Annotated in this window: 189 protein-coding genes and 1 pseudogene (1 of these 190 running past the window's edge); 65 read left to right on the top strand and 125 right to left on the bottom strand. The window is 45.9% G+C overall.

Annotated features, from left to right (window positions below):
* A protein-coding gene (locus ACJJI3_RS06330) for a hypothetical protein (protein ID WP_444941885.1) crosses the window boundary here: on the top strand, nucleotides 1-133 show its final stretch. It extends 734 nt beyond the left edge of the window; the window shows 133 of its 867 coding nt (coding positions 735-867); the start codon falls outside the window, past its left edge; it ends in the stop codon at nucleotides 131-133.
* Nucleotides 134-680: 547 nt separating this feature from the next.
* On the top strand, nucleotides 681-1,262 hold the full coding sequence (locus ACJJI3_RS06335) for a hypothetical protein (protein ID WP_444941886.1): 582 nt from the start codon (nucleotides 681-683) through the stop codon (nucleotides 1,260-1,262).
* Nucleotides 1,263-1,344: 82 nt separating this feature from the next.
* On the opposite strand, the gene ACJJI3_RS06340 is transcribed toward ACJJI3_RS06335, so the two are convergent.
* From ACJJI3_RS06340 to ACJJI3_RS06350, 3 genes are read right to left on the bottom strand one after another with little or no spacing between them, the layout of a single operon-like run.
* On the bottom strand, nucleotides 1,345-4,482 hold the full coding sequence (locus ACJJI3_RS06340; RefSeq protein WP_444941887.1) for an efflux RND transporter permease subunit: 3,138 nt from the start codon (nucleotides 4,480-4,482) through the stop codon (nucleotides 1,345-1,347).
* A complete protein-coding gene (locus tag ACJJI3_RS06345; RefSeq protein WP_444941888.1) occupies nucleotides 4,479-5,840 on the bottom strand; it encodes an efflux RND transporter periplasmic adaptor subunit in 1,362 nt (453 codons plus the stop codon). The genes ACJJI3_RS06340 and ACJJI3_RS06345 overlap by 4 nt, the downstream gene beginning before the upstream one ends.
* Entirely contained in the window at nucleotides 5,830-6,522 is a 693-nt protein-coding gene (locus ACJJI3_RS06350) for a TetR/AcrR family transcriptional regulator (RefSeq protein WP_444941889.1), read from the bottom strand. The genes ACJJI3_RS06345 and ACJJI3_RS06350 overlap by 11 nt, the downstream gene beginning before the upstream one ends.
* 559 nt (nucleotides 6,523-7,081) lie before the next feature.
* Between ACJJI3_RS06350 and ACJJI3_RS06355 the strand changes: the two genes are divergently transcribed.
* Nucleotides 7,082-7,903: an alpha/beta hydrolase gene (locus ACJJI3_RS06355; RefSeq protein WP_444941890.1), complete on the top strand. Its 822-nt coding sequence runs from the start codon at nucleotides 7,082-7,084 to the stop codon at nucleotides 7,901-7,903.
* Nucleotides 7,904-8,101: 198 nt separating this feature from the next.
* Here ACJJI3_RS06355 and ACJJI3_RS06360 read toward each other — a convergent pair whose 3' ends face one another.
* From ACJJI3_RS06360 to ACJJI3_RS06375, 4 genes are all read right to left on the bottom strand, one after another.
* On the bottom strand, nucleotides 8,102-8,485 hold the full coding sequence (locus ACJJI3_RS06360; protein WP_444941891.1) for a hypothetical protein: 384 nt from the start codon (nucleotides 8,483-8,485) through the stop codon (nucleotides 8,102-8,104).
* Nucleotides 8,486-8,990: 505 nt separating this feature from the next.
* Nucleotides 8,991-9,878 carry an AraC family transcriptional regulator gene (locus tag ACJJI3_RS06365; protein ID WP_444941892.1) on the bottom strand — a complete coding sequence of 296 codons (888 nt, stop codon included), beginning with the start codon at nucleotides 9,876-9,878 and terminating at the stop codon, nucleotides 8,991-8,993.
* 307 nt (nucleotides 9,879-10,185) lie between these two features.
* Nucleotides 10,186-10,551 (bottom strand): VOC family protein, encoded by a 366-nt coding sequence (locus ACJJI3_RS06370; RefSeq protein ID WP_444905410.1) that lies wholly within the window; start codon nucleotides 10,549-10,551, stop codon nucleotides 10,186-10,188.
* Nucleotides 10,552-10,616: 65 nt separating this feature from the next.
* Nucleotides 10,617-11,840, bottom strand: a complete 1,224-nt coding sequence (locus tag ACJJI3_RS06375; RefSeq protein WP_444941893.1) for a CaiB/BaiF CoA transferase family protein — start codon at nucleotides 11,838-11,840, stop codon at nucleotides 10,617-10,619.
* Between the two features lie 140 nt (nucleotides 11,841-11,980).
* Between ACJJI3_RS06375 and ACJJI3_RS06380 the strand changes: the two genes are divergently transcribed.
* The gene (locus tag ACJJI3_RS06380) at nucleotides 11,981-12,298 is read left to right on the top strand and encodes an Mpo1-like protein (RefSeq protein WP_444897123.1); all 318 of its coding nucleotides are present in this window, start codon (nucleotides 11,981-11,983) and stop codon (nucleotides 12,296-12,298) included.
* A gap of 5 nt (nucleotides 12,299-12,303) precedes the next feature.
* Here the strand turns inward: ACJJI3_RS06380 and ACJJI3_RS06385 are convergent, their stop codons facing one another.
* Complete coding sequence (locus tag ACJJI3_RS06385; RefSeq protein WP_444941894.1) at nucleotides 12,304-13,731, bottom strand: TyrR/PhhR family helix-turn-helix DNA-binding protein; 1,428 nt, start codon at nucleotides 13,729-13,731, stop codon at nucleotides 12,304-12,306.
* A gap of 196 nt (nucleotides 13,732-13,927) precedes the next feature.
* Here ACJJI3_RS06385 and phhA point away from each other — a divergent pair, with 196 nt between their 5' ends.
* From phhA to ACJJI3_RS06400, 3 genes are all read left to right on the top strand, one after another.
* The gene (gene phhA, locus ACJJI3_RS06390; RefSeq protein WP_108733440.1) at nucleotides 13,928-14,731 is read left to right on the top strand and encodes a phenylalanine 4-monooxygenase; all 804 of its coding nucleotides are present in this window, start codon (nucleotides 13,928-13,930) and stop codon (nucleotides 14,729-14,731) included.
* Nucleotides 14,732-14,999: 268 nt separating this feature from the next.
* Nucleotides 15,000-15,470, top strand: coding sequence for an Lrp/AsnC family transcriptional regulator (locus tag ACJJI3_RS06395; RefSeq protein WP_108733441.1), 471 nt, complete (start codon nucleotides 15,000-15,002; stop codon nucleotides 15,468-15,470).
* Nucleotides 15,471-15,566: 96 nt separating this feature from the next.
* The gene (locus ACJJI3_RS06400; RefSeq protein WP_444897120.1) at nucleotides 15,567-16,736 is read left to right on the top strand and encodes a cation:proton antiporter domain-containing protein; all 1,170 of its coding nucleotides are present in this window, start codon (nucleotides 15,567-15,569) and stop codon (nucleotides 16,734-16,736) included.
* Nucleotides 16,737-16,805: 69 nt separating this feature from the next.
* Here ACJJI3_RS06400 and ACJJI3_RS06405 read toward each other — a convergent pair whose 3' ends face one another.
* The 3 genes from ACJJI3_RS06405 to ACJJI3_RS06415 form a co-directional block, all read right to left on the bottom strand.
* A complete protein-coding gene (locus ACJJI3_RS06405; protein ID WP_444941895.1) occupies nucleotides 16,806-17,609 on the bottom strand; it encodes an amidohydrolase family protein in 804 nt (267 codons plus the stop codon).
* A gap of 127 nt (nucleotides 17,610-17,736) precedes the next feature.
* The gene (gene lepB, locus ACJJI3_RS06410; RefSeq protein WP_444897118.1) at nucleotides 17,737-18,384 is read right to left on the bottom strand and encodes a signal peptidase I; all 648 of its coding nucleotides are present in this window, start codon (nucleotides 18,382-18,384) and stop codon (nucleotides 17,737-17,739) included.
* A gap of 211 nt (nucleotides 18,385-18,595) precedes the next feature.
* On the bottom strand, nucleotides 18,596-19,507 hold the full coding sequence (locus ACJJI3_RS06415) for a LysR substrate-binding domain-containing protein (protein WP_444941896.1): 912 nt from the start codon (nucleotides 19,505-19,507) through the stop codon (nucleotides 18,596-18,598).
* 119 nt (nucleotides 19,508-19,626) lie between these two features.
* Here ACJJI3_RS06415 and ACJJI3_RS06420 point away from each other — a divergent pair, with 119 nt between their 5' ends.
* Both ACJJI3_RS06420 and ACJJI3_RS06425 read left to right on the top strand, forming a co-directional pair.
* Nucleotides 19,627-20,313: a sterol desaturase family protein gene (locus ACJJI3_RS06420; protein ID WP_444941897.1), complete on the top strand. Its 687-nt coding sequence runs from the start codon at nucleotides 19,627-19,629 to the stop codon at nucleotides 20,311-20,313.
* Between the two features lie 320 nt (nucleotides 20,314-20,633).
* On the top strand, nucleotides 20,634-20,744 hold the full coding sequence (locus tag ACJJI3_RS06425; protein ID WP_444913628.1) for a hypothetical protein: 111 nt from the start codon (nucleotides 20,634-20,636) through the stop codon (nucleotides 20,742-20,744).
* Nucleotides 20,745-21,160: 416 nt separating this feature from the next.
* On the opposite strand, the gene ACJJI3_RS06430 is transcribed toward ACJJI3_RS06425, so the two are convergent.
* The 8 genes from ACJJI3_RS06430 to ACJJI3_RS06465 all read right to left on the bottom strand — a co-directional run bounded on the left by ACJJI3_RS06430 (nucleotide 21,161) and on the right by ACJJI3_RS06465 (nucleotide 27,831).
* Complete coding sequence (locus ACJJI3_RS06430; RefSeq protein WP_444941898.1) at nucleotides 21,161-21,667, bottom strand: hypothetical protein; 507 nt, start codon at nucleotides 21,665-21,667, stop codon at nucleotides 21,161-21,163.
* A gap of 93 nt (nucleotides 21,668-21,760) precedes the next feature.
* Complete coding sequence (locus ACJJI3_RS06435; protein ID WP_444941899.1) at nucleotides 21,761-22,183, bottom strand: hypothetical protein; 423 nt, start codon at nucleotides 22,181-22,183, stop codon at nucleotides 21,761-21,763.
* A gap of 98 nt (nucleotides 22,184-22,281) precedes the next feature.
* Nucleotides 22,282-22,737, bottom strand: a complete 456-nt coding sequence (locus ACJJI3_RS06440) for a hypothetical protein (protein WP_444941900.1) — start codon at nucleotides 22,735-22,737, stop codon at nucleotides 22,282-22,284.
* A gap of 326 nt (nucleotides 22,738-23,063) precedes the next feature.
* Nucleotides 23,064-23,570 (bottom strand): DUF3592 domain-containing protein, encoded by a 507-nt coding sequence (locus ACJJI3_RS06445; RefSeq protein ID WP_444913626.1) that lies wholly within the window; start codon nucleotides 23,568-23,570, stop codon nucleotides 23,064-23,066.
* Nucleotides 23,571-23,840: 270 nt separating this feature from the next.
* Nucleotides 23,841-24,389 carry a hypothetical protein gene (locus ACJJI3_RS06450; protein WP_444941901.1) on the bottom strand — a complete coding sequence of 183 codons (549 nt, stop codon included), beginning with the start codon at nucleotides 24,387-24,389 and terminating at the stop codon, nucleotides 23,841-23,843.
* Nucleotides 24,390-24,952: 563 nt separating this feature from the next.
* The gene (locus tag ACJJI3_RS06455; protein WP_444941902.1) at nucleotides 24,953-25,417 is read right to left on the bottom strand and encodes a DUF2489 domain-containing protein; all 465 of its coding nucleotides are present in this window, start codon (nucleotides 25,415-25,417) and stop codon (nucleotides 24,953-24,955) included.
* Complete coding sequence (locus ACJJI3_RS06460; protein ID WP_444897109.1) at nucleotides 25,417-26,346, bottom strand: AEC family transporter; 930 nt, start codon at nucleotides 26,344-26,346, stop codon at nucleotides 25,417-25,419. Before ACJJI3_RS06460 ends, ACJJI3_RS06455 begins: the two co-directional genes overlap by 1 nt.
* Nucleotides 26,347-26,352: 6 nt before the next feature.
* Nucleotides 26,353-27,831, bottom strand: a complete 1,479-nt coding sequence (locus tag ACJJI3_RS06465; RefSeq protein WP_444941903.1) for a DNA recombination protein RmuC — start codon at nucleotides 27,829-27,831, stop codon at nucleotides 26,353-26,355.
* Between the two features lie 155 nt (nucleotides 27,832-27,986).
* On the opposite strand from ACJJI3_RS06465, the gene murI reads away from it, so the two are divergent.
* The 3 genes from murI to ACJJI3_RS06480 all read left to right on the top strand — a co-directional run bounded on the left by murI (nucleotide 27,987) and on the right by ACJJI3_RS06480 (nucleotide 35,073).
* Nucleotides 27,987-28,820, top strand: coding sequence for a glutamate racemase (gene murI, locus ACJJI3_RS06470; RefSeq protein WP_444941904.1), 834 nt, complete (start codon nucleotides 27,987-27,989; stop codon nucleotides 28,818-28,820).
* Between the two features lie 98 nt (nucleotides 28,821-28,918).
* Nucleotides 28,919-31,618: a PD-(D/E)XK nuclease family protein gene (locus ACJJI3_RS06475; RefSeq protein WP_444941905.1), complete on the top strand. Its 2,700-nt coding sequence runs from the start codon at nucleotides 28,919-28,921 to the stop codon at nucleotides 31,616-31,618.
* Complete coding sequence (locus ACJJI3_RS06480; protein WP_444941906.1) at nucleotides 31,615-35,073, top strand: UvrD-helicase domain-containing protein; 3,459 nt, start codon at nucleotides 31,615-31,617, stop codon at nucleotides 35,071-35,073. The genes ACJJI3_RS06475 and ACJJI3_RS06480 overlap by 4 nt, the downstream gene beginning before the upstream one ends.
* 268 nt (nucleotides 35,074-35,341) lie before the next feature.
* Here ACJJI3_RS06480 and ACJJI3_RS06485 read toward each other — a convergent pair whose 3' ends face one another.
* Both ACJJI3_RS06485 and ACJJI3_RS06490 read right to left on the bottom strand, forming a co-directional pair.
* Nucleotides 35,342-36,031 (bottom strand): endonuclease NucS domain-containing protein, encoded by a 690-nt coding sequence (locus ACJJI3_RS06485; RefSeq protein WP_444941907.1) that lies wholly within the window; start codon nucleotides 36,029-36,031, stop codon nucleotides 35,342-35,344.
* A gap of 181 nt (nucleotides 36,032-36,212) precedes the next feature.
* Entirely contained in the window at nucleotides 36,213-36,722 is a 510-nt protein-coding gene (locus tag ACJJI3_RS06490; protein ID WP_444941908.1) for a hypothetical protein, read from the bottom strand.
* A gap of 692 nt (nucleotides 36,723-37,414) precedes the next feature.
* On the opposite strand from ACJJI3_RS06490, the gene csrA reads away from it, so the two are divergent.
* Nucleotides 37,415-37,594, top strand: coding sequence for a carbon storage regulator CsrA (gene csrA, locus ACJJI3_RS06495; RefSeq protein WP_444941909.1), 180 nt, complete (start codon nucleotides 37,415-37,417; stop codon nucleotides 37,592-37,594).
* A 1,201-nt stretch (nucleotides 37,595-38,795) separates the two neighbouring features.
* Here csrA and ACJJI3_RS06500 read toward each other — a convergent pair.
* From ACJJI3_RS06500 to ACJJI3_RS06530, 7 genes are all read right to left on the bottom strand, one after another.
* Complete coding sequence (locus tag ACJJI3_RS06500) at nucleotides 38,796-40,904, bottom strand: DEAD/DEAH box helicase (protein WP_444941910.1); 2,109 nt, start codon at nucleotides 40,902-40,904, stop codon at nucleotides 38,796-38,798.
* Nucleotides 40,901-42,220 (bottom strand): BREX system ATP-binding protein BrxD, encoded by a 1,320-nt coding sequence (gene brxD / locus ACJJI3_RS06505; protein ID WP_444941911.1) that lies wholly within the window; start codon nucleotides 42,218-42,220, stop codon nucleotides 40,901-40,903. Before brxD ends, ACJJI3_RS06500 begins: the two co-directional genes overlap by 4 nt.
* Nucleotides 42,221-42,246: 26 nt before the next feature.
* On the bottom strand, nucleotides 42,247-45,009 hold the full coding sequence (gene pglZ, locus ACJJI3_RS06510) for a BREX-2 system phosphatase PglZ (protein WP_444941912.1): 2,763 nt from the start codon (nucleotides 45,007-45,009) through the stop codon (nucleotides 42,247-42,249).
* A gap of 5 nt (nucleotides 45,010-45,014) precedes the next feature.
* Complete coding sequence (locus tag ACJJI3_RS06515; protein ID WP_444941913.1) at nucleotides 45,015-48,689, bottom strand: DUF6079 family protein; 3,675 nt, start codon at nucleotides 48,687-48,689, stop codon at nucleotides 45,015-45,017.
* 18 nt (nucleotides 48,690-48,707) lie between these two features.
* On the bottom strand, nucleotides 48,708-52,433 hold the full coding sequence (gene pglX, locus ACJJI3_RS06520) for a BREX-2 system adenine-specific DNA-methyltransferase PglX (protein WP_444941914.1): 3,726 nt from the start codon (nucleotides 52,431-52,433) through the stop codon (nucleotides 48,708-48,710).
* A gap of 93 nt (nucleotides 52,434-52,526) precedes the next feature.
* A complete protein-coding gene (pglW, locus tag ACJJI3_RS06525; protein ID WP_444941915.1) occupies nucleotides 52,527-56,705 on the bottom strand; it encodes a BREX system serine/threonine kinase PglW in 4,179 nt (1,392 codons plus the stop codon).
* Nucleotides 56,706-56,918, bottom strand: a complete 213-nt coding sequence (locus ACJJI3_RS06530; RefSeq protein WP_444941916.1) for a helix-turn-helix domain-containing protein — start codon at nucleotides 56,916-56,918, stop codon at nucleotides 56,706-56,708.
* A 519-nt stretch (nucleotides 56,919-57,437) separates the two neighbouring features.
* Here ACJJI3_RS06530 and ACJJI3_RS06535 point away from each other — a divergent pair.
* A complete protein-coding gene (locus tag ACJJI3_RS06535) occupies nucleotides 57,438-57,980 on the top strand; it encodes a hypothetical protein (RefSeq protein ID WP_444941917.1) in 543 nt (180 codons plus the stop codon).
* Nucleotides 57,973-58,296, top strand: a complete 324-nt coding sequence (locus ACJJI3_RS06540; RefSeq protein WP_444941918.1) for a hypothetical protein — start codon at nucleotides 57,973-57,975, stop codon at nucleotides 58,294-58,296. The genes ACJJI3_RS06535 and ACJJI3_RS06540 overlap by 8 nt, the downstream gene beginning before the upstream one ends.
* Nucleotides 58,297-58,411: 115 nt before the next feature.
* On the opposite strand, the gene ACJJI3_RS06545 is transcribed toward ACJJI3_RS06540, so the two are convergent.
* The 6 genes from ACJJI3_RS06545 to ACJJI3_RS23055 all read right to left on the bottom strand — a co-directional run bounded on the left by ACJJI3_RS06545 (nucleotide 58,412) and on the right by ACJJI3_RS23055 (nucleotide 62,666).
* Nucleotides 58,412-59,446 (bottom strand): IS481 family transposase, encoded by a 1,035-nt coding sequence (locus ACJJI3_RS06545; protein WP_444905427.1) that lies wholly within the window; start codon nucleotides 59,444-59,446, stop codon nucleotides 58,412-58,414.
* Nucleotides 59,447-59,708: 262 nt separating this feature from the next.
* On the bottom strand, nucleotides 59,709-60,224 hold the full coding sequence (locus tag ACJJI3_RS06550; protein ID WP_444941919.1) for a YcxB family protein: 516 nt from the start codon (nucleotides 60,222-60,224) through the stop codon (nucleotides 59,709-59,711).
* Nucleotides 60,225-60,704: 480 nt separating this feature from the next.
* Nucleotides 60,705-60,914 (bottom strand): hypothetical protein, encoded by a 210-nt coding sequence (locus tag ACJJI3_RS06555; protein ID WP_444941920.1) that lies wholly within the window; start codon nucleotides 60,912-60,914, stop codon nucleotides 60,705-60,707.
* Nucleotides 60,914-61,348, bottom strand: coding sequence for a hypothetical protein (locus ACJJI3_RS06560; RefSeq protein ID WP_444941921.1), 435 nt, complete (start codon nucleotides 61,346-61,348; stop codon nucleotides 60,914-60,916). The genes ACJJI3_RS06555 and ACJJI3_RS06560 overlap by 1 nt, the downstream gene beginning before the upstream one ends.
* Before the next feature lie 614 nt (nucleotides 61,349-61,962).
* Nucleotides 61,963-62,205, bottom strand: coding sequence for a hypothetical protein (locus ACJJI3_RS06565; protein ID WP_282953295.1), 243 nt, complete (start codon nucleotides 62,203-62,205; stop codon nucleotides 61,963-61,965).
* Between the two features lie 107 nt (nucleotides 62,206-62,312).
* Nucleotides 62,313-62,666, bottom strand: a complete 354-nt coding sequence (locus ACJJI3_RS23055) for a DUF6559 family protein (RefSeq protein ID WP_507021835.1) — start codon at nucleotides 62,664-62,666, stop codon at nucleotides 62,313-62,315.
* Nucleotides 62,667-63,162: 496 nt separating this feature from the next.
* Between ACJJI3_RS23055 and ACJJI3_RS06570 the strand changes: the two genes are divergently transcribed.
* Nucleotides 63,163-64,044 carry an SDR family oxidoreductase gene (locus ACJJI3_RS06570; RefSeq protein WP_444941922.1) on the top strand — a complete coding sequence of 294 codons (882 nt, stop codon included), beginning with the start codon at nucleotides 63,163-63,165 and terminating at the stop codon, nucleotides 64,042-64,044.
* On the opposite strand, the gene ACJJI3_RS06575 is transcribed toward ACJJI3_RS06570, so the two are convergent.
* A complete protein-coding gene (locus tag ACJJI3_RS06575; RefSeq protein ID WP_444941923.1) occupies nucleotides 64,039-64,944 on the bottom strand; it encodes a LysR family transcriptional regulator in 906 nt (301 codons plus the stop codon). The genes ACJJI3_RS06570 and ACJJI3_RS06575 overlap by 6 nt on opposite strands.
* Nucleotides 64,945-65,057: 113 nt before the next feature.
* On the opposite strand from ACJJI3_RS06575, the gene ACJJI3_RS06580 reads away from it, so the two are divergent.
* Entirely contained in the window at nucleotides 65,058-65,480 is a 423-nt protein-coding gene (locus ACJJI3_RS06580; protein ID WP_444927630.1) for a PACE efflux transporter, read from the top strand.
* 95 nt (nucleotides 65,481-65,575) lie between these two features.
* Here ACJJI3_RS06580 and ACJJI3_RS06585 read toward each other — a convergent pair whose 3' ends face one another.
* From ACJJI3_RS06585 to ACJJI3_RS06600, 4 genes are all read right to left on the bottom strand, one after another.
* Nucleotides 65,576-66,010, bottom strand: coding sequence for a hypothetical protein (locus tag ACJJI3_RS06585; RefSeq protein ID WP_444917014.1), 435 nt, complete (start codon nucleotides 66,008-66,010; stop codon nucleotides 65,576-65,578).
* A 116-nt stretch (nucleotides 66,011-66,126) separates the two neighbouring features.
* Nucleotides 66,127-66,711, bottom strand: coding sequence for a hypothetical protein (locus ACJJI3_RS06590; RefSeq protein WP_444905451.1), 585 nt, complete (start codon nucleotides 66,709-66,711; stop codon nucleotides 66,127-66,129).
* Between the two features lie 16 nt (nucleotides 66,712-66,727).
* Nucleotides 66,728-67,864 carry a dipeptidase gene (locus tag ACJJI3_RS06595; protein WP_444941924.1) on the bottom strand — a complete coding sequence of 379 codons (1,137 nt, stop codon included), beginning with the start codon at nucleotides 67,862-67,864 and terminating at the stop codon, nucleotides 66,728-66,730.
* Between the two features lie 18 nt (nucleotides 67,865-67,882).
* A complete protein-coding gene (locus tag ACJJI3_RS06600) occupies nucleotides 67,883-69,550 on the bottom strand; it encodes an amidohydrolase family protein (RefSeq protein WP_444941925.1) in 1,668 nt (555 codons plus the stop codon).
* A gap of 183 nt (nucleotides 69,551-69,733) precedes the next feature.
* Between ACJJI3_RS06600 and ACJJI3_RS06605 the strand changes: the two genes are divergently transcribed.
* The 3 genes and pseudogenes from ACJJI3_RS06605 to ACJJI3_RS06615 all read left to right on the top strand — a co-directional run.
* Entirely contained in the window at nucleotides 69,734-70,639 is a 906-nt protein-coding gene (locus ACJJI3_RS06605; RefSeq protein WP_444913610.1) for a LysR family transcriptional regulator, read from the top strand.
* Entirely contained in the window at nucleotides 70,611-71,897 is a 1,287-nt protein-coding gene (locus ACJJI3_RS06610; RefSeq protein ID WP_444941926.1) for an NRAMP family divalent metal transporter, read from the top strand. The genes ACJJI3_RS06605 and ACJJI3_RS06610 overlap by 29 nt, the downstream gene beginning before the upstream one ends.
* A 53-nt stretch (nucleotides 71,898-71,950) precedes the next feature.
* Nucleotides 71,951-72,454, top strand: a pseudogene (locus tag ACJJI3_RS06615) (IS3 family transposase); the annotation flags it as partial.
* 425 nt (nucleotides 72,455-72,879) lie between these two features.
* On the opposite strand, the gene ACJJI3_RS06620 reads toward ACJJI3_RS06615, so the two are convergent.
* The 18 genes from ACJJI3_RS06620 to ACJJI3_RS06705 form a co-directional block, all read right to left on the bottom strand.
* A complete protein-coding gene (locus ACJJI3_RS06620) occupies nucleotides 72,880-73,959 on the bottom strand; it encodes a hypothetical protein (RefSeq protein ID WP_444941927.1) in 1,080 nt (359 codons plus the stop codon).
* Between the two features lie 140 nt (nucleotides 73,960-74,099).
* On the bottom strand, nucleotides 74,100-75,170 hold the full coding sequence (locus ACJJI3_RS06625) for a hypothetical protein (RefSeq protein ID WP_444913607.1): 1,071 nt from the start codon (nucleotides 75,168-75,170) through the stop codon (nucleotides 74,100-74,102).
* 140 nt (nucleotides 75,171-75,310) lie between these two features.
* Entirely contained in the window at nucleotides 75,311-76,381 is a 1,071-nt protein-coding gene (locus ACJJI3_RS06630; RefSeq protein ID WP_444941928.1) for a hypothetical protein, read from the bottom strand.
* 140 nt (nucleotides 76,382-76,521) lie between these two features.
* Nucleotides 76,522-77,592 carry a hypothetical protein gene (locus ACJJI3_RS06635; RefSeq protein WP_444941929.1) on the bottom strand — a complete coding sequence of 357 codons (1,071 nt, stop codon included), beginning with the start codon at nucleotides 77,590-77,592 and terminating at the stop codon, nucleotides 76,522-76,524.
* 7 nt (nucleotides 77,593-77,599) lie between these two features.
* Nucleotides 77,600-78,898 carry a hypothetical protein gene (locus ACJJI3_RS06640; RefSeq protein ID WP_444941930.1) on the bottom strand — a complete coding sequence of 433 codons (1,299 nt, stop codon included), beginning with the start codon at nucleotides 78,896-78,898 and terminating at the stop codon, nucleotides 77,600-77,602.
* A 1,345-nt stretch (nucleotides 78,899-80,243) separates the two neighbouring features.
* Nucleotides 80,244-80,657, bottom strand: a complete 414-nt coding sequence (locus ACJJI3_RS06645) for a DUF4279 domain-containing protein (RefSeq protein ID WP_444941931.1) — start codon at nucleotides 80,655-80,657, stop codon at nucleotides 80,244-80,246.
* Nucleotides 80,658-80,768: 111 nt separating this feature from the next.
* Nucleotides 80,769-81,017, bottom strand: a complete 249-nt coding sequence (locus ACJJI3_RS06650; RefSeq protein WP_444941932.1) for a hypothetical protein — start codon at nucleotides 81,015-81,017, stop codon at nucleotides 80,769-80,771.
* Between the two features lie 578 nt (nucleotides 81,018-81,595).
* Nucleotides 81,596-82,306, bottom strand: a complete 711-nt coding sequence (locus tag ACJJI3_RS06655; RefSeq protein WP_444941933.1) for a DUF4386 domain-containing protein — start codon at nucleotides 82,304-82,306, stop codon at nucleotides 81,596-81,598.
* A gap of 97 nt (nucleotides 82,307-82,403) precedes the next feature.
* The gene (locus ACJJI3_RS06660; RefSeq protein WP_444913601.1) at nucleotides 82,404-83,108 is read right to left on the bottom strand and encodes a hypothetical protein; all 705 of its coding nucleotides are present in this window, start codon (nucleotides 83,106-83,108) and stop codon (nucleotides 82,404-82,406) included.
* A 768-nt stretch (nucleotides 83,109-83,876) separates the two neighbouring features.
* Nucleotides 83,877-84,203, bottom strand: a complete 327-nt coding sequence (locus ACJJI3_RS06665) for a hypothetical protein (RefSeq protein WP_444897070.1) — start codon at nucleotides 84,201-84,203, stop codon at nucleotides 83,877-83,879.
* Between the two features lie 76 nt (nucleotides 84,204-84,279).
* Nucleotides 84,280-84,705, bottom strand: a complete 426-nt coding sequence (locus ACJJI3_RS06670) for an N-acetyltransferase (RefSeq protein WP_444941934.1) — start codon at nucleotides 84,703-84,705, stop codon at nucleotides 84,280-84,282.
* Between the two features lie 99 nt (nucleotides 84,706-84,804).
* Entirely contained in the window at nucleotides 84,805-85,404 is a 600-nt protein-coding gene (locus ACJJI3_RS06675; protein WP_444912895.1) for a dihydrofolate reductase family protein, read from the bottom strand.
* Nucleotides 85,405-85,644: 240 nt separating this feature from the next.
* A complete protein-coding gene (locus ACJJI3_RS06680; protein ID WP_413665561.1) occupies nucleotides 85,645-85,986 on the bottom strand; it encodes a hypothetical protein in 342 nt (113 codons plus the stop codon).
* A 593-nt stretch (nucleotides 85,987-86,579) separates the two neighbouring features.
* Nucleotides 86,580-87,146, bottom strand: a complete 567-nt coding sequence (locus ACJJI3_RS06685; RefSeq protein ID WP_444941935.1) for an undecaprenyl-diphosphatase — start codon at nucleotides 87,144-87,146, stop codon at nucleotides 86,580-86,582.
* A gap of 366 nt (nucleotides 87,147-87,512) precedes the next feature.
* Nucleotides 87,513-88,139 carry a hypothetical protein gene (locus tag ACJJI3_RS06690; protein WP_444941936.1) on the bottom strand — a complete coding sequence of 209 codons (627 nt, stop codon included), beginning with the start codon at nucleotides 88,137-88,139 and terminating at the stop codon, nucleotides 87,513-87,515.
* 637 nt (nucleotides 88,140-88,776) lie between these two features.
* On the bottom strand, nucleotides 88,777-89,226 hold the full coding sequence (locus ACJJI3_RS06695; RefSeq protein ID WP_444941937.1) for a hypothetical protein: 450 nt from the start codon (nucleotides 89,224-89,226) through the stop codon (nucleotides 88,777-88,779).
* The gene (locus tag ACJJI3_RS06700) at nucleotides 89,213-89,887 is read right to left on the bottom strand and encodes a response regulator (protein ID WP_444897063.1); all 675 of its coding nucleotides are present in this window, start codon (nucleotides 89,885-89,887) and stop codon (nucleotides 89,213-89,215) included. Before ACJJI3_RS06700 ends, ACJJI3_RS06695 begins: the two co-directional genes overlap by 14 nt.
* A complete protein-coding gene (locus tag ACJJI3_RS06705; protein WP_444941938.1) occupies nucleotides 89,887-91,158 on the bottom strand; it encodes a sensor histidine kinase in 1,272 nt (423 codons plus the stop codon). The genes ACJJI3_RS06700 and ACJJI3_RS06705 overlap by 1 nt, the downstream gene beginning before the upstream one ends.
* 188 nt (nucleotides 91,159-91,346) lie before the next feature.
* On the opposite strand from ACJJI3_RS06705, the gene ACJJI3_RS06710 reads away from it, so the two are divergent.
* Entirely contained in the window at nucleotides 91,347-92,174 is an 828-nt protein-coding gene (locus ACJJI3_RS06710) for a DUF2306 domain-containing protein (RefSeq protein ID WP_444941939.1), read from the top strand.
* 201 nt (nucleotides 92,175-92,375) lie between these two features.
* Here ACJJI3_RS06710 and ACJJI3_RS06715 read toward each other — a convergent pair whose 3' ends face one another.
* Together ACJJI3_RS06715 and ACJJI3_RS06720 are read right to left on the bottom strand one after the other, a co-directional pair.
* Nucleotides 92,376-92,576: an NADAR domain-containing protein gene (locus ACJJI3_RS06715; RefSeq protein WP_444942547.1), complete on the bottom strand. Its 201-nt coding sequence runs from the start codon at nucleotides 92,574-92,576 to the stop codon at nucleotides 92,376-92,378.
* 533 nt (nucleotides 92,577-93,109) lie between these two features.
* Nucleotides 93,110-93,385: a hypothetical protein gene (locus ACJJI3_RS06720; RefSeq protein WP_444941940.1), complete on the bottom strand. Its 276-nt coding sequence runs from the start codon at nucleotides 93,383-93,385 to the stop codon at nucleotides 93,110-93,112.
* 1,024 nt (nucleotides 93,386-94,409) lie between these two features.
* Here ACJJI3_RS06720 and ACJJI3_RS06725 point away from each other — a divergent pair.
* Complete coding sequence (locus ACJJI3_RS06725) at nucleotides 94,410-94,907, top strand: DoxX family protein (protein WP_444941941.1); 498 nt, start codon at nucleotides 94,410-94,412, stop codon at nucleotides 94,905-94,907.
* Nucleotides 94,908-95,613: 706 nt separating this feature from the next.
* Nucleotides 95,614-96,666: a DMT family transporter gene (locus tag ACJJI3_RS06730; protein WP_444941942.1), complete on the top strand. Its 1,053-nt coding sequence runs from the start codon at nucleotides 95,614-95,616 to the stop codon at nucleotides 96,664-96,666.
* 425 nt (nucleotides 96,667-97,091) lie between these two features.
* Here the strand turns inward: ACJJI3_RS06730 and ACJJI3_RS06735 are convergent, their stop codons facing one another.
* A complete protein-coding gene (locus ACJJI3_RS06735) occupies nucleotides 97,092-99,377 on the bottom strand; it encodes an N-acyl-D-amino-acid deacylase family protein (protein WP_444941943.1) in 2,286 nt (761 codons plus the stop codon).
* A gap of 869 nt (nucleotides 99,378-100,246) precedes the next feature.
* Here ACJJI3_RS06735 and ACJJI3_RS06740 point away from each other — a divergent pair.
* The 4 genes from ACJJI3_RS06740 to ACJJI3_RS06755 all read left to right on the top strand — a co-directional run bounded on the left by ACJJI3_RS06740 (nucleotide 100,247) and on the right by ACJJI3_RS06755 (nucleotide 104,824).
* The gene (locus ACJJI3_RS06740; protein ID WP_444941944.1) at nucleotides 100,247-101,278 is read left to right on the top strand and encodes an XdhC family protein; all 1,032 of its coding nucleotides are present in this window, start codon (nucleotides 100,247-100,249) and stop codon (nucleotides 101,276-101,278) included.
* Complete coding sequence (locus ACJJI3_RS06745; RefSeq protein WP_413665547.1) at nucleotides 101,275-101,961, top strand: nucleotidyltransferase family protein; 687 nt, start codon at nucleotides 101,275-101,277, stop codon at nucleotides 101,959-101,961. The genes ACJJI3_RS06740 and ACJJI3_RS06745 overlap by 4 nt, the downstream gene beginning before the upstream one ends.
* 158 nt (nucleotides 101,962-102,119) lie before the next feature.
* A complete protein-coding gene (locus ACJJI3_RS06750; protein ID WP_444912884.1) occupies nucleotides 102,120-102,578 on the top strand; it encodes a (2Fe-2S)-binding protein in 459 nt (152 codons plus the stop codon).
* A gap of 2 nt (nucleotides 102,579-102,580) precedes the next feature.
* Entirely contained in the window at nucleotides 102,581-104,824 is a 2,244-nt protein-coding gene (locus ACJJI3_RS06755) for a xanthine dehydrogenase family protein molybdopterin-binding subunit (RefSeq protein ID WP_444941945.1), read from the top strand.
* Nucleotides 104,825-105,207: 383 nt separating this feature from the next.
* On the opposite strand, the gene ACJJI3_RS06760 is transcribed toward ACJJI3_RS06755, so the two are convergent.
* The 4 genes from ACJJI3_RS06760 to ACJJI3_RS06775 all read right to left on the bottom strand — a co-directional run bounded on the left by ACJJI3_RS06760 (nucleotide 105,208) and on the right by ACJJI3_RS06775 (nucleotide 108,573).
* Nucleotides 105,208-106,242: an IS481 family transposase gene (locus ACJJI3_RS06760; protein WP_444913809.1), complete on the bottom strand. Its 1,035-nt coding sequence runs from the start codon at nucleotides 106,240-106,242 to the stop codon at nucleotides 105,208-105,210.
* A 190-nt stretch (nucleotides 106,243-106,432) separates the two neighbouring features.
* Complete coding sequence (locus ACJJI3_RS06765) at nucleotides 106,433-107,128, bottom strand: GlcG/HbpS family heme-binding protein (RefSeq protein WP_444941946.1); 696 nt, start codon at nucleotides 107,126-107,128, stop codon at nucleotides 106,433-106,435.
* A gap of 390 nt (nucleotides 107,129-107,518) precedes the next feature.
* A complete protein-coding gene (locus tag ACJJI3_RS06770) occupies nucleotides 107,519-108,064 on the bottom strand; it encodes a hypothetical protein (RefSeq protein ID WP_444913576.1) in 546 nt (181 codons plus the stop codon).
* A gap of 152 nt (nucleotides 108,065-108,216) precedes the next feature.
* Complete coding sequence (locus ACJJI3_RS06775; RefSeq protein WP_444941947.1) at nucleotides 108,217-108,573, bottom strand: VOC family protein; 357 nt, start codon at nucleotides 108,571-108,573, stop codon at nucleotides 108,217-108,219.
* Between the two features lie 702 nt (nucleotides 108,574-109,275).
* Here ACJJI3_RS06775 and ACJJI3_RS06780 point away from each other — a divergent pair.
* Together ACJJI3_RS06780 and ACJJI3_RS06785 are read left to right on the top strand one after the other, a co-directional pair.
* Complete coding sequence (locus ACJJI3_RS06780) at nucleotides 109,276-110,079, top strand: hypothetical protein (RefSeq protein WP_444913574.1); 804 nt, start codon at nucleotides 109,276-109,278, stop codon at nucleotides 110,077-110,079.
* A 23-nt stretch (nucleotides 110,080-110,102) separates the two neighbouring features.
* The gene (locus ACJJI3_RS06785) at nucleotides 110,103-110,999 is read left to right on the top strand and encodes a fatty acid desaturase family protein (protein WP_444912877.1); all 897 of its coding nucleotides are present in this window, start codon (nucleotides 110,103-110,105) and stop codon (nucleotides 110,997-110,999) included.
* A 196-nt stretch (nucleotides 111,000-111,195) separates the two neighbouring features.
* Here ACJJI3_RS06785 and ACJJI3_RS06790 read toward each other — a convergent pair whose 3' ends face one another.
* Together ACJJI3_RS06790 and ACJJI3_RS06795 are read right to left on the bottom strand one after the other, a co-directional pair.
* Nucleotides 111,196-111,912 (bottom strand): aspartate/glutamate racemase family protein, encoded by a 717-nt coding sequence (locus ACJJI3_RS06790; RefSeq protein WP_444941948.1) that lies wholly within the window; start codon nucleotides 111,910-111,912, stop codon nucleotides 111,196-111,198.
* Nucleotides 111,913-112,338: 426 nt separating this feature from the next.
* Complete coding sequence (locus tag ACJJI3_RS06795) at nucleotides 112,339-115,827, bottom strand: sialate O-acetylesterase (RefSeq protein ID WP_444941949.1); 3,489 nt, start codon at nucleotides 115,825-115,827, stop codon at nucleotides 112,339-112,341.
* An 892-nt stretch (nucleotides 115,828-116,719) separates the two neighbouring features.
* Between ACJJI3_RS06795 and ACJJI3_RS06800 the strand changes: the two genes are divergently transcribed.
* The 4 genes from ACJJI3_RS06800 (at nucleotide 116,720) to ACJJI3_RS06815 (ending at nucleotide 121,051) form a co-directional block, all read left to right on the top strand.
* Nucleotides 116,720-117,445, top strand: a complete 726-nt coding sequence (locus tag ACJJI3_RS06800; protein ID WP_444905493.1) for a YoaK family protein — start codon at nucleotides 116,720-116,722, stop codon at nucleotides 117,443-117,445.
* A gap of 1,069 nt (nucleotides 117,446-118,514) precedes the next feature.
* Nucleotides 118,515-119,588, top strand: a complete 1,074-nt coding sequence (locus ACJJI3_RS06805) for a 3-deoxy-7-phosphoheptulonate synthase (RefSeq protein WP_444905494.1) — start codon at nucleotides 118,515-118,517, stop codon at nucleotides 119,586-119,588.
* 248 nt (nucleotides 119,589-119,836) lie between these two features.
* Complete coding sequence (locus ACJJI3_RS06810) at nucleotides 119,837-120,292, top strand: hypothetical protein (protein WP_444905495.1); 456 nt, start codon at nucleotides 119,837-119,839, stop codon at nucleotides 120,290-120,292.
* 150 nt (nucleotides 120,293-120,442) lie between these two features.
* Entirely contained in the window at nucleotides 120,443-121,051 is a 609-nt protein-coding gene (locus ACJJI3_RS06815) for an OsmC-related (seleno)protein (protein ID WP_444905496.1), read from the top strand.
* A gap of 54 nt (nucleotides 121,052-121,105) precedes the next feature.
* Here ACJJI3_RS06815 and ACJJI3_RS06820 read toward each other — a convergent pair whose 3' ends face one another.
* A complete protein-coding gene (locus ACJJI3_RS06820; RefSeq protein WP_444897547.1) occupies nucleotides 121,106-121,819 on the bottom strand; it encodes an ion transporter in 714 nt (237 codons plus the stop codon).
* A gap of 242 nt (nucleotides 121,820-122,061) precedes the next feature.
* Nucleotides 122,062-123,381 carry a metallophosphoesterase gene (locus tag ACJJI3_RS06825; RefSeq protein ID WP_444941950.1) on the bottom strand — a complete coding sequence of 440 codons (1,320 nt, stop codon included), beginning with the start codon at nucleotides 123,379-123,381 and terminating at the stop codon, nucleotides 122,062-122,064.
* 164 nt (nucleotides 123,382-123,545) lie between these two features.
* Here ACJJI3_RS06825 and ACJJI3_RS06830 point away from each other — a divergent pair, with 164 nt between their 5' ends.
* A complete protein-coding gene (locus tag ACJJI3_RS06830; RefSeq protein ID WP_444905498.1) occupies nucleotides 123,546-124,244 on the top strand; it encodes a hypothetical protein in 699 nt (232 codons plus the stop codon).
* A gap of 244 nt (nucleotides 124,245-124,488) precedes the next feature.
* On the opposite strand, the gene ACJJI3_RS06835 is transcribed toward ACJJI3_RS06830, so the two are convergent.
* Nucleotides 124,489-125,409: a LysR family transcriptional regulator gene (locus ACJJI3_RS06835; protein ID WP_444905499.1), complete on the bottom strand. Its 921-nt coding sequence runs from the start codon at nucleotides 125,407-125,409 to the stop codon at nucleotides 124,489-124,491.
* Nucleotides 125,410-125,548: 139 nt separating this feature from the next.
* Here ACJJI3_RS06835 and ACJJI3_RS06840 point away from each other — a divergent pair, with 139 nt between their 5' ends.
* The gene (locus tag ACJJI3_RS06840) at nucleotides 125,549-126,313 is read left to right on the top strand and encodes an SDR family NAD(P)-dependent oxidoreductase (RefSeq protein ID WP_444905500.1); all 765 of its coding nucleotides are present in this window, start codon (nucleotides 125,549-125,551) and stop codon (nucleotides 126,311-126,313) included.
* 56 nt (nucleotides 126,314-126,369) lie between these two features.
* Here the strand turns inward: ACJJI3_RS06840 and ACJJI3_RS06845 are convergent, their stop codons facing one another.
* From ACJJI3_RS06845 to ACJJI3_RS06860, 4 genes are all read right to left on the bottom strand, one after another.
* Nucleotides 126,370-126,513 carry a DnaB-like helicase N-terminal domain-containing protein gene (locus ACJJI3_RS06845; protein WP_444905501.1) on the bottom strand — a complete coding sequence of 48 codons (144 nt, stop codon included), beginning with the start codon at nucleotides 126,511-126,513 and terminating at the stop codon, nucleotides 126,370-126,372.
* A 621-nt stretch (nucleotides 126,514-127,134) separates the two neighbouring features.
* Nucleotides 127,135-127,569 (bottom strand): IS200/IS605 family transposase, encoded by a 435-nt coding sequence (tnpA, locus tag ACJJI3_RS06850; protein ID WP_444933710.1) that lies wholly within the window; start codon nucleotides 127,567-127,569, stop codon nucleotides 127,135-127,137.
* 179 nt (nucleotides 127,570-127,748) lie between these two features.
* Nucleotides 127,749-130,865: an efflux RND transporter permease subunit gene (locus ACJJI3_RS06855; protein ID WP_444941951.1), complete on the bottom strand. Its 3,117-nt coding sequence runs from the start codon at nucleotides 130,863-130,865 to the stop codon at nucleotides 127,749-127,751.
* 9 nt (nucleotides 130,866-130,874) lie between these two features.
* Entirely contained in the window at nucleotides 130,875-131,996 is a 1,122-nt protein-coding gene (locus ACJJI3_RS06860) for an efflux RND transporter periplasmic adaptor subunit (RefSeq protein WP_444941952.1), read from the bottom strand.
* A 95-nt stretch (nucleotides 131,997-132,091) separates the two neighbouring features.
* On the opposite strand from ACJJI3_RS06860, the gene ACJJI3_RS06865 reads away from it, so the two are divergent.
* Together ACJJI3_RS06865 and ACJJI3_RS06870 are read left to right on the top strand one after the other, a co-directional pair.
* Nucleotides 132,092-132,658 (top strand): TetR/AcrR family transcriptional regulator, encoded by a 567-nt coding sequence (locus tag ACJJI3_RS06865; RefSeq protein ID WP_444941953.1) that lies wholly within the window; start codon nucleotides 132,092-132,094, stop codon nucleotides 132,656-132,658.
* A gap of 19 nt (nucleotides 132,659-132,677) precedes the next feature.
* Nucleotides 132,678-133,556 (top strand): ABC transporter six-transmembrane domain-containing protein, encoded by an 879-nt coding sequence (locus ACJJI3_RS06870; protein WP_444905505.1) that lies wholly within the window; start codon nucleotides 132,678-132,680, stop codon nucleotides 133,554-133,556.
* Between the two features lie 228 nt (nucleotides 133,557-133,784).
* Here ACJJI3_RS06870 and ACJJI3_RS06875 read toward each other — a convergent pair whose 3' ends face one another.
* Together ACJJI3_RS06875 and ACJJI3_RS06880 are read right to left on the bottom strand one after the other, a co-directional pair.
* A complete protein-coding gene (locus tag ACJJI3_RS06875) occupies nucleotides 133,785-134,168 on the bottom strand; it encodes a 5-carboxymethyl-2-hydroxymuconate Delta-isomerase (protein WP_444905506.1) in 384 nt (127 codons plus the stop codon).
* A 31-nt stretch (nucleotides 134,169-134,199) separates the two neighbouring features.
* A complete protein-coding gene (locus ACJJI3_RS06880) occupies nucleotides 134,200-135,141 on the bottom strand; it encodes a peptidyl-alpha-hydroxyglycine alpha-amidating lyase family protein (RefSeq protein WP_444941954.1) in 942 nt (313 codons plus the stop codon).
* 117 nt (nucleotides 135,142-135,258) lie between these two features.
* Here ACJJI3_RS06880 and ACJJI3_RS06885 point away from each other — a divergent pair, with 117 nt between their 5' ends.
* Nucleotides 135,259-136,155, top strand: coding sequence for a LysR family transcriptional regulator (locus tag ACJJI3_RS06885; RefSeq protein ID WP_444897553.1), 897 nt, complete (start codon nucleotides 135,259-135,261; stop codon nucleotides 136,153-136,155).
* 28 nt (nucleotides 136,156-136,183) lie between these two features.
* On the opposite strand, the gene ACJJI3_RS06890 is transcribed toward ACJJI3_RS06885, so the two are convergent.
* The 3 genes from ACJJI3_RS06890 to ACJJI3_RS06900 form a co-directional block, all read right to left on the bottom strand.
* Entirely contained in the window at nucleotides 136,184-136,630 is a 447-nt protein-coding gene (locus tag ACJJI3_RS06890) for a GNAT family N-acetyltransferase (protein ID WP_444897554.1), read from the bottom strand.
* Between the two features lie 304 nt (nucleotides 136,631-136,934).
* Complete coding sequence (locus ACJJI3_RS06895; protein WP_444941955.1) at nucleotides 136,935-140,060, bottom strand: efflux RND transporter permease subunit; 3,126 nt, start codon at nucleotides 140,058-140,060, stop codon at nucleotides 136,935-136,937.
* Nucleotides 140,057-141,424 (bottom strand): efflux RND transporter periplasmic adaptor subunit, encoded by a 1,368-nt coding sequence (locus tag ACJJI3_RS06900; RefSeq protein WP_444941956.1) that lies wholly within the window; start codon nucleotides 141,422-141,424, stop codon nucleotides 140,057-140,059. Before ACJJI3_RS06900 ends, ACJJI3_RS06895 begins: the two co-directional genes overlap by 4 nt.
* 277 nt (nucleotides 141,425-141,701) lie before the next feature.
* Between ACJJI3_RS06900 and ACJJI3_RS06905 the strand changes: the two genes are divergently transcribed.
* Together ACJJI3_RS06905 and pcp are read left to right on the top strand one after the other, a co-directional pair.
* Complete coding sequence (locus ACJJI3_RS06905) at nucleotides 141,702-142,121, top strand: ester cyclase (RefSeq protein ID WP_444941957.1); 420 nt, start codon at nucleotides 141,702-141,704, stop codon at nucleotides 142,119-142,121.
* Nucleotides 142,122-142,216: 95 nt separating this feature from the next.
* Nucleotides 142,217-142,885, top strand: a complete 669-nt coding sequence (pcp, locus tag ACJJI3_RS06910) for a pyroglutamyl-peptidase I (protein ID WP_444941958.1) — start codon at nucleotides 142,217-142,219, stop codon at nucleotides 142,883-142,885.
* Between the two features lie 175 nt (nucleotides 142,886-143,060).
* Here pcp and ACJJI3_RS06915 read toward each other — a convergent pair whose 3' ends face one another.
* The 4 genes from ACJJI3_RS06915 to ACJJI3_RS06930 form a co-directional block, all read right to left on the bottom strand.
* Nucleotides 143,061-143,807 carry a putative adhesin gene (locus ACJJI3_RS06915; protein ID WP_444941959.1) on the bottom strand — a complete coding sequence of 249 codons (747 nt, stop codon included), beginning with the start codon at nucleotides 143,805-143,807 and terminating at the stop codon, nucleotides 143,061-143,063.
* Nucleotides 143,808-143,982: 175 nt separating this feature from the next.
* The gene (locus ACJJI3_RS06920; protein ID WP_444913556.1) at nucleotides 143,983-144,420 is read right to left on the bottom strand and encodes a cupin domain-containing protein; all 438 of its coding nucleotides are present in this window, start codon (nucleotides 144,418-144,420) and stop codon (nucleotides 143,983-143,985) included.
* A gap of 94 nt (nucleotides 144,421-144,514) precedes the next feature.
* The gene (locus ACJJI3_RS06925; protein ID WP_444941960.1) at nucleotides 144,515-145,021 is read right to left on the bottom strand and encodes a DoxX family protein; all 507 of its coding nucleotides are present in this window, start codon (nucleotides 145,019-145,021) and stop codon (nucleotides 144,515-144,517) included.
* 315 nt (nucleotides 145,022-145,336) lie between these two features.
* Nucleotides 145,337-145,666: a DMT family transporter gene (locus ACJJI3_RS06930; protein ID WP_413665519.1), complete on the bottom strand. Its 330-nt coding sequence runs from the start codon at nucleotides 145,664-145,666 to the stop codon at nucleotides 145,337-145,339.
* A 1,009-nt stretch (nucleotides 145,667-146,675) separates the two neighbouring features.
* On the opposite strand from ACJJI3_RS06930, the gene ACJJI3_RS06935 reads away from it, so the two are divergent.
* On the top strand, nucleotides 146,676-147,794 hold the full coding sequence (locus tag ACJJI3_RS06935; RefSeq protein ID WP_444941961.1) for a KamA family radical SAM protein: 1,119 nt from the start codon (nucleotides 146,676-146,678) through the stop codon (nucleotides 147,792-147,794).
* Between the two features lie 152 nt (nucleotides 147,795-147,946).
* Here ACJJI3_RS06935 and ACJJI3_RS06940 read toward each other — a convergent pair whose 3' ends face one another.
* Nucleotides 147,947-148,897, bottom strand: coding sequence for a D-alanine--D-alanine ligase family protein (locus ACJJI3_RS06940; protein ID WP_444941962.1), 951 nt, complete (start codon nucleotides 148,895-148,897; stop codon nucleotides 147,947-147,949).
* A gap of 200 nt (nucleotides 148,898-149,097) precedes the next feature.
* Nucleotides 149,098-149,562 carry a cupin domain-containing protein gene (locus tag ACJJI3_RS06945; RefSeq protein WP_444897561.1) on the bottom strand — a complete coding sequence of 155 codons (465 nt, stop codon included), beginning with the start codon at nucleotides 149,560-149,562 and terminating at the stop codon, nucleotides 149,098-149,100.
* Between the two features lie 125 nt (nucleotides 149,563-149,687).
* On the opposite strand from ACJJI3_RS06945, the gene hrpB reads away from it, so the two are divergent.
* Together hrpB and ACJJI3_RS06955 are read left to right on the top strand one after the other, a co-directional pair.
* The gene (hrpB, locus tag ACJJI3_RS06950) at nucleotides 149,688-152,252 is read left to right on the top strand and encodes an ATP-dependent helicase HrpB (RefSeq protein WP_444941963.1); all 2,565 of its coding nucleotides are present in this window, start codon (nucleotides 149,688-149,690) and stop codon (nucleotides 152,250-152,252) included.
* Between the two features lie 202 nt (nucleotides 152,253-152,454).
* Complete coding sequence (locus tag ACJJI3_RS06955) at nucleotides 152,455-153,450, top strand: endo alpha-1,4 polygalactosaminidase (RefSeq protein ID WP_444941964.1); 996 nt, start codon at nucleotides 152,455-152,457, stop codon at nucleotides 153,448-153,450.
* 33 nt (nucleotides 153,451-153,483) lie between these two features.
* Here the strand turns inward: ACJJI3_RS06955 and ACJJI3_RS06960 are convergent, their stop codons facing one another.
* The 8 genes from ACJJI3_RS06960 to ACJJI3_RS06995 form a co-directional block, all read right to left on the bottom strand.
* On the bottom strand, nucleotides 153,484-153,918 hold the full coding sequence (locus ACJJI3_RS06960) for a nuclear transport factor 2 family protein (RefSeq protein WP_444932981.1): 435 nt from the start codon (nucleotides 153,916-153,918) through the stop codon (nucleotides 153,484-153,486).
* Entirely contained in the window at nucleotides 153,902-154,777 is an 876-nt protein-coding gene (locus tag ACJJI3_RS06965; protein ID WP_444941965.1) for a patatin-like phospholipase family protein, read from the bottom strand. The genes ACJJI3_RS06960 and ACJJI3_RS06965 overlap by 17 nt, the downstream gene beginning before the upstream one ends.
* A 239-nt stretch (nucleotides 154,778-155,016) precedes the next feature.
* Nucleotides 155,017-155,886 (bottom strand): patatin-like phospholipase family protein, encoded by an 870-nt coding sequence (locus ACJJI3_RS06970; protein ID WP_444941966.1) that lies wholly within the window; start codon nucleotides 155,884-155,886, stop codon nucleotides 155,017-155,019.
* Between the two features lie 316 nt (nucleotides 155,887-156,202).
* Nucleotides 156,203-157,075, bottom strand: coding sequence for a patatin-like phospholipase family protein (locus tag ACJJI3_RS06975; protein WP_444897566.1), 873 nt, complete (start codon nucleotides 157,073-157,075; stop codon nucleotides 156,203-156,205).
* A 256-nt stretch (nucleotides 157,076-157,331) separates the two neighbouring features.
* Nucleotides 157,332-157,922, bottom strand: coding sequence for a Fe-S biogenesis protein NfuA (gene nfuA, locus ACJJI3_RS06980; RefSeq protein WP_282933143.1), 591 nt, complete (start codon nucleotides 157,920-157,922; stop codon nucleotides 157,332-157,334).
* 108 nt (nucleotides 157,923-158,030) lie between these two features.
* Nucleotides 158,031-158,711, bottom strand: coding sequence for a type 1 glutamine amidotransferase domain-containing protein (locus ACJJI3_RS06985; protein WP_444941967.1), 681 nt, complete (start codon nucleotides 158,709-158,711; stop codon nucleotides 158,031-158,033).
* Between the two features lie 33 nt (nucleotides 158,712-158,744).
* Entirely contained in the window at nucleotides 158,745-159,776 is a 1,032-nt protein-coding gene (gene curA / locus ACJJI3_RS06990) for an NADPH-dependent curcumin/dihydrocurcumin reductase (protein ID WP_444932977.1), read from the bottom strand.
* Nucleotides 159,777-159,894: 118 nt separating this feature from the next.
* Nucleotides 159,895-160,485, bottom strand: coding sequence for a TetR/AcrR family transcriptional regulator (locus tag ACJJI3_RS06995; RefSeq protein ID WP_444941968.1), 591 nt, complete (start codon nucleotides 160,483-160,485; stop codon nucleotides 159,895-159,897).
* A 220-nt stretch (nucleotides 160,486-160,705) separates the two neighbouring features.
* On the opposite strand from ACJJI3_RS06995, the gene metH reads away from it, so the two are divergent.
* On the top strand, nucleotides 160,706-164,401 hold the full coding sequence (gene metH, locus ACJJI3_RS07000; protein WP_444941969.1) for a methionine synthase: 3,696 nt from the start codon (nucleotides 160,706-160,708) through the stop codon (nucleotides 164,399-164,401).
* Between the two features lie 4 nt (nucleotides 164,402-164,405).
* Entirely contained in the window at nucleotides 164,406-164,624 is a 219-nt protein-coding gene (locus ACJJI3_RS07005) for a DUF2970 domain-containing protein (RefSeq protein ID WP_413665506.1), read from the top strand.
* Nucleotides 164,625-164,968: 344 nt separating this feature from the next.
* Here ACJJI3_RS07005 and ACJJI3_RS07010 read toward each other — a convergent pair whose 3' ends face one another.
* Nucleotides 164,969-165,781: a carbon-nitrogen hydrolase family protein gene (locus ACJJI3_RS07010; protein ID WP_444941970.1), complete on the bottom strand. Its 813-nt coding sequence runs from the start codon at nucleotides 165,779-165,781 to the stop codon at nucleotides 164,969-164,971.
* Nucleotides 165,782-166,211: 430 nt separating this feature from the next.
* Here ACJJI3_RS07010 and ACJJI3_RS07015 point away from each other — a divergent pair, with 430 nt between their 5' ends.
* Together ACJJI3_RS07015 and ACJJI3_RS07020 are read left to right on the top strand one after the other, a co-directional pair.
* Complete coding sequence (locus tag ACJJI3_RS07015; RefSeq protein ID WP_444905527.1) at nucleotides 166,212-167,873, top strand: nitrite/sulfite reductase; 1,662 nt, start codon at nucleotides 166,212-166,214, stop codon at nucleotides 167,871-167,873.
* Nucleotides 167,857-168,405: a DUF934 domain-containing protein gene (locus tag ACJJI3_RS07020; protein WP_444897573.1), complete on the top strand. Its 549-nt coding sequence runs from the start codon at nucleotides 167,857-167,859 to the stop codon at nucleotides 168,403-168,405. Before ACJJI3_RS07015 ends, ACJJI3_RS07020 begins: the two co-directional genes overlap by 17 nt.
* Before the next feature lie 49 nt (nucleotides 168,406-168,454).
* Here ACJJI3_RS07020 and ACJJI3_RS07025 read toward each other — a convergent pair whose 3' ends face one another.
* Nucleotides 168,455-169,057, bottom strand: a complete 603-nt coding sequence (locus ACJJI3_RS07025; protein WP_413665502.1) for a TetR/AcrR family transcriptional regulator — start codon at nucleotides 169,055-169,057, stop codon at nucleotides 168,455-168,457.
* A 108-nt stretch (nucleotides 169,058-169,165) separates the two neighbouring features.
* Here ACJJI3_RS07025 and ACJJI3_RS07030 point away from each other — a divergent pair, with 108 nt between their 5' ends.
* A complete protein-coding gene (locus ACJJI3_RS07030; protein ID WP_444941971.1) occupies nucleotides 169,166-169,900 on the top strand; it encodes an SDR family oxidoreductase in 735 nt (244 codons plus the stop codon).
* Nucleotides 169,901-169,954: 54 nt separating this feature from the next.
* Here the strand turns inward: ACJJI3_RS07030 and ACJJI3_RS07035 are convergent, their stop codons facing one another.
* Nucleotides 169,955-170,248, bottom strand: coding sequence for a YciI family protein (locus tag ACJJI3_RS07035; RefSeq protein WP_413665500.1), 294 nt, complete (start codon nucleotides 170,246-170,248; stop codon nucleotides 169,955-169,957).
* Between the two features lie 381 nt (nucleotides 170,249-170,629).
* Complete coding sequence (locus ACJJI3_RS07040; RefSeq protein WP_444941972.1) at nucleotides 170,630-170,935, bottom strand: YciI family protein; 306 nt, start codon at nucleotides 170,933-170,935, stop codon at nucleotides 170,630-170,632.
* Between the two features lie 138 nt (nucleotides 170,936-171,073).
* Between ACJJI3_RS07040 and ACJJI3_RS07045 the strand changes: the two genes are divergently transcribed.
* A complete protein-coding gene (locus tag ACJJI3_RS07045) occupies nucleotides 171,074-171,346 on the top strand; it encodes a winged helix-turn-helix transcriptional regulator (protein WP_444942548.1) in 273 nt (90 codons plus the stop codon).
* A gap of 413 nt (nucleotides 171,347-171,759) precedes the next feature.
* On the opposite strand, the gene ACJJI3_RS07050 is transcribed toward ACJJI3_RS07045, so the two are convergent.
* Nucleotides 171,760-172,170, bottom strand: a complete 411-nt coding sequence (locus ACJJI3_RS07050) for a GFA family protein (RefSeq protein ID WP_444894122.1) — start codon at nucleotides 172,168-172,170, stop codon at nucleotides 171,760-171,762.
* A 110-nt stretch (nucleotides 172,171-172,280) separates the two neighbouring features.
* Here ACJJI3_RS07050 and ACJJI3_RS07055 point away from each other — a divergent pair, with 110 nt between their 5' ends.
* Nucleotides 172,281-172,640 (top strand): winged helix-turn-helix transcriptional regulator, encoded by a 360-nt coding sequence (locus ACJJI3_RS07055; RefSeq protein ID WP_444941973.1) that lies wholly within the window; start codon nucleotides 172,281-172,283, stop codon nucleotides 172,638-172,640.
* Nucleotides 172,641-172,936: 296 nt separating this feature from the next.
* On the opposite strand, the gene ACJJI3_RS07060 is transcribed toward ACJJI3_RS07055, so the two are convergent.
* Nucleotides 172,937-173,686, bottom strand: coding sequence for a sporulation protein (locus ACJJI3_RS07060; protein ID WP_444941974.1), 750 nt, complete (start codon nucleotides 173,684-173,686; stop codon nucleotides 172,937-172,939).
* Between the two features lie 647 nt (nucleotides 173,687-174,333).
* Between ACJJI3_RS07060 and ACJJI3_RS07065 the strand changes: the two genes are divergently transcribed.
* Nucleotides 174,334-175,347 (top strand): ELM1/GtrOC1 family putative glycosyltransferase, encoded by a 1,014-nt coding sequence (locus ACJJI3_RS07065; RefSeq protein WP_413665494.1) that lies wholly within the window; start codon nucleotides 174,334-174,336, stop codon nucleotides 175,345-175,347.
* 312 nt (nucleotides 175,348-175,659) lie between these two features.
* Here the strand turns inward: ACJJI3_RS07065 and ACJJI3_RS07070 are convergent, their stop codons facing one another.
* Entirely contained in the window at nucleotides 175,660-177,624 is a 1,965-nt protein-coding gene (locus ACJJI3_RS07070) for an aconitate hydratase (protein WP_444941975.1), read from the bottom strand.
* 369 nt (nucleotides 177,625-177,993) lie between these two features.
* On the opposite strand from ACJJI3_RS07070, the gene ACJJI3_RS07075 reads away from it, so the two are divergent.
* Nucleotides 177,994-178,680, top strand: a complete 687-nt coding sequence (locus tag ACJJI3_RS07075; RefSeq protein WP_444941976.1) for an alpha/beta fold hydrolase — start codon at nucleotides 177,994-177,996, stop codon at nucleotides 178,678-178,680.
* A 129-nt stretch (nucleotides 178,681-178,809) separates the two neighbouring features.
* Nucleotides 178,810-180,378, top strand: a complete 1,569-nt coding sequence (locus ACJJI3_RS07080; RefSeq protein WP_444927576.1) for a multicopper oxidase family protein — start codon at nucleotides 178,810-178,812, stop codon at nucleotides 180,376-180,378.
* Nucleotides 180,379-180,431: 53 nt separating this feature from the next.
* Here the strand turns inward: ACJJI3_RS07080 and gad are convergent, their stop codons facing one another.
* The 11 genes from gad to ACJJI3_RS07135 form a co-directional block, all read right to left on the bottom strand.
* The gene (gene gad / locus ACJJI3_RS07085; RefSeq protein WP_413665490.1) at nucleotides 180,432-181,805 is read right to left on the bottom strand and encodes a glutamate decarboxylase; all 1,374 of its coding nucleotides are present in this window, start codon (nucleotides 181,803-181,805) and stop codon (nucleotides 180,432-180,434) included.
* 14 nt (nucleotides 181,806-181,819) lie between these two features.
* Nucleotides 181,820-183,340, bottom strand: coding sequence for an amino acid permease (locus ACJJI3_RS07090; protein WP_413665489.1), 1,521 nt, complete (start codon nucleotides 183,338-183,340; stop codon nucleotides 181,820-181,822).
* A gap of 220 nt (nucleotides 183,341-183,560) precedes the next feature.
* The gene (locus ACJJI3_RS07095; RefSeq protein ID WP_444905541.1) at nucleotides 183,561-184,364 is read right to left on the bottom strand and encodes a class I SAM-dependent methyltransferase; all 804 of its coding nucleotides are present in this window, start codon (nucleotides 184,362-184,364) and stop codon (nucleotides 183,561-183,563) included.
* Nucleotides 184,365-184,400: 36 nt separating this feature from the next.
* Nucleotides 184,401-184,769, bottom strand: coding sequence for a SpoIIAA family protein (locus ACJJI3_RS07100; protein WP_413665487.1), 369 nt, complete (start codon nucleotides 184,767-184,769; stop codon nucleotides 184,401-184,403).
* An 81-nt stretch (nucleotides 184,770-184,850) separates the two neighbouring features.
* The gene (locus ACJJI3_RS07105; protein WP_444941977.1) at nucleotides 184,851-185,417 is read right to left on the bottom strand and encodes a hypothetical protein; all 567 of its coding nucleotides are present in this window, start codon (nucleotides 185,415-185,417) and stop codon (nucleotides 184,851-184,853) included.
* A gap of 309 nt (nucleotides 185,418-185,726) precedes the next feature.
* Nucleotides 185,727-186,191: a netrin-like domain-containing protein gene (locus ACJJI3_RS07110; protein WP_413665485.1), complete on the bottom strand. Its 465-nt coding sequence runs from the start codon at nucleotides 186,189-186,191 to the stop codon at nucleotides 185,727-185,729.
* 199 nt (nucleotides 186,192-186,390) lie between these two features.
* A complete protein-coding gene (locus tag ACJJI3_RS07115) occupies nucleotides 186,391-187,476 on the bottom strand; it encodes a PQQ-dependent sugar dehydrogenase (protein WP_444932963.1) in 1,086 nt (361 codons plus the stop codon).
* Nucleotides 187,477-187,626: 150 nt separating this feature from the next.
* Nucleotides 187,627-188,640: a GlxA family transcriptional regulator gene (locus ACJJI3_RS07120; RefSeq protein WP_413665483.1), complete on the bottom strand. Its 1,014-nt coding sequence runs from the start codon at nucleotides 188,638-188,640 to the stop codon at nucleotides 187,627-187,629.
* Nucleotides 188,641-190,825: 2,185 nt separating this feature from the next.
* On the bottom strand, nucleotides 190,826-191,473 hold the full coding sequence (locus tag ACJJI3_RS07125; protein ID WP_413665482.1) for a YiaD family glycine zipper/OmpA-like lipoprotein: 648 nt from the start codon (nucleotides 191,471-191,473) through the stop codon (nucleotides 190,826-190,828).
* 615 nt (nucleotides 191,474-192,088) lie between these two features.
* Nucleotides 192,089-192,316, bottom strand: coding sequence for a SlyX family protein (locus tag ACJJI3_RS07130; RefSeq protein ID WP_282933169.1), 228 nt, complete (start codon nucleotides 192,314-192,316; stop codon nucleotides 192,089-192,091).
* Nucleotides 192,316-193,458, bottom strand: a complete 1,143-nt coding sequence (locus ACJJI3_RS07135) for a serine hydrolase domain-containing protein (RefSeq protein ID WP_413665481.1) — start codon at nucleotides 193,456-193,458, stop codon at nucleotides 192,316-192,318. Before ACJJI3_RS07135 ends, ACJJI3_RS07130 begins: the two co-directional genes overlap by 1 nt.
* 110 nt (nucleotides 193,459-193,568) lie before the next feature.
* On the opposite strand from ACJJI3_RS07135, the gene ACJJI3_RS07140 reads away from it, so the two are divergent.
* On the top strand, nucleotides 193,569-194,033 hold the full coding sequence (locus ACJJI3_RS07140; RefSeq protein WP_282933171.1) for a PaaI family thioesterase: 465 nt from the start codon (nucleotides 193,569-193,571) through the stop codon (nucleotides 194,031-194,033).
* Between the two features lie 63 nt (nucleotides 194,034-194,096).
* Here ACJJI3_RS07140 and ACJJI3_RS07145 read toward each other — a convergent pair whose 3' ends face one another.
* Nucleotides 194,097-194,930 carry an ion transporter gene (locus tag ACJJI3_RS07145; RefSeq protein ID WP_413665480.1) on the bottom strand — a complete coding sequence of 278 codons (834 nt, stop codon included), beginning with the start codon at nucleotides 194,928-194,930 and terminating at the stop codon, nucleotides 194,097-194,099.
* A 166-nt stretch (nucleotides 194,931-195,096) separates the two neighbouring features.
* Between ACJJI3_RS07145 and yciH the strand changes: the two genes are divergently transcribed.
* A complete protein-coding gene (gene yciH / locus ACJJI3_RS07150) occupies nucleotides 195,097-195,420 on the top strand; it encodes a stress response translation initiation inhibitor YciH (RefSeq protein WP_444912837.1) in 324 nt (107 codons plus the stop codon).
* Here yciH and ACJJI3_RS07155 read toward each other — a convergent pair.
* Both ACJJI3_RS07155 and ACJJI3_RS07160 read right to left on the bottom strand, forming a co-directional pair.
* Nucleotides 195,417-197,960, bottom strand: coding sequence for a mevalonate kinase (locus ACJJI3_RS07155; protein ID WP_444941978.1), 2,544 nt, complete (start codon nucleotides 197,958-197,960; stop codon nucleotides 195,417-195,419). The genes yciH and ACJJI3_RS07155 overlap by 4 nt on opposite strands.
* A 183-nt stretch (nucleotides 197,961-198,143) precedes the next feature.
* Nucleotides 198,144-198,788 (bottom strand): TetR/AcrR family transcriptional regulator, encoded by a 645-nt coding sequence (locus ACJJI3_RS07160; RefSeq protein WP_444897600.1) that lies wholly within the window; start codon nucleotides 198,786-198,788, stop codon nucleotides 198,144-198,146.
* Between the two features lie 202 nt (nucleotides 198,789-198,990).
* Between ACJJI3_RS07160 and ACJJI3_RS07165 the strand changes: the two genes are divergently transcribed.
* The 6 genes from ACJJI3_RS07165 to ACJJI3_RS07190 all read left to right on the top strand — a co-directional run bounded on the left by ACJJI3_RS07165 (nucleotide 198,991) and on the right by ACJJI3_RS07190 (nucleotide 206,751).
* Nucleotides 198,991-199,884 carry an SDR family oxidoreductase gene (locus ACJJI3_RS07165; protein WP_444941979.1) on the top strand — a complete coding sequence of 298 codons (894 nt, stop codon included), beginning with the start codon at nucleotides 198,991-198,993 and terminating at the stop codon, nucleotides 199,882-199,884.
* Nucleotides 199,884-201,491: an acyl-CoA carboxylase subunit beta gene (locus ACJJI3_RS07170; RefSeq protein ID WP_444941980.1), complete on the top strand. Its 1,608-nt coding sequence runs from the start codon at nucleotides 199,884-199,886 to the stop codon at nucleotides 201,489-201,491. Before ACJJI3_RS07165 ends, ACJJI3_RS07170 begins: the two co-directional genes overlap by 1 nt.
* Before the next feature lie 81 nt (nucleotides 201,492-201,572).
* Complete coding sequence (locus ACJJI3_RS07175; RefSeq protein ID WP_444897603.1) at nucleotides 201,573-202,739, top strand: acyl-CoA dehydrogenase family protein; 1,167 nt, start codon at nucleotides 201,573-201,575, stop codon at nucleotides 202,737-202,739.
* A 9-nt stretch (nucleotides 202,740-202,748) separates the two neighbouring features.
* Nucleotides 202,749-203,552 (top strand): enoyl-CoA hydratase/isomerase family protein, encoded by an 804-nt coding sequence (locus ACJJI3_RS07180; RefSeq protein WP_282933179.1) that lies wholly within the window; start codon nucleotides 202,749-202,751, stop codon nucleotides 203,550-203,552.
* Entirely contained in the window at nucleotides 203,552-205,576 is a 2,025-nt protein-coding gene (locus ACJJI3_RS07185; RefSeq protein WP_444941981.1) for an acetyl/propionyl/methylcrotonyl-CoA carboxylase subunit alpha, read from the top strand. Before ACJJI3_RS07180 ends, ACJJI3_RS07185 begins: the two co-directional genes overlap by 1 nt.
* 11 nt (nucleotides 205,577-205,587) lie before the next feature.
* Complete coding sequence (locus ACJJI3_RS07190; protein WP_444941982.1) at nucleotides 205,588-206,751, top strand: acyl-CoA dehydrogenase family protein; 1,164 nt, start codon at nucleotides 205,588-205,590, stop codon at nucleotides 206,749-206,751.
* Nucleotides 206,752-207,335: 584 nt separating this feature from the next.
* Here the strand turns inward: ACJJI3_RS07190 and ACJJI3_RS07195 are convergent.
* On the bottom strand, nucleotides 207,336-209,105 hold the full coding sequence (locus ACJJI3_RS07195; protein WP_444941983.1) for a DUF885 domain-containing protein: 1,770 nt from the start codon (nucleotides 209,103-209,105) through the stop codon (nucleotides 207,336-207,338).
* A gap of 350 nt (nucleotides 209,106-209,455) precedes the next feature.
* Nucleotides 209,456-211,273, bottom strand: a complete 1,818-nt coding sequence (locus ACJJI3_RS07200) for a haloalkane dehalogenase (protein ID WP_444941984.1) — start codon at nucleotides 211,271-211,273, stop codon at nucleotides 209,456-209,458.
* 394 nt (nucleotides 211,274-211,667) lie between these two features.
* On the opposite strand from ACJJI3_RS07200, the gene ACJJI3_RS07205 reads away from it, so the two are divergent.
* Together ACJJI3_RS07205 and ACJJI3_RS07210 are read left to right on the top strand one after the other, a co-directional pair.
* Nucleotides 211,668-212,720: a sensor histidine kinase gene (locus ACJJI3_RS07205; protein WP_444941985.1), complete on the top strand. Its 1,053-nt coding sequence runs from the start codon at nucleotides 211,668-211,670 to the stop codon at nucleotides 212,718-212,720.
* Nucleotides 212,701-213,477: a LytR/AlgR family response regulator transcription factor gene (locus ACJJI3_RS07210; RefSeq protein WP_444941986.1), complete on the top strand. Its 777-nt coding sequence runs from the start codon at nucleotides 212,701-212,703 to the stop codon at nucleotides 213,475-213,477. The genes ACJJI3_RS07205 and ACJJI3_RS07210 overlap by 20 nt, the downstream gene beginning before the upstream one ends.
* A 68-nt stretch (nucleotides 213,478-213,545) precedes the next feature.
* Here the strand turns inward: ACJJI3_RS07210 and ACJJI3_RS07215 are convergent, their stop codons facing one another.
* Complete coding sequence (locus tag ACJJI3_RS07215) at nucleotides 213,546-215,516, bottom strand: alpha/beta hydrolase family protein (protein ID WP_444941987.1); 1,971 nt, start codon at nucleotides 215,514-215,516, stop codon at nucleotides 213,546-213,548.
* Entirely contained in the window at nucleotides 215,513-216,175 is a 663-nt protein-coding gene (locus ACJJI3_RS07220; protein WP_413665465.1) for a hypothetical protein, read from the bottom strand. The genes ACJJI3_RS07215 and ACJJI3_RS07220 overlap by 4 nt, the downstream gene beginning before the upstream one ends.
* A 65-nt stretch (nucleotides 216,176-216,240) precedes the next feature.
* On the opposite strand from ACJJI3_RS07220, the gene ACJJI3_RS07225 reads away from it, so the two are divergent.
* Nucleotides 216,241-218,025 carry a WD40/YVTN/BNR-like repeat-containing protein gene (locus ACJJI3_RS07225; protein WP_444941988.1) on the top strand — a complete coding sequence of 595 codons (1,785 nt, stop codon included), beginning with the start codon at nucleotides 216,241-216,243 and terminating at the stop codon, nucleotides 218,023-218,025.
* Between the two features lie 104 nt (nucleotides 218,026-218,129).
* On the opposite strand, the gene ACJJI3_RS07230 is transcribed toward ACJJI3_RS07225, so the two are convergent.
* The 5 genes from ACJJI3_RS07230 to ACJJI3_RS07250 all read right to left on the bottom strand — a co-directional run bounded on the left by ACJJI3_RS07230 (nucleotide 218,130) and on the right by ACJJI3_RS07250 (nucleotide 226,394).
* Complete coding sequence (locus tag ACJJI3_RS07230) at nucleotides 218,130-219,527, bottom strand: tryptophanase (RefSeq protein WP_444941989.1); 1,398 nt, start codon at nucleotides 219,525-219,527, stop codon at nucleotides 218,130-218,132.
* Nucleotides 219,528-220,026: 499 nt separating this feature from the next.
* Nucleotides 220,027-221,526 (bottom strand): vanadium-dependent haloperoxidase, encoded by a 1,500-nt coding sequence (locus ACJJI3_RS07235; protein WP_444905560.1) that lies wholly within the window; start codon nucleotides 221,524-221,526, stop codon nucleotides 220,027-220,029.
* Nucleotides 221,527-222,597: 1,071 nt separating this feature from the next.
* The gene (locus ACJJI3_RS07240) at nucleotides 222,598-222,843 is read right to left on the bottom strand and encodes a hypothetical protein (protein ID WP_444941990.1); all 246 of its coding nucleotides are present in this window, start codon (nucleotides 222,841-222,843) and stop codon (nucleotides 222,598-222,600) included.
* A gap of 390 nt (nucleotides 222,844-223,233) precedes the next feature.
* Nucleotides 223,234-225,705: an ABC transporter permease gene (locus tag ACJJI3_RS07245; protein WP_444941991.1), complete on the bottom strand. Its 2,472-nt coding sequence runs from the start codon at nucleotides 225,703-225,705 to the stop codon at nucleotides 223,234-223,236.
* On the bottom strand, nucleotides 225,699-226,394 hold the full coding sequence (locus ACJJI3_RS07250; protein ID WP_444941992.1) for an ABC transporter ATP-binding protein: 696 nt from the start codon (nucleotides 226,392-226,394) through the stop codon (nucleotides 225,699-225,701). The genes ACJJI3_RS07245 and ACJJI3_RS07250 overlap by 7 nt, the downstream gene beginning before the upstream one ends.
* Before the next feature lie 967 nt (nucleotides 226,395-227,361).
* Between ACJJI3_RS07250 and ACJJI3_RS07255 the strand changes: the two genes are divergently transcribed.
* Nucleotides 227,362-228,303, top strand: coding sequence for an IS110 family RNA-guided transposase (locus ACJJI3_RS07255; protein ID WP_444941037.1), 942 nt, complete (start codon nucleotides 227,362-227,364; stop codon nucleotides 228,301-228,303).
* 21 nt (nucleotides 228,304-228,324) lie between these two features.
* Here the strand turns inward: ACJJI3_RS07255 and ACJJI3_RS07260 are convergent, their stop codons facing one another.
* The 3 genes from ACJJI3_RS07260 to ACJJI3_RS07270 form a co-directional block, all read right to left on the bottom strand.
* A complete protein-coding gene (locus ACJJI3_RS07260) occupies nucleotides 228,325-229,026 on the bottom strand; it encodes a hypothetical protein (RefSeq protein WP_444941993.1) in 702 nt (233 codons plus the stop codon).
* A 136-nt stretch (nucleotides 229,027-229,162) separates the two neighbouring features.
* Nucleotides 229,163-229,963: a phospholipase D-like domain-containing protein gene (locus ACJJI3_RS07265; RefSeq protein ID WP_444941994.1), complete on the bottom strand. Its 801-nt coding sequence runs from the start codon at nucleotides 229,961-229,963 to the stop codon at nucleotides 229,163-229,165.
* 127 nt (nucleotides 229,964-230,090) lie between these two features.
* Nucleotides 230,091-230,360 carry a hypothetical protein gene (locus ACJJI3_RS07270; RefSeq protein WP_444941995.1) on the bottom strand — a complete coding sequence of 90 codons (270 nt, stop codon included), beginning with the start codon at nucleotides 230,358-230,360 and terminating at the stop codon, nucleotides 230,091-230,093.
* Between the last annotated feature and the right edge of the window lie 326 nt (nucleotides 230,361-230,686).

Below are 230,686 nucleotides of genomic sequence, written 5' to 3' on the forward strand. Positions count from 1 at the left end.
CAAAGAAAAGCCAATCTCCAGGTACGATGACACACCAAAAAATCCTTTTGGAGACTATGAACTTCTGGAGGATCCGTATTTTTACTTTACTGAGATTGGCAAAACTGTTGATCGCAGGCTCTGGGTCGACTAAGCCATCATTTACACGCCTAGTTGAGTCAGTCATCGGGGGACCAAGCTAGGCTTTATTCAGATTCACCCTTTTGATTAAACTGCAGCTTCCCCTAACATTAGCAGGATGGCAGCCTGTTTCAGCATCACCTTCTCATAACAGTTTTGAAATGAAGTATATCGTTAATATATTCGTAACAGCATTATTTGAACTGATTGGATTTCAACAGTTAAGAGTTCGCATTAGATTCACCACTTGATATCCGCTTGCTAGCGTAATTTGTAAATGTTATTTGGCACCACACAAAACCCCAAGAGACCAAACTTAAACAAGTCTGCACCTGTAATTTGTAAATTTTTCGGTACAGAACTTCGTTTTCTGCCCCGCTAGTAAGATTCCCATGCCCGGTAGAGTAGATACAGATTCTGATCTACCTCTGGATTTTGATATAAACATACACTCTTATGAGAACTTTTTTAAAGTTACAAATAATGCCTGGGGCACCTAACCAGCAGAAGAATACGATTAATATGAAGGTCTACCTTTATGGAATCCTGACATCGGAGGAATGGAATTTACTGCAGTTTTAAGGAGACCAAAAAATCGCACCAACTTGCTTGAAGCAGCTCATTACGAACACTGGCTAGACAGTGAAATTCGAGCTTACTACTCTCCAGGTGAAGGCGCTCCTTCAGAAAAGTGGCAATATTTATTTCCCTTATTTTGGCAGATATTCAAGCTCCCAAAAACTGGAGGAGTTCAGTGGATTAGCTATGCAGTACAATATTTTTCTAGCAGAAGAGGCGACCAAATTATATATTTTTTCAGGGCAGCTATCTCACCCGAGCACGAATTAGTACTTTCATTTAGAGCTACAACTAATCAATACGATTCTGGCGTCTTTGATTTATTTAAGAAAGTTGCTCAATTCATCTTGAAAAGTATAGAAATATGTCTTGTCAAGCCTGTCGAGAGCGAACTTCAGTCCCTTAAAAAATCAGGGCTACGCAATTTTTCAGAAGTTAAACCAATCTGTCGATATGATGATGCCTCCAAAAATTATTTTGGAGACTATGAATTGTTAGAAGACCCCTGCTTTTACTTTACTAAGATTGGCAAAACTATTGATCGAAGACTTTGGAAAGACTAGCCCAAAGTACATTGCCTAGCTTATTACTACCACTTTGGGTGCACTAAGCTAGGCATTATTCTTCATGATTAGAAGGAAAGTATTAACTACTTGGCGCAGTTAGCATAGGCGCCGGTACTAATACGTCTTCGCCATCACTCTCTTCTTGAGGTTCAGTAAACCCAAAGTCCTCCAGTATTCCATAGAGCGCCGGTAGTACCAGAAGGATCAGAATAGTAGAGCTGCTAATACCAAATACAATACTGGTGACCAGCGGCACCAACACCTGTGCCTGCAAGCTGGTTTCAAATAGCAGTGGCAACAGGCCGGCAACTGTAGTCAGTGAGGTAAGGAAGATTGCTCGGAAACGATCGCGACTGGCCTGGCTTGCCGCGCTATGTACATCCATTCCTTCACGCACTCGCCGCTTCACAAACTCCACTAGCAAAATTGAGTCATTGACCACAATTCCGGCGAGAGAGACAAAACCCATCATACTGGGCATAGACATATTCTGGCCCATGATCAGATGCCCCCAAATAACACCAATCAGTGCCAGGGGAATAGCTACCAATACAATCAGCGGCTCCACATAACTGCGGAATTGCAAGGATAAAAGGAGGTAGATACCAATAGCGCCAATTAACAGGGCCCGGCCAATAGACGTACCGGTAACCTCACTATTTTTCATTTCCCCTTGCATATCAACGCGCAATCCTGGGAACTCACGGGTAAGCTCAGACAGGAACTTCTCCTGGGTGTCGCCAAGTACCTGGCCAGCGTTCGCCTTCTCAGTGAAAACATCAGCAAACACACTCACAACCCGCTCACCGTTAATACGCTGAATTCGTGCATACTCCCGATTCATTTCTATATCGGCAACGGCAATCAACGGAACCCTTTGTTTGGTAGCTGGATGGATTATGACCAACTCATCGAAACGGCTGAGTGCGCCACGGGAATCTGCATCCATACGAACCTGAATCTCGTAGGTCTCCCCCCGATATTGAATTTCATCTATCTCCATCCCTTGGTAAGCAGCTCGCAGCTGATTGGCGACACTACTGGCATCCAGACCAGAAGCATAGGTACCTTCACGCATTTTAACGGTGAGCTGCGGTTTGCCGGGACGCAAGTCATCCACTACATTCACAACGCCGTCGTATCCACGCAGCCAATCCTGCAAGCGAATGGACGCTGCCTTTAATTGATCCAACTCCAAGCCAGCAAGGCGTAAGTGGATAGCACGGCCGGCAGGACCTAAGGCCGGCTCCTTATAAAGAATAGCGATTGCTCCAGCCATATCGCCGGCAGCCTTATGCCAGGCATGGCGCAATTCATCCATACTGGTAGTACGACCTTCAGCAGCGAGCAAATCGACATTAATGGTGGCCACATGGGGGCCCGATTCAAAGGCATCACCATTAATACCAAAAGTGACACTCGTATGATTCACCAGAGGTGCGTTTTCATTTTTTGACAACTCTGAGGCGACCTGATCCAGCGCCTTCAACTGCTTATCGACTAACTTCTCCATATCAACCAAAGAGGTTCCCTGGGGCATCAAGATCCGGGCTTGTAATAAATCGCCCTCTAAGGTCGGAAAACCCTGAAACTTAACAATCCCGGACGTCATCAGACTTACCGTGACCAGGAATAAACCAAACACTCCCCCGACAAAGGCGTAGCGATATTTAACCGCCCAGTCCGCTGCGCGCCCTATATTTTCTCGCCAACCATCAAAGCGTTTAGCAAAACCCTGCTTCCAGGCGGGGATAGAGCTTTTGTGCTCAAGAGCATGACGCAAGTGCGCCGGCAGAATCAGGAAAGCTTCCACCAAACTAATGAGCAATACAGAAATCAATACAATGGGCAACACCTTGAGGACTTGCCCAATATCTCCCTTAATAAAAACCAGTCCCCCAAAAACCATTACCGTAGTTGCAAATGAGGACAAAACGCCACGGGCCACCCGCTTGGTGCCATTGATAACCGCTTCCAGCGGAGATCTTCCCTCGCGGTGTTCACTGGCAATACTTTCCGATAACACAATGGCGTCATCCATTAGGATACCAATGGCAATCAGCAATCCCACCAGGCTGATCATATTAATGGACACGCCCATGGCCGTGATCAATGCAAACGACCCCAGGAATGAAACCGGCAATCCCATGACCACCCAAAAAACATAGCGGCCACTAAAGAATAGGTAGAGAGCCAATGCTACCAGGATCAGCCCCTGCCAAGCATTGGTTATAACCATCTGCAAACGATCCGCAACTATAGAGGCGCTGTCTTGGGTTAAGGTGAGTTTCATGCCATCAGGTAGAATTTCATTTTCACGGTCGACAAAGTCGCGCACGGCTTCAAGCACACGCAAGCTATCATCCACACTATTCTTCTCAATATTGAGAAGCGCAGCGCGATGACCATCAAAAGTAATTTTGTCTTCAGCCAACTCAAAGTCATCATAAATTTTTGCAATATCCCCAAGTCGAACTTCCGCCCCATCACCACCTTTAATCACTACAAGGTTCTCCAACTCTGTAACCGTGCGGCGCTCTTCAGTAAAGCGCACCTGATATTCTCGATCTGGAGTGGAAACCTTACCGGCGGGCATATCGATAGCTTGCTGGTCAATAATATTGGCCAGGTCCATCACGCTAAGCCCGTATTGGCGCAAGTTGTAATCTGAGACTTCGATCTGGAGCTGATGATCAGAGAAACCGGAAATACGCACTATCGGGATGGCGGGGTCGCGGAGCAATTCACGGCGATAGTGTTCGGCCAGTTGATTCAATTGAACCAACGGCAGATCGGCACTGATAGCAATACTAACCACAGCCTGAGTACGCCCCAGTTCCTCAACCACCGGGCGCTCACTTTCTGCAGGAAGCGAGTCGATACCGTCAACTGCAGACTCCACATCAGCAACAAACTGGTCCATATCACCCGCTTCTTGCATTTTAAGAGTCATCAGGCCCAGATTATCTTTCGCCTCACAAAGTCGCTCATCAATAAAGCTGATTCCATCGGTGGCCTCCTCCAAAGGAAGACAAATACTATCTTCCACCTCGGCCGCCGCAGCGCCGGCATAAGGGACCAAAACCTGAACCTCAAACTTATCGATTTCCGGCATAGTTTCACGCTTCATGCCAGGCAGAACAAAAAGCCCGCTTAGCATCAGCGCAACCATCAATAAATTGGCCGCCGTTGGGTGACCGGCAAAATAACGAATCACTGCTGGTTACCTCTAGCACTAGCTGTAACAGATTGTTCATCACTAACGACGGAAACAGCCATTCCATTAATTGCAGGGATTACATCAGTCACAATAACCTGCTCACCGGGATTCAATCCCTCACGGATCACAGTGATATCGCCTTGGTGGTAGTCAATCTGTACAGGGCGGACTCTTAGCTGGCCATTTTTTACCAGATAGACATTGCCTTCATGGAGAGCGCGGCGGGGGATAGCGAGTGCCGGTGCAGCGGGAGCCAACAACTCGACGCGGGCATACATGCCGCGAAATAGCGGAGGCTTTTCACCAGTCACCGCCTTGCCATAAGGATCATCCACAGCAACCACAACGGAGAGTGTTCGACTGGTGCTATCCAGGGTTCCCCCCAAACGCACAACCCTCCCCTGCCACTCATTATTCCCCGGCCCCCCAACCAGGGTGATTCGAGCTTCCAGCCCCAGCAACATCTTTGGTAGATCTTCAGGAGTCGGTTTGGAATCAATACCCGGCCTTAAATTACGCAATAGTGGAGCCACATGCACCATGGGAAGCTCTGCTGCAATTTCTACTTGGGCGAGTCCACTTGCATCAAATAAGCGAGCACTGCCAGTAACATATTGGTTTTCCTCTACATGGACTTCACCAATAAGAGCATTAAATGGCAGGGTCACCCTGGTGCGCTCCAGGTTGTATTTACTATCCCGTACCTGAGCTTCCGAGCGAGCTATCTGTGCTTCAATCACCTTCCGGCGGGTCGGGAAAAGGGAAAGTTGGCTGCTCTGGTTCTGCACTTCCTGGCGCAAGCGCAGCATATTTTGCTCTTCAGTATCTACGGTAGAGCGGGAGACGGTTCCCTTCGCAACTAACTTTTGCTTGCGAGCGAGTTCTTTCTCACCCAACTTGAGGGTGCGCTCGGCGATTTCCAGAGAACGTTGACTATTGGCCTCCTCCACTTCCAGCTCTTGCAAGTTAGCGCGATTTGCAGCCAGGTCACTTTCAGCCTGCGCCAGGGCAAGCTGATAGCTGGTATCATCGATTTTCAAAACCAGCGTACCGGCAGAGATAATATTTCCCCGTTCCAATTCCGGAGCTGTATACACCACCCTACCACTGACTTCTGCATTGGCTTCCAGGAAAGTACTGGGTTTCACCTCTCCATATGCAATAGCTTGAGCTCGCAACGGCAGCTCCTGCACTTTTATTGCGTCTACCGTTGTTATAGGAGACGTGATTGCATCGTGTTTAGGCTCACTTTTAGTGACGTCCAACACTAAGGATACAACCACCGCCGCCGCAATCAGTACCGGCAATGCGAGCCGGCTATTCATCAGAGCTTTTATATGACTCTTAATTTCCATTGCTGACTTCCTCGCCTTTGGATATAGATTTTTTAGAAACACCTTGGAGTAAGAGTTGAACGGTATGGTTAATCCATCTCTCCCCACTTTCCTCCCCCAGAGCAAAGCCAAATTCTTCCTTAAAACGGGCGCCAGCAATAAAGGGGAAGGCGATCAAACTGGAAAAAGAGATTGGCATCAGGTCAATATCCAAATCCTCTCGCAACTGGCCATTGGACTGAAGGGTTTGCAGTAGAGCACGTAACTTGGGTATCAGTTTTGAGGCCAACCTATCGGCAAAGAGTTCGCGCATTCGACCGGATTTGGAAGCTGCTTCATCAACAATTAGGCGAGGAATCCAAGGCTCCTTGATATATAGGCGTATCATTCTGCTCATTGCCTCTCTCAACAATTCTAAAGTGGGCTCCCTCCCATCCAGCCCGGCAGTGATGAAAGCAGGGCCATACTGCATTATTTGGTTCCGCACTACCTCGATAATCAGCCCTTCCTTGCCACCAAAGTGGTAACTGATCATTGCCGAATTCACCCCTGCTCCCTGGGCAATCTCGCGAATCGAAATATCACGAAAGGCCTTATCCCGAAGTAGCGCATACGCTGACTGCATGAGCGCTTCACGCACTTGGGATTCGCGCTCAGGATCTTTTGGGCGCCCGCGCCCTCGTGTGGATGGCTTATCAGTCACAGGTATACGACCTTAATTAATCAGCTGATTAATTAAATAGGAAATACACCCATGCAACAACCCCAAAAACCGACCAGCCAGTCAGACTGAGCCAGGTTAATTTCTGATCCACAAACTGAACATCTTGGGGCGCAATACGTGGCAATGATCAAGGATTTGACGGGGGACTAGCAAAGCAGGTCGTAACAATAACCACCTGCAAGTGGCCACCTTTCGTAAATTCAGCGGTACATACCAAAACAATCCCAACCAATTAAATTGGTACATTTTCAGGCCAAATATCCAAATTTCTACTTAAAGCGACCTGAATATGAAACCAGGAAAATCATTCAGCTGGAGCAGAAGAAAAAATCGCAATCTCATCCCCTTCCATGTCCAAACGCCAATCCCAACAAGACTTTATGTATAAATGATGAGTGATGAATAATTTGAACCTTTAGATAAAGCATTACTACAACCACCACCCTTCCCGGTGTTAGTATTAGGCCGTTTCAATATGAATATTCTACAGACCCTATCTATTTCAAGAATAATTTAACCTTCAAAGGGCATATAACTTATGGTCAAGTATTTGGCTCTCATCTCATTTTTTCTTATGGCTACTTTTGCAAAGGCTACAGACCTTAAGAGTTCTCCCCTGGTAATTGGCGACTCAATTAGTTTTCAGTCAAAGATATTAAAGGAAAAGCGCACCTTAAATGTCTACTTACCCGAGAGCTACCATCGTGAACCTGAAAGAAACTACCCCGTAATCTATCTTTTAGATGGCTCCTTATCCGAAGACTTTATCCATATAGCGGGAGTGCTCCAATTCGGCTCATTCTCATGGATTAATATGCTTCCAGAATCCATTCTTGTAGGCATAGAAAATATTGATAGAAAACGCGACTATACATTTCCATCCAAAATAGCTTTAGATCAAAAAGAATTTCCATCATCAGGCGGATCAAAGGAATTTATTGATTTTTTGGGCAAAGAGGTTCAACCCATTATTGCGAGCAATTTCCGTACAAAAGAAAAGTCCACACTGATAGGTCAGTCTCTGGGAGGACTTGTAGCTACAGAAATCCTGATAAAGCATACGGACCTTTTCGACAACTATATTATTATCAGCCCAAGCTTATGGTGGAGTGGAGAATCTCTTCTGACAAGCATCCCTGAAGACTGCTGTGAGGACAAACAGATCTATATTGGAGTTGGAAAAGAGGGGGAAGTGATGGAGCGCCTAGCGCGAACACTATACAACAAGCTAGATAATAAGAAGAGCAACACAAAAATACACTTCGGCTACTTTGAACAACTAGACCATGGTGACACTCTGCATCTTGCTGTTTACGATGCGTTTGGAAAGCTGTTTTCAGACAAAGCCCCCAAAAACTAGAAACATTTTTCAACTTAGAGCTGGTTGCTTTCGTTTCAGGAAATGGAATACAAAAACCTACGGAAGCAACGCACCACTTACCTCACCATCAATCAAGTACACAATTTCCATAGAGTCACCCTCATTTCTGCGACGTTCTGAAAGAGAGGCGGTGTGATATTTACAGTAAACACCGCCAACACCCTACATTTTCTCAACCTACGTCAAAGCTGCGCGACGGAAGTTGTACACAGCCACCTGGGACAGAATAAATAGTGTAAATGTCACCACCAAACCAGTCAGCATTACGGGCTCGTAGCCCTCAGCCAATACAGAAATAAGCCGCGAAGAACCATTAAATAGAAAGTACATCGAGGCAGGAAGTATTAATAACCACTCTTTGCGAAAGGCACCAATTGCCGTAATAATCGCTAAGCTAAGTGTGGGGGCACCGAGAGTACGTAGGTTAGTGAAACCGTAATTAGTTGTGGCATCAAACCCTGCTGGACCATTAACAACTTCCGGGAAAAGCATGGTCACTAAGCTAGCCGAACCCAATATAAGTACAAATATACCGGAAAGAAATTGTGCGAAACGAATCATATTAAATATTCCATCTGGTTGATTAAATGAACAGAACGAGAACTCAAAGATCCCCTGAAAAATTCCTTATCATTTCTGCGAGACCTCAAGAGGCCCTTAGCCCGGATAACAGACCAAAGCAGTGCTACTAATTGACTGTATCAAGTCTCACTATTTTTGATTACGCAGGGGTCAGAGTGATTAGCATTCAGGCTTCCAGCAAACATCAGCAAGTAATGAAAAGTGACTGGTTTATAGTCTTCAGCGGTATCAGCTATAGTTTGCCCTAGGAGGGTTCTAATCAAACCACCAGGACGATAACTAATGCTCGTCGGGCTAAACGCAAAACAAATATCACCATTAGCACTACCAATGAGCATGTATTCATTCTTTAGCCCCTCAGTAACAAGAGGGTTTAAATATAACGACATATCGTTAGAAAAGTACGCTGTTAAGACAAGGACTAGATTAACCAGCAAGCCAACACTTTACTTGGAACATCCAGTCAAGGATTTGTACAAATCCGTCAAATCGCCTTTTTACGCATTTGGGAAGGGGCTACTTGATAGTGCTGTTTGAACACCCGGGAGAAGTAACTAAGCTCATCAAAACCACACTCCAAAGCAACTTCAGTCAGGCTAAGATCGCTATTGAGAATCAGCTGCTGTGCTTTCTCCATCCGTTTCGAGGTAATATATTTCGTGGCACTACTGCCATAGACTTGCTTAAATTTACGAGTAAATGTTGACTCGCTCATATGGCATAGAAAAGCTAAATCCGCCAGCTTCAGAGAGGAGTATAAGTGAGCTTGCACCACTTCCTGAAGTTTAGGCTGTTGCCTGATGAACAACTGCCCCAACATCTTCACAACTGTTCCACTGCTATCGAGCCTGGGGATGAGCTCTACTAATTCTCGAACCTTTAATACCACCAGTGGCTCACTGAATACTTCTGGCTGCTGGATATAGTCAATTATGCTACGCATATAATTGGAGAGCAGTACAGATTCCTGCAGGCGCTCAGCCGAGGGGGGCTGATTATTGGACTTATTATCCTCCTTAACAGCAGCCCTACTTTCGCTATTACTACCAAAGACATCAGGCATACCACTTGGGTAGAGTCGCTGTAATAGCTCTGACGTTAACCGAAAACCGATGAAATTAATTTCATTGTTTATTCCATCTTCATGCCACTGATTAATAAAATTATCTGTCTTCATTAGCACGGTGGCACCTGGACTCAAGGTGAGGGTTTCATCACCACAAACCAGGGTTGAACAGCCACTGATAACGTAAACCAACCTTGCCTCATCAACCAAACGGTCTTGATAACTTAACGGTGCCCTGAATTTACGCTGACCAATTACCATTTTCCCTTGTATTTTAAATACAACTGATTCTTCACTATCTGGCATAAATTATTATCTTTATCAGGGACCTAGTCATTTGCAATAAAACATGAAGCATATCAACTTTTCAATCAGAGAAAACGACCAATCGGAAGTGATTACCATAGCTTCTCCGGCAGGGGACCAAGTTAAATCCAGGGGCTATAAAGAACATACTCTACAAAGCATCTTCTAAACCTAAGAGACTCAAAAGCCTCTGAAAGGAATAAAACAATTTAAGGAGCCTCTGAACAACTCCGTGATATCTTTGGCATGCAGAGCGGTACAATCAAGGCGCGGCTTCGCAGGAATGTCTAGACCTTTCAAGAAGTTGCTACACCACCGCGTTAACTTCCACCTTATTCCCTACTGGATCAAAAAATACCAATTGCCGTACATTGCGTCCGGGCACATCCATTAGGTGATTGGCGACTCCCAACGCATCCAGACGCTGCTTAACCGGCTCAAGCGCATCTGTACGGAAAGCTATGTGATCCAGGTAGGGTTTCTCAGGCTGGTCACCACTCACCTCACCATCTATTAAATGCAAAATAGCCCTACCATTGCCATAGAGCCAAAATCCATTACGCTTGAAATTTGGCCTCTCACCCTCGGTCAGACCGAGAACCTGGGCATAGAAGTCCCGTACCCGCTTTAGGGTTTCCATAGGAGCAGTAATATTGACGTGGTCGAGTTCCATCTGTTTTCCCTAATTTACAAGGCACATCCTTGTGCCTGATTATCAGCAAGTTATCTGTCTATAACTTACACAATACTCTTGTTCCGCAACTCTTCTACTTGCTCGTCACTTTTACCAAGCAAATCTCGCAATACTTCCTCAGTGTGCTCACCCAATACTGGCGGCGCCTGAGTGTAGTCGAGTGCGGACTCGGAGAAGATTACGGGGTTGCGCACAGTCTTCACCTTTCCAGCTTCCGGATGATCCTGCTCAACCACCATACCCCGAGCCTGCACTTGAGGATCAGCAAAAACCTCCTCCAATGTGTTGATAGGCCCACAGGGAACATGAGCATCACTAAGATGCTGGAGCCACCAAGCGGATTCGTGCTTACGAGTCGCAGCTTCAATCTGCGGCACCAATTCTTCACGGGCCATTACCCGCGCTGAGTTAGTCCCGTAGGCAGGATTTTCTGCCAGTTCTTCTACGCCCGCGATTCCGCAGAAGCGTTTAAACTGGTCATCATTACCCACTGCCAACATAAAATAGCCATCTTTTGAAGGGACTGCCTGGTAGGGGACAATATTAGGATGGCCGGTACCTTGTCGCTCAGGGCTTTTACCAGAAGTAAGGTAATTTTGGGCTTGGTTAGCCAACCAGGATACCTGGGTATCCAATAAGGCGAGGTCAATATGCTGGCCAACACCCGTATGCTGTCGGTGAACAACAGCTGCCAATACAGAAGATACCGCGTACATCCCTGTCATCAGGTCGGCTACGGCCACCCCCACCTTTTGCGGGCCCGCACCCGGTTGCCCTTCTGGCACACCGGTAATACTCATCAGACCACCCATCCCTTGGATCATGGCATCATAGCCTGCTCGATTTTTGTACGGGCCCGTTTGCCCAAAACCTGTGATCGAGCAGTAGATAACACCAGGGTTGATTGCCTTGATGGATTCATAATCCAGGCCGTACTTTTTCAGGCCATCTACTTTGTAGTTTTCCAGAAGGATATCGCAACGGGCTGCCATCTCCTTGATCAGGGCCTGGCCATCTTTGGTAGTGATATCAACAGTAACTGATTTTTTTCCGCGATTGGCACTTAGGTAGTAAGCAGCATCAGCCGTGTCATTTCCCTTCTCATCCTTTAGGTAGGGAGGGCCCCAGTGGCGAGTGTCATCCCCTCGCTCCGGGCGCTCTACTTTAATAACCTCAGCCCCAAAATCAGCAAACACCTGCCCAGCCCAGGGTCCGGCGAGAATACGACTTAAATCGAGTACCTTTAAGTGTGCGAGTGGACCTGCCATAACTTCCTCATATCGCTTACTTGCGGGTTAACCGCATATTTTTGCGGCAGCCTAACAGATAATTTGCGCCCGTGCTTTGATTGGCCGGGTTAGGTATTCGTCATATACTTTACTGTGCAATAAAAATAAGGAGGCACAGCATGGCCGCAATAGAAGCGCAAAAATTTGAATCTTTTCGCGAGTTTTATCCATTCTACTTACAGGAACATAGCAACCTCACCTGTCGTCGGCTGCACTTCTTCGGCACCAGTCTGGTGTTCGCGACAATAATTGCGGCTGTAGTAACTTCCAATATGTTGTGGCTAGCAGTTACTCCTGTCGCGGGCTATGGGTTTGCATGGATCGGGCACTTTTTCTTTGAAAACAACCGCCCGGCAACCTTTAAGTATCCGTTCTACAGTTTTATCGGAGACTTTGTTATGTTTAAAGATATGCTGATCGGGCGAATCGAACGCTAAACAAACTATTTTTTAGTGGCCGACAAGCCGTATTTCCGCAATTTGTTGGCCACAGCGGTATGAGAAATACCCAGCTCCTTAGCCAGCTCCCTGGTTGAGGAGTGACCTTTGATAATGTCCGCCAACAACGCCCTCTCCAGCTGCTCCATCATTTCCTTATAGGTAAGTCCACGGCTCCAGTCCCGCCAGGGAAGTTCCGCCTTAACCATTAAATCCGGCACATCCGCACAACTGATCGACGCAGCCCCTCTAATCAAGCATTGACTGGATGCGGCCATTAAATAGTCCCTGAGGCCGTTGAAGTTATCCGGCCAGTCGTGGAGTTTGATCAACTCCATCACCTCGCGATCAAAATTGAGCTCACTTGCCTCTGGAGACTCCTGGCGCATTAAAGTACTGGCATAGCGCGGCAGAGCCGGTCGCATATTTCGCAACGGGGGCAAGGACATCGCTAACGACGAAAAGAGCTGCGCAAGTGACGGCGCAATAGATTCCCTATCAATAGCGGTGGCCACCAATCTCAGCGATGCCGGCAAATTGCGGAGTTTTCTCAATAAATCAACTTGAGCTTCTGTTTTGAGAGTATGTATATCCTCAAGAATCAAAGTACCCGTTCGACGAAGATGTGAAGGCAGCTGCATAGTGCCGTCACGGGGGATAATTCGATAGCAATCAGCCCTTGAGGCCGATGGGGAGAGGTAATGCACCGCACAGGCAAACGTTGTCTTTCCTGTGCCCCGCTCACCCAGTATCAACAGAGGTGCACTGAGTTCAGATAAGTCCTGTAACTGGAGGCAACTCCTTCGACGCAAATCAAAATCCCACAACACCATCGGTCTTGGCAGCTCAGTGACAAACTCGCTGCTATCCCAAGGCTGTAAACGCAGTACCGCCCCAGCCAGTGAGTCAACCGCTCCGGGATTTCCCTCCAGAGTGATCGGGGACCAGTCCACACGAAAACTCTGCCCCCTTACCACCAGAGGCAGTCCGTAGCGAGGCACTGCAAAATCCCGCAGCAATTCTGCGACCTGCATAAGCGGCAGGAATCTCTGCAGCTGTAGACCAGGCACCTTGTCCAGGCTCACACCGAAAGCCCTTGCCGCTGCCAGATTCGCAGCGACCACCCTGCCCTCGCGATCCACACTAAGAACCGGATCAGTCACATGACTCAGCAAAGTGTCCAACTCAAAATGACGTCGCTCCAGGGGCAATAGGGAGATCCTCCGCACCCGTTTAACTCCAGGAACCTGGTGCAGGGACTTCTCGATAGTCTGGTATTGAGTGGCAAGCATCCCGGGCGCTATCAGATAGACCTTATCTCCACTGTCACCCCCGAGCTCACCAGAGGTCACATTTATCCGATATTTACCGAAAATTTGCATTATTTCGTGCAAAATGCCGACACGATTCGCACAAGTAATCTCTACCCGCACAGCGTCACCTGTAAAGAAATGTTTACAGAAAGTGTAATTTGAACTCCCCAGAAGGCGCAATAGCTCGCCGCTACCTCTCCCCACCAAGGGCACGCCTGGCTAAAAATAGAGGTCGAAACATAACAACAACAGGTTCAGCGGCAGGTGCTGGGCACTGGGAATCAGCGAGAGCTACCGAGCCGCAGGAGAGACATTCATGAAGAAAGAAGCAAAGAAGGCAAGCAAGTACGTTGCCCGTGAGCCCAATGAAGACGGCTTTATCGAGTATACCGACCTTGAACACCAAACTTGGCAGCGTCTGATTGAACGCCAACTGGATGTCTTACCTGGCCGCGCCTGCGATGAATATATGCACGGCCTGGAGCTGTTGGACCTACCGAAAGACCGTATCCCCCAGCTCGAGGAAATCTCCAGCGTGCTGCGCAGGGAAACTGGCTGGGAAGTCGCCCGGGTTCCCGCCCTTATCGGCTTCGAAACCTTTTTCGGTCTTCTAGCGGATCGCAAATTCCCAGTTGCTACCTTTATACGCACTCCCGAAGAGTTTGATTATCTGCAGGAACCGGACATATTCCACGAAATTTTTGGCCACTGCGCCATGCTCACCAACCCAGCATTTGCAAACTTCACACAAAAATACGGACAACTGGGCCTTAAAGCCTCGCCTAAAGAGCGCGCCTATTTAGCCCGCCTCTATTGGTTTACAGTGGAGTTCGGCCTGCTGAACACCGACGATGGTTTGCGCATTTACGGTGGCGGCATTCTGTCTTCCCCGAAAGAGACACTCTACGCACTGAGTCACCAACCAGAGCGCTACGATTTAGATGCGGTTACCGCACTGCGCACCCCATATCGCATCGATATTGTTCAACCCATTTACTATGTTCTCAACAGCTTGCAACAGCTGCAGGAACTGACAGAAATTGACCTGATGGCCAAGGTCCGCGAGGCCATTGAGCTGGGACTATTCGAACCCCGCTTCCCGCCCAAAGACGCAGCCTGATCTGCATTCAAGATTGGGCGGCCAACTTCCGCCCAATCTCACCTCTGCTAAAAAGCTCCCCCAGAAGCGTTGCACATCTAGGGAAATTCCACTACCAGCACTCTCCCCCTGAGCCTATCGTATCTGCAGTAGGTGTGATGGTAGTTCGATGACTTTCATCCAATAGCCCCCACACCCACTCGCCCAAATACCGTTAGGGGTAGCCAGGGAGGCAATGCAATCAGCGCAAGGACACAAAACCCCTACCTTATAGGGAGCGCATAGCACTATGTCCTCACTTGACGCGATTGATAGAAAACTTCTTGCGATTCTGCAATCTGACGTCAGCCTTTCGATCGAGGAGCTGGCGGAGCGTGTGGGCCTGACAAAAACCCCATGCTGGCGCAGGGTGCAGAAACTGGAAAAGAGCGGCATCATTCGACGCAAAGTCGCCTTGCTTAATGCCGAGATTTTAGGACTTCCGGTCTCAGTGTTTGCCCAGGTTAAAACTGACCAGCACACACCGGAGTGGGCCGACAACTTTGCCGAACATATGGCACAGTTGCCAGAGGTAGTGGCTTGCTACCGTATGGCAGGCGACTACGATTACCTGTTGCGAGTGGTAGTTAGCGATATCACGGCCTATGACCGCTTTTACAAGGAGTTAATCCGGCATGTCGGCATTAGCGATATTGTCTCCAACTTTGCCTTGGAACAGATCAAAAGCACTACCGAGTTACCGATTCCATCCGGTGAGTAAAGTCTCAGCGCAACCACTTGGTAGGCACATAGACCTTTCAGCTGTTCGCACATCTATGGATAATGGTTAAATCTCGCTCACACACAAGGATGGCCTGTGGCGGACAGCTCCCTTTTCCAATCATTCTTCTTGATCTTTAGTGGCGCAGCAATTGTTGCCTCACTGGCTCTTTTTGGACGACAACCGCTTCTGGTCGCTTACATCGCTCTCGGTGTTTTACTCGGCCCATCCGGCTTTGCAGTAATCGACAACCTGCGACTTCTATCTGATATGTCCAGCGTTGGGATTATCTTCCTGCTCTTCCTGTTGGGGCTGGACATGCAACCTCAAGCGCTGGTAGCTGTATTGCGCAAAGCTACATTTGTGGGGGTTGTAAGCTGTGCAATCTTCCTCGGCCTTGGCTTTGGCATAGGCTTGCTGTTTGGATTTACTACCGTTGAATCCTGGGTAATCGGCATGGCGCTGATGTTCTCTAGCACCATTATCGGTATCAAACTGCTTCCCACGACCGTACTTCACCACAAGCACTTGGGTGAACTTATGGTGGGACTTCTTCTTTTTCAGGACTTTGTGGCAATAGTCTGCCTAATGGTACTGCTGAGTGATAACACCGGCGACGAACAGATCTGGCAATTGGCTCTCTCCTTTGGATCGCTACCACTGCTGATACTTTTTGCTTGGCTAATAGTAAAATATATTTTATTGCCACTTTTTACCCGCTTTGACCGCTTTCACGAATACGTATTCTTAATGGCACTTGGATGGTGCATGGGAATGGCAGAGCTGGCGGAAGTTGTTGGCCTTTCAAGAGAGATCGGCGCATTTATTGGTGGTATCACGCTGGCTGCCAGCCGGATTTCACAGTACATCGCCCTCAGCCTTAAACCTCTGCGAGACTTCTTCCTGATCCTGTTCTTTTTCAGCCTCGGAGCGCAATTCAAGCTGGCCATGCTGCCCGAAATTCTACTTCCTGCCCTGGTCACAGCCGCCGCAGTTCTGGTAATAAAACCCGTTGTATTTCACTTCCTGCTTGGAAATCGCAGTGAGCACAAAGTGCTCTCGTGGGATATTGGATTTCGACTTGGGCAAATTAGTGAATTTTCCCTATTAATCGCCCTGCTCGCTTATACGCAAAACCTGATTGGCAGCGCAGCATCACATTTAATCCAGGCAACCGCGATCCTTACATTCCTGGTGTCGTCTTACATTGTGGTGATGAACTTTCCCAATCCCATTGCAATCAAGGATGAGTTGCGAAGAGACTAAACCTCTTAGTCTCTTCCTGTAGCAGGATTTAGCAGACCACTGCAATCGACTAACAATGGTGACAGCTTATTAAAGCTTAAACACCCTTTCAGCATTCTTATATAAGAAGAGCTCGGCAACCTCATTCCCCAACTCCAGAAGGTGCATTTCCTTTAAACACATCTCCGGTGTCAGCATGGGATAATTAGTCCCGAACATCACCTTATTCTTACCGTGAGACTTGATAAATGAAACCAACTCGCGGGGGTATCTTTTTGGCTTATAAGCAGAAGTATCTATGTAGACATTGGGAAACTTGGTCGCAAAAGCGATCATTTCATTGTGCCAAGGGTACCCAATATGGCCGCAGACAATCTTTAGATCCGGAAAATCGAGAGCAATCCGCTCAATATGAGCAGGACGGCCAGAATCAGAGCTGCACAACGGCCCGGTAAGACCCACTTGCAAACAAACTGGCACATCCAGCTCAACACAAGCCGCATATAGCGGATAATACAAAGGGTGAGTACAAGGCAACTCCCAGAGCCACTGCACAATACGCAGCCCTTTAAAGTCATGTTCCAAAACGTAATTGCGCAGGGTTTGCACAGCCTCTACTGGCTTTCGCAAGTCCACTGATGCCAGACCGCAAAACCTGTCAGGATGAGTTAAAGTAAGATCCAGTACTTCATCGTTGCTAATCAAGGCTCCGCTCGGCCCATGCCAAGCAGAAATCAATGCCTTGGACACATCTGCCATATCCATAGCTGACAGGGTCCACTCAAGGGGCACTTCTTTAAAATCCTGCCCCATCCAGCGCTTCAAAGTATCAAAGAAAGGTTCAGCAAGAAAACGTTCTGTAGGATGCTGGGCCCAAACATCAATCACTTTCATGCTAGCAACTCCCTGCTATTGAAATCCTTAACCGGGAAGGAGAAGCACTTATCCCCCCTCTATTCTCTGGTAACACAAGTATTGCCAGTAAACAGCTACACCCTTTTAAAGAAATGTTATTGACTACCTACTTGAGTGGCATCGCCACACTACTAAAGAAATCTCTCTCCTTAGAGAAGGAAAACGCTAAAGATGTAACTTTGCCCATAACCCTATCACGATCAACCAAACCCCAATATCTCGAATCCAAGCTATCGTTGCGATGATCTCCCATGACAAAGTACTTACCTTCAGGGATCTCAATAGTCTTCCCAATGTATGGCAATTTCTTATTACCACTAAGCTTGAACTGATGTTCCCTGCCATCAATGACTTCCCTACCCAGGATGTCCGAACCCACCCCACTTTCCAGGCGATACTCAAGCTGAGCCCCATTAACAAACACATTCACCCCTTCAATACGTAAGCTATCACCAGGGACGCCTATTACACGCTTCACATATAGTTGATCAGTGTGAGGTGGCAAAAAGGTAATAACATCTCCCCTGGAAGGGTTCCCCCATTGAGCAACCTGCTTATTGAAGAAAAATAAAGTTGGCCCATAGCTCGTCTTATCTACCCACAAAAAGTCACCAGGATGAATAGTAGGCTCCATAGACCCACTTGGTACTGGAGACCAATCGGCATACGCTGACTTGAAAAAGTACATAAGAAATAGAAACAATATTGCACCGCGGTTGTTTCTTACCGCACCCTTAAAACTAAACCTGCTCATTCCCTAAACTCCTTTCCCAGGGCAACGCACCACTTAAAACTGATCACTCAGAAATAACAGAACCTCTGAAAACTAAAAAACCAGCCTTTAGCTTTCATTAGGTGGGACATTATCCTTATCAGAACGTTCTAAAAGGATTACTTTATTTGCAGCACATCCGTACTAAAAAAGGGAACCATAAATATCAAAGGGCACTCGTATTACACAGCGTTCATAAACTCGGATAAAGCTCCAAAATTTTTTCCCTTAGCCAGCGATGAGCTGGATTTGTTGTCTGCGACTTATGCCAGGTAAGCTGAAGTACTACCTTTGGAAATGCCATTGGCAGCTTGAGCATACGTATGGGAAGCTCTTTATAATAGCTTGAAATCATCATTCTTGCTGGTACAACGCCAATTAAATCGGTTGTGCAAACCACATAGGGGAAAGACGAGAGGTGTGGGACTCGTAAACAAATATTACGCTGTAACTTTCTGGGCCTGGCTAGCCTTTCCATTGGAGAGCCCATAGGGTTTCCTCTTAATAGGGATACTTGTGGCAGCAATTGAAATTTTTTTTCACTGATTGTCTCACCCACATTTTTATTATGTTTGCTGACAATAATCACAAGCTCTTCTTCTGCGATAGGCTGGTTAACATAGCTGGGGGAATTGACAGGTAGGTAGTCAATGATTAGGTCTACTTCCCCATTACTCACCATTCTGGCTGTCATTTCTGACTCATCGGGGAGTACAGTAAGCCTTATGCCGGGTGCAAATTCTCGAAGCCATTTGCAGAAGCCGGGGATCATCAGAGTTTCCACCACATCGGGCATAACGATGGAGAATTCCTGCTCTGCTTTCCGGTAATCAAAAGACGTTTGCTGGAAGCCTGAACGGACGGTGTTGAGTGCCTGGTGAATAGAGAGGTGCAGTACCAGTGCGCGTTCAGTGGGGCGCAATCCCCTAGCGGTCCGTATAAAAAGCTCATCTTCATAAGTAGCTCTCAACCGCTTGAGGGCAGCACTAACGGCCGGTTGGCTCATATGCAGTTTTACTGCAGCTCTGGTCAGGTTTCGCTCAATCATAAGTGCTTCAAAAACGGGAAGCAGATTTAAATCCAGTGATCTAAGGTGCGTAGACATTATTAACCTGATGAATAATGCATTTAATAATTATTTATTAGACGATACATGATGTCCCTGATTATATTTATCGTCAATAGCATGAAAAACCGCAAATACTATAAAAAGTCAGGTGAAATATGTCGAACATGCATAATACGGCGGCTTTCAGAGAGCAATATAGAGCCTATGCCCATAGCCGCTATAGCGGCTGGTTCCATTTAGGGAGTATTCTACTGATCAGCCTAATCGGTGCTATTTACTGTATTTTTCAGATAAGTGAGCTGAGGGCGCATGAACTGCTAATAATTCCACTGGGAATTCTTGCTTACAACGCTGTAGAGTATGCCGCCCATCGCTGGTCTGGGCATAATAAGTTGAGATTTACCAAACTGTTTTACAAGAGGCATACTGGCGATCACCACAGTTTCTTTTCTGCACCATTGCTGTCTTTTGAATCAACTCGTGATTGGCGTATAGTGCTGTTTCCAATCTATCTAACAGCTGTTATCACTTTTTTTCTGGCACCACTTTGTGGTTTTTTTCTATCCTGGGTAGCTTCAGGTAATATGGGATATATCACAGCGGCAACCATGATATTAAATCACCTGGCTTATGAGCTAATGCATATCGGTTATCACCAACCCAAGAGTCACTGGTTTCATAAAGTGCCTGTGTTTCGTGAGTTAGCCCATTTACACAGAATTCATCATCACCGTAAACTAATGAAAGTTTATAATTTCAATTTAACTTTTCCGCTATTCGACCTTTTATTAGGCACTTTCTATTGGGAGCCGCAGGATTCCTTTGACGACTTTCGCGACTGATAGTTTGTAGATTACTTGTACCTTATTACGCACTAGGTTCTGCCTTTGATCTTGATCTTCTTCCTGTAATCTTACCAGCATTAACTCTCGGATAATTGGCACTGGCGCATTACCAAAACTTAGAAACTCCTCATGGAAGGCCTTGAGATCAAACTTTTTCCAATTTTTCGTTTGATTTCCTCACACAGAGAGAGAATATCTGAGTAATTGGCAAAATAGCTGGCTAGCTGTACCTGGCTCAAGGTGACCCGCCGCCACTTGTCTTCAGCTCACTTAAAGTAGAAGCAATTCATGGTAACCGCTTTCCCACAAGGTGCCCCATGAGAGAAACCGTATTTGAGTATATGGAGATAAACTACAATCGAAATCGCCTACACAGCGCCAATGGCTATCTCAACCCTAAGGCGCTTGAGAAACAACTAGTCGCATAGTGGAGTGTCCGTAGTTGACGGGGAGGATCAAAATGCTTCGATCATGCTACTACGAACACAATAAATAGAGGGGCTTTGGTGGTATACTCATAACTCTGGCCCATCCCAAAATCATTGAAATTTTCGTGTGCAGACATAGTTTTGCAGGAAAGGTATTCAGCCGCAGGCTTGCTTTATGAGTAAGACATATCAATCGGATGCTTTAACATCCAAAGGCTAACTTGTGCGACCAACCTAGCACGATAACAGCCTGCCCCTCAGAAACATAAAGTAGTCTAGGGCCTATATGTAACGAATGAAATTTGCCTCCTCATGATCTCTAAGCGCCAACTCTAAACTTCCCAATCCATTACTAATGGCATAATCAATAGCAAGTATTGCCATTTAGCATATAAAACCATTTAACTTTATGTAATTTATCTGCTAGCCAATCTTTCAGTACGTATTAGATAAGCCCGCCTATAGACCGCATAACCACCCCAAGCAGCACCTGTTGAAGCAATACAGAAAACCATATAAAAATCAGATAAGATTTGAAATCTTACAAGAAAGCCGACTGCAGCAAGCATACATAGAGCTACTAACGCAGCCCATTTCATTTTCCTAGTAATTACTGCATAACCTCTATAAACAGATGAATGATATAGCCCAAAAATTACAGAAACGGCAACACAAAAAACCAACCCCTCAACATCGAGATTGGGGCTAGCCAAAATCAGGAACGGAAAAAGGCACCCTGAAGCTGATATAATTTTGTCTCCTTGAAAGCCAGCCTCATCCCAAAAAATACTATAAATATGATTCGGATCTCCTTCTGACTCGGTTGACATCTTTACCCACAATGGAATCAAGAAAATGACTCCAAGCAGCCCCAAGATAAGAAGAACAAATAAAACCATCCCAAAAAAAATAGCAGTCATCACTTAATTTACTCACAACACCTCAACCACCCTTTACAGAGAAGTAGCACAATACGGCATAAACTATCAGGCTACAAATGTAAAGTGTATTGATCTTCAAGAGGGTTCTATGTGAAGCCTCCACTCAGGTGAAAAAATTGAGTAACTATAATCCTCTGAGTATTCACTAATATAGCTGTAACCTGGGCCACGCCCAGCTAGCTTGACCAGAAACCGCTGAAAGCTAGCAAGGATGCCAGCACTTCCGTACACCCTTAAAATATTCCGGCTATTCCAATCATCCATTGAAAAGTAATCGTTAGCTTTGTTCTGAAGAGCCGTGAAAAGCTCCTCTTTTGTCTCATCACAAATAATCTCGATTGATATTTCTGACTCAGATATCACTAGCACTGACTCATTTTCCCTAATGGCTTTTCCAACAGCATCAGCGAACAGCAAGTAATCTTCTGACTTCGCACTTAAGACAAGATCATCAATCAATCCATTTGACCGAAACATTTGCCTTACTTCTATCTTCACTATTTTTTACCTAACTCGCTAACATACCCAATACTTTCACTTCAATGTCAGTTTTTTCTGTTAAAGCTTAACGAATTACCACTTCAGCTGCCTAACTTTTATGCATCTTCAAAAACTCGTAGGGCCTTCTCACCCAGCCAAACTACGGTACCTACCATTAAGCAGCTCATGCCGCCACCCAGCACTGAGGTAACTAATGCGCTAACACCCTGCACCTGCTCACCGTTTGCAGTGACAGTTCCAAAGCCAAAAAAACCAAGAACTCCGAGAACCAACCATAATAACCCGATACTGCAACAGCATGCTAAAAAGCAACGTTTAAACGTAAATTGATTTCGGCATTCCTCAATCGCTCCTTGCCGGGGAATTGATCCTGACAGCCCTGCAATCCTATTATTCAGCTCTTGGACTTCCATCTTTTTCTTAGAAAGTTCAGCTTTCAGATTACCATGCCTTTCTGGATATTTTCCCTGGTCCATTCCATCAATGGCTTCTTGCAACTCTTGAATAGTGTAATTTTCAATTTTTCTCATACTAAATACGGTAGCAACCATAACACTCTATATGAGGGTGGCCGGGGTTTTGGATATATTACAATCGACCCGGAAGATACCCTCTAAATCATAAACATTGCACATCGACTCTCCAAATAGCTCTTTACAGCATTTCCAGCCCCCTACTTAACAACACATACATTCCTTGAAAAAAACTGGAAGCATAAATCTAGCTTTAGGAAAAACAGGATGCTCACACGAACTACACATAAAACCGACCTCAGGCGCTTACAAAAAACCAACCGCCCCGACTATCTCAACGCAGCATCCCAAATTGATTTAAAGATCAGGCACTCAAGATGCAACTTTTCTTAGCGAATTCGCAACTAGTACATCGCTAAATCATACTGCAACAATAAATATCCGTACAAATCTACGAAATAGCTACTCTTAAATAAAACAATTAGAGCAACACCCAAAACTGGTAACAAAGGCACCAAAATGGCACTTAGTCGACTGAACGGTGCCACCTCTAAATATGCAAGACCACTGACTTTTGGGTTAACCCGAACGTCAACAATATCTCCTGGCCGGTATTTTTTGGTAAGGTAAGATTCATATTCCAAACTCGGAAACAGGTCATAACCTCGCAAAACTGGCATTTCGGATTTATACTCTCTTCCTCTAAATTTATAATTGAAGGCAATTATTGCTTCAGTTACCTTTTTTCCATTGGAATCCAATTGATTCAGCAATCGGGAGTGAGTGATCTCTCCAACTACCACAGGCCAATTGCCGAATGTTTTGCGCATCCTCAGATATACAATCGTCTGGAAAAACCCAAATAAAATCATAACCGCAGGAATAAGTAATTGTATAGCTTTAAAGATCATTAATTTATGCTCCTAATATCGTGAGCAGCGGCGGTCTATTCTGGAAACTTTATGCGTGCCAATTGCATTGAATCTACAATGCAAAACATATATTTGACATCCTACAACAAGGCTCACAACCGATACATTATCAATCACGGCCCTCCCAAATTGGGATGCCGAATTACATTTGAGAAATTGTTGACTTTTGCGGAAGATAATCAACCACCAGCGATCAAACTCACGCTGCACCATTAGCCTGAGCACTCAAAATGCTCTACCCTGTTATAATCAGGACTTGTCTCTATCCTTCTTGCGAAGTTCTATTAACTCCTCCAATCTCATCAACTTCCTTTCATTCCTTTCCACGAAGTACTCTATTAACCTTAAATTATCTTTTTGCCACGCATCCATATGCAGCTGTGTTGCTTTCATCGTCACTTCATTTATACGATCTAGCTTTTTAAAAACTGGCCTTTGATTAATCTCCCTTAACTCCAGCAACTCTTCAAAAGTGAGCATTGAAACAATATTATTAACCAGTAATTCCTCAAGCTCCTTGGGGTCGAACTTAAATACATTGGAAGACACCACATCCATGTACAACTGTTCTTCCATGACAACAATTTCCGGCGACACTTCACTAACCCCATAGAGAGGCTCATATAACTTTATAAAGTCCTCTCTTTGTTCATCGAAGAGTTCTTTGAGGTCTGCAGATTCTTTTTTGGCGACATCATCGATAAATATTTCTCGAGCCAAATCTTCACTTGATTGAGAAAAACCTACCCCCGGTATACACAGGCAGAATAGAAATATATTCTTAATAACTTTATTCATTTGACATTTCACTTAAAACTTCGACCACGTACTTTTCAATAACCGCACCCACCGATAGAATTATATGGGCATCCAGATATCATCACGCCCTACATTTCATATTTGGTTAAGCCTCAGAAAATAGAGGCTTTAATAAATAGAAGATATTGACGATAGAGTCACAGGGTAGATAGATAACATCGGCTCGACACCTACCCACTTCCCCCACCTTAGAAAACCTGCAAACTTCATTGAAAATCAATGAGTTAGCCAATTTCAAAATAGTGCAAACCAATGAAGTTGGTTTTGGCTTTAGGTATCTTGAGCGGATTAGGCTAAAAACCTAGCTTGATGTCAACCTATAAAAATATGGAGATGTAGTCGATGCTGGCGTTTACAGCTGATGGCTGGTGAATTAATTGGAATATATTTTCATGAATCAGATATTTTATAAAAAAGCAATCTGGTTCCAGCAGCAGATTGTTTAGGAGGGAATACTTCACCTGATTTCAACGAGCAGATTTCTGCTCGTTGAAACATACATAAATACTCAAGTCTAATGATTCATTTTCCAGTTTCAAGATTCAAAAAGAACGCCCCAAAATCCGCTTGGCGGCATCCATCGCAAAATCCTTATAGTCCGCCTCTACTTGCGCCATCTCCAATTCATACTTGAACTGTTCTTTACGCGGTAGTTCTTTCCAGTCTTTGAGAATTGGGATATGACTGGTTTTCTCTGCGATGGTGTAAAAGGCCACAAACTCTTCACGCACTTTATCTTCCACCTGAAGTGCATCCAAAAGAACGCGAATACGAATCGAAGCTTCGGTAAGCCCGACTCCATCATCCAATAGCGTGCGAGCAATAATCTGAATGCTGTCATTTACTCTTTGTCGCTGATCCTCTGCAGCCTGCTCTAACTCAGCTAGCTGCACGGCCTGCTTCTTCTGTGCAATCGATAATTTGCGCAGATAGTAGCCAGCTACAATCGCCAGGGAGAAGATAACTAAAGCCGCAACAATCAGCAGCCAAGTAGGAAACACAGTCATTAAATATACACCTTAAGTAACGCCAGCCCGATGCTGGCCGAAATAACAGAGAGCACTGTACTAAGACCAACAATATTGGCCGCCAATTGGCTATTACCACCCATGGTATGAGCCATCACAAAGGCCGATATCGCGCAAGGCGAGCCAGTGATCAGCATTAAATAGCCCAAATAGGTCGGACTCATACCCAGGGCCCAACCAATCAGCACTGAGAGTATTGGTACTCCTAATAACTTGAGCACTGAGGAGGTCAGCGCTGTTGGCGAGCTACGCAGTAGCTGGCCTAGCTTCATACTCGCACCAATGCAAATCAGCCCCATTGGTAAACTTGCAGAGCCCAGTATTTTAACGGTATCAAGCACCATTTGTGGCACTTTGATATCCAGCACCCGGCACAAAATTGCCAGGAATACCCCGATGATTAATGGGTTCTTTGCCAACTCCTTCAGCAACAAGCCCAGGCTGAATTTCTTCTCTTCGTTGTAAAAAACAAAAAGTATTACTGCGAACACATTGAACTGAATCGTCAACGCTGCAACCAGCACTGCCGAGTGAGAAACGCCCGACTCACCAAACGCCTTCTCAACCCAGGCGAGCCCCACAATGGCAACGTTTCCACGAAATGCCCCCTGGATAAACGCACTGCGATCCTTCACAGTAACGGGCCGAGCCATCAGCCAAGATATGGGGATTATCGCGAAGGTACCCAAAATTCCCGCTGTTAAAAGGGGAATCTCTTCTGAGGGTTTTGCATTCGATGAATAAATACTATCGAACAACAGTGCAGGCAGCATCACGTTGAAAACCAGCACCGTTGCGTCGTCGATAAAGGATTTATGCAACATGCCCTGCCTGGTAAGCAAGTATCCACCGATAATCATCAAAAAGATCGGGCCTGTAACTAGCAGAGCAAAGGAAATATTTTCCATAGGGAATTAGTCTTCCGCAGCAACTCCCTCTTCCTGAGGAAGCGCCATTTGTCCTGAATCCTCAGCCCTGTCACGGAGCTGGGCGGATATTTGTTTACGGGTTTTAGCACCAAGCTTACGCAGACTATCAATACGCTTCACCGCATTACCACGCCCTGTCGCCAGTCGCTTGTAGGTCTGCTGGTAGGCGTCATCCGCTTGGCGCAGGCGGTCACCAAGAACATCCAGTGACTCCAGCACCATAGCAAACTGATCGTGCAGCTTGCCGGCTTCGTCGGCGATTTTTTCCGCGTTCTTGTTTTGTTTCTCATAGCGCCAGATATTCTCGACGGTGCGGAGGGTCGCCATCAGGCTGGTGGGGCTCACCAGGACAATTTGCTTCTCATACGCGAAACGGAACAGGTCCGGGTCCGCCTGCATAGCCAACATATACGCAGCTTCAATGGGCACGAAAATAAAGACGAAATCCAGGGTGCGCACACCCTCCAGCTGCTCGTAGGCTTTCTTGTTAAGGCCGGTGATATGGGCGCGCAGGGAATTCACATGCTGTTTCAGGGCTTGGGTGCGCTCCTCATCGGTTTCCGCCGAGCTGTAGCGCTCGTAATCCACCAGGGAGACCTTCGAATCGATAATCAGGTCTTTGTTTTCCGGCAGGCGCACAATCACATCCGGCTGGCGCCTGCGGCCATCACTCGTCAGCGTTACTTGCGTTTCGTATTCGCGACCCTTCTGCAAGCCGGACTCCTCCAGCAAGCGCTCCAGCACCACTTCACCCCAGTTACCCTGAATCTTGCGGTCACCTTTTAGGGCCGAAGTCAGGTTCAAGGCCTCATCACTGATGCGCTGGGTTTGCTCGCGCAACGCTTTAATCTGCCCCAGCAGGCTGTTGCGCTCAGCATTTTCGCGATCATAGACATGCTCCACCCGCTTGCGGAAATCCCCCAGCTGGCGCTCCAGCGGATCGAGACTTTTGCGCAGGCTGTCTTCACTGCGGCGCACGAAGCTCTGCTGCTTCTCTTCAAAAATCCGGTTGGCCAGATTCTCGAACTGCTCACCCATGGCAATACGCATTTGCTCCATCAGCTTGCGCTGCTCCGCCAGGGCCGCCTCCCCTTTTTCTACCAACACTTGGCTTCTCGTGAGCTGTTGCAGCTTATCCGCCAGCTCGGTACGCAGGGATTCCACCTCAACCCCAAGCTGGGACTCCCGCTCGCGGCTGCTTTCGATACGCGCCTGAGCCACCTGCAAAGCGGCTTCGCTTTGCAATAAAGCGCGGCGGCTACTGGCTCGCGCCAACCAAAACACCAAGCCCAACAGAAACAAGATGGCAACAGCCGCCATCACCGCGTGATCGGCATTCAATTGCAGCGGGAACGCTGGCATAGAGTGGTACTCCCAGACCTGGAAAGAGATGGATAAATCAGGATTTTGCCAGGGGCCTCGCCCGCTGGCCTGCCCGGGATACCACCCAGGCGAAGGCGCCATTCTACCAGCTTGCCCCTGGAAAGTACCCCGCGCCAGCCCGCCCGATAACCTCAGTATCAAGGGATAGGTTTGCGCCCGAGAAGACCCAGCGGGAATTTTTACGGGGTTTTAGGTATTCTTGGAGGATTGGTTTCGATGTTGGTACTCCAGAACGCATGCACAAACACAGCGCCCACCCAGATAGCCCAGCCCCCAGCGCCCTGATCTTTGATTCCGGCGTGGGTGCCATCAGCATTGCGCGGGAGATTCGCCGCCTGATGCCGGGCCTGACCTTGCACCTGGGTGTGGACAACGGCTTTTATCCCTACGGCAATAAAAGCGAAGAAGAGCTGCGCCCCCGGATCGTCCAGCAGGCCCAAGCCATGATGGAACACTGCGAGGCCGACATCTTAGTGGTGGGCTGCAATACTGCCAGCACCCTCGCCCTGCCCCAGCTGCGCGAATCCCTGAAGAAACCGGTAGTGGGCGTTGTACCCGCGGTGAAACCCGCCGCTGCCGCCAGCCATTCCCGCACCATTGCCCTGATTGCCACCGAAGGCACCGTCAATCGCCGCTACACCCGCGAGCTGATCGAGCAATTTGCCAACGGCAACCGGGTAATTAATGTGCCCGCACCGGAGTTGGTGCATCTGGCGGAAAGCAAACTGCGCGGCGAAGCCATCACCGCAGAAGATTTGGAGCCGGTATTACACCGCATCTTCCATACCGCGGGCGGCGACCAAGTGGATATTGCCGTTTTGGCCTGCACCCACTTCCCCCTGCTGCGGGAAGAACTCGACCAATTCGCCCCGCGCTCAATCCAATGGCTGGATTCCGGCGAAGCCATCGCCCGGCGAGTGCGCTGGTGGCTGGAAGAACTCGAGCTGATGCTGCCGGATGCGCCAAACACTGGCCGCCTGATCACCAGCACTGTGGACTTAACCGGTAATATCGAACAGGCCTTCCGCGAGTTCGCCCCAGTTGCCGAACCCCTCGAATCCAACCCTTAGGATCATCAAAATAGTGACAACTGCTCGTCAAGGTTGACAGTTCCGTCACAAACCGCGACCGTTCCCCGAATAACAAGCCCTAACCGGTACCCGAATTCATGCTGAAGCCGGCATTTCCCGCTCTCGAAATATTTGCGCAGCTGCCCCCCGGAGGACTGCTGCTCACCCCCAACAACCGTCTGCGCAACCGCTGCCAACAGGTGTTTGCCGCGCAGCAGTCGCCCGGTGCCTGCTGGATGCCGCCGCCGGTGGAATCACTGCGCAGTTGGCTGGACAAACTCTGGTTCCAGCTGCAACAACGCAACTGGCAACCCGCCTTGCAACAAGTATTGAATCGCGAGCAACGGCAATTACTCTGGCAGCGTGCCCTGGACGAATCCCTGGATCGGCAACTGCTCAACAGCCAGCAACTGTGCCGGGATGCCGATAGCGCCCTGGCGCAGCTGCTCCAATGGCAGCTGATTTCCGATCTCTCGCAAATAGATGAAGCGCTAACTCCCCTACTGGAACAGTTCGCACTCTCTATGCGTAGCGACGAACTGCCGCTGTGCGCCATGATCAAGGCCTTTGCCACTGAACTTCAGGCCCACAGCGCCATCACGCCAGACCAGCGCGATCAATTGATCCTGCGCGCATTCCAAGAAGGCATTCTGGAACCCGTCGCGCAAATTGATACCGCCGGCTTTGCCCAGATTTCGCCCCTCGCCAATGCCCTGATTCACGCAGGTGCCGCAGCCGTTAATGAAAGACCGGGAATCACCCAGCAGAGTGAATTATCCGTAGTCGCCTGCGCCAATTTGGATGAAGAACTCTATCAGGCAGCCCTTTGGGCCGGGCAGAAACTCGCCGAAAACCCCGGCCACAGCATCGGCATAGTGGTGAATAATCTGGGCCAGTGCCGCACCCAGGTGGAAGCGGTATTTTCCCGCGTGCTCGAACCCCAATACCTGGACCCGCAGCAACCGCGCTACACACAGCCGTTTAACTTCTCCGCCGGTACACCCCTGGCACAGACACCGGTCGGCAGCGCCGCCTTACAATTGCTATCGCTACTGCAAGACGAATGGGATTACCCCCAATTGCAAAATATCCTGTTCAGCCCCTTCTGGGGTGACAACAGTGAAACCTGGCTGCGCAGCGCCCTGTTCCGCCGCCTACAAAAACTGGAACTTCGCCGTATCGACGGCGCAACCCTGCGCTACTGGGCCGAGCGCAGCGCAGAAGTCCTCCACTTGGAATCACCGCAACTGCCCCGCCAGCTGGAACAAATGGCCGAGCGCGCCCGCCGCTGGCAGCGAGCCCCCGCAGAAGTTTGGGCCGCGCGTTTTTCCGAAACACTTAGCGCATTAAATTGGCCCGGCAACCGCAACCCGGACAGCCAGGAATACCAGCAACTGATGCAATGGGAGTCCATCCTGGAAGAGTTCGCCGCACTCAGTGCCTGCGGTGGCAACCTTACCCTCACCCAGGCCCTGCAATTGCTGCGTCAGATTGCCAGCCGCACCCCCTTCCAAGCGGAAACCCGCGATGGCCCCCTGCAAATTCTCGGGGTATTGGAAGCCGGCGGCCTCGCTTTCGATCACCTGCGCCTGGTCGGCTTCGGCCAACAACAATGGCCGCCGGCACCGGCGCCCAATCCGCTGCTGCCAATTCAATGGCAAAAACACTGGAAGATGCCCCGCGCCAGTGCCGAGCGGGAATTGGAACTGGCCCGCGAACTCACCGCCGACCTGCAGAATGCCAGCGGCGATATCGTCGTAAGTTACACCTGCGAAGAAGATGGTGTGCAGCAGGGCCTCAGCAGCTTGTTTGAAAGCCCGCGACAAGCCCAGCACTTTGCCAAAGGCGCCCTGCACAATCACTACAGCCAACTGGCGCAAGCCTGTCAGCTGGAAAAAATCGAAGACAAAAAGCTACCGCCACTCACCCCCGCCGAATGCGAACGGGTGCGCGGCGGTGCCTCGGTGCTCAAGGCCCAGGCCCTGTCCCCATTAAATGCGCAGTTGCGCTTCCGCCTCGGCGCCAGCAGTTTTACCCGACCGGATATCGGCCTCGGCCCCGCCGAGCGCGGCAATGTGGTGCACCAGGTGCTGGCGGAATTCTGGCAACAGTGCGGCACCCTCGCACAACTGCAAGCTATGGACGACGAGCAACGCCAAGTGAAAATCGAACGCGCAGTGGAGCGCTCCCTCGGCAGTGTGCGCAAAAAATACAATCACCTGCCGATCGGATTTTGGGCCATGGAAAAGCAGCGCCTGGAGCGCCTGCTGCAACAATGGCTGTCCGTGGAACTGGACAGGCCCAATTTCTCCGTAGAAAAAGTGGAATGGGAACAGGCCGTGGAAATCGGCGGACTGCACTTTAACCTGCGCCTGGACCGACTGGACCAACTCGCCAGCGGCGAGCAACTGGTAATCGATTACAAAACCGGCGTCCCCAGTATTCGCGACTGGCTTACCCAGCGCATCCGCGAACCCCAGCTGCCACTCTACGCCCTATTCCAACCGGACGCCCACGCCATCGCCTTCGGCCAGGTGCGCAACGGCGACTGCAAATGGAATGGCTGCGGAGATCTGGAGCACCCCATCACCGGCATTAAAGCCGTGGGCGATACTGAAAAAGAATCCCCTTACGGTACCTGGAGCAATCTGGTGGAGCACTGGCGCTACAGCCTGGAATCCCTCGCCACCGAATATCGCAGTGGTGTAGCCACCCTCGCCTTTGATCGCTCCACCGATAACAACAGTGAACTCTGGCCCCTAAACCGTTGGCCGGAAAGGGAGCAAATAACCGAATGAACGAAGTCGTGACCACTCCCGCCCTGCGCCGCCCCATCGATGCCGACGCCCGCAGCCAAGCCCTGGATATCAGCCGCAGCTTTGCCGTGTCTGCCCCGGCGGGCTCTGGTAAAACCGGCCTGCTCACCCAGCGCGTATTAAAGTTGCTCGCCGCCTGCCAGCAACCGGAAGAAGTGCTGGCCATTACCTTCACCCGCAAAGCCGCCGGTGAAATGCGCGAACGCCTGATCGATGCCCTGCACAGCGCCCGCGACCAAGCCCGGCCAGACAACCCCCACGATGCCATCACCTGGGATTTAGCCCGCGCCCTGCTGGAGCGGGATCGCGAACTGGAATGGGAACTGCTGCAAACACCTCAGCGCCTGCGCATTCAAACCATCGACGGCCTCTGCCGCAGCCTCGCCAGCCAACTGCCGATCGAAAGTGGCCTGGGTGCACCGGGCGAACCCCTGGAGCGCACCCAAATCGCCTTTGAGCTAGCAGTGGTGAACCTGCTCAAGCACCTCGATGGCGAAACCCCAGACGCAGACCTACAGCAACTACTGCTCCACCTGGACAACGACCTGGGCCAGCTCAATAAACTGCTGCGTATTTTGTTGGACAAGCGCGAACAATGGCTCGGCCCACTATTGAGCGTCAACTTTGACGGCGCCCAGGATTATTTTCATTTTGTTATCGACGAACTGGTAGCAGAAAAGCTGCAAGACCTTACCACAGCCCTCGGCAGCTACGCCGGGGAACTGCTGGAGCTGGCCAGTTATGCAGGCAGCAACTTACAAAAGGAAAACCCCAGCCACGGCCTGTGCCTCTTCGCCGAACTGGACGATTTTCCCAGCACAGACAGCAGCGGCCTACCCGCCTGGCTCGCCCTCGGCAGCCTGCTCCTCACCACCACTGGTGATCTGCGCAAAGGCGGCGGCATCAATAAAAAACTCGGCTTTGGCCTGCCGGATAAAAAAGATCCCGAGCGCCCCATCGCCGAAGAATACAAACAGCGCATGAAAGACCTGCTGGCAGAACTGTCCGGCAACGAACCGCTGCTCTCGGCCCTGCGGGAAGTGGGCAAGCTCCCCAGCGGACTGCAACAGAGCCAATGGCAACTGCTGCAAGGGCTCGCCCAGGTACTGCCCAAGTTAGTCGCAGAATTAAAGCTGGTCTTCCAACAGCTGGGCGCCACCGACTATACCGAAGTGGCCCAGGCCGCACTGATCGCCCTGGGCGATAGCGATAACCCCACAGACCTGGCCCTGAAACTGGACCTGCAAACCCAGCATATTCTGGTGGACGAGTTCCAGGACACCTCCCACACCCAGCTACAACTGCTGGAAAAACTCACTGCCGGCTGGCAGCAGGGAGACGGCCGCACCCTATTTATTGTCGGCGACGGCATGCAATCCTGTTACGGCTTCCGCAATGCCAACGTGGGTATTTTCCTGGATGCGCGCGAACGCGGTATCGGTGAAGTGCCCCTGGAAACCCTCGACCTCCAGGTAAATTTCCGCTCCGAAAGCGCAGTGGTGAACTGGGTCAACGAGACTTTCCAAAGGGCCTTCCCGCAAGCAGACAATATCGGTCGCGGCGCCGTGCGCTATCTGCAATCCGAAGCTTTTAAAGGCAGCAAATGGGCCGAGCCCTCGGTGAATTTCTACGGCTGCATTGATGACGAAGACCGCAACCGCGAAGCCACTCAAGCGGTTGAACTGGTGCAGCAATTACAAGCGCAAGATCCGGAGAGCCGCATCGCTATTCTGGTGCGCAAGAAAAAACATCTACAAAAGATTTTGCCGGCCCTAAGTACTGCCAATGTCGCCTTCCAGGCCCCAGAGCTGGCGCCGCTCGCCAGTAAAATGGTGGTGTTGGATTTACTCAGCCTCACCCGCGCCCTGCTCGACCCCAGCGACCGAATCAGCTGGCTGGCCGTACTCCGCGCCCCCTGGTGCGGACTGCAACTACCAGACCTTTACACCCTGGCCAACTGGGGCAATGGGGATATCACCGTAACCGACACCAGCGCGCGCCCCTTATTAATGGCCTTGCAGGAAGTGGACGATATCGCCCTGCTCAGCGACGAAGGGCGCACCCGCCTGGCCCAAGTGGCCCCCAAACTGCTGCACGCCTGGCAACAGCGCGGGCGCAAACCCCTACGCACCTGGATTGAAGGCCTCTGGCTGGAACTGGGCGGCCCCGCCACCGTAGCGCAAAAATCTGATCTGAATAATGTGCAGGATTTTCTGCAATTATTAGAAGCCTTCGATACCGGCGGAGCCATTACCGACTGGCAACAGTTCACACTGGCCCTGGAACAGCTCTACGCCCGCCCCGCCCAGGATGCCAAAGTACAGGTGATGACCATTCACAAATCCAAAGGGCTGGAGTTCGAACACGTACTGATCCCAGGCCTGGACCAAGGCGGTAAACCCGGCAGTGATCAACTGCTGCGCTGGAGCGAATGGCTCAACCGCGAAGGCGAAAGCCGCTTCCTCCTCGCCCCCAAAAATGAACGCGGCGGCCGCGACCCGGTTTTTGAATACCTGAAGCACGACAACAGCGAACGCGAACGCCTGGAAGGCACCCGCCTGCTGTATGTAGGCTGCACCCGCGCCATCCGCTCGCTGCATCTTTTGGCCTGCATCAACCGGGATGAAAAAAAGGGCCACCTAAAAGCCCCCGGCAGCGCCGCCCTACTCGCAGGTATCTGGCCCAGTGTTTTGCACCACCAGGAAAGCGATTGGTGCCACTGGCTGGAAGCAGAAGAACCCCTGCTAAACCAGGACGAAGCCAGCAGAGATCACGACTACCTACTGCGCCTGCCCAACCAATGGCAACCCCAAGCCATGCCCCGGCAGGAATGGCTGGCCCAATACCGCATGCCAGACTACCAACCCAAAACCGAGGAAGAAGACAATATTCCCGAACTGGGCCAGGTAGCCCTGCGCTGGTTAAAACACGCCGGCACCGTAGCCCACGAAACCCTCGCCACCATTGCCGAGACCAATATCAGCGACTGGACACCCAGCAAACTGGAAGCCCAACGCCCCCTATGGCAACTGCGCCTGAAACAATTGGGGCTATCCGCCACCAACCTGGACCGCGCCGCCGAGAAAGTGGAAATCGCCGTACGCAACAGCCTCAGCTGCCCCACCGGCCGTTGGCTATTGGATGGCTCACTAAGGGAATCTGCCTGCGAGCTTGAACTCCACAGCGGTGGCCGGCAGTTACGACGCTCCATTGTGGACCGCACCTTTATCGATAACGAAGGCACCCGCTGGATTGTCGACTACAAAACGGCTGAACCCAGTGGTGAGGAAAGCCAGGAAGAGTTTATTGCGGCTCAGCTGGAGCAGTATCGGAATCAGTTGGAGAATTACCGCAAGCTCTTTTATGCGCGGGGAGAGCGGAATATTCGGTGTGCGCTGTATTTTCCGTTGATGCAGAGGTTGGTGGAGTTGGATTAAGGTAGGTTCGGATTTGTAGAAAGAGGTGCCGGCCGTTTTAAGAGTGTGACAGGGCTAGGCGGTGACAACAACAATCTTAATAGCCGGCGCCCAATTCCTAAATTAATTGAACTTACGGCTCACCTCCAACAAGTTTACTGTTATTTGCTCATAGGCATAAGGCCAAGAATTTCGTAGTAAGCTCTACACCTCGACAGATAAGCGGAATAGAGATCGAGAAAATAGAAAACCACCCAACAGACTCTTCCACCTTTAAAATACACCTTTGTTATTCTCTTATTTCACTTGCTTCATTAAGATGAAACTGAACATTGTATTCGTAAAGGCTTATTCCAGGGATTATTGAAGCTGCATAGCGTAATTTTTCACCAGCTTTCTTGGCAACAATAACACCATAAATTTCTTTTCCTTTTCCAATGGTACTTTTTACCCAGCCCATATATCTTGCCGCTTGACCTACCACTTGATCAGACCCTACATCTCGCTTTAACTCAAAGACATAAAAATTTCCATTATCATCGACACCTAGTATGTCAATAAAACCTACCGATGTGGGATACTCAATACCATCTCTTCCAGTTTGATCAACAAATAGACGGAGTCGATTTCCATTTACTCGTAAAGATTCAATATTATCTGCAAGAAAGTCACGAAGTTGCTTTTCAAGGCCAAATGTTTGATCCTCCACAGATGCTGCATTACTCTCTGAATCAGCTAGAACGGCAGATAAAGCCTCAGAATCTATATCTTCGCCAGGCGGAAAAAGTCGAACCTCTGTTTCATTTTCATCAAAACTCCAGCCATTTCTTTTAAGACCAGAAAGTAACTGTCGAGAAGTATTAGATGTAGGGTGCATTCCGGCTGGTACAAAATCAGGGTTTTGTCGCAGCCATTCCTTCATCGGATGAACGCCCAATCCACCGTCATTCAGCGCATTTACAATTATAAATCGTGCCATGTATAAACCTTTCTAAAATAACTTAATCCTACAATACTCAATTACAAAGCCCTAAAGCTCTGAAATCCAGATTTACCAACTCCACCACTACTATTTATTTGAAAAAGCGGTTTATAAATTCAAGTAAAATTTAATAACGCATGCAAAACAATCAATATTGCTTACACTTCCATTAGGACTTTCACCTACAATTTGTACGTACTGATTCATCCGTTAATGTAGTTTTACAATTAATCTTGTTTTGTTGGTTTTCAGACCACGCAGACCAAAGAGCTGCAACTGCAGAATCCTGTGCTGCATTAGCCTGTTGTTGTTGAGTTCTAATTGATTGCAATTGAAGTGCAAACTGCAAGTCTTTATCTAAATTAGCATGAGATGATTGTCGATTTAGGGAAATATTATATGTTCCTGTTGCACTACCACACAGTTTAATAGGATCAACAATCGAAATTGCCCCACTAACCCACTGAGCCTGAAATCCCTTAACAAGATAACATCCCTCGGAATCTACATACCTTTCCAAAGCATCAGGATTATAAACAACAGAAATAGGAGTCATCCCATAGGGCTTCTCCGTACCTATTTCCGTTATATAAGCACCCTCCGGCTGAGAAAAAATGACCATAGTTGCTTGGGTCGAACAGCCACAAAGAATAGACAACAGCGAAATTATATAAATTGTTTTTATCACACCAAGCCTCCGTGTTTTTTTAGAAACTTCTATCTAAGCTCTTGATCACAGCTTAAGTCGCACTGCAAATTCTCTCTTGAACAGCACCCTGATTTTACTAAAAAGCTCTTAATGCTCTATAAATTAGGCCTTATCAATTTCTATGCAGCTCTTCACGTAACACATCTAATCATAAAACGAAGACTTCGAAAGCAAAAGATAGGCGCAGAAATAATCTTATTGAAGTTTACTTGGTTTTTCCTCAGATCAAAGTGTCGTAAAATCGATAAACATCTATCAACATTGTGTGCCGTGGTTAAACAGATTTCTAAGAAGCCCACATATAAGAGATGCTCCAAGAATTTTCTAAATGATTTACTCCCTCAACAGGAGAACGACAGCGTGAAGTAAGAATAGAGAGAAGGCGCTGACCCAAGGTGCTGCAACACCAGGGGCCAGCTAACCAAATTGATAAACCGAGTATCAAGATGGCTGTATGCATACTACGCTAGAAACCCGCTCGTCTTCAATAAAGTGGAGCACAATCAGCAGCTTGGAGCAACTCCCCAAGCTCTGGGAGCCTAGCGCCCGCCTTTTCCTATTCTGCGCCCACCGCCCCCGCGCCCCACCCCACTCTTCCATCAAGTATCACTTATCAAGCTTCCCCACCAAGGAATGCCCACCCACAGCTTGAGTATCGCTAGGAAACAAACATGTTGATCCTAAAGCGCCGAACAGGCGAGAACCTAAGAATTGGAACGAATGTCTCGATCACAGTACTGGAAGTAAAGGGAAATCAAGTAAAGATAGGCATCCGCGCCCCCAAATCCCTTCCCGTCCATCGTGAAGAGATCTATGTGCGTATTAAAAGAGAACACAAAATAGGCAATTGAAGGCGTTGAGGATAGATTCTCCAAGGAAGGAGGTCCCATGCTTTCTCTATAGAAGTTTATCTTGATTAGACGGCAAGGTACGTCAATTCTCGATATCGCACTAACGCCAGCAATAAAAGGCCTAAGCTGCAAAGCACTGGAGGGAGTGATTCAGTCGAATTTGGAACGAAAAAGTTATCGCTGAGCTGAGCTTTGTATGATTGTTCTTATCCGATTCTGATACTAAAAATTCCTTTTTACTAACGGATAAATTGAGGCACACCTTCGGCGGCCACCGAAGGCCTTACTTATTACAGTTCGCTGCAGCGCCAATTCGTAAAAGACCGATAAAAAGTGTGAACGCATTAAGCACTCACTTGAAGCTATATCATAACTAATTTGACGTAACTAGCATGCCATATAGAAGAAAGCACGATAAGAGGATAAACAGCAGTCTCACCTAACGATCGAACGGAGATAATTTCCCAACCATCCAAAAGTACGCTCAGCTTTCCAACACCGAGCATATTTCTTGAGTTTTCTACCATCCTGCCTTGAGGATTTTTCCTTTTTCTCCTGCGCGGGCAGATAAGATCAACTCCATGGCTTGGCAGATTATCTCAAAGAGGCTAGAGTCCGCAGCTTTGTCATACACTAAGCGATAAATTTTTGTGTTCTTCTACGTAACATCAAGTACTTGGTGCTCTAACTTTACCTGAGCAGTTGAAGCCGATGTAGTTGTGCCTCCCAGTAGAATATCCTCGTCACCAGCTACCAACATCCACTGTGAACCCTTGTCCCTTGGTTTTCTCTGCGTCAGAGGACCTTTTTTGCTGGTGCAAAACTGCCATCAGAAAAGACTTCCTCCCAATCAAGCAAAGATTTTTTGCTCCAGTTACTCCAGAAATTTTCTCCACGAGTGTAACTAGGCTCCTTGTTCTTCCTTAAATTGAAGCCTTCGCTAGCAAGTACTCGGTGGTGGATAGCGTGAAGGAAAATCTTTCATCGTGGTCCTGAACATAATACCCACAAGATGCCTTCAAAATATTCTCTGCTATCAATGGGTTTTGGGTATCTTTTTTTCGCTTCAGTTCAAGTAGGCAGGGTTTTATCAATTTCCACTGATCATCAGTTAACTCAGGCTTAAATCGGCTCACTACTGCTGACCTTTTTCTATATGGTTGCGTGAGAATGGCTGAAAATAAATCTAATCAAACCCGACTTAACTATCAGTTATTTTTAATACGGACAGTGATCTACCTGAAAACCGTTCAAAATCTCTATCTATGGAATAGCGAGCCAAAATCTCCCGTTCAACTTCCAACTGCGACAAGCACTCTGCGAACTTCAATTCCTGAATAAAATCCTCTTCTAACGACAAGCTAATCGCTTCGCCTCCACCGTTCATCAAGTTTTTAATCTTTCCAACCAGAGATTCTATATCGTATACATGGGAAAAGGTGATACAGAGGTTATCCGATACGATCTTGTCGGCCTCATTTGTTAAAGCTTCTGAAAATGCTGCGTTCAGTAGGCGGCCAGAAAAAGTCCACCAGCTAGCATTACCTTTCTGATCAATAAGTAAGGTGGTTGTATTCTCTTCCAGCCAGCCGAACTCTTCCTGGAGTACTTCTAATAACCCCTGAGACCGGCTCGACAAACCTTGAACTGTACTGCTACCTAACAAGATCTGGGCAATGGCCTGACACATTTCATAGTGCATTGGCTGACCAGCACTTAACCACTGGGAACGACCACGTATATCTGTTGGCTCTACATAAGCTTTCTTTCTAGGCCAATCGATATAATTTGTCTTCCAGCTTTTCCCCCCCAAGGTTAATAAGGCCGGACCTTCATCTTTTACAGCAAAGGTCAGTTGATGTACCTCACCCAGTTCCTGTTTACCATGGAATACTTTCACCATAGGTGGGCTAGTAAACACGGAGAACAAGTCCATAAAATTCTTTTGGCCGAATGCTTTTTCTCCAGTACGGCCAATACCAAGTACACCAGTATCTGAGTGCAATACTCCTGTCGATAGCATGTAATCCAATACCTGTTCTTTATCTTCACTAGCGATGGTCGCAAAGCCTGGCATGGCTCCAACCCACTTTGAAATATCTCGAGCAATCATTCCCTGCTCTTGAAGTGATAAAGCCATAACTTGCTGGGCATAGATATGCATCGGGCGTGGGGGTGGTTCTGTCGGCTCTACGAAAAGTTCTTGCCAAAGCCAGAGCAAAGCCAGGGCACGAAGAAATGCATCTTCTTTGGTTGCGAGAAACAGGCAATTTCGAGAACTCCCAGCCCTTCGCCCAGTACGGCCTATACGCTGGAGAAATGAAGCCACAGTGAATGGTGAATCAATCTGAATCACTCGATCAAGATCACCAACATCAATGCCCAATTCCAAAGTAGAAGTAGCCACAATTACGCAGTCTGAACCCTGAGCAAAGGCCTCTTCAGCCGAACGACGTTCCTCAAGACTAAGGCAGCTATGAGAAACATAGGTAGCTACCCCCAAGCCTCTCAACTCCATCGACAATTCTTCAACACGTGAACGGCTATCAACGAAGACCAATCGTTTTTCTCCGCGATGTAAGCGTGATATTACAATAGCGGCATTGCGCACAGATCCGACCCAGTCAACCTGTACATCCGGCACAGCATTATTTTCTGCCGGGGGGTTAATCACACTACGGTTTGATTCACAGGAGCTGGCCAGCCAATCACATAGTAGCTCAGGGTTGCCCACCGTTGCCGACAAGCCAAGCCGCTGAAGCTCCCTACCCGCAATAACACTGATCCTCTCTAATACCGATAGTAAATGCCAGCCCCGGTCATCACCGGCAAAAGCATGCACTTCGTCAATAATAACACTGCGGACATTTGAGAATAGGCAGTAGTGTTCAATCCGGTTCGATACCAGCATGACCTCTAATGACTCAGGGGTTGCGAGTAAAATATCTGGCGGGTTAGCAATGATCTTTGCCTTGCGGGAAGCACTAATATCACCGTGCCAAACGGCCACACTGCGACCGAGTAACTGCCCGTAGTAACTCAAACGCTGTTCTAAGTTATTGAGCAATGCTTTAATTGGGCAGATATATAAAACACTCAATCCCGTCCAATTCTCTGTCAGCATGCGGGAAAATATGGGAAAACTGGCAGCCTCCGTCTTACCACCCGCAGTAGGCGCAAGCAGTATGGCGTGCTCGCCATTCAAGATAGGCTGAATGGTCGCCTCCTGTAACGGGCGTAAATTGGGCCAGCCTAGGCTATTAACAATATGATGCTGTAGAGCTGGATGGAGCTTATCGAACTCACTCACAGGTCGAGCTCTATATCGTTAACACTGTCTGCTGCTTTACTTGCTCGCTCAACATTGGTCAATTCAGTATCTGAAATAGTCAGTGCATAGTGCTCACGTGGATTAAAGTCATCAAATTGGTCGATCCGATCCAGAACTTCACCCACTAGTTTCTTTAGAAAGATACGCGGCGCGATGCCGATCGCGCCGCCTAGATTACCCGTCACGGCATTGGCAAGATCTACAATATAGCCATTATCCGCCAAGCTATTAATACGCAAGCTGGAATCTCCGTTTTGCGCATAAAGATCTCGTACCTTTCCCCCCACCTCTTCAAGCGAGTCTCTATCAAAGCCCTTCAGGCGGATTTGTACTGCACGCGGGTTGTCAAAGCGTGCATCTGTAGCAAAGTCCACGGAAAGACGCTGTGCCAATGGTGCCAAACGCTGTACGCCCATAGGCCCATCATAAAACGCTGGGGTTCCAGTAATAACTAGATACAAACCAGGAAAACGTCCGCTATCAACTTCATCCATCAGCTGACGCAAAGCATTTAGGCTCTTATCTCGAACATCTCCTCGCATACGCTGCAGAGTCTCTACTTCGTCCAGTACCAGCAGCAGTCCAGGGTGTCCAGAATCTTTTAGAATGGTTAAAACACCCTGCAAAAAACTCAAGGCACCAAAGTGATCAATATCACCTTTAATCTTGGCATAGCGTTTTACAGCGGCAGATATATTCGGCTGCCCTGCCATCCACGCCAATAGCCCATCAGCAATCTCATCTTCACCTTCTAATAAAGCACGGCGATAAGCCCTCAAAGTTAAAGCGAAAGCGGGTGCAGACCTCACCACCTCGCCCAAACGCTTTTCCATCAGGGCATCAGTCGCCTCTACCAGTGCATCAACATCATCGGGATCAATATCCAGTTGAGCCAAAACATCCTCTTCCAAGGTATAAAACCAGGACTCAACTATGTTTCGAAAAGCACCGGAAGGCGTACCCGGTGTAGTCAGACGTTCCATCAAACGCCTGTACACCGTCTCAAGACGATGCAATGGGGTCTCTGTTTCTGATATCTGCACCTCAGCACAGGCAAAACCTAAACGATGAGCCCTCTCCCGCAACCAACGTGAAACAAAGGTTTTACCACTTCCGTACTCACCACGAATAGCCTTGAAAACCGCACCGCCACGAGCCACCTTTTCCAGCTCTTCATCAAAGGCTTTTTCAAATGGCTGCAAACCCACGGCCAATGCATCCAGCCCATACTGCGGCACAGTGCCTCTGCGTAATGCATCGAGGATATCCTGTCTACGCTGCTGGCTAATTGTCATACTCAATCTCGTCGGGTTAATAGTGTCTAAATCTCAAACTGATTTTTCAGCTCACTGACGCTCAATTTAATAGTCTGAGACTCGCGATCTACTGTGAGAATGGGGTAGCCATCCACGTTCAATAACTTCTGTGCCCCTGCCAAAAAACCACGTAAACGCAGCTTAGGAATACCCAGGTGACGCAATACTGCCGCCTCCATCGCCTGTCCTTGCTGCTGTTCAAGCAGGGTAATTAACGCTCGAAGCTGTTCTTCTTTTACCGCCGTGCGGCCCGCTCTCGCTTTTATTTGCTGGTAAACCGTTGAAACAAACAAGGAATCAACCCAACCAGCACCCTGATCAGGGTTTGTTGTAGGTGCATCAACAGGGCTGGCGAACATATCATCCATGACCTCAGCAGCCGCTGCGGCCTTCTTAGATTTTTTAGCTTTTGTACTACCAGCAACCTCCGCTTGCGCGGGGGTGATATAACTGCTCTGGTTTTCATTAACAAAAGATTGAGCATGCCACCATTCAGGTAAATGACGGGGCACTTCAGTCCAGCCGGGTAAAGCTTCAACATGCGCTGAGCTCACAAACACCCCCAAGGGTATTACAAGCTCCTGCAGGCTGGCCCCACCGTGGTAGCCCATATTCTTTGATTTGGTATAACGTAGGCGCTCTGTCCAAGGCATGGTCACCGACTTATCAGCAGTCACGACCCGGTCACCATATACAGCTACTTCGTATTCAGATGGATCAGCAGCAGCTAACTGATAGCGTTCCCCGTTGTCGGATAAAGGCTGCTGGTAAAACGAGTTATGATCTAAAACATGACCATGATCGCTGGTAATCACTACGACCCGACCAGCATCACGTGCCGCTTCCAGTACTTGGCGTAACAGGGTGATATTGTCCAGAGTCCAACCGAAGGAGATCTGTGAACTACTGGAAAGCTGATCATCAATAGCGTTGATTACAACTCCCAGTATTCGATACTCAGTACTCGCTAGTTTCGCCCTCACATCACTATTTAATGCACCGCTACCGGACTGAATGAGATCAGACTTGTGGTACACCGTGGGGGGAAACTTGGGAGAAGCCAGCTTTTTCAGCTCAGGGTAGGCAGCAAAAGCCTTCTTTTCTTCCGGCGCACTGCCCTCCTGCAGAACCCCAGACAACAATGAGCAACGGCTAACCTGAGTCACACTCGGCAAAGCTGCGACAAGACATGGATCGGCCTGATTAGACTCCGCCCGAAGCTCTAACCAGTGATGTTTAACCAAGTCTTCATTTAATTCGCGATAAACCGCCTCACTCATGCCATCCAGCACCAACAACAATACTGGATTTTCCTTAGCAATAGGTGCTATTAATTTCTCAAGAGCAGATTCAACAGGGATAAAGTTATCCGGTAAAGTATCTCCACGTGCAATGCTCGCCATATGTTCGGCAAAAGCTTTATTCTGTGCCTCTCGTTTATCCCCTACCTGCTCTGTGAGCTGATGATAGATTTTGCTTAAATCTTCATGTACATCACCTGCCCAAACAACCGAACGCGCCCAATCAGCGAAACTGCCTTGCTCAATATATTCAGAGATTGCCGCCACTGCATCAACGGATGACTCAGGGGCCTGCTGCAACCACCTCGCCAGACGAATAGCCATTTCGGCACGCTGCATAGTTTCTTGCTGTGAACTAAAGCCAGCCAAAACATGCTGCTTAACCTCAACCAAAGCAGCTTCAGCTAAACCGGCATCACCACCCGCTAAAAAACCACTCAGGGCATGTGCGTAACGACTCAGTCGTTTTTGTAGGCTCGCTGGCAATACCGTTGACAAGCCAATAACCGGAGTTAAATCCAAGCTTGCTAGTATTTGCTCAGCCTTGCCCAGAACGGAATCCATCGCCTGAAAACCCTGCTGGTGCAACAACAGCGTTACCGAATCAACAGCTTCAATGCCAAACTGCTGTAAGAGCCCTTGCTCAAAGGTTTCACCTGCCAGAAAACGCTCTTTAAACACTCCCCGGCTGATATGTAACTGCGTTGTATCGATCATCGATTGCTGTTCGACACCAGGGTAATACATGATGGAACAGGCTAACCCTATAGGTAACAGATCGTCTGCCTGCCCATCTAATAGTAAGGATTTCACCAAGGCACTGGATTTAGGCAAGCCTAGTTTTAGCCAATCATCCAGATTCTCTTTTAAATCCTCCGGTAATTGCTCAACCAAAGCTGCAGCACCATTACCGACAGACCAGCTAAACAGCGACTGTAAATCCAGGGTGGGATCACTGTAGTTCAGGTAAGCCAATGCCAACGCTTTCCAGGCATTCTCCTGATCCAGCACCTCACCAAAGCCGACTTTTCTCTGAAAACTACCTAAACGACCCAGCAAAGCTTTCGCAATCCAACCACCGTTTTTCTTTAGCCTTGGATCGATTTCCCGGACCTTAATAAACTGCTGAAGGTTCTTCCAGGGGCTGATTTGCTGTGGAGACTGCTTCCATAACCGAGCCAGAACATCTTTAGCCAGCTGCACCTCATTGTATTTAGATACAAGCACCAACCGCTCAGATGAAGAAGAAAACTTCACCAACGCTTCTCGCATTGCCAGCTCTGACGGGCAATAAACAAATCGTGTTGGCGTTCCCTTAACCTCATTTATAAACTCGGTAGACTCAAGCTCCTCTGGCCACACCAGAGCCACACAATTTGCCGCTATATCACTTTCATATATAGCCTGCACCTGTGTTTTTATCGGCATAGGTGCATAAGTTTGAGCTACGGTAGAGGCCGTTGACATGGTAATTAACCCTCTACACCAGTAGTTTCAATGATGCTGTAAGAAACTTCGAGCACACAGTCATCGTTCAACTGGCTCTCAATTTCTGCAAACAAAGATTTTGCTTCACTACGGGTCAAACCGAATTTTTTATTCTGTGAAACGACCCTATGCCCTGCTGGGGGTGCAGGTGTTGGAGCCGGTTCAACAGGCTTAGCAGCTTGCAAACGCTTATTAATAATCGCAGTAGCATCAGATTGAGCCTGACGTAAAGCAGGAGCCAATGAAGTGACCAACTCATCAGCAGAAAGCGCATCACACACACGCTTCTTAATTGCTTTACCATCGGCATCATCGCCAGCCCAGACACTCTCAAGCAATTCCCAGTTGTTGTCCTGTATTGCCTGAACCACACTTGCAGCAGAGCTGATGCTCTTAGCCAAAGCTTGTTCGTTATTCACAAACTTAATATCAGCCAGGGCGGAAACTAATTCTGCCCCCTCTTTCCCCTTAAGCTCATTAGCCAGAACCAAAGCATACTCAGCATTTTTCAGTCGATTACTGTTGGGGCTTTGATTCAACTTCCCTAAAACGGTTTTAATTTCCGCAATGAGGTTTTCACAATGCCCATAATGACGATTTACCTCTGCCAACACATCCTTTTGTAAGGCAATTTGATGGTTCGCAGTACGTAAAGAGTTAACTGTCACTCCAAACACAGCACCGGCATTATCAACACCCTTCTTCCATACATCCGGTTCGGCAAGATCCTGTTTCACCAGCACCAGATCATCCCGAATATCCTTGAGGGCTACCTCTTCTTCTCCGCCATAGAGTGTGAAGGCATATTGGCCGTGCTCAGCAAAGACCTTAATTAACAAATTCTGGACTATTTCTGGTAAACCCACTGCGTCAGGGGTATCAATAGCGGACCTAAGGCGTTTAACCGTCACCGGGTCTCCCGCCTGCTCATCTTTTGCTAATGCCCTGGTCAGCTGCATAGGCCAATCATCTTTGAAGATGAAGTGGCGTTCATGCATTTCTCCGAGATTCAATGGCTGGGCAATCGTGCGCATTAAAGATCGTTCCGAACTACTGTCCACGGCAATACGACCGTTGCTGGCATGAATTGCCATCCGTAGCTGGGTGTAAACTTTGGCTAGCTCCCCGAGCTTAACTTCGTTATCAAACTCCGGGTGTTTGGGATATTGAAAGCTCAAGGCCTGAGATAACAAATTCTCAAATGCTTTACCCAAATCACTGCCTACAGGCAGGCTGGGGGTGAATCCTGGCTCTAGTGAGATAACCTGGTTATCCAACGAACCACTATCATCTAGAGAGTTAGGAACTGCCTCAGCCGCACCATAAGCCCCCATCAGATAATCTTTAATACGCTGACGTAGCTGGCTACGCTGATTTTCTAGCAAAGTTTTCGCCTGCGCTCTATCAACGGGGCTTAAATGGCTGCTGAAGGATGAAAAAATATCATCGCTTTTGAGTATGTACTCCAGCTTAACCAACATACCCAGATCGCGCTGCGCATTCTGGCTAAAGAAATAGGGCAACCAACATAAAGTGCGGGCTGTATTACCCAAGGCTTCATATTCCTGAATCCTCGCCTTATCGTCCGCAGGTCCATGGTTGTCTTTGTCAAAAGGAAAGTCGACGATAACCTTCCAGTCATCTCCCCTAGCTTCAAAGACATTATCATCAGAAAGCTCTCGGATATTCTGAAAGAGCACCTCGACAGTTCGGTGAGTTCCACGCCAAAGGAAAGAGTGTTCTTGCTCCTGAAACAGGCCGTCTCTTTCTTTCAGGCCAAAGGCTTCGAAAATTAGTTTTTTAATCAGCTGTTTTCGACTACCTTCACTGTCATGAATAGCCGCATCTTCAATAATACTCTCGGTATCCACCCCCAAAAGCTGTATAGCGATAATCGGGTTAGCGTCATCACTGATCTTAATCTCACCAACACGTCCAGCCCATCTACGGCACTTCTGGAGTACCTGCTGAGCTTCACGGCCAGGGATCGGCGATTTAATCGTACCGTGGTTTAATGCCGCCAGCTTGTTTGCTGTTAAATTCTTAAAGCACTCTACCTCCGGTACCAGTGCCGATAACAACAACGTTTTAACCAAGCGCATATCGTTAATAAAACTACGCTTGGCTGGGTCGTTGTCGTCCACTTCAGACAAAGTGGCATATTGCAGGTTGTGATCTTCCTCCAACAACGGAACCAGTTTACGAGTAAACAAACTCTTCGCATTGTCAAAATGTAAGCGCATTGCTTCTGAGAAAGGCTCAGCCTCGGACCCAATTACGTCATACAAATCACCCACTGGAATACAGTTACCCAACTCCAGAGTGTCACGTTGCTCCACCAACAGCATCAACATTACTTTCAGAGCAGTACGCTCGCGTTGCAGTGCCGAGGATAGAGCTACTAGCGCTTGGACCAGTGCAGGGCTGAAGGGATAGAGTGATCGGAACATATCCCGGTCACCCTGGTTGGTGAGCAGGATAGTGTTCACCTCCTCCTTCATCTTGGCGTCCATCGCATTAAAGGCGTCAGAGATTTGATTTCTCGCTGCCTCACTCACTGGGTTCAAGAGACGCTTCTCGGCAATAACGGGTAAGTTTCGGTCTTCGAGGGTAATGGTGTGAAAGCGGCCATCCCAGTATTTCAGTGAATCACTCAATACCTGCTGTTCTGTACCGGTATATTGATCACCAACAAACTCACGCAGATCTCGCTGACGAGCAATAAAGCTCGCCACCGGCAGAGCTCGTTTAACACTCGCTTCCACCAGCTTAACGACCTTCTGGATATTCCTGGCGATAAAGCGCTGATCTGAAAGATGGCTAGCCAGCCAGAGGATCAACTCATCGAGGAACAACACAACAGCCTCATAACCAAGGGATTTGGCATGCTCTGTCATAATGCGGAGACCTTCATCAAAGTCGACATAGCCGCCGTACTCTGTGTTTGCCATATCCGCCATTGAGCTGAAATAGGTGCCCACCAGATCACCGACCAAACGATCTTTATCTTCCTGACTAGACTGTTCATTAACCACCGCGTCAAAGCTGACAGCATCCCAACCGCTGGAAAGGCTTCCCCAACCATCATCTTCGCTTTCGGCTTGGTCAGCATTTAACCCTTCGAAAAAGGCTGTATCCCCCACCTTCGTACGCATCTGTTTAGCGTCTTCAAACAAACGTTTACTCATGTAAAAACCAGGGACAGGCGCATCAGGGTGAAGGTGTTTTATATGCTCTGCATAACCACCTAGCACGCCCGCCTCAATACTTGCCTTACCAATCATGTGATAAGGCACCAACAGAATATTGGTTTTCTGCAGCCACTCATCATTCTTGCTAACGACGGGTGCTAGTTCATTGATAGCCCTGGCCTGTGGATTCTTCTGCAGTAACAAATGCAGAACCGCCATAAAGTGTGATTTACCAGAACCGAAACTGCCGTGGAGATAAGCCCCTTTCTGCAGGTTTTGATTACCCACCACAGTGCTCTTAATAAAGCTCAAAGCATTGTCGAAGGACTTGGCCAACTGCGGGGTAACAACATACTGCTCTAAAGTTTGACTAACTGCCTCCTCTGCCAGACCGGTAGAGAGGTTTAAAACGAAATCACCGTGCTGAACCTTTTCGGGGATGTCGATAAGTTCTTTAATGAGCGTCATCTATCTATTTCCTATCTTTTATTCAGCAACGGTTCTGCGGGCTCGGCCACGACGAGCCCGAGCAGGCGCAGGCGGCTCCCAATTGAGCAATTCATCACGACTGACATTCAATTGACGGAGTTCTTCAAGCAGGAACCCTTCATAGTAATCACCCATACGCTCACCAAACTCAGGATCAATTTCGTTGTGCCACTGTTTGAGCCAGGGGATTAATTCATCGATAGCAACCAACATGGGGGTGAGTTTGTCAGCCTGCCAGCCTTCACCCTCTTTTCTATCGATATACCAAGAGGCGATGGCCTGCGCACGCTGCAGGTGATTCATACCCGCCCAGCCAATGACCAGAGTGGAATCACCTTCTTTTTCGCAGCCAGGCAGACTGAAGAAACGCTCTTTGGGCACATCGAGTTTGCCACGCAAGGGCCAATAGCTAGATTTTCGAAAATCACCAGCTATATATTTTGGAGGAATTGGAATAGCCCCAACCGCATTAGCTTTTTTTGATTCTGCCTGCTTTTTTGCATTCTCATATACTGCAAGCTTATCTGGATCAATTGAATCTGATTCCGAAAGGGGCTGATCAACACCAAACTCCACATCAATTTCATCCTCCTGGCGTTGCTTTTTCCATGTTTCCTGCCAAGCTCGAAATTTCTTCATTGCCTTGGGCTTGTATCGGCCTGAAGAGAATTGAGGAACATTGCTTTCAGAAACCAAATCGCTGATCAACTGCTGAAAGTCAAAAAGCTCATCACCTTTATAAAAGGAAGCCACCTTAACAAAGTCCTTATCGCCTCTTACCCTATCAGCCAAGCTTGCACAGGTTGTTAATTCATCGCTATTCCTTAAATAGTTAAATTCTAGTGATCGTAACATCCAAGCTTTACATGAAAGACTAAATTCATCTAACTTTGCGGACTTATTGAACAGCCCCTGCCGCCCAATCCATCGACGTTTATAGTGAGGATCTTCTATGACTCGAATTTCTTTGACATCTTGAATCGCCTTTATACGAGAACGCCAAGCCTCTTTCATAGTTTTAGGCCATTCCTTAGGAATTTCGTTAGGGACGTCAAAACCATCCTGATTTAGCTGAGAAAGTATTTCAAACGGTCTCTGACCAACATTCACATCAACACCAAGCCACTCTTCAATATTGAAAAGAAAGCTTTTATCAACCAAGCCAAATGCCCAGTAACATGACCAATCAATCTCTTCTTGAACAATAACCTGCTTAGAACGTATTACCTTCCGCTTACTCAATGCCTCATTCCAAGAGTTTTCTAAATCAACACCATTTTCTAAAGCATTTTCTAAAACCCAGTCGCCCGACAAATTGCCACACTCAGCAGCGAGGCTATCTGCCAGCTTAGACAATGCCAAAATGGAACATCTAAATTCCCCTTCTTTCATCTCACGAGGCAGGGGAATCTTTTTTAGCGCAGTTCCAGAAAACTGATAAGGAACTTTTGAAACAAACTCAATCCGTACTCCATCCCCACCTGTCATCTGCTTTTGATGACAAATTTGCTTCATGTAAAAACAAGACAACGATGAATTAAGATAAGCTGTCATCGAAAGGTAGTCTTCTTGAGTTGCTTCGCTATTAAGCTTAATTATCGGAGCTGTCTGCTTAAAAACCTTACCTCCTCGATCAAGAACAAAGTGGTTATGACTAGCGACCTCAGCGAAACTTATCGACATCTCGCTCAGAAATCTCTCTTTCTGAAATCTGCTCCACTCAAACCATATAAGCCCAATCTCCTCTTGAAACCCATTCGGCTCACGACGATTTCGCAAGACTTGCTTATTGGGCCAAAGGACTGACCTCAGCTTCACATCTGGAAGATTTAAGGTTGGATTTAAATCATCATCATATGGAAAAATACAGCCTGTCTTTAATTTCAACTCCCAGTCTCTTACAAACTCCCCTTCCACAACTCCAATCGACCAACGATTGTCTCCTGTATATCTAGTCCAAGCATCCAGTGGCGCAAAGTAAGCATCATCACAAGCAGTATGCATCATACGACCAATAACGGGAGCTACATCTCCCAAACTCCCCGCTGAGTTTTCATCAATTAGAGACTTTGTTTCACTTGCCCCCCCTCCAGTTAAACTCCAAGGGTGAACGCTATAACTTTCCCGATCACGATCTTCAATTGACACGAACTCATTGTCGTCTCCAACTTTATCAATCCCGCACTCAATCGCACTCCAGACCTTCCCAAATGCAGGGTTATCAGGTGTTTTTGGCTCCGCTCTGACTCCAAGCGCCACCCTGATTTTTTTATCCGGTTTAGACTCTTGATTTCTAGCAAAAAGAATTACTGTCGGCGTTCCGTGCCCAGGGATATATGCTCCAGACGTATCAATAATATGTGTTAAATCTCTCCTAATTAAATACTCTTCAATAAGCTTGGTCCCGAACTCCCGTTTCATGAAACTATTGGCTGTTATCATCCCCATAAATCCAGCAGGTAATCCATCGCCTGGGGAAATAGTCAAATCAAAAAAACGTTCTGTAAATGGAACCCCTAAAGAGTATTGTCTATGGCAGGTCGGGTAGCGATCCCTATATGCTTGGTTAAGAGCCTTGTCTCTAACAACAATATATGGAGGATTCCCTACAACCGCATGGTATCGCTGCCCAAGAATCTTCAAGAGCTTTTCTTTATCTTCTACCTCCAATACATGCTTAACTGGATCTTCATCCAACAAATTGGTTTGTAACCCCTGCCCCTGCCATTCAAATCGATAACCATGCAATAACGAATCGCCACAAGCCAAATTAAAATGAAAATTAGGTGCATCTTTCACTTTATTTGCACCAGAAGCCTTCATGGAGGCAATCAATAAACGAAAACGGCAAATAGCAATAGCATAAGGGTTAATATCTACTCCATGGACTACATCCAATGCTCGCTGCGCTAATTCTCTTGTATTTGTTGCTGGTTCGCGTTTTACCCAATCATCAAATACTCGCTCGAAGGTCGTTAACAAAAAGTGGCCGGAACCACAGGTAGGATCGATTAAACGAAGACCAGGTAGACCAAAGGTATCCTTCGCTTTTTCAAGGGTGTAATCGAGAATAAAGCTTTCAACAAACTCTGGGGTTTGCAGTAGTGCATAGCGCTTGCGCACTGATTCAGATAGATCCTGATACAAATCTCCAAGAAAACGTGTATCCCATTCACTATCGGTAAAATCGTGAATAACCTCACCACTTTCCGCATCAATCTTCTGAAAGAAATCGATTAACTGTTTTGCACCATCCGCAGAGACCGGAATCTGCCATAAGGGGTTATGACGATGATCTAATAGCTCAGCGATAACTGGAAATTTCTCTAAATCCTCAAACAGACTGAACAGATACTCACGCTCTTCGTGCGTAGGGTTTTCATTGAAATAAGCGACCATCCGCTGCTTTGCATGATCAAGTCGTTTTTCTCCCTGGGCACTATCAACGGGGCCTGCTAACACAGGCTCTGTCAGCAGCTCGTTATCCTCTAGAAAACGCACAAACACACAGCTCAGCACCCAGGCCACAGCCGCCTGAGTAATCTGCGCCTCACGCCAGGCAACAAAATGCTCAGCCGTACGGCCTGCCTCACGGGCTTTTTCGTATTCCTCCTGAAGGTGTACAGTCAAATCATCACGAGATTCGCTATAAGCCAAAATATCCTTTTCGATTTTTGGCAGTTCACCCTGGAGGTCTTTTAATAAAGCATTTCTATCGATCATTATTTTTCCATTTTCTAGCGTCTGCTTTTTCTAAATCTTCGCTAGTTTTCATCAGATGCTATATCTGACTCCGTTATTTATATGAACGGCTAATTAAGCCTGCTCAATACTTAATTCATCTACATCTAGCTCTAGCCAACCGCTGGATATCCGTGAGAACTCACTACTACCCGCCCCTAGCGGCACAGTTACACCATCTATCGAGGCAGCAGCACTTTGAGCATCGGCAGCAATCAATAAGATGAGCCCATAGGCGTCATCAAAGTTCATCAAGTGGTGGCGAAGATCACTCAACCAGGTACTAACCAAGTTGTACCGCGCTATCAAACCGGGCTCCGTCAGTAATACAGGTTGGCCTGCGCTTTTAATTTCTTCCGCCATAGCTGGTAATGCCTGCTGCACCAAGCGCTGCAAGTTCTGCCAGTTTTTTGAATTTTTTTCTGCAGCATCAGCCTTAAGCACGACATTCCAATCTGGAGGCTTTGGCATCCCATCGCAGATTTGATGCAGGTGGCGTAATAACAGCTCGTCAAAGCTAACATGCTTTAATGGGTATTCTTGGCATAGCCTGTCTTTTACTGCCTGCAACTGGCGAGGCTTAACCGTTAAGGCAAGGAACCGCGCAGAACTCACCGCTGTAGCAATTTCATGATTAACAGTACGAATGGCTTGTAAGCTGGCACCATCCAAATCAGTCTTGCGTGTATAGTGGTATTGAGTTTTTGTTTTCGAGGCCAAGGCTGTGAGACCTACAATCGGTAAACAGTAGGCACCATTGGGCTTGTTACTACCGGCAGGAAATTGATAGTTACCGTCCCATTCGAAACCTAAATCCAATTTCTGTACAAGAGCATCAAGCTCTGGTCGCCCAGGTAATTTCTCGGCTGACGGATACCGCCCCGCTACACGGGCCTGCACATCAGCAACATTTAGAGCTTTACTACCCAGTAATGCACCTTGAGCCAATTCGAGCGCCAGTGCTGCTTTCATGTTTCGCGGATAGAACTCTGCTCGACTGGATAGCGCTGCACTTTGCGAAGCTGCCGCCGCCAAACGCAAAAGGCGATGATTACTAAGGCCATTAAAAGATTCGGGGGCTGGTACTGCTCGGATTTTTTCCAATGCGCGAACGGGTGATAACAGGGGCTGAGCCTCGGCACACTCGTCAGCCAGCTCACCCAAATCATTGGAGTAGTCTGCCAGCTCTTCTCCCATTGCATTGCGGTCATCAGCAATCAGGAATCGATTACCAGAACGACGCAACATCCAGCGTGGCTCCTGCTTGCTGAGCTCGGTCTCTACAGCCACCCGAACAACAGCTTGAGCCCAACGCTCACGAAGCGGGCTATCCTGAACTGAGCCTCGACGCAGCAGCACTGCGTCTGCCAGTTCAATGGCAGTCATCACACCACCGTTCTCGTCCAGTAGCTCAATGATTTCATCACGCAGTTCTGTGACAGCTTTGACCTTACCCCATTGAGATAGCACCTTGGCGGTAAGCTCCCTGACCTCACCGGTTTCTATACCGACATGGGCACTGAGCTTGGCTGCTGTTGGCCAATGAACATTGTGAATCCCCTTGGGAATTTCACCATCCAGGCGACCGAGATATTCATTCAAGAAGCGCAGCTTGGTTTGGTCAGTAGCCTTAGTAACCTTGGGCATAACTGAGCTAAAAATGCGGTCAACGCTAACGACACTCGCATCTGCTGTTTCTAACGTCCTGGCTTGGAGGCTATCGACTAAACGGCTCTGTAATTGCCCTATGACTTCAGAAAGCTCGGTACGAGTCTTCACCCCCACTCCGGTCCACACTCGAACTCGGCTACGGCTAAGTTTGATCAGGTCAGCCACTGTGTTGATGTTTTTGCGGCTCAGGGTATCCAAAGCTTGTGGCGACAACTTCAGCAAGCCAATTTGTGTATCCAGCTGTGCCTCGGATACCGGACAGGTTTTGTCACTGTCATGAACTGTTGGGTGCTGAGAGTCTTTGCGGGCTTCGTGAAAAACCTCGCGCCAGGCGCGAAGCATATCCCCTGCATTGGCAAAACGTTCACGAACATCACGCACCAGCGCTTTTTTAAAAAAGCTCACCATTCGGTCACGGATGGTGGGATCAAATACCGTACGATCTATATCTAACTCACCTTCAATTTGCGGGGGCAAACCCTCGGTCGATGCCCAGCCGGGCAATGCGCCTGCCGCCATTTCGTAGAGAGTGAGCGCTGCGGAGAATCGCTCGGCAAAATCATCCCAGCGGCGACGTCCTGCATCGCGGATAAATGGGTCCATGTAGGCGACGGTGCCCGAGGTAATATTGTCAGAGCTGACATTAGATAGGGAGAAATCAAACAACACCAGATGCAGCTGGCTGCCCTGCTTCACCAAACCAATATTCTCGGGTTTGAGGTCGCGGTGAACTATAGCTTGGTCTTCCAGATGGGCAACAGCGCTAAGTAGGTCATCACCAAATCGCTCTAACAGCTCAAGCTGTACCGCACCAATACTGCGGATTCGCTGCGCAAGGGTACCTTCGCTGGTGTAGTCGATCAGCAGCGAAGTGTGACCGACGATATCCACTGTTTTATGATAGGCGACGATAGACTGATGCCGAAGCTTCCCCAGGGTCTCACCCTCTTGCATCAACCGGCGGTTGTGCTCTTGGGTAGATGCGATTTTTAGTACTCGCTCCTGCCCTTGGTGGTCGACCAGAAAGACAACCGAGCTTGCGCCTTTACCTAGGCGTTTCTTGACAGTAATGCCACCCTCGAAGGTGTCGCCCTTCAGGGCCTCTGTTGGGTCACTATTGCGCTGTGTCTCTGGACGGGTGATTTCCTCTTCAATCTCATCGAGACAGTCGATCACGTCATCAACGGATTCGAGACGACAGCTAAGATCGGGATGGGTGGCATATTCCACTAGGTACTGCAGCATCTCACTGGCACCGTTGATCTCATCGGTAATCTGCAAGCCACTACCTCGACTGAGCTTGTCCTGCAGCTCCAGGTCACTTTCAGCAGGTTTCTTGCCAGTAAACAGGTGATAAGCAATTGCGCCGAGCGAGAAGACATCCATATGAACGCCATCGGCCTCGCCACTGGCATGTGCTTCCAGCGCAACATAGGGACCAGCCTCTTCCTGTACCATACGGCTGAGGTGACTAAAAGCACTGATCTGACGGGTCTCGGCCTCAAACACCCGCTCTGCCGTAGACCAGTTGGCGATTTTGATACTGTATTTATCGTCGTCGAGCTGCTTCACCAAAATACTCTGCGGGCTTAACGCTCGGTGATAGAGCTTTTGTTTGTGGGCATGTTGGACAGCTTCGGCTATTAGGCGCAACAGGCTAAGGGCCTGCATGGTATCCAGGCGCGTTACGTTGTTGAGATGCAATAACATGTGGTCGAGCCGGAATGCGGTGGGGTCATACTCATACACCAGTGCCGGGCCATGATCGTGCTGTTGATAGTCTTTGGCTTTAAGAATACCGGGGTGTTCGATACCTTCGAGCAGTCGGAATTCCAGCTTTGCCGCTTTTTGCAGACGCTTAGCCTCATCTTCCGGCTTGCCATAGGTCAGATAGATCCGCACTTTGCGCTCCACCCCCAGGTCAGAGTGTATGGCAAACCACTCCTGGAAGTGATCCGCCTCATCTAGTAGATCTGTGAGTTCATAGTGTCCCACCCGCCGCATTCGGACAGACTCTTTTATCCCTGCATCCTCTACAGCGCGGGATAGCATCTTAGCCACTGGGGTGTTTAACCGGCGATGACGCCAGCTCTCATCCATATAAGTAATGTCGTTATAGAAGTTATCACGTGTACAGACGTTGATACGGGCTGGGCCTTCGAGCTTGTTGATCAGATTTTCGGCCGATAGGAACACAAGTGCATTGATAAATGGAATACGCTCTTTACTACGCTTGGCAGAAGGCTGCACCTGCAGTAAAGATGCCAGCTTTTTAGCTTTGCGATCTGTAAGGATACGGGGGTTATCAAAAACCTTGCGCCCACCATCGGGCTTTTCCCACACCCAGGTCCCTGCATCACCCTTCATCACACCAGGATGGGATTTAATTTCAATAAGGAACAACCCCTTGGGAGTGAGCACCATCAAGTCAATCTCATTGATGGAGCCATCCAAGGCGATAAACTCAAAATTTGACCAAGCTCGGTACGGGTCGTGATCTGGCAGGACTTGCTTGACAAATTCCAGTGCCTCACGTTCCCAAGCAAAATCTGACGGGGTGATTTGCTTCCAGAATTTATCCATTTATGACTTTACCTCCGCACTAATCTCCAGCATCTCGCCGACACTGCAGTCAAAAATTTTGCAGAGTTTCTCTAGTGCCTCGAGGTCTACTCGGGTCGCTTTCTCGTGGTAGAGCAATGAAATGGTGCTTCGATTCAGACTAGTCTGGCGAGCAACATCAGAAATGTTCATTTTTTGCTCACCCATATAGCGGGAAAGGTTGCATCTGATCATTATTTATACCGATCTCAATCTTGTCTGACTGCTTGGGTGTATAGGCAGCTTGATCTACTAGATTGCAACTTGCTACGCAGAATAGCAAGAACAACCAAGAGTTTTGTATGAGAAACATTTTGTGGGCGGTGGCGATCCTGGGCCCTCAGCAATATAAGCTCCACCCGCCACCGAGAAGAGATATAAGAATGAATTGAAAGGAACAAAAATTAAGCAACGGTAATTAAATTGGCACCAAAGCTATAAATACAGAGTAAACACAACAGATCATAGAGATTCCCAAACCCCAAAGGATTTTCCTAATTCTGCGTCTGCAGCAACCGCTTCCCAACCAAAGAAGACCCACCCACAACTTGAATATCAGCAGAAAAACACATTGATCATAAAATGTCGAACCTGCGAAAACTTTTGAATTGGGACGAATGTCTCCACTACAAGTAGTGAACTAGCAATTAACTACCTGCCTACCCGGCAAATGTTATGCTCTTACAATCAATAACATCGAAATGGAGTTCAAAGATGGGTAAAAAGAAGATACCTTTCAAACATCAGCTAAAAACTGTACAAGACATTACTGACCGCATATCTAGAATCTATTTAGAAGCACAGGAGAGAAAGAAGAGAGCATTCTTTAGGACTGTCATAGATCCGAATGAAGCTACTATATATCAGGAAGGCTCACATGGTAGAGGCGGAATAAGTAAAGGGGTTAGGCATTGTGACTACAAATTCTCAAATTCTGATCCTATGTGGATTGAACCCAGTGACGAGCACGGTTTGTCTTTCTCATCGACGGTCAAGCATGCTGTCTCCACAATGGAATTTCTAGGCGGATTTCAAAAGAAGGGAACTAAAGTTAACTGTGCCTATTGGATTATAGAGGACAGTCAGCATATCCCTTCTGGAATGAAATTTGTACAAGACCCTGACAACCCCGCTCATTATTTACTGGCAGTAACAGAACGAATGCGAGTTGATGAACTCGTTTTCAAACTAAGATCTATATCTGATAGAATGGCCATCATGACAGACCTACAACTGGAGGCTTATAAAAATGCTTAAATTTAAAGAGTCTGAGTTTGATGCTAAAAGCCTCGCTTTACATTACGCTAAAGAAATGAATGATGAACTTCTTGAAGAGTTTATCAATTCAAAAGTAAAAATTAATTCGAACGAAATGGCAGCTTCATTAACAGAATCATTTTGGAAAATGACAGACTTAGCAATCAAAGATAATGAAGAGCAAAAAGTCATAGAGGGAATTACTGATATAGAGTTCTGGATGCATAAACTCTTTAACAAATTTTCTGGCTACATGCTTATTAATGGTTTTGAAGAAGTTTGGGAAAGTACATCAAGCAAGATACGTGCTAATTAAAACCTGGTATTGCCTTGCTCCAATTTAAGGGAGTATGGGCTTTCCCTCACCTGTAGTAGTTCAGACTTGATCTGACAGTTACCGGTTTCTCAGGAGATGCTCTGTCAGGTCAAATTCAGTTTACGAGCTTTTCCTTCCAGATGCTTTTTCCATCTTCAAGAGTTGCTAACGGTGTTCGACCGCAACACTTCTTACCCTGATGAGTTCTCTCATTATTGTAATATGTGAGCCACTCGTCCAGATCCGTTTGTAACTCTTCTATTGATCCATAGATCTTGCGGCGTAATGAGGGTTGGTAGAACTCTTGTAAAATGGTCTTATGGAAGCGCTCACAGATTCCATTAGTTTGTGGATGTCTGGCTTTTGTCTTAGTGTGTTCTATTTCGTTCACACTTAGATATAACTGGTAGTCGTGCTGTTCCAATTTGCCACAATACTCCGTACCGCGATCAGTTAGGATACGCAGCACTGGTAGATCATGTAAGGCATAAAACGGTAGTACACGGTCATTCAGGAGGTCCGCCGCAGTGATTGGCGTTTTGGTGGTGTACAGCTTGCAATGAGCCACCTTTGCATAGGTATCGACATAGGTTTGTTGGTAAACACGTCCGACGCCCTTAAAGGTTCCTACATAGAAGGTATCCTGCGAGCCCAGATAACCTGGGTGTTGAGTATCAATTTCACCGCAGGCTTCATCATCATGCCGTTTTCTCTCCAAAGCCTGAACCTGTGACTCTGTGAGGATCAGTCCCTCCTCAGCGACCTTGGCCTCAAGTGCCTTTAATCGCAATTTGAAGTTAGCCAGGTCATGCCGTAACCAGATACTCCGAACGCCACTAGGGGACACAAATACACCGCGTTTACGCAGTTCATTGGAAACTCGAACCTGCCCATGGGCAGGCTCTTGGAGGGCATAAGTTAACACTGCCTCTTCAATGACTGTGTCAACACGGTTCTTGTGGTTGGGCACACGCCGGTTCTTCTCAAGAAGGGCGTCCACACCGCCACTTGAAACGGCTTCCTTATAGCGATAGAAAGTGTCTCTCGACACACCCAGCATCTTGCAAGCTTTGGAGATATTGCCGAGTTCTTCTGCCAGATTTAGCAATCCGGTCTTGTGTTTGATGATGCGATCATTAGTATGGATCATGGGGTTTATCCTTGGTTTTGCTTTTAGGTTTAGGCACCTTCATCAAAACCGGTAAACCCCTCTTTTTCAAGAGGATGTGTCAGATTTGGTCTGAACTAATACACCTCACCCCCTTGGTCTGTCAGTATCTTGGAAATAACTACCCTTGTACTTGGCGATTCCCATGTACTCTACTTTATTTAGAAGCTAGCGCTTCCTACAAATAGTATTTTTCTTAAAAAGGCCAGATACCACACTCTGACCTAAATGTATCTTGGGTGTATTATGTATGCATTTTCAATGTATCTAAAAGATCACCTTTAAAATCAATTTGCTCTAATGATTCAGCTGTAAAAATCAAAGCTAATGCTTGATCTACAAAAACATAAACTGCCCCATTAACTTCCTCTACCTGCTCAACCACTGCCCAACTATAGAAACTATGGCCATGTTGACAAGTTTCTTTAATACCCTCTGGAGTAATCTCATACTCTTTAGAGCCTAATATTATTCCATCTTTATTTGGTGTAAAGCACTCGCCTATTTTTACAGCCAAAAACCTACTAAGAGCAACATAAAAAAGAAACGCAAGTGATATAACCATAACTAATATGAACGGACTCAGCTCAATTTTCCCACTCTTAAACTGAACACAAGACATAAAAACTAAACCGATAGCCAGCCAAACAACTAGGTTCTTAAGAATCGATATCCATGTATGAGATTTCAAACGACTACATACCACATAATCACAATAGTTATTATAGTCAGCTTTAGAGGTTACTACTTTAAATTTCAAACGAATCTCCACAATCTACATCATATATAAAGGTCAATCTACCTTAAGCCCAAGCGTAAATTCTTTTGGACACACAGCGAAAGCTAATAACATCACTATACTTCTACTCCCTGAGGCGCTTTTCTGCCTTAATAAATCTTCTGAACGTATATACCATTACGGCAATATAAAGGGCAATTACTATCGCCATAGCAGAAATATCATAGACGTTTATTACCCAGCTTTCTGGGTGTTGATCTCCTTGCACCAATAGCGTAGTAGTTAGAAATGACACTAACAGCAGCAGTATAAATACAGCAGTTATCAATAGAAGTTTGCATGCCAGGAGTATAAATCTCTTCATGAAACAAAAACCTAGGTTAGGCAATTGAGGGCAGATGCAACCTGTACCTATATTTGTCTAAATAATTAGCTCAATACGTCTTCCCTGCATAAGGGAGGCCTTAACTACTTTAACCTTTTTACTTTATGTCCTGACCTTTAGACTGAGGTTAAAGTGGGGCCCTTATTCTCCCTTTCGTCAATCATTCTTTCGGTCAGCGCCCTCAAACGTCCCATGTACAGAATAGCTTCTTGAAGCTCTTTAGCTTCTTCATCATCACATTCGTTAATATCAACATCACACAATTTTTCTTCATAGCAAGCAAGAGCTTCTCGTATATAGTTCAAATCTTTGTAGTTATAAGACATCACCTAACTCTCATATATTTTTTTAAGGCGGCAAGCTTTTCAAAATACTCGGAAACAGGCATATCGATTTCCGCTTCAATCGAGTAGTGGGTATTGCCTTCTGCATCGGGAAACATATCTTTTGCAATAAACAATCCTGATTCCAATCTCGCATCTTTGGTAATTATCCACCGAGCATCCTTTCCCTCTCTAAATGGAACTTTGCTACTGATACCATCAAAAAGTGATACCCCACCCGATTTAGTCAAAATATACGACTCTGAAGAGCCTGGCATCCGATAGGATACGATATCGTTTCGTTTGGGCCTCTCTTCGCCCGCTCTCTTGTTTTTCACCATCATTAGCCGATGGTCCTCACGAGACCTAACCTTATCGATCTGCGGATTATCAAGCTTTCCTTTCCTAAGCACCACATCCACATCAAATCTCTTCATATAGACTTGATTGGCAAGTTTGTGGATTTTGCGTGCCCTAGGCATCATCCCGTGTAAAGCCCAAAACGTTTAGATTTGTTTACTCACTCCATAAGTTTCAATCCGATGTTGGTAAGCGATATTACTTCAATACTTAACGACGAGCCATAGCCAGCCGCAAACCCGATCCCCTTTGCCATTTGAGCCATAGCGAATCCAATTAGTTAACTCAGTAGCTTGAAGCGACTCCCCAACTTCCCAGTACCTAATTCCCGTCTTTTACTGATCCACGTCCACAACCCCAAACCGACAAAAATCTACAAGCTGGGACATACGTCTTAGCAATAGTGCTAGAAGTGATAGGAAATTAAGTAAGGATAGGCATCCACGCCCCCAGGTGAGAGATCTATGTCTATATCTAAAGCGAACGAAAATTAGGCTATAGGGGTTGTCCAGGTCAGGCTTCCCAAGGAAGAAGGCCCTACCCCTCTCTGTATAAGTTAAACTTTATTTGGCAACGAGATACATATCTCCACGCCCTGCTCCAGCCTTTTCTTGAGTAAACTGTACAAAATGTACATAAAGTAAGTTGTTCCAAAAAGGCCCGAAGAGCCGTAGCATATTACTTGTGTTTGTTAGGCACCGGGCTCACCAGAAAGAAGGAAGTATGCTGTGTAGGCTAATCCAGCTACTAACAACCAAAATGAAATACTGACAATCACCACCAGAAACCCAATTGGCTCTCTCCCCTTCTTTGTGAAAGGTTTACAAATTAGATTGCCAGGGAAATGGAACATGACCTCGACAATGATTGTAAATATAGTCTCAACAATAAATCGACCGAGAAATCTAAATACACCGCCTATTACTTCTTCCACTAATTCTCTCTCCGAACTCAGGATTTTTGACGCCTAAAGCACTTACAGCAAAATCAAATCGAAGCAACGGTTTTTACACCGTATGCCTTTTCGTTTTAAATGTGAGCTCAATCCGAACCTCCTGAGTCAGAAAATTCGTTGCTACAATTGGATTCTACTAGGGATGAATCACTTCTATTCATAGAAATCACAACAGAATCAATTTCTTTCCTGGCCTCGATTGAGCTAAGACTTACGCCAGATTCCGTACAATATTTATCAAACTGCTTTTTATCTGACCACATGTATATTGCGTACATTTGATACTTAGTCAGTTTGGGATAGTGGTTTTGAACACTATTAGCCACCTCAAAGGCTAAATACTTTCTCTTATTCCCCCAATCATTTGATAATTTACGCCTTAAATCCCTTTTGAAGATCCGTATGGCCTTGCGTTTACTTGACAATTTTAAAAACCACACGATCGGGTACCTTTACCGATTAATTCAAAAGCTACATCTGTATATCATGCTTCTCTCTAATTCTAAAGCTCATATATCCTACAACACAAAAAAATACAGAGAGTCAAGAAACCACCTTTAACTGATAAGTATGTCAAATAAAGATATAGAGCAACCTTCTATATTTTTGTACTTTCTTTGCTCTGTATATTTTTAGAAATGCTTTATGAGTCAATGAGGTTACCCACAAGTAACGAGCCGGCAAAAACCTAAAAATTGTTACGAATTCCTCACTCCCAGTGTTTAAGTAACTGGAAAATAAGTTAAGTTATGCCTCCCGCCCATAATCCCTTGTCATCTATCGAGGAGACATCTACGTGCGCATCAAACATGAACAAAAAGTAGGACTAGAGAGCCTTGCTGTAGTATCTGTTTGATAGATGGTACATAACTGTAAGAGTTTCTATCTCTTGGGCAAAGTATGGGCTACCTCATTCATTGCTTTAAAGGTTGAACCATGCAGAAAACTATTACGATTATTGGCGCCACAGGCCATTTAGGTCGTCAGGTAGCACGAAAACTGGATCATAAAGGTGTAAAGGTAACTGCGATCGTGAGGGACGTAATTAGTGCTCGCACTATCCTCCCAGAGAGTATCCAGCTTGTCGGAGCAGATGTCTCGGATAAAGAGAGCCTGGTGTCTGCACTAGTTGGTACCAAAACACTTTATATCACCCTGAATACCACGTCACTCGACCCGACTTTACCCTTTCATAGTGAGCGTGAAGGTGTGATTAATATCGTGGAGGCTGCAAAGGTCAATGGTGTGCAACACATCATGCAGATTGCTGGTATTGATTATCTCCACCCAGAGTTTGCGGACAAGGGACTTGAGTACAAGACCAATGTAATCCGTAAGCCAGGGATAGAGGCCATTAAAAGTTCGGGCATTGATTTCACTTTCTTCTTCTGTTCATTCTTCCTGGATTCTTTCCCCACATTCATCGAGAACGGCCAATTTTCTATCATCGGCGATCATGTCCACCCTATCTACTACACCAATACAACAGATCTGGCAGAGATGATCGGTAATGCTATCGGGAATGAGATGGCCTACAACCAGAGTTTTTCAGTTCAGGGTACTAAGGGGATGTCTTTACCAGAGGCGGCCAGAACGTTTGTAGAGGCATATTCTCCGGGAACAGAAATTGCCGTTCACCCTATCGCGGCCATTGCAGAAATGGGACTGCCCGAGGAGCAGGCAGTATTTATGGAACATATGCTGACTTACGTAGAACAGCTAAAGGAGCAACCAGTGAGTCAAAAAACTTGGCAGGTGTTAGGTAAGCCAGATACAACCATCACAGATTTTGCCCGAGATCTGTCAAACGCTTCATAGCGACTGATCCTTGTTCAGTATTGCGTCCTCTGTGCTCAGCCGCTCCATCAAGTCAGTGGCTGCAGGACCCAGTGGACGCTTACTGGACCAGATAATATCTACACCGTGTGACAGCTCTTTCTCCTGCTCAAATACCAGAGGGAGCTGTATCAGTTTTTTCGCCGCTATCCCCTTCGCAACCACGTGTAGTGGCAATACTGCCCAGCCCAAATTAGCGTCGACAAGGTCAAGTGCATCATCGAGACGTGACACACTCCACACGTCGGGAGACACCAGCCAGCGAGTTTGGCTGGATATCTCAAACTCCTGCAATAAGATTTGTCGGTATTGTTTCAGGTCTTCCCAGGTTACTTCAGTAAGTTGTGCTATCGGGTGCTCAGCACAGGCGACGCCAGTGAGCTTCAGATGGCCCAGGGCTCTGAAATCGCACCCAGTGGGCACATCTTCTTGCTGCGTGATAATCCCGAGTTGGGCAACATCCCGTTCGACCCAGGTCTGTACATCCTGAACACTTCCCGCTCTGAGCGTAATTTGAACATTTGGATATTTGGTCTGAAACTCTTGAAAGAGTCCACCCAGGTTTTTAATCCGCACATGCTGGGCAATAGCTAACGTCAACCGGGCCTCGACATCCAGAGACAACCCCTGTGCGATCGCCATCAAACGCTCGCGTTGCTCGATAAGATTCCGTGCGCGTTCCAGCAGTGACTCACCTGCGTCCGTCAATCGCGGGTATCGTTGACTTCGATCAAATAGATTGACTCCCAAGTCAACCTCCAGATTCGATACCAGTGAGCTGATTACCGACTGTGCCTTTCCACATTTACGTGCAGCCGCTGAGAACGAGCCAGCCTGCTCGGTTGCTACAAATGCTTCCAGTTGCTCAATAGAAACTGCCACGCGCCCAACCTATCTGTTTAAGGTATAGTATCTAACTTATCCCACCTAAAATAACTATATATCATTCAGGCATATTTTCTCAACCAGAGTGAGTATGGCTGATGACTAAATCATTGAAGAATCGTTTATTCCATGCGGTTTCCTACGAGTTTTTTCTGCTGCTGACAGGTGGCTTACTGGTGGTGCCAGTGTTTGATCTGGAGGTACACCAATCGCTAGTACTTGCGGCTGGACTATCACTGTTTGCGCTGGTCTGGAATATGGTTTTCAATCACGCCTTTGACTGGTACTTATTGAATATACGTAAAAACCCGGAGAAGACGTTTATCGTTAGAGCCATGCATGCGTTATTGTTTGAAGGGGGTATGTTGGTACTGACGTTGCCAGTAATCGCCTGGGGCTTTAATCTGACTATCCTAGAAGCATTTATGCTTGAGATAGTCATGGTGATTTATATCGTGATATATACCTATGTATTCAACTATTGGTTCGATAAGCTGCATAGCTCGTTTCAAGTTACTGAACACAAACGTTAAAGGTCTTCTCCACTTTCTATTTTAGATGAAATACAGGACCAGTTAAGATACACATCGCCGGAATCACCCGATGGGGGCAGAGATACATACTTTTACTATGTGCTTAGCTCAATACCGATACATCTTAAATTTGTTAGCAGTTCTTTATATTGATCGGACTTGGAAGATAAGTATTGTAACTTACGATGCCTTTTAACTTCCCAATTACCAATGACAGAGTCAATTTTTGTACCGGATGCCGATGGTTCATCATCGAAACCAAACTCAAATCCGCAGCTACATATCTGGAAAGAGCCACTACCATCCTCTAAGTAAGCAGGAGCCCCCCAACTCAAGGCTACCACATACAGGATAATGCCAACATCCATTAACTCTTTAACAAACTTTCTGGCTATATGCTTATTAATGGTTTTGAAGATGCCTGGGAAAGCATACGTGCCTACTAAAACTAAGCATATCGATTGGATATGACCTCTTTTTAAGTGAAGTGGTTCAGGATTGATCTGACAGTTAACAGAAATTCTGGACACTCACCTAATGTAGCAGGCACAGGACTGATACTTATTCAAACAGATTGATTTAGGACTTGTGATAATTTTAAGTTGAATGGTAAGGCTTCCGAGTTGAGAGCAACTGGATTCTATCACTAACAGTTTTTGGGTTTTATCGACTGGAGTTCCACCCATACGGGGTGAGAGGAATTTTGTGGAGAAACAATAAAGTACCAACGAAGCTCATCAGTTTTTTCACAGTTAACTTGATTCCCTTTAAAGTAGAGGGTCTGCTCTTTTTTGGTTACAAATGGCTCAATCCACTTTATCTGACCAGTATACTTGCCATCATCCCACTCAATTGTAATAGCCGGCTTATATTCTTTGCCTTGAGTGACGGCCTTGTACAACCCCCTATAGTAGGAGGCTATAAAATCCTGGATTTCGACCTTCCCAAAAACTTGGTTCTTCTCTGGCTTGTGAGTCCATGAAAAAGCATAACTAAAGAAATCCTCTTTTTCTTGTTTATACATACCAGGCAGAAACACAAGCTCTTCAACACCATTCAAGGTGATATCTGAAGCAAATTCGATCGGGAAAGGAATCACTTCAGTCTTTGAACTCTTTGGGAATTCGGAATAAGTACTAAGTCCTTCAGCAAAAAGCAAAGGTGAAAAGAGGAAAGTAATACAAGCCACCAATCGAATTAGAACGCCATCAAGCCTTAGATAATTATCCATTTAATCTTACTTTCCTTTAATTCCATACCGAAGCAAAAACACGCAACCAGTTTTTACCAATTATTTTTTCTACCACTCGATCAGGAATTCCCTTTTGGCTTAGCCTATAGGCAATTAGCTCCATCCGCCGCTCAGAGTTCAGCTCAGGAATAAACGGTGGACGATTTGGTGTTTCTCCGGGCGCGGAGATTCCAGCCGCAATACGACGCTCAACTTCCTTACGGATACTTTCTCGATACTCAGGGCCATCATTGACCGGTACTACGCCTTGGTCACTACCTATGGCAATATGATCTTCACCACATACTTTATAGGCATGCAGTATATGTTCTATCACCACATCGGCCTTTATTTCATGCTCCCCACCCTCCAAAAATGGCATTAAATAGATTCCAACCAAGCCACCGGTGTCTGCTGCAGCTTTTAATTCGGCATCATCATTATTTCTAGGGTGGTCATAAATTGCGTTGCAGCCAGTATGAGAGATCACAATCGGTCTTTTTGATTGGCTGATTGCACTGGACACTGTCTTCTTTCCAGAATGCGAGAGGTCGATCAAAACCTTCTCCGCCTCCATGATCTCTATGGCTTTCTTGCCAAGAGGAGTTATCCCTGAATCCTCCTTAACGAGACCGCCGCTGCCAAGGATAGAGGGACCATTGTAGGATACCTGCATTATCTTGACGCCTATTTTGGCGAATTCTGAAATACCTGAAAGTGACTCATCAAACATTTCAGTTGATTGGAAACCCATTATGATACCGAGCTTACTCTCCTGCTTCGCTTTCAGGATATCTGATACAGAATGAATTAAGCTCAAGTAGTTTGAGTTCTGCTCGATGATAGATTTGGTTTTTTCAACCTTCTTTAAAGTCTCTGTGTAGTCATCACCTGGATAGGGGACTGTCATATTCAAGGCACTAATCCCCGAGTTCTTGAATATTCCCAGGACTTCTTCAGAGCTTGGCTCCCTGAGCGAGAATGCTCCGCTGAGGCCATCAATTACAATCGATGAACCGTATTGGTTCCACGTTGATTTTCCTGCATCAACTCCAGAAAAGGCATTTAATATACCCGAGTTAATAGCCAAGTATGAACCAACGCTACCTGATACTAGAGATTTAATCAGTGCTCTTCTATTTATATCGTTCATAAGTCCCCCACTCCAGAATTAATCAGCGCTTCGTGAAGCTATACACTCCACCTCAGCTTTGGCATCAAGTGCCAGGCCGCTCGCTGCAAAAGCACTCCTCGCAGGTTTCTTTCCGTTGAAGTACTGGAGGTAGACTTCGTTCGCCGCTGGCCAGTCATCAATATCAGCAAGCATCAAAGTACACTTAACCACATCGTCAAAATCCAGGTTTTTGCTTTCAAGAACTTGGCCAATATTCTTCATTGTTTGATGCATCTGAGCTTCCAGACTTTCACCTGCCAAGGTTAAAGTTGAAGGGTAATTACCGATCTGCCCAGATAACCAAATGGTTCCATTCACTTCACGTGAAGAGGAGAAAGGCAACTGTGGATCGTCGCCAATAAAAATAAAACGACCGTTCTTAACCACATGAGCTATCGATTGGCTATTTTCGATATTCTTTTCGGGACTTGCTGAAAGTACAACAATATTTGCTTTCTTTCCTTCTTCAATACTACCGACAGAACCTTCTATCCCTATCACTTTCGCAGCATTTATAGTTGCAGCTTGAATTGCCTCGAAAGGTGTCATACCGATTTCATCTACGAGCAGCTTAAGCTCATGATGAATCATCGGTGTAGTGTCATTTTCAAGGTCACTAAATGCATCCGTGCCAGCAGCAATAGTGATGCCGTTTTGATAGGCAAATTGTGTCATTTGTGTACTGAGCTGATCAAGTTGCCTGTACTTTTCGTTTAAGGTATTCCTTCTTTCAAATACTGTAAGCGTCGCATCTAAAATTGTACCGTTCTCTTTCATTGCATCAAAAAGGTCTAAATAGCTATCCTTTTGCAGCATTTTTTCCCAGGTTGAATCATCGAACTCAGCAGTTTTTCTGCGCCATGCTTTGAAGTTATCAACTAGCTGAGCAGACATATCTGAGGCATGTGAAATAGTCTCAACACCAGCATTGACAATATCCAAAGGTTTGGAGGGGCCTATATAAGCATGCGACCAGACTTTTAAACCATGTTTCTTGGCTGCACTCGCGAGTAATGGCACCGTCTCGGCCTCAACATCAGCATATACCTTGATGCCTGTTGCACCAGCGCCTATGGCCTGGAGCATTATTGAATCCATATCTGAATTTTGATCTACCGCTCTCATCCATGTTGTGTGGCCTGGAGTACGCCCTTTAGCTGAGGCAATGGTTCTCGGGTCCGAGAAGAAGGATTCTCCACCAATAATGACTGAAAAGTAGATGTCTGGCGAAGCGATGGAGTCGATCTCTGCTTGACGTTTTAAGTAGGCCAACGCTCGTGCATCACCGCCCATATCTCTCACAGATGTGACACCACCACGAAGCAGGTATCGAAGTCGCTCAGTAGTGATAGACAAATTATCCCAGCTATCCGGATCTGTCGCATGGTGGACATGCGCATCTATCAGGCCAGGGATTACAAACTTCCCTTTTAAATCGACAACACTGGCCCCCCTTACCTTGGAGAGATTTTTCGTTGCAGAAATTCTCTTGATCTTATCTCCTTCGATAAGAATCGACTGGTTTTCATCAACTTTAAGCGAATTAACATCCACTATATTGGCGTTAATGAGCAAAATTTGCTCTAGCTTTCCATCCTCTGCTGATACAACGCCGCTGGTAGCAATGTATAGAACCACCAGAATAAAAATTTGTTTTATTTTCATGTACTTATCTAATATGAGACCGTGGGACTTTTAATCTACTAGCAAAATTTTGCGTCATTTAGGATGCACTTTAAATGTGGCTTTGGTTTATAGTGTATAAACTATTTGTTTATTATGTTTGTCTGTATACTCCAGCTAATGCCCACCGTAAGAAGAGAAGCGGATTAGCCATCAGGGGAGTCAATGAACAAGTTACACGCCCTTGAGGCATACTGTTTAGTGTGCGAAAAGCAAAACTTTGCAGCTACTGCTCGCGAGCTCGGCATTTCAGCAGCAATGGTCGGTAAGTACATTAAGCAGTTAGAAGAGGAGCTGGGCTGCCTATTGGTAATGCGCAATACACGCAAAGTATCCATAACCGAAGCGGGCGAAAATTACTATAAACAGGTTTCACCAATATTAAAAAAACTCCACTCCGTCGACCAGGCGATGTCAGAATACAATCAGGAGCCTAGAGGCAGACTGTCGATATCGACCAGCATAGAGCTAGGCAGTCAATATTTTTCAGGGTTGATTGCCAATTACCGTAATCTATACCCTCAGGTATTCTTGGATTTTCATCTCAGCAATGACCCACTCGATTTACTCGACAATAAAATCGATCTCGTTTTTAGAATCGCACCAGAATTACCCGACTCTAGCTATATCGTCCAATCTATCGCAAAAACTAAGCTAGCGCTCTGGGCAAGTGACTCTTACATAGAGAAGAATGGACTCCCTGAAAACATAGAATCATTAAAGAAGCATCAATTACTCTTCTTTAACCACAGTATTCGAGGGGATCATTGGCTATTTCAAGACAAAGAAGAAACAAGAAAGATCAAACTTCCCTGGGCCTGGCAATCTAACAATGGGAGGCTATTAAATGAGGCGGCTGCTGAGGGACAAGGAATAATCCAAGCCCCTTTTTACTCTGTCAAATCTTATGTCGACTCTGGCCAGCTCACTGAGATTCTACCTAGATTCACAATAAAGCCACTAACTATTTTTGCGCTCTACCCTCATCGCTGCGAACTTTCCCTGAAGGTTAAAACCTTTATCGATGTGGCTAAGAGCTATTTTGAGCAAAATCATTCCGAGCAGTTCTGATTCAATGGATGTATTCAAACGTACTTTCTCAAATCTAGGCCCTGGTATTATTTGGGCTGCAAGCAGTATTGGCGTATCTCATATCGTGCAATCTACTCGCGCTGGTGCAGATTACGCTTTCGCTTTGATTGGTTTTATTTTCCTGGCTCATTTAGTCAAATACCCTTTTTTCAAAATCGGACCAGAGTACGCTGCTGTCACCGGTGAGAGTTTATTGGAAGGCTATAAAAAACACAGTCGACTTGGTTTTTATAGTTATATGGCTCTCACATTTCTAACAATGTTCTTTGTTCAAGCTGCGGTTACGATCGTCACAGCTGCTTTAGCCCTCAATTTATTTGGCGATATCTTAAATGTTTCAGAGTGGTCTGCCATCATTTTGGTCATTACATGTGCAATATTGATTGCTGGCCAATTTAAATGGCTGAATGAAAGCTTAAAGTGGATGGTCCTCATTCTGGCAATTGCCAGCTTGATCACTCTCATTGCCGCAATAAGTCAATATGGGCTTCTTCCCTCTAAATCCTATTTAACAGCCGATATGGCACCAGCTGTGAGTATCGCATTTGTTGTCGCCTTAGTCGGCTGGATGCCAACTTCAATTGAAGTTTCTGTTTGGCACTCTATTTGGTCGGAGCGCAGGATAAAGGAGAGACCGGATAGAGGGTTTGCCAAGAAATCCCTCGTATTTGACTTTAAGGTTGGTTATTTCACCAGCTTGATATTAGCTATTGTATTTGTATGGCTAGGCGCATTAGTAATGTTTGGGAAAGATATTGAACTATCTCAATCTGCAGGCATATTTGCTGGTCAGCTAATCAATATTTATACCAAATCTCTAGGTGATTGGAGCCATCTAACAATCAGTATTATCTGCTTTATCGCGCTTTTCTCAACTACCTTTGCAGTCTCCGATGGGTTTCCTCAAGTTTGGCGAAGTGCCTTGAGGTCATCGAGTAGTATTAAGATTCCCGAAAATAGAGTCTACGTATCCACTCTTATTATACTAAGCCTCATAAGCTGGTTTATTATTTCCCTATTTACCAACCAGCTAAAGAACTTAATCGACTTTGTAACTACTCTATCTTTCGTTTGTGCTCCAATCTTTGCTTTACTCAACATTCTTGTTATGAACGGGAAATGGGTACCAAGAGAACATCACTTAAAGGGATGGTACTTAGTTTACACTTATGCCTGCTTGTGCTTAATGATAGGTTTTAGCTTTTACTTTATTTATTGGCGCTTCTTGAGTAACTAACTATTCCTTTGCAAAATCAGCTGACTTGAAAAGTCTATAGATAATATTGTAACCGCCAGTTTAATGTAGAGAAACCCAATCAAGTTTGGTGTGGCGATATTACCTATATCTGGGCTGGCTCAAGCTGGTGTTACCTAACTACCGTTATACATGCTCGCCGTATCGTTGGGTGGGCTCTCTCAGGTCACCCAGATACGGCATCACTGGAAATGGCCTGGGAGCAGCGAGGAAAGCCCCATGGAGTTATGTTCCACTCGGATCAAGACTGTCAGTATACCAGTCATCAGTTCCGCCTACTGCTGTAGCGCTACCGAATGACCCAGGGCACGAGTCGACGTGGAAATTGTTGGGATAATGCACCAATGGAAAGACTGTTTCGGAGTCTGAAAAGTGAATGGATACTCTCTCTCGGTTACAACTCTATCACAGAAGCGAGCCGAGACATCAGCCATTACTTGATGATTTACTACAACTGAGAGAGTCCCCATCAATACAATGACATATTACCGCCTGCAAAAGCGGAAGAAAAACTTAACTTACTGTCCGGCAATAGTTGACCACTACACTGATCGTTAAAAATCAGGAGAGTAGAAAAAAGTTGACTGGCATTTTAGGGGGGTGCTTGATGGCTTACAGGCTATTCTAAGTACATTTGAAGAGATTTTCTTAAGTCGATTATATTCTGCTTTTATTGAGGCCACCCGGTCAAAGCAACAAGATTTTATGGTCTGTAAAGTTGGTGCCAGAGTGGAATTTTTATAAAACCGATTTTTGATCAAATAACAATCAACTATTTCCTGTTCAAGTGTAATTATATGTAATTGGGCCCCTATGATTCCTATGAAACACATCCCAATTAACAAGCTCAGCCTTTAGTGAAATAAAAGCAGAATAGCTACCTACACTCCCCCTCAACCTATAACCTCTGAAAAATCACTTTGACAGAAAGCACTTCTTAAAAGTACCAATGAAAGCTAAATATTCATCCCAACTTTCCCGAAGCCACAAAAGGTTTTTCAATTTGATCGAAAGATATCCTTGAAGCAACATCTATCTTCTCCCCAAGAGGATAGCTATTATGCAAGCGTCTTGGCTGAATACGTTTATCAAGAAAACTTGAAACCTCCTCCCTTGTAGCACGATGACTCTCATCCCTGCTTTTACCAGGCTCTAGGTATTCAACGTCACTCCACATTTGCATTACATGTTTAGCCTCTTCAAGCTGCTGCGCTGTACACTGCACAATTGGTTTTCTATATCTCGACAACTCACTTTGAACCTCTTCATAACGACAAGATAGACCAGGAGAAAACTCAAACATCATGGAATCCATTATACGCTGTATAAACCCAATATAATTATCCCAAGGTGTTCTTTGATTTAGGCGATATGCATTTCCAGCATTCGAGCCCGCACGACTTATAATAAATCGGCAACAAAGAAAAACTTTATCACTGACAGCCAAATTCCAACTCACCTTATCTACACCATCTGCGAGTGGCTGACTCTCAAAATAGAACCAGATTTTGCCCTTTTGATTCACCCACTGACAGTTAAGGGGGGATAGATAATCCGGCCATTTATATTGTGTTAAATCAAAACGATCACTTTTAATCCCTTCATGCATTTTTTGCAGATCCGTAAGGTAACATCTACGATAAACCTCACGAACTAAAACCTCATCATTAAAGAGGCTTTCATTAACAGGAAGATCATCAATATAATTAAGGTTTATAAAGAAATTTATATACCCCCCATAACTTTGAAGCAAAGGCACCCCTTTAAAACCCCAGCGAGTAGAAAACAAGTTTAAAACTTTGATAGCATTAAACTGTGCTTTATTTTTAATACTAACCCCAGATTGGTATTCAAGAGGATGGTAGGACTGCACATCCTCTATATCAAAGCTATCCGGCTCAGTTTCCCACTGCTGAATTGAGGAGAATGGATCAAAAGCAGGGGGCACCATAAAAGAAAGCTTAGACCCGGAAAGCCTTTTCTCAACCCTTCTCGCATTACGGAAGCTCGGCCCACGAGGAAAAACATCTTTCAAAAAATTCATATGAAACTAATCTTCAAGGAAATACGATCAAGGCAAGATATTGCAATAATAGAGTAGCTCATCTGCGGAGTATTACCCCGCAGAATACAACTTGGAACCTAAAGAAGTATTATAATGGCCTACAAAAGCTATTTAATTTATCATCCTTGATAAATTAAAGGTTGACTAAGATACTCCGTGGAAATTCTTGACACAATTTCTATTTTATCCCCCAAAGGGTAGCTATTGTGTAAGGGCCTTGGCTGAATACGTTTATTGATAAAACTAGAAACTTCGTCAGTAGAAGCTCTATTATCATCATCCCTTCCTTTGCCAGGAGCTATATATCCAGAACTACTCCACATTCTCATCACATACTTTGCATCGTTTACTTGCTTGGAAGTAAAAGACAAAATCGGCTTACTATTAGCCTCAGGATGCTCCAGAATTTTAACAAGACGACCAGACAAATCAGAGGTGAGATGTAAATCTAAAGAATCTACAATACGCTGCACAAACCCAATGTAATTTTCCCACGAAACACGCTCACTTACTCGATATGCATTACCGGCATTCGAAGCAGAGCGAGTAATATTAAACCTAAAACTTAAAAAATGCTTATCTGTAAGTGCAGTATGCCAGCTAACTTTATCAAGCTTATTTCGCAGAGGCTGACTTTCAAAGTACAACCAACTCTTGTTCGCCTGCTCTACCCATTGGCAATTAATGGGCCCCAAATAACTAGGCCAGCGATACTCGGTTAAATCAAATGGGTCGCTTTTTAAACCTGGATCAAAGTTATGAAGGTCTCCCAATTCATATCGGCGATACACTTCTTTTGTCAGTACTCTTGTATCAAATAAACTTTCATTGACTGGAAGATCCTCTATTGAAGTAACAGTAACTACCAGCCCAACTTTGCCCGCATACCCCCCTATAATGGGCACCCCCTTAAAACCCCAACAGCTTGAGAATAGTCTTAGATACCTAATAGCTGGGAATTCAATTTTTTCATCCAAATCCTTCCCCGAACAATATGAAATTGGGCGAAAATTCTCAGCCTCTAAAATATCAAATTCGTCAGGCTCTACCTCCCACTTTTGAATAGAGGAAAATGGATCTGCTGGAGGAGGCACCATAAAAGAAAGCTTAGAGCCGGATAGAGTTTTCTCTATCCTTCTCGCACTACGAAAGTTTGGCCCACGAGGAAAAACATCTTTCGAAAAATCCATATGGAAATAATCTTAAAAGTAATCTGATCTAGGCAAGATATCGCAAGAATAGAGAAGCTCATCTGCGGAGTGTTACCCCGCAGAAAACAACCTGGAGCCTAAAGTAGTGTTTTAATGGCCTATAAAAGCTATTTAATTCATCATCCTTGATAAATTAAGGGTTGGCTGAGATGCTCCGTGGGAATTCTGGACACAACCTCTATTTTATCCCCCAAAGGATAGCTATTATGTAAAGGTCTATGCTGAATACGCTTGTCGATAAAACTAGAAACCTCACCAATAGAAGCTCTATGATCCTCATCCACCCCTTTACCTGGAGCTGTATATCCAGAATCACTCCACATTCTCATCACATACTTTGCGTCTTTAACTTGCTTGGAAGTAAAGGATAAAATCTGCTTATCTTTAGCTCCTGGCTGCTTCTGAACTTGAAAAAGGCGTTCAGATAAATCAGAAGTGAGACGTAAATCTAAAGAGTTCACAATGCGTTGTGCAAAACTAATGTAGTTTTCCCACGAAGTACGTTGGCTTGCTCGGTAAGCATTAGCTGTATGCGAAGGTGCACGTGTAATAGTAAAGCTAAAGCTTAAAAAAAGTCTATCTGCCAATGCCGTATGCCAGCTAATCTTATCAGGCTTATTACGAAGAGGTTGACTTTCAAAGTAGAGCCAACTCTTATCAGCCTGTTTTACCCATTGGCAATTAATAGGTCCCAAATAGTTAGGCCAGCGATACTGGGTTAAATCAAATGGATCGTCTTTCAATCCTGAGTGAAAATCATGAAGATCTTCTAACTCATAACTGCGATAAACTTCTTTTGCTAACACCCTTGTATCAAATAAACTTTCATTAACAGGGAGATCTTCTATAGAAGTAACTGCGGCAATCAGCCTAATGTCACCACCATACCCCCCTATAATGGGCATCCCCTTAAACCCCCAACAACTTGAGAACACTCTTAGATACGTAATATCTGGAAACTTGATTTTATCGTCCAAATTATCACTCGAACGGTAAGAAATTGGGCAAAAATTATTAGCCTCAAAAATATCAAACTCCTCTGGTTCTGCCTCCCATTTTTGAGCAGAGGGAAATGGGTCCGCTGAAGGAGGCACCATAAAGGAAAGTTTAGAGCCGGAAAGCCTTTTCTCAACCCTTCTCGCATTACGGAAGCTCGGCCCACGAGGAAAAATATCTTTCAAAAAATCCATATGGAAATAATCTTAAAAGTAATCTGATCTAGGCAAGATATCGCAAGAATAGAGAAGCTCATCTGCGGAGTGTTACCCCGCAGAAAACAACCTGGAGCCTAAAGTAGTGTTTTGATGGCCTATAAAAGCTATTTAATTTATCATCCTTGATAAATTAAGGGTTGGCTGAGATGCTCCGTGGGAATTCTGGACACAACCTCTATTTTATCCCCCAAAGGATAGCTATTATGTAAAGGTCTATGCTGAATACGCTTGTCGATAAAACTAGAAACTTCGTCAGTAGAAGCTCTATGATCCTCGCCTTCCTCTTTACTTGGATCCGTATATTCCGAATCACTCCACATTCTCATCACATACTTTGCATCTTCAACTTGCTTAGATGAGAAAGTTAAAATAGGCTTTTCTTTAGCTCCAGGCTGCTTCTGAACTTGAACAAGGCGTTCAGACAAATCAGAAGTGAGGCGCAAATCTAAAGAATCTACAATACGTTGTGCAAAACTAATGTAATTTTTCCATGATACGCACTGATTTATTCTGTAAGCGTTACCGGCATTCGAAGCTGATCGTGTAATATTAAACTTAATACTTAAAAAATGCTTATCTGTCAACGGGGTATACCAGCTAAGCTTGTCAAACTTTCTTCGCAAGGGCTGACTTTCAAAGTACAGCCAACACTTATTGGCCTGCTTGATCCACTGACAATTAACAGGTCCCAAATAGTTAGGCCAACGATACTGGGTTAAATCAAATGGATCATCCTTTAATCCTTTATGGAAATCATGGAGATCTTCTAACTCGTACTTACGATAAACTTCTTTTGCCAATACCCTTACATCAAACAAACTCTCATTTACAGGCAGATCTTCAACTGAATTGACATCTATAATCAGCTTAACGTTGCCACTATACCCTCCTATAATCGGCACGCCCTTAAACCCCCAACAACTAGAGAATATCCTTAAATACTTTACATCTGGAAACTTGATTTTCTCATCCAAATTCTTACTCGAGCGGTATGAAATTGGGCAGAATTGTTTAGCTTCAAAAATATCAAACTCATTAGGCTCTACCTCCCATTTTTGAACAGCGGAAAATGGGTCCGCTGGAGGAGGCACCATAAAAGATAGCTTAGAGCCGGATAGAGTTTTCTCTACCCTTCTCGCACTACGGAAGTTTGGCCCACGAGGAAAAACATCTTTCAAAAAATTCATATGAAACCTATTTTTTTACCAAACCTTTCTGTAATAATTGCTTCAAGGGTATAGTTGACCCACTATGATACTTTTCATTTAAGCTTGGAATACTTGCTAACGTTGTATTGGCTGTAGCGGCCGCTAGAATCCCAAATAATGCTTTTGCTCCAGCAAAAGAAAGACCCGAAGTAGCCGCTACAGTAGCAAAAGTTACAACAGTCGCATCAGCTCCTTTATAGAGTTTTACAGCAGAATCAAAAGCATCTACAAGTTTATTAGCAAAAGCTTCTCTTGTTCGTGACTTGCACAACTCACCTACCTCCATTGCTACCTTTCCAAGTCCTAATTCAGAACCACCGACAATCTGTGCAACACCGGGCGTGGCTTTATACCAGGTTGAATCCTTAGTATTCATACCCACCTTACGGCGCAAGTTATCAGCTACATAATGGCTCGAAGTAGCATCGCTAAGGAAGATTTTTTGCTTCTCATCCACATTAACCTGCTTTAATGCAAGTAACTCCATTGCTTTGGTTATAACTTTTGAGCCGCCTCTATGACTTGTCCATTCAACATAGAGGCCTTTGTCATGTGCTTCTTTCATATGTCCGGCAAGAATTCTTGCTGCTTCCATATCCTTAGCCGTTGTACCAGTCCTCAGGTTTTTGACAAAGCGCCAACCTGCCTTGGTAACGCCATCTTGTGGCACATAAAAAATGGTATAACCTTTATCTTGTAATTTTTCTAATGCTATAGCGTCGCCACGAGTGATATGGGATGGCAGAATTTCAGCAGCATGGTCTAAACCTTTACAATATCCATTAATGCCGATTTTTAACGGTGAATCTTTCTTACCTGCCACAGCACCATTTGTACGTAAAAACTTAGCAGGCTCCTCTTTTCTAGCCCAGCTACCTCCGCTATCTCCAGATTCCCACTCAACTTCCCAAAGGGCAGCTCGCTTTCCCTTCTCCGCTTCTCGTCCTAATAACCGAATATCAAGAATCACAACATCAGTCTGCGGCCCACCATAGTAATTGATTAACTCATATTCAATCTCAAAACCATCTCCAACAATACAGCGGCGAGTTGCACTGCCATTCTTCAAATATGAGTTAACCGGTACAGCCCCGCCTCTCAACCCGTTCACAGCATTAGTCAACGCTAATGCGTGATACCCCTCACTACTAGGAATACGACTGAGTTCCTGAAACCCTTCCAGCATATGATGGAGCTGGTCATTAGCCACTATCGAACGACCAGATCCAGATTGACCAAAGGTTTTAAGTCCCAAGCTCGTAGCTGATGAAGGTAAAGAGTTCATTGATCATCCTTATTCAGTAGGCGCAGTTTCTCCTGTGAAGTCAGTCACATAAAGATATTCTGCCTGGTAATTTGCGCCTCAATTTACCAGTGAGACCATTCTAAGTACATTTTGAGAGAGATCACTAAAAATCGATTATATTTTATCATTAAGTAGACCGCTCGGTCAGAGCAGCAAGATTTTGCGGGCTGTAAAATTGGTGCCAGAGTGGAATTTTACTTAAACTGCTTTTTGGACAAAAAACCAACAGCTGTCTACTGCCGAAGTGTAATCATATGTAATCGGTTTCCTGCTATTTCTGAGAAGCACTTCCCACTGCTTGAAGCCCCTTAGCTACAAACGAGAGATTTGTACCAAATCAATAACACAAGACAACCACATTGTTCAACTGTACCTTTTCCTTAAATTCTGTCAGTAATACTGGACACACACCAAATAAGTAGAACCTGGCCAAAATAAGCGGTTGGATCGTAGCGTTAAACAAATACAGGGAGCCATTTTTCCTAATTAAATGAACGTCACAAATTAAAGGTGCATTCAACAGCTTGGAGTGATGCCCTAAATTCTAGGAAGCCAGCACCCGCCTTTCCTTACTCTGGACCCAACCCCGCTCGCCATCGAACTTCCCTGTCAAGGAATACCTACCTGCGGCTTGAGTGTCATTAGGAAACGGATAGGTTGATCCTAGAACACCGCCCCCATAAAAATTCTGCAAGCTCACAAAATAGAGTAGTAAGCACAGCTTAATTATCAGCAAATAGACTGAGTATCGAGCTCTGAACCGGCAAAAGGCTAAGAATCTGGGCGAATATCTCAATCACAGCGCTGAAAGTGAACTGCAATCAACCAAAGAGAGGCATCTGCGTCCCCAGGTCCCTCCACCTCCACTACGAAGTGACCAACGTGCGCATCAGGAGAGAAGAAAAGTAACCAGTTCAAGGTGATGCTAATTGGTGCTATAACGACGGAAGGCGGCCCATACGCTCGGTGCGGGCTTAACTTAATTAGATGTTAGACTTTAATTACCCCAATAGGGCCCTGTACAGCGATCGATTAAGAGTGGCGAACGGACAAAAACGGGGCTTCCTGGTCATACTTTTTATAAAACTCCATGACAAAATCAACGGCTTTCCTGAAACTATTTTCTTCTATTATTTACTACGTTTTCAATATTCAAAAATCACGCCTGATACTTTTATCGTATGGATAATTTACATATCCCATTGTTTCTTTGATGATACTCTTAACAACCTCTTCAGAAATTACCATCTTTTTCCCTACAATTATAGGACCTACTTAAGATGCCTCGCCAAACATAATTTTTGAAACACTTGTTAGGCATGAGCTAATCAGCACCATCGTAAATATCAAGTGAAAGCACTATCCCACGACTACCAAGTTCCAACAGTGTTTTAGGAGAAACATTCATACCCTCATTGCCCTTATCCATAAATATGCCACAGAAAAGGTCAATACTATATTTTTGTGAAAGGTCCTCCCAAATGGTAATATTATCTGTCAAACGATCAAGAATTTCCTTCACTTGTCCATCTAAGTCTTCAGGTTTGCATTCCTTTGCTGCCAAAGACCAGTGCCCACTTTTACACACATATTCTCTACCACTTCTTTTTACAACCTTTAATTCACCTTTGGAGTACATAGTTGTACCCTCACACCCCAATAGCACTGAAATCTCTTGTGGTTGCAATTTATCTCCAATCAATCTCAACGTAGCTTTAGACCGACTTACCTGTGCCATTGCTATAAACACCCAAAGCTTTAATAAACGGCAGCCGGAACACAAATAGACTGCCCGATAGGAATCTCAATTTTTTCCAGGAACGAGTCTAAGTGAACTTAATATCACAAGCTACTGGTAATTCAATAAAAATAAAATCAAGAAAGCAATAAATATAGGGAAGAATAGCAAACCAAAAATTGCCGAACACCTGAAATTTGCTATCCTTTGCTCATCCATTGTTTCAATTTCTTCGCTGCTGAAATCAGTACCGCAAATATGGCAATCAAATCTACGCTCCTCGTGTGCAGCTCCACAGTGAGGGCAATTCGCAGTCCGTTTTTCATACAGCCATTGGACTTGATCCAGTAAATGAAACATAAGCTGAATCCCAGTATTTAAACACTATAAGTGATAGCAGTTTGTTCAATAGCACAATCTGAATATCACACTTTCCCATAACTTAAAAGTTAGTCAGCCCGATGACTCACAGAAGTTAGCAAATAGAGGGATTCCCAAGTCTCTTGCAGCTTGGCATTTGCTTTTTCCTATTCTGAGACCCCGTACCCCATTCCCCCATCAAACTTAACTTATCAGTCTTTCCCATTCAGGAATACTCACCTACGCACAAATTTCAATAGGAAACAAATAGCTTGATCCCAAAGAGCACTACCGGCGCACGTCTAACAGTTTAAGAGCATGCCTCAGTCAAGACAATAGAGATGAAAAGAAGTCACGTTGGGCATTGGCATCCCCAAACCCCTCCGCGTCCAAAGAAAAGAGATCTATATCCATATCAGAATCGACCAAATATTTGACAATTGGACGTTAAAGGCAAGTTCCCCAAGAGAGGAGGCCCTAGCCAAACCCTCTCTAGTGAAATTAAACTTTGCTTGGTAACAAGATACGATTACTGTACAAAAACTGCACAGCCTTGTCGGTCATGCATTAATGCTTACTCAGACATTACTTTTGTATAAACCTGGAGCATCGACTGAACTAAGTTTGATGTTAATTCCTTTGATTAGCAGCCATAGGCCAAATGTGATTTCAAAAAACGCGCCTGGAAGCATGAAGTGTTTCAATATTTGGGGCGGCTCGAGTAACAAAATATTTGAAAACCCATAAACCACCATCGACATATAAGTGAAAGCCCCCCAAAGAACCAACCACTTAGGCACGTAATTTGAAACGTAAAATAAGTACATGAAAATAGTCGCGCCTATGCCCATTATGATTAAAAGAACATCCCACATCGAACCACTCATATTCACAAATATACTCGCTAACGCATGTAGCTGCTCTTCTTGAAATGTATTCGAATATTCCTGGTTTCTTAAAACTACTATAACTGTCAATGTAATAATTGTTGCTACAAAGCCAAGAAGCCCTTCTCCAAACCTGAAAAGCAATGCCAAAAAAGCAACATTTTTGTTGATTGTTTTTGTAACCAAGTACTGCGCCCAAGATGCCCAAATAACAGCGATAAACATAATTATATCTATAATCTGAGCGAACCTGAATCTCACCTCTGTCTCAGCAAAAGCCCCAAAATCATATATTCCTTTCTTGACAAGTAATGAATTGAGCATCCCTAAAACGATATAAATTAAGTATGCAGCACCTAGATGCTTCGCATATAGGCTAAGTGATGATTGTGTATTATCCATCAGTAATTATCCTTTGGCTCTCGCATACGACGAAAGTCCTAATCTTTATTTCAGGTGCGAAGCTGGCGCCACCTGAATATAGTAGTTAGAGTTCTTGCTACAGTGTGCCAATACTGCTTAAAAATGACGTTAGCTGAGTTGCGGAATCCTTTAATGACTCGGCTACGGCAGCGATCTCTGCCTTCTTTATGGTTTCATTGAAATTAGTATCACCGAGTTCTTTGCGGGCAGAGAATTCGTTACTTGACACAACCGTAAATGGCACTATACCCGACCGAACATCAAGTAAGACTACTTCCACTGAACAGTATGCCTTTGTTTCATTCGGATCAATAAACTTATACTTCTCAAAAGTACGGCAACTTGAACGGTAGGCTAATAGTAAATCAGCTTGGTAGCGTGCAGCAGCTTCTCGAAGATAAGGCACTGTACGTTGCTCTGGAACGAGCATGCTTGGTAAGAATGAAGCATCGTAAACCCTTTCAGACTCTCTCAACTGCCCTACAAAGTCCCTAGCAATAGTTTCATTTAGTTGCGTAAAATCATTAGAGTAATGGCGCCAGTAGCTATCATTGGACAACTTGAGTATTGCAATTCTATTTTGTGCAGGAAGCTTTAACTCATAGTTGAGGATGCGGTCTATGTCTATATCCCCTAACGATTCACCAGTGGAGCCAAATAGAGGCTCATTATTCGCTTCATTACCCCCAGCCTTATAGTAATCGCTTGGTCGATGAGATGTAGCTACAGTAGCGCAACCTGTAACAAGTATCGCAATTATAACTATCAAGTACTTTGTCATTTTTAATCCTTAGGTGGCAATCATTAACTCTTGGCGGTTAATTCAGGTGAAGTATCTATATATCACGCTTCTCTAGAATTCCAAAGCTAGCCAGCCTGATGTAACAAAATCTAGAGGAGCTAAGAAGGCTCTTTAACTAGTACAAACGTTCAGCACTCACTGTAAATTGAGACATTCATAATTCGGAAATTGCCCTAATTTATATTTAATGACGATACTCCACGTGTTATGGAAAGATCTGTTCTATCCGAGAAACAACAGAAGCTGCGCTTAAATTCTGATAGCAAAACCACCTATGTGATGTCTTTTAGCAGTTCAAATATGGACTCCTTCTCTATTCCGTCACCAAGAATCACTTACTAAGTCACACATTACGGATAGCTAATAACATGTTCCAATTCATAAAGTTTCACGAGTAGTTTCTTTATAACGCAGTTAACGATAACGGCTTACTGTATACGAGCTGTAAATGGGGATTAAAGGCATGGCAATTCATAGCTAAGCCCTATTAGCATCTGCGAATACTTCTTCTCTAATATTCTCCGCGCCACCCATAAAAATAATTCAGCCTCCATCAACAACAAACTCTATTTTAGAAATATCTTTTTTAAGTAAAACTGCCTTACCATGGAGCGACATCCAACAACGCGCAGAATAGTTATCAGATTAAATCTCCAAAGAGAATAAAGCTATTATACATTTAATGTATTATTAATTTTATATTAACAAGGCTGTATGACTGACGTAAGCAGCAATAAATTTTAAGAATTACTCATAAAATTTACCACGTTTGAGAAATATATTTAAAGCATGCTTTGACTCAAAAAGCAGATCACACCACTCTTGAGAGGACGGTTTCGAATCTGGCTGAACTCTCTCCCAGAATTTATTTACAGCTAATAAAGATTCAATTTCTTCTCTCACAAATACCTCTTTATCAAATTGAATTATTGAATTAGCATCAAACCAATCACTCCAGAACTCAAGGTTAGCGATTGCAACATCAAATCTAAATTCATCTGAGAAAAGTTCTAGAACCTCTATGATCCTATTCCTGACTCTTTTCTCTATACAATTCTTCTCTTCAGGTTTCATATTTGAGATATCTTATTCTCGCCTTATGCATAACCTCGCGCTAGACGACAGAAGCTAAGCCGACTTGAACTCCTTTTTATATTTTTGTACTCATTAAGTATTCTGGATGACCAGTATGCTCATCTCTTTGTTCTTTTACTACTTTAAATTCTTGAGACAAGTAAAACTGATAGCTAGAAACGTTCTCTTTGTAAACAGAAAGTACCAGCCTATCTCTTTTTGACTTTGCATGGTTAAGGAGCTGTTTGCCTACTCCTCTTCCCTGTAGAGAGGGAGAAACAAATATAGCTGCAAGCGTATCGCCACTAAGTGAGTAAAAGCCTACTGCTTTACTTTCCATCTCATAAACATATGTCTCCGATGTAGGAATGTAAACATCTCTCATATCACTTAACTGTGCCTCCCAGAAATCTGAAGGTATGAAATCATGAGCTTGAATAGAAGCTTGCAACCAAATATCCAATATGGTAGGCAGATCGTTACGGTTATATAACCTAATCATTTTGATAAATTCGCAGTAAATTCGATAATATTGCTTTTATTTCAACAACAATCTCAGTAAGGATAGTCGCATGAGTGAGTTTCTATTTAACAACGCTCTTTAAATAGCCCTGCCATCTAGTGATTTGTAAAAATGCATAAAAGCCCCTGAGGGGCACTTCGCAAAATTGATGAGTTTGTATTTTGATGAAATTTCACCACTTTCGAACAGTCGCTTTCCTTCTCCAACAACTACTGGAAACGTCCAAAGCCTAAGCTCATCTACCAAGTTATGCTTTAGAAGTGACTGCACCAACTGCCAACTTCCATGAACTTGTAGTAAAGGCCCATTCATTTTCTTAATTTTGGTTATCTCGACGACCGCATCTGCCCCCTTTAGCTTGAATGAATTATTCCATGTGAGATCATCACTACCTGATGTTACGACATACTTTTTTGCTTGATTAAGTTTGTCTGCAGCTGGGTTTCCAGGTTTGGCATTTGAAAAACTTGTGGCAAATAAATTGTACGTATTACGTCCTAATAGCAGATCATAAGGTTCCGCCATGGCCTCCCTTCCGACTTGCTCCATGACTTCATCCCAATAATCCTTGGCCCAGCCTCCATGACTAAAGCCACCTGAAAAATCTTCCTCAGGCAAACTCGGTGCTTGCATTACTCCGTCAAGTGTTTGAAATACTAATATGGCTAAGTTTCTCATTGGTTGATTCTCGCGAAAGAGATGAATAATTTGTGCCGAATAACGCCAATCTCAGCTATATAGGCACGAATATGCCGGAAGCGAGTATAGCGCTGGATTATAAAGACCACTAACAACTAGAAAAAGAAACACGGCAAGCATTTACCATACATGAGTTCAATAGCGACATGAATCACAAACACAAGTAGTAACGCAGCGATAGCTTACCTTATACAGCTAATGTCTTAAGCCTGAGTACATTTATGCAGCACCTTGCTTTTGCTTATTAGGCCAGTTCTTTGAAAGGAAGCGAAATACAAATACTGCACCTATAAAATTGATTATACTAGCAATAAAAATACCAATCTCATCGTCTACGCTCTCAGAACAGTTCTCGAAGCAACCTCCATATGAAAATGCGAGCAAAGCAGAACAAGCGGCAATTGTGATACTTAAATAAACACCAACCGAAAAACGGGCGAATTTAGAGAATTTTGACAATCCCTTCAGTCCTATCGGAGCAAAAAGCGTAGCTAACAGCAACGCTCCTAAAGACGGGAAATATATATACGAAATTATGTGATCTAGAAATTCCTTATTCATGCGGTCCTCTTACAACTATTAACTAACAAGCAGTATCTATATACCATGCCTACCTATAATTCTAAAGCTTCTCGCCCCTACAGTAAAAAGAGCGATAGATAAAGGAATCGTATTAAGTTGGCACCTATGTTTACCAAAAAAAAAACTATTCCTCTCCAATTTTTACACATGCCCACTCTTTACTTTGAGAGTAAACAAGTAAGATACATATCTTTCTTAAGGAGCTAAAGCAGACCTCCCCTATGGATGTTAAAATTAAGTAAGAACAAGTTATGTGTGCCACTCAGCCGTACTAACTTGGAAAGAGGCTGGAATTAAAAACCACAAAATGGAGGAATCCATATCAACCGACTGTTAACCAAGCTTCAGAAACACAAACCCTTATGATTTCCTACCTGAGATTAGCACAATCTCACCGCTTCCATCAATCCAGTTCAGCATACCATTAACCGAGAGGAACAATGAAAATTCCACTTCTATTTCTTCACTATAAAATGACAGCACCTTCCCTAACAGTCCCTTAACCTAATATATGAAATATAAATAGAAAGTAAAGATTATAAATGCAAGAGAGGCATCAACTACTTTTAGTTCTAACCCACTCTCTTTCCAGGTATTTTTTTAACCAGAAAATTAAAAAGGAATTGAGTTTTATATTGTATTTTAAATACGAAAACTGATGAGGAAATTGTCACCAAAATGGCACCTAGCATATCTAAGGGATAGTGAACACCAATAAAAACTCTGGACAAGCCACTAACAACACCCAACAGGCACAAAACAGTACCAATTATCCTGGTTGATTTGTTAAATAGGAGCATTATAGCCATCGAGAAAATAAACGTAGTATGGTCTGAAGGAAATGAAGAGTCAGGCGCATGTTCTACTAATTGTGTACCGAGATTATTCACAAATGGACGAGACTGATAATAAAAAATAGAAATAATATAGCTCATTAACATACCGAGTAACACAGACAGCCCGTAATTCAGGCTGGACCTTTTTCTTTCTATACTTGGATCAAACCATAGATAGAGCATCACGAGCATAAAAATATAAGGCATGACCTCTGCTGCAGCTATTAAAACAGTATCTAAAATTGCACTTTTTCCTGCAAATTGATTAATAAGAACAAAAGTTGTTTCGTTGAATTTTTCCATTTAACAACCTCTGAACTCCTTCAAAATCTTAATATTAAGCCTTTATCCAGGCGAAACAATGTGTACCCAGCATGGTACAAGCGGTAGTTTTTGGGCTGGAATTCATTAGTGTATGTAGCCAGCTGCTTTTATACTTGGAAGACATAGTACTGTAATAGACTTTAGTCTTTGTAGTACTCTAGTTGCTCAATAGCTTCAATCCATCCCTTATCATAGTTCAGGAGTCGACATACACCATAATTCCCCCAAACAGGAAGAATATAATTAACACTAATATTTTAAATTGGAAGCTCATTACTCATATCTATTTACCCTCAAGGTAGCAGTGTAGAGAATTTTCTACTTTTACTTATCAAGCGCTATTCTTTAACAATTTAGCACTGGAACATATGTACTTTCGCTGACTTTAAATTCGATTGGCGGGATTGTAACTTCTTCACCATTTACAAATAGAGGCGGCAGTTTTACCGTAAAATACTCCAGATTTTCAGGAGATATTACTACCTCAGGTCCCCAGAACCCATAAGACTCATCAGATGGTATTTGGTATGGCTGTTGAAAAAATGGCAGCTCAACTTGGGATTCACTACCATCAAGAAAAATGATAGTAGCTACAGCACTTGAGAATGAGATCTCGATATGTTGGGATTTGCGTTCGGCGATTAAGCTCTCTTTAGTCTTCTTTTCTTGCTCTGAGGGAAATAATGACCAAGTGCCATTTGACTCAGGATGTCTATACAAGACAGGCCTTACATAGGCAATTAACTTTGTACCTTCTGGGTGGCGCTTTGTAGGTTGTTTGGCCAAGACTCTAAATATCAGCCAATCGTAATCAGGAAGACTGAACTCTAGTACTTTTTCAGCCCCATAACATGCCGGGTTTTCGGTGCTGTGCCATCCTATTGGAGCACTCGGTTTTAAGTATGGCCCGGTACTACAACCAGCTAAAATAAAAGCAGCACAAGAAAGTAGATTTATTCGCTTGATACTCAAATACACTCCGATGTATAACAGTTAATCCATCAGAAACTTATATATCACGCTTTTATCTAGTTTCATAGCTCATAAGTCGAATTACACAAAAAGTTCTGAGAATTAAAAGCCCGCTGTAACTGATACGGATGTTCAAGTCAGACATTGGACAAGACCCGCTATAATTCTACCCTTTCCATTTTCTATATTTTTTAGAGATTCTAGTTTAGGTTAACGAGCTATTGAAATAGCTGCTATACATAATAAAGTATAGCCACCAAAACTGCTTCCACTCTCCTCCCTCGGGTAATTAAGCACTTAATCCGCTGGCCCTTTCATATCATCTAATCCCGCGCCCACCTACTCCGCCCCAAAGAGCTAGTTTACCTACAAATTAGAACAAATCTCTCAGTCGCAGAACTGGAACTGAAAAGAAGCCATACGTTGCTTCTGGAGAATTTTCTCGGAAAGCTATCAAATGAGCTGCGACGAAACAGCCATGAAGTTATCGGAAGGGTTCGCTTCAAGTCTACTTGAAATGGGTCTTAAAAAGTGATGCTCCACCAAAAGCACTTTAACCGATGGAGTTGTTTTTGATTAAAACACCTTGAGGTTTATGGTGTTGAATGTTAGCGAAACTCGCCGAGCGCTTGTGCTGCTAAATGTCCCTCTCAACCGACGGTTCTGCTGACATAGGCCATACCAGTCCAGTTCTTGTTACTAGGAGCAATAATACAAAAGACATCTCCAATGCGAGAAATATACCAATAGGGTGATTGGGAACCCCGCGTATCATTAGGTAAAACAAATAGCTCGTAGTAAGTAAATTACCCGCGAGAGTAACGTTGAGGGCATAGCGACGCTCTTGCCAAAGTGGTTTACAAAGCAGGAGGTTCAACACCGCCGTGCCGGCGAGCATCACACCGGGTAACATCAACATCAAACGACGGGCTAAACCAGTCCCATCGCTGGTTACCAAAGGCCAGATGGCAACAAAGTGGCCCTGGGCTCCAAGGAAGAGAAACAGCCCCAGAACCACAGTGCCACAGGTGGCAAGGCGATAAAGTGCATTGCGTTGCAAAGCGGGCTTTGATCTAGAAGCCAACATCGCGCTCCCCCACGGTGGCCAGGCCACATTCGTAGGCGAATACGACTGCCTGCGCACGATCGCGCACCTCCAATTTTGACAGCAAACTGGAAACGTGGGTTTTCACGGTAGCAGGGCCAATAAATAGGGTCTCGGCAATCTCTGCATTACTCTTGCCTGCGGCGATGGCTTCCAGTACTTCACGCTCCCGGGTGGTCAGGCGCTCCAGTCGCTTTGCCAGGTTGCGCCCAGTTCCCAGTTTCTGTGCGAACTGGCTTATCAAGCGTTGGGTGATGCCCGGTGCAAGCATGGCACCGCCCTCTGCTACGGTGCGCACTGCCTGTACCAGCGCCTCTGGGGGAATGTCCTTGAGCACAAAGCCACTGGCGCCAGCCCGCAGCGCACGAAACACGTATTCATCAGGATCGAACGTGGTCAAAATAATGACACGGCAAGTTGCATCACTAGCTTCCAGGATGCGCGCTGTGGATTCCAGCCCGTCCATCTCCGGCATACGGATATCCATTAGGATGATATCCGGCTGGTACACTCGCGCGGCTTCAATCGCCTCGACGCCGGTACCGGCCTCGGCGACCACCTCGATATCGGGCTGGTTATCCAGAATCAGGGCAAAACCGCGTCGCACCAAAGCCTGGTCGTCCACTACCATCACTCGCAACATTATGTTTTCACCATTCCTGTAGGTAGTTGTGCATATAACTCAAAACCGCCACCATCGACTACACCCGCATACAGATAGCCACCGAGCAGTTCCGCGCGCTCGCGCATTCCCGCGATGCCGTGCCCACCGCCTGGCTGCCCATCAATAGCTATTTCCCTCATGGGCCGCTCGCCGTGAGTATTTCCATCATCGCGCACTCGAATTGTGAGAGTGCCGTGATCTGCGCGCACACTCACTTGCACTCGCGCTGCAGCACCGACGTGCTTGATGACATTGGTGAGGGATTCCTGAACGATGCGATAGGCGGCGAGCGCGACGCTGGTTGGCACTTTCTCCAGTGCACCGTTGGCCTCATAGTCAACCTGGGTTAACACCTGTCGGACCTTTTCAATCAGATCTGGCAAATCGCCGAGTTCTGGTTGCGGAGTGAGCGCAGTGTCGTTATTAGTCGGTCGCAGTACACCGAGTAAATGACGCATTTCTGCCATGGCCTGACGGCCAGCCGCCTCTACAGAAGCCATAGCCTCATTGGCAGCTTGCGGGTTATTGCGGCTGATAGCCCTGGCGGCACCGGCCTGCACAGTCATAAGACTCACTTGGTGCGCCACCACATCATGCATCTCACGGGCGATTCGAGTGCGCTCGGCTACAACGGCGCGCTCGGATTCGGCATTGCGCTCCCGCTCCAAATACTTGGCCCTCTCTTCCAGCAAGCGCAGATATTCACCGCGAAAGCGCAGCCGGCGGCCGATATACCACAGCGCCCATACCAGCATCACTGTTACTGTGCCTGCTGCAGTTGGCTGAACCGGAATACCCTGGTCAATCGCCACAAAAACCAGCGTCGCGATAACGCCAAAAAAGCTAGCCCGGGTATTGGCCTCGTAACGACCGAGGCTATACAGCGAAATTGCCATAGCCACGATGCCATCTGCCGGCAAACCCAGCTCCAGCAATATTGTTGCGCCGAGAATAACGGCCTGTACCTGCCAAGGGTGAGTGCGACGCCACAACAGAGCGAAGGAGCCAACGAATGCACACTGAAAAGCAACAACATCCCACAGGCTCTGCATGGATAGCACTTCGGGGGAGCCGTTGCGCGACCACATCAAAAGCGTCAGCAAGAACATAAGCAACGCAATAAACAGGTCGGTCAGGTGCGGCCATCGCTCAAACGGCCCACGTAAGGGCCGCCACATAGGGAGCTTGGGCAGTTCCGCGCTGGCATTGGGCGGATTCGGCGCAGGCGTACTTAGGGACGAAGATTTCATTTCCGCATGCTAAACCAGGGGCAACCAACTGTCATGGGACTTTCGGGGGAGATGGATACGGCAAACTCTCCACCTTTTGGGGGAGTTCGATTCCTGCCTGCGGCCGATGTGCGTAGGTCTGAAAAAGCAGAACATGCTCGGCAAGCAAACTCAGACCCAATGCGGACCATAATCGCCTGGAGAACCCCATGAACGACGCTGTACTCAGCCAAACACTACCGCGACCATTCGACACCCGGCGGGCAGTTAACCTGTCGGTAAAAACCTGGTTCTGCATCGCGGCTATCGGCCATGCGATCTTCTTCGCCTATATCCTGGCCGTCTTCTACCCACCCATTGCCGAATCAGGAGTGCATGGCTTGAAAGGGCTGCACCTACCGGCAGGCTTCCGCGAGGGAGATATATTAGGCAACCTGGCTTCGGTGAGCCACGTGCTATTGGCCGCGATTGTCATTGGCGGTGGTCCACTTCAGCTAATCCCCTCGGTGCGGCGCCATGCCCCTAACTTCCACCGCTGGCTGGGACGCAGCTATCTGCTGACCGCTGTCATAGCCAGTATCGCGGGGCTCTACATGACCTGGACGCGGCACACTATTGGTAATCTGGTATCGCAGATCAGTATCACCATGGACGGCATACTAATTTTGGTGTTTGCCTTTCTGGCGGTGCGTACCGCGATGGCCAGGCGCTTTGCTGCGCACCGTCGCTGGGCCCTGCGCCTTTTTATGGCAGCAAGTGCAGTGTGGTTTTTTCGTGTAGCCTTGATGGGCTGGGCAATGCTAACCGGCGGCTGGGGGATTGACTGGAAATCCTTTACCGGGCCTTTCCTATATGCACTGGGCTTCGGCCAATACCTGCTCCCACTGGCCATGCTGGAATGGTATTTTCACTGTCAAAAGCGTGGAGCCGCACAGGGTACCCAGATTGCGTTTGTCAGTACACTAGTGCCGCTGACCGTGTTTATGGCCATTGGTATTTTTGCCGCTACGATGGGAATGTGGCTGCCACGGATCTAAGGCTACCTGGGCTGGTTATCGTGAACTTCTTGTGCTGATTTGGCTTTAGAGGTTCACGACTTGGAAATCCCGCTCTGAGCGAAGAATTAGAAACTAGAGTACTAAATTAATTTTGGCACTATGCATTTGTGTGATCCGAGGAGTTACCTCGTACTGACAGCTCGGCACCCACCTTCCCCTATTCTACACCCTCAAGCTATTTTAGATGCCTGTTAGCCTGGCTCTCACTTCCATAAGTGCGAACCCTAAAAGATTAAGGCCTTTCCAATCGTTAGGATTTTCTGACGCAGAATTATCTTGGGCCAGACCAATGCCCCATATTCTATCTACTGGACTAGCCTCAACTAATACTCTGTCTTCTGTATTAAGCAAAAATTGCTTGAGATAACATTTTGAGAGAATTTGGCTAGAGCAGCATTTACCACAAACTTAAAAGGAATGAGAAGCAGGGAATGGCAAGAGATGTAGGCGATGATTATCGTGCTGACTTCAACATAACCAGCCACAGGTAAAAAATAATACAGGTTCAGTAAAAGCCATGTAAATGGCTAGGACGAGATTTATATCCTGGTTGGCTGGCACTACCGCACGATATAGTGCGATCACCAGCTACCCTGGATAATCATTTGGTTAATATAGGATATTAAAGTCTCTCTTTGTGTGACTGTCGCCCATACGCAAGTAGTATAGAAACCACTCCTCTATAAAGAGTTTAGCTTTAAAACTGATCACTTCCGCCCACTTAGCAAGGGCAAGTTCAACTGGAACTTGCCAAACATCACTCAACCCCCCTAAAGGCTATGCCACCACCAACCGCTACCAGAGCAAATTGTAACCGGTCCTGTGGAGCCCCGTATTTTGTGGCCAAAACAACTTCAATGATCTTGTTATGGACTTACCGGAGGCTCCGAACTTTGAATGTTACTGGTATTAAGTTAAAAATTGATCTTCCCATCTTCACCCAAAATTAAATGCTCTAGGACTTGATCTTTTGACAATTTACTCTTTCTCTGTGTATCAATCTCTCGCTGCTCCAGCATTTTAGCTCGAGGTGTTTTCCCAAGATCTTCGGTAGCCCCATCGCTACCAGGAATGTTTATATATGGATCGCCGGACCAAAGCTCAGCATCAAGCAAATCTTCCTGGCTCGCACACCCTATCCCACACACAGCCATAAAAACAGCTATTATAAAAATCAATTTTTTACTCATAACCTCCAGACCTCTACACAATGCATAATCGCAAATATCAGTAGATCGATCGCGGCATGGCCTGGTTATGTATTTGGTGAGATACAAAAAAACAAAACCAACTTCCATATGCCAACTACCATTAGAACAGCATATTCTATCTTGATTAGAACATAATTCAGAGAGATTTTTCCAAGCCCCATAGCTTTATCATAAATGAAACCCTAAAGCACCAAACTAGTAAGAGGCAAATATCTGGTACAATCGCTCCATCAGATGCGGTGGCAGCAGAAAGTAATCTAGTAAAAGTTGACTCCTAAATACCTTACCCCCCACCATGAAGGGGTCCTTGTGCGCACCAAACCTGATCAATAAACAAGCAGGCATGGTCAATTAAGATGACATATAGATAATCTGACTCTAAAGACTCTCTATTTCTGAGCCACTTAAATTTCTAAAAGTTGGAGAATTTATGTCAGAGCTATCGGCGTACGTTTAATTTTTTTCATGACGAACAGCCCACTTTCTTGTTGCCAGCACTACTCGGTTTTTCCGTCGCCATTATTATCGCTATCTTTCAAGCGACTCCTATCAGGGCGGGGTAAGAAATAGCGTAAGGATACTCTTGGGTGCAGATTTTGTGGAGAACTATCAAACTATTCACAGACTTACTGTATCGCGCCAATATAAAGGTCAGTGTATTTTTGGCTTGCCCTTACACGCTAATGGGCTATGATGTTTGAGGGATAGTGGAGTGTCACGTTTCTACTTTAATTTTAGATAGCCCTATATCCGCTACATTCAAATACGGTACGTAATCGAGACTGCTCACTAGAGATTGCCATTGCATATTTCACATTTAATTAATGTATAATCCGAAACACTATTTGCGCCTACGTCTGAAAAGTTAAGGAGTCTTTGGATTACTGCTCTATAAATATTTTAGGTTCAATATTAGCCATACAGTGTAAAGCCAAAATTAAGGTGCATAAAACTTCTTTACTGGGCACTCATAATTTGGGCGCAACCATGCAAGAGGGCATATATGTTTACTCAACCTTCTTCTTTAATTAAAAAAATACTTATAGGTAATCGCAGCTGGGAATGGGTGCCCATCTTAGTTGCACGCGTATCTCTGGGGCTATTTTTTTCAGTATCTGGGTATAACAAACTATTCGATCCTGAGAAACATGCAGACCTTATTAACTTGATGAGCGAAATAGGAATGCCCTTCCATAAATTTATGGCGCTGGTTTTAGCCTCTATAGAGTTCTTCGGAGGATTACTTTTAATTATGGGCCTACTGTCAACACTTGCTGCCATTATCCTATCCATTGTAATGATTGTTGCTATTGCCACAGTTGAAATCGAACACGCCATCCCTAAAGGCATTGGACCACTAGACTGGATGAGCTGGTTTCTTTATTTACCCCAAGTTTTGTATATTATTTTATTTATATGGTTAATAACTACTGGTCCCGGCCGATTTAGCTTAGATCATCTAATTGCCGATAAGTTGTGCCTCAACAGAACAGCTAAATAAAACAGACAGATTTGTAGGTCTGGAAGATGGGTATTGAATTGCTGTCAGTATTAGCGAAACCCTTACCTTTACTCTTAATCAGAATTTGCAAATTCCCGAAAACATGCAATTTTAAACACTCGTAAAACGCACCTTAAAGACTAACAAGCAGAAGAAAAATTAGGGAAACTAGCGAACACCTAACCAATCTTGTATTGCAAGCATTAATTCTTATATTTTAGAATCCAATATCCTTGGGCCACATATTGAGAGTCTCGATCTGAGTATACAATTAGCTTTGTCTCTAATTTGCAGCCATTCATGGAGTACAATACACTATCCATCTCTAGAAGGGGAAAATTCATAACCATCTATATTTCACTTAAAATATAGTACGCTGCTGTAGTAAGCTCCACTTCCAGCAGCACATATTAAGAGCCTGTCTCCAGCACTAGAGTTTCACAGTCATATTTTCCTCACTAAACTCCGGTATAACCTGATCCCTAAATAAACATGAGTAAGAATTGCCCCAATACTCAGAGCAGCATTCGCAACAGTATTTTGATATAGGTGGACACTCTCCTTTCAAGCACTATCAGTTATTAGAATTGGTCTACACTAATCCAGATCAGACTGACCCACTTACCACTACTTAATTGTAGGGGGATACTTAGTGCGGAACGACTTAAATTTAGTGGAACATGTTGTAGTGCCCAGGGAAAATCAAATGGAAAATCAACCTTCCGTAAGAAGTACTCGATTTTGGTTATGGATTTCGATTCTTATTTTTGCTGCCTCCAACGCAGTCGTTGCGAAAATTGGGGAACTGGGTGCCAGCCACCCCATTAATGGAAACAACCCTATCTCTTTTTGCAACCTCTTGTTCGCTGGAAATCTCTTGGCAGGTATCACCCTTTTAATTATCTATAGAAAAGATTGGCGCCTCAGCATCTTAAAGCAGTATCCTTTCAAAGACTGGTTTTACATGTTCGTGCTTATTTTGATGTCTGGAGTTCTTGCCCCCGCTTTCTTCTTTATTGCTCTGATGCTCACAGAAGTGACCAATGTCGTTTTAATTGCAACTCTAGATGCTCCCTTGGGACTTTTGTTCGCTTATCTGATGTTCCGGGAGAGGCCTACCGCATTCTCAATAGTGGGAGCCCTTGTGGTAACGGTTGGCGTTATTGCAATTTTTGTCCTACACCAACCCCCGATGGAAGATCCAATGAGTATGAAAATGCTCAATCTTGGAAATCCAGCCATGAACCAATTTCTTCAAGACCTCCCCAAAGCTGGAGAAATTTTAACCGCTTTAGCCACACTCTTAGGGGTCATTGCGGTTCAGGCAAGCCGGAAACTGCTTGATCGGGTCCCTATTGGCGTCTTTTCAACTTTCCGTATGCTTGCGGGAGCGATACTCTTTTCGGTCATTGTCCTCTCTGTATTTGGCCCCCACCACTTTGACGACCTATTCTCTCCCTTCCTCTGGGTGTGGATGCTTGTATACGGGGCAATCATTATTGTCCTTGGGCAGATCACCTGGTTTAAAGGACTCCAAGGAGGGGCGAGCTCTGCTGATATCTCTATCGCCACAGCCATTACTCCCGTAGCCGGTACTTTCTTCGCCTTTCTTATCCTGCAAGAGGTTCCCAACTTCGCTCAAATTATTGGGGGTATCATTATTATGTCCGGAATAGGTATCTCATTACTCGGCCAATATCGCGAGCAAAAAGCCATCGAAATGAAGTATGAAAAACCATGCTCTTTTAAAGGGGTATAGAGCTTAGTAGATGAAACAGATACTATAGTGGAGACTTAGGTGACGATATAGGCTTTGCAAGGCTACGTAGTGGACTTTGCGAAAATTCAAAGCTCAAAACTATCGCCTATATTGAGAGAAATCTCTGTTCGCATGGAGGTATAGCTAAAAGACATTGGTGAAAAATTTCTCTTACTCGGAAGCTAACTTACCTGAGGTTGGATTTCTGAATTAGCCAATCCTGACTAAACGGCAAAAAGCCCGAGCTATAATTTAAGCCGGTAAATACTTACAAGTACCAATTCAAATCTGACCTTCCAATTACCACTGTTGTAGAAAACACACTGCCAATCAAAATCCGAATTAATACAAGCAAGGCTCACCCTCGGGCCAACCGTAGCCAACTATCTATTAATAGGCGAGTAGCAATGTGTTTTCCTAGTAAACTAATTCTCAGGAAACCAAGATGGTAATACCACAAGCCCTGAACCTGAGTTAATCTTTAGAGTGCTGTATCGACCGCTCAGGCTAACTTTACCATTATTTATTACTTTAAATTGATGTGGCCAAACGACGCCTGAATCAACCCTTCTATAATCAAACTCCTCAACATAAACACCATTTTTATAAAGTACCTTTCTAATATACCCAGTATCAGGGTCTATACCAAGTAAAGGGGTAATCCTTCCCCCTGAGACGAGCTTCCACCAGCTTTCATTTCTGTGCTCAGGCACATCAAATGGACCCTGCACTTCCATCGATGGGTCACGTAGAAAATAAAGGAAATTAAGCCATAATCCCTGAAGCAAATTATCCTTCTTATTTAAGCTAATATAGGCAGCTGACTCAGGGTCAATTGAATTGCCACCTTGAAATAGTTCGTATTGACCTTCTACTCCAAAGTGAATTACATTTTCACGATCTGAATATTCGGCGATGGATTCATTCAAGAAATTTAAATATTGAATTTTTGTACGCAACGGCTTGCTTTCTGAAGATAACTCTATTGTAGATGTTAAAGATTCAATCTTATGTAATGAATCCTTCCCTCCAAAAGCACCTAAGAGACTTTCTTTAACTTGTAGTGCGGTTGGCATTTCATTCACTAGCGGCTGGTGCCTAAGTAAAACCTGTCCTAAATCTGTACTCTTTATCTCACCGTGGTACAAGGCCAACTCGCCATTAACTAATACATGAATAAAGCCTTCTGCGAACTGCTGCGGATCTTCGTAAGTTGCTCGATCATTGACCTGATCCAAATCAAAGATAGCAATATCGGCATAATATCCAGGAGCCAATCGCCCCCGATCCTGAATACCTAAGAAGCTCGCGGGCAATGCTGTCATCCCCCTAATCAAGAATGGTAAAGAAATCAGAGATTCATCAACAACAAACTGCCTTATCTTCTTAGCAAACGCTCCAAATGTTCTAGGATGTGCACGCTGGCCTGGCACAGCGTGTGAGCCTCCATCCGAGCTCGTCATCATCCATTCCTGTGTTGCTAATAAGCGAATATTGTCCATATCATATAATTCAAGATTCATAACAGAAGCATCTCTTTGCTCCTTAGCAATATGAAGTACAGTATCTAAAGTTGTTAGATTTAATTCCTCGGATACTTGTGCTAACGTTTTGCCATTGAGGTCTTTATTATTATCAGTAAATAATAATTTTTCCGGACCACCACGAATACCAAGCATCTGCCTATGTTCTGAGTGCAAACGTTTTAGGGGATTTTCACTTTGTAATCGTTCAAGTAAAGATGTCATTCCTCCAGCTAAAGCCCAGTCTGGAATAGTATAAGCTAGCAATGAACTCTGCGTTGCAGTATATGGATGTTGTGCAGCAAATACCTGAACACCATCCGCCCTGGCATTATTGATCAAATCTATCCCTACGTTAGCTCGTCCGTCGTTATGCTTACCCTGTGGAGTAAAATGGCTAAAGATAATTCTCGCATCTATTGCTGAACCAATTTTGATAGCTTCAGCAACAGAAGCATCGTATCCTATACCGTTTAGAACTGCCCCCAAATCCCTATCATGGGTATCATAAATAGCTTTATACTTATTTAAGAATGACAGGGATTCAATCACTTCTTTTGTTGAGGCATAAGAAGCCGGTCGGTAAAAAAGACCCGTTGAGACCCCAAAAGCACCTTGCTGCATACCACTTTCAAGATACTGCGTCATTTTTGAACGCTCTTCATTGCTGGCAGGTCTATCATTCATCCCCATAACGTTCAAGCGAGCCTGATTGAAACCCACATAGGTTCCTATATTGACACCGGTATCACTGAGCCTTTCACCTCCCCCCTCAGCGATTTTATATTGCTCTAGAACATCATTTTTCCCAAATCCATCTACACCAACAATTACCGAGGTCACGCCCTGAAAGATCTGGGGTAACATTTTTTTGCCCTGCGGGTCATTGAGACCTGCATGGCTATGCATGTCAATAAACCCAGGAGTAACATATAACCCCTCAGCATTAATGGTTAATTTAGCCTTGCTCCTAAGACTATCAGCGTTCCCTACAAAGACTATCTTGTCATCGATCACTCCTACATCTTGCTTTATCCATGGATTACCTGAACCATCGATAACTTTTCCATCAAGAATCAAAATGTCCAAATAATCTATTTTATTGTTCTGTGCCAGAGTTACCGCACTGTAGAAAAGGAACAATAAAACAAGGCAATACTTAACCAATAAGCTCTGTGTAAATTTCACAATTACTCCCCATTAACTACATAACTCAAACCAAGAACTTCACGATACGGCGAAATAGATAATTCCACACCTTTAATACCCCATGCTTTAGAATACCGCTATTTTCAGCAAGAATTGAAACACCAAATAATATTATACCTGCGATGAGAAAATTGAGAATCGACTTGGTATTCATAACCATCCTTATCAATTTATCTTTATATGGCACACCACAAAACACAACTAAACGGACTTAAAATTCACCGCATTCTAACCTTATCTGTTACAATCTTTGAATCAAACACTACTTATCGCTTAAACAAGACCGGCTATCGATAGAATTCATATAAATCTCGAATTTTTTCTGGCATTGCAATACTAACGTTTAGTTAACCTTATAAGTATTGACGTAACCAATGGTTTCCCAGCACTAGCAGCTTAATATGTAATTTTCCATTCTACATCTATTACCCTTTTGCCTTGCTTTACTCTTCTACCAATGATCAGTTACAAAAACCTCTACGCACTAAGCCTTTCCTTACCCAAAGAATCACTAGGAAGTAAGTTACTGATTCGACTCGGAACAAGCCAGTGAGCTGGCACCACTATTTCAGAGGCAGCCAAAATAGAAAATAATCGGATATGGGCTATTTAGGACAAATCTCCACTGCCTCGCCTCAGATTCTACCCTTATAGAAGCAGCCCATTATTAGACGAAAGCACACATCAATTTCCGACTATCGCGCTTAACAGCACAGCTGCCGCATTTTCTGGGAACGACCTTGCATTTTATTCACATTCTTGGAGTATCGCTAAATTGTGGTGTTTTACAGTTTACTGGGTTCCAAATAGGTTTGTAGGTCATTTTTCATGTATTCGAGCACAGAGTTATGTCGCACCATATTGAAGCCCTATTAAGTGAATGGCAGGCATCGCCTGAGAATGATTGGGTACTTGCCGTAATCACCAAAGTTCAGGGCTCAGCTTATCGTAAGGCGGGAGCGATGATGTTGTTTCACCCACTAGGTAAGAGTATTGGCCTAGTCAGTGGTGGTTGCTTAGAGGCCGATTTAAAACGATACGCTCAACGCGCTATTCAGTATGATACTTCGATTAAAGTGATTTACGATGCCAGTGATGAGTCGGATGCTAGCTATCAATTAGGCTGTGGTGGAATTGTAGAACTAATTTTATTTCCCCTCACGCATAGAAACCAATATCTTCAGTTACATTGCCTTTTAGAATATTTGAACTCGGGAAACTCCGCTTTCTACGAACTGGAGTTACCTATTCAAAATACCAATTCAAGAGATCTTGTTGCGAGAGTTATTGCCCCAGAAGCAATGGGCTACCAGATTGGTAGCACTACCAAAGCTACCTTATCACTACAAAATGGAAAAGCAGATGCTCTGCATCCGAGATTAATTATTCCCTGCCTACCCCGCTTCCATATTGCTGTTTTTGGTGGCGGGTTAGATGCTCAGCCAGTAGTCAAAATTGCTCAAGAACTAGGCTGGCACATTACGGTGATTGATGAACGCGCAAGTTTTGCCCGTCATTACGATTTCCCTGGTGCAAGTATTCTAAAGAAACCCTATTCACAGCTGACTACATCGCTGCTGAATCAGTTTGATGCGGCGATTGTGATGCACCACAACTTGGACTTGGATGCGAAGGCGTTACAAGCCGTAAGCCTAACGAAGCTACACTATGTTGCGCTGCTCGGCCCTCCACATAGACGTGATAAAGTTCTTGATAGAGCGGGGATAAAAGTAAGTGATTTCTATGGTGTCTTTTCCGCACCGGCAGGTTTAGCATTAGGTGGTGAGCTACCTGAGTCCATTGCTTTGAGCATCCTGGCTCAATGTCACGGAGTATTGCATCAAGCTAGATTGTTACCCCTAGACAAGGTCGCAACGTGAATAAATTTATCCGGGAGACAGCTAGACAACCTTCAAAACGGATACTGGTAGCATTGCTTGCTGCCGGAGAAAGTCGTAGATTTAATGGTATAAAATTACAAGCAACAGTAGATGTGATTGACTCAAATGGGAAGATTAAGAGTCAGCCTCTGCTGTTGCAAACGCTTGATAAACTAACCAGCCTAAACACAAAAACATCAACCGGGCTAAAAGTAGAGTTATTGGTAGTTCTGGGAGCGCATCAAGAGAAGCTGGCTAATTTGTTGTCTTCCGATGTGAACCGACGATTTAACACTAACTGGCAAAGTGGTATTGCAAGCTCTATTAAAGAAGCAGTTATCGAAGCCGAGGCCCTTAAGGTAGATGGTTTGCTAATTGCCTTGGCTGATCACATAGGCGTAACTTTGGATGATTATCAAAAATTAATTACTGTGTGGCAGTCATATGGGCAAACTTGCTGCGCCCAATATCAAAATAGTTTTGGCGTACCTGCAGTATTTAACTCCTCAGATTTTACTGATCTCGCATCTCTCACAGGCGATACGGGCGCAAAGCACTTATTGAAAAAGAAATCTAATCTTGATGCTTTATCAATTGTTGAGATCGAGGGTGTCGCCGTAGATATAGATCGTAGAGCTGATATAGAAAAATGGCAACAAATGATTGTGGAAAATATCAGTTAGGGCTTATTTTCAGTTTTTAGTGAGAGTATCAATTTACATAAGTACTTCCGTAAAACTAGCTCTGCGATAGTCAGATTTCCAAGTCATAACCAGTTAACGAAAAGAAGCGATTTCGCCACCGATACGCAATTACTAGCGGGATTATCAAGGAGCGGGTAATGTCAGATAAGAAGTTAACCTTAACCATCAACGACGAAAGTTACGCACTAGATGTTGCACCAGAGATGCCACTTTTGTGGGCAATCAGAGATTTGCTTGGATTAACAGGCACTAAATATGGTTGCGGTGCTGGATTGTGTGGAGCCTGCACAATCCACTTGGACGGAACGCCGACGCGAGCATGTTTAACGACGGTTTCGCAAGCCAAAGGCAAGAAAGTAACTACCATCGAGGGGCTGCAATTTGCTGAATTGAAGCAAGCATGGAGCGACAATAACGTTCCACAATGTGGCTATTGTCAGTCTGGCCAGCTTATGACTGCTGCCGCGCTATTGACCCAAAACCCATCACCAAGTGATGAAGAGATTAACTCTGCCATGGCTGGAAATATTTGCCGTTGTGGTACCTACACACGAATTCGAGCTGCTATTCAAGACACCGCTAAAAAGAGAACTTAATAATGAGTAGCTTTACAGCTGTAAAAAATTTCAGCCGCCGGGATGTACTTAAACTATTTGGAGCAACTGGCGGGGGCTTAGCTTTAGGTGCAAGTGGGATAAGCTGGAGTCCGATGGCCATAGCACAAGGAAAGGAGCCGAGGTTAAACCTGTTTGTTGCTGTTGGCGAAGACAATAAAGTCTATCTTACCTGTCATCGTTCAGAGATGGGCCAAGGTATTAGAACCGGGATACCTCAGATACTCGCTGATGAGCTTGAGGCTGATTGGCAACATGTCGTTGTGATTCAAGGGTTAGCCGATAAGCGCTATGGAAGCCAGAATACCGATGGGTCACGCAGTATTCGTAAGCATTATGACAAAATGCGACAAATGGGGGCAATAGCTCGGACCATGCTGGAACAAGCTGCAGCAGACTCATGGCAAGTGCCTGTCGGAGAAGTGGAAGCCAGGAATCATAAAGTCGTGCACGTAAAGTCGGGCAGAAGCTTTAGTTATGGAGAGCTAGCAGTTGCTGCTGCGAAACTGCCCATACCAGAATTGAACCACGTGAAACTGAAGGAAAACAAGGACTTTAAACATATCGGCAAATCTCACAAGATTGTCGACATGGATAATATACTATCCGGAAGAGCTAGATATGGCTACGACATTCAAATAGATGGCATGCTATATGCCAGTATAAGCAGGCCCCCGGTTCTAGGTAGTGATGTAGAAAGTTTAGATGATACCCTGGCTCGCAAGGTTCCCGGGGTTGTGGATGTAATTCAATTACCTGTGCCCAAAGGACCACCTAAGTTTCAAGTTTTAGGTGGTGTAGCAGTTATTGCTACTAACACCTGGAGTGCCTTGCAAGGGCGTAAAGCATTAGAAATAACTTGGACTGCCAGTAAGAATGATAGCCACAGCAGCACAAGTTTCATGGAGTCGTTAATTCAGGGGGTCAAGGAGCCTGGTAAATTAGTTCGCCAACAAGGAGTTGAAAACACCGATTGGCCGGAGGACTCTACCCAGCAAGCCATATACACAGTGCCCTATTTGGCCCACGCACCGATGGAAGCTCCTGCTGCTGTAGCTTCAGTTACACCAAATGGCTGTGAAATCTGGGCATCAACACAAACACCGCAAAGTACGCAGCAAAATGTAGCAGCAAACCTCGGGCTCAATGACGAACAAGTGAAAGTTAATGTCACGCTATTAGGGGGCGGCTTTGGAAGGAAGTCAAAGCCTGACTTTAGTGTGGAAGCGGCACTATTGTCTAAAAAGCTTGGACGGCCGGTTAAAGTTAGCTGGAGCCGCGAGGACGATATCCAAAACGGCTACATGCACGCAATTAGTGTCCAATTTTATCAAGCAAAACTTGATAGCGATCAAATGCCAACGGCAATACTACAACGTACCGCCTTTCCATCTATTAGCACTACCTTTGCCGAGAACGTGGAGTACCCCTCAGCTGGAGAGCTGGACCTTGGCTTCGTGGACATTCCATTTACTGTGCCAAGTCATCGTTGTGAAGCGGTTAAAGCATTGGCGCATACCCGTATCGGCTGGATGCGCTCAGTGAGTAATATTCAGCACGCCTTTGGTATTGGTAGTTTCGTGGATGAACTGGCACACAATGCCAAAGTATCATGCCCAAAGATGTGGAAAGAAATGTTGGGCCAACCTAGGCATATCGACTTTTCCGGTCAACAGTTCAAATACGGAAACTACGGAGAGGATCTATCACGTCACCCAGTCGATGTTGGTCGCTACCATCAGGTGATTGATATTGTTGAAAGGAATATGGCTGAATTTGCACCTAACCAGTCAAATCAAGGCTGGGGCTTTGCCGTTCATCGAAGCTTTAATAGCTATGTAGCTATAGCGATTCTGGTGGAGGTGAAAAACACAAACCTTAAGGTACTGCAAGCAATTGCAGCTATTGATGCTGGACTTGTTGTTAACCCTGATAGAGTTGTCTCACAAACCGAAGGCGCGGTGATTTTTGGCTTAAGCTTGGCGATGATGGGAGAGGTAGCCTTTGAAGATGGGAAGGTTAAGCAGTCCAACTTCCATGATTACCCTGTACTTCGTATGGGGCAGTGCCCTGATATTTCGGTAACGGTAGTGAGTGCCAATTCTGCTCCAGCAGGCGTTGGTGAGCCTGGTGTGCCACCCGTAGCCCCTGCATTGACCAACGCGATATTTGCAGCAACAGGAACCAGAATTCGCAATCTGCCAGTAAACAAAAAACTTAATGTTTAAGTTATAATCACAATCGCAAAGGTAGAGCTTTATATCCCCCTACTCGTTCTTCGTGAAGGGGGATATATAAAAGAAAACAGCGTAGACAAAGCCCCACAGAACTGACTGAACATAATGCAATTCCATTATTGACTCATCAAACTCGTCTCGATCTACAACTTAAAAATTAAATCGCTAAAAAGTTTCTTAATAAAAGCATGGATTGCTACGTAGCAACGGGATACAGGATTAAAAATTTTCACTTTTTCGACTTCCTCACACTGAAGTCTCATAGTTTTTGGGCCATAGCCTTTACCTTGTTGGGCAACATCAAATAAGGTGTAGTAGTTCAGACTTGATCTGACAGTTACCGGTTTTTCAGAAGGTACTCTGTCAGGTCAAATTCAGTTTACGAGTTTCTCCTTCCAGATACTTTTACCCTCTTCAAGGGTTACCATCGGTGTGCGACCACAACACTTTTTACCCTGATGAGTTCGATCATTATTGTAATATACGAGCCATTCGTCCAGATCCTTTTGTAGCTCTTCTATTGATCCATAGATCTTTCGTCGTAACGATGGCTGGTAGAACTCTTGTAATATAGTTTTATGGAAGCGCTCACAGATACCATTTGTTTGTGGGTGCCTGGCTTTTGTCTTGGTATGTTCTATCTCGTTGATATTCAAGTACAACTGATAATCATGCTGCTCCAGCTTGCCGCAATATTCAGTACCGCGGTCAGTCAAAATACGCAACACCGGCAGATCATGCATGGCGTAAAACGGTAATACACGATCATTCAGAAGATCTGCTGCTGTGATTGGCGTCTTAGTGGTGTACAACTTGCAATGGGCTACCTTTGCATAGGTGTCGACATAGGTTTGTTGGTAAACACGCCCAACCCCCTTAAATGTTCCTACATAGAAGGTGTCCTGAGAACCTAGATAGCCGGGGTGTTGAGTATCAATTTCCCCGCAGGCTTCATCATCATGTCGCTTTCTTTCCAAGGCCTGAACCTGCGACTCCGTGAGGATTAGCCCCTCCTTAGCCACCTTGGCTTCAAGTGCTTTTAATCGTAACTTGAAGTTAGCCAGGTCGTTCCGTAACCAGATACTCCGAACACCACTAGGGGACACGAATACGCCACGTTTACGTAGCTCATTGGAGACTCGAACCTGTCCATGGGCAGGCTCTTGGAGGGCATAAGTCAACACGGCCTCTTCAATTGCTGTGTCAACACGGTTCTTGTGGTTAGGCACCCGTCGACTCTTTTCAAGAAGGGCGTCCACACCGCCACTTGAAGCAGCTTCCTTGTACCGATAGAAAGTGTCTCTCGATACACCAAGCATCTTGCAAGCTTTTGAGATGTTGCCAAGCTCTTCTGCAAGATTGAGCAATCCGGTCTTGTGTTTGATGATACGATCATTAGTATGGATCATGGGGTTTATCCTTGGTTTTGTTTTTAGGTTTAGGCACCTTCATCAAAACCGGTAAACCCCTCTTTTTCAAGAGGATGTGTCAGATTTGGTCTGAACTAATACAAATAAGGACAGATCTATAAAAACCTCGTTCGGCTTGCCATTATCATTATTGGGATAGTGTAGAATACTGCTCTTGCTGGAAACTAAATTACTTTTTTGTTCTAACCGAATAAATTTTAGAGAAGCTTGTGGCTATATCAACTGATTCGGGAGAACATGCGGGATGCCCCCAACCACTGGCGCTAACGCCATCAACAATATCATAGACAATATTGTCATCCTTATTGGGGCTAACTCCTGAAGGCACATAATCTAGCTGGAGGTTGTGGCGCAATTTCCATGCGATATTATGATCTGCACATGAACTATCACCGCTAACCCCTAGAGCGCCGATAAGCTTTCCATTCTTATTATACAGAGCTAAACCGCCACCAAATACATTAATTCCTCCGATCTTTTTACCCACCATCGGGTCATCTTCTGTGCCAATTTGATTTGATGAACCACCATAAGCGACACTTGTATCAACTGGATTGCTATGCTGTAAACCATATAAACTACCACCAGGCTGTACAGCCGAAAAAAGGTTGGCCGTTGATAGTGATAGGTCGGGAAGACTGAAAGCATTCGCCGTGTTTGCCTTTTGCGCTGAGATAACTCTGCTCCCAGGCCATTGATCACCTCGGTCCTTGCCTGAAAATGCAACTAATTTAACGACACCATCCCTATCAACGATAGTTGCCCACATATTAAAGTTAAATCCACCATTTTTTTCGCTTACAATATCTTTAAGCACTTTCTGAAGCTCAGAATACGTTGGGAATTTAACTGAAGCAGCGTCCATACCAACTTCTCCTTTTCTCGCTCAAGTAATTAGCATCCAATCATAGTAGCTTATTGCATTAAATGTGCTTCAACCACTAAAGGTCAGTAGAGCCAACCTATACTCTGCCAGCAAGTTTGAAAATTTTTTTCTCGCCTACCTGATTGAAGACTGCCTCTATTGAGAGTTATGACTAGTTTACAACCAACAAGCAGGATAGATCATATTAATCTCCATCCAACTGGTTACGAACCATCTAAATTCAACTTAACTACACGAATGATTGACGACCACAAAATAAACACTATCTAAAATAAAAAAGTCTATATACAATAAACGATTTTAAGCTAGAAGAATTACTCAAATAATAAATTATAGAAAACAATCATGTCTTTTTACAACTGACTCTTATCAATAAGCAGGGTTATAACCGGCCACCCAAAATACATTTTCTTCACCATTTATACCTATTGTATCGAACGACTCATATACCCATAGGTCTGAATCTAAATTTCTATCTAGCTCATCAGAAAGATACTGTATATTATCTTTAATTGATACGCCCTTTGGATTAGAGGACATTATTAGAGCCAGTCCTTTTGCCGGACTACATTTTCTTAATTTATCAAAGTCACTTCTAATTTTAGGTATTTCAGAACTACCTGTTGAGCTCATCCACCTCTTCATTTCCACCACCACTTCTATTTCTGATGGCACATCTTCCCGGAAAACAACAAGATCAATTAAGTCATATTCGACCTGAACCCTTCTAGCGAAGCATCTAAAAAGGTACCTGGCAATGATGAACTGATAATATCTCTCATTATTTATTTTTAGAATCCCAGCTTGGTCACACGAGTAGCAAGAATTATTGGAAAGTGACTCCTGAAGATACTGATCCTCCTCCTGCAGAGCCTTACATGATAAAGAAATTATATCTTTTAATATTAAATCCACCTATCCTCCAACTCACTATTACGCACCACATTGAAGAGTTACTTTGGAAATCAAACTTTAAAATATAAAACTGTAAAGAAACATATACTCGCCACCAAGCAACATCAATGAAGGTCATGCTTCACCAATATAGATAATAACTGACTTTATTACTAAGATTTAGCTTCCCTAAGCTGAATGTGATTCCCCTCAGGGTCAACTACGTTACAAACCTTGAAAATTGGATTTGACCACTCACCTTCCATAGCCCTGCCCCCAAGTGCCTCAGCCTTATTCTTTGCATCTTCAAGACATTCCACCATGACAAATAGTTTAATTGTGTTGAAATTTCGCTCAGGGAGCTCTATGGGCGGGTCATGTACAACAATATTAAATCCATCTTTACCTATACTAATTAACTTATCTGTTTTATATAGCACATGAAAATCAAACATTTTTAGATAGAACTCGGAGAGACCCTGTATATCTCTTGCATATATTACGACTCCGAACTTTGATATTTCACTCATGTTCTACCACCACTTTTTATAAGACTTCCAAGCATTTTAACCTAAACTGGACAAACAAATGTTACCCAAATACAGAAAATTGTTAACAAGTCAAGCAACCATATATTTCCCCCTAGATTAAAGGATGCCGAACTATAGAAATACCTTTTAGTGGCATATAGCAACTGACATATCCAGTCCCTTCCCGACCCACAAAAAAGAACAGTTATCAATCTAACGAAAAGACAATCTAGAGGTATACATAGCATTCCCTTATTACTATGGGATTCCTCTATCGATCATTATATCAACAGCAACTATTAAACTGCTAGATAGTGCTAAAAAGCACCTATTCTTAGGCATTTGCTTTAAGGATATTGTTAAAGTAATACACAAAATTGCTTCTGTTAGAATTTCTAGAACACATAATTTGTACAAGTTACACCTGTGTTAGCTATTAACATCTACAACTTTAACTGCCTTAGCAACAAAGCTTGAAATTATCATCTCATCCTCGCACAGAGAGCTTATCAAGCACTTCAATATAATCCTCCCCCATAGATTTCTATCACGATGATAAGGATATCGGATAGCAGAAGATGGCATTACCGTGGATTTAAGCGTCTATTTGTTTAACCCAAAGATTACAATGTCTTGCAAGTTGTGCTCTACTCTGTAATATCACTTAGAACAAATACCAGGATTATTGTCAGTAAAATCATTATGTATCAGTTTACGTATGAGCCTACCCCTAAAAATGTCCTACTGGACCTGATGGGCGTTAACAAGCGACACGAGCTTGGAACCAGTCAGCTCAGCTTTATATCTGATGCATTTGACATTTCTATCAATAGTCTACGAGTAACATTAAATAGATTGGTAAGTACCGAATTGGTCAGCCATGATGGGCGGGGGGTGTACCGTTTAACAGAAAAAGCGATCGCCAAACGTGCTTTTATCAACCGCTGGCAACATGATACTTTTCATTATGAAACTTGGGATGGTAGTTGGCTTACTTGTCACTTACCTAAAGGAATATCACGTACGGTTCGTAGAAAGTCATTATCGGTTCTCCAATGGTATGGTTTTTCCGTAGGCCTCGACCACCTGTGGGTACGACCCAACAATCTAAAACTCGCCCATTCTGAAATAATCGCTTCATTAGATACTCTTGGACTTGAGGTAGGAGCGAACTGTTTTGTATTGCATGAGGTTCCCGATTCATTAGTCTCTCAATGGGCTCACCAGCTATGGGATATCGGAAGGCTTGATAGCGAATATAACGATCTCGTACGGTCCCTTGAGAACAGCCTTAAGACTCTGTCAAATAAACCTATTTATACAACATTATCAGAAACATGCCGGTTGGGTGGTGAGGCCATTCATCGCCTAGCGATTGATCCTCTACTCCCAAAGATAATAAGACCGCAAGAGAAGTACCAAGAATTGAAGAATATCGTGCGTAAGTACGATCGTGTTGGCCGTAACATTTGGCTGGAACAGTTGAAGAAGTTAGGTGTTGACTAATAATCACAACAAGGTACTCCTCAATGAATATCCCAATTAGCAAAGAAGAACTAAAGCCTTTTCTGCAACGTAGTGATGCCAGAGCTTGGTGGATAGTAGCAAGCGCTTGGATTGGCATCGTTAGTATTTTTGTTATTGCAGCACTATTACCGTATTGGTACGTATATATTGCAGCAGTATTCTTGCTTGCTGGGCGTCAACAGGCCTTAGCTGCAATCATGCATGAAGCCAGTCATAAAACGCTTTTCGCAACCCGGGCCTATAATAAATTCGTTGCCAAGTGGTTATCTTCACCATTTTTATTGATGGATGGTGATACCTATATTAAGAGCCATCTAAAACATCATCGAAATGCTGGCACAGATAAAGATCCGGATCTAAAGAACTACAAAGACTATCCTGTAAGTAAAAGGAGTCTAGCGAGAAAATTCATTAGAGATTTTTTGGGAATCACTGGTTTAAAGGCAAACCTATATCTTTTTTTAAGCGGTCGAGATTTGTTGAGCAGAAATAAGAGAGTTAATTATCAGTTGACACGGGGCCTGTTTGTTAACGGTATCATGTTTGCGGCGTTGTGGGCCTCTGGCTTTCCGCAGTTGTATATCCTATGGGTAATAGCCTACTTTACAGTCTATATGGCCATCATTCGAATGCGTCAAATCGCTGAGCATGCCGGGGTTAAAGATCTCTATCATCTGGAACCAAAATATAATACACGATCGGTTCCAAGGGGAATTTTAGGATTACTCTTTGTCAGCCCCACCGATGGATTAAGCTACCATTGTGAGCATCACGCTTTTATGGGTGTGCCCACCTATAACTTAAGGGCACTCCATAAGTTTCTTAAGGCCCGCGGGTACTATGATGATGTAGAGCTGGCTGATAACTACCTTGGCGTGTTAAGGCAGGTGTTAAGATAGCAACTGAAACTGAATACTTCGCGGCAAAACAGCTTAAGATAAGAATGATACTTCCGCCGTATTTTCCATACAGGCAGCAGCAAAAGCCATGCTAACCTATCCGTGAAATGGTTTTTTGCTTTGCTGCCATCTAAATCCATACATTAGAGCTTCGCTTTATATATGATAATTGCCGATCGAGCACCCACTATTGCGCTTACCAGGAATATTCTGCACATCCAACAGCCAACCTAATTGCTGCCTCCGCCAATAAATGATTGGAGTTCAAGGTAGGCAGAGGGGAGTTGGAGTCACTAATTATTAGTGGTATTTCTGTACACCCAAGTATAACGGCATCACAACCATTAGCCTTCAAACTTTGAATTACCTCTTGAAAGTAAGTTACTGAATCTGGCGTCGAGACACCACAGACCAATTCTTCCATAATTAAGCGGTCTATATTGTGTACCTGCTCATTTATAGGTCGCAGCCAACCAAGATTCTGCCCTTCAATTTTCTTTGGGTAAACATCACTTTCCACCAGCCATTTGGTGCCTAAAATACCAAGCTTTTGATAACCGCGAGATTTCGCACTCTCTGCTACAACTTCAGCAATATGGAGCCAAGGTAGCGGTGATAATTCTTTTACATACTCAAACGCCTGATGAATGGTATTATCTGGACAAATTAAGAAATCAGCACCCTGCGCTTTGAGCTTTTTAGCTGAAGAAAGCATTAGGTCACCAACACCCAACAAATCGCTGTTATTCAATCGATCCACATAGTCTGCCAAAGAGTGAGTATGCATGGAGATTTCCGGGTGCGCATACTCCCCCAAAATTTTGGGGCTTTCAGTACATATTGTTCTGTAGCAAAGGACGGCCCCTTCTACGGAGCATCCAACTATACCTATATGTTTTGGCAAGGTTTTCATGTTACTAAACTTCTATCTATTAGAATTAATCCGCTACTTAGAATCGTGGCGGTCCCTTATGATACGCACTACTATCGATACTCACCTTAGAGTAACTAAACTTAAAACCCAAAGGCTACACCTCTTCCGATATCAATATTCCCTTCACATATTTTTTTTCAGCAAAAGTAATTTTGAAGACACAGGTAATCAATGTAACGCCTATCTCAAACGCCAAAGTACGCACCTTTTGATGGGGCAAACTACTTGAGTATAGTGCTATTGATATCACGCTATTTGAGCGAGATACAGTATGGTTTGAAAAATCTGACAAGATAAACGGAAGGGATAATACTTGTTTTTTGGCTTTGTGGGCTAGGTGAGCGTAGATAAGACTTTCAGCAGGGAGGCCTTATCTACGCACTTGCTATCGAGTATGATTTTTAATCAGCGCAAGTTGTCTCTCTCTTCCTTCATGCGTTTACCTATCCCTAAATGCGCCGCTGGATCAAAATGGTAATAACCTGAGAGATCATCTGTTTCATGAGCCTCAACATTATAGAGGTTGTCTGCAACAGACTGTTGGGCAGACTGGATAGCTCCACTGGCATCACCATAGTGGCTTTTAGCAATAACAATGGGCAAGTCATAATCATTTAGCGCTTCCCGTAGGCCATTCACCAGACAGGTCAAATTCGCCTCATAGTTGTTTTCATTTACACTTTGCCCTCCATCATTCCAACCCTGGAACCAGATAAAACTATCGATTTCAATCGACTTATTTTCATACTGCGGAAAGTAACCAGCCAAGACTTCAGGGTCGCGCAAGGCCTCAATCTTCTCCAACATCGCAGTGTAAAGAGACTCCTGATTTTCCTCATCTTGGGTCCACTCATTAGCGGCGGAGTCATGGCAGCCAGGGACCTTCCAGTCTACTCTCAGGTCAGTACCACCCTGAACCACTTTTAAAAGTAACAGATCGTTCTCAGTCTCTTCACCGAGGTAGTGCCCTAAAGTGAGCTCTGGTCCATAGCGGTTAGTAGACACGCCATAATTGGGGAACAATTCACCATGGCGCTCAGAGAAGGAGAGAGAACCGGTATCATTCAATGAACCCTGATACTGCAGTACAGTAATATCGTCTCGTGTACCTTCAAGAGCTGCGTCCAGGTGGCCATCAGCATAAATCTCAGCTACCTCCATAGCAGTACTCATTTGCATCCAGGCATCGTAGTTGTACCCATAGGAGCCTTCGCTAGAGGAGAAGTAATATCTACTAATGGTGGCAAAGAGTCGGTCAGTCAGATCAAAGTTACGGCTATCACAGGTTTCACCTGTATGAGAGTCGAGACTGCCTGCACGGCAGAGGAATTGCCCGAGCTTCTGCACCACAGGATCTTCGTTATCATCGCTAAGTCTCTGGTTATAATCGGCTAGCGAATCACTATTATTGATAAACTGCTCTGTTATCTGGTCATCACTAATCGCCGTAGAACCACAGTCGACATCGCCGTAGGTGTAATCTGCATTGGCATGGCAAATCAGCTCTTGCAAGCGATCTAACCGGGTGTTGTTGCCTTCCATATTGGACTGGCCTGCCATAACCACAACTTTTACAACATCCTCATCTGAAGTATCACCCACTGGATCGGTATTTACGTCGCCACCAGATGGATAGATAGCAAAATCATAATCATAAAACTCAAAATCCCTGAAGGTGTCAGGAGTTGTGACTACGAGAGCATAGAGTTCATGATTGGCAGGTACCGGTACTACGGTACTTGAATCTTCCCCGGAGCTATCAATATCAAATGGATAATAGCTACGAGAGCCGGTAGATGGGTTGTAAACCACTGCACGACCACGGAAGTCCGCATGAGCTGGGTTATTTTCAGCATCAACCCTAACCGCAATGGTGTAGTTACTGTCTTCAGTAATACCTTCTACCTTAAAGGCATTAAAAGCCCAAGAGCCTGGTACAAAACCGGTATCCATATCAGTCCAGCTGTTACCTGTCCCCTCCTGATCAAATGTTTGAGTGTACTTATTATCGTGGGTGCTGGCATCAGGGTGCTCACTCAACATCCGACTCAAAGAGGCTGCCTCCGATACCTGGTAGGCCTCACTCTCAACCATATCCCAGGTCGTGACTTGTGCGGCAAAATCTGCAAACAGGGCCTTCATATCGTGCCCTTGGGCTGTTAGATAAGCATCGGCTGCTTCCAGGTCGTTAAGCCCATCCCTGGAGTCACGGAATACCCCCCCCATCAGGTCCTTACTCACAGCATAATTAGTCAGCCAAGACCAGAAAATATAAGCGCCGTATTGATGCCCACCTTTAAAGTCATAACCATATTGGTGATCGACGGGAGAGTCTTGAATCGCCCAAAGGGTAATATGTGGGTGGAGGGTGTAGTAACCCAGCAAGCTGTCTTTAACGCCCGGGATATTGTGATCCGCGCCCCAGCTTGCGGAGGATTCCAGGGTGTACTTACCACTGGACTCACCTGTGACCCTGTTTAGCTTACCCTGATAGGAGTGGAAGTTCTCATGCATCCAGTGCTGGGCATTAGACTGCGTAAGCGGATTATCCTCCAGGGTGTAATTCTTAACGAACGTATTACTAATTGAGTCATTGAGTTCTAAATCACGGGTGGAACCTTCATCACTGAAGTAAGTGCAAAGCTCGCCTTTTCCATACATGCCGGCTTCAAAGATATTCCTTTCCCATACCCGCTCTTGAGCCACAATATAATGCTCAAAATTAGCCATGGTTTTGTCGGTATCATCCGACCACCATTGGCACTGGTACGTTGAACAAAGATAGTTGTTGTAACCATCATAGGGGCTGGTAGCAATCATGGATTCATTGCACTTACTGCCACCCAGGTCCATGACTTCATCGTATGTCAGCACACGCTCATAGAGTCGCGCATCCCAGATTTTTCCCGCAAAGGGCCCAAATTGCAGCATGTCGCCCAAGTAAGGATAGCTATCACCATCAACAGATATCGAAGAAGAAGCTTCACCGTTTACGTACACGGTTAACGTGCCATTGTCCACCGTAACTGCGACATGATTACAGCTACGGGTTTTTAAAGTACTTTCTGCGTTAGAAAACTGCTGGCTGTCTTGGCCACCCAATTGCCCTACAACAACATCATCACTGATGCCTATATAAAAGCTGCCGGAGTTATTATCACCATTAGGATCAGCAATTGATCTCACCATCACTTCATCGCCTTCAGTACTATCCGGGATGAACTTAAAAGACAAGCTAAAATGCGCGAGGCCATCTTTCTCAGGAAGAGCCACCGTCATGTCTGCATTATTAAAGTCGTTGCGACTGACAAACATTGTGCGCCCTTCTACATCTGGATCCGAAGATGCACTTTCTGTTAGCGCAGTGCCCTCAACAATCACAGAATTTCCACCCGCTACATCACGGAATTCCAAGTGAGACGGAACATGCACCAGAAGGCTGTCAGCTGGTCCATCCAGGAAATCGCTGGCACAATCATTTGCCGCAACTTCAATAGTAACTGTCGCAATATTACTAGCACCACTACTATCTGACGCTAGATATGAGAAGCTATCAGTACCCGTAAAGTCTGTTGCAGGGAGGTACTCCCAGCGACGCCCACTTCCTGTTAAAGTGCCATGCGCCGGCTCCGACTGAATAGAATATTCTAGAGAATCCAGATCTTCATCATACGCAGCAAGAAATATAGATTTTGCAAGTCGGCCGTGTGCGGCCATCTGTACCAACTGATCATTGGCAATGGGTAAAGTGTTAGAATCATCACCTTCATCCGGGGTATCTACCACTCCCCCACCCGAATTTCCACCGCCCGAGTTATCACCGCCAGTGTTCTCTTGCGGTGTCGTCTCATCGTTACTACTACCTCCCCCACAGCCAAAAAGTAGTGCACTCAATAGTATTAAAAGCGGAGCCTTCAATATTTTTTTTGATTGAAGATTTTCATTAGCATTTATAAACATTAGTAGTCATTTAAAGAGCTGAAATTAACCAGAAATTTTAGAGAGATATAAAAACAAATGCCGTGAACCAGTTCTTTGATTTATTCTTTGATCTTAAAGTGATTTTTCAAGCAAAGGATCTGGCCTGGATGTGAATATGAGACCATGTGCTCCAATTCAGCAAACATAACCAAACTATGCGACTGCCCTTCAATATTCGCTTGCTATATCACAGAAATCTATAAAATTAACATCGCTCATGAGCAACTGCTCGGCAATTGCTCGATTAAGTAGATAACTTTAATCTGTTGAAATTTGAGAAAACTCATCAATAAACAAGCGAATAGACAAAGTTACCAGCGCTAATCTAGTGATTTAGGGGCTATAAATTGACCTCAAGTAATAGCTGCAATTCTTAATATTACAAGCAAATCACTTGCAGCCCCACAAAGAACCCTTTCGGTGACTGCCCAGCTCGACTCATTCTTGGTCTACTATCCAAGCAACCCGTCACAAATCTAACCTGCTCACCTGTTACATCGTTAAAGCCAGTACTCTATGGGAAATATGGTTGAATGAGGCCGCTAGCATTTGCATTAACCACCCTGTCTAAATGAGTGAGCGGATAAATTAAACGTCAGCTTTCAAACCTTCCGCAATCGTTTCATGGCAAGCGAATTCAAGACCACTACCGAATGGTAATACTTTGGATTATATCTCTGATAACTGAGGCTCTCTTTCCAGTAACGTTTATTATCCAAAATCAAGATAAACTATCATTCATCATCATCTAAATACCAAATAGTCAATTAGATAAGCTATCACAGTATAGGGTAGATTATACGCCATGAATCAAAGGTCCAATAAAGAGACAAATATAGAGTACACCCTGGCATTAGTTGCCGGCTTTTCTGAAGCTGTATGCATTTTGGGTTTATTCGGAAGCTTTACAACTTTTATTACCGGCACAATTGTTCTCGCCATCACCGATTTTGCAAGCAACAATCCAAACTACATCACAAAAACTTTTATCCTCTTCGCCTTTATCCTTCTTCAAATATTTTGGATTTATTTCATCAGAAGATTACATTTACAAAAGAGAAACCCAGCAACTATCATGCTATTTTTAGAGAGTGGACTAATGCTACTATTTTTTGTCAGTGGCAGCTATATAGGAAAACTTTCATCTCCCTATGCTGCAAATACCTTCATCATCTCTTTTTTTGCAATTGCAACCATGTCTCTTCACAGTACAATATTCTTCAGGGTACTTAATAAGAAGGCGCCTACACACTTTATGACAGGAAACTCTACTAATCTTTTCGCTGCTGCTTTCGAAATGCTGGATAACTATCGTGTTGACAAAAGCACGAACGCTCCGCCCTATCCTAAGGCTTCTCGTAGAGCTAAGTACTATTTGGGGGTAATTATGGGGTTTATAACTGGTGTAATTCTTGGCACTATTGGATATAAAATTTGGGGGTTCCTCTCTCTTGCATTACCCGTAGTCATGACACTGTTCACAGCTGTATCGACTCAACGACACGACCCTCCTCCCGCGACCGATTCTTGATATTAATGAATATGAAGCTCACTTTAAGATATCAAACAAATGGCTAGGATCTACGTGTAATTCAGTATGGGAATGCTCATCTAAACTACTATCGGTTGTGCTTAAGCCTAGACGGAAGCATGCTTCCTCAGAACACCATAGCCTCGAATACCCTGCTTATTATATTCTGTATAGATACGCAAAAAAATCCGCACTAATTTTTAACAGGTAAATCCAAAAGGCCAGTCCACACAAAAATTCAATCCACCGTATATCTTACCGTTGTGGTAACTCAGAAATCGTTACGTAAAACGACCTTTTTTAGTACAAGCCTTTATCATAAACAATCCATAAGAAAGCACTGTACATGAGCTCTTACTTTTTACTCAAAAAACACAGCTATGTAGCTCGCCATAACTTCATCTGCTCTAAATAGTCACCTCACAATGAAATATCCGTATTAAACAAGCCTTCATCAAATACAATTATTTAGTCTAAACTGACATCTCCCCTTGCACATGTCACAATTAATTGAATACCATGATCCCTAGTGTTAGGAGATAGCCTTCGCTATGTTGAAATAAAAGCCCCGCATCAGTTAAACCAAACTCCTTCATTGGATAGAGCCCCCCCGTTTACCACCCCCGCTGGTGACTGACAAAAATTATTGATCAGGAATCTTGTTCCAACAATTTCTTTTGCGGAACTTTGAGCGTACTCATATATTGTTCCAATAGCGCCTGGAAAGGATTCCCTGTCTAAAGGGATCTCTATATCATGGCAGCAGGCCATTGCAGTGTCAGTTATCCGTATTTCTTTCGTAACATCAAGCCTCTCTAAACACGCCAGAAGACCTACTCACCGATGGATAAGTAGCACCCCGCATCACTCAGCCCGCCCCAGCAGAGCCACCTCAACCGCTTTGAAAGTGCCAAACTGTTAAAGGGTGAATACAAATGAACATCCCAAACCAAGTCCAATTATTTGGTTGCAAATGAAACCCTCGCCCTATTCTTGATGGCAAAGTAGGATAGGTACTCCGCCTGCAGGTGCAGCGCGGCACTAAGGAATAGAGAAACCAGAAGACGCCATGACCACACAGCAGTTCGACGACTTAAATGTTGTCTCCCAGGAAGTACTGATCAGCCCGGAGACGCTGAAAGCAGAACTCCCCATTAGCGATGCCGCCGAGGCGACTGTCGCTGGAGGACGCGCCGCCGTGCGCGACATCCTAGATCGCAAAGACCACCGCCTGATGGTGGTAATCGGGCCATGCTCCGTTCACGATGTGAACGCCGCAATGGATTATGCCAAGCGCTTGAAGGCGATAGCGGGCAAGGTTTCCGATACCCTGCTAATTGTAATGCGCGTCTATTTTGAGAAGCCCCGCACCACTGTTGGCTGGAAGGGCTTGATCAACGACCCTCACTTGAACGACTCCTTCAAGATTGAGGAGGGGCTGCATATTGGCCGCAAGCTGCTATTGGATGTTGCCGAGCTAGGACTGCCTACTGCAACAGAAGCACTAGACCCAATCTCCCCTCAGTACCTGCAGGACCTAATTTCATGGTCTGCCATTGGCGCGCGAACCACAGAGTCACAGACTCACCGGGAAATGGCCAGCGGCCTATCCTCTGCCGTGGGCTTCAAGAATGGTACCGATGGTGGCCTGGAGGTGGCTATCAATGCCCTGCAATCAGTCGCCAACCCCCATCGTTTCCTCGGCATCAATAAGCACGGTCAAGTTGCGATTATCCACACCGCAGGAAACCCATACGGTCACGTTGTACTTCGCGGGGGCAATGACAAGCCAAATTACGACTCAGTGAGTGTTGCAATGTGCGAGCAGGAGCTGCGTAAGTCCAATATCGTGCCAAACATTATGGTCGACTGCAGTCATGCCAACTCCAATAAAAACCACGAATTACAGCCCCTGGTGGTCGACAATGTGACTCACCAAATCCTCGATGGCAATCAGTCGATTATTGGCATTATGGTGGAAAGTAACCTGAAAGCCGGCAACCAGAAAATTCTGCCAAACCTGAGCGATATGGAGTATGGCGTTTCGGTAACCGATAAATGTATTGATTGGGAAACTACTGAGTCCCTGCTGTTAGGCATGGCCGAACAGCTGCGCGAGCCCCTTAAAGCACGCTCCTCTTAGATCTCCCCCTGGAGAGGCCCATAGCGGGCCTCTTTCCTGCCGAAAAGATAACCGCCACAGCTTGATCTCCCTACAAATTACGCTATTCACTTGATAAAGACCCTACAAAAAGAGTACTTTTGCCCTGCCGTAACAGATAGCTGTCGTATGCTTCCTTCAATCAGCTAAATAAAAATAAGCGGCCTACTAACTGAGGTTGAAATCTGGCACCTAATTTTACATTTATGGGAAATAGGAAAGCAGCACATATGGAACTGCAGTCCAACAAAGTACCAATCTATATCTTTGGTGGGTTTACTCTAACCTGGCTACTTGTCAGCCTAAGTTTTGCTCTCGATGGGGGCTCCACCATCTCCTGGCTGGCCACCGCTCTCTGCACTCTTCTCGCAGTAATCACATTCTCATTTCGGGCAACACATTACATCGATGGAGAATCAAAAAGCTATGTTTCCAAGAGACAAGCCCTCTGGCATAGCTGGACCGAGAGGCAATCGCTAGCGGCGTTCAAGGGGGTTAAGGTTGTCTCCTACTCACCCCATACCACAGACCGTAAAAGTAGCCACTCCAGCTGGCAGGTAATATTGGTCCCCCGCCAAAGTAACGGTAGCAATAGTATCCAGGCGCAGGCCTTCCACTCCAAGAATGATGCACTGGCCTACGCGCATGAACTCGCGCTCTTTACCGCGCTCCCCCTACTGGACTAAAGAGCCAGTACTCTTAAGGCACAAGTGGGGATATAGCCCTTCTCACCCTAACCTCCTTTGTTAAAGCTGTTGCCACCCAACTCCGCAGGGGTGCACAAGTCAACTCTACTCGACCCTCCAGTCGAGACAAAAAAACAGAGGAGCCTCGAAATGGACCCAATTCAATGGAAAATGTCGAGTTCTACCATCGTTCGCAAGTTGGACGAGGATGCACACCAAGTAACCTTCCCTCCCCCTCATCTCGATAAGGTGAAACAAGGCGAGCTGCTGAAGTTTCACGCTCATATTAATGTCGAACAAATGCCTGAGGGGCATCACCTAAAAAAAGCCACCATATTTTCCAACGTTCCTAATGGTGGAACATGGGAGCTTATCTGTGATGAAGGCACAGCCGTCGGCGGTAGAGGCAGCGCTCCATCTCCAATTATGTACTTCTCTGCAGGGCTAGCCCTTTGCATGATGTCTCACATCGAAATGCTGGCTAAACTTGGCGGGATCAAATTAAAAAGTGTAAGGCTAGAGCAAAAAACTGAGTTCTCAACCACTTTGAATTTTGGGGGTATCAAACCGGAAGAAGTCTTTGGCAAGGGGGATAGAGTGGAAATACATTTGATTGTTGAAAGTGATGAGCCAGAAGAAAAACTTGTAAAATTTATGCATTGTTGCCGGCAGGCCTGTATGTCACTTCAAACCGTTTCCAGTGCTACACCCGTTGATACCCAGCTCTTTATCAATAGTAAAGCGATTGAGTTCAATTGAATACCCTGGGATGGCCTCACAGACCAAGAGGCCATAGCCTAATAGCGCTTGTTACTAATCGTTTTCTACATCCTCAATCCGGGCTTTAGATAAGGCAGAAGCGACAAGACCTGTCGGAATTGCAACCACCCCCAAACCAATCAAAAGCACAAAGAAAGTAAATATTCTCCCACCGAGAGTAACTGGATACATGTCACCATAACCCACAGTGGTTAAGGTTGTAACTGCCCACCACAAACTGTGAAAGATAGATTTAAATTGTTCCGGCTGAGCAGCGCTCTCAAAATAATAGATACCTACAGATGACAAATAAAGCAAGATCAGAGCTGTTACTCCAAACAATACCAGTTCCTCTTTAACCATACTAAATGCACGGCTAAATCGAGCAACTGCCTTACTGTAGCGCAATAGCTTTAAAACCCTAAACACTTGAAATAAGCGAACAATTCTAAGCGCCCTTAAATCCATTCCTGAGGCTATATAAAATGGCAAGAACGCCATAAGATCAATCAAACCATAAAAACTGAAGATAAAGCCTAATCTATTTTTCGCCGCGTACACGCGACATATATATTCCAAAGTAAACACAATCACTGAGAACAACTCGAAGTGATCCAATACAGCTCTCTGTTCTGGTGTTAAATCAGGGATAGTACCCACAGAAAAAGAAATTAGCGATACAACTATCAGACACTGAATAAATATGGAAAAAAATCGCCCCTCTTTGCTCTCATAATTATCAACCAGCTTTCTAATTCCCTGTTCCACACAATCACCCAGCTCGTATCATATTGAATATATACCGCATTTTAACACTACCTACTAATGCACATGCATATTTGGCTTTATCATTTTGTAAATTGTAAGCGATACATCAAACAATAAAAATTATGATTAGAGAGGTAATTCGAGTAATGGAGTTGAAACATGCCAATACCAATAAGTCGGCCTAAACACTCTATTTCAGCTCCCAACAACGACCTCATATGCTCGCTTTTATACAGACATACTTACAAAAATATCCCCAAAAAAGCCATCCAATGTACAGTATTTAGAACATCAAATGGCTCTTCCTTTGTATCTTTGTCAATAAAACTTTTACGCACTACGCCAGTATTACGAATTACTGGTTTGCCCGACTCAAAGACCAATGCTTTTGGTACATACAAAGTGCTATCCACCAAGTACACTTTACCCTGGAACTTGGAAGCCAATTCTTCCTGATGGCTATGACCTACCACAATATAGCTTACGTCAAAGTGCTCCATAGTGGCATTAACTAACTGCTGATCGGCCTCCGGATATTGATCCATCGCATAGGCATAGCCACGATATTGCGTTGGAGAGTGAGGCCCAACTAACAGGCTATTATCTATCTTGGCCCCTGTTAAATAGGCTCTATGGGCACCATTAAATTCGCTGGTGCTCAGCCCCTGCTTGAGCAACTGAGGGCTTATACCTCCATGGGTAAAAAGTACTGATCCAAGCTTCAGCATTACATCTTTACTCCTTAGCCAAGCTCCTAAAACTGTATCTTCTGCCAAAGCTTGATCATATGGCCTCAACTGCTCTATAGCCCATAAGTGTTCAGCCTCTACAGATTTAATTCTATAAGTAAATGCATACTGTTCATGATTTCCTAGTAGAAAATGTACAGCTCCACCACTATTGGCCGCTTGCTCCTCAAGATGATAGATAAACCAGAGCAAATCATAAACATATCGCCCCCGGTCAAAGACATCACCTACAATCACTAATTGGCCTGAGCCATAAGTCCATTTTTCATCGGCATCAATAATACCCAGGTTTCTCGCCCAATTTTTAAAGAAGTCTAGATCTCCTTCCAAGTCACTGACCACAGCAATAGGGCTTACCTCATCATAGGGGACAAACTCAACTTCACCATCCCTCAAAGAATAAGTTCTTTGATCGCCCCCACACTCCAATACAATTTCCTTAGAAATGGACCTCTGCTCTTTAACTTTATCGTCACAGAACCACCGTGAAATATAACCATCTGTGCTTTGAATGATCACCGGCCCCTGCATCCTTTCTAGAAGTGGGTTTTCAGCAATTTTACTCAAGTCGGCGCGCCATCTAATAGCCGCATCACCAATAGGAATCTTAATTCCTTGAAAGACTTGTCCTGTAGTTTTAATAACCTTACTACCACTTAGCAGGTAGGTTATACCTGCTACCCCCAAAATAAATAGGACAAAAAATAAGGTGATAGCTCGCTTAACAACCGTTCCGACCACAAAAAATCCCTTTAACATAACCTGAATCAATTCGAACATTATCAAGACAAAGATTTCTTGAGTCAAAATCATTCAACTCATGGCAAAATTTAACCTGCACCTCAGTACAAATTAATTCGATAGAAACTCTCTACCAGCCAAATACAAGTCGAGTAAATTTGAAAAGAAAAATACTGTGAAAACAGCCAAAAATATGCGGTATTATGCCAAGCATAAATAAAATGGAGTTCAAAGCTATGCCGCTGCAAGATCAACTAAATTCTCGTAATGCATTGAGAGAACTGAAAGCTGACCCGCAAACTGCACTACAAAATTATCGGTTGCAAGTCGGCCTCCAACCTGGACATCAAACGCAGCTGGCTCGAGTCCCATTCTCACTCAACTTGGGAAGTATCAATATCGGCCCAGGTGCACCAAATAACGACAGTAGAATCTATATTCAGGCTCTCACAACCCCAACGCGAGGGCACAGTTCTGTGAATCGGTATACCGCACTATTACGGCCCAATACGGCAAATGCGGATTTTTGGGTAACCGAGCGTCAAACTGGCTGTAGCTTAATCATTCTTGACTGGGGTGGTGGTCAGCTCTCTATGGGACACTTGCAGCCCCATCCCTTTAATAGTTACAACCAGGTAAATCAAACTATTATCAATAATACGCCTCTCAGTGTATTTGCCAGCACGCAGAGAAGCTACTTACGAACAGACGTCACTCAGCTAATCGATGCCTCTAAAGTTGGTGGCCTGGACCCGAATCGTTATATTTTGATTCAATCAAACTTTGCGGCCATTAATCTGCAAAATAAAAATGTAATAGGTGTTAAGGAAACGGGCCAATGGAACTTTTACATGCAAACCAATGGTGTGAATAGAACTGTCCAGCAGCTCGTATGGACCGACTGGAGTTCCTACCTGCCCTATTTTGCCTACTAATAACCAGGTTTCTAAAAAGACCAGATTGGTTGAACAGAGTATCAATCTGGCCAGCAGCGGGTCGCACATAGTATGTACGGGAAAGGATACCTGATTGGCATTGTTGCTGCGCTTGTCTTATGGCTACTGCTTAGATATGTCGACAAGCGCTACTACCAAGAGAAAAGAGAATTAAAAAGAAAGAAGCTTCAGGAAATTCAAAAGAACAAAAGAGATGATACGTAAAACCCTGCCATATTTGCTTTTAAGGCTGAATTAAATCCCTCTGCAAGCCCTCAACCAATGCCTGCCAAACTACCTCTACCGCTTTACTTCTTATAGACCTTCCCAAGCACACTAGATGGATCGGTTGCAGCTCAGGGCTTCTCCATTGCTGAAAGATAGGCATCAACTTGCCCTCCGCTAATTCCCGGCGCACCAGAAGAGGATCAATCATAACTATACCTTGACCCATTGTAGCTAATTCAACCAATGTACGGCCATCATCGACTACCATCGCCGGATCAATGGGAATGGTCTTTATTTCACTACCATCGTTAGAAAAGTGCCAGTGATCAATGGTTGTTGTTTGGTTACTAAACACTAAGCATTGATGCTGGCTTAAATCATCTGGAGAATTAGGTTCCCCCCTACTCGCCAAATAATCCGGGCTGGCAAACCACCCCCAACGCTTTTCACCTATTCGGCGCGCTACCAATGAAGAGTCCGGCAAGTGCCCAGTGCGAATGGCAATATCAACGCCTTCATCCAGTAAGTTCACAACCCTATCGCTTAAGTTCACTTGAAAAGTAATTTTTGGGTAGCGTTGCTTTAGTAATGGTATGGATGGCAATAAGTACCGCTGCCCCATTAAGGTAGAGCAACTTATCTTAACTCTACCAACAGCTTCATCCTGGTGGGAGAGGATCAGGTGTTCGGTATTGCTCATTAGCTGAGCCATTGTCTCCGTTGCTTCCAACAAAGCAGCACCGGCATCCGTAAGGCGCAATTGCCGCGTACTTCTGTGCAATAGACGCTGATCAACAAACCCCTCCAGCTGTGCCAGCTTCTTGCTGACTGATGAGCGAGGTAAGCCCAGCTGATTAGCAGCCCCCTGAAAACTGCCTTGCTCAATGACCAACCGGAAGACGTACAAATGTCCCAAGTATTGATGTAGATGCTGCATTCTGCCTCACTGCTTCCAAATTAGAATCAAAGTGTTGCCCTAATGGTGCCTTATTGATACCAGTATAACAACATATCCTCCTAAGCCTAATCTTGGCAACTGCCATTCATTGCACCATTACAATCGCAAGAGAGGATCTATGGGACACCAGCAGAGAACAAAAACCATCGCAATCACTGGTGGCACTGCCGGTATTGGACTCGCAACAGCTAAGCACTTTTTAACCGAGGGCTGGCAAGTCATCATCACGGGCCGAAACGCTGAAAAACTGGAACAAACAGCCGAGGATATCGCGGGCCTCTTTGGGAGTAGCGGCCAGCTGACCTGCCACCTATGTGATAGCGGACAACTCGATCAAATTGAGCAACTGGGAAACAAATTACAAAACGATGAGGTTAAACTGGATGCCCTTATCTTGAATGCCGGTATTTTCAAGCCTGGGATATTTGAGGAAACCGATGAAGCCCTCTTCGATCACACTTTTGATATCAATGTGAAGGGACCTTTTTTCACACTGCAAAAATTACTACCGGTGATGAATAACCCCTCCAGCGTGGTTTTGCTTTCAAGTATTGCCGTAGAGAAAACCTTTTCGGGAACTTCCGCTTATAGCGCGAGTAAGTCTGCCATTGAAGGTTATGCCCAGGTCCTGAATGCGGAGTTAGCGGTGAGGGGAATTCGTATAAATAGCGTACGCCCCGGAATCACCCTGACCGAAATCCAGGAAAAAGCCGGCATGAGCCAATCAGACATTCAAAGTCTCGCAGAGAGTATGATGGTAACGCCACTGGGCCGGGCACTTGAGGTAGATGACATAGTGCCAGCAATCCACTATCTGGCCACAGATCACTCAGTCGGTATGCGAAATGCACACCTGAAGGTTGATGGGGGCTACTGCCTCTAACCGGCTTGAAAGTGCACAAGTGGGGGCCAAGCCCTCCACTTGTGCGAATGACCACCTTAGAAATCCTCTTCATTCAGTAGTTTGGCTACCGCACCTATGTGATCAGGGTCTAATAACAAGCCACCCAGCACAAAATTATCTGAATAAACCGAATGCAGTTGGGGAGCAGTGTTTTCATGGTGCCACCACAGAAATGACATTTAGCATTCCTTCCCAGAGTATCCATTTGCTTTCCAAAATCCAGTTTACCCACCTCTACTTTGCGGTTTAGCTTCAGATCCTCTTGGACCAACTTACTTAAAATGGCTCCTCTTACCCGGTGAAACATTTCGATTAACTGTTCCATATTTTCTACACGAAAATGACACTATTCCTCTATTAATTTTCGAGAACAATCACTTGTGCAAATTACCGCACTTAAAATCTGGCCTTTAAACAATATCTCATAACATATTAAACCCAGAACTAGGATAGACCTATTATCTTCTTCAACAACGTGAATCCGCTTATATACAGGCCTATTAAGCTCCAAGTAGTAGCGAGATGAAAAAACTGGGGGAGGTCTAGAAAATAAAAAAAACAAATGGCAATAAAAAAGTAGTATGACGCAATTTATCACCTACATACAAATTGCATTAGAAGCGCCCTCTACTATATAAATCCTGTTAAAACTTGAATCTTATTCACCGATGAACGCGCTCGAATTGGTTCTTGATGACTACCGGGCACCTGTTCCCTCACAAGTACTGGAGCCTTTAGTGGCAAAATCAGCAACCACCCGCATAGCGGGTGGTATGGTGAAAGCCCCCAGAGGGGGCTTGTTACAATCCCGCCAATTGCATCTGCTCTTGCCGGCGTTCTTCAACCTCTTGATTCTTGATGTACTCTCGAATCATCTGCTCATCAAGCCCTACTGTACTCACGCAGTAGCCCCGAGCCCAAAAATGTCTTCCTGTGAAATTTCTCTGTACATGCTTGTACTTCCGAAATATCCGGATCGCAGATTTCCCTTTCAGAAACCCAACCGTATTGGAAACACTTAACCTGGGAGGAATCATTAACAACATATGAATGTGATCCCTCATTGCGTACCCCTCGACCAACTCAATGCCTTTTTGACGACACAAGTCTCGGAATATTGCTCCAATCTCACGTCTCAATGCCCCAAATAACGCTTTCTTTCGATACTTGGGCACAAATACCACATGGTACCTGCAATAATGTTTCACGTGAGCTTGGCACTGCCAATCTCGCATATGGCCTCCTTAAAGAACTTGCCGGTTCATGGAGGCCATATTTTTACTCTGCACGCCGGAACGGCAGAGCCTTGTCAAGTCTCACCGCCAGAGGCGGTGGTTTACCCATGTATTAATTAATGAACGTTTAGCTGTCCCCTAAACGTTCACTCGTGAGATCAACTTGGTGGCTTAAGTCATCAAAGCGAGACTTGCTTAGGGTAAGAAGTGCTATCACTTTTCGAAGCAATTTTGCATTGCACAAAAGAAAGTAAAAGAGGGATCAGGATTAGGGTAATCGGTGTAGCAAATAGTTCCCCAAATACCAAGGATATAGCCGCTGGCTTTAAATATTGGGCTTGCTCACTGGTTTCGGCTAATAATGGTAGCAACCCACAGATAGTAGTCACCGTGGTTAAGAAAATTGCCCTAACGCGACTTTTCCCAGCTTGAAGTAACGCTGTTTTTACTGGTACGCCCTGCGCGTAGAGCTGATTAAATCGGCTCATTAATACTAGGGAATCGTTAATCACTACCCCAGTCATTGCCATCATCCCAAACAAGGATAACAAGCTTACTGGGAAGCCCAATAGGCCGTGTCCAATAATTGCCCCTGCAAAGCCCATTGGAATCACCGACATAATAATCAAAGGTTGCCAATAGGATTTTAATGGTATCGCCAACAAAACGTAGATAAGTAAAAGGGTCAGCAACATGGACTTTTTAAATCCAGCCTGTACTTCTACTATTTCGGCAAATTCACCAACGGCCTTAATTTGGACACCCGGATATAGGCGCTCCAGTTCTGGTACCAACCCTTCCTTTAGCTTCTCCCAGTTTTTTTCCGGTGAGATAACAGAACGATTCTGACGCCAGTAGATACTGACCACTTCATCGCGATTACGACGATAAATAACCTCGGGCTCACGCTCATACTCAAGCTGGGCGATTTCACCTAAGCTTACGTAGCTGTTGCCATCCAGGTTAATAGGAGTCGCTTTTAACTGCTCAATTGTTTTAGTTTTTGCTTGAGGAAAGCGGGCCAAAACCAGAGTTTCTTCACCTTTATCCAACAGGCGATGTATTTCAATCTGGCCGTATGCTCCGCCTATCAGCACCGCCAGATGGCTTTGATCAATTCCCAGGCTGGCTCCTCGCTCATTAACCGAAATTTTCAGCTGTCTTTTAGCAAGTTGGCTATCATCGTATACATCGTTCACACCGGGCAACTCAGCGAGTGAAGCCTTGAGGCGGTCAGCCACTTGTTTTGCCTGATCTCGATTGCGAGCAGAAACCGCAATGGCAGTGTCGCCCGCCGGCTCCTCCGTAAGGCTAAACTTCACTGCATAGCTACCCTCCAGGATACCTGTATGCAGCCGCAACTCCTCTAAAAAGCGGTTGCTCGCTAATTTAGCCAAGGCGTCATGTGTTAATTCCGCTGTCAACTCTATAGTCTTGGTGCCTTCCTTTGACACTATATACTTGCTAACAGGTGAATCTGGAAGTTCAAACTCCTGTTGCAACCTATTTGCAGTGCGCTTGATGGCCTGTTCAAGCTGACCGGTATTGCGTTCCACTAAAGTATTTGCAACACCATGCTGCATAGTCACTTTAACCGTGGCATAGCGCCCTGGAATCTCAGGGAAAAATACTGAAGCAATATGCCCCTTGAACATAGCGCCATAGGCCAGTAGCAAAAAGGTGACGAACAGACTAATGCTCGTTTTCCGGTTTACCAAGCTCAAAGACAAAAGCGGAATATATATCTTATCCGAAAATTTATCTAATAAACGGTTACATTTCTCTCTGGCAATCTCAATCCATCGTTTTAGTGCGCCTTTAGTTTGAGTATGTGTATTTGGATAGCTCAAATGGGCGGGTAATATAAATTTGCTTTCAATTAGTGAAAATATCAGTGCAAATATCACTACAGCTGAGAATCCTGACAAGGCTTTTGCCAACTCATTTTCAATCCATAACATCGGTGAAAAGGCCGCGATTGTAGTCAATACGCCAAAAACTGTGGGCACGGCTACGGCTTCAACACCCTTCCAGGCAGCTTCTTTAGTGTCAGTTGTATTTTGTCTCGCCTGGTGAATACTTTCACCGACCACAACTGCATCATCTACCAATATCCCCAGCACCAAAATCATGCCGAATAAAGTGATATCGTTAATGCTGTAATCCAGGGAAGGAAAACCCATCAATGTAATCGCACCAGCAAGGGATATGGGAATCCCCAAGGCAACCCAAAAGGCCAGCCGCGTATCTAAAAAAAGCACCAATAGTAATAAGACGATGAATAATCCCTGTAAGGCGTTGCTACTTAGTAGGTCTAATTGCTCGGAAATATAAGGGGACATATCCGCCATTACATCCAATTGCATATTCTTGGGTAAGGTCGGTTCTAATGATTCTAATACTGATTTTGTGGCTTCATTGATATGAAACAGGTTGTCCTTTTGGCTGGTGGATATCATCAGTGCGACTGCAGGTTGCCCTTGGTATCGAACAATACTGTCGGTTTGCTCATAATCTCGCTTAACAGTAGCGATATCACTGAGTCCCACTCGTGCCGTCGATGTATTGATAATGGGGATATTCCTAAGTTCCGCCAAGTTGTCAGCCAGGAAACTGCCCTGCAGTACAATATTGCCATTGGCCGTTCTTAATTCGCCACTGCGATATTCTACTGACCATTGGCGAATACGTTCCGTTAGGTTTTCAATGGATAAACCGTAGCTTTGGAGTTTCCTGAGGTCCGGCTCTATAGCCAATAGCTTCTTTCTTTTACCCAGGTTTGTCACTTTAGAAATAGCAGGATGTTTCTTAAGTGCTCGCTCTACTCGTGAGGATACCTGCTGAAGAGAATCATTATTGTCACCACCGTAGACCATGACAAACGCCGCAAGATTCGTATATTCACTGCGATAAATACGCGGCCGCTCCGCCAATGCAGGAAAACCTTCGATACTTTCAACTTGATTGCGAATATCTTCTATCAAACGATCCAGCTTAACATTAGTATTTTTTCTCACTACTAATGAAGCGTAACCTTTGCTCGATTGACTGGTTATGCGCTTTATCCCTGCAACACCACTGATAGCTTCCTCAATACGCTGTGTAATACTCTCATCGACCTGGCGGGCAGTGCCGCCGGGGTAGACAACGGAGATTTCGACTTCCGTAGGTGGAATTTGTGGGAAGCTTTCCACCCGCAGATTTTGAAAGGTCAGCAAGCCTGCAACCAGAATGAACACCATAAGAAGGTTAGCGGCAACCGGGTTATCCAGGAACCAGCGTGAGAGTGTTTTCATGTGCAGGCCTTAGTTGATAGTCATTGCAACCGCTTGACCTTCAACAAAGTTGGTCAAAGGAAAGCGAACAAGCTGACGATTCTGGTGGGGCCGATTCTTGTAACGAAACAGGACTGATTCCGGCCGCATATCCAGTAGCTCTATCTCTTCCAAAAGTAGGGATTGTTCAGAAATGCTCCATACTTTCCCATCTTCTGTAAGAACCGATGCTGGTGCGCTGACAACATAGCTCTGTGTGTTGCCTCCAAACACTACACCGACCTGCTGATCGGCGAGCAAGGGAGTCTCGTGCTGAAAGGGGTTAGCCACTTGCAACATAAGGCTACGCTGACGGGTGACCGTATCCATGATTGGGCTAAGGTAGCGGACCGAGGCCTGCCATTGTTGTCCGTCAGGCGCCTCTATAGTGATTTTGTTGGGGTCTTGCTGAAGGCCGTCTAAGCGCTGCCAAGTCTGCTCGGATAGCTCAACTTTAATATCCAGGTAATCACTGGCTGCCACTCGAAAGAGTACATCCCCCTCATTTATCCATTGGCCAGGATGGATTAAATCTGCAATAACCACTGAGTCAAAAGGCGCTTTGATTTGCGTATCAGCCAGCCTCTGCCGGGAGGATGCGAGAGCTCCCCTCGCCGCTTCTCGATTTGCCTCTGCGGCTTTGACATGTGGCTCCAGCCGGCCAAATGATGACTTCGCTTTATCCCCTCGTTTTGCTACGTATTGACGCGTTAACACCTCGGCCAAGTTGAGTTCAGCTTCTGACACTCTGGCTTGAGCAGCACTTAGCTCAGACTGGTAAAAAGTATCCTGTAGCGATGCCAGTATTTCTCCTTTTCTAATGAGGCTGCCCGGCATTGCGTGTTTAGCAATATGGGTGACACGCCCGCTGACTGACGCGATAACTTCAGTCGCCCAGCGGGGTTGTGTTATGCCCGTTGTTTTGACTTCAAACTGTGCATCCGCCGGTACCGCCTCTACGACGGTGACAGTAAGACCAAGCTCTTTGGGCTTCTCGACCATGGCTACCGGCTGTTGCTCAGCCCCAAGCCACAGCCCTACCAAGACCAGTAAGCTGGTGGCAACGACACCTGCAGCCCGTCGCTTTAACCAGATTCCCGCAATTTTCATCATGCCTAGGCAACTTACAGTTTATGGAACACTCTTGCACCATAACTAATAGCAGATTATGATACAAGTATGTTCCATAAAGTTTGAGTGATAACTCCATGGCTGATCAACTAGATGCGCGTATTCAGAAGTCACAAACTGCGATCATGAAGGCAGGAATGGAACTCTTGAGCAAAAACAGGGAGGCGTCACTTAGTGACATTGCCAGGGCGGCTGGAGTTGGGCGCACTACCCTTTATCGCCTTTATGACACGAGAGAAAAGCTGATTAAGGCTGCTGCAATTCACTGCCTGCAGGCATTTGATAAAGCTACCGAACACTTGGAAAGCGAAGCTGAATCAGCTCTGCAAGCCTTCCACCTGATGTTCAAGGCGATCTTTCCGCTGTCCGCTGAAATGGAGTTTTTAATGAAGCTGGGAGACTTTGATGGAGATGACCCAGAACTCACCGCGATCTATGAGAAACAGGGAAATGAAATCGCGACATTAGTGGAATACGCAAAATCCGAAGGCAGCTTGTCCAAGAAACTTCCTACTTCCTGGGTAGTAAACCTGGTAGAAGGTCTGCTTTATACATCCTGGTTAACAAAAAATGCAGAATCCATAGACCACAATACGCTGGCCGATTTAGCGTTTCACACATTTTGTAATGGCGTTGCTAGTTAACCATTGAGAGTGTTGTTAAATGACTCAGCCAGTTACTGCTGATTTTACGAAAGATAAGCACAAACATTCTTTACTTTCGATTTTTACCCGATTTAAGTGGCGAGTATCCTTGACCCTAGCGCTGGTCATTATTGAAACACTCCTCGAACTACTCTTTCCACTTGTCATCGGCTGGGCTATCAATAGTCTGTTAGAACAGTCCTATGATGGCATTTATCTATTGGCAATCTTGGGTACTATCTCTGTCCTTATAGGAAGTGCTCGAAGATTTTACGATACAAGAATCTACGCACATATTTACCAGGTAGTTACGTCGGAAATGGTAGCCCGTGAAAAAGCAAAGAGGCAGTCGGTATCGACTATTACTGCGCGCTCCAGTTTATTAACTGAAATTGTCGAATTCTTTGAAAATAGTCTACCAGAAGTCATTACCGTTTCTATTGGTACGGTGGGTTTGCTCATTATCATCAGCGCTATCAATCTTAATGTCTTTCTAGCTTGCCTGGCTCTTCTTGCTATGATTATCCTGATCTATTGCGTAATCGGAAATACCAATTATCAGCTGAATGAATCTTATAATAATGAGCTGGAATATCAGGTTGATGCGATTAAACAGCCAAATGTTGAGCATGCAAAAGCACACTTCCAGCGCCTTATGCGGTGGAATATTGAATTGAGTGACCTGGAAACAGGTACTTACTTTATATTGTGGGCAGGCATAGTCGCTTTGTTTGTTTACGCTCCCATAGCTGCAATCGATGGGGGCCTGGTTAACTACGGGTTAATAGTTGCCTTATTAATGTACGTTTTCGACTTTATTGGGAAGGTATCTGCGTTGCCACTCTATGTTCAGCAGGTTATTCGTTTGAAGGAGATTTCTAATCGGATTCGATCATAAGGAAAGAGGGGCTTTATTGCCAAAGGCACTCCCCCCGTTCCAAAACAGCTGGGCTTCTCACCAAATACTGGCTCAATCTCAAAAGAAACTTTGGAAGCCGCTTTCAAAGCTTGATACAGGCACAGATGACCGCCGGCGCTTTCTTTCTACTAATGATCCGCCCCATCAACAAGCGCTGACCACTTATCATCCAAAGTACCAGAAAAGGCTACGCAGTTCCCCCTCCCGTCAGCTGGGAACATTGACTATTGATACCAAAGGACCAATTCCCAATGCAGCGCGATTACAATATGTAGCCCGCACGATCTCGCGGACCTCTACAGAAACCATCTCCACATCGGGCACGGCTGCACATAGGGCCTTGGCTAGTAAATGAGCCAAGCTTTGTCGCTGCTCAATACTTCTACCTGAAAGCAGACTGCACTCCAGGTGTACAAACGGTGCTGGTTCAGGTCCAACCAAATAGTGCTCGACAGGTAACAAACGAACTTTAATATCCCCCGGCTCAAAGAGTGCAGACTGATCTGCAGCGGCATGGATAGAAGTCAGTAAGCTATCAACATCTACCGACTCAAGTAGGTTAGAAGGACACTGGATAACACAGTGAGGCATAAATACTCCCAGGTGAATTTTGAAAGAAAAGCTACATGACCGGAGCGGGTAGTGTATCCGCTGGCAGTAAGCGATTAATGCTCCAGTTCAAGATATGGGACACCCAAAGTCCGTCGTCATCCACATAGATCCCATGTACAAAGCCAAATTGCTTCTGTCCCCGCCCAGGCTGGCCTTGATAGCGCATCTTGAGATCACCAGACAGGTCGTACTGTCGCACTTCCTCGGCCCGTGCATCTGTCATCCACAAAGCATCACCTTTGAGAAAGAGGACATAGGGGTAACCTATTCCACGCCATTGAGTTAAATATTTACCCTGTGAATCAAAGATCTGTAGCCTGCGGTTTTCACGATCGGCAATATATAACTGCCCCTCAGAATCAATCACAATGGAGTGAGGGAAATTAAACTCTCCAGGGGCCTCCCCCTGACCACCCCAGGTGGTTACCAAAAGGCCATTCTTATCCAGCTTTACGATGCGGCTGTTGCCTTTATCCACCACATAAATAAATCCATTTCTATCCACTGCAACATCTTGGGGCTGATCGAACAGCACCAAGTTGTAGTCGCGATCAAACCAGCCTTCACTGGCTGCTCCTCGCTTCCCCAATACCATGGCTACTTCGCCATCAGGTGCAAATTTCAATACCAGGTGCGTGGCAGTATCGGTAGTCCAAATATTGCCCTTATGGTCTATACGAAGACCATGCGGATTTTCAAACAGTCCCGCGCCAATTTCGCGAACAAAACGCCGCTGCCCATCGAACTCCAACAGCGAATGAGACCCTCGGTGAAACACAACAAAGTGGCCATTCTCCCTGCGGACCACCCCCGCAACCTCCCCAAAGTGCCAACCCACTGGCAACTTAAAATCACCCCCCTTGACGTGAAATGGCTGGCTGTTTGGCGGTGCCTCGGCCAGCGTAAAGGCGCTGGGAACCAAAATCAGGCATAGCAATACAATCACTCTCATCAGAAACCCTTCTTAACTTGTCGATCTGCCAAGATATTGTGACTTTTTCCTATAAATGCGTTAATAGCATAATTTTGATATTCACTTTTTCCTGCCAGGAAATTATTGGAGGTTCCTTTGGACCGGTTCCACTTAATTCAGGTGTTCACTACGGTGGCGCGATTGGGGTCATTTACCCGTGCCGCCCGGGAATTGGGGTCCACGGTGTCCGCTGTGAGCAAGGCCATCCAACAGCTTGAGCAGCGACTGGGTACTCGGCTAATTCACCGTACTACCCGATCCCAAAGCCTTACGGATGCGGGGCGGGACTACCTGGAAACCACAGAGCGTGTCCTTAATGATCTTAGGGAAGTGGAAGAGCGCCTAACCAGCTCCAAAGGGCAGCCCTCTGGACTGTTGCGGATTACCGCCCCAACGGCTCTGGGGCAGTTCTGGCTGGCACCTAGGCTCCCGAAGTTTACAACTGAGCACCCAGATATCCGTTTGGATCTGATTTTGGATGATCAGCTTCGGGATCTTACCGGTGAAGGGTTTGACCTGGCATTGCGCTCCCAACCTGCGCAGCCCCAATCAACGCTCTACTCTCATCAAATCGGCCGGCACGATCGGCTCCTGGTAGCATCTCCTGAGTACCTGGCAAGGATTAAGTCTTTTTCCTCCCCGGACCAACTCAATAAATTCCAACTACTGTGTTACAAATACAGCCGCGATCCACTTTCCTGGACCTTTCAAAAGGGGCAGGAATCGATCACGATTGCCCCCAAGCCCTACTTTTCAAGTAATAACTACTATTCCCTCTACCAAGCAGCCCAGTCTGGCGCCGGTATAGCTTGCCTTTACGATTATTTGGTAGAGCGGGATATTACGGCGGGTAACTTGGTTCAGGTTCTGCCGGATTGGCAGCAATCAAGCAGACCACTTTTTGCGGTGTATCAGCAGAGAAGAGCCGCCTCCGCCAAGCTGGATGCCTTTTGGAGGTTTCTGGAGGAATGTTTTGAGAACAACGCCTGCTGACACTCCTGTAGCATAGGTGTTTGTGTATTTAGTTGGCGCTGGGGGGGCGAACCATCTCATTGGCAAGTACAGGGACCCCACTGTAGGTAGTTTGCAGCTCCCTGGTCACCACAAAACCATATTTGCGATACAGGTTTTTCACCGGGTCGTTGGTTTTGGCAACCTGCAGGTGTACAGCGCCACTGATTTCCCCTAACAGGTACTCCAGCAACTCCCGCCCTACCCCCTGACCTCTAAACGAAGGATGCACAAACAGTGCACGAATCTCATTCTTATATCGCGCACCATAGCCAAGAACATCACCTTTTTCGTACACATAAATATCCGACTCCATCAGCTGGGCCAAACGTTTTTGATCTTTATCCAGCGGCAGCAGATTGAAACTCCGGTTTTCAAACCGTAGCTCATCGAGTTTTGAACGGGCATATATATCCAGCACACTTGGATAGTCATTTTTATTGTATTTTCTAATCATTTTGAGAGTGAATCTGTACAAAAGAAGGCAAGTTCAAATTTATCTTCCTGATTATCAGTTGAAGTACGGGGGACAACAAGGACTATTCGCTACTTATTCCGTGACGTACATGAAACATTCGACTACTTATTAAAACAAATCCGAAACCCTATGTTGGATACTCGTACAAGTGCGCTAATTAAGAATTGATGAATAATTCTTCCTGGAGCTCAAAGTATTACCACTGCCTTCTCTTTTGTCTTCCTTCTTCTACCACTCATTTCGGCTACTTTTTCACTTCAACAACCAAGATTATCTGGGTGCTTTAGGTCGTAGAAGCGGCGATATCTTCAGGTAATCGATCTAGCGGCTCCTGAATTCGCTCAGTTAAGCCAAAGTCCTTGAGAATGCCATAAAGGGCTGGCAGGACTAACAGAATCAAAACGGTTGAACTACTTATCCCAAATACAATACTGGTTACCAGTGGAATCAGTATCTGGGCTTGAAGACTGGTTTCGAACATCAGTGGCAGCAAGCCGGCTACTGTTGTCAGTGAGGTAAGGAAAATAGCCCTGAACCGGTCGCGACTGGCTTGACTCGCCGCCGAGTGAACGTCCATTCCCTTTCGGACACGAAGCTTCACAAACTCTACTAACAGGATTGAATCATTCACCACAATTCCAGTGAGAGAGACAAATCCCATCATGCTGGGCATCGTCATATTCTGCCCCATAATAATATGTCCCCAGACTACACCTATTAAAGCCAGGGGAATCGCCATCATCACAATTACAGGTTCGGTATAACTACGAAATTGAAGCGAGAGTAGTAAATAGATTCCTATTGCCCCGATCAACAAGGCCTTACCCATCGATAGACCTGTAATGAGACTATTCTCAATCTCTCCTTTCATGGTTACCCTTAGGCCCGGAAATTCCTGCTCCAATGGTGCAAAAAAGTTCTGCTGGGTATCCAGCAGAATTTCACTGGCATTGGCCCTCTCTGTAAAAACATCTGCAAAGACCGTAACAACACGCTCACCATTTATTCTCTGGATACGCGCATAGTCCCGGTGCATTTCAATATCGGCAATTGCCATCAAGGGTACACGCTGCCTTGTTTCAGGGTGGATAATGACAAGCTCGTCAAATCGTGACAGCGCACTGCGAGATGGCTCATCCATTCGAACACGAATTTCGTAAGTCTCTCCCTGATACTGCACTTCATCAATCTCTGTGCCCTGATAGGCAGCTCTCAGTTGAGTGGCCACAACACTGGCATCAATACCAGAAGCATAAACCCCCTCCCGCATTCGGACCGTCAGCTGTGGCTTACCAGGACGCAGGTCATCTAGTACATTCACCACTCCTTCGTAACTGCGCAGCCAGTTTTGTAGACGTATAGATATTCCTTTTAGCTGATCAATATCCAGCCCGGCCAAGCGAAGGTAAATAGCTCGTCCAGCTGGACCAGGCGATGGCTCCTTATACAAAATCGCGATCGCACCAGGGATATCACCAGCAGCCTTACTCCAGGCCTGACGTAACTCACTGATACTTGTATGGCGAACTTCTGCAGCTAGTAGGTCGACATTTATTGTGGCTACATGAGCTCCAGTCTCAAAAGCATCGCCATTCACCCCGTAAGTAACACTAATGTGCTCGATAAGAGGCGCTACCTCTTTCCCTGAGAGGTTTTCAGCAGCTAAATACAGGGCCTTCTTCTGATATGCCACCAGCTTTTCCATTTCTACGAGGGAGGTTCCTTGGGGCATTAGAATTCGGGCCTGTAGTAAATCTCCCTCCAATGTAGGAAACCCTTGGAATTTAACTAACCCCGCAGGAAGTAAACTCACCGTAACAAAAAATAGTCCCACTACGCCGCCGACAAAAGCATATCTATATTCAACCGCTTTATCAGCGACACGCCCGACATACTCTCTCCACAACTCAAACCGCTGAGCAAAAGCGATTTTCCAGGCTGGTGGGTTTTCCTTGTGCAAAAGGGCATGACGCAAATGGGCGGGGAGAATAAGAAAGGCTTCAATCAGGCTAACCACTAGTACAGAGATTAAAACAATTGGTAAAACTTTGAGGACCTGCCCCATGTCCCCTTTGATAAAAGCTAATCCAGAAAAAACGATCACGGTAGTAACAAATGAGGAGATAACCCCCCTTGCAACACGCTTGGTTCCGATAACCACCGCCTGAAGAGGTGTACGGCCATCCCGGTATTCGGTGGCGATACTTTCAGAAAGCACAATGGCATCATCCATCAAGATGCCAATTGCAATCAGCAGCCCCACCAAGCTGATCATATTGATGGATATACCCAAAGCAGTAATCACAGCAAAGGCGCCGAGAAATGAAACGGGCAAGCCCATCACCACCCAAAACACATATCGCCCGCTAAAAAACAAATAGAGGGTCAGCGCAACAAGAATAAGCCCTTGCCAGGCGTTGATAATAATCATCCTTAAACGATCAGCAACAATTGAGGCGCTATCCTGAGTAAGAATCAACCGCATTTCTTCCGGCAAACGGGCATTTTCCGCTTGTACAAATTCGCGAACCGCTTCCAATACTCTCAAACTGTCATCCACGCTGTTTTTCTGAACAACAAGCAATGCGGCTCGCTGCCCATCAAAAGTGATTTTGTCCTCCTCCTTTTCAAAACTGTCGTGGATAGTGGCAATATCGCCCAATCGCACCTCTGCGCCATCCATTCCTTTGACAACAATAAGTTCTTCAAGCTCTGCTGCGGTGCGCCGCTTTTCGGTAAAACGAACCTGATACTCCCGATCAGGTGCAGTTACCTTACCGGCGGGCATATCAATTGCCTGCTTATCAATAATTGCGGCAAGATCGGCAACACTCAGTCCATACTGTCGCAAATTGTAATCTGAAATTTCCACTTGCAATTGATGGTCTGAAAAACCGGAAATTTTGACAATGGGTACCAACGGATGACGAAGCAACTCTCGGCGATAGTGCTCGGCCAATTGGTTGAGCTGGATCAAAGGCAAATCTGCGCTTAGGGCAACACTCACCACCGGCTGGGTACGTCCCAGCTCTTCTATGACTGGCCTTTCGCTCTCAGCAGGAAGGGAGTCTATCGCATCTACTGCAGATTCAATGTCGGCAAGAAACTGCCCCATATCACCTGCTTCCTGCATTTTCAGTTTCATCACGCCAAGATTGTCTGCAGCTTCACAACGGCGCTCATCAATAAATGGGATGCCATCCGTTGCCTCTTCGAGGGGGAGGCAGATACTGTCTTCGACCTCAGCGGTAGCTGCACCAGGATAAAATACTGAGACTTGTACTTCGAACTTGTCGATTTCCGGCATAGTCTCTCGCTTCATCGTCGGCAATACGAAAAAGCCAGCCAGCATTAAACCCACCATAAGCAAATTGGCAGCAGTTGGGTGGATCGCAAAAAAGCAAATCACTCGCCAACTTCCTCTGCTGCCACGGCCAGGTCTGAAACTCCCTTTTTGACATCGATGACAGATACTGCCGTCCCGCTGATTGCTGGGATAACATCAGTAGTTATCACCTGATCTCCAGGCACCAAGCCAGAGCGAACAACAGCTAGATCACCCTGGTAGTAGTCCACCGTTATGGTGCGAATCTTCAATTGATTATTTTCAGCCAAGTAGACCCGCCCTTCATGCATGGCTCTGCGAGGGATAACCAAAGCTGGCGAAGGAGGTGCAATAAGCTTAATCCGGGCATACATACCACGAAATAGGGGCGGCCGACCCTCGGCTACTATATTTCGATAAGGGTTATCCACTGCAACCACTACGGATAGAGTTCTGCTTGTGGTATCCATGGTACCTCCAACTCTCACTACCCTGCCCCGCCATTCCACCGGTTTAATACCACCTACCAATCCAACCCTGGCCTCCAATCCCAATAAGGCATCTGAGAAGTCGTCAGGCGAGAGAGTTTGATCACTGGGAGATTCAATACTCCGAAAAAGAGGCACTATTTGAGCCATTGTCAGTTCGGCTGAAACCTCCACCTGATCCATGCCATAAGCGACAAAAAGCGGAGTCCCATGGGCAACAGACTGGCCAGCCTCCACATAGACATCACCGATCCGCACGTTATAGGGCAGGCTTATCCGGGTTCGCGATAACTGGTAGCGACTTTCATCGAGCAGCGCTTCAGCACGACTTACCTGGGCCTTTATCACCTGCCTACGAGTGGGAAAGAGAGAGAGATTACCCTTTTGAAGTTCAACTTCTTGTCGCAACTTCAATACCCGTTGCTCCTCCGCATCAGCCGCTGAGCGAGAAACAATCCCCTTAACCGCCAACTGCTCTTTTCGCTGTAATTCCTGTTCCCCTAATTCCAGTGTCCTCTGAGCTATTTCCAACGAACGCTGGCTATTAGCCTTTTCAACCTTCAATTCTTGCAGTTTTGCGCGATAAACAGCCAGGTCACTCTCCGCTTGAGCAACGGCCAATTGATAGCTGGTTTCGTCAATATTTAGGATTGGTGCCCCGGCAGATATTATTGCGCCAGGTTCCAAATCAGCCGACACTGAAACCACACGACCACCAACTTCAGAGTTTGCCTCAAGGGTAAGGCTCGGCATCACCTCTCCAAAAGCAACAGTTTCAGCGCGAATAGGCATTTGCTTCACTTCGATGGCTTCCACCAGCAGCTCCGGAACTTGCCCTTCGTATCTTTGTGGTTTCTGTCGACTGGCCACCAGAGACATAGCCATTAAAATTCCACCAAGTATCAAAACGGGTAGCATTCGACGACGCTTTAGTAAGGCTTTGATTGCGCTACTTGTCATAGTTTTACCCACAAAGAACTGGCCTAACCAGACCTTAAAAAGCCTAGTGCCTCTAAAACCCAGTAGTTGAATACTCTATTAAAGTTCGCAGAACGCACAACACCCTATAAAGCTTAAAGTAGTTACTCAATATATTTATTTATCATGTAATCTGCGCCAACTCATATCAATCGACTATCAATATTGAATCCAATCCCACTTCGATTCGCTCCCCCCTTAAATTCACTGAACTATGCTTGGGCTACCAAATTCCGACCTAACTTACAGTGGGACAAAAATGGCGAACAATCACAAAGAGACATCAAAAGCGATACTGGAATTGTGGGGGGACAACTTCCCCGACAAAGCAACCAATTATTTAGCACCAGATTATAAAAATCATCAAATGCCCTATGCTGGTGGCAATACTTCGGCACTATCAGTAAAAGAGTGGCAGGAACTTGTCACAGATTTTCACAAAGGGTTCTCCAATACCAAGTTGGAAATTCTGCTGCAAATTGCCGAGGGAGATTACGTCTGCACTCGCTGGAGAATAACCGCTACCCATACTGGAAAGTTTCTACAATATGAAGCAACTGGAAAAACCAGTAGTTGGACTGGCGTACATACCGACAAATATAAAGATGGAAAAATGGTGGAAAGCTGGGTGGACTGGGATAAATACACTTTCCTGGAGCAATTAGGTTTAGTTGAATAGCCGATCACGAACCAGCCAAAGGTAGCCTGCACAACGCTACCTTTGACAAATAACAATATATCAATCTTTCTGTATCTATTTACGATAACATCTCTATGGCAAAAGTTTTATTGACTGGCTTTGAGCCCTTTGGTAACACACCGATAAATCCAGCGGAATCAGTTATGCGTATGCTGGACGGAACACGAATAGCCAATGGTGATATTCATGGTCTTTTGATACCCAACAACTTCTTTGAAAGCATTGAAGTTGTCACGGATGCTATTGAAGAAATAGAACCGCAATTAGTGGTGATGTTAGGAGAGTACAGTGGCCGTGCAATAATTACGGCTGAGAGAATTGCACAAAATTATAATGATTCCACCAGATATAATTTGAAAGATAACCGGGGAGTTGAAATGCAGGGTGAGCCGACTGTACAAAATGGTCCTGTCGCTTATCACAGCACACTCCCTATCCGCGCAATGGTTATGGCAATGCGCAATATTGGTGTTCCTGCCGACATTTCTGATACTGCGGGTACTTTTTGTTGCAACCATATGATGTATGGCGCGCTTCACTATATCGCGACTAATCAACTAAATATCCCCGCCGGCTGGATACACCTTCCTCAGTTACCCCAGATTGCCGCACTACCCGAAAATATCGGTAATCCCAGCATGTCAAAAGAAACTGCCGCCCTTGGGATACAGGCCGCCATTGAAGCCGCACTAGCTAACCCGCGGGACACTGACGATCCGATCCCTTCTCACTTACAAATCTAATCAAATTGAACAGTTTAGTAAGGTCATATTTTTCCTACTAGTAATTTCAATGCAATCAACATACAAAGAAGGAAATATCAACGAGATAATTCAAAGCACCAAGCAGATCAATAAATGCTCTTACCGAATAAAAAAAGGCCATATTAACACTATAAAACAACCCCTTCTGGTACTACTAATTTATAGCAACATCATCACTATATTTATCTCCTCCGGATAGACCCGACATCACAACTACTGTGCCAGTCCAAAGAGTATTTCTACAGAAGAGACAATCAATGTCATTAAAGTGATGCCCCTTTTTCGCCAAGGTATCCAAAACCCACTTCAGGTTTACAGCTGCCATAAACTGTCTATTTCTTATGGTCAGAATACTGGGCGGCTGAAAGGACTGAATGCTATTTGCCTTGGCAACCATTCCGATATTATTAGCATTCTGAATTCTGCGTCTTCGACTATCGCTATCATTGTGAGACATAATCGCATTAATCGAAGTATAAGTTTCATTGTTAGTATTGTGTCTATTAGTAGCGCTACTGGTATACTTTGTCAGGATGTAGTTAAAACAAGTATCATTTAAACCTAAATCTTCAACAGAATTGGCCCCCCGATCATAAAACCTCCCAAGTCCAGGGTCATTCACACTGAATTTATCACGCGAGTAAAAATGCAGGTTAATATTGTGCTCTATTTTGAAACTGGATGTAGTTCTGCGATACCCGTGAGCAGTTACAATTAACCGGTTTGTTGTCATTCCACGAGGAGTCCACAACCAAGCACGACCATCAAGATCTATACACTGATAGTTCCCTGCCACCGCCACTTCAGAATCATCAAAGGTATGCCAAAGCGCTGTTGCCTTATTACCAAAATAATCCTTTAAAGCACTTTTGACATTACTGAAAAACTCCTTTGCAGGCATAAACCCTCCCCAGCTTTCAAAGCCTAAGTTAACAAATAGAATTATCTCGAGAAAAATCGTATTCCACCCAACAGCCAAAGTAAATGTTTAAAATATGCGATTTTTTTAATCAAAAATAGCTTTCAATAGCTACAGGAAATATGATCCGGAGTCTATTAGGCAAACTATCAGATACTCACTCTTCAGGAGCAGGAAGCAAAGAGTCGACAGTTAATATAAGTAATTTCGCGGGATCTGTTTTGGAGGGATTAATCGTACAATGCCCCTGCTGGTCAATAGCTATACCATTAACAGGCGTATCTCCCCCAAAATGAACATCTCCAGGCCTATATGTCACCTCAACACCGTCCCGAGTTGTCGTACGCCAACAGCCAGATAATGTAATAACCCATTGAGGGTTCGGAGTAGAGTGAAAATCGCTTTTCCACCAAGGAGGCAAAATTGCAAACTCACTTCGAATAACTTTAGGCAAATCACGATAGTGATATTCGGGCACAGGATTGGAGTATTGAATCAATTCAAAATCTGAAAAATGTCCTACAGTGGTTCTTGACCTTCCTCTTTTATCATACCAAAGATGATAAAAATCTTGGCGAACGATTTCTTCTTGCACTACGAGTATCTCACCTCATCAGCAAAAGCTAAAAATTGCCTCATCGATAAATCACTAATTATCCATAGGTTACCCTAGTTTCAGACAATCCAGATCACCTACTTAGAAACTGTAACACCGAAGAATTTGTCTTCCTCAAATATTGATCTACAGACCACTTTCTGCCACCAGTTAACACGAAAGATAAGCAAATAAAAGCCCAAAAAAGAGGGTATTCCCACCCACCATAAACGGTTTGTATATTTCCACTAATATCTATACCACTGACATGACTTGCCCATGAAAAACCTGCGAGATAATGCCGCCCTTCAAATAATGCAATGATCAAATAAAGAGCAGTCCCAACAGCGGCAAACCGCGTAAACAAACCGAAAGTAAATCCAACAAATGCAGAGAACGCACAAATACCAGAGATAATCACCATAGAGGATGAGTATCCAATCCCCTCAAAATAATGAACAACAAAATTGTAAGCGTCTGCGCCCAGCAGACCAAACTTCTCAGCAAAATGATGGGTAAAATTGAGCCCGATATAAATTCGAATCAAGGCCAACTGTAAATCAGCTGCAGTCTCATAGCTTTCGTGCGTGCTCTGCTTCATATAACACTTCCTTAACACACAACTCAACCACAGCCATACCTTCCTTTTTAAGAGATATCATAAAAGGGTTTACAGTCATCTATAATAATAGGCCAAGCCCACCCCGTTGAACCGCAAAAATTGCCTAATTCGCAACACCATATATATTATTGCGGTAAACCAGGTTTACCTAAATGACAAAAGAGGCAATTCAAAGAATGCCCCAAACCTATTCTTCGGAGGAGGCCAGCAATTCATTGATGCATTTACACCGTAAATCCAATCTCACCGGCCTTTCTCTGAGTAAAGCCGCCCTATAAAAGCTGTAGGAAAAAGCTACTGCTCAAACACAGTGGATTTTATAGTAATTAGAGCCGTACCCATAAATATCAAAGCAACTCCACTCACAGCGTATACGTCAAACTTTTGCTGCCAAATAACCACAGAAGCTGCACAAACAAGAGCAATACCGACGCCTGACCAGATGGCATAAGTCATTCCCACATTCATATTTTTTAGTACAAACGCAAGAAATAGACTCGCCAGAGAATAAAAAAAGATAGAGGCCATTCCCAGCCACCACTTTTCCCAACCGTTGGAAGCCTTAAGTAGTAGGGTAGCTGTAACTTCGGTAATGATTGCAAAAAATAAAAACAAATAGGTCAAGTTCTACTCCATTAGAATTTATTGTAGTCAAATCACTTGATCAGCTAGATACTATCAAATTTATGACGAATAGCGCTATTGGAAAATAGCGGGGATTCTGCTATTTACTATGCGGCTGTACGAAATACAATGCTGGACTTTACAGTCAGCAGTCAGCCCTCTGGCTACCCAAGATAACTCATGTCTTCCCATTGACAAATCAGCAATAAAAGAAGAGCTAGATTTCAGCCCCGACAACTACCTAGCCTATCGATACCAATAGATCTAATTGTAGTATTACAGCTGTTTTTTATACTCCTCCAGAAACAATCGTGACTAATTTTACACTCATATTGGCCCCATACCAGCGATTACTGACTTGTTGAAAAATACTCAATGTGTGCAAATATTTATTAAACAGAGGAGTGCGGACCAAATAACATCTACCTCACGTAGCAGGCAAGTTGCATAGAGCAACAACTAAACGATATTTGGGATATAGGATTGAAATATCGTGAAACCGATACTTGGTATAATTTGTGTGGTTACACCCTATATCGCCAATGACGTACCCCTTTTTAGACCTGTGTTACTACAGGCATACAATCGCGATGATTACAAATTTCTCGATTTAGCGTTTAGAGCGCAAAACACTTCTCTCCCAAGCTATCGACAGAACAGTATTCTTCGTACCTACCAGCTGAAAATCGCATCTTCTTTTTTTATTAGAAAGGCGGCAGATAAAACACAGCCCCCCTACTTCACAAGGGTATTGAAGAAACTAAGTAGTATGGTCTCAAAATGCACTGGAATTGGTTGCTCAGAAGTTGGCTGCCCAAAATATCGCAGAAAGTCCTACAGAGATTTGAAGCATTACGAACATCAAATCCTTCCACAGATTTCATTACACATAATGATTGCTTCAAGTTACTGGATCCAGGCAATCCATGTTCAAGCCCCTTACAGGCAATCTCGGATATCGAGGCAGACCATCAGCAACAAATGAATGCACAGCAAAGCGGCGATACTTATGCGCAACATTATAGTCCGTTCCGTAACGGGAAACTCTGACGAGGCCTGGTCTGATTGGCGCTGGCAAATGCGCAATCGCATCAGCACATTGGATGGCCTAAAGCGATGGATCAATGTTTCTACTTCTGAATCTGACGCTATCCAAAAGCTAAAAGGAATCTATCGGTGGAGTATTACACCCTACTACGCCTCCTTAATGGACCCTGATGACCCTAATTGTCCAATTAGATTGCAGGCAGTTCCCTCACTAGAGGAAACCATCGTACCCGACAGTGCAGACATTGACCCTGTAGGTGATCAGTATTTTCGTAAAACCAACCGCGTCGTACATAAGTACCCAGATCGCGTCATCTTTCTGGTAACGTCTGTTTGCCCTGTTTATTGCCGTCATTGCACAAGGAAATTTCACACCACAACGGTGGGCCCGGAAAGTTATTTTGAACAAGGCGAAGCAACCAGCTGGGATGAGGATATTGCTTACATAGAATCACATCCACAGATTCGCGATGTATTACTCACCGGCGGCGACCCACTGATGTATTCCAACGACCGCTTGGCCAAACTATTGGAGAAGCTGAGAGCAATAAATCATGTGGAAATTATTCGTATTGGCTCACGCTTTCCCGTACTGGCCCCCCAACGTATCACCGACGAATTGTGCGAAATGCTCGCATCATTTCATCCGGTGTGGCTGAACACGCACTTTAATCACCCCAAAGAAGTCACAGAAGAAGCCGCCGCTGCATGCGACCGCTTGCTGAGAGCGGGCGTTCCGGTGGGAAATCAAACAGTGCTTTTAAAAGGCGTAAATAATTCACCGGATGTTATGCGACAATTGATGCTCGCTCTGGTAAAAATACGAGTCAGACCCTACTACCTCTATCACTGCGATAATGTGGTCGGTGTCTCTCACTTTATGACAAGCCTGAAGGAAGGACAGGCGATTTATGAGTCATTGCAGGGGCACATCACGGGTTTTGCGGTCCCTCAATATGTACTTACTACTGAGCTGGGCAAAAACCCGGTCATGCCCTACGAATATGTAAAACAAGGCGATATCGAAGGCGAATGGCACATTCGAAATTTCAGAGGGCAAACGGGTATATATCTGGAGTAACAAAGTGCTAACTACCAGAGAAGGCAATCATAAGTCACAGATTTATTGCGCTGATGCCTTTTGGATGCTCCTGAGATATCCAAAACACCAAGTGTTTGGCAACGGTAGTCTGCACCACAATATATCGTAGAGTTTTACAGGATCCAGGATAACTATAAATGACTGCTTATAGCTGATTCCACAATGCGGTTGATCATGGCCCCATACTGAATACCCGCCAATTCACACATCACGGGCAGTTCAGAAACTTCAGGCCGCAAACCGGGTAGGACATTGACCTCCATAACCATGGGGGCTCCCTGTGCATCATAGCGAATATCAACTCGACCACCATCACGACACTCAAGTACTTCCCAAGTCTTCTGCGCAATTGCTCGAACCTTTAGCGCCTGACCATCGTCAACCAGCCGGCCGGGGAAAGCTCCATCATACTTGTAATAAACAGGTTCATCGCCCAATAACTTTTCCATCACGCCAATGCACTCGGCAGTTGCACCCGTCCCCAAAAAACCCACAGTAAACTCTCGGCCAGGTAGGAATGTTTCAACCAGTACTGGCTGATTAAATCGACTCAAAAGGTATTCACAGCGGTTTTTCAAAGCTGCCTTGTCGATAACTTTGGACTCAGGCGATACCCCCTTACTGGTTCCCTCTCTGAGCGGCTTTGTCATCAAAGGGTATTCAAGCTCCACTCGATTGACATCTGTAACGCTTCGAACAACTGCAAACTGTGCCGTTGGTATACCCATATCCCGCAATATGCGTTTGGTCATCTCCTTATTAAGAGTCACTGTGCTGGCAAATGGATCAGAAAATGTGTACGGTATCTTCCAGGCGTCCAACAAAGCGGGAACCTGTGCTTCGCGCCCCGTTCCATACATCCCCTCAGCAACATTGAACACTAGATCCCAGGTGTTACCTTCAACCAGTTGCTGCGCCAATCTGTAAATATTGCCGACCCGTTCGATATGGTGGCCTGCGCAGGTAAGCGCATCGTGAATCGCATCTATCGTCTCCAGGTAATCAAGTTCAGCGACGTCCTCTTCACTAAACCCCATCCCGAGATAATCATCACGAAGGTCGTAGACTATACCGATACGCATCAATCATGCTCCGCTGCCACTACACAATCTATCGAATGCCGGGCTGGAATATTAGCTACGCAACTGATTTTCACTTTAACGCCCCCCAGCCCCTACCCGGAAAAGTGAACGTAAAAAAGAAGTTAATAACCTTCATTAGTACTGAGTTTTGGATAGGGTTGAAGTCGAAAGTACTTGCAAGCAACCATTAATAAAGACAACTAACCAAATGCCGTATTGCCCGTAGAGCTAATTAGCACAAAAGCTATCACGCAAGGTTCTTCACCTCGATTGACCCAATTATGAACTGTCCCCCGCTGGACAAGTGCATCTCCCGCAGACAGCTTCACAACAACCTCATCTCCCATTTCCATCTCGATATTCCCAGACATCACTACCGCATAATCAATGCTGTCAGTTTGGTGAGATCGTGGCGTAACTCCCGGCCCAAATTCTACGACCTTAAAAACCGAGCCTCCCGGAATCGTAGTCCCATCAAATTTTCTCCCGCCGTTGTCTCTACCATCTTCACAAAGCTCTACGGGCAAGTCCTGAGTAGTCCATAACTGCTGCTGAACCATATGAGGCCGCCAACTACTGGTATGCAAACCCTGATCATCTATGAGCACTACTGGCTTTCCCTCTGGGTCGTGCCCTGTAACAACTCGCCGGACATTCACACTCATCGCACTCTCCTTTCTCCTGGGAAGCAACCATCTAGTTACGGGAGAATATAGTTCAGCCAGCAGCTAGCCAGCTTACCGGACAGTGCTGGTATCACCGATGTTGCGAAATCACTATAATCGCGCCCATGTCTGAGTTACCTATTCACAGTATCCTCCCCGAACTGCTCCAGGCCTTGAGAGGGCATAGTAATGTCGTGCTCCAGGCACCCCCCGGAGCGGGTAAAACGACCGCCGTACCACTGGCATTAATAGATGAGCCTTGGTTGAGCGGAAAGAATATTATTATGCTGGAGCCGCGACGTTTGGCCGCTAGAACGGCAGCGGCGCGCATGGCTAACCAGCTGGGTGAGAAAGTTGGTGATACCGTTGGATTTCAGGTCCGGGGCGAGCGGAAGTCAAGCAAGAAGACTCGCATCCTGGTTGTAACCGAGGGAATTCTCACGCGCCTCTTACAGGCTGACCCTGAATTGGCATCCAGTGCTCTGGTCATATTCGATGAATTTCATGAGCGCAGCCTGCAAGCCGACCTCTCCCTCGCCTTATGTCTTCAGTCCCAGGAGTATCTTCGCGAGGATCTCAAGATTCTGGTGATGTCTGCCACCCTGGATACCAGCGGCATCTCCTCACTACTAAATAACGCACCCATCATATCCAGTGAAGGACGCAGCTATCCCGTCGATATTGAATACTTAAACCAACGAGAAGAGCCCGAGGACAAACGACAAATCCCAGCTTTGATGGCAAGTAAAGTTGTCGCATCCTTAGGCAAACAAGAAGGTAGTGTTCTCGCCTTCCTTCCTGGTGTCGCCGAAATCAAACAGGTTGAGAGCTTATTGGAGGAGCGACTATCTGAGGAAACCGAAAAGGGCCGCATTATTATTGCACCGCTTTTTGGGGATCTGAGCCGTGAGCAGCAGGATCAGGCGATAGCACCAACGGCACCAGGCACGAGAAAAATCGTACTGGCTACAAATGTGGCCGAGACCAGCCTGACGATTGAGGGCATCCGAATAGTTATCGACTCAGGATTAATGCGTGAATCGCGCTTTAATCCCAACTGTGGCATGAATCGTTTGGTGACAAGCTCGATTTCCCAGGCCTCAGCTAACCAGCGCACAGGGCGTGCCGGGCGCCTCAGCGCCGGCTACTGTCTGCGACTCTGGAGTGAGGGCCGGCAACGGTCATTGAGCACCAATAATACAGCGGAAATCACCCGCAGTGATCTGGCTCCCCTGGCACTTGAATTAGCCAAATGGGGGGTTACCGATGTCAGCGAGCTCAACTGGCTCGACACACCACCCCCAGGACCTATGGCCCAGGCCCAGCAGCTCTTGCAGCAACTGGAGGCACTGGATGACAAACTGCGTATTACCCCTCACGGGAATACCATGCTCGCCTTTGGCGCCCACCCTCGCCTCGCACATATGTTAGTTGCCAGTGTCAGCTGGGGATTGCAGGAACAGGCCTGCTTGCTGGCAGCGCTACTATCGGAACGGGATATTTTCCGTGGCGAAGCCCGATGGGATAGGGACATTAGCAAACGGATTCAGGCTCTGCAGTCCCAAGGCAACGATCGGCGGGTAGATCGCAGTACTGCTCACAGAATACGCCAGCAGTCTAAAACCTGGCTCTCTCAATTAAAGAAATTTGAGTCAAGTTCAAGTCCTGCACCACAGAGTATCGATCACTCCGATGAAACTGGTGCCCTGCTTGGACTCGCCTACCCAGACCGTATTGCGAAATCGCGCAGTGATACCGGCAGCCGGTTTCTACTCTCCAGTGGCCGAGGCGCACATTTCTCCCATGATGACGCCCTAGCTTTAAGCGAATACCTGGTCATTGCCGAACTGGATGGCCAGGGCCGAGATGCAAGTATCCAGCTGGCAGCAGAGATTTCCCTGCCCGCTTTGAAGTCGCATTTCGCCGCCCAGATCAAAGAAGAGATTTCAGTTCGCTGGGACGAGACTACCGGCCGCGCTGTCGCCCTACAGCAAACGCAATTGGGGGCGCTGGTTTTACACCAGCGGCCTGCAGCAGATATTCCACCGGAGACCCTCAGTCGCGCATTATTAGAAGCCGTACGAAAGAAAGGTCTCTCCTCCCTCCCCTGGAACACAGAAGCTAACCAGTTACGTTTTCGAGTGGAATTTTTGCGCCAAAGTGAAGTGTCCGGGGATTTTCTCGGCGACACTCGAGTACCAAACTGGAGTGATGAGGCTCTATTGGAGACCATGGAGGATTGGCTGTTACCTCATTTGCAGGGGTTCAGCAAACTTGAGCAGCTAGGGCAGCTTGACTTGCAAAGCATCTTGCGCGGACAGCTTGAGTGGGACCTGCAACAAAAACTCGATGACTTGGCCCCCAGTCACTACCTGGTTCCCAGTGGCTCCCGGATAAGAATCGACTACGGAGAAACCCCACCTGTTTTGGCTGTGCGCCTGCAGGAGCTATTTGGATTGGCACAAACTCCAACAATTCTAAAAAACCGCTATCCATTGATGATTCATTTGCTCTCTCCGGCACGGCGCCCCGTTCAAATTACCCGTGACCTGGTGAATTTCTGGGCCAATACTTACCAAGAGGTAAAGAAGGAGTTGCGTATCAAATACCAGAAGCACTACTGGCCCGATGATCCCCTGACGGCTGAGGCTACTACTAAAACGAAGAAGAGAATGGATATGGGACGGTAGTTCTTTTTTTAGATTCACTGCCCCTGAGGCAGCAAAATTACTTTCTGGGCGGCGGTTAAGTTAACATTCAGCAACAACCGGATAGCATAAGCTGCCGCAAGGGATAGGAACTCGCGCCAATAGAGATAGTCTAAATTATTTTGGCCCGCAGCGACGCCCCAAAACCAGAACAAACTCTAACTCGTAGCAATGGAGATGTATTTTGCGCCGAATACTCTTAGCAGCTCTCAGCCCATTACTGATATTTGGCTGTAGCCTCGATGATCTTCCCGATGATTTGAATCAGTCAACTATCAAGTACGATAAGGAAATGCGTTACCTGGTAGAGGATATCAGCGCCTACGCCAAGGGCATCAACCGTCACTTTCTCATCGTACCCCAGAATGGGGTTGAGTTGATTACTACGACAACCACTACCACTGGTCCCGTCGATGAAGCCTACCTGGATGCCACAGACGGCATTGCACAGGAGGCCCTCTTCTTTGGCGCAAATGGTGATATCAACGAGCCCACCAGCGAGTCAGAAACCGAGCGCCTGCAAACTTACCTGGACTTGGCGAAAGATGAAGGGGATACAATCCTAATCACGGACTTCACCAATATTGAGCGGGATATTGATGAGTCATATGAGAATAACGAAGAAGCTGGGTATATTTCTTTTGCCGCAGATAGCGAACTCCTGAACGATGTACCGCTATATCCCGATGACCCCTTCAATGTTAACTCTCTGGACATTGATGACCTTGAGAAAGCCAAAAACTTTGTCAATATCACCAATACCAGCAACTACTCTACGCCTCAAGATTTCATCGATAAACTGAGTGAAACCGATTACGACATATTGATAATCGACTTTTTCTTTGACGGTGAACCTTACACAGAAGAACAAATTGAGCAGCTCAGGGTAAAAGAAAATGGCGGGCGCCGCCTGGTGCTGGCCTATGTCAATGTCGGCGAGGCACAAGACGATCGTTATTACTGGAAATCCTATTGGTACAACACCCCTCCCGAATGGCTACTGGGGGAAATATCCGACGAGCCAGGTAATTACTACGTGAAGTACTGGCAGGAGGGCTGGCAAAAAATTATCTTCGGCAACGATGATTCTTATATTTATATGATTGTTGATGCAGGATTCGATGGGGCCTATATGGATGGAATCGATGCATTTGAATACTTCGATTCCGACGATGAGTAATCATTAGGCCCCAACGCTTTAACTCAGCAGGCATCAGGCCTGCTGAGTTTCCTTATATTGAGTCACATACTGGGAAAGCCGCCCGGACATTTCCTCTGCCAATTTTTGCAGGGCGTTGAGCGGACGTATCATCACCTCAAACTCAATAATCTTGCCTTCATCATTAAAGCGGATAATATCCAATCCCTTCAGACTCTTATCACCGATGGAGGCTGCGAATTCAAGTGCCAGATCGTGTCCCGATTCGGTAGTAAATTCACGGTCGTATTCAAAGCTCTCAAAAACCTGCATCACCGTATTGAGAATCAGGCACACAGCAGCGGAGCTATGGTAGGGCTTAAAAAATGCCGGTGAACGGAAAACAGCATCTTCTGCAACGATCGCTGGCAAGCGACTCAGATCTCGCGCAGCGACCATCTCGTGCCATAGGGCAATCGATTCCGCTATTTTTTTATTGGAATTGTTCATTGGAGATTTCCTCTTCACTCACTTGTTTTTGTAAAAATTCTCTCCCATCAGCACACCCCAACTCGTAAGTTTTTTGGGCCAGCTCAGGATTTGTGTAGTCCCAAACACTGATGAATGGCGGTTTCGAGGGCTGGACATAAGTCCAATCCTGATCGCCTTTACGCTGTGTAAATATGTCCGGGAACTGATCGTAACGACGGGTCAACAACACCAGCACCCTTCCCTTTCCATTATCCAGCCCTGCAACCGGGATGTTATCTACCACCCCACCATCGAGCGCTGTTCGCCCCCGCAACTTAAGTCTTGGAGTGAATGGCGGCGTACAGGAGGAGCACAAAATCAGGTCCACCAACTCCTCAATACTGGAACAATCCCGGGCTCGATAAAATTGCTGCTTAAAACCTAAGCGCTGGGCGATCTTGGGGTGAAGGCTGCGTAAAAAATGCTTATCGGCATAGTAGGCCATGGCCCCCACTCCAAAAGCCAAACCGCCAGATAGACCTTTTGGTGGGTGAACAACCGCAATTCGCAACTCTGCGCCCTGCTGAAGGGTCTCCAGTCCATCGCGAAACAGCTCTAACATCGCATTGCGGTAGATTCCGTATTGGGGGAACACAGGTTCTTTACCGAAAAGGTTTCCCCAATAAGCATTTTTTTCATTAGTCTCGAACGCAGTCCAAAAATATTCACGAGCCTCCTCCGTCTTACCCATCAGCACCAGGCTCGACATTAGGCCCCCTGCCGAGACCGCAGTAACCACCTTCGGAGAAAGACTAATTTCGTTGGCTATCGACTCCCAAAAACCAATCTGCCAGGTACACCGCCCACCACCACCGGCAAAAACAACTTGGTCAAACATGATCTCGCTTCCCTGCAGCAGCCTTCCGGCTGGAACTTCCTGAGTCCATTCTGTGTTTTACATCCTCTCAAGTGCAGTTTCAGGCCGCTCTTTGCATTACCGCCGACACTTATGACCAATTAGTTTCAGCCTTCATGATGACATATTGATGACGACAACAATATGCAACTAATTGCATAAGCTAATCGAATCACAAGTATTGTGCAACTGATCGTCTTGACCCTGAACTCACTGAATACTCAAATTTCCACCAGGCGATCCTTACCGGACACCAGCGCATCGAGAAAGGCATAACCGTCTGCAACCCCAATTTTTAAGGTATGCCTCAGCGCACTGGGGTCAGCAAAATTCCACATCCCGATAGGCAGCGGGCTGGAGGGCTGCACATAAGTCCACACCTGCCCCCCCCTTTGCACACTGAAACTGTTCGGTAGGTGTGGAAAGCTCCCTGTATCCAAAATCAGAACCCGCCCTTTGCTAGCATCCAAGCCGGCGACCGGGGCATTACCTACCAGAGCTCCATCCAGTACCTCTGCACCATCAAGCGATAACCTTGGGGATATGGGGGGGGCACAGCAGGAACTCAAAATAAGCTGCTCAAGATCTTTCCCATCTTTGCATTTACTCACGGGGTGAAACATTTGGCGAAACCCCAAATGTAACGCTGTATTTGGGTGCAAGTCGTGAAAGATATGTTTGTTAGAGTAGAAAATTGCCAGCCCCAGCGTCAGTGCGAGCGGCACAGGCAACCATTCCGGGGGATAGGTCACTGCAATTCTGAGGTCGGCAGATTGACGCAGAGGCTCAAGGCTATCGTGGAAAAATTCATGCACCCCTTTGCGATAGATCTCAAAGTGCGGAAAAATTGGTTCTTTACGGAATGAATTATTCCAGTAGAAATTCCTTTCATTTTTTTTGCAAGCAGAGTGAAAGTAATTAACACCCTCACGGCAGCGATCCGTAAGCATGAGTGCCGCTACCATGCTGCCTCCGGATGCAGCACAAACAACTTTTGGCCGGATCGGTAATTCGCGACTTAGGGATAACAAAAAACCAAGCTGCCAAGTGCAACGGCTTCCTCCGCCACCAAAAACCATTTGATCAAACATGACGACACCCTCTAAAAAAGGCTATCGAAATAGATACGGGTATTTTTGATTTTAATTTTAGGCAGGAGTTTTTGTCTCTATCGCCACCAAGCGTTAAAGCGAGATCACAGTTAATGGCTCTCTCCCAACTATTACGCATCACAATCAGCGAACCTGCCAACCACCTTGATACAAATAGATATAAAAAAGGCTTCACTTTTCAAACCAACTAGGCATTGAGACTAAAGGTGTCTTTATCTCAACACTCAGTGCAAACCTATGAGTAACTTTAAGATCGTAACCTTCCAATCAGTAATTCAAGATATCCCCAGTCACATCAGGGAGGACTCTCAATTAACCGCCCTTCGCCACTCAGTGCCGCTAAAAATGCACGGCCATCTGCAATCCCCATACGGAAAGTATCTTTCACCTCTTCCGGACTGGCAAAATCCCAAACATTAAGTGGAACATGTCCAGAGGGCTGAACATATGTCCATTCCTGGTTAAATTTTTGTACCGTAAAACGGTCCGGCAGCTGCGGGAAACGTCGGGTTAGCAAAATAAGCACCCGTCCTTCACCAGTATCCAGCCCACCAATAGGCACACTATCTACAACCCCTCCATCCAATACCTCTGCACCGCCCTGCTTCAGACGCGGTGTCAGAGGTGGCGTGCAGGATGAAGTAATAACCAGCTTCTCTAACTGGGACGGATCTGAACAGTGACGAACTTTATAAAAAGATTGGCGGAAGCCCAATTTAAGTGCAGTAGTGGGGTGAAGGTTCGGGAAAATATAAGTATCAGAGTAATCAATCGCAGCTCCAATCATTAATGCGATTGGACCAGGCAGCCATTTCGGCGAAGTACTGACTCCTATACGTAGGTCTGCGGCTTCCCTAAGTTGATCAAAGCCTCCAGAAAATAAGTCGCTTAATGCTCGCCGATAAATTGTATAGTGCGGGAATACTGGGTCCTTGCGAAACATATTGCCCCAATGGATATTTTTCCCATTGGACTTAAATGCCGAAACGAAGTAATCCACCCCGTCGAGTGACCTGTCCATCAGAACCAGGCTGGCAACCAGGGAGCCAGCGGATACTGCACTGACCACCCGAGGTGCCAGATCAATTTCCTTTGCAACCGACTCCCAAAAGCCGATCTGCCAGGTACAGCGCACGCCGCCACCGGCAAACACCACTTGGTCAAACATAGATTGTTCTTCCCTGGAGTTGGCGCACAAGCAATCACTAGCATGACCAATCACTGGATCGCTGCACCGGCACTTTACATTGCCCCAGCGCCTCAAAAGCACCGAGGAATATTTCAAATATATACAGTGTGGGAGTAGTTCGTAGGGAGGCTTACGCGGGATCTAACCTGAGAGGTTCACTGCAATAAAAAAGGCGAACACAAGGTTCGCCTTTTTCTTTTGAGCCACTTGGCCGACTCAGAATGGTCTCAGGAACTCAGTAGTAAGCCTGGGACTTGTCGGTGTGGTCAGTAATATCTTTCACGCCTGCTAATTCGGGGATTTTCTCTTTGAGAGTCTTTTCCACGCCTTCCTTTAAGGTCATATCAACCATGCCACAACCCTGACAGCCGCCACCAAACTTCAACACAGCAAACATATCCTCGGTCACTTCTACCAGGCTTACCTGGCCACCGTGAGCTGCCAGGCCCGGATTAACCTCGTTGTACAAAACATAGTTAATACGATCCTGGATAGGGCTGTCGTCAGTAATTTTCGGCATACGGGAGTTGGGCGCGCGAATCGTCAACTGCCCGCCCATCTTGTCCGAAGAGTAATCGACCCGAGCATCATCCAGATAGGGAACGCTGCGCCCTTCGAAGTAAGCTTTGAGACCGTTCATTTCCAACATCACATCACCTTCTTCCTCCTCTCCCGGGCGGCAGTAGGCGATACAGGTCTCGGCGTTAGGCGTGCCGGGACTGGAAACAAACATGCGAATGGCAATTCCCTCACAGTCCTGTTTGGCCAACAGCTCTTTCAGGTATTCCTGAGCGGGTTCAGTAATAGTGACATTCAAATCAGACATATAGGCTCTCAAATAACCAAGCTTCTTTGTCGGGTATTCTACTCTCAGAAAGACTCAAGGGAAACCGGTCAGTTGGAACCCTTTCGACCGACCGGCCTCACCACTCTCCTAGGTGGGGATAAATCCCATAAGAGTCTGGGCGGTTTCCTCTGAAGAGGCCGGATTTTGACCAGTTACCAGTTTGCCGTCTACCACTACGTAGGGTGCCCAATCACCACTTTTGGAGTAGTTTCCACCATTTCCCTTGAGCATATCCTCAACCAGGAAAGGCACGACATCCACCAGTTCAACCGCAGCCTCTTCCGAGTTGGCAAACCCGGTCACACCTTTTCCCGACACCAGGTAAGCGCCATCCTGACGGCGTGTATGACGGAAAATGCCCGGAGCATGGCACACAGCACCGATCGGCTTGTCTGCGGCAAAAAAGTTCTCAATCAGTGCAATTGAGACCGGGTCTTCCGCAAGATCCCACAAGGGACCATGGCCACCGGGATAAAAGACTGCATCAAAATCAGACTCATTCATATCAGCCAATTTGTGGGTATTGGCCAGAGCCTGCTGAGCATCGGCGTCAGCCTGAAAGCGATGAGTCGCCTCCGTCTGAAAATCTGGCTCATCACTCTTAGGATCGAGAGGCGGCTGCCCGCCTTTTGGAGAGGCCAGGGTCACTTCAGCACCGGCGTCCTTGAAGGTGTAGTAAGGTGCGGCAAACTCCTCCAGCCAAAACCCCGTTTTCTTACCGGTATTCCCCAGTTCATCGTGGGAAGTCAGAACCATCAGTATTTTCATATTTCTGTCCTTATAAACTTTGTCAGCTTTGCTTCAATCATCATTTCCTATGCGCACAACTAACTTGCCGAAGTTCTTTCCTTCCAGAAGCCCGATAAATGCATTGGGTGTTTCTTCCAACCCTTCGACCATATCCTCAAGATATTTAATACTGCCTTCCGCAACCCACTGGCTTAATGTACGCACCGCTTCATGAAAACGTTCGTAGTAATCGAAAATAATAAAGCCTTGGATTTTCAAGCGTTTGGTCAGTACATCCCGCATTAACAAACTGGTGCGATCCGGGCCTTGCGGCAATGAGGTTGCGTTGTACTGAGAGATAAGCCCACATACAGGAATCCGCGCAAAATCATTTAATAGCGGTTGCACCGCATCAAAGACCTTGCCACCAACACTTTCAAAATAGATATCGATACCCTCAGGGCAAGCCGCAGCCAATTGATCGACAAAATCTTCGGCGCGGTGATCCAGGCACAGGTCGAAGCCCAACTCCTCTACCGCATAGCGACACTTTTCCTCACCTCCAGCAACACCGATTACCCGGCACCCTTGCAACTTGCCGATTTGTCCAACTGTTGCCCCCACAGGACCGGTAGCAGCTGCAACTACCAGAGTCTCTCCTTCTTTTGGCTCCCCAATTTCCAGCAAGCCAAAGTAGGCGGTGATTCCCGGCATACCCAGCACTCCCAGGGAGAAGGAGGGGTAATCCGGATTTTTACCCAAGTTAATCAACCCGGTACCATCAGAAATGGCATAGTCCTGCCAGCCGCTATAACCGAGTATCCAATCCCCCTCCTCGAAGCCATTCAATCGGGACTCAACCACACGGCTCACCGTCCCTCCAACCATGGTCTCTCCCAGTGAAACAGGCTCTGCGTAGGACTTCGCATCACTCATTCGCCCCCTCATATAGGGATCGAGCGATAGGAATACTGTGCGCAACAGCACCTCGCCGACCTCCGGCTTGACCACAGGGGCATGCTCCAGGCGGAAGTTATCTGTTGTCGGGGCACCTTCAGGGCGGGATGCCAATACCAGGCGGCGGTTTATATCGCTCGATTGCATTCTCTATTCTCCATAACTTCATAAAACGGAAGTCAAAGTCGCCAAATTAGACCGGTCGTCTAGAAAGGCGCCATAAAAATACCCGCAACGGTTTTCCCCTCGCGGGCTCAGTAAAAACTTAGTGTTTTCCCAGTATCTCCTGGGTCGCCAGCATCGCCTCTGCCATTGGCGTATCGTTGCGGTTTAGCTTGGCCAACAGGCTGGCTCCCAGCCACAGCTGGTACAAGAAAGCTGCGGTGGCGCGGGCATTGAGGGTGTCTGGTAGAGAACCGTCTTCCCCTGCCAGCTCGATACAATTCTGGAGCTTCTGAATAATATGCTCAGTCCCATCTCTGAGGATAACCCGCATCGATTCGGACAGGTCTGCCACCTCAGCGCTAAGCTTAACCACCAGGCAGCGGTGTGCATCGTAACGCTCCCCACTACTCTTCTGCCAAGCATCAAAATAGGCCAATAAATTATCGGCGGCAGATTGATCCCGGGAGGAAAAGCCAACGTCCATCTGTTCCAGGTAGCTGCGAAAATAATCTTCCAGCAGAGCCTCGCCAAATTGCTCCTTGGACTTAAAGTAGTGATAAAAGGATCCCTTTGGCACACCGGCGGTTTTGAGAATTTCACTCAAACCTACACCGGAGAAACCTTTTACGGCCATCACGGTGTAACCGGTATCCAACAAATGTTGGCGAGTATCTTCATAGCTGCTTTTCATGCCTATCACTCTACGCAAAACTAGACCGGTCGTCTAGGGATTTATAGTGATTAGGCGCTGTGAAGTATCTATAAATTGCTCAACTTTATTCAAAACTGCTCTGTTATTGTGGTGGAACAACCAAAAAGGCGTAAGTCGCAGCCAGTGAGTGGGCGTGACTGTGCTAAGATTGGCGCCATTCCCACCATCGGCAAAAGATCGACAATATAAGGATTGGTAAATGTCCCAGCAGTCCCGCGACCAACGTCTCGAGCAAATTAATGCCGCGCTTGCGCAGCGTATCCTGATCCTGGATGGCGCTATGGGGACGATGATCCAGAGGGAGAAGCTGGAAGAGGCCGATTACCGGGGTGAGCGCTTCGCCGACTTCCCACGCGACTTGAAAGGCAATAACGACCTGCTCAGTCTGACCCGCCCGGAGCTAATCGAAAAGATTCATCGGGAGTACCTTGAGGCGGGCGCGGACATTATCGAAACCAATACTTTTAACGCGACCCAGCTGTCCCAATCTGATTACGATATGGAACACTTGGTAGTAGAGATCAACCGGGCCTCCGCAGAGATCGCGCGCCGTGCAGCAGATGCACTCTCTACCCCAGAGCGCCCGCGCTGGGTAGCCGGGGTCATCGGCCCCACTTCCCGCACCGCCAGTATTTCACCAGACGTCAATGATCCAGGGGCACGCAATGTCACTTTCGATGAACTGGTAGAAAACTATGTAGAAGCGGGCCGCGCTTTGGTCGAAGGCGGCAGCGACCTGATCTTAATCGAAACCATTTTTGACACCCTCAATGCCAAGGCCGCTATCTATGCCATGCAGCAGCTCTTTGAGGAGCTGGGTTTCGAATTGCCAATTATGATTTCCGGCACCATTACCGATGCCTCTGGCCGCACCCTTTCCGGCCAAACGACTGAAGCTTTTTACAATTCCGTTGCCCACGCAAAGCCAATTTCTGTGGGGCTCAACTGTGCCCTGGGCGCCACCGAATTGCGCCCTTATGTGGAAGCCTTATCGGGCGCCTGTACCTCTAATGTCTCCGCCCACCCCAACGCGGGATTGCCCAATGAGTTTGGCGAATACGACGAAACCCCTGAGCAGACCGCCGCAATCGTAGCGGAATTTGCCCGCAGCGGATTTATTAATATCCTCGGCGGCTGTTGTGGCACCACCCCCGATCATATTCGTGCAATTGCCGACGCAGTGGCCGATATACCCCCACGACAGCAGCCGGAAATAAAACCTGCTCTGCGCCTGTCCGGACTGGAGCCATTTGTCGCCGATGAAAACGCCTTATTCGTCAATGTGGGCGAGCGTTGCAACGTCACTGGCTCCGCCCGATTTAAGCGCCTGATCCTTGAAGAGGACTACGACACCGCCCTGCAAGTGGCTGCCGCCCAGGTAGAGGATGGTGCACAGGTAATCGACTTCAATATGGATGAGGCGATGCTGGATGCCCTCGCCGCTATGCGCCGCTTCCTCAACCTTGCCGCTACCGAACCGGATATCGCCAAGGTGCCATTTATGGTGGACTCCTCCAAGTGGGAGGTGATCGAGGCCGGCCTGCAATGCATCCAGGGCAAGCCCATTGTGAACTCCATCAGCCTCAAGGAAGGCAAAGAGGAGTTTATCGAAAAGGCTCGACTGTGCCTGCGCTACGGTGCAGCTGTGGTGGTGATGGCTTTTGATGAAGATGGCCAGGCGGATACTTTCGAGCGCAAAATTGAGATCTGCAAGCGCAGCTACGATGTGCTGGTCGATGAAGTCGGCTTCGATCCCACCGATATTATTTTCGACCCAAATATTTTTGCTGTCGCCACCGGTATTGAGGAACACAATAATTACGCGGTGGACTTTATTGAGGCGTGCCGCTGGATTCGCGCAAACCTGCCCGGTGCCCAGATCAGTGGCGGCGTCTCCAATGTTTCCTTCTCTTTCCGGGGCAACAATCCGGTACGTGAAGCCATTCATTCAGTATTCCTGTTTCACGCTATTAAAGCCGGCCTGAATATGGGTATCGTGAACGCCGGGCAGCTGGCGGTCTACGACGAACTCCCAGAGGAGCTGCGGGAAAAAGTTGAGGATGTGATCCTCAACCGCAGCCCGGATGCCACTGAAGCCCTGCTGGAAATTGCCCCCAAATACCAAGGGGATGGCGGCGGTGCCACACGCAAAGAGGACCTTAGCTGGCGCCAATTGCCCGTGAAGGAGCGCTTGGCACACTCCCTTGTGAAAGGCATTAACAACTATATCGAGGAAGATACCGAAGAGGCCCGCGCAAGTTCCTCACGCCCACTGGATGTGATCGAGGGTCCACTGATGGACGGTATGAATATCGTCGGAGACCTGTTTGGCGAAGGGAAAATGTTCTTGCCCCAGGTAGTGAAATCCGCCCGGGTTATGAAACAGGCGGTAGCCTACCTACAACCCTATATTGAAGCGGAAAAAACCGAAGACAGCCGCTCCAACGGCCGTATCCTGATGGCCACTGTTAAAGGGGATGTGCACGATATTGGCAAAAATATTGTGGGCGTGGTGCTGGCCTGCAACAACTATGAAGTAATCGACCTCGGCGTGATGGTGCCAGCGGAAACCATTTTGCAAACTGCAAAGGAAAAGGAGTGTGACATTATCGGCCTGTCCGGCCTGATCACCCCGTCCCTGGATGAAATGGTTCACGTAGCCGCCGAGATGGAGCGCCAGGGGTTCGATATCCCATTGTTGATCGGCGGAGCCACCACCTCCAAAGCCCATACCGCCGTAAAAATTGATCCTCAATTCCACTGCAACCAGGTGGTGTATGTAGCCGATGCATCCCGCGCCGTAGGCGTGGCCAGCAGCCTGATTTCCAATGAGCTGCGCCCAGCCTTTGTGGAAAAAATCCAGGCCGAGTATGACAAGGTGCGCACCCGCACCGCCAACCGCAAGCGCAATGACACCCGCTTAACCTACGAGGAAGCGCGGGATACTGCCCCGGAATTTGATTGGAAAAACTACCAGCCAGCACGACCCAATAAGCTGGGCCTTACCGTGATCGACGATTTCCCTCTGGAGAAACTGCTCGACACTATGGACTGGACGCCTTTCTTTATTTCCTGGGATTTGGCGGGTAAATTCCCGGCAATCCTTGAAGACGAAATTGTGGGAGAAGCCGCTACCGATCTCTACGACAACGCCCAGCGTATGTTGAAAGAGATTATCGATAAAAAGCTATTGCGCGCACGGGCCGTATTCGGCCTATGGCCAGCCAATAGCGTCGGCGACGATATCATCGTCTACAAGGATGAAAGCCGCAGTGAGGAGCTGGCTCGCCTTCACCATATGCGCCAGCAGGTACAGAAACGCGGTGGTGATGGCCTTTGCCGCTCCCTGGCAGATTTCGTCGCGCCGCTTGAGTCCGGCCAAATAGACTATGTGGGCGGCTTCGCGGTTACCACTGGCATCGGCGCAGACGAGTTAGCAGACACCTACGAAGCCAAGCACGACGATTACAACGCCATTATGGTAAAGGCCCTGGCAGACCGTATGGCAGAGTCCTTTGCTGAGACACTGCACCGCTTGGTGCGAAAAGAATATTGGGGCTATGCCGAAGACGAAACCCTCAGCAATGAGGAGCTGATCAAGGAAGCCTACCAAGGCATCCGCCCAGCCCCGGGCTATCCCGCCTGCCCCGATCATTCGGAAAAAGCTACCCTGTTCAAATTGCTACAAGCGGAGCAAAATGCAGGCGTCAGCCTTACCGAACACTTTGCCATGATGCCCGCAGCTGCGGTGAGCGGTTGGTACTTCGCCCACCCCCAGGCAAAATACTTCAATGTGGGCAAGATCGGCAGGGATCAGCTGCAAAGCCTGGCTAAACGAAAAGGGGTCAGCGAACCGGAATTGGAGCGCTGGCTACGTCCCAACCTCGAGGAGTGAGCCTGTGGAAGATAATAATAAGAAAGCGAAAAAGCCCAATTTCGGCCAGGTGGTAGTCAGTACCCTGGCCGCCGCAATTGGCGTGCAGAGTGATAAAAACCGCGAAAGGGATTTTCAAAGCGGCAGTATTATGACGTACGTTATTGCTGGCGTTGTTTTTACCGCCGTATTTGTAATCGGATTGGCTCTTATTGTGAAAATAGTACTCGGCAATATGGGCTAAGATCGCAAAGTGCTTTTCATCAGCTAGCAGCTACACAAATAAGCTGAGCGAAATGCTAATGCCCGGGACTACACAACTCCGGGCCAGCGGCGGGCTAGCGCGTGGCCACCCAAAAAACACAGGTGGCTACGAAAATTGCGACCAGTGCTACAGCAGCAATTGCATCCACTACATTATCGTCTTCAGAAACTACAGCTACTTCATCATTCATCGAATCTCTCCGATCGTTCTTTATTGTTATTTAAAGTAGTTGGGCCGCTGGATGCGGCAACCCAAGTAGAGCAAATCAAGTCATCAGTTGCAAGGCGGGGCCGGCAAACAACCTTACCGACCCAACTGCCACTCTACGCCTGCCCGGAATAGAGAGCGATATGAAACCCTCCGGTGAGAGCCTGGCCAGTCTTAGCAACCTGTGTACGGCTGTTAACATCGACATTCAGATTGCCCCATTTATTTGGGGAAACTGACATAATTCCATTAACACCTTTGCCCTTGTTAACACTCGTCATATTGCAAAACACCACGGCTCCACCACCACTCTTGTTCGTCGCCAGAGAACCTGGACTCGGGCTTGAGCCATCGGAAATCAGAATATGTACATCGACAGTTTTACCACCCAGCGAGTTTTTTAGAATCCTATTGTTATGATCCAAACAAATATCAATGCCAAAAGTTAAGCCCTTGTACGAAAAAGTACTGTCACTTGTCTTGGTCGAGAAAGCGTCATCCGTCTGATACTTATCATTGCCAACTTTATATTTCTTCAGCAGGAAATTGCCACCGGCCAGGATAGGAGCAATGCTTAAGTAAGATGCTGAAGAAAAACATCCACCACCTTTTGTGTAAGCAATAGTCCCTGCAACAATCAGAATGTTCGGGTACTGACGGGAAGCTCTGCGCAGGCCGGAATAAATATCACTCTTGGAGCCCTTGCTTAAAGAGTCGATGTGATTAGTTTTTGCTTTAGAGGCATACCCTGAAAAGTAATACTCCGGCGCAACCAACATCTTGATATATTTATCGTCGGAGTACTCTTGCATCATGGCTTTAGCGCGAGCCAAGGCCCCCTCAAACACATCGAAATTACTGTTACTCACACCAGTAAACTTTGATGAATCATCAAACTCAATCATCGCCGCAAGGATATCTTTAGCCATCCCGCTTACCTCTTATATTTTTTTAGGAATTCACTCACTGACTTACCCACTGACCAGCCTCATATATGACTGGCGATTCGCACTTTATATCACCGCAAGTAAACTGACAGGCGGTATCAATTCACAACCAACCGAATTAGCGTCGATTTGCCAGGCCCCGAAGTGGAGTCGCTACACTCAACAGGTAAGTTGCGGCTAAAAAACAGACAGGACGGCATAGATAGCCATTACTCCAACGCTCCTCGAATCTGCAACAACAGACAAGCACTATGCTGATAAATCTCTCTTATAACTGTTGGTTACAGATATAGCGGAAAATATTGTTATTTATTGCATAAGAGCGCTGGTATGTTATGCGCCAGCGGAGAATCGTCCGGGGCCCGCCCCTTTCTCCACCATCAGCGCACAAAGGCAATGGAATCAAGCTGTTATGTATCGATACGACGACCGGGACCGCGCCATCATCAACGATCGCGTAGCCCAGTTCCGCGGCCAAACGGAACGTTACCTTGCCGGCGAGTTGAGCGAGGAGCAATTCCTGCCGCTGCGCCTGCAAAATGGCCTCTATATTCAGCGACTGGCCCCCATGTTGCGTATTGCCGTTCCCTACGGTCTGCTCAACAGTGCCCAGTTACGCCGTCTTGCTCGCGTAAGCCGCGACTACGACAAAGGCTACGCCCACTTCACTACGCGCCAGAACCTCCAGTACAACTGGCCGCAGCTGGAAGACGTACCCGCTATTCTCGATGAACTGGCGGAAGTGGAAATGCACGCGGTACAAACCAGCGGCAACTGTATCCGAAATACCACCTCGGACCCCTACGCCGGCATTGCGCTCGACGAAATTGCCGACCCGCGCCCCTACTGCGAGCTGATTCGCCAGTGGTCTACATTCCACCCAGAATTCGCTTTCTTACCGCGCAAGTTCAAGATCGCCGTCAGTGGTTCAGAGCAGGACCGCGCCGCCATCCGCGTACACGATATCGGTGTACAGATCGTCAAGCGCGGTGAAGAGATTGGCTTCCAGGTATTGGTAGGTGGCGGTCAGGGCCGCACACCGGTTATTGCCGAGACCATCCGCGACTTCCTGCCGGAAGAAGACCTGCTCTCTTACCTTGAAGCGATTGTCCGCGTTTACAACCAGCTAGGTCGCCGCGACAACAAGTACAAAGCGCGTATTAAAATTCTGGTCAAGGCCCTCGGCCCGGAAGAGTTCGGCCGCCGCGTGGAAGAAGAGTGGCAACATATTAAAGACGGCGCTGAAAAGTTAACCCAGGAAGCATTGGATTGGGCTAAATCCTTCTTCACTGCCCCGGAATATCGCGAGTTTGACGGATCAGCTGCTGAAGCGGCACTGCAACAACAAGCCGACAGCGACAAAGCCTTTGCCCGCTGGCTTGAACGCAACACCTACCCGCACCGGGTACCCGGTTATCGCGCAATTAAGTTGTCCACCAAACCCACTGGTGTCCCCCCAGGTGATGTAACCGATGCCCAATTAGAGGCTATTGCTGATCTTGCCGATACTTTTAGCTTTGGTGAAGCTCGGGTAACTCACGACCAGAATGTGGTACTCGCAGACGTCGAGCAGGACAAACTGTTTGAACTCTGGCAACAGGCCCGCAAGCACGGTTTCGCCACACCGAATATCGGCACCCTGACCGATATGATTTGCTGCCCCGGCGGTGACTACTGCTCACTTGCCAACGCCAAGTCCATCCCGGTAGCCGAAGCCATCCAGCGTCGCTTTGACGATATGGACTACCTGTACGACCTGGGTGACCTCAACCTCAATATCTCTGGCTGTATGAATGCCTGTGGCCACCACCACGTGGGACATATCGGCATCCTCGGCGTCGACAAGAAAGGCGAAGAGTTCTACCAGATCCAGCTGGGCGGCAGTGCATCCAACGAGGCCAGCCTGGCCAAGGTATTGGGCCCCAGTTTCTCCCGCGCTGAAGTGCCAGACGTGATCAGCAAAATCCTCGACCTCTATGTCGAGCAACGCCAAACGGAAGAGCCCTTTATAGACACCTACAACCGCATCGGCCTTCAGCCCTTCAAGGAGAGAGTTTATGCCAAAGCCAGCTAAACTGGGCCCACAGCCGGGCAACCCCGCAGAACTGATCATCGATGGTGAAGTAAAGACCAACGAATGGCAGCTGGTACCCCAACTGGAAGCGGGAGAGGAGTTGGACCCAAGCACCCTGCCCTCCGGCAAAATTATCCTGCCACTGCGACAGTGGCTGGCGCATCGCGATGCGCTGTCATCCCGCAGTGACGAAGTCGGTGTTTGGCTGGACAGTGAAGAAGGTGCCGAGCAAATTGCGGAAGAAGCTCCCAAATTGCCGGTAATTGCCGTGCACTTCCCGGCATTTGCCGACGGTCGAGGCTTTACCGCAGGCCGTATGCTGCGCGAGCGCTACAGCTTTACCGGAGAGTTACGCGCAGTGGGCGGGTTTATGCGAGACCAGCTGACCTATTTACAACGCTGCGGCTTCAATGCCTACGCATTTGAAGGCGAGCAGCCTCTGGCAAGCCTTAAAGACTCGATGAGCGATTTTGGCGATAGCTACCAAACAGGGGTAGACCAACCGCTGCCCATGTTCCGTCGCCGCTTCTAAAGCTCAATTTAGACCTCTGAATACTCAGAGGTCTAAATTTCCACTTCCATCACGCCTCCAACCCCAATCCATTAAGTGCAAACTCCAAAGAGGGTTCCACCTCCTTGAGTTCCCGCCCGGATCGCAATACCGATGCTGTGCCATGCAACAAGGTAATCAGGTACATAGCGCACTCCTCGGCACGCCGATCCAGCCCTATAGCCTGGGACTCTTTATCAAAACGAAACAAGTCAACCAGTTGCTTTACCGCTTCTGCGTCAGCAGCTTTTAAAGCGTCAATGGCATCAGAAGGCAAAGCATCACCGGCAGTTTCCGATAATCCAAACGCCAGATAACAACCCCTCGGGGTTCCCTCCCCGGCCTGTCCTTTAACGGTAGCCAGCAAATAACTATGCAATCGCTGCCGCAACGGCACTCCCTCTTCCGTCAGGAACTGCATACGATCTTTGGCATATCTATCCAGGTACTGCCCCAATGAAAGAACAAACAGTTTCTCTTTATTGCCAAAAGAAGAATACAGACTTGGCTTATTAATCCCCATAGCCTTGGTCAGGTCGGCCATTGAGGCGCCCACATAGCCCTTTTTCCAAAAGACTTTCGTTGCTGATTCCAGCGCATGCGCCTTATCAAACTCCGGCTTGCGACCCGCCATTGGCAATCTCCCAAAAATTGTTTTGACAATATTGTACCGATCGGTAAGACTTAGCTCAAACCTTACCGATCGGTACAATATTGATCAACCCTTCACAGGAGAACAGAATTGAGCATTTCAATCGAAGGAAAAACTGCCCTTGTAACTGGAGCGAATCGCGGAATTGGCAAGGCAATTGTTGAGCGCTTTCTCGACGGTGGCGCAAAAAAAGTCTATCTGGCCGTGCGCAACCCAGAGACAACGACAGAACTGACAGAAAAATATGGCGACAAAGTAATCACATTGGAACTCGATGTGGCAAAAGCCCAAAGTGTAGGGGCGGCGGCAAAGGCGATTCAGGAATTGGATATTCTGGTGAACAATGCCGGGGTACTTGCGCCCGCAGACCCGCTTAGCGACCATGTAGAGGACTCCCTTAAGCAGGAACTGGAAGTGAATACCTTTGGGCTTGTCCGAGTAGCCAAAGCATTCACCCCCCATTTGGAAAAGAACAAGGGCGCCCTGGTACAAATGAATTCGGTCGTATCCTTGCGTACCTTCCCACACGTTAGCACCTACTCCGCATCCAAAGCCGCCAGCTACGCAATTACCCAGGCACTTCGAGAAACGCTTCAGGAGCGAGGCGTACAAGTATTGAGTGTTCACCCCGGCCCCATCAAAACAGATATGGCCAAACAGGCTGGGCTGGAGGACGGAGAATCCCCCAGTGCAGTGGCTGAGGAAATTGTTGGCGCGCTAAAAAATGGGGATTTTCACCTCTTCCCGGATGCCATGTCGCAGACTTTTGAAGCCGCTTATCAGAGCTTCTCTGATTCGGTGATCACCGCAGACCTTAGCGAATAACACGGCCGAAGATTGTCTGAGTAAGAAGTAACACAAGCCTCGAAGGAACCCGGTCTAGGGTTCTTTCAAGAGGCTGGAAAATTCCTCTGAAGCCATAACGGGTACAAACTCAGTGATCGTAAAAGTCGACGCCCCATGTTTTGTAAAAGGGTCTTCTTCCAGAACCTTTCTCAGCACCTCCTCAGAGGGGTGACGTGAAATAATTATCGCGCCAGTTCTAGGCTCTTTCGCTCCCCCAAAAAGCAGGTCTCCCGATTTATAGTGCCCCTCCAGGTAGCTCACATGCTCCGCCATTAACTCTGGGGTCAGTTTTTTAAGATCCGGGAAATTCAAGTTCACTAAAAACATAACATCTCCCCCCTCCTTAGGGGCTATATATCAACTCTTTACACCACTTTAAGCTTGCAGAAATAGCCTCCACCAATCTAATAGATAGCAAATCTTTCCACCTTGGCGATAGAGGATAATCCCCAAGTAGTAGCTTAAATGGAAACCATCGGAGATTGATGATCGGGCATCACTTAATTTAATGGTGCCATCAAGTACCTTTCTTTAGGCAATAGTGCTAAATAGACGATACTTCAGATTAATCAAGTTACATGTGGCCTGAAGAGCTTCATCTGCCTTCCAGGCTATGGTGTCCCCCTCAAAGCCACATACCAAACTCCCCTCAAAACATTTGGGGATTAATGAGATGGCACTCCCTCTTTGGGCTCACTCTTAAGACTGTTAATGCGAACTCATCTTTAGAAGGTGTAAAAACTGTTCAGAGGCCATAACAGGCTCAAATTCGGTTAGCGAATAAACTGCCACTCCACTTTTTATAAAAGGGTCCTCATCAAGCACTCTCCGCAATGCTTCTTCACTGTTGTGGCGAGAAACAATAATCCCTCCAGTCCTGGGATTTTTCCTTCCTCCAAAGAGCAAACTTCCAGACTTATACTCTCCTTCCAGATAAAGCCTATGCTCCGCAGTCAGTTCTGGGGTTAGCTTTTTCATATCCTTAAAATGCATATCCACTAAAAACACACCCATTCCCTCTTCTCTAAAAACACTATAAGATTGCTACTGATTTCGTAGCAACTGTAACGCTACTAATTTAGAAGCGCAAGAACCATGGCAACTCCTCTACCGAAAAAAACTGTCAGAGGCTCGACTAGCGGCATAGCCATTATGGCTGTATTCGATCTGCTCGGGCGAAAATGGAATATGAGAATACTGTGGGAACTGAGGAACACACCCCGGAGCTTCAGGGAACTCCAAGCCCAGTGTGATGCCATGTCCCCTTCGGTACTAAATACAAGAATCAAACAGTTGAGCGAAGCTAAATTGATTAATAAGTGTACGAATGGATATCAACTGACAGATCTGGGAGTTTCGTTAATGGAAACCCTTGATCCGCTGAGGGAATGGGCTAATAACTGGGAGGAATCCCTCAAGGCCTAATAGACACTCTGTAAAAGCCAAAACCCAAGAGCTTTGCAGCCTAGATGCCGCTGGGTTCTTGGAGGCAGGCCAACTATCGCGACAAAATGGACTGAACCGATGGGGCAGCCTCATTATCACTCGCATCATGCGCTAGCGAAAACGAATAATATTAATCGCCGCGCAAATCAAATCTACGAATAATTCTGCCAAACAATGCACCTGCTAACCATCAAGGGTAAAGGAGGGGTCAATCTCTTTAGAAGTCACCAAACCACTGCTCTTAAGGGCACCCTTATGAGTTACCTTTTTGTGCCCGTAAGTAGCGAGTCATGGGGATTACAGGGAGATAAATTGAGAGAAATGTGATTTTCAGAAGTTTCCTTAACCCAAAAACAGCTATGCGCTGCACCCCCTACTTTTGATTGTTAAGGTCACATTTCTGGCATTTTTTCAAATTTTTGTAATTCCGGGTCCATATAGTCCCAAGATGCACCACTACCAGCATATACCACCATTGTCGGGTTGAATTGCTCCAGGTCATGAAGACTTCCAGCGCGGATAAATTCAAACTGCGGCATACCGCTATTTTCCGCATAAATATGCGAACCGCAGCGAGGGCAAAAACCTCTCCTTACTGTATTGCCGCTATCTGTCTGCTTCTCATGAAATGCAAGATCGCCACTAATGGTTAAGCTTCCGCGAGGAATAGCAATGTTAGCGATGTGTCCAGCCCCACTAATTTTCTGACAATCTGTACATTGACAATGACCCGCCATTACCGGCTCTTCGGAGCAAGAATAACTAATATAACCGCACAGGCATTCTCCAGATATTTTGGACATAAATTTCTCCTGTTACTTACGAAGTTGAAGCAACCTTAGCCTAAATCAATAACTTCAACTTCGCAAGTAACTAGGCTAGTATTTCATTTTCTGGCAGTAAGAGTGTGAGCATGAGTCCTGATAATCAATTTTTACGTTCGGGATGCCCTATCGTGAACGGACTGGACGTATTCGGCGATAAATGGACATTAGTTATTCTAAGAGACTTACTGTGTGGTAAAGAGACCTATAGCGAGCTAGCTGACTCACCAGAGAAAATACCAACCAATAGACTAGCAGAAAGATTAAAAATGCTAGAAACAGAGGGAATGTTGGTAAGGGAACAATATCAATCAAAGCCTAAGCGATATAAGTACCTGCTAACACAGAAAGGCAAGGATGTCTTACCGATTCTTCAGGCAATCGCCAAATGGGGAAATACATATTTTGAAGGCTCATGGATTCCCCCGAAGTGGTTCATGGAAACCTAACCCTTTGATTCCGGGCCAGAAGCGTAACAATACCGTAGGGCCAAGCTAAGCTGAAAATTTAGCGATAACAGCAACTTTTATGCATTTTTACTTTGTAATTGCTCTCTATAAATGGCCAGAAGCTTATGATATTGACTCTGCTTGTTATGCTCCCCCCCCAATCTCATTAAGAAACCCTCCTGAATCACTAACGAACCTGGCGGCAGTTGATACTAAGAGTATACTGTTTTACTTGAACACTTTTGCCCCTAAGGGCCCGGCAGCTCAGTGCCGCCAGACTCTATGGATCAGCTCATCTATAGAGACAAAATAGACTGAACCGCTGCGACAACCTCATTATCACTCGCATCATGTGCTAATGAAAACGAATGATATTCATCGCCCCGCAGACCAAATCTGCGATCAATTTCAACCAAACAGTGCACCTGTTCACCATCAACGATAAAGGAGAGTTCAATCTCTTTTGAAGCCAACAAGCCACTACTCTTAAACTCTATCTCCTGGTAGCATCCAGACCGGGAGACAAAATTGCTTCCACGCAAATGCCCCTTTTCAACATCCGCTTTTACCATTTTAAAGCCACTTTCCTCGACCATGGAAAGTACCTTCTCTACAACGGGTAAAGGTCTTATCCGCAAGGGATCCCTGTCTTTCGGATCCAGCGCAAAATCAATATCCAGGGAAGTTTCCAGCCACACATAGCTTTTATTTCTACGGGTGTTTAAAACAGTAACTGGCGTCTCTTCATGCAACGCCAACTGAAAAGGAACTTCCCGGCTCTCTCCAGCGCCAATAGTGAAAGGGTCCTGTACCTGTAATTCATTCAGTACAAAACGCTCATGGCTTACCCCTTCATCGGTCTCCACCTTGATCTCGGTGCAGAGCTTTAAACTTATAGCATCCACCTGCTGGTCGATATCACCACCAATGATATGGATAGCCCCTTCAATGATTCCACCCTGAACTTGCTCAGAGTTTTGTAGAACTGTATCAACTTTAGCTGCACCAATACCTATTGACGCTTTGAGTTTTTGAAACATAGACATACTTGGGGTACTCACCTAACCAAACAACCTGGCCTTAAAATATGGACTTCAACCTATTTCTTAGCCCAATAAATAGAGTCCAACATTAACATAAATCCAATTTAGGTAATACCAGGCCCAATAAGTTCATTTATGTCTTGAACTTCTACATAAATTATTGATAACACCTATACCTACCTCTACCAGGTTCAGGGAGAGCTTGCCTGATTAAAAAGGCATATTTTTATTACATATTTCCCCCAACAGTATAAAATTTAATGCTTGAATAAGGCCACTTACTTTTTCTAAATGTGTCATTTTTCGTTGGAATATCGGCAAAATCCTAACTGTTGTTAAGAAAATTCCAGCAGTACCATAGTATCTGAGCCCTATTTATACCGAAGAAGTAAAAATATGATCAGAAATAATTTCAAAATTACACCTTCTCACGCCTAGATCATGCTGCAAGGGCTAGACCACTATCTGCAGCATCAGAAGTCGATAACAAACCAAAGGTAGATTGTAAGTTTAAATCTGCAAATTGAGACTCTCCATCTCAGCCACTACGTATAGAAACTCCATTTACAGAAATTGAGAATAATCAATTTAGGGTACTCCTATTCACTTAGAACCCCCTAGAAACATTTCTCAAACCATTAAGCAAGGTTATGCACATTTTAATTATTTACGATGGAAAACCGGGCCATCTCAGTCCTTCTCTGGGGCTATACCAGCTACTCTCCCGCCACTCCAAGGGCAAATATTCTTATGAAATCACCACCAGTAAACCAGTTTTAAAGGCCCTAAATAAACCAATAAGACTATTGACTCGACATCTCGCCAGAAACGCACACAAATTTATCATGCTCTTTCACAGAAACCCCTCCTTCAAAAGAAAACCAGATCTAATTATTTCCTTTGGTGGGAATAGCGTTGCTGCGAACGTTGCACTAACCCAAAAAACACAATGCATGAATATTGCCATAGGAAATATTTACAGCTTCAGGAAAACCGACTTCTCTCTAACCCTATCTACCAAAGAGGACATTAAGAAATCTAGGCAATACCTTCCATTTAGCCGCATAGATGTAAATTTATGCGAAGCATTGGGCGACAACTTAAAGAAGAAACACCACAAACCCTTTTATACTTTACTTATCGGAGGCAATGGAAGCGGCTATAAATACACACGGAAGGATTATATAGATTTGATAGAAGAGCTAAAAAAAATAGCGATCTATCAAAATATTTCATGGCTAATTAGCACCTCAAGAAGAACCCCTAAATATGTGGCTGAGCTAATTGAAAGCAACATGCCATTTGATACATGCTTCAACTTGCTAGATTATGAGGCCCCCAATGCCAGCCTCGAAGAAATACTCGGTGCAAGTGAAGCTGTCTTTATAACCGAAGACAGTTCATCAATGATTTCTGAGGCCCTTGCCCTATCTAAACCTATATATACTTTAGTCCCCCAAGAGAATAACATCTACGGAGCCCACAAAACTCTCATCAATAAACTTTACAGTGAAACTTATATAAAGAGGATGGAGATTTTCGAACTGGCCAAGACCTTTAATGATTCTCTATCAAAAGATTTCAACTTAGATTATGGATACCATTCTAAAGCAAGATACGATGAAATTATCTCTGCGCTTGACATCAGCAGCAATGGTAGGTGAGCGATCTCAACCCCTTAAATTGACCATCATGACGACAGGGACTTTAACACAAAGATCTATTGATATATAACCTGAGACAAACTTTTAACGGCAAGAGATCCTGCACATTCAAACTAGTCAATTGCAGTAGCAAAAACTACTAGCAGAAAATAATATTCTCTCTAGCCTCACCAAGCGAGTAGAACTTCATCAAAGGCCAACCTAAATTTTAATCTATACATCAACTGCCAACTCACAATTAAAAATACCGTTCTAAAAAATACAAGCAAGTATTTTGCGTGGAGAGCCAACCCCACACCACCCTGCACACTGTTAAAATGAGCCCATATCTTCCAGAGACCTTCTCAACAACCCCTTAATATAGTTGATGCGGCCTCCAAATTTAATTATTTCAATTTCTTCTTGAGAAAGGTCATTTTCCAACCAAATCTTAATACCTTTAGTCACATTTCTCAGCTCTAGTATCTTGTTACCCCCTGTACAGCTTGAAAGATCATAAAATTGAAGTTGATCATCTTTACTAAAGGCGTCAAAATCGCTTGGATTACAAAATGTTAAAATGAGAATTCCGTGGTCAATAAGATTCTTGCGATAGAGTCCAGCTACACTTTTGGCTATGACGCAGCGCACTCCCAAGTATCGCAGTGTAATTGAGGCATGCTCCCGGCTCGACCCATGACCTAAACTGTTGCCGGCAATAAGAAATATATCCTCCTTGGTGCTCAAAGCCCGCTGATAAAAAGATTCATCTACATTTGAAAAAGCAAAGCGGCTTAACTCTGGGACATTTGACCAATAAGGCAAAGCATCCGCACCTCCGGGAATAATATCATCGGTTGAGACATTATCCTCCAGCTTTAAAAGAGCTGGGCCTTCGATCACACTTAACATTTTTTCCAGAACTGGCAAAGGCTTGATGTTGGGGCCCTTTCTCACCTCAACTTTCACTGGTATTTCCTGCGGTGGCTCCAATAGTGATCGCATATCCATTAGATGTTCAGGCTCTTCAAATACCGGATAATCCATGTCTAAATTTCTGGGGTCAGTTATTTTTCCTTTCAGGGCGCTGGCCGTCGCAGTCTCTGGGCTGCATAAATAGACGCTATCTTCTTTGGTTCCCGAACGCCCAGAGAAATTTCTCGGCACAGTTCTAAGACTATTGTGCCCGCTAGCTGGGGCTTGCCCCATACCGATACAGCCACCACAGCCGGTTTCATGCAAGTAAGCCCCTGCACCAAGCAGTTTTTCAAGGTCACCATTATGAGTCAGCTCATGAAGTAGTTGGCGCGACGCGGGATTAATATCTAAAGAAATCTCGTGCGGTACAAAGAGACCATTTACCATCCGGGCGGGAATAGAAAAATCACGCAACCCAGGGTTAGCCGAAGAGCCGATATAGCTCTGAGAAACTGGCCTACCCTCAACTTCACGAACTTTAACAACCTTATCCGGCCGCGAGGGGCAAGCGATCATTGGTTCAATTTTCGATAGATCTAAAGTTGCAACCTCATCATAGGTTGCATCCTTATCGGCAAGCAACTCGACAAAGTCGTTCTCGCGCGACTGCTGCCGCAAGAAAAGCCTCACTTGATCATCAGCAGGAAAGACACTTGTTACGGCCCCCATTTCCTGCCCCATATTGGTGATTACGTGACGATCCATTGCTGTAAGGTTTGCCAATCCAGGGCCGTGATATTCAACAATCTTGTTCCAGCAACCTCTCAATGTATATCTACGTACAAGCTCCAAAATAACATCTTTAGCGCTTACCCATGGCTGTAGCTCCCCCTCGAAACGCACCCCCAAAATAGTTGGCATTACCAGAGAAAGCGGAAATCCCATCATTGCAAGCGCAACCTCAATTCCTCCGGCTCCTATTCCTAACATACCTAACGAGCCAGCAGCACATGAGTGGCTATCCCCACCTAAAAGGGTTTTACCGGGGATACCAAAACAAGCCATATGGACAGGATGACTAATACCATTTCCTGGTCGCGAGTACCATATCCCGTAGTTTCGACAGGAACTTTGCAGGAACACGTGGTCATCACCATTCTTATGGTCTGCCCTCAATACATTGTGATCCACATACTGAGCGCATATTTCTGCTTTCACCTGCCTCGCCCCCAAAGCTTCAAGCTCCAACATCACTAACGTGCCGGTAGCATCCTCACTGAGGACTTGGTCAATTTTAAGCTCGATAACACTTTGGGGAGCCATATTCCCTTTGACCAAATGACTTTCAATTAACTTTCTAGCTACGTTTAGGCCTGTCATTAAGTTACACTAACGAACTCTAATACTTACCCACCTAGACAACTTATTGGCCTAGCAATTCTGTTTTCGTTATCGACATAACTAGAAATAACGTATTAGTATAAATAAATATCCATTAGAATAATTAAATATATTTAGAAGCTTAAATCAAAGAAACTATTTTTATCTAAAACATGCACACCCAACAGCCTTCACAGCAACTCAAACCGCCTCATACGATAGAAAACTTCACCTTTCGGCACTACCAGATTGCTTGTCCCGTACAAACATCAAGAAGAATTACCCTGGCTGAATGTCATATATAGAGAAATACTCAACATAAGCATGTTAATATTCAGTTAATAGGAAATTCCAGCAGGATATTCGGAATTGAAAGTTTTACTTCTACCAGGACTTGATGGAACAGGAACACTGTTTTCAGGTTTGATTAAGGCACTACCAAAACAATGGACAACCGAAACTATCTGCCTTTCCAAGCTCCCAGGGGATAGTTACCTGGCTCAAGCTCAATCAATCGCCAAGAGCTATCTCAATGAGAAGACTTACATTATTGCTGAATCCTATTCAGGAAGAGTTGCATATGAGCTATCCCTTTTAGCTCCCGAGAAAATTTTAGGCATTACCTTTATAGCTAGCTTTATAAGCTCTCCTTCGCTGCTATCCAAGGCAGCACAACTAGCTCCAATCTCGCTTATAGACTGCCCATCTTTAACCAAAATCACACTAAATTTCTTTGGTTTCAATGGCAAAGGCAGTGACATACTCATTGACAGCACCTATAACGCCCTACTAAATACCAACAGAGGCAAACTAAAGCAAAGGCTTCATAATATCGCCTCTATCTCCAAACCATCCCAAAAATTGGAAATCCCTGCCGTCTATATCCGCCCGGATAGAGATCGACTTGTAAGTAAAAAAGCTGTCATCGATATATCTGCGATATACATCAACCTCAATGTCATTGATATTCCAGGTGGGCACTTTATTGCTCAGGCACACCCCAACAAAGTCGCGAGAATTATTATGAATTTTGCAGAAGGATTATTGCCACCCTAACTTACCTCTCAATTAATGATTATATGGCGAGAAATTCCACAAATAATCTCGCCTTAGAATCTAAACTGATATTCGTTCATAAAGTACCTCTTACCAATCTCGCTTCCCACAAAGTCCTCGGAGTTAACAGTGAGCAATAGAGAGCATATTTCCTTTCTAGAACCAATAAAAAATCCACCCGCTTACTCAATGGATAAAGAAAATAGAAAACTAGAACTTAAACTTGATGTACAGTACGAAAAGAATAACATTTTCAGTTTTTACAAAACCCATGACACACCAACCTGGACCCGTGTATTTTCATCATCAATCACTCAAGAAGCAGGTTTCACACTGACAGGCCCTACCATTGAAATTCGCGCTGATAGCCACCTTACTATCCAGACAAACAACCTGCTGCCAGAGGAAGACCCCCTCAATACACCCGCTACAATAAACTTCCCCCATGAGTTCAATACCTACAACTTACATACTCACGGGCTCCACGTCTCCCCAGAATCTCCGGCCGACAATGTCTGCATGAAGATCAAACCAGGGGAAAGTTATACCTACGAATACGACATTCCCAAGGACCAACCCCCAGGACTCTACTGGTACCACCCCCATAAGCACGGCTCTGTCGCTATACAAGTCGGCAGCGGGATGGCAGGTGCCCTAATCGTAAGAGATGAATTTGACGATGAACTTGAGGCAATGGGAGTTAAGGAACATATTCTTGTCTTCCAGAATATTGCCGTAGATGAGCACGGAAAAGTAGAGGATCAACACCAGGTCGCTAAGTTCCCAGATAGTGAATACTGTATTACCGTTAACGGGCAATACTGCCCTATCATTCATGCAACGGTGGGTGAGCTTCTCAATCTGAGACTTCTCAATGCTACCACCAGGACATCGATAGATATCGATTGCCCTTGGTTCGCGCAAATGTATATCTACGGGTTTGATGGAAACCCTACTGATGACTACCGCCTACAAGACGGAGTAAGCCTGGGCCCCGCTAATCGAGCCTCCCTTTTCTTAAAAATCAGTGAAGCCGCCACTCCGGGAGCTCATTTTTACATTTACAATAATGCGATTGAGTTCCAACAAATGCCGCATTATAAGTACCATAACAACAGTCCACTTTTTGTTATTGCCATTGCCCAGGGGGAGGAAATCGGAACGGCAATCTATGCCCCCAGCAAACCACCCGCCCGATGTGCACCCCCACCCTTCCCCAGCAGTTTTAAAGTGGACTTACTGAAACCTATTACAGATGATGAGATCACCAATACACGTCGACTCACTTTCCAGGCCAACACGCTTGATGACCCCCAAAAATATTATCGCGGGCTGAATGTCAGTATTGACCATTCACCATTCGAAGGGTGTGAAGTGGTTAATCATTACGTAGAGCTTGATGCAGTAGAGGAGTGGACCTTGGTTAATGAAAGTGAATTCCCCCACCCAATCCATATTCATGTAAATCCGTATTATGTTATCGAGGTGGTTGGAGAAGACCCCATGCACCACACACTCAAACTACCGTTTTGGTGCGACACCTTTCAAGTACCGCCCCATGGACATGTCAAATTCCGTACTCGTTTCAAAGATTTTACCGGAAAGTATCCTCTGCATTGCCACTTACTTTATCATGAGGATGGGGGTATGATGCAACATGTTAGAGTTGTCAAAGATGCCTCTGAGATTCCAAAATAGCCCACTTATCTAACCAGTCATTGAATGCAAGGATCGTTAAAGTCCCGTAAGAACTAACACTTACTGGGGGCCACTTTTTGCGGGTCATGTAACTTGGGCGGAGTTGCATTACCACAATGCTTACTCAACCAATCGCAAGCATGGATAATATCCTTTGCAAGGCCACTGATTGCATTCTGATTGAGATGAGGGCGAACAACAATTCTCAGAGAGTTTACAGACTGAGCGTTTGGCGGCATCGAATAGGCAGAAAGAACCCATCCCCGCTCACGTACTTTATTGGATACATCATATTCATTAAAATTTTTATATTTTTTATTCAGGGTCATGGCAACAACTGGGATTCTCTGGGTTTTATTCATTATTTCAAAGTACCCACTGGCCACCAGAAGTTGACGAAGAGTCTGCGCATTTTCCAAGGTGTGCTGCATAATCTGCCTGTACCCCTCATAGCCTAGACGTATAAAGTTGTAATACTGGTAGGCAACCGGCGATGCATTTCGGCTGAAGTTCAATGTGGCTGTAGGCATCTCCCCACCCAGGTAATTCACATAGAACATCAAGTCTTCATCAAAAACTGCTTTTTCACGAAAAATTATCCACCCCAATCCCGGCGGCACCAAGCCAAACTTGTGCCCGGAGGCATTGATAGATTTCACTCTTGGCAAACGAAAATCCCATTTATAATTCGGGTAGAGAAATGGATTAACAAATCCTCCCGACGCCCCATCAATATGCATAGGGATATCGTTTCCTGTTCTCTCTTCATACTTATCCAACCAGTTTTGAATCGCCCTAAATGCATCATCCTCACCGGTAAAGGTTTGCCCGGCGATAGCGACAACAGCGATGGTATTCTCATCGACCAATTCATCCAGATGTTCACTGGTAAAGCGGTAATGACCAGGCTTTAACGGTGCTATGCGCGGCTCCACATCAAAGTAGCGCATAAATTTGTCCCAAACGATCTGCACATTGGCTCCGGTAACCAGGTTAGGTTTTGAGCCGTCTTTGCCGGCTTGCTGCCTCTTCTTACGCCAATTCCACTTGTGCGCCAAACCAGCCAACATGCAGGCCTCTGACGAGCCTATGGTCGCTGCGCCGTATGGCTCTACTCCCTTAGGTCCATTCCAGAGGTTGTGTAACCAGCGAACCATTCGCGCTTCCATCGCAAACAGCTGTGGATACATGTCGTGATCAATATAGTTCTTCAGATAATGTTTCTTAGCGACCTCAAATGCTTCTGACTCAGTAAAAGTTGTGACAAACGAAGATAAGTTCATCGCAGGCTTTGCGTCAGCCCAGGTTTCACTGGTTACGATAGCCTCGGCAGCCTCTGCTGAAATACTACACCGGGGAAAGTGCTTTTCTGGGATATCTTCATTGTATTCGTCAAAGAACCTATCAAATGGAGATTGCTCTTTCACTACCTGCCTCCGGCTCACTCATCAATATCAGAAAATGACTGCTGTTGATGGCCACCCTCCCCCCGCCAGGAGGGATTGTGAAAATAGAAAATTAACAAGGGAACGGTGATCGCTATAGCAATTCCACCCAGATTGAGAGCAACATAAGTTACAGGATTTTTTATCGTGAGCTGTTCTGGCGGGAAAAATGAAACTACCAAGGCAAAAACAACGGAAATTAAGCCTATTCCGGCAACAATACAAACCCCTGGCAGCCCTCCCGGGATACGAAAACTTCTGGGTAAGTCTGGTTGCGTGATCCGTAACCGAATAACCGCAGCAAACATCATTATGTACATAATGATATATAAGCTAATAGCCATCACTGAAATCAAAACAAAAGCTGTAGATACATTATCCATTAAGATATAAATGGACGAGATTGCCGCTACCACTACAAACTGTGCAAGGAGAATATTTTTTTGTACACCCACCCGGTTTTCTCGCTGAAACCAGGGCGGCAACATCCCATCCTGGGCCGTAGCCAGTAGCCCTCGACTGGGGCCAGCCAACCATGCCAAGGCACCACTTAGTGCACCATAGCCAATTAGCCAGGAAAGTGCTTGCACGGGCCATTGAATCCCAAGTAGCTGCCCAAAAGCTCTTTCGTAAGCTGTAAATAAGCCAGTTTCTACAGATATCTCTTTATAGGGCAAAATTGCAGCAATAGAGAGAGCGCCGAGGGTGAACACCAGGATGGAAATAACGGCGGCGATGGCAATTACAGCTGGATATCCTCGACGGGTATCACGTAGTTCCGACACATGCGTGGCCTGTGCTTCCACACCAGCAAAGGCAAGTAATATACCCCCGAGAAAAGCAATAGCCCCCAAACCGTTAATATGGGGAAACCAGCGCGGGTGATCATAACCATCCCGACGCACTGCTACTTCCGGGTCGGTCAAGGTCTCCCAGCCAATAGGATTACCACTCACCACCCACCAAACAGCCAGGACAATCAAAATCAAACAGGGAAATACGATACCCACCAGAAATCCAAACTGTGCCACTTTTACCAGAAAGCGGGTTCCGGTAAGGGCAATCAATGTCGCTAGCAAATAGGCAAGAATACAAAACCCACCGATATAGTAGGTATTCTGGGCGATGGTATTATCGCCCACCGCATAAGCCACCGCCGCAGCGGCAAAACCCAACTCCGTGGGATACCAAACAATGCACTCGATCCATTGCAACCATATAGCGACAAAACCCACCTTCGGGGTAAAAGCTTCACCAACCCAGGTATAGACACCCCCAGTGCGCTCTGAAAAGGCACTGCCAAGTTCTGCCGACACGAGCCCTGCAGGAATCAAGAACAGCAATGCCGCAAAGCCGATATAGAAAAACATCGTCAGTTCTTCTTGCGCCATCATCGGCAGGGTACGCAAGCTGGTAACGACCGTTGCGGCAGTTAGGAGCCCGAGAGCAGCCACAGAAAACATCTTTCTGTTGGCAATATCCGGGGTGCTCGATGCACTGCTCCCTTTTGGTCGCACTGATGGGACCTCCCTGGAGTGCAATATTTTTGCGGCAGTACAAAGAAGCAAAGCCTATCGTGGGGGTCTGCGGGATAGATGGGATAACAGAGGTGCCGCTACCAAGGCATAAGCCGCCCTTTTGGCAACGGACTTATGGAAACATAGAATTCATAGCAAGTCGGTGCCCACACCATCTTTCACCCAAGGAGAAATCGGCCAGGGCAGCGGTATATGGCAGTTAGCCTGGAACCCCATGTTTGGTGTAGATATCGAAGCGGCCGGATTTCCCCTCCAAGGAAAGGTTGGGCTTCATATCAGCCAAATAGGGGGCAAGCTTAGGGCGCTTAACTACTGTGCGGTAGTAGCAGGCCGCCAAGGCAGGGCTCAATAAGCTATCTGCATCCTCATCAGTCCCAACCAAATGATGGAAGGCAGCCATTTCCTTTTTGACCTTGGCAGCTTTCCCCCGCGCAGGGAACATTGGATCCAGATAAATAACAGGGATGGATTCCTCCGATTGCAGCGCGAGCCACTCTGACGCCGCCGTACAGCAATCCACCAAGCTCATTCGCTCAGAAATTGCAGCCAACTCAGCATCCCCGATAGACGCCTGTCGCAGCCGGCGTATTCCATCTTTCAGCAATTGGAAAACAACCGGGTTGCGCTCCAGCATCTGCACCTCACATCCCAGCGCCGCCAGAACAAAGGCATCTCTACCCAAACCAGCGGTGGCATCGAGGACTTTGGGGTGGAAGCCAGAACGCAGACCAACAGCTTTTGCTACCGGTTGAGCTTTACCGCCGCCATACTTGCGGCGATGAGCAAGTGTTCCAGCAACAAAATCCACCCATACTGGCCCGGCTGCTTTGCGCCCGGTCGCACATAACTGCAGTTGCTCTCCGAGACACAACACTTGGGGAAAGTCGACCACATCAGCAGGAGAAATAGCTCCAAGGAGGGGGTAATCTAACTGAGCGGATAGTTCTTCCGCTGCGGAAACATATTCTGGCGCCGCAGCGACAATAGCCAACGATGGACTCACCTGCCCTCCAGGTAACATTGAAAAAGGGAGGCGATGCTAACCCGGTTTTTGTAACCATTCCAGAGCTTGAGCGGACTCCTCTTCGGGAAAGGGACGCACCTCAGCACTGATGAAGTGACAGGCAAGGTTGGGCATAAAGCGGAGGATAGGATTATCGGTAACCACGGCTATCCGGCGGATATGTCGTTGATGCTCTCGAATAAAGCGAAAATGAGAGATCATTGCGACGAAGCTCTCCCAGCCAGCAAAATCTCCCGCATTGACTAGCAACCCTTCTATACGTCCCCGCTTACTGATGATCGGATCAACTTGCGCGGCTAGCAACTGGAAGTCCTCAACGGTTAACTTCCCAACTGGTCTAACCTCGAGTATTCGATCACCCTGATGCCAGATATGCTCAATCATATTTTGAGAATGCGGCAGGGCCACACTTCTGTGCGGCCCTGCTTTTCGCTTAGCTCGATGTAGCTGAGTCATTACTATTGGTCAGTTATCATTACTTTCCATTCCCTCATCCTGACCGGTATCTGCCTCTGTATCTGTTTCAGTGCCATCGGCAGAGGCATCCATATCGTTAGTCGCTCCCTCTACAGCATCATTGGCTTCCTTCGTAGCATCATCTACGACCTTATCCGCTTGCTGATTTAGGTCGCCGCCCGAGTTATTGCTCGCGTCTGGCATGGCGCTAGAATCATTAGCATCCGGGCTCATGTTGCCATCTGCACCCATATTGTCGGACCCAGACATAGTAGCGTCAGGTGAGCTCCCGTTATCTGAAGACCCCGGAGGAGCGGGATCGGTTGAGTCAGAGTCCTGGGGCATTTGGGAATCGGGATTGCCCATACCATCAGGGGAATCCGAGGTATCTGCTGGGGCCATTGAGCCAGCGCTACTTCCTCCACTAGAGGGGGTAGAGGATCCCCTCATCTGTTCACTCTTCTGCTCCTGCTCCATCGAGTTATAGGCTTCTTTAGCCTTATGCTCGCCGCTGCGCGACATAAAATAACCGATGATCAGTAATAAAATGATCAGGGGAATCAGTAACTTCTTCATATCTGGACCTCTCGACCCCAGGCAAACTCAAAAGAAGACATTAATCATTAAAATCGAGCCGGTTACACAGTGCTGGTCGGTGTACTTTCTCGATAACAATCCCAAACCCTGACACTCCAGCCTGTTTACAACGGTGCGCAACTTAATGAGATGCAGCGCCTGTAAAAGAAGGTCGCGCCAATACTGATAAGAATAACCCTCCTTTGGGGTTCTTCAAGGAGGAGAGCCACTTCGTAGCAGGTTGGATTGCTGTAAAGAAAGAACCAGTTACAACTGATAGTTCTAACAGGTCTGCAAGAAAGCAACTTCTTAGCCCTGTTTAATAAACTTATTAAGTTGGGCAAGTATCGCGGTGGCGTCTGACTCAGCAATAACCGCCTCACAACTCCTCAGGTGTAACCTTCCGTAGCTATCCAAATTCGCAAAAATCAGATAGTTTTCACCTTGCTCCAGCTTTAAATCGCAGGATTCAAATCCCAGGCGGAAGGTGATCTCTCCACCCATTGGCCCCTTCCAAACCTGGCTGGGAACGGCAGAGTAGATATAGCCTGATATGGCTGTAATTCCCTCCTCAGACAGTGCGCTATCCACATCCCTGTGAACATCAATAATTTCTACTTGCGCCACAACCTCAGCTTGGGCAAAACGTAATTCCAAATGAGCAGTAGATGCCGAAGCTATGTCCTCAGTCGCATGCGCCGTGCTACTCACTAGGAGATATAAAATAACACTCACGATTTTGGAAAATGTCTCACAGGATATTTTTTGCGTCACAACCCTCTCCTTACTTATGCTCTTATCGCAGTAGACATAGCACAAGTAATTAGGATCGGCTTACTCTTTTTTACAGAGTCTGAAGGATAGCTAAGAGGTGAGGAAATTTGGCAGAAATTCCTCTAGCGTGAAAACCAATACAGTGGATAACCAAGCGGGCTGCTCAATGAGCAGCCCTGATAGCTATACAATCGGCCATTTAAATACCGGTATAGGTTAAGCGATAGATTTTATGGGCAAAATCATCAGAAATTAATACGCTGCCATCAGGCATTTCTAAAAATGCAACAGGGCGCCCATAGGTGGTTTCATCCCGCATAAAACCAGTGACCAGCGGCTTGTAATCCGTGACCTCACCATCTTTAACTGTCGCCATCATTACTCGGTAACCTGATTTTTTGCTTCGATTCCAGGACCCGTGCTCAGCAACCAACAAGTTCTGTTGGTATTCCTTGGGAAACTGCCCACCGCGATAAAAGTGAATTCCAAGAGGCGCCACATGGGCATCTAAATTTAATACCGGCTTGGAATAATCAGCGACCTTCTTACCCTGACCAAATTCCGGATCCGCAATATCGTCACCGTGGAAATAAGGATAGCCAAAATGCTCTCCTGCAAAGCTTACCTTATTGATTTCACAGGGTGGGATATCATCACCCATCATGTCCCGACCATTGTCTGAAAACCACAATTCATTAGTTTGCGGATGAAAATCAAAGCCAACGGAGTTTCTCACCCCATTTGCAATCACTTTTGTTTTCTTAGATTGCAAGTCCAGCGAAAATATTTTTGAGTAATTTTCGTTGGCATCACAGATATTACAAGGTGCGCCGACAGGCACTATTAGCTGCCCTTCACTATCAAAACGCAAAAATTTCCAACCATGATGCCTGTCCGCTGGAAACTGATCGTAAACAACCTCAGACTTCGGTTTGTCAAGATTTTTATCAATCTGGGGGAAGCGAATAATCTTATTGACATCAGCCACATATAAATCGCCATTTTTATAGGCAATACCTGTCGGCGCTTTTAAATCATCCATCAATAGCCAACGCTGATCAGCTACACCATCATTATCTGTGTCCTTGAAAGCATAAACTTTTTTCGCGCTGAAAGAACCAGAAAATACTGTACCCGACTCAGAACGTGCCAATTGACGAGCCGTCTCAACATCTTCTGCAAAGTAGCTGAGCTTAAAGCCCTCGGGTACCTTGAGGTAATCAAGGTCTATCTCAGCACTTGCAGAAGCTGCAAATAGCAAACTGGTCAAAAGTAAGTATTTCATATTTATATTCTTGCAAAATATAAATATTAACTAAAAGTGAAGATGTTGATCAACTCAGAGGTTCAGACATACACGAGCATTCATGCTTAAACCCTGAAAAGCCGCCCCCCATGTCGAAGATAAGCCAAAAATCAACGAAATCCAGTATTTTCAAGCGAACTGTTTGCGGTATTTACTGGGAAGAATACCTTTCTGCCGGAGAAACGCCCTTCTCATTTGTTCCTGCGACGAAAAGCCACACTGGGTTGCCACTACATCCTGACTAATCCCTGCCTCCAAGATTAACTGACAGGCCTTCTCAACTCTAACCTGCTCCAAATACCGAGCCGGAGTTACACCTATCTCGCTTGTGAAGCAGCGAGAAAAATTTCGGGGACTCATTGCTTGCTTTTTGGCCAAAAAATCAACACTGAGAGACTGCTCTAAGTTAAGGTTTATCCATTCCAACAACGGGGAGAACCTATTATTTTTTAATTGTGCCTGCAAATAACTACTGTACTGACTCTGATCACCATCACGCTTCAGGTACAAAATCATTTCCCGAGCAACTAAAAGGGCCAGTTTTCGACCGAAGTCCTCCTCAACCATAGCTAAGGCCAAGTCTATCCCTGCACTTCGCCCTACAGAACTGTAGATTTTCTTATCTCTCACAAAAATCGCTTTGTCATCTACTTCAATATCTTTATATTTTTTTAGATCACCGATGTATTTTTCATGGGTTGTAGCCCGATGCCCTGATAAAACTCCAGCCTTGGCAAGTACCAATGTACCACTTCCGCTAACCCCTATCCTCTCAACTTCCTTTGCCTTAACTTTCAACCATTCAAGAAACTGACTGTCATCCGTTAAGTCAAGGCAACTTTTCGCAGTACCACCACCAACTAAAAGAGTATGGATGGAATCGGCCTCGTAAAAACATTTATCTGGATGTACTTTCAAGCCAGTAGTTACTTGCCTCGGCTCCTTGCTTGCAGCCAAAAATTCAATTTTATACAGCTGATCTTCGCCATACCCAAAATCGGCCATTTGTTTATTAGCAAACGTAAACACCTCAGCTGGACCTGTGATATCCAGGCACTGGGCACCGGAACAAATAATGATCGATATCGTTCTCTTTTTACTTTCTTTAAGGCCCTGGTATGGCGATAGAAGACTACTTTTCACGGCAAACACCTACAACTAACTTATCAACCCAGAAGGGTTCTTTATGTTTTCTCGCAAATCTAACTTGGCGTAAAAAGGCAAAATAACTCGATGGAATTAAGTGACTTTGCGTTAGGATGTACTAACCTTGCATATTCTGTAAAGTGATATTGATATTACCTTAAAGAATAACCAGTCACCCAAAATTTGGGGCCTTTTAACTGATCAAATTTCATCCCACTTGTACTAACAAGCTGTACCAATAAAACTAACAACCTCAATTGGTACAGATGAACCAATAATTATTTCACTTACACAACGATAAATAGTATTTTCCACCCTAAAAATTTTGGCGTCTTTTGCATGCACACCAGCAAATGATTGAAGACTGTTTTTTTTGACACATCTAAATAAAATGCCAATTAAGGACCCACAACACTGCCTCAATTTTTCCACCCCGCCCCACAGACCGGGCCTGGGTGTAAAACAATCACCCAAAATTAAAAAAACTCCAAATCACAAACAAAAAAAGAACAAAAACCTACTATAAAAATTTAAATGTAATAAAATTGCAATAAAACACTAAAGCCAAGAACTATTTACCAACTCTAACATCCAACCACTCAATCAATAGCTTTACGATCGATTCAGCAATTAGGCGCAGCTACTACATCTACCGCATGTTAAGTGAGACCCCTATCTTTACCTGAGCCACTAAAATTCTAAACTCTTCCCTTAAGAGGAGAGTCAAGGCTTTAAGTTAAGAACTCATTGTGTACTCTTCTCAGAACCTACTTTTAGCCAACACCTTCTGCCAAGATCACCGCTACCCCTTATTAATTACCAACCAAAAGTTATCGAGATAGCCTTTCCATCTTATGGATAAAATCTTTTAGTGAAGAACTGAAAATGACATAGACCTTCATGAAAAGAGCTTGAAGCCCTCAGCCCCAATATGAATCTCACAAAACATTTAAGTAATGAAGCTTGACGATCATCACAGGCCCACATCTTAAGACTCATCATTTCCAACCAAAAGGACAAGCTTCCTGCAAAATTTTACTTTATCGTCTCTTAAAACCAGCCAGGTTCACGATCACCATTATTATATTTCTGCAGCGCATAGATCAGCCATTTACAGCAGTGAAACCATGAAAAACAATACTTATGAAATTCTTTACCCACCTAAATGTGTCGAATTAATTCTCCGACGAGACAGACACAAACATCCATCCATCCATCCATCCATCCATCCACCCAACAACTAAATTACCAATCGAAGTGGCGAATGAGGGAAGGAACAACCTCCACTATTAACACAACCCTAAAATCTGGCGCTACACCCTTCGAATTAGAAGTATTTATGCGATCCTTTGCCTGGGGGGTGCTAATCAAACTGATTCCACCAACTAAACACCTAAAAATATCCGCGACAGAAAAAACAATAAAAACTTACGACTCACACCACCTCAACTTGCACAGGTGTACCAACATAAAAAGCTGGCCAAAAATATAAATCACATAAAATACAAATCCAGAAAATAATAAAACTAAGAAATTATTATTAGCGCCAACCCAACCCTAGACAACTTAATTTTCGGACTTTCCTGCTTACTTGACGGCCAATGCTCTAAAAATTAAAAAGCAAGCAAATCTATCTCTGCATACATGGCCACAAAATCAATTATTCATAGGTAGAAAATATGATTGGCAAATGATCTCTATAAAAATGTTGGCACGTCTAATTTTTAGCAGTCGAACAAACTGAGACATCAAAGAACTGATAACCACTCTCGTTTGGCTCACAAAACATTCTCTAAAAATTTACTGAAATCAAACTAATGCTAAATCTTAGGGTCGCTAGATTTATATAAGTCTGAAAATAAGACAACACGGAAATCCAAAGATGAGCCTTGATCTAAATAGAATGGTGTGAGCGGCAACTACAAAAACAGTTCGGGAAAGATTCTGAAGATGGCAAGAGGATAAGTGAGAAAGCTTTCTCTCAATACATCATCCGCCGAGTAACCAGAGATCAAAGCCGGAAACTCTTTGTAGGGACAAACAAATAGCTGCTTAAGGGATTAGTTAAGAAATTGAGTAGAATAATAATGGGAATTTATGAAGGGGGGTAGTGCCCAAATCGAACAATCTGGGCACTATCAATAAAAGAACGACTAAAGGTAGAAAATATCTGACCTGATCGTTATAAAGGCAGTAGTTCCAACTCAACTCGGCGATTGGCCTGACGCCCAGCTTCAGAGTCATTGCTGGCAATAGGATAACGCTCACCGTAACCTACAGCCTGTACACGACCTGCAGAAACGCCCTGACCGCTGAAGAAGCCAGCAACGGAATTAGCACGCTGTTCGCTCAAGCTCTGGTTGTACACATCTGAACCAGTGCTATCGGTATGGCCGCTGACTCGAATTGCAGTTTTATCAAACTCCTGCAATACAACAGTGACCGATTCCAGAGTGTCATAGAAGTCTGTACGAATATCTGCGCGGTTAGTGCCGAAGGTAATGTTACCCGGCATGATCAGGCGAATATTATCACCTTCACGCTCAACACGTACGCCAGTACCTTCCAGGCGCTGACGCAACAACATTTCCTGACGATCCATATAGTAACCAATGCCACCACCGATCGCCGCGCCACCCAGGGCACCAGTCAAGGCTCCCTTACCACGGTCTTTCTTACTGGCAGTAGCGACACCAACGATCGCTCCAGTTACAGCTCCAATTCCAGCCCCCTTGGCGGCATTACTGGTCTTACTTTCACCTGTGTAAGGGTCCAATGTGGAACAACCAACCATCGAACCCAGTGCCAGGGCTGCTACCCAATATTTCATTATTGGCTCTCCTAACGCATTTTTAAGTAACGGGTATTGAGCTACACATGTCTTGTGCAATCTCTGTATTGTTCAACACACTATCTGACTGGCGGCTGAACCAACCCAATGAAATTTTCCATAGACTAAAGCGAATTTATTGTCAGTTCTACTGACTAGTCCCCATTACGTACTAACTATTCATAACTACGTACCAATGACGGACAAAGTAGCGAGCAAGAAGTGATCAGCTTCCCGGTCTTCCACAAAATCTGTGGATAAAACTGTGCACTAATACGCTATCCATGGCGCCAGCCGGCGTAAACTCTCGCCTACAGCGTTTTGCACATTTTTTAAACTCTTCAGTTTTCCTTTTAAAAACAACAAGTTAGAAATCTGCCTTGACGTCAAATAGCGGTGGATATCTTCTTGTTTGAGGGCAAATTTTACCAACTGCGTATGTGGAAAAGTTTGTCAATAGCCTCACGCTCCACTGAGGCAATTTTTTTAGACGCTTTTGTTTTTAAAGTCACCCCCAAGAGGCAGCGAATACCTCTATGTCTGTCACTTAGTAACAAAAAAAATTTCGTGCCAGCCCCTGTGGACTTCTATAAAAACCCTTTTGTAACCACTGAATTAGTAATGCGGAGGTTTTTCATCCAGCGGCTTGCCGGCCCCCTGCATCTCAAAAGCAATCGTCCGATACTTTTCGCCCAACTCGCGCATATGTGCGAGTAGAGTGCGAATATCCGTATCCTGACGAGTAATCACATCATTTAATTGGCTTATAGTGTCTTCCTGAAAAGCCAAACGGCTCTCCAGTTCATCGACCCGCTCTACCAGAGCCTTTATTTCTTCAGTCATCACAACAACCCGTAAAGAACATCTACCAGACCGACCGCTCGACGATCCATAAATAAGCTCTGCCCCAAACGAGTTGTCACGTATCCGAATCCCAGCCCTCTTTCCGGATCAGCAAAGCCGACACTACCACCCGCTCCCGGATGTCCAAAGCCCTGGCTACCCCCAAAGCGCAAGTCCGCCGCGGAACTGCTGCGAATAAAGCCACAACCAAAACTCACCTCAGCCTGCAATACTTTATCGTGGCCATGACTCTGCTCCTTTGCCGCTTCATCTATCAACCGCTTGGGCAAAATAGTCGGCTCGTCACAGGTGAGTTCACCGTAAACCGCTGCCAGGTCTCTCGCACTGAAGTGGCCATTGGCTGCAGGAATTAAGGCACCGCGCCACTCGGAGCTATTGGTACCCATCATCAAGCTCACCGGGTTGCTAAATGCCATCGCAACAGGCCCTTTGCGGTCTTCTTTTATGGCGCGGCCAATGGCATTTTCCCGAAGCTCTGGTAAGGGTTGTTTCAGCGGGCTGACATCGGCAATTCTCTGCGAACGATGTCCGTTTGCCCCAAAGCCCCCATCAAGATTGAGGGGTTTGGCTAGCAATTCCCGATAAAGTTCCAACAAGGGTTTTTCAGCAACCCTTTCAATTAATCCACCCAAGCTCCAGCCGTATAAAAATGGGGCGTAACCCTGTGCACTTCCGGGCTTCCACCAAGGCTCGCTGCCAGCTACCTGGTCGCAAGCGGCCTGCCAATCGTAAATCAAACTGTCTTTTACCCGCTCACGGAAAGCGACAAGTCCGCTGCGGTGGCACAGCAATTGGCGTGCGGTGACAGTTTCCTTGCCTGGGGCAAATTCAGGCCAGTAATCCGCTACCGGGCGATCCAAATCCAGTTTGCCTGCGGCAACTTGCTGCATCGCCAAAACTGCAAGAACGCCTTTGGAAGATGAGAAGACATTGGCCAATGTGTCTTCAGTAAATGGCCTCTCTGCACCCCGATCCGCACTTCCCGCCCATAAGGAACAGATTAATTCTCCATGCTGGCGCACGGCAAAGGCCGCTCCTGTATCACCGCACTCGCGAAAATTTCTGGCAAAAGCATCGTAAAGAGCCTCTAAACCAGGGGCACAAAAGCCGTATATGTCCATGTATTTACGTCCAGATAATTCGGATAACTCTGTTGCAAGCCCGCAAGGGTAGTTTCTTCCACTCTGCGGCGCAAATCGGTAGTATTGCGCGCTCATAGCGAGGGATAAATATGACTCAGGAAAGCGCAATTCAAGATCAGATCCAGGGCAATCATTGCTTCGGCTGTGGTCCAGACAATGACCAGGGCCTGCGTATTAAAAGCTACTGGACCGAGAAGGATCAAACCCGCTGCGAGTTCCTTCCCAGCTCCCATCACAATGCTGGACCTGCTCAATATTTAAACGGTGGAATTATCGCTACGGTTATCGACTGCCATACCGTATGCACAGCCATCGCCGATGGTTACCTGCAAGCCGGACGAGCTGTCGGCACTGGTGACAAGATCTGGTATGCCACCGGCAAACTGGATATTAGCTACCTGGCACCGGCTGCCATCGATAAACCGGTCATTCTCGAAGCCACTATTGTTCAGCGCTCCTCCAAGAAAACTGTTCTGCACTGCAATCTCACCAGCAATGGACGCCTCTGCGCCAAGGCAGAAGTCATAGCCGTCCGCGTCCCGGATGAGTGGTAAAACCATAAGCTGATAAATGGCTGCCGGCCCTGTTTTGGCCGGCGGTGACAAAGGGCGAATAACTTACAGCGCTTCGCTCTCTTCCATATCCTCCAGGCGATGGCCGCAGAATTTGCAGTATTCCGCATCTGGGTCATGGGCACTACGGCTGCAGTTATCACAGCGCTGTTGCACTCGCTCCCGATGCATTTCTCCAGCCAATTCCGCCGTTAGAATGCCGGTAGGCACTGCAATAATTGAGTAACCAATCAGCATGGTCATTGCAGCAATGCCCTGCCCCAAAGGCGTTTGCGGAGAGATATCGCCATAACCAACGGTTGTGATGGTCACAATAGCCCAATAAACACTCGTGGGAATACTGGTAAATCCGTGGCCTGGCCCCTCCACCACAAACATCAGGGAACCAAAAATAATGCACATAACCAAAACACTGGAGTAAAACACCAGGATTTTGCGCCGGGCCAGCCCGAGGGCTCGCAACAAGACGTTGGCATCACGTAAGTAGCGAACCAGCTTCAGGATTCGGAAGATCCGCAGCACCCTCAACAGGCGAATCACCAAAAGATAGGTGGCGCCAGTATAGAGAAGCGCCAAGTAACTGGGGAGAATTGCGAGCAGATCCACAATCCCATAGAAACTGAAAATATATTTGCGGCGATTCACCGTGCAATATATCCGGGCGATATACTCAATGGTGAAGAGGCCAGTAAATACCCATTCCAGGCCGATGAGTAAGTGCTCATAGCGGTCGCGCACCGTACCTATGGAGGTCAGGAGCACCAAACCCACGCTGATCAGGATCGCCCAGATCAAAAAAACATCAAAATTCCGCCCTGCCCGGGTCTCGGTTCCGAAAATTACCTCATTGAGCAGTTTGCGACGTCCCGTCAACGCCATCTATCACCTCAACTACGCTGCTGTTTCATATTGCGGCAAAATTCTAACCTCTCAGGCTTCAGGGGTCGCCCCATTTTCAACATCGTTTACAGCGGCTTTGACATCCTGCGCACCTCGGGCACAATTCCCGGCATTTTCAGCAAATACCAACGGAGTATTCCCAGCCATGGCTAAGGAGAATCGTCTCGTCTATTCAACTGACCTCGGTCGAATTAAAGAGGAATCCAGGACAGAGAAGCGCCATGATGGAGATGGCATAGTTCGAATCCAAAGGGAAACCAAGGGCCGCAAAGGAAAAGGGGTGACTTGCGTGCGCGGGCTGCCAGGCACTGACAGCGAACTCAAGCTGCTCCTGGCAGAGCTCAAGAAGCGCTGTGGCTGCGGTGGCGCCCTCAAAGATGGGGTGATTGAGATTCAGGGTGACAAGCGTACTGAGATCAAAACATTCCTTGAATCTCGCAACCACACGGTAAAGCTGGCCGGCGGTTAGCCGGCTTTAAGCAGTCGCAGTGGCTTTAACTGCAACTGCTTTTCCCGCTCCAAACACTGACTCAGCAAGGCGGCTAGCTGGATATGATAGTGCTCCAGAATCGCAGCGCGAATGTGTTTGCAACGCGATTCCATAACCTGCAGAGAATCCAGCACTTCCTGTCTCCCTTGTGGCAGCTGCCTGAAAGGCTCCTCCTGAGCTTTCAAATTTATTGCCGCAGCCACCCCTTGCTCTTTTAATAGAGCCGAACTTTCCACTGCCGCTACTATGGCATCTATCTCTCGCAAAGACAGCGCTGTATATTTTTGCAGCAGCTCCCTTTCATTCAATTCTGGTGATAGGTGCTGGGCAAATATTGCCAGCGAGTGGCTATAACCGGCGAGCCGATCCAGATGCGGTGCCAAGCTATCGTAGGCGGCCAAATGGCGCAGCTGATTCCTGGCTGTCTGACGCTGATCCGTGGGCATAGTTACCAGGGATAGACACAGGCGCTGATAGAAAACACCATAAATCTGCTGTAATTGCTTGTGTGACTCCTCCAGTTCAGCGCGCTTAACAGCGATCTGCTCTTGAGCTCCTGCAAGGCTGGCCCCCTTCAAGCAAAAGTCTTCAGCGGTAAAAGGGATTTTGCCGCGTATCAGCGCCGCTCCCAGCTGCATTGTAAAAACCCTGATCTGCAAGTCCTCCCGGCGTCCACGCAAATCACGCAACTCCACCAGTTTACTGCGCAGCCAATCGATAGTGCCCTGCAGATCCAGCGCCTGCATTTCCGCAGAGGATGGCCTGCGCAGAGGCATCAGGGTCAAGGGCGCCAGGCGATTGAAATACTCGTCCAGTACCTCAGCAGACTCCTCTGACTCCTTACTTGAACTCAGTAAAAGTCGGTTTTCGACCATCTCACAGTCTTTGCCAGCAACTTCAGAGGTCACAGCGGTTGCCAGCCCGGCAAAGTCCACAAACATGGATTGCAGGGGTATCGCAGATCTAACCTGCCCCACAAATTCCCGCTCAATCAACACCGTTACACATTCACTGTCGATCGCCTGCTGAATATCCCAGGGGTCCCTGGCCTGCGTCATAGCAGCCTCAACCACATCGCAGGTATCAACATCCAGGTTCTCCTGCATCCAGCGGACGGCATCGGGAATATTTGCACAACTGCGTCCCAGCACCTGGGCTTCGCGATTAATTTCTGTCACTAAGAGATCTGCGTGCACTAACCGGTGCCACTTTCTGGCGAAGTCTGCCAGCGCATCACTACCTATTATCTGCGCCGCAACACCATCAGCCCTCTCCTGCAGCATTACGGCGCTGCCTGCGGTTAAGCGGCAATGCAGTGCCTCCAGGCGCTGCAAGATAGGGAGCAAAATATATCCACCAGTCACTAACATACGGTGAAAAGGCGCGGCCAATGCTCCCGAAGCATTATCCGGGCTAACAATACTGCGCTCATTTTCAAAAGCCCACTGCATCAGTTCCAATCGCTGCACGGTGCCGTAAGTCAACCAACCAAGTGCGCCGAGCAAACGGCCGCGATAGAAGGCGAGTCCCCGGCCCACGAGTGCCAGGACCTCCTTTCCGTCCAATGAGGCAACGCTGGCAAGCCCTACCGTAAGTGGTAAATTCTGCCTAAAAACCTGGAGAAATCCCGGTTGGGACAGAATATGGGAGTCTGCACTTACAAAGACCTGGCTGATCTTTGGCAGCCCCAGCTTATCGACCAGTGAATTAATTAGCTTCAAGGCCTCCTTACCTTCAGAGGGCAACAGCTGACGGGGCTCCGATGAATCTCGCAAACGGGAGGATAAGCAGAAAAATGGCCAGACAAACAGCAGACCAACAAGCAGGGCGAGAAGTACGGTTAAAATACTCAGCGACACCCCCACCCAAGTAAGTTCTCCCTGCCAAACAGCCATAGGGATTTGCCATAGGGCATATCCACTGAAGAAAACACAAGCGAACAGTACCAACCAGAATATTGAAGGCACGATTACTGCTTTGACCACTCCCCAAACTGCCTTGCCCTGACTGGTGACACTGTCAGCCTGTAATCGGCCTGCATCAGATAAATACCACTCAACCGAATCCTGGGAGCCTTCCGGCTTTATTGCTGGATTGCCTGCGGCAGGAGTGGATGAAACGACTTTCTGGGGCTCGTCTGCTTCGAGAGTTTTCTGGCTAACAGGAACAAAAGGGTCAGTACCAGCGCGCGCCTTATCCGGCGCATCCACCGATGCAGCATTGACCTGGGCCTTGCGCCGCTGGGCGACTTTTATCTTTGCAATCAACTCGCGGTTATCAAACCGTCCCGCCGGACAAACCTCCACTCGCAGGCCAATTTTCTGCAGACTGGTGCGAAACTCCAGCGCCTGGTCAGAAACCAACCGATCTTTAATTACCCAGCCTTTTAGTAGCAGCCTGCGCGCCTGGGGCTCCGAGATAGAGAACAACTTCGCCACATCCCGGATAACCGGACCCGGTTCTTTGGCGTGAAGTGTCCTTCCCGTGGAAACCACCTGGTACAAATCCTGGCCCGCCATCTCCCTCTCCTGTCACCAAGTGACGCAAATTGTCACATTTATTACATCTTGCGCGGAGAGTAAAAGATTCAGAGAAAATCAGTTGCGCACCAGTTCTCACCAAGCCAGTTCAAAAACAAAAATGGCAGGAAAGAAGGCAAAGTTCACAGTTTTTATGGCACGCTTTGCCAATTTAGGAAGAATTCAGGGAGTGAATATCGCTAGAACACGCGCCGCCAGATCTGGAATAGACAACCCCTTATCTCTCGGCTTATACCAACTGTATGTGTGACTCAAGGCACCGACCAGCAAACGCCTTACCAGAGCGGGATCACCACCGGGACACTCGGCGGCCTCAATAGCGTCCAGCCATATCTGCTCATACTCCTCCCTTAGGCGTAAAACCTCCTGCTGACTCTCTTCGGATAGGCTTCTCCATTCCACCACCAGGATAGAAAAACCCGGTACTGCCAACCCATGAATAGCCTCTAATTCACACTGAATACAGGCCTGAAGCCTCTCTTGCGGTGTTCGACTCTGTTCCGCTGCGGTTCGCATTCGCGCACCGGCAAATATCGTCACCTCCCGCATTACTTCGCAGAGAATCTGCTCCTTACTAGAGAAATGATGAAAAATACTGCCAGACAAAATACCCACTTCAGCAGCGAGATCCCGCACTGTTGTCCGGGCGAACCCTTTTTGCTCAAACAACCGCGCTGCAGCATTCAGCAAACGTCCACGGGCAGATTCAGGATCTGTTAGCACTCCCTCTGCCACCAAAGCACCTACCAGCTGCTGCGGCGATAACTCTTCGGGAACTCTCACTAAATCCTGCCCACTTTCAATCACGAACCACTCCCCGTATTGATCAATTTGAGTCAAGCATCTTAACGGCCCTGAGAATTTTTAATCAAATAGGCGCCAAGTATTGAATACCAAGCGCTTGCTTGGTAGCGTTAAGCTATTCTGCGTTTTCCCACACGCAGGCGCAAGCGCCGACAAGAACAATAAAAACTGAATAAGCCGTAAGGCCGTAAAAAAGGAAACTTTCATGCGCTATCAAAGCCAGCTGCGCTCCGGCAGCTTTAGCGAGCAAACCTATATCGTCACCGGCGGCGGCAGCGGTATTGGACGCTGCATCGCCCACGAACTGGCCAGCCTCGGCGCCCATGTAGTATTGATCGGGCGCAAACTGGACAAGCTGGAAAGGGTTGCCGGCGAGATCAACAACGATGCTGGCGAGTGCAGCTTATTCAGCCTGGACATCCGCGATGAAGAAGGGGTGCAGGAGACAGTGGGGCAAATAGTCCAGGCCCGGGGCCAAATTCACGGATTAGTGAACAATGCCGGTGGCCAGTTCCCCTCACCCCTTGAGCAGATCAACACAAAAGGGTTCGATGCTGTTGTACGCAGCAACCTGCTCGGTGGCTTTTTAATGTCCCGAGAAGTTTTTGTTCAATCTATGAAACAGCACGGCGGCAGTATCGTAAATATCACCGCAGATAACGCCGGCGGTATGCCAATGATGGGCCATTCCGGTGCCGCTCGAGCAGGCATGGAAAATATTACCGAAACCTCCGCCTTAGAGTGGGCACCTTTTGGGGTTCGAGTTAATGCTGTAGCGCCAGGCTATATTCTCTCCAGCGGCTTTGATACTTACGACCCCAAATTCCTGCGCGAGCTATTACCGGGCTTCCGAGACAGTATTCCCCTCTATCGATTAGGAGAGGAAGCGGAAATTAGTGGGGCCGTGTGCTTCCTGCTTTCCGATGCCGCCAGCTATATCACCGGACAAACGCTGCGTATCGATGGTGGCTCGAGTCTCAAACATCACTCTCCCCTTTGGCACCCTCAGGCGGCCCGTAACTCTAAACGCTTCAACGGATTCCATCGCAAACGCCGGCCGCAGGTAGTGGAAGAATTGGAAGCGGAGGGCAAGCTCTAATGCAGCCGATTGATTCCCAGCTCGACAACCGCTCAGCAGAGTTCAATGACAACCAAGCTGCCATGCTGGAACAGATCAACCATTTTCGTGAAGCTGAGCAACGTCCGGTACAGGCAGAGAAAAGTAAGGCTGCGCGCTATCGTGACCGGGGCTGGCTGCTGCCAAGGGAGCGCCTTAATTTATTGCTCGACCCCGGCGCGCCTTTTGTAGAGTTGTGCTCCCTTGCCGGCTATAAACTTTTTGACGACCAGGATGGTACCGGTGCGGGTGGCGGAGCCATTTGTGGCATTGGCCAGGTCAGCGGACAACGTTGCATGGTTCGGGTGGATAACTATGCCGTAAAAGGTGGCACCATCTCACCAGCCGGGATGGATAAAGCCCTGCGAATGCAGAGGATCGCTCTGGAGAATCATTTGCCGATTGTCGCCCTGGCACAAAGTGGTGGTGCCAACCTGATGTATGCCAGCGACACTTTCGCTCCCGGTGGACGCGGATTTGCTAACCAGGCTCGAATGTCCGCTGCCGGTATTCCGCAAGTAACCGTGGTACATGGCGGCGCTACTGCCGGCGGTGCTTACCAGCCAGGCCTGTCAGATTATGTGGTCATGGTACGCGGGCAAACCGGTATGTATCTGGCTGGGCCGCCGCTACTGAAAGCAGCCACCGGTGAAATTGCCGATGCGGAAAGCCTCGGCGGAGCGGAAATGCACTGTACCGAATCCGGCAGTGGCGATTACTTAGCTGAGAACGACGCCGATGGTATCCGCATAGCGAGGGAAATTATTGCCGCCCTACCCTCCCCCATTAAAAGCTCAGTAAAAAAAGATTACCGAGACCCACTACACCCTATCGACGACCTGCTCGGCCTGATTCCAGCAGACAGTAAAAAGCCCTACGACGTGCGCGAAATTCTCGCTCGTGTCGCCGACGGCTCTGCCATGCTGGATTTCAAGCCGGAATTCGATCGACAAACCGTATGTGGCCATATTCGTATTGAAGGCTTTCCTGTAGGAATTATTGGGAATAACGGCCCGATCACCCCCAAGGGGGCCAACAAGGCCGCGCAGTTTATTCAGTTATGCGAACAGAGTGGCTCGCCACTGCTGTTTTTACATAACACCACTGGCTTTATGGTGGGTACCGAGGTGGAGCGCAATGGCATCATCAAGCACGGCGCCAAAATGATTCAGGCCGTGGCCAATGCCAGCGTACCAAAACTCAGTATTGTCGTAGGCGGTTCCTATGGGGCCGGCAACTACGCCATGTGCGGTCGCGGATTCGATCCCCGCTTTATTTTTGCCTGGCCCAATTCCCGCACCGCAGTTATGGGCGCAGCCCAGGCCGGCAAGGTAATGCGCATCGTCACCGAGCAAAAAATGCAACGCAGTGGCAATGTGGATGAGACTGTATTGGACAAATTGGAAAATGACACCAGCGCATTTATGCAGGGCAATTCCGATGCTCTCGCCTGCAGTGCACGCCTCTGGGATGACGGCATTATCGATCCCCGCGATACACGCAAACTTTTAGGCATGTTGCTAGAAATTTGCAATGAGGCCGAGCAGAGAAAACTCAATAAAAATACCTTTGGCGTAGCTAGGTTCTAACGAAAAACCGGGGCAACAAGGAAGTGCGGTTGCCCATTAACACAATCACCGGGTTCACACTTCAAGGCAGGGAAAACAATAATGATATTTAGCGATCAACACCGGGAACTGCAGCGCACTGTACAAAACTTTGTACAGCAGGAAATCAATCCCAATGTGGCGGAATGGGAAAAGGCCGGCCGCTTTCCTATCCACGAAATTTTCCAGCAACTGGCCAGCCTGGGCCTGCTGGGCATCAGCAAGTCCACGGACTTCGGTGGTCTGGGTCTCGATTTCAGTTACGAAACCGTTTTCCTGGAAGAGCTGGGCAGCGCTCACTGTGGCGGTGTACCCCTTTCAATTTCAGTGCAAACCTCCATGTGCACCCCGGCTCTGGCTAATTTTGGCAGCCAGGATTTGAAAGAGCAGTTCCTGATTCCCGCTGTGAGTGGCGAGATGATCGGTGCAATTGCCGTTTCCGAACCCGGCGCCGGTTCCGATGTTGCTTCGATTAAGACCACCGCCAAGAGCGATGGCGACGACTATGTGATTAACGGCAGCAAGATGTGGATCACCAACGCCCCTTGCGCCGATTTTTTCTGCACCCTGGTCAATACCAGTGAGGGCAAAGCCCATAGCAACAAATCCCTGGTCATTATTCCGGCGAAAACGCCTGGTGTACGCATCGGCGAAAAACTCGACAAATTAGGCATGCGCTCATCGGAAACCGCTCCCATCTTTTTTGACAATGTACGGGTGCCCAAACATTTCCGTATCGGCGATGAAGGTGCCGGATTCCTATTGCAGATGCTTCAGTTCCAGGAAGAACGCCTCGCCGGCGCCGCGCTGAACTTAAAAGGCCTGGAGCACTGTGTAACCAGCACCATCGACTATGTGCGCGAACGCCATGCCTTTAAAGCACCATTGATCGACAATCAAACTATCCACTTTGCCCTCGCAGAAATGCAGACCGAAGTGGAATGCCTGCGCTCTCTAACCTGGCGCGCGGTGGAAGCTTATGTGGCAGGTGAAGATGTCACTACCCTTGCTTCAATGGCCAAGCTCAAGGCTGGTCGCCTGTCCCGCTCTATTCCCGATCAGTGCCTGCAGTTCTGGGGTGGCATGGGCTATATCGAGGAGACTGTAATCAACCGCGCTTACCGGGATAGCCGTCTCACCGCTATCGGCGGCGGTGCAGATGAAGTAATGCTCGGCATTATCTGTAAGCTGATGGGCATACTGCCCAGCAAACGCAAACCCACCGCGTGAGGTCAGGCCATGGAGACAATTATTGATGAAACCATCGGCATCGCCCGCCATCTCACACTAAATCGCCCGCAACAGCGCAACGCCATCAGTTTGCAAATGGTAGATGAGCTTCTGCAAAAACTCGCAGAAGCGGAAGAAGATCCGCAGGTGCGAGCGTTGGTACTGCGGGGTGCAGAACACAACTTCTGCGCCGGTGGCGATATTGCCGATATGCTCAATGCTCAGCAGGGCGCGAGCGATGGAAATAGTGATGTGTTTTTTCACCTAAACCGTCGTTTCGGTGAATTGATGGAGCGATTTAATCGCACCCCTTTAATAGTCATTGCAGTACTGGAAGGTGCCGTAATGGGCGGTGGTTTCGGGCTCGCTTGCAGTGCCGATATTGCCATCGCCGATCGCAGTTGCCGCTTTGCCCTTCCGGAAACCCGCCTGGGTTTACCGCCTGCACAAATTGCTCCCTTTGTCGTGGCACGGGTCGGCCTCTCCCAGGCCCGGCGCCTGGCCCTGAGCGGAGCGAAAGTCAATGCGCAGCAGGCCTTGGAAATTGGGTTAATCCACCAGCTGCTCGATAATTCCGAAGCCCTCGAAGGCGCGCTGCAGGAACACTTGGGCGCGATCAATGCCTGCGCTCCCGGCGCCCTGGCAACGACCAAGCAGATCTTGCTGGATGCTGCACGGGTAAGCGATGAGACTGCCCTCGGCCAACTGCTCGACGGCGCTGCGCAGCAGTTTTCCCGTGCAATTCAAGGCCATGAAGGGCGCGAAGGCGCCCGTGCATTTCTGGAAAAACGATCACCGGAGTGGCAGCACTGATGTCGACAACAGAGACCCTGTTAATCGCCAATCGAGGCGAGATCGCACTGCGAATTATGCGAACTGCTCGGGCGGAAGGCTATCGCACAGTCGCCGTCTACAGCGATGCGGACTGCGATGCACTGCACGCACAGACTGCCGATATCGCCGTAGCCATTGGCGGGCAGACTTCGGCGGAGTCCTATCTGGATATCCAAAAAATTCTCGCCGCAGCTAAAAAAACCGGAGCCACTGCCGTCCACCCTGGCTACGGCTTTCTCGCTGAGAATGCGGAATTTGCCAGCGCTTGCGAAGAGAATGGACTGAGTTTTGTTGGCCCGAGTGCCGAAGTCATAGAATTGATGGGCAACAAACGCAAAGCCAAGGAGTTTGTTGCCGCTGCCGGTGTACCCTGTATTCCCGGCTTCCAGGGTGCCCAGGACGACGACACCCTGGTCGCCGAGGCGAGGCGCATTGGATTCCCGTTAATGATCAAAGCCGCCGCAGGCGGTGGTGGACGCGGCATGCGCCTGGCTCACGAAAACAACGAGCTGGCCTCCCAGTTGCGCGCTGCCCGCAGTGAATCCATGAGTGCATTCGGTAGCGACGAGTTGATTCTGGAAAAGGCACTGGTCAACGCTCGCCATATCGAAATCCAGGTATTTGCGGATCGTCATGGCAACTGTATTCACCTGGGGGAGCGGGATTGCTCCGTACAACGACGCCATCAAAAAGTGGTCGAAGAGTGCCCTTCCCCAGCGGTCGACACCCAACTGCGGGAAAGAATGGGGCAAGCCGCTGTCGACGCCGCGCGAGCCTGCGGTTATCTAGGCGCGGGCACCGTAGAGTTTCTACTCTGCCCCAACGGCGAATTCTATTTCCTGGAAATGAACACCCGGTTGCAAGTAGAGCACCCGGTAACAGAAATGGTAACCGGTTTTGACCTGGTAGCTTGGCAACTGGCAGTAGCACGCGGCGAAGCCCTATGCGTTGCCCAGCAGCAAGTCTCCCAGCAGGGGCACGCCATTGAAGTCCGCCTGTATGCCGAAGACCCGGAACAACAATTCCTGCCCCAGGCCGGAAAAGTACTCCACTGGGTAGCGCCAAAGGGGCAAGGAATCCGTATCGACCACGCTTTGAAAAATGGTTGCGAAATTACGCCATTTTACGACCCCATGCTCGGCAAATTAATTGCTTGGGGGCAGGATCGAGAAGAAGCTCGGCGCAAGCTAACTCAGGCCCTAACCCGGCTGGAATTTATCGGCCCCAAAAACAATATCCATTTCCTGCAGAAGATCCTGGCCGAATCACAGTTTATCGCTGGCGATGCCGATACCAGCTTTCTCGACCAAAACAGCACGCTGACATCCGCAGAACCAGTTCCAGCAGTAATCGCAGCCCAAGCCACATTACTTAATCACTTGCACCAAGCCAACCCTCAAGATCGGCGTAGCGGCCGCAGTGACTGGCGCAGTGGTGACAACAGCGTGCCGATCAACTACCGACTGGAAATTGCAGGACAAACCCTAAACTGTGAGCTGCTGGCGTTAGTAGATAATTCTTATCAAATCTCAGTAGACGACCAGCAGTTCCTGATTCAGTGGGTCCATTTTGAGAAATCACAAAAAGAAACTGGAGTTTATAGCGCTGAACTTCTGCTGGATGGCGTTAGCCAAAAGAGACTGTTCCTAGCCAACCAAAGCAATCTGTATGTCCTGTTAGACGGCAGGCAATTTCATTTTGTCGATATCATCCACGCCCCGGCCAAATTGAGCCTTAACGAAGGCAGTGGCCGCATCACGGCTCCTATGGACGGTTGCCTGGTGCAGGTATTGGTTGAGCCCAATCAAAGCGTTCAGCGGGGAGACACTATCGCCTTAATGGAAGCCATGAAAATGGAGCACGCCCTGCGCGCAGACCGCGACGGTACCGTAATTAAACTGGGCGCCTGTGAAGGAGACCAGGTACGCGGTGGCCAGCTGTTAGTTCAGATCGAAGCCGCTCCCACGGAAACCGCCAAAATCCCCAGCGACGCTACTTCCTAAAGGAGATCAGCATGTACGATATTGATGCCTCCCGTATGGCAAGCCCCTTCTATGACGAAGGCCATCAGGAATGGCGCACCCAGTTGCGCCGCTTTGTCGACCGCGAGATTACTCCCTACATTACTCAATGGGACGAAGACGGCCAGCTACCCGCCGAGCTTTGGAAAAAAGCCGCAGAAGTTGGCCTTCTGCAGATGAGTTATCCGGAAAACTACGGCGGCATCGAAACCGATGTCTTCCATATGATTGTTGCCGCAGAGGAGTTAGCCCGCCCCGGCGCTGGTGGCCTCTACGCCAGCCTAATGGTCCACGGCATTGCCCTGCCCCCATTACTGCACTATGGCAGTGAGGCCCTAAAAGATCAGGTTATTCCCTCGGTATTACGTGGCGAAAAGCATATTTCCCTGGCTGTTACCGAGCCAGGCGCAGGCTCCGATGTAGCCAATCTCCAGTGCCGCGCAGAGCGTGATGGGAATGACTATATCGTTACCGGCGAAAAGACCTATATCACCGGCGGTATGCGCGCTAACTGGTTTACTACTGCCGTGCGCACTGGCGAGGAAGGCTTCGGCGGTATCTCCCTGCTCTTAATCCCTGCGGATGCCGAAGGCGTTAGCCGGCAGCTGCTCGATAAAAAACAGGGCTGGTGGTGCTCCGACACGGCCAGTATCTTTTTTGATCAGGTGCGCATCCCCGCGAGTAATCTAATTGGCGGTGAGAACCAAGGTTTCTTGCCCATAGTGCACAACTTCAATCGCGAGCGCCTGGGCATTGCCGCTTCCTGTGTAGAATTCAGCCGGGTCTGCTTGCAGGATGCCATTGAGTGGGCCCAGGAGCGCCAAACTTTCGGAAAGCGTCTCGCCAATCACCAGGTGATTCGACACAAATTTGCCCAGATGCTTCAACGCATCAATGCCACCCAAGCCTATCTGGACCTCTGTGCCTGGGCAGAGCAACAACATCAGCTCAAAGTAGCGGATATCGCACTACTCAAAGTCCAAGCCACAGAAACCCTTGAGTTCTGCGCTCGGGAGGCTATGCAGGTGTTGGGCGGCGCAGGCTATATGCGCGGCAGCCGTGTTGAGCGTATATATCGTGAAGTGCGAGTGAATGCGATTGGTGGCGGATCTGAAGAAATTATGCGGGATCTAGCGTCCAGGCAAATGGGGATTTAGTAAGTGTAAGGCCCCCTGAAAACATTCATATTAATAATTACGAAGCTTTATTTGGGGTAGTTACTTTGACTCAGGCAGCAGCAATTTCTTAAGAGAACAATTAACTACCCACTTTATAACCATCTTAATAACTACCAGAGGAATAAAAATATAGAGATAGCGAAGAGAATTGTGTGATATTTAGAAAATTCATCCCAAAAATTCACTTTCCCAAATAGTATTTCTGCATAAGGATCACCAAAGATCCAATCCGGCCTCTCCCCTCGAGCCAACCTGTTACATACAGCATGAAAGGCATAAAAGGAAGAACCCCTCGGTTTGAAAAACAAAGCCATCGGACTTCCATCCCCAAGCCATTTTTCATGGTACCTCTCAAATTGGTACTTAATCAGATCAGATAACTTTAGGTGACTGATTAAAATCGTAACTGGGAAGGAAAAAACCACTATAGTAAAAAAATTAAACATAGCCCAATTCGGGAACCCAACTTATATAGCGCTGACACTTAGTCAAAAATTAATTGGCACCCAACTGTGTAGCTCAGGCTCGCAATAACACGAGCCCGAGATCAGACTTAAACGCAGCTACCCTTGCTTCTTATCCTGAATGAAATCCCTTACCTGCTCACTTAGTACGGCCATAGGAACATTGCCATTTCTCAGAATGATTTCATGGAAGTCCTTAATATCGAAGTCTTCACCAAGTTCATTTTGCATCAGTTCTCGCAAGGCGAAAATCTCGAGGGCACCAGAATCATAAGAGGTAAGCTGCGCAGGCATAACCGCCATTCGGTCCATCAGAGTCCTCGGGCCTTTTGCAAATGAAGCGCCAGAATCCTGCAAAAACTCCGCAACCTTTTCATCACTCCAACCGAGTACATGCATTGCGGGTCCCGCTACCATACCTCGCGCAGGCCATGCTCTCCTTAGGATCTTGGTTGACCCATACTGATACATTCCCGCTTCTTCCGCTAGATGTTCAGAGTACCTACCCCAACCTTCAGCAAAAGCAGAGTTAGACAAAGCATCTTCTATTTTGTGAAACTTTTCTTGCTCTTGTACGAGAGCAATTTGCATATGATGGCCCGGGTACCCTTCGTGGATAGTAACCTTCTCTGCAGAAGCGTAAGACTCATCCTTGTAAGTTGTCGGATCATATCCAAATCTCGCCTTGCGCTCCTTGGTGCCCGGAATATAGTGTGCGCTGCGACCTGAACCCTGTTCATGCTCAGGGATAGCTTTTACTTCCATTTCAATCAAAGGCATTTCATGGAAGAAGTCAACGGTTAAATCTCTAGACTTATCTACCAGGCGCTCATAAAACTGATGCATCTCATCAGCGCTATTAAATTTCTGAGTTTTATCCTCACTGGCCCTTGCCACTGCCTCAGAATAGGAATCTACTTGATAGAACTCCTTGCCTAAGCGAACCACTTCGCTCTTGTTTGAGTTGACAGCCCTTAAACCCAACTCAAAAACTTCTTCAGGTGTTCTCTGCAAAGTCGTATAAGAACGATACTGAGCCATATAACATTCACGGCCATTAGGAATCGCATGGATACCAAGCTCCGCTCTGGCTTCAGGTAAATAGGCAGACTCTAGAAAATTCTTGTAATTCTCCATTGAGGGGATAACGTGATCTGAAAGCACTTGCTTGAATGCAGCTTCAAACTCAGGGTCCCCAGCTTTCTTCGCTAACCCCAAGAACGGGTGCTCATCGATAGGTACTTGGGTCAAGCCATCAACTTGCTGAATGACTCGCTTAACCACACTCTGAGGTGCGGAGTAACCTTGCTCTAACCCCCGGCGGAGATTGGCTATTTCTTGCTCATAGTAACGAGCCGCGTCAAGCCAACGTTCAATCGCATCTGCCTTTTCTTGGGCTGTTTCAACCGGCTGAACCTCGGACAAAAAGCCAAGAATGATATGAGGCCCAAACATATGATCAACAGACCAGAGTTCAGTCTTACACACCCTTAGGCCAACATTGGACTCTAATCGCTCCTTCAGTTTGAAGTAGAATACCTTCTCTTGATCACTTTTTAGACCATTAAGATCTATCTCTGCCAGTCTATTGAGTATTCTGTCCTCAGATGCCGCTAGAGAGGCAGCGTTACTGGGGGAGTTACTTAAAAAAAGGTTGTGCCTGTCCAGCTCCATATCTGAGAAGTAAGCGTACGGCTGGAAGTTTTCTAAATAAGCTTCGGCATATTGATCCGCTAGATCATGGAGTAGCGCCGAGTTTTCAATAGCTTCCCTACCGGCCACATCAGTTTGGTTATCAGTAACTGAGCATCCCATTAGGACCGATGAAACTACCAATACACCTAAACCCACTCTTTTTACATTAATCATTCTTATAAGACCGCAACATAAAACTCATTAAAAAGGTTTCTACAAAGAAAACTTCAACGTCCTGTTTTATAGTAGGCACTGTAACAAAATGAGTTTCAACACCTCAAATGCGGAATATCGGCGAAGCGAGGATATTTATAGATAAATCCCAGAGATAGAGCGCGGAACTCGTTTAATTGGCAGAGTCATAAATAACAAGCGCTAGCAACTTGACATAGAGACCACCTAAACCTCCCTTAACCTATGCACTTGAAGGGTATGGCGATGCATAAGAAGCCCACTTTAATAAAAATGGGCTTCTTAAAGAACAGCAATTCCTTATAACACCGATGAATGTTACTTCATTTATATTACGGCACTAACTGGTAGCTATTACCTAAGTCGTCTTGTACCACCTCAGCAATACCATCGATGGCGGAAACTTCTAATGGCTCACTTAGAATGCGACTTCTAAATGTCCAGCCTTCTGGCAGATTGAGGCGACTTCCCAGGTCTTTTAAATCGTCAAACTGAAGATCAGAGACCTCAATACGACTAAATGATTGCATAATATACACCTGCCCATTGATATCAGTTAGCTCATAAACACGGCGGCCTTCATAAAACAACCAAGTATTATTCCTTAGTACTTGTCCAGGAATATAGGAAACACTCTCTCCGAGATCAGAACTATAATTCATGGTGGTCAATAAGCGCATTTCTAAGTCACCGAAAAAACGATGTTCATCATCCGGACTAGGTGAGACAATATCGCCACCTAAAATTTCATCCACCACAAAAAAACGCGGCCCATTAGGGATTGCTAAAAGCGCACCATACTCAATTTCTATATCGCTGAAGTTGATAGCATCCCACTGATTTTGGGGACAAAAATTAACACCCGGGGTACCCCAAATCTCTGTTGACTCCTCAGCTCCGTCTAGATAAGACAGTAATATCTCACAATAGCGAAAATTAAAGAGTGGACCGCCAGCTTGCAATGGTTCCTCAACCGTAGTATTTCGCAAGAAATCTAAAAAGTGTATGGCCAATTCCTCGCCTACATCGTCTTGAATAAAGTGGCCTGCAGCAAAGCGCCTATGATCACCATCATCCGAACCTGGTACATGCTCCACCCACTTCTGTTGCGTTTCAATACTCCCCAAGTTGATATCATACTCACCGGCATTAAACATAAAAGGGTTGTGAAAAGCTCCAAGTGTTTTCCAGGCAGAAAAATTCTGCATTTCAATACCTACCATCATCGCAGGAAATGCTCGTATTGCCGCTTTATACTCAATATTTGGGTAGGGGGCGTTATACGCAATTACTTCCTCATCACTTAGCAGGTTAATAGTCAATGTTTGTACCACATCTCCAGCAATTAATTCCGGTACACTAGAGGCATAGTTAATCCATTGTTGGAATCCCTCCACCCTATCAGTCGATTTTGAAGTAAAGAATGTTTCTGCATCACCCAGTGATTCATCAATCTCAAAAGTCGGGTATATATAAGGATTTCCCCCCAATGGAATCACCGGAAGGTCACCATTCGCGACAACTAGCCTTCCGATAACTTGTGGCATATCACCTGCAATACGAAGACCAATAACACTTCCCCAATCTTGTACAAACAGATTAATATCAGTTAAATTTAACTTATCAATAAACGCCTTAGTCCAAGCAACATGTTGTTCATATTGATGAACTGTGACGTCGATCGGCTTGTCTGACCTTCCCATTCCAATATGATCTGGTGCAATCACTCGGTAACCGGCATCAGCAAGGATCGGGATCATTTTTCGGTATAAATAGGACCAGCTGGGTTGACCATGTAGTAACAGTATAACTTCACCATTATCAGGCCCAACATCCACGTAATGCATATTTAAGCCGTCAATTTCTACGTAACTTGGCTCAAACTCATATCCTGAAAGGGAGTCAAAACAGGCATCGGGAGTAACAATGTATTCCAAACCCGTAGCGGTTGCATGTATTTCACTTTCAGACAATTTACAAGCATCGCTATTTGGGCCTGTAACTAAGGGAATCTCTGTCCCAGAGACATCTTCAGAGTCATCCGAGTCACAAGCAACCAATAGGGAACCCAAAAAGCAGATACCGAACAGACACCGGAATAGAGAGATATATTGGGGAGTTTTAGATATAGAGACAAAAGAATAATTCATAATATAAACCTTCCTTTTACATTAAATAAAAATTCCTTTAACTGGAGAGGATATTCATATCACCATCAGAGCATCCACCTATGACAGAATTGTGCGGATGGTGAAAATCTCCGCACGACCAGAACTGTTGGAAGTTTTATCATTAATTAAACAGGGAAAACTCTATAAAAAAGTACATGACTAACTTCCGCCAATTTAAAAACCAGAGATACATAAACTTATGCTTAGATACTTAAAAATTTGCTTGCAATCGAGAATGTTTTGTATGAACGGTGCATATTTCAAGCTCAATGGAGCAAATGGCAAGTTTCTTTCATATGAGATTATCTATATCATTCACTGTTGATATTTTGATATATAAAATCGATATTGAATGCAATATAGGCAAGGAACCTTGTTTGAATTTCGCAAAATAAATAAGATCCAAGCATGGATATTTCTTCTAATATGGCCATGGGTGAATATCTTTATCGTCTCTACTACACTTTATTCACTTGAGTCACTAACCCCCCACCTCTTCCTGTTGGCTACAGCTAAAATATGGGGAACATTTATTTTATGTCACCTTCTTTTCATTTTTATTGAAAACCTTCCCAACAGCCCTCTACGATTGTTAAAAGAAAAACACATTTACTTACTTAGACCAATTGTAGTCATTTTTCTATTTATAAGCATTGCACCGATCGTAGAACCCCCATTAACTTTCAAAGTACCTGACATTAAAATATTACCATTGGCGATAATGCTACTTGAATCGACAGTTTATATTTTTGCCATATATATATTTCAACAGCAAAGTTTCTTCTATCGCTCGCAGCTTCATGCACAACAGGCAGAGCTACAAATACTTAAAATGCAATCAAATCCTCACTTTCTATTTAACACTCTAAATTTGATTGCATCAGAAGTCATTCAGCGCCCATCAAAAGCTAAAGAGCTCATTTACAGCCTTTCCGATTTATTGCGCGACACAATCAACTTAACCAAAACCCAATGGATAACTATTGAGGAAGAACTAAGATTAATCGAGTTATACCTCTTGCTGCAGCAAAAGCGCTTTGAGGATCGATTCACCTTTGATATTGACTGCCCACAAAATTTGAATGGAATGAATATACCTTCATTACTATTAATGCCAGCTGTGGAAAATGCCATAAAGTACGGTATTGCACCCTACGCTAGAAGTGGGCATGTGAGTGTAAATGTGGAACTAAATAATAGCTACATAGAAGTGGAAGTTCAGGATACAGGGGCATGCTTTGATGACAAGAATATCACTTATGGTGAAGGATTACGTATTCTAACTCAAACATTAAGAGTCAACTTCAGTGACAACCACGCCCTTAAGCTAAATTCAAGCGGTGAAGGAGCAAGTTTGAAAATTCGCTTCCCACAAGTAAATTCATCCATAACCCCGCAGGCTGAAAATGGCGAAAATGAATACTAAAAAAGTAATTATTGTCGATGACGAACCTGCAGCAAGATCCAATCTAATAGAAGTAATCAACACCTTCGATGAATTGAAAGTTGTGGCGCAAGTAACTGATGGGAAGTCAGCAATAAAGCAGATCATAACCAAAAGCCCTGATATCGTATTCCTTGACATTGAAATGCCAGAGGTGAATGGCTTCGATGTGGCTAATGCAACTCAACATATAAACTATCAACTTGTCTTCCTAACAGCCTATCAGCACTATGCCCTGCGTGCGTTCGACACAAATGCAATTGACTATTTGACAAAGCCTGCTCATCCAGAATTAATAAAGAAAAGCATTCGCAAGATATTACGGCAAGAGATGTATGCCTTAGGGCAACAGACGTCTTCGACAAGCGGAAACCGATTGGTTTTGAGTGATTATAATCAAATGAAGATATTTGAATATGACCAAATTAACTATATCGACAGTATCGGTCGTTATCGTCGCATCCACCTTACCGAGACAGGAGTTAAATCTCACAATACAAATACCATTATTTCAGATATGACTCTTGACAGTTTCAATGAGCAGCTGCCTAAGGAAACTTTTTACCGATTACATCGAAGCTACATCATTAACAGCCATAGAATCCTTGAATTAAAGTTACAGTCACGACGCCACTTTGTCCGGCTTTCCGGAACAGATACACTTATCCCAGTATCTCGCAGTTTTCTATCCATCTTAAAGGAGAGTATTAAAGTCTCAGCTAGCTCTCTAATTGGGTAATAGATGGCTCTAAGTAATCCCACAAATACAGCTATGAAATTACTCCGAGCCTTCATAATCCCAGAAACCTACATGTTCTTTTCAAGGAAGCTAATGATCGACCCAAAAATAGCTCTATGGTGCTCACTATCAGTAGGACCATGAGCCATTTCTGGATATAGTTTCCACTCATAGTCCTTATCAAACTTACTTAACATCATATTCATGCGGTACATATGTTCAACATCAACAGTTTCATCCTTCTCACCATGAATAATAAATACAGGCCTTTGAAGGTTTTGTGCAAGATATACCGGTGAAATGTCCTTTAGCTTGCCATAGTCTTTAACAGTATCTCCAACATTCTCCAGCAACCACTTACTTTGAGCCTCAGTTGCATAGGGTGAGTTCAGGTAGAGGTTAACATCTGTGACACCGGCCACACTGACTGCACAGCGGAACAATTGCTGGTGTTTAATAGCCATCATTAGTGCAGCATATCCACCATAACTCATTCCAACAGAACAAATTTCCGAAGACAAAATATCGCTTCGGTTACTTACCACCTTTGTTGCTTGAAATATATCTTCAAGCATTAAGTTACCCCACTGCTGAACACCCGCTTCCTCCAGCTCAGTTGAATAACCACTCGATCCTCGATAATTCACCCTTAAAACGGCATAATTATTCGCCACAAAGAACTGTGTATAGTAGTCAAAATACTGATGGTCAAAAACGCCAAGAGGACCACCATGTGGCATAACTATAAGAGGGAATGGCCCGTTACCTTTTGGCATGGTCAATATATAGGGAATATCCAATCCCTCCACTTTAACCTGGTCGTGGTATTGGCGACTCTCAAGCTGATCATTTAAATGTGGAAATTTTGAGGCCACTAGCTGGTCAATTTTCTGGTTTTTCCTGCTAAGGAAATAACGTCCTGGCTGGCCGTGGCTCTCACTATAGTATAGCTCTATAGTACTATCGAGGCTTCTTCCTACTGTTGTTTTTAGTAGACTCGCCATGCCATTTTTCTCTTGTCTATCCTCATCAATATATTGATATTCTAACCGTCCATTATGAACGACTTTTACACCAATCAACTCCCCTGTCGATTGCTCTATTACCAGATCGATAATATCGTAGCTATCAGATCGATAAGCTATGCTCTGTTCTCCACTAGTGAAATTGCAGCGGTAAACTACCCGATCTTTCTCCGAATTAGTATCTAAACAAAAGTAAGTTCCAGACTCCGGACTTATAGATACCGGTATAAGGATTCCATGCTCTGCTCCGGGGGCGGGCTCCTCTTCCAACTCTTCTTCAGACCAACTCTTTATTGGGCCGGTAGAGTGTCCATCAACAACTTTACTCAGATGAAGCTTGCTGTCATTGAAAAACAAAACTGACTTTGGCTGGCCTGATGAATCAAAAAACCAGCGTATCGCATACCCTTCAACTGAAGCCACTTCATTCTGAACTGTAAACTGGCCTCCATCTTTTCGTAAAAGTTTACTTGCTTTCTGTTTAAATCGGTTAAGCTTAGATACGTCAATACTGTATACCTTGGAGTAAATCCCACTTTTTGCATACAGAAAATGGCCCGGCCTGTTTGGCAACGCATGGACCAACCAACCCGGCGTTTTTACCTCAAATATTTCTGGAGGCTGGCCTTCGGAGCCTGAGACATCAAGCACTAGCAGTCGATATGCTGGCTTGGTATCTAGTAAATTTTTAACACCCTTCTTGACTTCCTTAAACTGAGCAACAAGATATTTTGGGCCAACCCAACGGATAAATTGAATTGATGCGTCCCTGGATGTCAATGTTTCGAGATCAATCAGGGTATGACTAGACCCATCTTCACGACTCCAAATATCTAACTTTTGACTAGTATCACTCTGCTTAATGGACGCTACCAATCTTCCATCTGGACTGACTTGTGCTGTTATAGTATCAATCGATTTAAAGTAGCTTTCTGCTGGCATTGCTACTACTGGACCAATTTTCACCAGAATGCACAACAAAACCAATAAAGTCCCTCGAAAAAAAACAATCATTGGTTTATCTCCAAAGGACTTAACCAACTTTGCAAGAATTCATCTTGTACTCCCGCACCAGATACCAGAGGATACAACTCAGTTAATGAATTTATAGCTTCTTGAATTCCATCTAAATCTGTTGCTATTCGATTTTTGAAATAGACCTCTACCGTATCTGACTTTCTTTGCTTACCTATAAACAAGCTACCAATATAATTTGTTTTTTTAGCTTCCACATGAAAACGCCAAGTACGCTGCTTAGCAGTATCTAGCTTGTAGGGAAGATTGAAGTAAGGTGCATTTATTTGGGTAATTTGGTACAGGCCAGCTGGGACTGTCATCAGGTAAAAACCTTCGGACTTATCCTTAAGGCTGACTTTATAACGACCTTTCTTTCGCAGTTTATATTTTTGCCCACTCAGCAGGTATTTATTTCCATTAGCGTACATCTTAGCAAACTCAATTGAGGGCGCAGTACCCCCTACATCTAGCTTAACCAAAACATACCCACGCCCGCCCTCTAACTCAGGTGGACTATCATAGGGTACCAATGACAGTGTCCGAGCAATTACTGATTCAGACACAAGGATTGCCGCAAATATTATGCCTTTAAGAAGAGTATCTACTCCACTTACCTGATAGCCTACCGGCATCACGCTTCTAAAATTTAGTGTCAAAATAACACTTCCATATGTTTATTTATAAATGAGTGACAACGTTTTGAATACTATCTCAGAGCCAAATGCAATACAATTGGCAAGCTTTGGTCCAAATTATGGAGAATAATATGTCAGGGATGAACCCTCTCAGGTACGTTAAGTCTTGCCCACTTCTTTTAGCGGTCTGTTTATTATTTCTACAAGGTTGTGCGGGACAAGTTAATATGCTACCAACATTGAAAGAAGACGTCCCTATTAGCGAACAAGATGGAATTGTTGTCGCTCGAATCATTAACGCCTCTGGAGTTGCCCTGCCGTTTAATCAACTCACAATTAACCCGGAAAACTTGAACGAGTCTAAATCCATAAAACCGGAACGTCTCCTTGCGGATCGACCAAAGCTAAATGGTACAACGGTATTTGCCTCTTCTGTCAAACCAGGGAATTACTCTATTAGTAGCATTCGGGCGTTCTATTCAAACGGTAATGGATGGTACAGCCGTTTCGTAAGTGCAGATGAGAAGCTGGGGACCTTTTCAGTTACGCAGGGTGAGGTCACTGATCTTGGTACTTTGATCTATTATCCAAAGCCACAAGGTGATAGATACCTTGACCTTTTGATTCGCGCGCCTGAATCAAAAGAAGGGGAGGTAATTGCAAAACACTTTCCGTTCATAAAATACGATCCTCAATCAATCAACGGGTGGCATATCGATGAAAATGATGAAGAGCGTGAGTCAGCTTATATATCCATAGCACAGAATCCTCTGACATACAGCGAAGAGTATATTTCTCCTGATAATTCCATCTACTTTCTTGGAAAGGTCGGCGTATTTATGAAACGTACTCCCGACGGGGGCTGGGAGCTTGATGCTGTTGACACCAATCATGAACTAACGGCTATCGCACAAAACAATCATGGTGATCTAGTAGTCGGGGGGAGTGAAGGCGCCCTATTCTGGCGCTCTGCTAAAGGGGATTGGCTAGACATATCATTGGAGCATAATACTCACATTGAAAACCTGAGACTTCTTGATACAGGAGAGATAGAACTTCTAGTTACTCGCGACTTTGAAGTGAATATTTATAGAGGAGTAGTAGCAAATTCACAAGTAAAGTGGAAACTTTTGAATCAATACTCCTCAAGATCAGGTCAAGGATGGAAGCATATTGCGGAAGTAAAAATAGGGGAAATGAAAGCCCACACCAAGAGTGACCAACATATATACAATACAACTATTTTTGAATTCAACGGCCAGAATTACATAACTGTCCGTGAGCAATCAACGTATGGAAGTATTATATTTTCGCCAATCAATAGCGAAATCTTCATCTATGATCCTGAAAGTTGGATGATTGAAAAAACAGTAGATGATTTTGACCTAAATGCAATTGTTGACGCAGGCGCAGTTCAGTTAGGTGTCGAGGAAGCTGGCTTCTGGTCCTGGACAGGAAAGCCAACCTATTACAAAATTGATAAAAATGGCAACCAGGATAAAATAACTACGTATATTAAAGAATGTAAAGAGAGTAAATCTTCCAGAAATCGCTGTATAAATAGAAATTTCACATTTCGATCCGTTCCCTGGTTCTCAACTGACAATGAAGCCGTTGCGGTTGTTGGTTTTTCACAAAGTAACTTTTCCGGCAGGAATCGTGAAACAGAAACCAGAATCTTAACAACAACGGATGGCGGAAAAAGCTGGATATCTACAGACAATAAACCACCTACAGACTATTGTACCTCTATAGTTCCTCTTGTTGCCGATCGTTTATTAGTTTCCTGCGATGGTGCCAATGGTGATTTCTACGAATCAACCGACTTAGGGGCCAGCTGGAACCAGGTAAGACAACAAGATAATTTCTAGAAAAAATAAGGTGGATACAAATATCCAATGTATCCACCTTATTTTAGTTGTAAAATATACTAAAGAATGGTTTTACTATAATAGAAAAAATAGTTATTTATAGCTCAAATCTCTGTAAATCTAGCAGTAAAATGTCGTAGAACTTGTGGCTCATACTCGAAAGCTAACCCCCGCAATTCATTGGCCCGCGAGCTAAGTTCGATAATCGCATCTGCTACATAATCCATATGATCATTTGTATAGACTCTACGTGGAATAGTAAGCCGCATTAATTCTAGATCTGCTTTCTTTTGTTCACCGGTATCCGGGTCCCGCCCAAGAAGTAAAGAGCCAATTTCCACAGCCCTGATTCCCGCTTCTAGATACAGCGCATTGGTTAACACCTGTGCCGGAAACTGCTCTGATGGAATATGGGGAAGAATCTTCGATGCATCTACAAAAACCGCATGCCCACCTGTGGGATATTGAATGGGTACTCCAGCAGATCTCAATCGCTCTCCCAGATAGGCTACTTGGCCAATTCGGTAGTTCAAATAGCTCTCATCGGCAGCCTCATAGAGCCCCCGTGCCAGCGCTTCCATATCGCGACCAGCCATCCCTCCGTAGGTCACAAAACCCTCCATAGGGACGCAGCGGGTTTGTACGGCTTGAAACAGTTCCTCATTGTTTCGAATACAACAAAGGCCTCCAATATTTACCATAGGGTCTTTTTTTGCGGACATTGTCAACATGTCCCCATATTGATACATCTCGCGAATAATTTCTAAAATCGATTTTTCTTGATACCCCTCTTCCCTTTGCTTTATAAAGTAAGCATTCTCGCAATATCGAGCCGAATCAATTACCACTGGGATATCATACTTAGTAGCAATTTCATAAACTGCCTGCATATTTTTCATGGACACAGGCTGACCACCAGAACTGTTACAGGTCACAGTAGTTATAATCGCACAGACATTGTGGCTTCCGTGCTCCTCAATAGTGGAAACCAGGCGTTGTAAATCAAAGTTACCTTTCCAGTCGTATGCTGTCGTGGTATCAAAAGCACGTTTATCCACCACATTAATTGCTTTTCCTCCATTTAACTCTATATGCCCTGCCGTAGTATCAAAATGATAATTTGAAATAAATACAGGCTCCGTCCCTCCACGCACTTGGCGCATACGCTCAATCAGAGCAGGAAACAAAATTTGTTCTGCTCCACGCCCCTGATGTGTAGGAACAACCAATTTATACCCAAAAAAATGCTCTACTGCATTGCACAAATTGTAGTAGTTTCGGCTACCGGCATAGGACTCATCACCAAGCATCAAACCCGCCCATTGATTATCACTCATTGCACCAGTGCCTGAATCTGTCAATAGGTCAATATAGACATCATCACTGCGCAGTAAAAACGGATTTAATCCAGCATTATTGAGTGCAACCTCCCTATCTTTATAGGTTGTCATCTTGATCGGCTCAACCATTTTTATACGGAAGGGTTCAGGGATTCGCTTCATCACAATTATCCTAACAATACCTGCCATACTGCAGGCAATAACAATCCAATTATTATAAGTAAAGTAATTAGCATAAGAGAAACAGGACCGAATTATATTTTAATTAAAGTTAAGCCCTGTAAAACATCTAAAAACTGCAGAAATACATCAACGGGATATTGTTCCCTACTGAGATTCAGGCTCCTCTGTCAAAAATGATTGTCAAGTATTTCACTTCTTAACTTATGGTACAATAGGCTGCATTATCTATATGGCTTTTTCAGTCACTTGAGTGAACTTATTATTGGGTTCTTAGGTTCACATTTCTTGTGACCGAAAGCCACTCTGGATTTCCCAAGTATCGAGATAAAAGATTATCTAATGACAACTTAGCTCACATTTTTAAACATTGATGAACAGAGGTCCCATAATAGAAACATCTAACTTATAAATGAGGCAGAAGATACTAATTGGATCCGAGCTTATCAATTAGTGATTCTTCTGCCCCACGTCATCTCTCTTAGTTACCTTCTAATTTTGAGAGGTAAAACTGAAAAGCACGATGTGCCACTTGATGACCTATCGCCTGCCCTGCAGGTACTGAAGGCTCAAAGTGTACACCTCCCCATACACGACTGTTACCACAGTCCTCTTCAAATGAAGTCCAGGTAGGGAAATATAGATTCAAGTCAGTTTGTGGTGTTACACCAGGTTCAATCTGAGAGCTGCCAGACAGCGCAGTTACAGAATATCCCAAAGTATCGCCTTGAGGTAAAAACAAGCGGCTTGTCTCGGCATGCGCAGCACAAAAGCTAGCTGATGCGGAGGGATACTCGGGATGATCAGCTACAGGCAGATAGCTAGTCCACTGACTGGCGGGTAAATCATCCACAGTTCCCTTTCCAGCACCACCCCAAGCCGTTACAGGTTCATCCTTATAAATATACCGAACAGCAGAAAAAGGTCTTACTGAGTTATGGCGACGCTTTTCCTTCCAGATAGCAATAGCAGTATCAAAAGCTGCCATATTAGTCAGGAAGTCATAGTGTATGAAATCCATCAGGGATAAACCTTGAGATTCAGATGCAAAAACGGCAGCGAAACCTAAGCTGAATATCTTCATATCAAATAGCTCAGCTTTCATCTTCTGCTCATCAGTTAAATTCGCTGATGTAGCCAATACATCATTTACTTGCGCTACGTAACTGGGGTAGTTCCAAATTTTGGATTTAATTGGTATCGGTGAAGTGAACTCATCAGGAGATTCGTAGCTGTAGGGCGTAGTCAATGCAATTTGAGGAGTTACGAACTGCTGAACCCGAAATACGCCTGGTCGCTCCATTAAAACTGCCGGCTGCCATTTTGATGGAAAACGCAGCTTGTAGGCAGAATTAGCAGGTTTAAAGTCAGTATAATCGGCATAAGGCAAGCGATGATAAAGCTGGTTACCTTCATTACCCAACTGATTCATCCCATCATTGACACGTCCTTCCAGAACTTTTCTACCAGCATAATTTCCTATACCAATTGGTGTCGTCGTATCTTCTGAAATATTTTCAGGATCTAACCCTAGCTCAATTAGCATATCATCCCATTCAGATACCAAATGGGGAAATAAACCACTTAGTACTTTGTGGGAAGCATAGGTCAATGCAATATTCAACTCAGTATTATCTGTCGGCTCTGTCATTCGACTAATATCTGAGTAAACGCCCTTTGCTGTCGGATGATAAGGTGCTGTTGCATCAAACCAGGAGTTAGTGATAAGCGTTGTAAAACGGAGTACCAACGTCGCATCATTTGCAGCCGGAGACACTTCGAAGATTGCACAGGCTGCAGCTGGGATTATATTTTGTACCGCAACATTACAAGTTCCTAGCTCTTCAGAACTACATTTTGGAGGTAATGAAACGTCCTCTAACTGAGGACAACTGATGGCCTGCGCTTGCCAACTTGCTGACACAAATACTAATCCTATAATACTTTTTAAAGCTTTTTTATAAGTTACATCTTTTAGCATTGGATTTTCCTTTTTGCTATATCCATGTGACCAATGTAGCATCCTAACTACCGATCACTTTCTAATGATAAACACCTAAAAACACTTTAAAACAAACTGCTCGCTCCCCCCCATTTCAATTGTAAATGACCATAATTCCTGACATTCTTTTAGTGCCGACAGCACTTGCATTATCAGAACCTAAAATTCAAAACCAACAATTAAGGCAAGCTAATGAAATTACTTGCAAAGTAATTACTTGTAAAGATACCAGCTCACAGAAACAGTGATCTTTTGAGATTCAAATTATTGGCGAGCTATTTTAAAGAGCCAACAATCCATTTTTTCTTTTAACAAACTGCAAAGTCAAACAAGTTACACTTTAGCGAATATTTTTTGGATTAAAAGGGGCGCTATCCCAGCATATATTTTCTATAAACACGAGCTAGCCCAACACAAACAGCAATAAAAGTGCTAATGCAGCAGTACTTAATACTATAAATCCAACAAATTTCCATTCAATTACCTAAATTACACTTTCTACTGATATCGGATTTATTTGTCTTATTTTATGAGCACCCAAATAATTAAAGCCCACTTAACCCAAATACGGATAGCGTGGAGCTACCATCATTGCCATATATAACAGCACCAGCTATTTGATTTTATTCTACTAGAATTATATTCACTAGGAAATTACAGGCACTTACCTGACATTTCTTGAACAAGCACACTGAGTCGATCTGAACAACAAACTATCCCCTCAAAGGGAGTAAAAATAATTAGCGAGAAGAGCTTTATGAACGATAGCCTCATACTTTAGTGCCATCCCTGGCAGCACAATGTACTGTTAAACGAAGCTATAAAGGTGAAAATACTACATACACATCTGAAAGACTCAGGAAGAATCGCTTATAGCAATTTCCAGAAATAAGCCAACCAACAGTGGATTGGATTCAGCTTTATCAAGAAATATTATCTTTCGAGTGCGGGCAGCGTTAAATCTAGGAAAAATAATTTCACTCTAATTTGCAATGCTTAACATCTTTTCGACACACCACAACTTTTATACCAACTTAAAATAACAAACATTTAAAATGCTCTTCCAAGAGCTGTGTACCAATTTTTACCTGCAAGCATCTTACCCGCCTCCATTAGGTACTGAGCATCTTTAGTATCTATATATTTCTGACAAATATTGCCTATTTCACTATTTTTCAATTCGTCTGAAAGCTTACCCCAATCACTTGGGTCATTGTGAACCAGGGAGTAAAAAGCAAATGCTATTGTTCGCCAGTCTTCTCTATTATCTATTAGTTGATCAAGGCTCTCTTTCATGAATAATTCTCTTAGTAAATACTAAAATCATGTGCAGATTTAACTATAGCGATAATTATCTTCACACTTTTTACTCGCTAATATCACCGTAAACGGCGATGCACACTATGCCGAACACAGTGCGCCCAGAGGTATGGAACACTCTTTATAGGTATCGCAACACACATTTTTACAATTTACACACCATTAATATACAACCGCCATCGTTAAGCAACTCTATATCTTCGCCTGTATTGTTCAGAAAACCATGCTGCCACCCGGATGATCAAAGTTCATGTCTTCCCCTGAGACAGTTCGCACAATCTACCGGCGGACTTTTTGGCTCAAAATATTCTGTGACATTAATGGCCAAATCCTGTTGGTCTTCCTCCAACTAAAATGAAATTTTATTCACCCTGCGCTCCTTAACAAGGTCCCAACGGAAAACTTTAAACTGCTGCGATTGGCTATCATACCAGCGCTGCACACCACCAATGCACTGACGAGTAAAGTAGCAATGATCCATAACCAATCAGGCTTGTAATTGATGCCAAATTGAGACTGATAGATCAATTGAGCCGTAAGGTGAGTACCTAAAATGGCCCCCACGCTAGCAATTAAAGAAGTCAACAACCACTCAAACAGGCTTAGTTTACAGCATGCAAGGCGTGATTGACCAAAGCTGATCAGTAAAGCGTTCTTTTTACGCTCATCAGCTTCATAGCCTTTGACCGATGCACTGATCACCAACAGTGCCAGCAAAATAATCATCAAACTAAATCCAGATACCAGCTTAATAACCATCGACAAAGTATCATCAAAGCGTTGCGTTAATTCGCGAACCGAGATTAACCGCAAAGTTGGATGACGCAGCCAAAGCTCTGCCAACTGCCCCCAAGCAGTGTCGGCAAGCTCAAGGCTACCCATATAAAGAGGCGGTATTTGAAGCTGGTCCATGGTGCTTTGTGGCACATTAAACCAATAGGTGATGGAACCTTTGCCTGGTACATATTTATGACTGGCTTTGATTTCAAAGTTCAAAGATTGCCCCGCAACTTCAAACCGCAATTGATCGCCGAGCTTCAACCCCATATCGCTCATAACTTCTTGCTCCACTGATACTTGTTGCCAGTCAGCATCCCGATCTTGCCAGCGTTGGCCAATCACGGTTTGGTTGTTGTTTGCTTGCTTAATACTGAAATGCAAGCGGATAGGCTTTTGTAAGCTAGTCAAACTTTCGCTGGGGCCGGTGGCGAATTCCACCAAGGACTGACCATTGATATGGCTTAACTGCCCGTACCAAAATGGCTTTAATTGGCGAATCTTACTGCCAGTTTGCGCACTCCATTGGCGAATGTCTTGCACCTGTTGTTCATTGGCCTGGGTGATCATCAGATTACCATCGTGCTCGCGGGTATAGCCTTCCATGGTTTGACCAATGTCTTTCATCAAACTTAAGGTGAACAGCAACAAAGTGGCACACATGCCAACACCCAGAATTTGAATGGATTTGCTGAGCAAACGCTGTTTCATCATATAAAAACCAAAAGCCACGATGCCCGCTGTACGGCTCGTCACCGTAAAGCCCAACCTCAATACCAACCAAGTCAATACCACCATCAACATCAAGGTGGCCGCCATAGCGGATAGAGTCATGGCCGTAAGCAGACCGTTATCGGAGTAAACAAAGGCCACCACAGCCACACCGATTAAAGCAAATCCATATCGAGGTAATAAGTGATTCGGACTCGCCATTTGGCGAATCAACTGCGCCGGGGTTACATTGGCCATCACTAGCCAATTGGGAATTTGGAAAATCGCCAGTAGGGCTAATAACAGCGCGTAACCGCTGAATAAATCCGTCCATACCCGGGTGGCGGTTAGCTCCGCAAACTGTATCTGCATTTGCTGCAAAATTAGGTATTCCGCCCCCCATGCCAAGGCGGTTGCCGGAATTAGCCCTGCAATGACTGTTAGTAGCCATTGACCAAATGATAAAGCAAACACTTGAGGTTTATTGCTGCCCATGGCTAAACACACCGCAGCAAAGCGCTGCTGGGATAACAACTGACGTCGACCGGCTTGGTCGATAGCAATGGCAGCCATCAAAAACAACAGTACCGATGCTAAACCCACAAAATTCTCAACCCGTTGCCAAAACATCGCCAGCGGATGGCCACTGTGTTTATCATAAAACTGTGCAGTCACTAGCTCAGTAGTGGCCCACTGTTTGAGGGTGTTCAGTTCGCTTTCATCCCCCGTAAGTAAATAGCGAAAGCGGGCATTGTCTGCTTGTATCAGTGAAAGATCATCCAGGTGCACCAATGCACGCATCGCTACGGAATGGCCTTCGAGCAGACGGTCGGGTTCGTGTTGTACCAAACCTGTGAGCTTCAATTGTCCGTGTCCGATATCTAAGGATTGGCCAAGGGTGAGCTGCAGCGAAGCAAACAATCGGCTATCGACCCAGATTTCACCGGATTTAGGCCCATGGCTCAAGGATTGCCCTTGTCCATCCGTCTCAAATGCCACTTGCACTGTGCCTTGCACTGGATAAAGATCATCCACTGCTTTTAATTGAACCGCTTGCCAATGGTGATCATTGGTCAAGGTTACATTCACCAGCTGGCTCACACTCAACTGCTGCGCATACTGGTGCAACTTGCTTAGTTGTGCATCGGTTAGTGCTTGATTCTGAGAAATCACCAAATCGCTACCGAGCATTTGCTGCAAATTATTGGCTAAATAAGTTTGAATGGAACTGCTGGTTAAGCTGAGCGTTAAAATGAAAAACATCAAAGTTGCTTGGGTCCAGCGAATTAAGCGCACATCCGCTTGGTGATATTGCTGGCAGAATAATTGCCACACTAATAAAATCAGCATAATGGGCCCGCCATAGCCGCAGCTTTGTTGCGCGCCTTGACTGCTAATTTGCCTTGGCTCAATTGCAGTAAAGTATCTGCTTGCTGCGCTAATTCCATCGAGTGAGTGACCAGTACCAGCCCCACGCCGTTCTGCTGACAGCAATCAAACATCAATTGCGCGACATGCTGCGCGGTATTCTCATCTAGGTTGCCCGTAGGCTCATCGGCAAAAATAAATTGCGGCTGCATTACAAAAGCACGGGCAATGGCCACCCGTTGTTGCTCACCACCACTCAGTTGCTGTGGTTTATGATACATTCGCTCAGATAACCCTACCTTGTCGAGCCATAATTCAGCTGTGGATAATGCGTGTTTGTCACCTTTTAGTTTTAAAGGCAGAGCGACGTTGTTTAAGGCATCAAGTTCGGGTAACAAATGAAACTGCTGAAAAATAAAACCTGAGTTTTGACGCAGGTTCTTTAATAATTGTGGCTCACCGTTTTTCTGAAATCGCACTTCGCCAGAAACCGGACATTCAAGGCCCGCCATTAACAGCAATAAGCTTGATTTACCTACTCCGGAGGGCCCCACAATGGCGTAAGAACGGCCACTGTGCAGTTCAATATTTAAATCCTCAAACAGGCTGACCTGTTGTTTATCCAAGGTAAAATAATGGTCAATTTGCTTTAAGTGAATGCTACTCGACATAGTTAGTTTCTTTAAATAACTGGTTGAGTAGCACCTTAAAGAAGGAAAGGTGAAATGAAGGTGAAATCAGTAGAAATAAGTTACTAACTGGTCAGAGTACTAATAAGGAGACTTTACATTTTTGATAGCGCCGTGCTCTGCGTAAATTTTGTCCGACAACTATGATCTGTGATGCCGACTTTCTATTCTTATCAATCTTGAGCTTTTTCAGACATCATTTTCCAAATTGACCCTCCGAAATTTGAAGTCAATTGATGCCCTTACCCTAAAATTGACTTTTCATTGCCAATACCTGCAAGCCCTAAGGCTTCTCCAGTACCGCCGATATTATGGGCACCTTACATGATTACCTTGTTAAATTTATACATACGGAACGCCGCAATATACGCAATTAGTTAAAGACCCAGCAGATGCCCTGTGGCCGCGCTCCCAGAAAGGCTGAACCTTATTGCACATAGGGCAACGGCAATACCGCACCAGAACTATGATGTGTACAACGAAGACTGAAGCCATTACTGCCAACGCCAAATCAGTGGCGTGGTTTCCGCCGAGCTTCATTGCTAGAGTAAAACCAATGATAAGGCCGACAATCTCAAGGCAGGAGATTAACCTAATACGGCGCTTATTAGCCTTCCATTTCTCGATAGAACTCACGCGCTCTCCTGGAATTTAACGCTTGCCGCACAGGCGAGTAACTTGTTGCGAATCCAGCGCACTACGTGCGCGCTTGTGCCGGCTCTTGTATGATTGTTCTTGTCTGATTCTGATCTTGAAAATCCTTTTCGTTAACGGGTAAATTGAGACCCACTTTCGGCGGCCACCGAAGGCCTTGTTTATCACAGTTCGCTGCCTGGCCGGTTCATAAAAGACCGATAACAAGTATGAACGTGATAAGCACTCACTAGGCATAACTCGGATAGTCATGTGGGCCTCGAGCCCGAATAGCAAGGTGGAGATAGCTTATCTTATGGAACCTCAAGAGATCAATGTCGGTATCGATACCAGCAGTAAACAACTCGATATTTATGTGAGACCTACTGGCCAGTTTTTTAGTGTTGCCAATGATAAAAGTGGCATTAAGGATGCCATTAAACAACTTCAACCTCTTAAACCTCAAAGAGTATTAATAGAGTCTACGGGAAGACTCGAGTTAGAGTTTGTTTGCGCCGCCGACAAAGCAGAATTACCTATTGTTGTTTGCAATCCTTCTCAGATAAGAAGCTTCGCTAAATCCGCAGGGCGTCTCGCCAAAACCGACAAGCTAGATGCAATGGATATTGCACATTTTGGTGAGGCCATGAAGCCAAGGCTGTCGGTACTAAAGCCAGAAAAGCTTAGGGAGATCAGTGACTTACTGGCGGTAAGAAGTCAGTGTTTAGAGATGAGCACAATGCAAAAGAATAGGCTTCAGAGAATGCCGAAATCAGTACACAAACCTATACAGACCATTCTAAACACCATCAAAAAAGAGCTACAAGGTATCGACAAGCAACTGGATAAACTGGTTAACAGTGTGTCTGAGTGGCGGCAAAGGCGCGACCTATTGTTGAGTGCTAAAGGGGTCGGAAATGTATTGGCTTATACGTTGATGAGTGAACTTCCCGAGCTAGGAAAATTGAACCGTAAAGAAATCGCTGCACTTGTCGGTATCGCCCCGATGAACCGTGATAGCGGCAGCTTCCAGGGAAAGAGACATATTAGGGGTGGAAGGCATCGTGTACGTACGGTTCTGTTTGTTTCCATTATGTCGGCCATACAACATCATCCCAAATTAAAGCCGATGTATAAGCGATTAGTCGACGCTGGCAAACCTAAAAAGGTCGCTCTGATTGCCTGCATGAGAAAGCAGATTACGATTCTGAATACGATGGTGAAAAACAACACCTACTGGGATGAAAGTATGGCTTAAAAACTTGACGAGTAACCATAGTCACTTGTTAGCACTATTAACACTTGAGATATTGTATATTGAAGAAATCCTATCTATTAAGTTTTCTTGTGACTGTACAAAAGCCTCTCTTATAGGAGTGATTTTTTCAGTATACCTTCCATTTAACAGAGCGATATCTTTAACCATTTGGTTGTTCAACTTGCCTAATTCTTCTGGAATTTCTTCCGTTACAGGTTTTATAGCTCTAACAGCATCAAATTTACTGTCGTAATTTGAATAAATTTCATTTAACTCAGCTTGCCACCTCGCGGACAGCGACATCATTTCTGAAAGTCTTGCGTTTGCTTCTCGCCCAAGAAAAAGTAATTCTGATACTTCTGGTGTTGTTTCGATACTAGTCAGGGCTATATGTATAGTTGACTGGGAAAGCATTAATGATCGCAGGTACATATCACTTATAGTTCGATCAGCGCGACCAATATCTAAGAGCTGGTCGTGGATATCAGATTGACTATTATAAATTTCCCTCCCTTGATTTAATCGGCCGATCATCTCATCATGTAACTGAGATTTCTGTTCTTCGATGTTGTTCACAACTTCAGATATATCTTTAACCTGATTCTTCAATTGCTGTTCGGAAATGGAGGTTGATCGGGCCTGCAAGCCTAGCCCAATGATTGCCACAATCGCCATAAATATAGCTACGATATCCCCAATGCTAATTTTTTTCTCTAATACCATATTTGTGCCCGAATAAGAGAGTGCTAACGCCCGGCATCAGCCGAGCCCAATGCGGAAGTTGCCTCGTGTTGAGTTGGGAGCGCAGCGAACCAACACAAGACAACTGGAGTGTTGGGCTTCGCGCTGAAGCCGTTTGTTAAGTGTTTTGTCTACGAAGCTCAATAAACTGTCTTGAAAACTCTTCAGCTAAATCTCTGCTCTCCGTAATTGTAATGCTCTCATTATTATATTGAGCATTACTCGTCCAGTTATATGAGCCATGTATAACTTTGCATAAATCAATTATACAGAATTTATTATGCATTAATTTTTTACCCCAAGGAGAGTTCGGGGAAACTTTCTTATATTCAATGCCTCGAGAAGAGAAATCCAAACCATACTTAGTAGTTGTATCATCATCATTCACAATGACGCGAACATTAACTCCATCATGGTGCTTTCTACGTAATTCATTGCCAATATCCCTATCGGTAAACCAAGCAACAGCTATCCAGATAGTGAATTCTGCCGACTTAATTGAGTCTATTATTTGACTCTTTATTTCTTGGAAGTGTGCGGCTATTTGAACAGGATCAGTAAGCTCTGACCCACTGATTTTAAATATACCTAGTTCATTTTTTTCAAAGAGGTAGCCATCATGCTTTATAATTTCACTAAGCTTAGAGGCCACATCGTCAGTGTTGCCAACCTTCCGGCTATCCGGAATTGCCTCAATCAACCTCTTAAATTCGGGTGTTCCGTTAACCTCTTTTAGTCTCTCGTAAGCATATTCATTTCTAGACCATGAATTAGGCAGGCCTTCGTTTGTATATTCGTCAGATAATCCAAACGCATTAAAGAATTTTATTAGATCTGGCCCCGACATATAGGGAGTTGGAGCTCCATCGCCGGTAATGTATGGCTTTATTGCATTTAGGGTAAGCTCTGAAACTTTCAATTCTGAATTCTCTCCGAACTATGAGCCTTCTGACACTTAACGCCGTGCTAAACGGCGCGCGCTTTTTGCACGTCCAGTGGAGGCCGCTTTCGGCTGGAACGGTGTTTGAGCACCTTGTTATAGGCCTTCACTCTGCAGCCCTACCTACAATTTTAAGCTGTATACCACTAGCTATTTCTATGATTGAAGAAAGACTTACTTGAAACCAATACTCATCTCCAGCTTGGTCATAAAAGCTAAAGCAGAACTCCTGTTCATCTGCATCAAAGCCACCACGAAAAGAATCTGAGTGAAACATATCATCGGATTCGATTTCGGACCACCGGGAGATTGAATGCGGTTTAGCTTTAATTTGCTTACAGATTTTTACGAATTCTTGGGATATAGGTACTTCCATTACTCGAACCCTGCTGCTCTGTAACGCCCACAGCAGGGGCGGATTACCTTGTACGCGTTTTGCGCAAAACTGGGAGCGTAGCGACCTGCGCAAAAAGTGCACAAGGTAAGACGTCCCGCGGAGGCCCGAAGGGCCGTAGCATACTGCCTGTGTTTGTTATGTGTCTCACTCTTGGTATGCATCCAATGGAACCATAGTAAAGGGCTTTTCAAATGAAAATGGTTCTAGTGCATTCAAGTTCTTAGTATTAATGAAGACGATAAAGGTATCTATACTAGGCCCAGATGAATAGGGATACAAAATAGTGCCAACAGGTAATTGACCAT

Source organism: Microbulbifer maximicatervae (SeqCode) (assembly GCF_052466985.1).

Coding starts and splice junctions, on each gene's coding strand:
- ACJJI3_RS06335 (WP_444941886.1), top strand. CDS start 681: ATGGAATTTACTGCAGTTTTAAGGAGACCAAAAAATCGCACCAACTTG.
- ACJJI3_RS06345 (WP_444941888.1), bottom strand. CDS start 5,840: ATGGAAATTAAGAGTCATATAAAAGCTCTGATGAATAGCCGGCTCGCA.
- ACJJI3_RS06355 (WP_444941890.1), top strand. CDS start 7,082: ATGGTCAAGTATTTGGCTCTCATCTCATTTTTTCTTATGGCTACTTTT.
- ACJJI3_RS06360 (WP_444941891.1), bottom strand. CDS start 8,485: ATGATTCGTTTCGCACAATTTCTTTCCGGTATATTTGTACTTATATTG.
- ACJJI3_RS06365 (WP_444941892.1), bottom strand. CDS start 9,878: ATGCCAGATAGTGAAGAATCAGTTGTATTTAAAATACAAGGGAAAATG.
- ACJJI3_RS06370 (WP_444905410.1), bottom strand. CDS start 10,551: ATGGAACTCGACCACGTCAATATTACTGCTCCTATGGAAACCCTAAAG.
- ACJJI3_RS06375 (WP_444941893.1), bottom strand. CDS start 11,840: ATGGCAGGTCCACTCGCACACTTAAAGGTACTCGATTTAAGTCGTATT.
- ACJJI3_RS06380 (WP_444897123.1), top strand. CDS start 11,981: ATGGCCGCAATAGAAGCGCAAAAATTTGAATCTTTTCGCGAGTTTTAT.
- phhA (WP_108733440.1), top strand. CDS start 13,928: ATGAAGAAAGAAGCAAAGAAGGCAAGCAAGTACGTTGCCCGTGAGCCC.
- ACJJI3_RS06395 (WP_108733441.1), top strand. CDS start 15,000: ATGTCCTCACTTGACGCGATTGATAGAAAACTTCTTGCGATTCTGCAA.
- ACJJI3_RS06405 (WP_444941895.1), bottom strand. CDS start 17,609: ATGAAAGTGATTGATGTTTGGGCCCAGCATCCTACAGAACGTTTTCTT.
- lepB (WP_444897118.1), bottom strand. CDS start 18,384: ATGAGCAGGTTTAGTTTTAAGGGTGCGGTAAGAAACAACCGCGGTGCA.
- ACJJI3_RS06415 (WP_444941896.1), bottom strand. CDS start 19,507: ATGTCTACGCACCTTAGATCACTGGATTTAAATCTGCTTCCCGTTTTT.
- ACJJI3_RS06420 (WP_444941897.1), top strand. CDS start 19,627: ATGTCGAACATGCATAATACGGCGGCTTTCAGAGAGCAATATAGAGCC.
- ACJJI3_RS06425 (WP_444913628.1), top strand. CDS start 20,634: ATGAGAGAAACCGTATTTGAGTATATGGAGATAAACTACAATCGAAAT.
- ACJJI3_RS06440 (WP_444941900.1), bottom strand. CDS start 22,737: ATGGTTGCTACCGTATTTAGTATGAGAAAAATTGAAAATTACACTATT.
- ACJJI3_RS06445 (WP_444913626.1), bottom strand. CDS start 23,570: ATGATCTTTAAAGCTATACAATTACTTATTCCTGCGGTTATGATTTTA.
- ACJJI3_RS06450 (WP_444941901.1), bottom strand. CDS start 24,389: ATGAATAAAGTTATTAAGAATATATTTCTATTCTGCCTGTGTATACCG.
- ACJJI3_RS06455 (WP_444941902.1), bottom strand. CDS start 25,417: ATGACTGTGTTTCCTACTTGGCTGCTGATTGTTGCGGCTTTAGTTATC.
- ACJJI3_RS06460 (WP_444897109.1), bottom strand. CDS start 26,346: ATGGAAAATATTTCCTTTGCTCTGCTAGTTACAGGCCCGATCTTTTTG.
- ACJJI3_RS06465 (WP_444941903.1), bottom strand. CDS start 27,831: ATGGCGCCTTCGCCTGGGTGGTATCCCGGGCAGGCCAGCGGGCGAGGC.
- murI (WP_444941904.1), top strand. CDS start 27,987: ATGCACAAACACAGCGCCCACCCAGATAGCCCAGCCCCCAGCGCCCTG.
- ACJJI3_RS06475 (WP_444941905.1), top strand. CDS start 28,919: ATGCTGAAGCCGGCATTTCCCGCTCTCGAAATATTTGCGCAGCTGCCC.
- ACJJI3_RS06480 (WP_444941906.1), top strand. CDS start 31,615: ATGAACGAAGTCGTGACCACTCCCGCCCTGCGCCGCCCCATCGATGCC.
- ACJJI3_RS06485 (WP_444941907.1), bottom strand. CDS start 36,031: ATGGCACGATTTATAATTGTAAATGCGCTGAATGACGGTGGATTGGGC.
- csrA (WP_444941909.1), top strand. CDS start 37,415: ATGTTGATCCTAAAGCGCCGAACAGGCGAGAACCTAAGAATTGGAACG.
- brxD (WP_444941911.1), bottom strand. CDS start 42,220: ATGACAATTAGCCAGCAGCGTAGACAGGATATCCTCGATGCATTACGC.
- pglZ (WP_444941912.1), bottom strand. CDS start 45,009: ATGTCAACGGCCTCTACCGTAGCTCAAACTTATGCACCTATGCCGATA.
- ACJJI3_RS06515 (WP_444941913.1), bottom strand. CDS start 48,689: ATGACGCTCATTAAAGAACTTATCGACATCCCCGAAAAGGTTCAGCAC.
- pglX (WP_444941914.1), bottom strand. CDS start 52,433: ATGATCGATAGAAATGCTTTATTAAAAGACCTCCAGGGTGAACTGCCA.
- pglW (WP_444941915.1), bottom strand. CDS start 56,705: ATGGATAAATTCTGGAAGCAAATCACCCCGTCAGATTTTGCTTGGGAA.
- ACJJI3_RS06530 (WP_444941916.1), bottom strand. CDS start 56,918: ATGATCAGATGCAACCTTTCCCGCTATATGGGTGAGCAAAAAATGAAC.
- ACJJI3_RS06535 (WP_444941917.1), top strand. CDS start 57,438: ATGGGTAAAAAGAAGATACCTTTCAAACATCAGCTAAAAACTGTACAA.
- ACJJI3_RS06540 (WP_444941918.1), top strand. CDS start 57,973: ATGCTTAAATTTAAAGAGTCTGAGTTTGATGCTAAAAGCCTCGCTTTA.
- ACJJI3_RS06545 (WP_444905427.1), bottom strand. CDS start 59,446: ATGATCCATACTAATGATCGCATCATCAAACACAAGACCGGATTGCTA.
- ACJJI3_RS06555 (WP_444941920.1), bottom strand. CDS start 60,914: ATGTCTTATAACTACAAAGATTTGAACTATATACGAGAAGCTCTTGCT.
- ACJJI3_RS06560 (WP_444941921.1), bottom strand. CDS start 61,348: ATGAAGAGATTTGATGTGGATGTGGTGCTTAGGAAAGGAAAGCTTGAT.
- ACJJI3_RS06570 (WP_444941922.1), top strand. CDS start 63,163: ATGCAGAAAACTATTACGATTATTGGCGCCACAGGCCATTTAGGTCGT.
- ACJJI3_RS06590 (WP_444905451.1), bottom strand. CDS start 66,711: ATGGATAATTATCTAAGGCTTGATGGCGTTCTAATTCGATTGGTGGCT.
- ACJJI3_RS06595 (WP_444941924.1), bottom strand. CDS start 67,864: ATGAACGATATAAATAGAAGAGCACTGATTAAATCTCTAGTATCAGGT.
- ACJJI3_RS06600 (WP_444941925.1), bottom strand. CDS start 69,550: ATGAAAATAAAACAAATTTTTATTCTGGTGGTTCTATACATTGCTACC.
- ACJJI3_RS06605 (WP_444913610.1), top strand. CDS start 69,734: ATGAACAAGTTACACGCCCTTGAGGCATACTGTTTAGTGTGCGAAAAG.
- ACJJI3_RS06620 (WP_444941927.1), bottom strand. CDS start 73,959: ATGAATTTTTTGAAAGATGTTTTTCCTCGTGGGCCGAGCTTCCGTAAT.
- ACJJI3_RS06625 (WP_444913607.1), bottom strand. CDS start 75,170: ATGGATTTTTCGAAAGATGTTTTTCCTCGTGGGCCAAACTTTCGTAGT.
- ACJJI3_RS06630 (WP_444941928.1), bottom strand. CDS start 76,381: ATGGATTTTTTGAAAGATATTTTTCCTCGTGGGCCGAGCTTCCGTAAT.
- ACJJI3_RS06635 (WP_444941929.1), bottom strand. CDS start 77,592: ATGAATTTTTTGAAAGATGTTTTTCCTCGTGGGCCAAACTTCCGTAGT.
- ACJJI3_RS06640 (WP_444941930.1), bottom strand. CDS start 78,898: ATGAACTCTTTACCTTCATCAGCTACGAGCTTGGGACTTAAAACCTTT.
- ACJJI3_RS06645 (WP_444941931.1), bottom strand. CDS start 80,657: ATGGCACAGGTAAGTCGGTCTAAAGCTACGTTGAGATTGATTGGAGAT.
- ACJJI3_RS06650 (WP_444941932.1), bottom strand. CDS start 81,017: ATGTTTCATTTACTGGATCAAGTCCAATGGCTGTATGAAAAACGGACT.
- ACJJI3_RS06655 (WP_444941933.1), bottom strand. CDS start 82,306: ATGGATAATACACAATCATCACTTAGCCTATATGCGAAGCATCTAGGT.
- ACJJI3_RS06660 (WP_444913601.1), bottom strand. CDS start 83,108: ATGACAAAGTACTTGATAGTTATAATTGCGATACTTGTTACAGGTTGC.
- ACJJI3_RS06665 (WP_444897070.1), bottom strand. CDS start 84,203: ATGAAACCTGAAGAGAAGAATTGTATAGAGAAAAGAGTCAGGAATAGG.
- ACJJI3_RS06670 (WP_444941934.1), bottom strand. CDS start 84,705: ATGATTAGGTTATATAACCGTAACGATCTGCCTACCATATTGGATATT.
- ACJJI3_RS06675 (WP_444912895.1), bottom strand. CDS start 85,404: ATGAGAAACTTAGCCATATTAGTATTTCAAACACTTGACGGAGTAATG.
- ACJJI3_RS06680 (WP_413665561.1), bottom strand. CDS start 85,986: ATGAATAAGGAATTTCTAGATCACATAATTTCGTATATATATTTCCCG.
- ACJJI3_RS06685 (WP_444941935.1), bottom strand. CDS start 87,146: ATGGAAAAATTCAACGAAACAACTTTTGTTCTTATTAATCAATTTGCA.
- ACJJI3_RS06695 (WP_444941937.1), bottom strand. CDS start 89,226: ATGTTGGCTTCTAGATCAAAGCCCGCTTTGCAACGCAATGCACTTTAT.
- ACJJI3_RS06700 (WP_444897063.1), bottom strand. CDS start 89,887: ATGTTGCGAGTGATGGTAGTGGACGACCAGGCTTTGGTGCGACGCGGT.
- ACJJI3_RS06705 (WP_444941938.1), bottom strand. CDS start 91,158: ATGAAATCTTCGTCCCTAAGTACGCCTGCGCCGAATCCGCCCAATGCC.
- ACJJI3_RS06710 (WP_444941939.1), top strand. CDS start 91,347: ATGAACGACGCTGTACTCAGCCAAACACTACCGCGACCATTCGACACC.
- ACJJI3_RS06720 (WP_444941940.1), bottom strand. CDS start 93,385: ATGAGTAAAAAATTGATTTTTATAATAGCTGTTTTTATGGCTGTGTGT.
- ACJJI3_RS06725 (WP_444941941.1), top strand. CDS start 94,410: ATGTTTACTCAACCTTCTTCTTTAATTAAAAAAATACTTATAGGTAAT.
- ACJJI3_RS06730 (WP_444941942.1), top strand. CDS start 95,614: ATGGAAAATCAACCTTCCGTAAGAAGTACTCGATTTTGGTTATGGATT.
- ACJJI3_RS06740 (WP_444941944.1), top strand. CDS start 100,247: ATGTCGCACCATATTGAAGCCCTATTAAGTGAATGGCAGGCATCGCCT.
- ACJJI3_RS06750 (WP_444912884.1), top strand. CDS start 102,120: ATGTCAGATAAGAAGTTAACCTTAACCATCAACGACGAAAGTTACGCA.
- ACJJI3_RS06755 (WP_444941945.1), top strand. CDS start 102,581: ATGAGTAGCTTTACAGCTGTAAAAAATTTCAGCCGCCGGGATGTACTT.
- ACJJI3_RS06760 (WP_444913809.1), bottom strand. CDS start 106,242: ATGATCCATACTAATGATCGTATCATCAAACACAAGACCGGATTGCTC.
- ACJJI3_RS06765 (WP_444941946.1), bottom strand. CDS start 107,128: ATGGACGCTGCTTCAGTTAAATTCCCAACGTATTCTGAGCTTCAGAAA.
- ACJJI3_RS06775 (WP_444941947.1), bottom strand. CDS start 108,573: ATGAGTGAAATATCAAAGTTCGGAGTCGTAATATATGCAAGAGATATA.
- ACJJI3_RS06780 (WP_444913574.1), top strand. CDS start 109,276: ATGTATCAGTTTACGTATGAGCCTACCCCTAAAAATGTCCTACTGGAC.
- ACJJI3_RS06785 (WP_444912877.1), top strand. CDS start 110,103: ATGAATATCCCAATTAGCAAAGAAGAACTAAAGCCTTTTCTGCAACGT.
- ACJJI3_RS06790 (WP_444941948.1), bottom strand. CDS start 111,912: ATGAAAACCTTGCCAAAACATATAGGTATAGTTGGATGCTCCGTAGAA.
- ACJJI3_RS06800 (WP_444905493.1), top strand. CDS start 116,720: ATGAATCAAAGGTCCAATAAAGAGACAAATATAGAGTACACCCTGGCA.
- ACJJI3_RS06805 (WP_444905494.1), top strand. CDS start 118,515: ATGACCACACAGCAGTTCGACGACTTAAATGTTGTCTCCCAGGAAGTA.
- ACJJI3_RS06810 (WP_444905495.1), top strand. CDS start 119,837: ATGGAACTGCAGTCCAACAAAGTACCAATCTATATCTTTGGTGGGTTT.
- ACJJI3_RS06815 (WP_444905496.1), top strand. CDS start 120,443: ATGGACCCAATTCAATGGAAAATGTCGAGTTCTACCATCGTTCGCAAG.
- ACJJI3_RS06825 (WP_444941950.1), bottom strand. CDS start 123,381: ATGATTTTGACTCAAGAAATCTTTGTCTTGATAATGTTCGAATTGATT.
- ACJJI3_RS06830 (WP_444905498.1), top strand. CDS start 123,546: ATGCCGCTGCAAGATCAACTAAATTCTCGTAATGCATTGAGAGAACTG.
- ACJJI3_RS06835 (WP_444905499.1), bottom strand. CDS start 125,409: ATGCAGCATCTACATCAATACTTGGGACATTTGTACGTCTTCCGGTTG.
- ACJJI3_RS06840 (WP_444905500.1), top strand. CDS start 125,549: ATGGGACACCAGCAGAGAACAAAAACCATCGCAATCACTGGTGGCACT.
- ACJJI3_RS06845 (WP_444905501.1), bottom strand. CDS start 126,513: ATGTCATTTCTGTGGTGGCACCATGAAAACACTGCTCCCCAACTGCAT.
- tnpA (WP_444933710.1), bottom strand. CDS start 127,569: ATGCGAGATTGGCAGTGCCAAGCTCACGTGAAACATTATTGCAGGTAC.
- ACJJI3_RS06855 (WP_444941951.1), bottom strand. CDS start 130,865: ATGAAAACACTCTCACGCTGGTTCCTGGATAACCCGGTTGCCGCTAAC.
- ACJJI3_RS06860 (WP_444941952.1), bottom strand. CDS start 131,996: ATGATGAAAATTGCGGGAATCTGGTTAAAGCGACGGGCTGCAGGTGTC.
- ACJJI3_RS06865 (WP_444941953.1), top strand. CDS start 132,092: ATGGCTGATCAACTAGATGCGCGTATTCAGAAGTCACAAACTGCGATC.
- ACJJI3_RS06870 (WP_444905505.1), top strand. CDS start 132,678: ATGACTCAGCCAGTTACTGCTGATTTTACGAAAGATAAGCACAAACAT.
- ACJJI3_RS06875 (WP_444905506.1), bottom strand. CDS start 134,168: ATGCCTCACTGTGTTATCCAGTGTCCTTCTAACCTACTTGAGTCGGTA.
- ACJJI3_RS06880 (WP_444941954.1), bottom strand. CDS start 135,141: ATGAGAGTGATTGTATTGCTATGCCTGATTTTGGTTCCCAGCGCCTTT.
- ACJJI3_RS06890 (WP_444897554.1), bottom strand. CDS start 136,630: ATGATTAGAAAATACAATAAAAATGACTATCCAAGTGTGCTGGATATA.
- ACJJI3_RS06900 (WP_444941956.1), bottom strand. CDS start 141,424: ATGACAAGTAGCGCAATCAAAGCCTTACTAAAGCGTCGTCGAATGCTA.
- ACJJI3_RS06905 (WP_444941957.1), top strand. CDS start 141,702: ATGGCGAACAATCACAAAGAGACATCAAAAGCGATACTGGAATTGTGG.
- pcp (WP_444941958.1), top strand. CDS start 142,217: ATGGCAAAAGTTTTATTGACTGGCTTTGAGCCCTTTGGTAACACACCG.
- ACJJI3_RS06915 (WP_444941959.1), bottom strand. CDS start 143,807: ATGCCTGCAAAGGAGTTTTTCAGTAATGTCAAAAGTGCTTTAAAGGAT.
- ACJJI3_RS06925 (WP_444941960.1), bottom strand. CDS start 145,021: ATGAAGCAGAGCACGCACGAAAGCTATGAGACTGCAGCTGATTTACAG.
- ACJJI3_RS06935 (WP_444941961.1), top strand. CDS start 146,676: ATGCGCAACATTATAGTCCGTTCCGTAACGGGAAACTCTGACGAGGCC.
- ACJJI3_RS06940 (WP_444941962.1), bottom strand. CDS start 148,897: ATGCGTATCGGTATAGTCTACGACCTTCGTGATGATTATCTCGGGATG.
- ACJJI3_RS06945 (WP_444897561.1), bottom strand. CDS start 149,562: ATGAGTGTGAATGTCCGGCGAGTTGTTACAGGGCACGACCCAGAGGGA.
- hrpB (WP_444941963.1), top strand. CDS start 149,688: ATGTCTGAGTTACCTATTCACAGTATCCTCCCCGAACTGCTCCAGGCC.
- ACJJI3_RS06960 (WP_444932981.1), bottom strand. CDS start 153,918: ATGAACAATTCCAATAAAAAAATAGCGGAATCGATTGCCCTATGGCAC.
- ACJJI3_RS06965 (WP_444941965.1), bottom strand. CDS start 154,777: ATGTTTGACCAAGTTGTTTTTGCCGGTGGTGGTGGGCGGTGTACCTGG.
- ACJJI3_RS06970 (WP_444941966.1), bottom strand. CDS start 155,886: ATGTTTGATCAAATGGTTTTTGGTGGCGGAGGAAGCCGTTGCACTTGG.
- ACJJI3_RS06975 (WP_444897566.1), bottom strand. CDS start 157,075: ATGTTTGACCAAGTGGTGTTTGCCGGTGGCGGCGTGCGCTGTACCTGG.
- nfuA (WP_282933143.1), bottom strand. CDS start 157,922: ATGTCTGATTTGAATGTCACTATTACTGAACCCGCTCAGGAATACCTG.
- ACJJI3_RS06985 (WP_444941967.1), bottom strand. CDS start 158,711: ATGAAAATACTGATGGTTCTGACTTCCCACGATGAACTGGGGAATACC.
- curA (WP_444932977.1), bottom strand. CDS start 159,776: ATGCAATCGAGCGATATAAACCGCCGCCTGGTATTGGCATCCCGCCCT.
- ACJJI3_RS06995 (WP_444941968.1), bottom strand. CDS start 160,485: ATGAAAAGCAGCTATGAAGATACTCGCCAACATTTGTTGGATACCGGT.
- metH (WP_444941969.1), top strand. CDS start 160,706: ATGTCCCAGCAGTCCCGCGACCAACGTCTCGAGCAAATTAATGCCGCG.
- ACJJI3_RS07010 (WP_444941970.1), bottom strand. CDS start 165,781: ATGGCTAAAGATATCCTTGCGGCGATGATTGAGTTTGATGATTCATCA.
- ACJJI3_RS07015 (WP_444905527.1), top strand. CDS start 166,212: ATGTATCGATACGACGACCGGGACCGCGCCATCATCAACGATCGCGTA.
- ACJJI3_RS07020 (WP_444897573.1), top strand. CDS start 167,857: ATGCCAAAGCCAGCTAAACTGGGCCCACAGCCGGGCAACCCCGCAGAA.
- ACJJI3_RS07025 (WP_413665502.1), bottom strand. CDS start 169,057: ATGGCGGGTCGCAAGCCGGAGTTTGATAAGGCGCATGCGCTGGAATCA.
- ACJJI3_RS07035 (WP_413665500.1), bottom strand. CDS start 170,248: ATGTTTTTAGTGAACTTGAATTTCCCGGATCTTAAAAAACTGACCCCA.
- ACJJI3_RS07040 (WP_444941972.1), bottom strand. CDS start 170,935: ATGGGTGTGTTTTTAGTGGATATGCATTTTAAGGATATGAAAAAGCTA.
- ACJJI3_RS07045 (WP_444942548.1), top strand. CDS start 171,074: ATGGCTGTATTCGATCTGCTCGGGCGAAAATGGAATATGAGAATACTG.
- ACJJI3_RS07050 (WP_444894122.1), bottom strand. CDS start 172,170: ATGTCCAAAATATCTGGAGAATGCCTGTGCGGTTATATTAGTTATTCT.
- ACJJI3_RS07055 (WP_444941973.1), top strand. CDS start 172,281: ATGAGTCCTGATAATCAATTTTTACGTTCGGGATGCCCTATCGTGAAC.
- ACJJI3_RS07060 (WP_444941974.1), bottom strand. CDS start 173,686: ATGTCTATGTTTCAAAAACTCAAAGCGTCAATAGGTATTGGTGCAGCT.
- ACJJI3_RS07065 (WP_413665494.1), top strand. CDS start 174,334: ATGCACATTTTAATTATTTACGATGGAAAACCGGGCCATCTCAGTCCT.
- ACJJI3_RS07070 (WP_444941975.1), bottom strand. CDS start 177,624: ATGACAGGCCTAAACGTAGCTAGAAAGTTAATTGAAAGTCATTTGGTC.
- ACJJI3_RS07100 (WP_413665487.1), bottom strand. CDS start 184,769: ATGATTGAGCATATCTGGCATCAGGGTGATCGAATACTCGAGGTTAGA.
- ACJJI3_RS07105 (WP_444941977.1), bottom strand. CDS start 185,417: ATGAAGAAGTTACTGATTCCCCTGATCATTTTATTACTGATCATCGGT.
- ACJJI3_RS07115 (WP_444932963.1), bottom strand. CDS start 187,476: ATGAAATACTTACTTTTGACCAGTTTGCTATTTGCAGCTTCTGCAAGT.
- ACJJI3_RS07125 (WP_413665482.1), bottom strand. CDS start 191,473: ATGAAATATTGGGTAGCAGCCCTGGCACTGGGTTCGATGGTTGGTTGT.
- ACJJI3_RS07130 (WP_282933169.1), bottom strand. CDS start 192,316: ATGACTGAAGAAATAAAGGCTCTGGTAGAGCGGGTCGATGAACTGGAG.
- ACJJI3_RS07135 (WP_413665481.1), bottom strand. CDS start 193,458: ATGGACATATACGGCTTTTGTGCCCCTGGTTTAGAGGCTCTTTACGAT.
- ACJJI3_RS07140 (WP_282933171.1), top strand. CDS start 193,569: ATGACTCAGGAAAGCGCAATTCAAGATCAGATCCAGGGCAATCATTGC.
- ACJJI3_RS07145 (WP_413665480.1), bottom strand. CDS start 194,930: ATGGCGTTGACGGGACGTCGCAAACTGCTCAATGAGGTAATTTTCGGA.
- yciH (WP_444912837.1), top strand. CDS start 195,097: ATGGCTAAGGAGAATCGTCTCGTCTATTCAACTGACCTCGGTCGAATT.
- ACJJI3_RS07155 (WP_444941978.1), bottom strand. CDS start 197,960: ATGGCGGGCCAGGATTTGTACCAGGTGGTTTCCACGGGAAGGACACTT.
- ACJJI3_RS07165 (WP_444941979.1), top strand. CDS start 198,991: ATGCGCTATCAAAGCCAGCTGCGCTCCGGCAGCTTTAGCGAGCAAACC.
- ACJJI3_RS07170 (WP_444941980.1), top strand. CDS start 199,884: ATGCAGCCGATTGATTCCCAGCTCGACAACCGCTCAGCAGAGTTCAAT.
- ACJJI3_RS07175 (WP_444897603.1), top strand. CDS start 201,573: ATGATATTTAGCGATCAACACCGGGAACTGCAGCGCACTGTACAAAAC.
- ACJJI3_RS07180 (WP_282933179.1), top strand. CDS start 202,749: ATGGAGACAATTATTGATGAAACCATCGGCATCGCCCGCCATCTCACA.
- ACJJI3_RS07185 (WP_444941981.1), top strand. CDS start 203,552: ATGTCGACAACAGAGACCCTGTTAATCGCCAATCGAGGCGAGATCGCA.
- ACJJI3_RS07190 (WP_444941982.1), top strand. CDS start 205,588: ATGTACGATATTGATGCCTCCCGTATGGCAAGCCCCTTCTATGACGAA.
- ACJJI3_RS07195 (WP_444941983.1), bottom strand. CDS start 209,105: ATGATTAATGTAAAAAGAGTGGGTTTAGGTGTATTGGTAGTTTCATCG.
- ACJJI3_RS07200 (WP_444941984.1), bottom strand. CDS start 211,273: ATGAATTATTCTTTTGTCTCTATATCTAAAACTCCCCAATATATCTCT.
- ACJJI3_RS07210 (WP_444941986.1), top strand. CDS start 212,701: ATGGCGAAAATGAATACTAAAAAAGTAATTATTGTCGATGACGAACCT.
- ACJJI3_RS07215 (WP_444941987.1), bottom strand. CDS start 215,516: ATGATTGTTTTTTTTCGAGGGACTTTATTGGTTTTGTTGTGCATTCTG.
- ACJJI3_RS07225 (WP_444941988.1), top strand. CDS start 216,241: ATGCAATACAATTGGCAAGCTTTGGTCCAAATTATGGAGAATAATATG.
- ACJJI3_RS07230 (WP_444941989.1), bottom strand. CDS start 219,527: ATGAAGCGAATCCCTGAACCCTTCCGTATAAAAATGGTTGAGCCGATC.
- ACJJI3_RS07235 (WP_444905560.1), bottom strand. CDS start 221,526: ATGCTAAAAGATGTAACTTATAAAAAAGCTTTAAAAAGTATTATAGGA.
- ACJJI3_RS07240 (WP_444941990.1), bottom strand. CDS start 222,843: ATGAAAGAGAGCCTTGATCAACTAATAGATAATAGAGAAGACTGGCGA.
- ACJJI3_RS07245 (WP_444941991.1), bottom strand. CDS start 225,705: ATGCTGATTTTATTAGTGTGGCAATTATTCTGCCAGCAATATCACCAA.
- ACJJI3_RS07250 (WP_444941992.1), bottom strand. CDS start 226,394: ATGTCGAGTAGCATTCACTTAAAGCAAATTGACCATTATTTTACCTTG.
- ACJJI3_RS07255 (WP_444941037.1), top strand. CDS start 227,362: ATGGAACCTCAAGAGATCAATGTCGGTATCGATACCAGCAGTAAACAA.
- ACJJI3_RS07260 (WP_444941993.1), bottom strand. CDS start 229,026: ATGGTATTAGAGAAAAAAATTAGCATTGGGGATATCGTAGCTATATTT.
- ACJJI3_RS07270 (WP_444941995.1), bottom strand. CDS start 230,360: ATGGAAGTACCTATATCCCAAGAATTCGTAAAAATCTGTAAGCAAATT.